Origin of the sequence: Agrobacterium vitis (assembly GCF_013426735.1) — a bacterium.
Classification (GTDB): Bacteria; Pseudomonadota; Alphaproteobacteria; order Rhizobiales; family Rhizobiaceae; genus Allorhizobium; species Allorhizobium vitis_D.
In genome coordinates, this window is record NZ_AP023272.1 from 3,029,074 (window position 1) to 3,255,157 (window position 226,084).

At 58.1% G+C, this 226,084-nt stretch carries 218 protein-coding genes, 1 tRNA gene, 1 pseudogene and 1 riboswitch (2 of these 221 running past the window's edge); of the genes and pseudogenes, 112 read left to right on the forward strand and 108 right to left on the reverse strand.

The genetic code is table 11. The annotated features are described in order from the left end of the window. Positions 1 to 188: the 3' portion of a hypothetical protein gene (locus H1Y61_RS14155; protein WP_174110375.1), read on the forward strand. It extends 733 nt beyond the left edge of the window; the window shows 188 of its 921 coding nt (coding positions 734-921); its start codon lies off the left edge, out of view; its stop codon occupies positions 186 to 188. Positions 189 to 306: 118 nt separating this feature from the next. Here H1Y61_RS14155 and H1Y61_RS14160 read toward each other — a convergent pair whose 3' ends face one another. From H1Y61_RS14160 to H1Y61_RS14170, 3 genes are all read right to left on the reverse strand, one after another. Continuing rightward, entirely contained in the window at positions 307 to 1,578 is a 1,272-nt protein-coding gene (locus H1Y61_RS14160) for a class I SAM-dependent methyltransferase (RefSeq protein ID WP_180572954.1), read from the reverse strand. A 297-nt stretch (positions 1,579 to 1,875) separates the two neighbouring features. Continuing rightward, positions 1,876 to 2,979 (reverse strand): branched-chain amino acid aminotransferase, encoded by a 1,104-nt coding sequence (locus tag H1Y61_RS14165; protein WP_156597794.1) that lies wholly within the window; start codon positions 2,977 to 2,979, stop codon positions 1,876 to 1,878. Positions 2,980 to 3,230: 251 nt separating this feature from the next. After that, positions 3,231 to 4,892, reverse strand: coding sequence for an electron transfer flavoprotein-ubiquinone oxidoreductase (locus tag H1Y61_RS14170; RefSeq protein ID WP_180572955.1), 1,662 nt, complete (start codon positions 4,890 to 4,892; stop codon positions 3,231 to 3,233). A gap of 282 nt (positions 4,893 to 5,174) precedes the next feature. Here H1Y61_RS14170 and H1Y61_RS14175 point away from each other — a divergent pair, with 282 nt between their 5' ends. The 8 genes from H1Y61_RS14175 (at position 5,175) to H1Y61_RS14210 (ending at position 13,806) form a co-directional block, all read left to right on the forward strand. After that, positions 5,175 to 5,960: an SDR family oxidoreductase gene (locus H1Y61_RS14175; RefSeq protein WP_180572956.1), complete on the forward strand. Its 786-nt coding sequence runs from the start codon at positions 5,175 to 5,177 to the stop codon at positions 5,958 to 5,960. A gap of 190 nt (positions 5,961 to 6,150) precedes the next feature. Continuing rightward, complete coding sequence (locus tag H1Y61_RS14180) at positions 6,151 to 7,446, forward strand: efflux RND transporter periplasmic adaptor subunit (protein ID WP_180572957.1); 1,296 nt, start codon at positions 6,151 to 6,153, stop codon at positions 7,444 to 7,446. Beyond that, positions 7,443 to 10,574 (forward strand): efflux RND transporter permease subunit, encoded by a 3,132-nt coding sequence (locus tag H1Y61_RS14185; RefSeq protein ID WP_180572958.1) that lies wholly within the window; start codon positions 7,443 to 7,445, stop codon positions 10,572 to 10,574. Before H1Y61_RS14180 ends, H1Y61_RS14185 begins: the two co-directional genes overlap by 4 nt. A 14-nt stretch (positions 10,575 to 10,588) precedes the next feature. Then, on the forward strand, positions 10,589 to 10,792 hold the full coding sequence (locus H1Y61_RS14190; protein ID WP_015915412.1) for a hypothetical protein: 204 nt from the start codon (positions 10,589 to 10,591) through the stop codon (positions 10,790 to 10,792). A gap of 234 nt (positions 10,793 to 11,026) precedes the next feature. Then, a complete protein-coding gene (locus H1Y61_RS14195) occupies positions 11,027 to 12,319 on the forward strand; it encodes an Hsp70 family protein (protein WP_180572959.1) in 1,293 nt (430 codons plus the stop codon). Between the two features lie 58 nt (positions 12,320 to 12,377). Beyond that, complete coding sequence (locus H1Y61_RS14200; RefSeq protein WP_180572960.1) at positions 12,378 to 13,286, forward strand: uracil-DNA glycosylase; 909 nt, start codon at positions 12,378 to 12,380, stop codon at positions 13,284 to 13,286. Between the two features lie 197 nt (positions 13,287 to 13,483). Further along, positions 13,484 to 13,648, forward strand: a complete 165-nt coding sequence (locus tag H1Y61_RS14205) for a hypothetical protein (RefSeq protein ID WP_156535192.1) — start codon at positions 13,484 to 13,486, stop codon at positions 13,646 to 13,648. Continuing rightward, entirely contained in the window at positions 13,645 to 13,806 is a 162-nt protein-coding gene (locus H1Y61_RS14210) for a hypothetical protein (RefSeq protein WP_174110329.1), read from the forward strand. The genes H1Y61_RS14205 and H1Y61_RS14210 overlap by 4 nt, the downstream gene beginning before the upstream one ends. 81 nt (positions 13,807 to 13,887) lie before the next feature. On the opposite strand, the gene H1Y61_RS14215 is transcribed toward H1Y61_RS14210, so the two are convergent. Continuing rightward, on the reverse strand, positions 13,888 to 14,817 hold the full coding sequence (locus H1Y61_RS14215; RefSeq protein ID WP_180572961.1) for a hypothetical protein: 930 nt from the start codon (positions 14,815 to 14,817) through the stop codon (positions 13,888 to 13,890). 638 nt (positions 14,818 to 15,455) lie between these two features. On the opposite strand from H1Y61_RS14215, the gene H1Y61_RS14220 reads away from it, so the two are divergent. Then, entirely contained in the window at positions 15,456 to 16,688 is a 1,233-nt protein-coding gene (locus tag H1Y61_RS14220; RefSeq protein ID WP_015915408.1) for an MFS transporter, read from the forward strand. Positions 16,689 to 16,699: 11 nt separating this feature from the next. Here H1Y61_RS14220 and H1Y61_RS14225 read toward each other — a convergent pair whose 3' ends face one another. Then, the gene (locus H1Y61_RS14225) at positions 16,700 to 17,653 is read right to left on the reverse strand and encodes a DMT family transporter (protein ID WP_180572962.1); all 954 of its coding nucleotides are present in this window, start codon (positions 17,651 to 17,653) and stop codon (positions 16,700 to 16,702) included. Positions 17,654 to 18,076: 423 nt separating this feature from the next. On the opposite strand from H1Y61_RS14225, the gene H1Y61_RS14230 reads away from it, so the two are divergent. The 3 genes from H1Y61_RS14230 to H1Y61_RS14240 all read left to right on the forward strand — a co-directional run bounded on the left by H1Y61_RS14230 (position 18,077) and on the right by H1Y61_RS14240 (position 24,850). Next, positions 18,077 to 19,189, forward strand: coding sequence for a methyl-accepting chemotaxis protein (locus H1Y61_RS14230; RefSeq protein WP_180572963.1), 1,113 nt, complete (start codon positions 18,077 to 18,079; stop codon positions 19,187 to 19,189). Positions 19,190 to 19,513: 324 nt separating this feature from the next. Next, a complete protein-coding gene (gene pepN / locus H1Y61_RS14235; RefSeq protein ID WP_180572964.1) occupies positions 19,514 to 22,192 on the forward strand; it encodes an aminopeptidase N in 2,679 nt (892 codons plus the stop codon). A gap of 285 nt (positions 22,193 to 22,477) precedes the next feature. After that, positions 22,478 to 24,850 carry a PAS domain-containing sensor histidine kinase gene (locus tag H1Y61_RS14240; RefSeq protein WP_180572965.1) on the forward strand — a complete coding sequence of 791 codons (2,373 nt, stop codon included), beginning with the start codon at positions 22,478 to 22,480 and terminating at the stop codon, positions 24,848 to 24,850. Here the strand turns inward: H1Y61_RS14240 and H1Y61_RS14245 are convergent. The 4 genes from H1Y61_RS14245 to H1Y61_RS14260 form a co-directional block, all read right to left on the reverse strand. Then, a complete protein-coding gene (locus tag H1Y61_RS14245; protein WP_409363940.1) occupies positions 24,823 to 27,822 on the reverse strand; it encodes a bifunctional [glutamine synthetase] adenylyltransferase/[glutamine synthetase]-adenylyl-L-tyrosine phosphorylase in 3,000 nt (999 codons plus the stop codon). The two genes, H1Y61_RS14240 and H1Y61_RS14245, sit on opposite strands and share 28 nt — an antisense overlap. Before the next feature lie 67 nt (positions 27,823 to 27,889). Beyond that, a complete protein-coding gene (locus H1Y61_RS14250) occupies positions 27,890 to 29,296 on the reverse strand; it encodes a sensor histidine kinase (protein WP_180572967.1) in 1,407 nt (468 codons plus the stop codon). Between the two features lie 9 nt (positions 29,297 to 29,305). Further along, on the reverse strand, positions 29,306 to 30,040 hold the full coding sequence (locus tag H1Y61_RS14255) for a response regulator transcription factor (RefSeq protein WP_085946615.1): 735 nt from the start codon (positions 30,038 to 30,040) through the stop codon (positions 29,306 to 29,308). A 113-nt stretch (positions 30,041 to 30,153) separates the two neighbouring features. Next, a complete protein-coding gene (locus tag H1Y61_RS14260) occupies positions 30,154 to 31,704 on the reverse strand; it encodes a Do family serine endopeptidase (protein WP_180572968.1) in 1,551 nt (516 codons plus the stop codon). Between the two features lie 239 nt (positions 31,705 to 31,943). Here H1Y61_RS14260 and H1Y61_RS14265 point away from each other — a divergent pair, with 239 nt between their 5' ends. Further along, positions 31,944 to 32,234 (forward strand): hypothetical protein, encoded by a 291-nt coding sequence (locus H1Y61_RS14265; RefSeq protein WP_180572969.1) that lies wholly within the window; start codon positions 31,944 to 31,946, stop codon positions 32,232 to 32,234. A 60-nt stretch (positions 32,235 to 32,294) separates the two neighbouring features. Here the strand turns inward: H1Y61_RS14265 and H1Y61_RS14270 are convergent, their stop codons facing one another. The 17 genes from H1Y61_RS14270 to H1Y61_RS14350 form a co-directional block, all read right to left on the reverse strand. After that, the gene (locus H1Y61_RS14270; protein ID WP_174110320.1) at positions 32,295 to 32,753 is read right to left on the reverse strand and encodes a cytochrome c-type biogenesis protein; all 459 of its coding nucleotides are present in this window, start codon (positions 32,751 to 32,753) and stop codon (positions 32,295 to 32,297) included. Further along, complete coding sequence (locus H1Y61_RS14275; protein WP_180572970.1) at positions 32,750 to 34,750, reverse strand: heme lyase CcmF/NrfE family subunit; 2,001 nt, start codon at positions 34,748 to 34,750, stop codon at positions 32,750 to 32,752. The genes H1Y61_RS14270 and H1Y61_RS14275 overlap by 4 nt, the downstream gene beginning before the upstream one ends. Continuing rightward, positions 34,747 to 35,196 carry a cytochrome c maturation protein CcmE gene (gene ccmE / locus H1Y61_RS14280; protein ID WP_180572971.1) on the reverse strand — a complete coding sequence of 150 codons (450 nt, stop codon included), beginning with the start codon at positions 35,194 to 35,196 and terminating at the stop codon, positions 34,747 to 34,749. Before ccmE ends, H1Y61_RS14275 begins: the two co-directional genes overlap by 4 nt. After that, the gene (gene ccmI / locus H1Y61_RS14285) at positions 35,193 to 36,341 is read right to left on the reverse strand and encodes a c-type cytochrome biogenesis protein CcmI (protein ID WP_180572972.1); all 1,149 of its coding nucleotides are present in this window, start codon (positions 36,339 to 36,341) and stop codon (positions 35,193 to 35,195) included. The genes ccmE and ccmI overlap by 4 nt, the downstream gene beginning before the upstream one ends. 237 nt (positions 36,342 to 36,578) lie before the next feature. After that, positions 36,579 to 36,998, reverse strand: a complete 420-nt coding sequence (locus H1Y61_RS14290) for a hypothetical protein (RefSeq protein ID WP_180572973.1) — start codon at positions 36,996 to 36,998, stop codon at positions 36,579 to 36,581. Positions 36,999 to 37,229: 231 nt separating this feature from the next. Beyond that, complete coding sequence (locus tag H1Y61_RS14295; protein ID WP_180572974.1) at positions 37,230 to 38,645, reverse strand: ATP-binding protein; 1,416 nt, start codon at positions 38,643 to 38,645, stop codon at positions 37,230 to 37,232. Further along, complete coding sequence (locus H1Y61_RS14300) at positions 38,646 to 39,320, reverse strand: response regulator transcription factor (RefSeq protein WP_060715959.1); 675 nt, start codon at positions 39,318 to 39,320, stop codon at positions 38,646 to 38,648. Positions 39,321 to 39,454: 134 nt separating this feature from the next. Then, positions 39,455 to 39,823, reverse strand: a complete 369-nt coding sequence (locus tag H1Y61_RS14305; RefSeq protein ID WP_174110316.1) for a hypothetical protein — start codon at positions 39,821 to 39,823, stop codon at positions 39,455 to 39,457. 179 nt (positions 39,824 to 40,002) lie between these two features. Further along, positions 40,003 to 40,242, reverse strand: coding sequence for a hypothetical protein (locus H1Y61_RS14310; RefSeq protein WP_174110315.1), 240 nt, complete (start codon positions 40,240 to 40,242; stop codon positions 40,003 to 40,005). A gap of 43 nt (positions 40,243 to 40,285) precedes the next feature. After that, positions 40,286 to 44,143 (reverse strand): baseplate multidomain protein megatron, encoded by a 3,858-nt coding sequence (locus H1Y61_RS14315; protein ID WP_180572975.1) that lies wholly within the window; start codon positions 44,141 to 44,143, stop codon positions 40,286 to 40,288. A gap of 3 nt (positions 44,144 to 44,146) precedes the next feature. After that, positions 44,147 to 44,581: an NlpC/P60 family protein gene (locus H1Y61_RS14320; protein ID WP_180572976.1), complete on the reverse strand. Its 435-nt coding sequence runs from the start codon at positions 44,579 to 44,581 to the stop codon at positions 44,147 to 44,149. 10 nt (positions 44,582 to 44,591) lie between these two features. After that, positions 44,592 to 45,482, reverse strand: coding sequence for a DUF2163 domain-containing protein (locus H1Y61_RS14325; protein ID WP_180572977.1), 891 nt, complete (start codon positions 45,480 to 45,482; stop codon positions 44,592 to 44,594). Beyond that, positions 45,479 to 46,114 (reverse strand): DUF2460 domain-containing protein, encoded by a 636-nt coding sequence (locus H1Y61_RS14330; protein ID WP_180572978.1) that lies wholly within the window; start codon positions 46,112 to 46,114, stop codon positions 45,479 to 45,481. Before H1Y61_RS14330 ends, H1Y61_RS14325 begins: the two co-directional genes overlap by 4 nt. Before the next feature lie 9 nt (positions 46,115 to 46,123). After that, complete coding sequence (locus H1Y61_RS14335; RefSeq protein WP_174110310.1) at positions 46,124 to 46,723, reverse strand: phage tail tape measure protein; 600 nt, start codon at positions 46,721 to 46,723, stop codon at positions 46,124 to 46,126. 12 nt (positions 46,724 to 46,735) lie between these two features. Further along, a complete protein-coding gene (locus H1Y61_RS14340) occupies positions 46,736 to 46,921 on the reverse strand; it encodes a rcc01693 family protein (RefSeq protein ID WP_409363941.1) in 186 nt (61 codons plus the stop codon). A 59-nt stretch (positions 46,922 to 46,980) separates the two neighbouring features. After that, the gene (locus tag H1Y61_RS14345) at positions 46,981 to 47,355 is read right to left on the reverse strand and encodes a gene transfer agent family protein (RefSeq protein WP_235680744.1); all 375 of its coding nucleotides are present in this window, start codon (positions 47,353 to 47,355) and stop codon (positions 46,981 to 46,983) included. Positions 47,356 to 47,392: 37 nt separating this feature from the next. Next, the gene (locus H1Y61_RS14350) at positions 47,393 to 47,794 is read right to left on the reverse strand and encodes a phage major tail protein, TP901-1 family (protein WP_180572981.1); all 402 of its coding nucleotides are present in this window, start codon (positions 47,792 to 47,794) and stop codon (positions 47,393 to 47,395) included. Between the two features lie 353 nt (positions 47,795 to 48,147). Here H1Y61_RS14350 and H1Y61_RS14355 point away from each other — a divergent pair, with 353 nt between their 5' ends. After that, on the forward strand, positions 48,148 to 49,392 hold the full coding sequence (locus H1Y61_RS14355; protein ID WP_180572982.1) for an MFS transporter: 1,245 nt from the start codon (positions 48,148 to 48,150) through the stop codon (positions 49,390 to 49,392). Here the strand turns inward: H1Y61_RS14355 and H1Y61_RS14360 are convergent. The 9 genes from H1Y61_RS14360 to H1Y61_RS14400 form a co-directional block, all read right to left on the reverse strand. Further along, positions 49,382 to 49,780, reverse strand: coding sequence for a DUF3168 domain-containing protein (locus H1Y61_RS14360; protein WP_180572983.1), 399 nt, complete (start codon positions 49,778 to 49,780; stop codon positions 49,382 to 49,384). The two genes, H1Y61_RS14355 and H1Y61_RS14360, sit on opposite strands and share 11 nt — an antisense overlap. Further along, positions 49,761 to 49,937: a hypothetical protein gene (locus tag H1Y61_RS14365; RefSeq protein ID WP_180572984.1), complete on the reverse strand. Its 177-nt coding sequence runs from the start codon at positions 49,935 to 49,937 to the stop codon at positions 49,761 to 49,763. The genes H1Y61_RS14360 and H1Y61_RS14365 overlap by 20 nt, the downstream gene beginning before the upstream one ends. After that, positions 49,934 to 50,272 carry a phage head closure protein gene (locus H1Y61_RS14370; RefSeq protein ID WP_235680746.1) on the reverse strand — a complete coding sequence of 113 codons (339 nt, stop codon included), beginning with the start codon at positions 50,270 to 50,272 and terminating at the stop codon, positions 49,934 to 49,936. The genes H1Y61_RS14365 and H1Y61_RS14370 overlap by 4 nt, the downstream gene beginning before the upstream one ends. After that, a complete protein-coding gene (locus tag H1Y61_RS14375; RefSeq protein ID WP_180572985.1) occupies positions 50,272 to 50,841 on the reverse strand; it encodes a head-tail connector protein in 570 nt (189 codons plus the stop codon). The genes H1Y61_RS14370 and H1Y61_RS14375 overlap by 1 nt, the downstream gene beginning before the upstream one ends. A 102-nt stretch (positions 50,842 to 50,943) precedes the next feature. Beyond that, positions 50,944 to 52,206, reverse strand: coding sequence for a phage major capsid protein (locus H1Y61_RS14380; RefSeq protein WP_180572986.1), 1,263 nt, complete (start codon positions 52,204 to 52,206; stop codon positions 50,944 to 50,946). An 11-nt stretch (positions 52,207 to 52,217) separates the two neighbouring features. Next, positions 52,218 to 52,787 (reverse strand): HK97 family phage prohead protease, encoded by a 570-nt coding sequence (locus H1Y61_RS14385; protein WP_180572987.1) that lies wholly within the window; start codon positions 52,785 to 52,787, stop codon positions 52,218 to 52,220. Positions 52,788 to 52,835: 48 nt separating this feature from the next. Further along, positions 52,836 to 53,153 carry a DUF6107 family protein gene (locus H1Y61_RS14390; RefSeq protein WP_015915376.1) on the reverse strand — a complete coding sequence of 106 codons (318 nt, stop codon included), beginning with the start codon at positions 53,151 to 53,153 and terminating at the stop codon, positions 52,836 to 52,838. A 189-nt stretch (positions 53,154 to 53,342) separates the two neighbouring features. Further along, the gene (locus tag H1Y61_RS14395) at positions 53,343 to 54,560 is read right to left on the reverse strand and encodes a phage portal protein (RefSeq protein WP_180572988.1); all 1,218 of its coding nucleotides are present in this window, start codon (positions 54,558 to 54,560) and stop codon (positions 53,343 to 53,345) included. 125 nt (positions 54,561 to 54,685) lie between these two features. Further along, positions 54,686 to 55,294 (reverse strand): glycoside hydrolase family 19 protein, encoded by a 609-nt coding sequence (locus H1Y61_RS14400; protein ID WP_180572989.1) that lies wholly within the window; start codon positions 55,292 to 55,294, stop codon positions 54,686 to 54,688. 239 nt (positions 55,295 to 55,533) lie between these two features. Here H1Y61_RS14400 and H1Y61_RS14405 point away from each other — a divergent pair, with 239 nt between their 5' ends. After that, a complete protein-coding gene (locus H1Y61_RS14405; RefSeq protein WP_180572990.1) occupies positions 55,534 to 55,677 on the forward strand; it encodes a hypothetical protein in 144 nt (47 codons plus the stop codon). Here H1Y61_RS14405 and H1Y61_RS14410 read toward each other — a convergent pair whose 3' ends face one another. From H1Y61_RS14410 to H1Y61_RS14430, 5 genes are all read right to left on the reverse strand, one after another. After that, complete coding sequence (locus tag H1Y61_RS14410; RefSeq protein WP_409363986.1) at positions 55,678 to 56,922, reverse strand: DNA-packaging protein; 1,245 nt, start codon at positions 56,920 to 56,922, stop codon at positions 55,678 to 55,680. 246 nt (positions 56,923 to 57,168) lie between these two features. After that, positions 57,169 to 57,723, reverse strand: a complete 555-nt coding sequence (locus H1Y61_RS14415) for a hypothetical protein (protein ID WP_180572991.1) — start codon at positions 57,721 to 57,723, stop codon at positions 57,169 to 57,171. A gap of 704 nt (positions 57,724 to 58,427) precedes the next feature. Beyond that, positions 58,428 to 58,859, reverse strand: a complete 432-nt coding sequence (cueR, locus tag H1Y61_RS14420; RefSeq protein ID WP_180572992.1) for a Cu(I)-responsive transcriptional regulator — start codon at positions 58,857 to 58,859, stop codon at positions 58,428 to 58,430. 415 nt (positions 58,860 to 59,274) lie between these two features. Further along, the gene (locus H1Y61_RS14425) at positions 59,275 to 60,327 is read right to left on the reverse strand and encodes a hypothetical protein (protein ID WP_180572993.1); all 1,053 of its coding nucleotides are present in this window, start codon (positions 60,325 to 60,327) and stop codon (positions 59,275 to 59,277) included. A gap of 84 nt (positions 60,328 to 60,411) precedes the next feature. Then, complete coding sequence (locus H1Y61_RS14430) at positions 60,412 to 60,570, reverse strand: hypothetical protein (protein WP_180572325.1); 159 nt, start codon at positions 60,568 to 60,570, stop codon at positions 60,412 to 60,414. A 196-nt stretch (positions 60,571 to 60,766) separates the two neighbouring features. Between H1Y61_RS14430 and H1Y61_RS14435 the strand changes: the two genes are divergently transcribed. Continuing rightward, a complete protein-coding gene (locus H1Y61_RS14435) occupies positions 60,767 to 61,852 on the forward strand; it encodes a hypothetical protein (protein ID WP_180572994.1) in 1,086 nt (361 codons plus the stop codon). 237 nt (positions 61,853 to 62,089) lie between these two features. Here H1Y61_RS14435 and H1Y61_RS14440 read toward each other — a convergent pair whose 3' ends face one another. Next, complete coding sequence (locus H1Y61_RS14440; RefSeq protein ID WP_180574512.1) at positions 62,090 to 62,569, reverse strand: YcgN family cysteine cluster protein; 480 nt, start codon at positions 62,567 to 62,569, stop codon at positions 62,090 to 62,092. A gap of 227 nt (positions 62,570 to 62,796) precedes the next feature. Here H1Y61_RS14440 and H1Y61_RS14445 point away from each other — a divergent pair, with 227 nt between their 5' ends. The 5 genes from H1Y61_RS14445 (at position 62,797) to H1Y61_RS14465 (ending at position 67,751) form a co-directional block, all read left to right on the forward strand. Continuing rightward, positions 62,797 to 64,914: a transglycosylase domain-containing protein gene (locus H1Y61_RS14445; protein WP_180572995.1), complete on the forward strand. Its 2,118-nt coding sequence runs from the start codon at positions 62,797 to 62,799 to the stop codon at positions 64,912 to 64,914. Between the two features lie 31 nt (positions 64,915 to 64,945). Next, positions 64,946 to 65,218 (forward strand): hypothetical protein, encoded by a 273-nt coding sequence (locus H1Y61_RS14450; RefSeq protein ID WP_180572996.1) that lies wholly within the window; start codon positions 64,946 to 64,948, stop codon positions 65,216 to 65,218. A 73-nt stretch (positions 65,219 to 65,291) separates the two neighbouring features. Next, complete coding sequence (locus tag H1Y61_RS14455) at positions 65,292 to 65,882, forward strand: DUF1214 domain-containing protein (RefSeq protein WP_180572997.1); 591 nt, start codon at positions 65,292 to 65,294, stop codon at positions 65,880 to 65,882. Next, on the forward strand, positions 65,875 to 66,426 hold the full coding sequence (locus H1Y61_RS14460; RefSeq protein ID WP_071205400.1) for a DUF1254 domain-containing protein: 552 nt from the start codon (positions 65,875 to 65,877) through the stop codon (positions 66,424 to 66,426). The genes H1Y61_RS14455 and H1Y61_RS14460 overlap by 8 nt, the downstream gene beginning before the upstream one ends. A 227-nt stretch (positions 66,427 to 66,653) precedes the next feature. Continuing rightward, positions 66,654 to 67,751, forward strand: coding sequence for a helix-turn-helix transcriptional regulator (locus H1Y61_RS14465; RefSeq protein WP_180572998.1), 1,098 nt, complete (start codon positions 66,654 to 66,656; stop codon positions 67,749 to 67,751). A gap of 143 nt (positions 67,752 to 67,894) precedes the next feature. Here H1Y61_RS14465 and H1Y61_RS14470 read toward each other — a convergent pair whose 3' ends face one another. Both H1Y61_RS14470 and H1Y61_RS14475 read right to left on the reverse strand, forming a co-directional pair. Further along, positions 67,895 to 68,371, reverse strand: a complete 477-nt coding sequence (locus H1Y61_RS14470; protein ID WP_174110290.1) for an exopolysaccharide production repressor protein — start codon at positions 68,369 to 68,371, stop codon at positions 67,895 to 67,897. Positions 68,372 to 68,962: 591 nt separating this feature from the next. Continuing rightward, positions 68,963 to 69,151, reverse strand: coding sequence for a hypothetical protein (locus H1Y61_RS14475; RefSeq protein ID WP_070167807.1), 189 nt, complete (start codon positions 69,149 to 69,151; stop codon positions 68,963 to 68,965). Between the two features lie 425 nt (positions 69,152 to 69,576). On the opposite strand from H1Y61_RS14475, the gene H1Y61_RS14480 reads away from it, so the two are divergent. After that, positions 69,577 to 70,623 carry a DUF2336 domain-containing protein gene (locus tag H1Y61_RS14480; RefSeq protein ID WP_180572999.1) on the forward strand — a complete coding sequence of 349 codons (1,047 nt, stop codon included), beginning with the start codon at positions 69,577 to 69,579 and terminating at the stop codon, positions 70,621 to 70,623. Positions 70,624 to 70,694: 71 nt separating this feature from the next. Here the strand turns inward: H1Y61_RS14480 and H1Y61_RS14485 are convergent, their stop codons facing one another. Beyond that, positions 70,695 to 71,051, reverse strand: coding sequence for a DUF1491 family protein (locus H1Y61_RS14485; protein ID WP_180573000.1), 357 nt, complete (start codon positions 71,049 to 71,051; stop codon positions 70,695 to 70,697). Between the two features lie 61 nt (positions 71,052 to 71,112). Then, positions 71,113 to 71,745 carry a TetR/AcrR family transcriptional regulator gene (locus H1Y61_RS14490; protein WP_322790774.1) on the reverse strand — a complete coding sequence of 211 codons (633 nt, stop codon included), beginning with the start codon at positions 71,743 to 71,745 and terminating at the stop codon, positions 71,113 to 71,115. Between the two features lie 179 nt (positions 71,746 to 71,924). On the opposite strand from H1Y61_RS14490, the gene H1Y61_RS14495 reads away from it, so the two are divergent. From H1Y61_RS14495 to H1Y61_RS14510, 4 genes are read left to right on the forward strand one after another with little or no spacing between them, the layout of a single operon-like run. Then, positions 71,925 to 72,998 (forward strand): efflux RND transporter periplasmic adaptor subunit, encoded by a 1,074-nt coding sequence (locus tag H1Y61_RS14495; RefSeq protein ID WP_087727559.1) that lies wholly within the window; start codon positions 71,925 to 71,927, stop codon positions 72,996 to 72,998. Position 72,999: 1 nt separating this feature from the next. Beyond that, entirely contained in the window at positions 73,000 to 74,094 is a 1,095-nt protein-coding gene (locus H1Y61_RS14500; protein WP_180573001.1) for an efflux RND transporter periplasmic adaptor subunit, read from the forward strand. Beyond that, on the forward strand, positions 74,091 to 77,201 hold the full coding sequence (locus tag H1Y61_RS14505) for an efflux RND transporter permease subunit (protein WP_180573002.1): 3,111 nt from the start codon (positions 74,091 to 74,093) through the stop codon (positions 77,199 to 77,201). The genes H1Y61_RS14500 and H1Y61_RS14505 overlap by 4 nt, the downstream gene beginning before the upstream one ends. Position 77,202: 1 nt before the next feature. Then, a complete protein-coding gene (locus H1Y61_RS14510) occupies positions 77,203 to 78,534 on the forward strand; it encodes an alpha/beta hydrolase (protein WP_174110284.1) in 1,332 nt (443 codons plus the stop codon). 66 nt (positions 78,535 to 78,600) lie between these two features. On the opposite strand, the gene H1Y61_RS14515 is transcribed toward H1Y61_RS14510, so the two are convergent. Together H1Y61_RS14515 and H1Y61_RS14520 are read right to left on the reverse strand one after the other, a co-directional pair. Then, positions 78,601 to 79,677, reverse strand: coding sequence for a peptidoglycan-binding domain-containing protein (locus H1Y61_RS14515; protein ID WP_235680748.1), 1,077 nt, complete (start codon positions 79,675 to 79,677; stop codon positions 78,601 to 78,603). A 37-nt stretch (positions 79,678 to 79,714) separates the two neighbouring features. After that, complete coding sequence (locus H1Y61_RS14520; RefSeq protein ID WP_235680750.1) at positions 79,715 to 81,475, reverse strand: ATP-binding protein; 1,761 nt, start codon at positions 81,473 to 81,475, stop codon at positions 79,715 to 79,717. Positions 81,476 to 81,945: 470 nt separating this feature from the next. Here H1Y61_RS14520 and H1Y61_RS14525 point away from each other — a divergent pair, with 470 nt between their 5' ends. From H1Y61_RS14525 to H1Y61_RS14535, 3 genes are all read left to right on the forward strand, one after another. Next, positions 81,946 to 82,410, forward strand: a complete 465-nt coding sequence (locus tag H1Y61_RS14525) for a DUF5330 domain-containing protein (protein ID WP_174110281.1) — start codon at positions 81,946 to 81,948, stop codon at positions 82,408 to 82,410. A 124-nt stretch (positions 82,411 to 82,534) separates the two neighbouring features. Beyond that, positions 82,535 to 82,948, forward strand: coding sequence for a SufE family protein (locus H1Y61_RS14530; RefSeq protein WP_174110280.1), 414 nt, complete (start codon positions 82,535 to 82,537; stop codon positions 82,946 to 82,948). 23 nt (positions 82,949 to 82,971) lie between these two features. After that, positions 82,972 to 84,069, forward strand: coding sequence for a hypothetical protein (locus H1Y61_RS14535; protein ID WP_180573005.1), 1,098 nt, complete (start codon positions 82,972 to 82,974; stop codon positions 84,067 to 84,069). 77 nt (positions 84,070 to 84,146) lie between these two features. Here the strand turns inward: H1Y61_RS14535 and H1Y61_RS14540 are convergent, their stop codons facing one another. Continuing rightward, positions 84,147 to 84,848, reverse strand: a complete 702-nt coding sequence (locus H1Y61_RS14540) for a TetR/AcrR family transcriptional regulator (protein WP_180573006.1) — start codon at positions 84,846 to 84,848, stop codon at positions 84,147 to 84,149. Positions 84,849 to 85,135: 287 nt separating this feature from the next. Here H1Y61_RS14540 and H1Y61_RS14545 point away from each other — a divergent pair, with 287 nt between their 5' ends. Next, positions 85,136 to 86,848 (forward strand): CocE/NonD family hydrolase, encoded by a 1,713-nt coding sequence (locus tag H1Y61_RS14545; RefSeq protein ID WP_180573007.1) that lies wholly within the window; start codon positions 85,136 to 85,138, stop codon positions 86,846 to 86,848. Positions 86,849 to 86,940: 92 nt separating this feature from the next. Here H1Y61_RS14545 and H1Y61_RS14550 read toward each other — a convergent pair whose 3' ends face one another. Beyond that, positions 86,941 to 88,884 carry a MacB family efflux pump subunit gene (locus tag H1Y61_RS14550; protein WP_174110276.1) on the reverse strand — a complete coding sequence of 648 codons (1,944 nt, stop codon included), beginning with the start codon at positions 88,882 to 88,884 and terminating at the stop codon, positions 86,941 to 86,943. Positions 88,885 to 88,887: 3 nt separating this feature from the next. Next, a complete protein-coding gene (locus H1Y61_RS14555; RefSeq protein ID WP_174110275.1) occupies positions 88,888 to 90,114 on the reverse strand; it encodes an efflux RND transporter periplasmic adaptor subunit in 1,227 nt (408 codons plus the stop codon). An 890-nt stretch (positions 90,115 to 91,004) separates the two neighbouring features. Between H1Y61_RS14555 and H1Y61_RS14560 the strand changes: the two genes are divergently transcribed. After that, on the forward strand, positions 91,005 to 91,661 hold the full coding sequence (locus tag H1Y61_RS14560; protein ID WP_180573008.1) for a hypothetical protein: 657 nt from the start codon (positions 91,005 to 91,007) through the stop codon (positions 91,659 to 91,661). Positions 91,662 to 91,745: 84 nt separating this feature from the next. On the opposite strand, the gene H1Y61_RS14565 is transcribed toward H1Y61_RS14560, so the two are convergent. The 3 genes from H1Y61_RS14565 to msrB all read right to left on the reverse strand — a co-directional run bounded on the left by H1Y61_RS14565 (position 91,746) and on the right by msrB (position 93,894). Beyond that, positions 91,746 to 92,591 (reverse strand): DUF6456 domain-containing protein, encoded by an 846-nt coding sequence (locus H1Y61_RS14565; RefSeq protein ID WP_180573009.1) that lies wholly within the window; start codon positions 92,589 to 92,591, stop codon positions 91,746 to 91,748. Next, positions 92,584 to 92,949 (reverse strand): helix-turn-helix domain-containing protein, encoded by a 366-nt coding sequence (locus H1Y61_RS14570; protein WP_180573010.1) that lies wholly within the window; start codon positions 92,947 to 92,949, stop codon positions 92,584 to 92,586. The genes H1Y61_RS14565 and H1Y61_RS14570 overlap by 8 nt, the downstream gene beginning before the upstream one ends. A gap of 519 nt (positions 92,950 to 93,468) precedes the next feature. Beyond that, on the reverse strand, positions 93,469 to 93,894 hold the full coding sequence (gene msrB / locus H1Y61_RS14575) for a peptide-methionine (R)-S-oxide reductase MsrB (protein ID WP_060718946.1): 426 nt from the start codon (positions 93,892 to 93,894) through the stop codon (positions 93,469 to 93,471). 424 nt (positions 93,895 to 94,318) lie between these two features. Between msrB and H1Y61_RS14580 the strand changes: the two genes are divergently transcribed. The 8 genes from H1Y61_RS14580 to H1Y61_RS14615 all read left to right on the forward strand — a co-directional run bounded on the left by H1Y61_RS14580 (position 94,319) and on the right by H1Y61_RS14615 (position 101,250). Then, positions 94,319 to 96,697: a putative monovalent cation/H+ antiporter subunit A gene (locus H1Y61_RS14580; protein WP_180573011.1), complete on the forward strand. Its 2,379-nt coding sequence runs from the start codon at positions 94,319 to 94,321 to the stop codon at positions 96,695 to 96,697. Then, positions 96,694 to 97,113, forward strand: coding sequence for a Na+/H+ antiporter subunit B (locus H1Y61_RS14585; protein ID WP_174110270.1), 420 nt, complete (start codon positions 96,694 to 96,696; stop codon positions 97,111 to 97,113). The genes H1Y61_RS14580 and H1Y61_RS14585 overlap by 4 nt, the downstream gene beginning before the upstream one ends. Then, positions 97,113 to 97,490: a Na+/H+ antiporter subunit C gene (locus tag H1Y61_RS14590; protein WP_174110269.1), complete on the forward strand. Its 378-nt coding sequence runs from the start codon at positions 97,113 to 97,115 to the stop codon at positions 97,488 to 97,490. Before H1Y61_RS14585 ends, H1Y61_RS14590 begins: the two co-directional genes overlap by 1 nt. A 50-nt stretch (positions 97,491 to 97,540) precedes the next feature. Further along, positions 97,541 to 99,145 carry a Na+/H+ antiporter subunit D gene (locus H1Y61_RS14595; protein ID WP_180573012.1) on the forward strand — a complete coding sequence of 535 codons (1,605 nt, stop codon included), beginning with the start codon at positions 97,541 to 97,543 and terminating at the stop codon, positions 99,143 to 99,145. Next, the gene (locus H1Y61_RS14600; RefSeq protein WP_180573013.1) at positions 99,142 to 99,615 is read left to right on the forward strand and encodes a Na+/H+ antiporter subunit E; all 474 of its coding nucleotides are present in this window, start codon (positions 99,142 to 99,144) and stop codon (positions 99,613 to 99,615) included. The genes H1Y61_RS14595 and H1Y61_RS14600 overlap by 4 nt, the downstream gene beginning before the upstream one ends. A gap of 11 nt (positions 99,616 to 99,626) precedes the next feature. Further along, positions 99,627 to 100,040: a cation:proton antiporter gene (locus H1Y61_RS14605; RefSeq protein ID WP_180574513.1), complete on the forward strand. Its 414-nt coding sequence runs from the start codon at positions 99,627 to 99,629 to the stop codon at positions 100,038 to 100,040. Then, positions 100,040 to 100,405, forward strand: coding sequence for a monovalent cation/H(+) antiporter subunit G (mnhG, locus tag H1Y61_RS14610; protein ID WP_015915335.1), 366 nt, complete (start codon positions 100,040 to 100,042; stop codon positions 100,403 to 100,405). The genes H1Y61_RS14605 and mnhG overlap by 1 nt, the downstream gene beginning before the upstream one ends. A gap of 413 nt (positions 100,406 to 100,818) precedes the next feature. Further along, positions 100,819 to 101,250 (forward strand): Ros/MucR family transcriptional regulator, encoded by a 432-nt coding sequence (locus tag H1Y61_RS14615; RefSeq protein ID WP_015915334.1) that lies wholly within the window; start codon positions 100,819 to 100,821, stop codon positions 101,248 to 101,250. Between the two features lie 223 nt (positions 101,251 to 101,473). Here the strand turns inward: H1Y61_RS14615 and H1Y61_RS14620 are convergent, their stop codons facing one another. Beyond that, positions 101,474 to 102,562: a helix-turn-helix domain-containing protein gene (locus H1Y61_RS14620; protein WP_235680752.1), complete on the reverse strand. Its 1,089-nt coding sequence runs from the start codon at positions 102,560 to 102,562 to the stop codon at positions 101,474 to 101,476. 164 nt (positions 102,563 to 102,726) lie between these two features. Here H1Y61_RS14620 and H1Y61_RS14625 point away from each other — a divergent pair, with 164 nt between their 5' ends. Continuing rightward, complete coding sequence (locus tag H1Y61_RS14625; RefSeq protein ID WP_180573014.1) at positions 102,727 to 103,464, forward strand: hypothetical protein; 738 nt, start codon at positions 102,727 to 102,729, stop codon at positions 103,462 to 103,464. On the opposite strand, the gene H1Y61_RS14630 is transcribed toward H1Y61_RS14625, so the two are convergent. Next, entirely contained in the window at positions 103,465 to 103,971 is a 507-nt protein-coding gene (locus tag H1Y61_RS14630; RefSeq protein ID WP_180573015.1) for a GNAT family N-acetyltransferase, read from the reverse strand. It lies immediately after the preceding gene. 572 nt (positions 103,972 to 104,543) lie between these two features. Here H1Y61_RS14630 and H1Y61_RS14635 point away from each other — a divergent pair. Continuing rightward, positions 104,544 to 105,275 carry a Crp/Fnr family transcriptional regulator gene (locus tag H1Y61_RS14635; protein WP_180573016.1) on the forward strand — a complete coding sequence of 244 codons (732 nt, stop codon included), beginning with the start codon at positions 104,544 to 104,546 and terminating at the stop codon, positions 105,273 to 105,275. Between the two features lie 99 nt (positions 105,276 to 105,374). Here the strand turns inward: H1Y61_RS14635 and trhA are convergent, their stop codons facing one another. Beyond that, positions 105,375 to 106,025, reverse strand: coding sequence for a PAQR family membrane homeostasis protein TrhA (trhA, locus tag H1Y61_RS14640; protein ID WP_180573017.1), 651 nt, complete (start codon positions 106,023 to 106,025; stop codon positions 105,375 to 105,377). A 370-nt stretch (positions 106,026 to 106,395) separates the two neighbouring features. Here trhA and H1Y61_RS14645 point away from each other — a divergent pair, with 370 nt between their 5' ends. Further along, a complete protein-coding gene (locus H1Y61_RS14645; protein WP_180573018.1) occupies positions 106,396 to 106,773 on the forward strand; it encodes an MAPEG family protein in 378 nt (125 codons plus the stop codon). Between the two features lie 27 nt (positions 106,774 to 106,800). On the opposite strand, the gene H1Y61_RS14650 is transcribed toward H1Y61_RS14645, so the two are convergent. Further along, on the reverse strand, positions 106,801 to 107,118 hold the full coding sequence (locus tag H1Y61_RS14650; RefSeq protein WP_180573019.1) for a TraR/DksA family transcriptional regulator: 318 nt from the start codon (positions 107,116 to 107,118) through the stop codon (positions 106,801 to 106,803). A 40-nt stretch (positions 107,119 to 107,158) separates the two neighbouring features. Beyond that, complete coding sequence (locus H1Y61_RS14655; RefSeq protein WP_015915326.1) at positions 107,159 to 107,569, reverse strand: universal stress protein; 411 nt, start codon at positions 107,567 to 107,569, stop codon at positions 107,159 to 107,161. Positions 107,570 to 107,841: 272 nt separating this feature from the next. On the opposite strand from H1Y61_RS14655, the gene H1Y61_RS14660 reads away from it, so the two are divergent. Further along, positions 107,842 to 108,726, forward strand: coding sequence for a VOC family protein (locus tag H1Y61_RS14660; protein ID WP_180573020.1), 885 nt, complete (start codon positions 107,842 to 107,844; stop codon positions 108,724 to 108,726). A 3-nt stretch (positions 108,727 to 108,729) separates the two neighbouring features. Here H1Y61_RS14660 and H1Y61_RS14665 read toward each other — a convergent pair whose 3' ends face one another. Together H1Y61_RS14665 and H1Y61_RS14670 are read right to left on the reverse strand one after the other, a co-directional pair. Further along, a complete protein-coding gene (locus H1Y61_RS14665) occupies positions 108,730 to 109,509 on the reverse strand; it encodes a polysaccharide deacetylase family protein (protein ID WP_180573021.1) in 780 nt (259 codons plus the stop codon). A gap of 164 nt (positions 109,510 to 109,673) precedes the next feature. Next, the gene (locus tag H1Y61_RS14670) at positions 109,674 to 111,296 is read right to left on the reverse strand and encodes an FAD-dependent oxidoreductase (RefSeq protein ID WP_235680755.1); all 1,623 of its coding nucleotides are present in this window, start codon (positions 111,294 to 111,296) and stop codon (positions 109,674 to 109,676) included. Between the two features lie 812 nt (positions 111,297 to 112,108). Here H1Y61_RS14670 and H1Y61_RS14675 point away from each other — a divergent pair. Further along, positions 112,109 to 113,209 (forward strand): AI-2E family transporter, encoded by a 1,101-nt coding sequence (locus tag H1Y61_RS14675; RefSeq protein ID WP_174110260.1) that lies wholly within the window; start codon positions 112,109 to 112,111, stop codon positions 113,207 to 113,209. A 28-nt stretch (positions 113,210 to 113,237) separates the two neighbouring features. Here the strand turns inward: H1Y61_RS14675 and H1Y61_RS14680 are convergent, their stop codons facing one another. Continuing rightward, complete coding sequence (locus H1Y61_RS14680) at positions 113,238 to 113,627, reverse strand: DUF930 domain-containing protein (protein ID WP_015915321.1); 390 nt, start codon at positions 113,625 to 113,627, stop codon at positions 113,238 to 113,240. A 220-nt stretch (positions 113,628 to 113,847) separates the two neighbouring features. Here H1Y61_RS14680 and H1Y61_RS14685 point away from each other — a divergent pair, with 220 nt between their 5' ends. From H1Y61_RS14685 to H1Y61_RS14700, 4 genes are all read left to right on the forward strand, one after another. Then, positions 113,848 to 115,995, forward strand: coding sequence for a S9 family peptidase (locus tag H1Y61_RS14685; RefSeq protein WP_180573023.1), 2,148 nt, complete (start codon positions 113,848 to 113,850; stop codon positions 115,993 to 115,995). A 97-nt stretch (positions 115,996 to 116,092) separates the two neighbouring features. Beyond that, positions 116,093 to 117,193: an AAA family ATPase gene (locus H1Y61_RS14690; protein WP_180573024.1), complete on the forward strand. Its 1,101-nt coding sequence runs from the start codon at positions 116,093 to 116,095 to the stop codon at positions 117,191 to 117,193. Then, positions 117,190 to 117,813: a DUF4276 family protein gene (locus H1Y61_RS14695; RefSeq protein WP_180573025.1), complete on the forward strand. Its 624-nt coding sequence runs from the start codon at positions 117,190 to 117,192 to the stop codon at positions 117,811 to 117,813. The genes H1Y61_RS14690 and H1Y61_RS14695 overlap by 4 nt, the downstream gene beginning before the upstream one ends. Before the next feature lie 36 nt (positions 117,814 to 117,849). After that, positions 117,850 to 118,613, forward strand: a protein-coding gene (locus H1Y61_RS14700; protein WP_139192301.1) for an IS5-like element IS869 family transposase whose coding sequence is annotated in 2 segments (ribosomal slippage) — positions 117,850 to 118,165 and positions 118,165 to 118,613 — 765 coding nt in all. Because the reading frame shifts where the segments join, the coding sequence is not laid out codon by codon here. A gap of 251 nt (positions 118,614 to 118,864) precedes the next feature. Here the strand turns inward: H1Y61_RS14700 and H1Y61_RS14705 are convergent. Next, positions 118,865 to 121,063, reverse strand: a complete 2,199-nt coding sequence (locus tag H1Y61_RS14705; protein WP_180573026.1) for a multicopper oxidase family protein — start codon at positions 121,061 to 121,063, stop codon at positions 118,865 to 118,867. Between the two features lie 295 nt (positions 121,064 to 121,358). Here H1Y61_RS14705 and H1Y61_RS14710 point away from each other — a divergent pair, with 295 nt between their 5' ends. Continuing rightward, positions 121,359 to 122,240, forward strand: a complete 882-nt coding sequence (locus H1Y61_RS14710; RefSeq protein WP_180573027.1) for a branched-chain amino acid aminotransferase — start codon at positions 121,359 to 121,361, stop codon at positions 122,238 to 122,240. An 18-nt stretch (positions 122,241 to 122,258) separates the two neighbouring features. Here H1Y61_RS14710 and H1Y61_RS14715 read toward each other — a convergent pair whose 3' ends face one another. Next, positions 122,259 to 123,182: a GGDEF domain-containing protein gene (locus H1Y61_RS14715; RefSeq protein ID WP_180573028.1), complete on the reverse strand. Its 924-nt coding sequence runs from the start codon at positions 123,180 to 123,182 to the stop codon at positions 122,259 to 122,261. Positions 123,183 to 123,337: 155 nt separating this feature from the next. Between H1Y61_RS14715 and H1Y61_RS14720 the strand changes: the two genes are divergently transcribed. Beyond that, positions 123,338 to 123,691, forward strand: coding sequence for a YkgJ family cysteine cluster protein (locus H1Y61_RS14720; protein ID WP_174110368.1), 354 nt, complete (start codon positions 123,338 to 123,340; stop codon positions 123,689 to 123,691). 364 nt (positions 123,692 to 124,055) lie between these two features. Next, the gene (locus H1Y61_RS14725; protein ID WP_060718972.1) at positions 124,056 to 124,658 is read left to right on the forward strand and encodes a superoxide dismutase; all 603 of its coding nucleotides are present in this window, start codon (positions 124,056 to 124,058) and stop codon (positions 124,656 to 124,658) included. Between the two features lie 58 nt (positions 124,659 to 124,716). Here the strand turns inward: H1Y61_RS14725 and H1Y61_RS14730 are convergent, their stop codons facing one another. Next, on the reverse strand, positions 124,717 to 125,085 hold the full coding sequence (locus tag H1Y61_RS14730; RefSeq protein WP_234903264.1) for a winged helix-turn-helix transcriptional regulator: 369 nt from the start codon (positions 125,083 to 125,085) through the stop codon (positions 124,717 to 124,719). 142 nt (positions 125,086 to 125,227) lie between these two features. On the opposite strand from H1Y61_RS14730, the gene H1Y61_RS14735 reads away from it, so the two are divergent. Then, positions 125,228 to 125,842 (forward strand): FMN-dependent NADH-azoreductase, encoded by a 615-nt coding sequence (locus tag H1Y61_RS14735; protein ID WP_174110366.1) that lies wholly within the window; start codon positions 125,228 to 125,230, stop codon positions 125,840 to 125,842. A gap of 57 nt (positions 125,843 to 125,899) precedes the next feature. On the opposite strand, the gene H1Y61_RS14740 is transcribed toward H1Y61_RS14735, so the two are convergent. Then, positions 125,900 to 126,397 (reverse strand): GNAT family N-acetyltransferase, encoded by a 498-nt coding sequence (locus H1Y61_RS14740; RefSeq protein ID WP_174110254.1) that lies wholly within the window; start codon positions 126,395 to 126,397, stop codon positions 125,900 to 125,902. Positions 126,398 to 126,526: 129 nt separating this feature from the next. Between H1Y61_RS14740 and H1Y61_RS14745 the strand changes: the two genes are divergently transcribed. The 3 genes from H1Y61_RS14745 to H1Y61_RS14760 all read left to right on the forward strand — a co-directional run bounded on the left by H1Y61_RS14745 (position 126,527) and on the right by H1Y61_RS14760 (position 128,991). Further along, the gene (locus tag H1Y61_RS14745; protein ID WP_235680756.1) at positions 126,527 to 127,372 is read left to right on the forward strand and encodes a metallophosphoesterase; all 846 of its coding nucleotides are present in this window, start codon (positions 126,527 to 126,529) and stop codon (positions 127,370 to 127,372) included. Between the two features lie 185 nt (positions 127,373 to 127,557). Beyond that, complete coding sequence (locus H1Y61_RS14755; protein ID WP_174110365.1) at positions 127,558 to 128,007, forward strand: c-type cytochrome; 450 nt, start codon at positions 127,558 to 127,560, stop codon at positions 128,005 to 128,007. 69 nt (positions 128,008 to 128,076) lie between these two features. After that, a complete protein-coding gene (locus tag H1Y61_RS14760; RefSeq protein ID WP_180573030.1) occupies positions 128,077 to 128,991 on the forward strand; it encodes a cytochrome c in 915 nt (304 codons plus the stop codon). A 60-nt stretch (positions 128,992 to 129,051) separates the two neighbouring features. Here the strand turns inward: H1Y61_RS14760 and H1Y61_RS14765 are convergent, their stop codons facing one another. From H1Y61_RS14765 to H1Y61_RS14780, 4 genes are all read right to left on the reverse strand, one after another. Continuing rightward, on the reverse strand, positions 129,052 to 129,759 hold the full coding sequence (locus H1Y61_RS14765) for a hypothetical protein (protein ID WP_235680757.1): 708 nt from the start codon (positions 129,757 to 129,759) through the stop codon (positions 129,052 to 129,054). Positions 129,760 to 129,948: 189 nt separating this feature from the next. Continuing rightward, entirely contained in the window at positions 129,949 to 130,221 is a 273-nt protein-coding gene (locus H1Y61_RS14770; RefSeq protein WP_234903262.1) for a hypothetical protein, read from the reverse strand. Positions 130,222 to 130,322: 101 nt separating this feature from the next. Then, positions 130,323 to 130,811 (reverse strand): GNAT family N-acetyltransferase, encoded by a 489-nt coding sequence (locus H1Y61_RS14775; RefSeq protein WP_041696333.1) that lies wholly within the window; start codon positions 130,809 to 130,811, stop codon positions 130,323 to 130,325. Between the two features lie 469 nt (positions 130,812 to 131,280). Beyond that, entirely contained in the window at positions 131,281 to 132,084 is an 804-nt protein-coding gene (locus H1Y61_RS14780; RefSeq protein WP_180573031.1) for a class I SAM-dependent methyltransferase, read from the reverse strand. Positions 132,085 to 132,260: 176 nt separating this feature from the next. On the opposite strand from H1Y61_RS14780, the gene H1Y61_RS14785 reads away from it, so the two are divergent. The 4 genes from H1Y61_RS14785 (at position 132,261) to H1Y61_RS14800 (ending at position 136,543) form a co-directional block, all read left to right on the forward strand. Further along, complete coding sequence (locus tag H1Y61_RS14785; RefSeq protein ID WP_180573032.1) at positions 132,261 to 133,400, forward strand: ABC transporter substrate-binding protein; 1,140 nt, start codon at positions 132,261 to 132,263, stop codon at positions 133,398 to 133,400. 163 nt (positions 133,401 to 133,563) lie between these two features. Continuing rightward, complete coding sequence (locus H1Y61_RS14790) at positions 133,564 to 134,715, forward strand: ABC transporter substrate-binding protein (protein ID WP_180573033.1); 1,152 nt, start codon at positions 133,564 to 133,566, stop codon at positions 134,713 to 134,715. Continuing rightward, the gene (locus tag H1Y61_RS14795; protein ID WP_180573034.1) at positions 134,715 to 135,794 is read left to right on the forward strand and encodes a FecCD family ABC transporter permease; all 1,080 of its coding nucleotides are present in this window, start codon (positions 134,715 to 134,717) and stop codon (positions 135,792 to 135,794) included. Before H1Y61_RS14790 ends, H1Y61_RS14795 begins: the two co-directional genes overlap by 1 nt. Then, positions 135,788 to 136,543, forward strand: a complete 756-nt coding sequence (locus H1Y61_RS14800; protein ID WP_180573035.1) for an ABC transporter ATP-binding protein — start codon at positions 135,788 to 135,790, stop codon at positions 136,541 to 136,543. Before H1Y61_RS14795 ends, H1Y61_RS14800 begins: the two co-directional genes overlap by 7 nt. A 13-nt stretch (positions 136,544 to 136,556) precedes the next feature. On the opposite strand, the gene H1Y61_RS14805 is transcribed toward H1Y61_RS14800, so the two are convergent. Together H1Y61_RS14805 and H1Y61_RS14810 are read right to left on the reverse strand one after the other, a co-directional pair. Then, the gene (locus tag H1Y61_RS14805; RefSeq protein ID WP_180573036.1) at positions 136,557 to 136,868 is read right to left on the reverse strand and encodes a type II toxin-antitoxin system RelE/ParE family toxin; all 312 of its coding nucleotides are present in this window, start codon (positions 136,866 to 136,868) and stop codon (positions 136,557 to 136,559) included. Then, a complete protein-coding gene (locus H1Y61_RS14810; protein ID WP_180573037.1) occupies positions 136,855 to 137,154 on the reverse strand; it encodes a type II toxin-antitoxin system RelB/DinJ family antitoxin in 300 nt (99 codons plus the stop codon). The genes H1Y61_RS14805 and H1Y61_RS14810 overlap by 14 nt, the downstream gene beginning before the upstream one ends. A 146-nt stretch (positions 137,155 to 137,300) precedes the next feature. On the opposite strand from H1Y61_RS14810, the gene H1Y61_RS14815 reads away from it, so the two are divergent. Together H1Y61_RS14815 and H1Y61_RS14820 are read left to right on the forward strand one after the other, a co-directional pair. Further along, complete coding sequence (locus tag H1Y61_RS14815; protein ID WP_180573038.1) at positions 137,301 to 137,549, forward strand: hypothetical protein; 249 nt, start codon at positions 137,301 to 137,303, stop codon at positions 137,547 to 137,549. A gap of 123 nt (positions 137,550 to 137,672) precedes the next feature. Next, entirely contained in the window at positions 137,673 to 137,957 is a 285-nt protein-coding gene (locus tag H1Y61_RS14820; protein WP_235680901.1) for a hypothetical protein, read from the forward strand. A 38-nt stretch (positions 137,958 to 137,995) separates the two neighbouring features. Here H1Y61_RS14820 and H1Y61_RS14825 read toward each other — a convergent pair whose 3' ends face one another. Beyond that, positions 137,996 to 139,198 (reverse strand): ROK family transcriptional regulator, encoded by a 1,203-nt coding sequence (locus H1Y61_RS14825; protein ID WP_180573039.1) that lies wholly within the window; start codon positions 139,196 to 139,198, stop codon positions 137,996 to 137,998. A gap of 399 nt (positions 139,199 to 139,597) precedes the next feature. Here H1Y61_RS14825 and xylF point away from each other — a divergent pair, with 399 nt between their 5' ends. After that, positions 139,598 to 140,638, forward strand: coding sequence for a D-xylose ABC transporter substrate-binding protein (gene xylF / locus H1Y61_RS14830; RefSeq protein ID WP_174110241.1), 1,041 nt, complete (start codon positions 139,598 to 139,600; stop codon positions 140,636 to 140,638). 254 nt (positions 140,639 to 140,892) lie between these two features. On the opposite strand, the gene H1Y61_RS14835 is transcribed toward xylF, so the two are convergent. After that, on the reverse strand, positions 140,893 to 141,075 hold the full coding sequence (locus H1Y61_RS14835; RefSeq protein ID WP_174110240.1) for a hypothetical protein: 183 nt from the start codon (positions 141,073 to 141,075) through the stop codon (positions 140,893 to 140,895). On the opposite strand from H1Y61_RS14835, the gene H1Y61_RS14840 reads away from it, so the two are divergent. Then, positions 141,074 to 142,387 carry a sugar ABC transporter permease gene (locus H1Y61_RS14840; protein ID WP_180573040.1) on the forward strand — a complete coding sequence of 438 codons (1,314 nt, stop codon included), beginning with the start codon at positions 141,074 to 141,076 and terminating at the stop codon, positions 142,385 to 142,387. The genes H1Y61_RS14835 and H1Y61_RS14840 overlap by 2 nt on opposite strands. Positions 142,388 to 142,404: 17 nt before the next feature. Next, a complete protein-coding gene (locus H1Y61_RS14845) occupies positions 142,405 to 143,190 on the forward strand; it encodes an ATP-binding cassette domain-containing protein (protein WP_071202787.1) in 786 nt (261 codons plus the stop codon). Between the two features lie 25 nt (positions 143,191 to 143,215). Here the strand turns inward: H1Y61_RS14845 and H1Y61_RS14850 are convergent, their stop codons facing one another. Next, positions 143,216 to 144,088 (reverse strand): undecaprenyl-diphosphate phosphatase, encoded by an 873-nt coding sequence (locus tag H1Y61_RS14850; RefSeq protein ID WP_070149978.1) that lies wholly within the window; start codon positions 144,086 to 144,088, stop codon positions 143,216 to 143,218. 320 nt (positions 144,089 to 144,408) lie between these two features. On the opposite strand from H1Y61_RS14850, the gene H1Y61_RS14855 reads away from it, so the two are divergent. Beyond that, the gene (locus tag H1Y61_RS14855; RefSeq protein ID WP_180573041.1) at positions 144,409 to 146,226 is read left to right on the forward strand and encodes a HAMP domain-containing methyl-accepting chemotaxis protein; all 1,818 of its coding nucleotides are present in this window, start codon (positions 144,409 to 144,411) and stop codon (positions 146,224 to 146,226) included. Positions 146,227 to 146,425: 199 nt separating this feature from the next. On the opposite strand, the gene H1Y61_RS14860 is transcribed toward H1Y61_RS14855, so the two are convergent. After that, complete coding sequence (locus tag H1Y61_RS14860) at positions 146,426 to 147,586, reverse strand: M20 aminoacylase family protein (RefSeq protein ID WP_180574517.1); 1,161 nt, start codon at positions 147,584 to 147,586, stop codon at positions 146,426 to 146,428. Positions 147,587 to 147,735: 149 nt separating this feature from the next. After that, a complete protein-coding gene (locus H1Y61_RS14865) occupies positions 147,736 to 149,319 on the reverse strand; it encodes a helicase HerA-like C-terminal domain-containing protein (protein ID WP_180573042.1) in 1,584 nt (527 codons plus the stop codon). A 289-nt stretch (positions 149,320 to 149,608) separates the two neighbouring features. Between H1Y61_RS14865 and H1Y61_RS14870 the strand changes: the two genes are divergently transcribed. The 5 genes from H1Y61_RS14870 (at position 149,609) to H1Y61_RS14890 (ending at position 156,211) form a co-directional block, all read left to right on the forward strand. Then, the gene (locus H1Y61_RS14870) at positions 149,609 to 149,998 is read left to right on the forward strand and encodes a hypothetical protein (RefSeq protein ID WP_180573043.1); all 390 of its coding nucleotides are present in this window, start codon (positions 149,609 to 149,611) and stop codon (positions 149,996 to 149,998) included. 210 nt (positions 149,999 to 150,208) lie between these two features. After that, positions 150,209 to 152,395, forward strand: a complete 2,187-nt coding sequence (locus tag H1Y61_RS14875) for a methyl-accepting chemotaxis protein (RefSeq protein WP_180573044.1) — start codon at positions 150,209 to 150,211, stop codon at positions 152,393 to 152,395. A 206-nt stretch (positions 152,396 to 152,601) separates the two neighbouring features. Beyond that, complete coding sequence (locus H1Y61_RS14880; RefSeq protein WP_180573045.1) at positions 152,602 to 154,788, forward strand: methyl-accepting chemotaxis protein; 2,187 nt, start codon at positions 152,602 to 152,604, stop codon at positions 154,786 to 154,788. A 161-nt stretch (positions 154,789 to 154,949) separates the two neighbouring features. Further along, complete coding sequence (gene pyrE / locus H1Y61_RS14885) at positions 154,950 to 155,486, forward strand: orotate phosphoribosyltransferase (RefSeq protein WP_180573046.1); 537 nt, start codon at positions 154,950 to 154,952, stop codon at positions 155,484 to 155,486. Positions 155,487 to 155,677: 191 nt separating this feature from the next. Continuing rightward, entirely contained in the window at positions 155,678 to 156,211 is a 534-nt protein-coding gene (locus tag H1Y61_RS14890) for an AAA family ATPase (protein ID WP_180573047.1), read from the forward strand. Here H1Y61_RS14890 and H1Y61_RS14895 read toward each other — a convergent pair. The 6 genes and pseudogenes from H1Y61_RS14895 to H1Y61_RS14920 all read right to left on the reverse strand — a co-directional run bounded on the left by H1Y61_RS14895 (position 156,204) and on the right by H1Y61_RS14920 (position 159,948). Beyond that, positions 156,204 to 156,596, reverse strand: a complete 393-nt coding sequence (locus H1Y61_RS14895; protein ID WP_156637011.1) for a response regulator — start codon at positions 156,594 to 156,596, stop codon at positions 156,204 to 156,206. The genes H1Y61_RS14890 and H1Y61_RS14895 overlap by 8 nt on opposite strands. A gap of 170 nt (positions 156,597 to 156,766) precedes the next feature. Beyond that, positions 156,767 to 157,549: pseudogene (locus H1Y61_RS14900) on the reverse strand (sensor histidine kinase); the annotation flags it as partial. Between the two features lie 198 nt (positions 157,550 to 157,747). Next, positions 157,748 to 158,008, reverse strand: coding sequence for a PAS domain-containing protein (locus H1Y61_RS14905; protein ID WP_409363942.1), 261 nt, complete (start codon positions 158,006 to 158,008; stop codon positions 157,748 to 157,750). Between the two features lie 261 nt (positions 158,009 to 158,269). Beyond that, on the reverse strand, positions 158,270 to 158,599 hold the full coding sequence (locus H1Y61_RS14910; protein ID WP_180573048.1) for an Imm40 family immunity protein: 330 nt from the start codon (positions 158,597 to 158,599) through the stop codon (positions 158,270 to 158,272). 159 nt (positions 158,600 to 158,758) lie between these two features. Beyond that, positions 158,759 to 159,256, reverse strand: coding sequence for a DUF2199 domain-containing protein (locus tag H1Y61_RS14915; RefSeq protein WP_180573049.1), 498 nt, complete (start codon positions 159,254 to 159,256; stop codon positions 158,759 to 158,761). A 269-nt stretch (positions 159,257 to 159,525) separates the two neighbouring features. Then, positions 159,526 to 159,948 carry an organic hydroperoxide resistance protein gene (locus H1Y61_RS14920; RefSeq protein ID WP_015915272.1) on the reverse strand — a complete coding sequence of 141 codons (423 nt, stop codon included), beginning with the start codon at positions 159,946 to 159,948 and terminating at the stop codon, positions 159,526 to 159,528. Between the two features lie 184 nt (positions 159,949 to 160,132). On the opposite strand from H1Y61_RS14920, the gene H1Y61_RS14925 reads away from it, so the two are divergent. Continuing rightward, positions 160,133 to 160,579, forward strand: coding sequence for a MarR family winged helix-turn-helix transcriptional regulator (locus H1Y61_RS14925; protein WP_197971641.1), 447 nt, complete (start codon positions 160,133 to 160,135; stop codon positions 160,577 to 160,579). Positions 160,580 to 160,582: 3 nt separating this feature from the next. Here H1Y61_RS14925 and H1Y61_RS14930 read toward each other — a convergent pair whose 3' ends face one another. Continuing rightward, positions 160,583 to 161,296 (reverse strand): L,D-transpeptidase, encoded by a 714-nt coding sequence (locus tag H1Y61_RS14930; protein WP_180573051.1) that lies wholly within the window; start codon positions 161,294 to 161,296, stop codon positions 160,583 to 160,585. A 193-nt stretch (positions 161,297 to 161,489) separates the two neighbouring features. After that, positions 161,490 to 162,323, reverse strand: a complete 834-nt coding sequence (locus H1Y61_RS14935; RefSeq protein WP_234626808.1) for a L,D-transpeptidase — start codon at positions 162,321 to 162,323, stop codon at positions 161,490 to 161,492. A 209-nt stretch (positions 162,324 to 162,532) separates the two neighbouring features. On the opposite strand from H1Y61_RS14935, the gene H1Y61_RS14940 reads away from it, so the two are divergent. The 4 genes from H1Y61_RS14940 (at position 162,533) to H1Y61_RS14955 (ending at position 165,581) form a co-directional block, all read left to right on the forward strand. After that, the gene (locus H1Y61_RS14940; RefSeq protein WP_180573052.1) at positions 162,533 to 163,111 is read left to right on the forward strand and encodes a hypothetical protein; all 579 of its coding nucleotides are present in this window, start codon (positions 162,533 to 162,535) and stop codon (positions 163,109 to 163,111) included. Between the two features lie 57 nt (positions 163,112 to 163,168). Then, positions 163,169 to 163,813: a hypothetical protein gene (locus H1Y61_RS14945; protein ID WP_180573053.1), complete on the forward strand. Its 645-nt coding sequence runs from the start codon at positions 163,169 to 163,171 to the stop codon at positions 163,811 to 163,813. Between the two features lie 79 nt (positions 163,814 to 163,892). After that, positions 163,893 to 164,783, forward strand: a complete 891-nt coding sequence (locus tag H1Y61_RS14950; RefSeq protein WP_180573054.1) for a thermonuclease family protein — start codon at positions 163,893 to 163,895, stop codon at positions 164,781 to 164,783. A 165-nt stretch (positions 164,784 to 164,948) separates the two neighbouring features. Further along, on the forward strand, positions 164,949 to 165,581 hold the full coding sequence (locus H1Y61_RS14955; protein WP_180574518.1) for an NAD(P)H-dependent oxidoreductase: 633 nt from the start codon (positions 164,949 to 164,951) through the stop codon (positions 165,579 to 165,581). 28 nt (positions 165,582 to 165,609) lie between these two features. On the opposite strand, the gene H1Y61_RS14960 is transcribed toward H1Y61_RS14955, so the two are convergent. Together H1Y61_RS14960 and H1Y61_RS14965 are read right to left on the reverse strand one after the other, a co-directional pair. Next, positions 165,610 to 166,635 (reverse strand): hypothetical protein, encoded by a 1,026-nt coding sequence (locus H1Y61_RS14960; RefSeq protein WP_180573055.1) that lies wholly within the window; start codon positions 166,633 to 166,635, stop codon positions 165,610 to 165,612. 62 nt (positions 166,636 to 166,697) lie between these two features. Continuing rightward, positions 166,698 to 168,260, reverse strand: coding sequence for an MDR family MFS transporter (locus H1Y61_RS14965; RefSeq protein ID WP_180573056.1), 1,563 nt, complete (start codon positions 168,258 to 168,260; stop codon positions 166,698 to 166,700). A gap of 203 nt (positions 168,261 to 168,463) precedes the next feature. Between H1Y61_RS14965 and H1Y61_RS14970 the strand changes: the two genes are divergently transcribed. Together H1Y61_RS14970 and ggt are read left to right on the forward strand one after the other, a co-directional pair. After that, positions 168,464 to 169,033 (forward strand): MarR family winged helix-turn-helix transcriptional regulator, encoded by a 570-nt coding sequence (locus H1Y61_RS14970; RefSeq protein ID WP_235680758.1) that lies wholly within the window; start codon positions 168,464 to 168,466, stop codon positions 169,031 to 169,033. Positions 169,034 to 169,287: 254 nt separating this feature from the next. Continuing rightward, positions 169,288 to 171,054: a gamma-glutamyltransferase gene (gene ggt / locus H1Y61_RS14975; RefSeq protein ID WP_180573057.1), complete on the forward strand. Its 1,767-nt coding sequence runs from the start codon at positions 169,288 to 169,290 to the stop codon at positions 171,052 to 171,054. Between the two features lie 37 nt (positions 171,055 to 171,091). On the opposite strand, the gene H1Y61_RS14980 is transcribed toward ggt, so the two are convergent. Both H1Y61_RS14980 and H1Y61_RS26960 read right to left on the reverse strand, forming a co-directional pair. Then, a complete protein-coding gene (locus H1Y61_RS14980; protein WP_180573058.1) occupies positions 171,092 to 171,616 on the reverse strand; it encodes a DUF2087 domain-containing protein in 525 nt (174 codons plus the stop codon). 4 nt (positions 171,617 to 171,620) lie between these two features. After that, positions 171,621 to 171,752 carry a hypothetical protein gene (locus H1Y61_RS26960; RefSeq protein ID WP_268884007.1) on the reverse strand — a complete coding sequence of 44 codons (132 nt, stop codon included), beginning with the start codon at positions 171,750 to 171,752 and terminating at the stop codon, positions 171,621 to 171,623. A gap of 224 nt (positions 171,753 to 171,976) precedes the next feature. On the opposite strand from H1Y61_RS26960, the gene H1Y61_RS14985 reads away from it, so the two are divergent. From H1Y61_RS14985 to H1Y61_RS15000, 4 genes are all read left to right on the forward strand, one after another. Further along, positions 171,977 to 172,630 carry a glutathione S-transferase family protein gene (locus H1Y61_RS14985; protein WP_180573059.1) on the forward strand — a complete coding sequence of 218 codons (654 nt, stop codon included), beginning with the start codon at positions 171,977 to 171,979 and terminating at the stop codon, positions 172,628 to 172,630. A 3-nt stretch (positions 172,631 to 172,633) separates the two neighbouring features. Next, positions 172,634 to 173,146, forward strand: a complete 513-nt coding sequence (locus H1Y61_RS14990; protein WP_180573060.1) for a GNAT family N-acetyltransferase — start codon at positions 172,634 to 172,636, stop codon at positions 173,144 to 173,146. Between the two features lie 203 nt (positions 173,147 to 173,349). Next, on the forward strand, positions 173,350 to 175,023 hold the full coding sequence (locus H1Y61_RS14995; RefSeq protein ID WP_180573061.1) for a phosphoethanolamine transferase: 1,674 nt from the start codon (positions 173,350 to 173,352) through the stop codon (positions 175,021 to 175,023). Between the two features lie 123 nt (positions 175,024 to 175,146). Continuing rightward, positions 175,147 to 175,770: a hypothetical protein gene (locus tag H1Y61_RS15000; protein WP_180573062.1), complete on the forward strand. Its 624-nt coding sequence runs from the start codon at positions 175,147 to 175,149 to the stop codon at positions 175,768 to 175,770. A 689-nt stretch (positions 175,771 to 176,459) separates the two neighbouring features. Here the strand turns inward: H1Y61_RS15000 and H1Y61_RS15005 are convergent. Continuing rightward, positions 176,460 to 176,819 (reverse strand): DUF4406 domain-containing protein, encoded by a 360-nt coding sequence (locus H1Y61_RS15005; protein WP_070167719.1) that lies wholly within the window; start codon positions 176,817 to 176,819, stop codon positions 176,460 to 176,462. A gap of 113 nt (positions 176,820 to 176,932) precedes the next feature. Here H1Y61_RS15005 and H1Y61_RS15010 point away from each other — a divergent pair, with 113 nt between their 5' ends. Further along, positions 176,933 to 177,688 carry a DeoR/GlpR family DNA-binding transcription regulator gene (locus H1Y61_RS15010; protein WP_180573063.1) on the forward strand — a complete coding sequence of 252 codons (756 nt, stop codon included), beginning with the start codon at positions 176,933 to 176,935 and terminating at the stop codon, positions 177,686 to 177,688. A gap of 30 nt (positions 177,689 to 177,718) precedes the next feature. Here H1Y61_RS15010 and H1Y61_RS15015 read toward each other — a convergent pair whose 3' ends face one another. From H1Y61_RS15015 to H1Y61_RS15045, 7 genes are all read right to left on the reverse strand, one after another. Beyond that, positions 177,719 to 178,726 (reverse strand): asparaginase, encoded by a 1,008-nt coding sequence (locus H1Y61_RS15015; RefSeq protein ID WP_180573064.1) that lies wholly within the window; start codon positions 178,724 to 178,726, stop codon positions 177,719 to 177,721. 209 nt (positions 178,727 to 178,935) lie between these two features. Beyond that, a complete protein-coding gene (locus H1Y61_RS15020; RefSeq protein WP_180573065.1) occupies positions 178,936 to 180,840 on the reverse strand; it encodes an O-linked N-acetylglucosamine transferase, SPINDLY family protein in 1,905 nt (634 codons plus the stop codon). A gap of 116 nt (positions 180,841 to 180,956) precedes the next feature. Beyond that, the gene (locus H1Y61_RS15025) at positions 180,957 to 182,870 is read right to left on the reverse strand and encodes an O-linked N-acetylglucosamine transferase, SPINDLY family protein (protein ID WP_180573066.1); all 1,914 of its coding nucleotides are present in this window, start codon (positions 182,868 to 182,870) and stop codon (positions 180,957 to 180,959) included. Continuing rightward, a complete protein-coding gene (locus H1Y61_RS15030) occupies positions 182,857 to 184,794 on the reverse strand; it encodes an O-linked N-acetylglucosamine transferase, SPINDLY family protein (RefSeq protein WP_180573067.1) in 1,938 nt (645 codons plus the stop codon). The genes H1Y61_RS15025 and H1Y61_RS15030 overlap by 14 nt, the downstream gene beginning before the upstream one ends. A 490-nt stretch (positions 184,795 to 185,284) precedes the next feature. After that, complete coding sequence (locus H1Y61_RS15035) at positions 185,285 to 187,300, reverse strand: methyl-accepting chemotaxis protein (protein ID WP_180573068.1); 2,016 nt, start codon at positions 187,298 to 187,300, stop codon at positions 185,285 to 185,287. Between the two features lie 257 nt (positions 187,301 to 187,557). Next, entirely contained in the window at positions 187,558 to 188,556 is a 999-nt protein-coding gene (locus H1Y61_RS15040; RefSeq protein ID WP_180573069.1) for an NAD(P)H-quinone oxidoreductase, read from the reverse strand. Between the two features lie 101 nt (positions 188,557 to 188,657). Next, entirely contained in the window at positions 188,658 to 190,460 is a 1,803-nt protein-coding gene (locus H1Y61_RS15045) for a GGDEF domain-containing protein (RefSeq protein WP_174110208.1), read from the reverse strand. A 201-nt stretch (positions 190,461 to 190,661) separates the two neighbouring features. Between H1Y61_RS15045 and betI the strand changes: the two genes are divergently transcribed. Genes betI through betB form a run of 4 tightly spaced genes read left to right on the forward strand, consistent with a single transcriptional unit; the run spans position 190,662 to position 194,885 of the window. Further along, the gene (betI, locus tag H1Y61_RS15050; protein WP_180573070.1) at positions 190,662 to 191,264 is read left to right on the forward strand and encodes a transcriptional regulator BetI; all 603 of its coding nucleotides are present in this window, start codon (positions 190,662 to 190,664) and stop codon (positions 191,262 to 191,264) included. Then, positions 191,261 to 192,778, forward strand: a complete 1,518-nt coding sequence (gene betC, locus H1Y61_RS15055) for a choline-sulfatase (protein ID WP_180573071.1) — start codon at positions 191,261 to 191,263, stop codon at positions 192,776 to 192,778. The genes betI and betC overlap by 4 nt, the downstream gene beginning before the upstream one ends. A gap of 2 nt (positions 192,779 to 192,780) precedes the next feature. Beyond that, on the forward strand, positions 192,781 to 193,422 hold the full coding sequence (locus H1Y61_RS15060) for a glutathione S-transferase family protein (protein WP_180573072.1): 642 nt from the start codon (positions 192,781 to 192,783) through the stop codon (positions 193,420 to 193,422). Next, the gene (gene betB, locus H1Y61_RS15065) at positions 193,422 to 194,885 is read left to right on the forward strand and encodes a betaine-aldehyde dehydrogenase (protein ID WP_180574520.1); all 1,464 of its coding nucleotides are present in this window, start codon (positions 193,422 to 193,424) and stop codon (positions 194,883 to 194,885) included. Before H1Y61_RS15060 ends, betB begins: the two co-directional genes overlap by 1 nt. Positions 194,886 to 194,892: 7 nt before the next feature. On the opposite strand, the gene H1Y61_RS15070 is transcribed toward betB, so the two are convergent. Continuing rightward, complete coding sequence (locus H1Y61_RS15070) at positions 194,893 to 195,234, reverse strand: hypothetical protein (protein ID WP_015915240.1); 342 nt, start codon at positions 195,232 to 195,234, stop codon at positions 194,893 to 194,895. 84 nt (positions 195,235 to 195,318) lie between these two features. On the opposite strand from H1Y61_RS15070, the gene betA reads away from it, so the two are divergent. After that, positions 195,319 to 196,974: a choline dehydrogenase gene (gene betA, locus H1Y61_RS15075; RefSeq protein ID WP_180573073.1), complete on the forward strand. Its 1,656-nt coding sequence runs from the start codon at positions 195,319 to 195,321 to the stop codon at positions 196,972 to 196,974. 4 nt (positions 196,975 to 196,978) lie between these two features. On the opposite strand, the gene H1Y61_RS15080 is transcribed toward betA, so the two are convergent. The 3 genes from H1Y61_RS15080 to H1Y61_RS15090 form a co-directional block, all read right to left on the reverse strand. Then, complete coding sequence (locus H1Y61_RS15080) at positions 196,979 to 197,344, reverse strand: type II toxin-antitoxin system VapC family toxin (RefSeq protein WP_180573074.1); 366 nt, start codon at positions 197,342 to 197,344, stop codon at positions 196,979 to 196,981. Next, positions 197,338 to 197,550, reverse strand: a complete 213-nt coding sequence (locus H1Y61_RS15085) for a ribbon-helix-helix domain-containing protein (protein WP_174110201.1) — start codon at positions 197,548 to 197,550, stop codon at positions 197,338 to 197,340. The genes H1Y61_RS15080 and H1Y61_RS15085 overlap by 7 nt, the downstream gene beginning before the upstream one ends. A 72-nt stretch (positions 197,551 to 197,622) precedes the next feature. Beyond that, positions 197,623 to 198,912 carry a phosphatidylglycerol lysyltransferase domain-containing protein gene (locus tag H1Y61_RS15090; protein WP_180573075.1) on the reverse strand — a complete coding sequence of 430 codons (1,290 nt, stop codon included), beginning with the start codon at positions 198,910 to 198,912 and terminating at the stop codon, positions 197,623 to 197,625. A gap of 285 nt (positions 198,913 to 199,197) precedes the next feature. On the opposite strand from H1Y61_RS15090, the gene H1Y61_RS15095 reads away from it, so the two are divergent. Then, positions 199,198 to 200,544, forward strand: a complete 1,347-nt coding sequence (locus H1Y61_RS15095) for a chloride channel protein (RefSeq protein ID WP_235680759.1) — start codon at positions 199,198 to 199,200, stop codon at positions 200,542 to 200,544. 3 nt (positions 200,545 to 200,547) lie between these two features. On the opposite strand, the gene H1Y61_RS15100 is transcribed toward H1Y61_RS15095, so the two are convergent. Continuing rightward, on the reverse strand, positions 200,548 to 201,513 hold the full coding sequence (locus H1Y61_RS15100; protein WP_180573076.1) for a flagellin N-terminal helical domain-containing protein: 966 nt from the start codon (positions 201,511 to 201,513) through the stop codon (positions 200,548 to 200,550). 507 nt (positions 201,514 to 202,020) lie between these two features. Beyond that, positions 202,021 to 202,097, forward strand: a riboswitch (Fluoride riboswitch). Between the two features lie 82 nt (positions 202,098 to 202,179). Between H1Y61_RS15100 and H1Y61_RS15105 the strand changes: the two genes are divergently transcribed. Next, positions 202,180 to 203,565: a voltage-gated chloride channel family protein gene (locus H1Y61_RS15105; RefSeq protein ID WP_180573077.1), complete on the forward strand. Its 1,386-nt coding sequence runs from the start codon at positions 202,180 to 202,182 to the stop codon at positions 203,563 to 203,565. 110 nt (positions 203,566 to 203,675) lie between these two features. Here the strand turns inward: H1Y61_RS15105 and H1Y61_RS15110 are convergent, their stop codons facing one another. Further along, the gene (locus tag H1Y61_RS15110) at positions 203,676 to 204,533 is read right to left on the reverse strand and encodes a hypothetical protein (protein ID WP_180573078.1); all 858 of its coding nucleotides are present in this window, start codon (positions 204,531 to 204,533) and stop codon (positions 203,676 to 203,678) included. A 235-nt stretch (positions 204,534 to 204,768) separates the two neighbouring features. On the opposite strand from H1Y61_RS15110, the gene H1Y61_RS27170 reads away from it, so the two are divergent. From H1Y61_RS27170 to H1Y61_RS15145, 8 genes are all read left to right on the forward strand, one after another. Then, positions 204,769 to 204,855, forward strand: a complete 87-nt coding sequence (locus H1Y61_RS27170) for a small membrane protein YohP (protein ID WP_444875226.1) — start codon at positions 204,769 to 204,771, stop codon at positions 204,853 to 204,855. A gap of 257 nt (positions 204,856 to 205,112) precedes the next feature. Further along, positions 205,113 to 206,945: a site-specific integrase gene (locus H1Y61_RS15115; RefSeq protein ID WP_180573079.1), complete on the forward strand. Its 1,833-nt coding sequence runs from the start codon at positions 205,113 to 205,115 to the stop codon at positions 206,943 to 206,945. 623 nt (positions 206,946 to 207,568) lie between these two features. Then, the gene (locus H1Y61_RS15120) at positions 207,569 to 208,810 is read left to right on the forward strand and encodes a phage portal protein (protein WP_180573080.1); all 1,242 of its coding nucleotides are present in this window, start codon (positions 207,569 to 207,571) and stop codon (positions 208,808 to 208,810) included. Then, the gene (locus H1Y61_RS15125) at positions 208,807 to 208,992 is read left to right on the forward strand and encodes a hypothetical protein (RefSeq protein WP_180573081.1); all 186 of its coding nucleotides are present in this window, start codon (positions 208,807 to 208,809) and stop codon (positions 208,990 to 208,992) included. Before H1Y61_RS15120 ends, H1Y61_RS15125 begins: the two co-directional genes overlap by 4 nt. Beyond that, positions 208,968 to 209,306 carry a gene transfer agent family protein gene (locus tag H1Y61_RS15130; protein ID WP_235680760.1) on the forward strand — a complete coding sequence of 113 codons (339 nt, stop codon included), beginning with the start codon at positions 208,968 to 208,970 and terminating at the stop codon, positions 209,304 to 209,306. The genes H1Y61_RS15125 and H1Y61_RS15130 overlap by 25 nt, the downstream gene beginning before the upstream one ends. Beyond that, positions 209,303 to 210,844 (forward strand): phage major capsid protein, encoded by a 1,542-nt coding sequence (locus H1Y61_RS15135; protein WP_180573082.1) that lies wholly within the window; start codon positions 209,303 to 209,305, stop codon positions 210,842 to 210,844. Before H1Y61_RS15130 ends, H1Y61_RS15135 begins: the two co-directional genes overlap by 4 nt. Before the next feature lie 3 nt (positions 210,845 to 210,847). After that, entirely contained in the window at positions 210,848 to 211,444 is a 597-nt protein-coding gene (locus tag H1Y61_RS15140) for a hypothetical protein (protein ID WP_180573083.1), read from the forward strand. Continuing rightward, positions 211,441 to 211,785 carry an HNH endonuclease signature motif containing protein gene (locus tag H1Y61_RS15145; RefSeq protein ID WP_180573084.1) on the forward strand — a complete coding sequence of 115 codons (345 nt, stop codon included), beginning with the start codon at positions 211,441 to 211,443 and terminating at the stop codon, positions 211,783 to 211,785. The genes H1Y61_RS15140 and H1Y61_RS15145 overlap by 4 nt, the downstream gene beginning before the upstream one ends. A 5-nt stretch (positions 211,786 to 211,790) precedes the next feature. Here the strand turns inward: H1Y61_RS15145 and H1Y61_RS15150 are convergent, their stop codons facing one another. Then, positions 211,791 to 212,300 carry a hypothetical protein gene (locus H1Y61_RS15150; protein WP_180573085.1) on the reverse strand — a complete coding sequence of 170 codons (510 nt, stop codon included), beginning with the start codon at positions 212,298 to 212,300 and terminating at the stop codon, positions 211,791 to 211,793. Between the two features lie 173 nt (positions 212,301 to 212,473). On the opposite strand from H1Y61_RS15150, the gene H1Y61_RS15155 reads away from it, so the two are divergent. The 11 genes from H1Y61_RS15155 to H1Y61_RS15205 all read left to right on the forward strand — a co-directional run bounded on the left by H1Y61_RS15155 (position 212,474) and on the right by H1Y61_RS15205 (position 221,049). After that, positions 212,474 to 212,776, forward strand: a complete 303-nt coding sequence (locus tag H1Y61_RS15155; RefSeq protein WP_180573086.1) for a head-tail connector protein — start codon at positions 212,474 to 212,476, stop codon at positions 212,774 to 212,776. Beyond that, positions 212,766 to 213,197: an HK97-gp10 family putative phage morphogenesis protein gene (locus H1Y61_RS15160; RefSeq protein ID WP_180573087.1), complete on the forward strand. Its 432-nt coding sequence runs from the start codon at positions 212,766 to 212,768 to the stop codon at positions 213,195 to 213,197. Before H1Y61_RS15155 ends, H1Y61_RS15160 begins: the two co-directional genes overlap by 11 nt. Continuing rightward, positions 213,194 to 213,607: a DUF3168 domain-containing protein gene (locus tag H1Y61_RS15165; protein WP_180573088.1), complete on the forward strand. Its 414-nt coding sequence runs from the start codon at positions 213,194 to 213,196 to the stop codon at positions 213,605 to 213,607. Before H1Y61_RS15160 ends, H1Y61_RS15165 begins: the two co-directional genes overlap by 4 nt. After that, entirely contained in the window at positions 213,607 to 213,921 is a 315-nt protein-coding gene (locus H1Y61_RS15170) for a phage head closure protein (RefSeq protein ID WP_180573089.1), read from the forward strand. Before H1Y61_RS15165 ends, H1Y61_RS15170 begins: the two co-directional genes overlap by 1 nt. Continuing rightward, on the forward strand, positions 213,918 to 214,301 hold the full coding sequence (locus H1Y61_RS15175; protein ID WP_180573090.1) for a phage terminase small subunit P27 family: 384 nt from the start codon (positions 213,918 to 213,920) through the stop codon (positions 214,299 to 214,301). The genes H1Y61_RS15170 and H1Y61_RS15175 overlap by 4 nt, the downstream gene beginning before the upstream one ends. After that, a complete protein-coding gene (locus H1Y61_RS15180; RefSeq protein WP_180573091.1) occupies positions 214,301 to 215,926 on the forward strand; it encodes a terminase large subunit in 1,626 nt (541 codons plus the stop codon). Before H1Y61_RS15175 ends, H1Y61_RS15180 begins: the two co-directional genes overlap by 1 nt. 11 nt (positions 215,927 to 215,937) lie before the next feature. After that, the gene (locus tag H1Y61_RS15185; RefSeq protein WP_180573092.1) at positions 215,938 to 218,607 is read left to right on the forward strand and encodes a phage tail tape measure protein; all 2,670 of its coding nucleotides are present in this window, start codon (positions 215,938 to 215,940) and stop codon (positions 218,605 to 218,607) included. Positions 218,608 to 218,881: 274 nt separating this feature from the next. Further along, a complete protein-coding gene (locus H1Y61_RS15190) occupies positions 218,882 to 219,751 on the forward strand; it encodes a hypothetical protein (protein WP_180573093.1) in 870 nt (289 codons plus the stop codon). 117 nt (positions 219,752 to 219,868) lie between these two features. Beyond that, on the forward strand, positions 219,869 to 220,057 hold the full coding sequence (locus tag H1Y61_RS15195; protein ID WP_180573094.1) for a hypothetical protein: 189 nt from the start codon (positions 219,869 to 219,871) through the stop codon (positions 220,055 to 220,057). A 43-nt stretch (positions 220,058 to 220,100) separates the two neighbouring features. Then, positions 220,101 to 220,592 (forward strand): hypothetical protein, encoded by a 492-nt coding sequence (locus tag H1Y61_RS15200; RefSeq protein ID WP_180573095.1) that lies wholly within the window; start codon positions 220,101 to 220,103, stop codon positions 220,590 to 220,592. 196 nt (positions 220,593 to 220,788) lie between these two features. Further along, on the forward strand, positions 220,789 to 221,049 hold the full coding sequence (locus H1Y61_RS15205; RefSeq protein ID WP_180573096.1) for a hypothetical protein: 261 nt from the start codon (positions 220,789 to 220,791) through the stop codon (positions 221,047 to 221,049). A 48-nt stretch (positions 221,050 to 221,097) separates the two neighbouring features. Here H1Y61_RS15205 and H1Y61_RS15210 read toward each other — a convergent pair whose 3' ends face one another. The 4 genes from H1Y61_RS15210 to H1Y61_RS15225 form a co-directional block, all read right to left on the reverse strand. Then, positions 221,098 to 221,241 carry a hypothetical protein gene (locus H1Y61_RS15210; protein ID WP_180573097.1) on the reverse strand — a complete coding sequence of 48 codons (144 nt, stop codon included), beginning with the start codon at positions 221,239 to 221,241 and terminating at the stop codon, positions 221,098 to 221,100. A gap of 85 nt (positions 221,242 to 221,326) precedes the next feature. Beyond that, entirely contained in the window at positions 221,327 to 222,016 is a 690-nt protein-coding gene (locus H1Y61_RS15215; protein WP_180573098.1) for a hypothetical protein, read from the reverse strand. Between the two features lie 132 nt (positions 222,017 to 222,148). After that, the gene (locus H1Y61_RS15220) at positions 222,149 to 223,138 is read right to left on the reverse strand and encodes a DUF7946 domain-containing protein (RefSeq protein WP_180573099.1); all 990 of its coding nucleotides are present in this window, start codon (positions 223,136 to 223,138) and stop codon (positions 222,149 to 222,151) included. 236 nt (positions 223,139 to 223,374) lie between these two features. Continuing rightward, positions 223,375 to 223,448: transfer RNA gene (locus tag H1Y61_RS15225), tRNA-Gln, on the reverse strand. A 204-nt stretch (positions 223,449 to 223,652) separates the two neighbouring features. Here H1Y61_RS15225 and H1Y61_RS15230 point away from each other — a divergent pair. The 3 genes from H1Y61_RS15230 (at position 223,653) to H1Y61_RS15240 (ending at position 225,617) form a co-directional block, all read left to right on the forward strand. Next, positions 223,653 to 224,213 (forward strand): type 1 glutamine amidotransferase domain-containing protein, encoded by a 561-nt coding sequence (locus H1Y61_RS15230; protein ID WP_174110196.1) that lies wholly within the window; start codon positions 223,653 to 223,655, stop codon positions 224,211 to 224,213. A gap of 142 nt (positions 224,214 to 224,355) precedes the next feature. Further along, entirely contained in the window at positions 224,356 to 224,652 is a 297-nt protein-coding gene (locus tag H1Y61_RS15235; RefSeq protein WP_174110195.1) for a cupin domain-containing protein, read from the forward strand. A gap of 53 nt (positions 224,653 to 224,705) precedes the next feature. Next, positions 224,706 to 225,617, forward strand: coding sequence for an MBL fold metallo-hydrolase (locus H1Y61_RS15240; RefSeq protein WP_180573100.1), 912 nt, complete (start codon positions 224,706 to 224,708; stop codon positions 225,615 to 225,617). Between the two features lie 40 nt (positions 225,618 to 225,657). Here the strand turns inward: H1Y61_RS15240 and H1Y61_RS15245 are convergent, their stop codons facing one another. Continuing rightward, positions 225,658 to 226,084, reverse strand: the 3' end of a protein-coding gene (locus tag H1Y61_RS15245; protein WP_180573101.1) for a DUF1499 domain-containing protein. 473 nt of this gene lie beyond the right edge of the window; 427 of the gene's 900 nt are visible here — the last part of the coding sequence; its start codon lies beyond the right edge, outside the window — the gene reads right to left on this strand; the stop codon is at positions 225,658 to 225,660.

A 226,084-nucleotide genomic window follows, 5' to 3' on the forward strand; every position in this document is an offset into this window, starting at 1 on the left:
ACAAGCGTGGTACGGTCACCAACGATACAATAACTTGGGATACACTGAACTATACCGTTGACCGCACCACGAGTATCCGGATATCCAGCCTTCAGACTCTATCAAGCCAGACGCAGGTTGGAGTCAGCATCCGACTAATCGATGGCAATATCGAAACAGTAATACAAAAAATTACGAAAACAGATTAATACTGTCCCTTAGCGATATTGCGAGCGTCACCCAGAAATAGTATAGAGTAAAACGGCAATCGCCGTCTTCTACCCAGAGGATGAAACCGGCGGCGGTCTTAGCTCAACCGCCGCCCCTTCACCTCTCCCGCAAAATGTAATCCCGCGTCAGCGGCAGGATATTGTTTTTCTTGGCTATCTGGATCTGGAACACCACCAGGTCCTCGTAATGGAAGGCGGCTTCGGCGGTTGATAGATAATAGTCCCACATCCGGCAGAAGCGTTCATCGTAGAGGGCGGCTGCGTCTGCCCAACGGGCGGTGAAGCGGTCTCGCCAGTGGCGCAAGGTTTTGGCATAGTGGATGCGCAACACCTCGACATCCGTGATCGTCAGGCCAGCCTTTTCGATTTCAGGAACGATTTCCGAGAGCGCCGGAATATAGCCGCCTGGGAAGATATATTTATCTAGCCATGGCGTGGTAAAGCCCGGCGTTGCGGAACAGCCGATCGTGTGCAGCACCATCACGCCATCATCGGCCAGCAGCGTGCTGCATTTGCTGAAAAACGTCCTGTAGGCCGCAAGCCCGACATGCTCGAACATGCCGACCGAGACGATGCGGTCGAATTTGCCGTCCAGACTGCGATAATCCATCAGCCGGAAATCGACATTGGCTGCTTCTGTCGCAGGCTTGCGGGGCCGCTTGACCGCGTAGGCTAGCTGCTCTTCAGACAAGGTGACGCCAACCACCTCTCCGCCGACAGCCCTATTGGCCAGATGAAGGGCGAGACCGCCCCAGCCGCAGCCAATATCCAGCACACGGTTTCCCGGCTTGAGGCGTAGCTTGGCGGCAAGATGGTCTTTCTTGGCGCGCTGGGCGTCGTCCAGGCTCTGATCATCGTGCTCGAAATAGGCGCAGGAATACTGCCGGTCTTCATCCAGAAACAGTTCGTAAAGCCGTGCATCCAGATCGTAATGGTGCGCGACATTCTGTTTGGATCTGGCGGGAAGATTGCGATGGCGAAAGATCCTGAACCGGGTCCTCACATCGTCGATGATCCGGGCGATCAGCGGATGGGTGGCATTTTGCGCCTCCCGCAGCACCATGGACACAAAATCGAACATGGTTCCCTGATCGACAAAGAACCGTTCATCCATATAGAGTTCGCCCAGCCGCATATCGGCATCGATCAGAAAAGCCCATTGCGCGCGCGTATCGGCGAAGCGAACCGTGACAGGGGAACCCGTGCGGTCACCAAATGACAGCGTCTTGCCGCTGACTGTCACAATATCCAGACACCCAATGGTGACGATGCGCGACAGCGCCGAGGCCAAGGCCCAATCTGAAATGGCGTTAAAAATGGATCTTGGTGGTTGTTTCAAGCGGTCTGCATTTCCGGGATGCACAGCCATGATCTTCAACAGCCCTTACAGTCTGTCGGAGAAAAGTTAATGCGATTTTCCCGAAAGACGAACGAGAACAAAGGAAGTGTGAGTTTGCTTGGCTTGCAAGGGAAACCTGCATACCTAACCAGGCAATATGTAAGAACAAATTATGCGCAAAATGTGAAAATTCTCAGGCAACCGTAGAATGCGCAGTTTTTTATATTACACGTCACGCAGTAAACCATGTCGAAACATAGAAAAGAAAATCATATTTACTCTTGAGAATATAATTAAAAAGGCCGGGATCACTCCCGGCCTTTTGTATCAGACGCCTTCAATCCGGCGGACCCAGCCATGCGGGTCATTGCTCTTGCCGCGCTGGATATTGACCAGTTGCTCGCGGATTTTCAGGGTGGCTGGCCCGGTTTCGCCATTGCCGATCACAAAGCCACCATCGGTGAATTTGACCTCGCCGATGCCAGCCACCACAGCGGCCGTGCCGCAGGCGAAGGCTTCTTTCAGCTTGCCGCTTTTGGCATCCGCCTGCCATTCCTCGAAAGAATAAGGGCGTTCATGCACTGTCATGCCTTGGTCTTTGATGAGCGAGATCAACGAATTACGGGTAATGCCCGGCAGGATGGTGCCGCCTAGAGGCGGCGTCACCAGTGAACCGTCGTCCATGACGAAAAACACGTTCATGCCACCCAGCTCTTCCAGCCACTTGTGCTCGGCGGCATCCAGGAAGGCCACCTGATCGCAGCCATGCTCAACCGCTTCCTGCTGGGCAATCAGGCTTGCCGCATAATTGCCGCCGCATTTGGCGGCACCGGTGCCGCCGGGAGCGGCGCGTGTGTAGTTTTCCGAAACCCAGATCTTCACCGCCTTGGCGCCGCCCTTGAAATAGGGGCCGACCGGCGAGGCGATGACACAGAAAATATAATCTCGTGCCGGGCGCACCCCCAGAAAAGCTTCGCTGGCGAACATGAAAGGCCGCAGATAAAGGCTGCCCTCACCGTCTGGAATCCACTTCGCATCGGCCTTGACCAGTTTATCGATGGCTTCGAGAAACAGCTCCTCGGGAATTTCCGGCATCGCCATGCGTCGTGCAGACTCGTTGAAACGGCGGGCATTTTCGTCCGGGCGAAACAGCACGACGCGACCTTCCGCCGTACGGTACGCCTTCATCCCCTCGAAAATTTCCTGGGCGTAATGCAGCACCGCGGCTGCCGGATCGATGGCAAATGGCCCGCGCGCGGTAATCTCCGCCGAATGCCAGCCCTTCACCACATTCCACTGAATCACCGCCATATGGTCGCTGAATAGCGTACCAAAGCCCAGGCTCTGGAACGCCTCAAGGCGCTCTGCTTCCGGCATGGGGTTCGCATTCGGCTTGACGATGAATTCCGGCTTTGCAGTTGCGGCAGACATGACAGGTGATCTCCTCAAATCAGTCAATAGGTCAATATTGCTGACCTATTGACGTTTCGTATAGACGATCACCAGCTTTCGCAAGGCATTTCAAGTGCAAACCGGTACGGTTGATAAAAATATCCAACCAACGGCCTTATGCAGGCAGTAAGTCCGTGCGAACCGCCTTACCCGAACATTACATGTTCGGATAAACCGGCCCTTCGCCGCTCCCCTTGACGGAGGTCCGTGCGAACCGCCTTACCCGAACATTACATGTTCGGGTAAACCGGTCCTTCGCCTCCTTGTGGCGGCACCCAGGTGATGTTCTGGTTCGGGTCCTTGATGTCGCAGGTCTTGCAGTGAACGCAATTCTGGGCATTGATGACGAAGCTCGGTTCGCCCTCCTTCTCCACCCATTCATAAACCCCGGCGGGACAGTAGCGGCTGGAAGGTCCGGCATAGACGCCAAGCTCGGAGCTCTTCTGCAGCGCCATGTCCTTGACCTTGAGATGCACCGGCTGGTCTTCCTCATGATTGGTGTTGGACAGAAACACCGAGGACAGGCGGTCGAAGGTCAGCACGCCATCCGGCTTGGGATAATCGATCTTCTTATGCTGTGCAGCCGGTTCAAGGCTCTGGGCATCGGTCTTGCCATGTTTCAGCGTGCCGAAGACAGAAAAGCCGAGAAGCTGGTTGGTCCACATATCCAGCCCGCCCAGCGCCACGCCGAGCACCGTGCCGAGTTTCGACCACAGCGGCTTGACGTTTCGCACCCGCCGCAAATCCGTGCCGATTTCGCTGCCGCGCCAGCTGTTTTCGATCTCAACCGGCTCATCATTGGCGCGGCCCGCCGCAATTGCCTCGGCAATCTTTTCCGCCGCCATCATTCCCGATAGAACAGCATTATGGCTGCCCTTGATGCGCGGCACATTGACCATGCCCGCCGAACAGCCCAGCAGCGCCCCACCGGGGAAGGACAATTTCGGCACCGACTGATAACCGCCTTCGGTAATCGCCCGCGCTCCATAGGAAATCCGCTTGGCACCCTCAAAGGTTTCACGGATCGCCGGATGGGTCTTGAAGCGCTGGAACTCCTCGAACGGATAGAGATAGGGGTTCTTGTAGTTCAGATGCACGACGAAGCCGACCGCGACCTGATTATCCTCGAGATGATAGAGGAAAGAGCCGCCGCCAGTTTTCATGTCCAGCGGCCAGCCGAACGAATGCTGGACCAGGCCGGGCTTATGGTGCTCAGGCTTAACCTGCCACAGTTCCTTGATGCCGAGGCCGAATTTCTGCACATCGCTCTCGCGTGACAGATCGAATTTGGCGATCAGCTGCTTGGCAAGCGAGCCACGCACGCCTTCGCCGATCAGCACATATTTGCCCAACAATTCCATGCCGCGCGTGTAACTGGAACCGGGTTCGCCGTTCTTCTCGATGCCCATATCCCCGGTGGCAACACCGATCACCGCGCCAGCCTCGTTATAGAGCAATTCGGTGGCGGCAAAGCCCGGGTAGATCTCGACACCCAGCGCCTCGGCATGGCCCGCCAGCCAGCGACAGACATTGCCAAGCGATACAATGTAATTGCCGTGATTGTTCATCAGCGGCGGCATCAGAGCATTGGGCAGGCGAATGGAGCCTGCGGGACCGAGAAACAGGAAATGGTCGGCGGTGACTTCGGTCTTGAACGGATGATCGGCTTCCTTGCGCCAATCCGGGAGAAGCTTATCGACGCCAACCGGATCGACCACAGCCCCGGAGAGAATATGGGCGCCGACTTCCGCACCCTTTTCCAGCACGACAACCGTCAGATCGGGATTGACCTGCTTGAGGCGAATGGCAGCCGAAAGACCCGCAGGCCCCGCACCCACAATCACCACGTCAAATTCCATGCTCTCGCGCTCGGGCAGCTCTTGTTCGCTCATCGTTGTTCTCCGCTCGGCTTTTTCCCCAGATGGACCTCTTCCTTGTCAAATCAAACCGGGCTTGTCGAGCCAGGTTGCGACAGGGCAAGGCGTGAAATCCCTGCTGGGTGCTATGAGGCGCAAGAATATCTTCCGTTTACGTGCACGTCAATTACTGTGATGCCGTGAAATGGATAACATGCTGACCACAGGATCTTATCGCTTTCTCTGCCTTTGATTTTGCATCCCCGCTTGTTAGGTTCGCGTGAAAATCGCATCGTCATTCACAAAAAGGAAGTCACAATGGATCTTGGCATTTCCGGCAAGCGGGCGGTTGTTCTCGCCGCATCTCGCGGACTTGGGCAAGGCATCGCCAATGCACTGGCCGCCGAAGGCGCGCATGTGCTGATCTGCGGACGCACAAAAGACAAGCTCGAGGCCAATTGCGCTGACATCGTCAAGGCTGGCGGCAAGGCGGACTATGTGGTGGCGGATCTCTCGGATACTGATTTCGTCGCCACCCTCGTTGAAGCGATCGCCGCAAAACTCGGCGGCATCGACATCCTCGTCAACAATACGGGTGGGCCGACCCCAGGCACGGTGGAAGACATGGACGATGAAAAGCTCCACACCTTCTTTCAGTCCATGGTGGTGCGGATCATTACGCTGACCAACGCGCTGGTTCCCCAGATGAAGGCACAGGGCTTCGGACGCATTCTCACCGTTGCTTCGTCTGGCGTGATTGAGCCAATCGCCAATCTGGCACTCTCCAACACGTTGCGCGGCGCGTTGGTCGGCTGGAACAAGACGCTGTCTTCCGAAATCGCCTCCTTCGGCATCACCGCCAATCTACTCCTGCCTGGAAGGATCCATACCGACCGGATTGATGAACTGGACGGCGCCAATGCCAAACGCCAAGGTAAAACGCTGGAAGAGGTTCGCGAAAGCTCGATCAAAACCTTCCCGATAGGACGGCTTGGCAAGGTGGAAGAATTTGCCGCCGCAGGTGCTTTTCTCTGCTCCGTCCCTGCCGCATACATCACCGGCACAATGCTGCGGGTCGATGGCGGCGCCGCCAAATCTCTTTGAACACAGTAGCCCAATAGCCGTATTTAGTGACGAACGAATGTTACTGTCACTAAATACGGGTTTATTACAAGAATTTAAGGATAACTCACCGCGAGTTGATCGATAGTGTGCGTCTCTGTTATTTTCGCGGTGCATTAATTCAATAATGATAGGATGAACGACCAGCTCAAGCTTTATCAGGCCCTGACACATGAAAAAATTCTGGACCGCCTCCAGCATCATCGCAATCCTTGCCGTCGGCGGGTGGATATATCGCGACCATATTCCTTATCTCGACAAGGTTCCGTTTCTGAGCCAAGCCAGCCAGACGGCGGGCCACAAACCGGGTGCCGAACAGGCAACGGCCCAAGCCAATGGGCAGTCCTCAGATCGGGCCTCAGCACAGGAAGCTGGCAAACCGACTGGCCAAGGGGGCGGAAAGAGTGGCGGCCGGCGCAATGGCGGGCCAGCATCGGTCAAGACCGTTGCTGTCAGCATGGGCAATCTGCCAATGGATGCCACGGCGACTGGCTGGGCCGAAGCGGAGGATACCACGACACTGGCGGCCCTTAAGAGCGGTCTGCTTCAGGACGTGATCGCCAAGGACGGACAGGAAGTAAAGGCCGGAGATCTGATTGCCCGGCTGGATGACCGGATCGCAAAGGCGACGGTGGACAAGGACCAGGCCAATATCGTTTCCGACCAGGCCAGCCTGGCCGAATACGAGGCTGCCTTGACGCGTGCGGAAAGCTTGCTGAAGCAGAATGCTCAATCACAGCAGGCCTACGAACAGGCAAAGGCGTCGCGAGATTCGGCCGCCGCCAAGGTTGACGCCGATAAGGCAACGCTGGCCTCCGATATGGTCGACCTGGAGCACATGAAAATCCGGGCCCCCTTCGATGGCCGGCTCGGAAGTATCCAGCTCAGCATCGGCGCCTATGTCAGCGCCGGAACCGCCATCGTCAGCATCACCCGTTACAACCCGATCTATGTGAAGTTCCAGATGGCGGAACGCTACCTGCCGCAATTGCATCAGGCGTTTGCCGGCAAGGATGTTGTGGTCGATGTCGATCCAGCCTCGACCGGCGGCGTGCCGGTTCAAGGCAAGCTGTCCTTCTTCGACAATAGCGTGGACACCTCCTCGGGGACTATTCTCGTCAAGGCAGAGTTTCAAAACGACAAGGGCATTCTTTGGCCCGGACAGAGCGCCAATGTTACTGTTCGCTTCCAGACCGAAGACCGCAACATCCTCGTGCCAACTGTCGCGGTTCGCCCCGGCGCCGAAGGCTTCTTCGTCTATACGGTCAACAGCGACAGCAAGGTCAAGGCAACCAAGGTTTCCGTCCTGCGCGCTAATGGCGATATGACGGCGATTGCCTCGGGTCTCAAGGAAGGCGATCACGTCGTGGTGGAAGGCCAGGTGCAGCTTGCCGACGGCCAGACTGTTCTGGAACAGTTTGCCGGCCAGAAAGTGGCTGAAAACGAGCCGAAGGATATCACCCGATGATCCCTGCTTTTTGCATCAATCGGCCTGTTGCCACCATTCTGCTGGCCATCGGCCTGGTTCTGGCTGGGCTTGCCGGTTATCGGCTTCTGCCGGTTGCCGCTCTTCCCAAGGTGGATTTTCCCACCATCAACGTGACGGCGACCCTGTCAGGCGCCTCGCCGGAAACCATGGCGACGTCGGTTTCCACCCCGCTGATCAAGCAGTTCGAGACCATCCCCGGGATCAGCGAAATCAGCGCGACCAACTCGCTGGGCAATTCCTCCGTCGTTCTCCAGTTCGATCTGAACCGTGATATCGATGCCGCCGCCGCTGACGTTCAGGCGGCAATTTCCCGCGCCAGCCGTCAGTTGCCCAGCAACATGACGTCAGATCCAAGCTATCGCAAGACCAATCCAGCCGATTCGCCGGTGCTGCTCCTGGCCATCAACAGCGATGAGATGCCGCGCAGTCAGGTGGATTCGATTGCCGAAAACATCATTTCCCCGCTGCTGTCGACGCTGAACGGCGTGGCGCAGGTCAGTATCTATGGCTCACAGACCTACGCGGTGCGGATCGGCGTCGATCCCGCCAAGCTGCAAGCGCGCGGGCTTGGCGTCGACACGCTGACATCGGCGATTGTGGGTGCCAATAGCCAGGTGCCAATCGGCACCTTGAATATGGCAAACCAGTCGCTGACCATCAACGCCAATACCCAGCGCACCAATGCCGAGGAATTCAAGTCCCTGGTGATTTCCACCAGCAATGGCGCCCCCATCCACCTATCCGATGTCGCCAATGTGCGCGACAGTGTCGACAATCTCGACGCGGGCAGTTGGTTCGATGGCAAACAGGCAATCATTCTTGCCATTCAGCGCCAGCCTGACGCCAATACCGTCGAAGTGGTCGATGAGATCATGGCAAAGCTGCCTGCCCTGCAAAAGCAGCTACCGCCTTCGTTGAAGATCAATGTGATGAACGATTCGTCAAACTCGATCCGCGAGGCGATCCATGACGTTCAGTTCACGTTGTTCCTCACCATCGCCCTTGTTATCCTGGTCATCTATCTGTTCACCGGCCATCTGACCGCGACCCTTATTCCCGGTCTTGCCGTGCCACTTTCGCTGATTGCCACCTTTGGTGGCATGTACGTGCTTGGCTACAGTATTGACAATATCTCACTGCTCGGCCTGACGCTGGCAGTCGGTCTGGTGGTGGATGACGCTATCGTCATGCTGGAAAATATCCTGCGCCATGTCGAAGAAGGCATGCCGCCGCTTCAGGCTGCCCTTAAAGGCGCCGGCGAGGTCAGCTACACGATTATTTCCATGTCGATCTCACTGGTGGCGGTATTCATTCCTATCCTGTTGATGGGTGGTGTTGTCGGACGCCTGTTCAATGAGTTCGGCATGGTCGTCACCATGGCCATTCTGTCTTCCGCCTTGGTGTCCCTGACGGTTACGCCAATGCTTGCAGCCCGCATTTCCTCCCACAGCAGCCGCCCACCGCTGATCGTGCGCTGGTTCGACGCCGGTTTCGCCAAGACGCAGAGCGGCTATGACAAGTCTGTTCGCTGGTGTCTCAACCACCGCTTTGTGGTGATGATGGTCTTTGTCGCCTCCATCGCAGGCTCCGGCTGGCTGTTCCATACGCTGCCATCCAGCTTCTTCCCACAGGAAGATATTGGCCGGCTGACGGTCAGCACCCAGGCCCGTGAGGATATTTCCTATGCGGCCATGCGCGATCTTCAGCAAAAGGTCGCTGACGAATTAAAGACCAATCCGGCTGTCGATCATGTCACCTCCATCGTCGGTGGCTCAAGCCGCAGCCCGCTCAACAACGGCACGATCTTCGTCCAGCTGAAACCGAAAGATGACCGTCCGCCTCTCGCTCAAACCCTCAACGAGATGCGACAGAAGCTGTCCAAGATCGCCGGCATGCGCAGCTATATCACCCCACAACAGAATCTGCGCTTCGGTGGCCGCAGCACCGCCAGCCAGTATCAGCTCGTCGTCCAGGCACTGAGCACGACAGCAACCGATGAATGGTCATCGAAGATCCAGGCCGCTATGCGTCAGGACCCGTTGTTTACCGATGTGACCAGCGATGCGCAGAACAATGCCATTGCCGCCGACATCAACATCGACAATGGCAAGGCCGCCGCTTTCGGTATTACCAACGACCAGCTTCGCAAGACGCTGGAAATGGCGTTCAGCGGTTATAATGCTGCCCAGATTCAGTCTACCGGCGACAGCTACGATGTCATCGTCGAGTTCGACAGGAACAAGCCATGGGACGACGAGTTCCTGCGCGATATCCTGGTGCGGTCTTCTTCCACGGGAACGCTGGTGCCGCTGTCAAACTTCGCCACCGTCAAGCGTCATAACGCGCCTGTCACTGTCAACCAGACCGGCCAGCTGGTCTCGACCACAGTGTCGTTCAATCTGCCCGATGGCATATCGCTGAGCGACGCTACCGCCCGGATTGATCAGATCAAGACCGAGATTGGCGTGCCCAATGACGTCTTCACCTCCTATGGCGGTACGGCGGCGATTTTCCAGCAATCGCAAAGCAATACCGGCCTGTTGATCCTCGCCGCCGTCCTGACGATCTATGTGGTGCTGGGCGTATTGTATGAGAGCTTCATCCATCCGCTCACCATTCTCTCCGGCCTGCCAGCGGCGGCTTTCGGGGCGCTTCTGGCCTTGAAACTGCTGAATTTCGACATGTCGGTCATCGCACTGATCGGCCTGTTGATGCTGATCGGCATCGTCAAGAAAAATGCGATCATGATGATCGACGTGGCGGTGGAATTGATCCGCGAGCATGGCGAGACACCGGCAAAGGCCATTCACGAGGCCTGTGTGCGGCGTTTCCGGCCGATCATGATGACCACTTTCTGCGCGCTTCTCGGAGCCCTGCCCATTGCGCTTGGCCACGGTGCCAGTTCCGAACTCCGCCAGCCACTTGGCATCGCCGTTGTCGGCGGCCTGATCGTCTCACAATTGCTCACACTGTTCATCACACCTGTCATCTTCGTGGAAATGGACAGGTTCGGCAAATTCCTGACCCGGCTCGTTCGCCGCGACAAGGGTCACCACGCGGCAAACAGCGAGGATCAGCCATCCAAACCAGCCATGGCGGCTGAATAGCGGGAGCAAGTCAAATGATTGTCGTGCGTTGGGCTTTAACAATTGTCGGCTTGCTGGCCATCGCCATGGGCATTCTGTGGATGGCGCAGGGTGCCGGGATTTTCCCCTACCCACAATCCAGTTTCATGATCAACCAAAGCCCCTGGATCATCTGGGGGGGCTTGCTGGCCCTGTTCGGCCTTGTCCTGACCTGGGGGTCGGGCCGGATTTTGCGATAATCTCGCGCAGTTCATAATTGCCGCTTCAAAGCGCCGCGTTTGACCGAACGCGGCGCTTTCATCTGTCAAGTCGTAGGCGTGCTGGCAGCGGCTCTTTCTGGAAATCGATCCTTGCATCCTGCCCCAGCCTGTGTCATCAGGCCCGCTCGTTAAGCAAAGCCCCTCTCAGGCAGAGGCGCGCCCGCAACCGTCCAATCATTCACGCCAATAGACAGGCATCAGGGAGCAGCAGCCATGGCAAACGCGCTTGGGCTTGATTTCGGCACGACCAACACGGTCCTGGCACAGAGCATCGGCGAGACCACCACCCATTCGGTGCAGTTCACCTCCATGGCCGGAACCACCGACAGCATGCGCACGGCGCTGTCCTTCATGAAGGATGCCCAGCTTGGCGCGCGTGCCCTGAAGGTGGAGGCCGGGCAAGCCGCCATTCGCCAGTTCATCGACAATCCCGGCGATTGCCGTTTCCTGCAATCAATCAAGACCTTTGCCGCCTCGGCGCTGTTTCAGGGTACGCTGGTCCATGCACGGCGGTTTCAGTTCGAAGACCTGATGGAAGTATTCCTGAAACGGCTGGAAGCCTATGCTGCCGATGGCTGGCCTGCGACTGCCAGCCGCATCGTCGCGGGCAGGCCCGTGCATTTCGCCGGTGCCTCCCCTGATCCCGAGCTTGCCATGCGCCGCTATAACGAAGCGCTGACCCGGCTCGGCTTTCCGGAAATCCATTATGTCTATGAGCCGGTGGCCGCGGCCTTCTATTTCGCCCAGCACCTGACGACGGATGCCACCGTGCTGGTCGCCGACTTCGGCGGCGGCACCACCGACTATTCGCTGATCCGGTTCGAGCGCAAGGCAGGCGTGCTGTCGGCAGTGCCAGTCGGCTATTCCGGCGTCGGATTGGCCGGTGACCAGTTCGATGCGCGGATCATCGAGCATCTGGTGGCGCCAGAAATTGGCAAGGGCAGCCAGTTCAAGAGTTTCGACAAGATCCTGGATATTCCAAGCAATTATTACACCAGCTTCTCGCGCTGGAACCAGTTGTCGGTGTTCAAGTCCTCAAAGGAATTCGCCGATCTGAAACAATTGGTACGCCAAAGCCTCGCCCCCGACAAACTGGAGCTGTTTATCGATCTGGTCGAGCATGACGAAGGCTATCCACTCTACCAGGCGGTATCCTCCACGAAAATGGCGCTGTCTGCGGCGGATGAAGCGGAATTCAACTTCTCGCCCCTTGGCGCGGCCGGCCGCAAGACCGTCAAACGTCAGGATTTCGAGAGCTGGATTGCCGACGATCTCACCCGCATCGAATCAGCACTCGATGATGTTCTCACCCGGACAAACACCGAGGCAGGCGCCGTGGACAAGGTGTTTCTGACCGGCGGCACATCCTTCGTTCCGGCAGTGCGACGAATCTTCACTGAGCGCTTCAGCCAGGACCGCATCGAGAGCGGCGGCGAAATGGTATCGATTGCCCACGGACTGGCGCTGATTGGCGATCGCGACGATATTGCTCTTTGGACCGCATAACGGGGAGAAAATACGGTTTTCTGTTCCTTTCTGCCAATTGCTTGTCTAGAACAGACCAATGATTGCCGCTCAGGACATGACTGCCGCCGAACTTGCCGCCCTTCTGGCTTTTCACGCCGAAGCCGGGGTCGATTGGCTTGTGGAAGATGCGCCTGTTGACCGGATCGCACAATTTGCAGCAGAACGGCAGGCACGGACCAGGGGTGCGCCACAACAGGCCCCAGTTCAGACCCCAGTTCAGGCCCGGGACCAACGGACCTCAGATCAGCGGACTGCGACCGCCCCTGTCGGTTCGCAGAATGGCCCTGCCCTCAACCGCGACCGCCCGGCGCCTCGGCCTGCTGCATCGACACCGCTTGCCATTCCCGATGAAACGGCAATCAACGACGCCCGGTTTGCCGCCGAGAGTGCTCGTTCGCTGGCTGAGTTGAAAGCGGCTTTGGAAGGATTTTCCAGCTGCAATCTGAAGACCAGTGCCCGCTCCACCATCTTTGCAGAAGGCCCCGCTGAGGCAGGCATCATGGTGATCGGCCCCATTCCGTCAGCCGATGACGATCGCGAAGGTCTGGCCTTTTCCGGCCGGACTGGCGCGCTTCTCGACCGGATGCTTGCTTCCATTGGCCTTCGTCGCGACGCGCTGCTATTGACCACCGCCATTCCCTGGCGCGGCCCTGGTGACCGCATGCCGACCCCGGCTGAAGCCGCCATCTGCCGACCCTTCATAGAGAGACAAATCGCACTGGCTGAACCGAAAGCCGTTCTCCTGCTCGGCAATTTCACCGCCCGGTTCTTCTTCGGTGGAACAGCGACAATCCATTCGATGCGCGGAGAGTGGCGTGACGTGGCCGCAGGCGGTCACGGCGTTGCCGCCATGGCAACCTTTCATCCGCAGGAATTGCTGCAAGCCCCGGCCACCAAGGCTCTAGCCTGGCGAGATCTTCTCGCCTTCCAGCAGCGATTGGCTTGACACGCAGCTTGCGACGATTGCCGGTTATTCGCTTTCTCAACGAACCCATGCGCAAACCGCATGGCAGTCATCATTTTAGAGCCATTGAATTTTCTATATTGCAGTGCAATATATTCACTGTTGCAGGTGTTTGTCGGACATGAATGGTCGGCAATCGCCGCACAGTCTTGGGAGGACCCTTTACAGGAACCAGGACGATGAACCGGAAACGCATTACACGGCCAATCCATAGCAAGTTCGAAACAGTGCGCGGGCAAATCCGTTCGCTTAAGGGCCTGCATAGCTATTACCGCATGGGCTATGTCGCCTGCGAACAATTGGCCTCTACGGCCTGGATACGATTGGAAAGAGACATTCGATGACCCACAGTTTCGACAGGACAAAGACCAGACGCCTCGCAATCCGCCCGATGCGGGCTTTTCAACAGATCCACGCGGCGGTCAGCGCATCGCGCGATTTCAGCCGTTCCGCCCGCACCGACGGGGATGACACCGTGCTGCAGGCAGCCATTCCATTTTAAACTGATCCCGCTTTAAAGCAGGACGGCAGTTTTCATCTGGAATGGATTTTGACTGCCACATCCTTGGTTGCGGCGTTTCGTTCAGCATCCTCTGCTTGATACCGAACGCGCTGCCGCAATTGGTTCGTTTTGCGGATGTGCTTGTTCCACTCCTGCGGCCAGCACCAACTCTTTTTCAAAGACCGCATCTAGAATAGCTGATTTGCGCGCCAGCCAATCGCGATATTCCTGATAGAAGTCTGCCGCCAGCCAAATATGGCTGGCCCGACCCGATCCGTTACGGCGAATGCAACCGTGTTGCTCGGCCTTTCTCAAAGCCCTTTGCAGATGGGTTCGTGACATGACGAAACGTTCTGCCATGGCCGGGATGTCAATTGTCCCCAAATCGTAGAAATCATCCTCAAGGACTGCATTGGGTGTGAGGGATATGAACCTATCCATCACCAGAGCACCACTTTCCGTCCAAAGAAACAGGCCGATACGCTCACCTGGCTCACGCCATTGCCGATCATCAAGGCACAGGCGCGCGAATTCCGGCTGAACCAGGAAAAGCAATTCTGGACGCTGCCGAAAGTGCTGCAATCGCTCACCACCATCGACATGATCGAGCACGGCGAGATTAACGCCAAGCCATCGCTGCATGGCGTCAATGCTGGCCTCGCTTGCCTCAAAACTGCGCGGACGCTTGGCGCTGGCGGGGTGAAGGCGGATGAAGCGATAGGATAGCAATTGATCGACATAGGTCAGAACCGTATTGCGGCTGGCAATTTCGGTCTGGCAAATCCAGTCCACCAAGCCGCTGGCCGTCATTCCAGGACCGCTACTGCGTCCCGCCAGGTGATCCGCATAGAGCGCAAAGGCGGCTTGGGTCATCATCCAGCGCTGGTGCGAAACAAGCGCACGCGCCAATCGTGGCGTCTCATCGAACTGATCGCCGAACTGTGCCGCCATGACAGCTATCGCCTCGGCGAAGCGCCAGGAGGATGCAAGCGTTGCAACAGAAAGCGCCATGGAAAATCCCAAGTTCAGCAATACATGAATAAGGAAAGCAGCAAAAGCCTATACCAAGCGAGCCATCGCCACCTACATCATTAATTTTTTATTGATCATAACAACAAAACCCGCCCTATTGCCAATCAATTCTTGTGAGCTCCACCACAATTGCCAGGAATACAAGGAGATGCTTAACCTAAAAATGATTGATAGGGTCATGCCATTTGAAATAGTGTCATTTTTACAAAAACAACATTATCCAAGCTACGTCATCCTCATTCAAACGGCGCGTGTCCGTTGTAGAGAGGCGATATTATACCATGTCACAGTCGACTTTGGAGCATCTTTTCACTACAGGGTCCTTTATGGCTCCCTATCGCACGTATCCCAGCGTTCCGAGCAAGGACCTTTCCAGAACGCATAACACGGAAAACCACTGAAAATGGCTCTTCGTATTCCACTTTTGCGTATCTTAAGCCTTCGGTGCGTTTGAGGGATTCAAAATTCATACAAGGCGAGGATGCGTCAGCATCTTCGATGCCTTGTTCTATAAAGCATGCTGTTGCCTGTCATATCTGCGGCATAATCTTCGCCGTAAGTGGGTCCCAGTTAGAGTCGCTTCCCAATCGCAGCCCCATTCCTGTTCGGACCATGCCATGATTGCCAGTCTCGCCTCCATCGGCGCCCTCATGCTCTCAACCCTGCTGATGATGGCTGGATTCGGGCTGATGAATTACATGCTGCCAATCCGGGCGATTGCCGAAGGATGGTCGACATTCACCATTTCAATCATCGCTACCGGTTATACATTTGGCTTCACCACATCCTGCGTCGTCACGCCTCGCCTGGTGCAGAAGGTGGGACATGTCCGGGTTTTTTCCGCCCTGATCACTCTCCTGACCATGTCAGTCCTACTCTGTGCCATCGTTGTCGACTGGCGGGCCTGGACCTTGTTCCGAGGCATTGCTGGCTTTGCCATTGCCGGCAGCTACCTGATCATCGAAAGCTGGCTGAATGAGCGCAGCAACAATGAAAACCGTGGCGGATTGTTTTCCATCTATATGATTTCCTGCCTGGTTGGCTCGATTGGTGGCCAGTATATCGTGCCGCTTGGCGATCCAAGCCAGGTGACACTGTTCGTCGTCTGCGGGCTGATTTTTTCCGCAGCTCTGTTTCCAACCGCTCTCTCCACCGCCCAATCGCCCGCACCACTGGCCCAGGCACGGTTCGACCTGAAGAAACTCTATATCCGCTCGCCCATTGCGTTTGTCGGTTCACTGCTGTCAGGCGCTCTATCGGGAACCTGGAGCAGTCTCGGTGCGGTTTACAGCCAGCGGGTCGGTCTTTCGACGGCGGAAGGCGCGACCTTTCTGGCAGCCGTGCTGGCCGGAGGCGCCATCGCGCAGATGCCGCTCGGGCGGCTGTCCGATCGCATGGACCGCCGCCGCGTTATGGTTGGCGCTGGCTTGTTCGGGGTGTTTTGCTGCGCGGTGATGATCGTGCTGGGCGGAATTTCACCATTGGCGCTCTATATCTGCGGCTTCTTTGTCGGCACCGTGCTTTATCCGGTCTATTCACTCAATGTCGCTCATGCCAATGATATGGCCGACCCCGATGAATATGTGACGATTTCCAGTGCCATCATGATTCTCTACGGCTTCGGCACCGTCACCGGTCCGCTGGTGACAGGCGCAATCATGCAGGGCGTCGGTCCCAACGGACTGCTATTCAGCCTCGCCATCAGCTTTCTTCTCTACGCAGGCTATGCAGCATGGCGGATGCGACAGCGCAGCGCTGTCCCTGACCAGCCCGGCAAGACCGAGTTTCAGGCCTCCTCCATCCCGCTCCAGGGCACGGAAGCCGTCTCCAGCAAGATCACCGATCTCTAACCCAATGCGACTCAGACACCAGGGGTGGATGCCTTGCGCGCCGCACGGCGCTCGAGTCCCAATTGATGCTCGCGCAGGATGATGAAAATTCCCGCACCCGCCACGATCAGCGTGCCGACCAGGGTGTGAATGCTCGGAAGGTCGTCAAACAGCAGATAGCCGATCAACGAGCCAAACAGGATGGAGCTGTATTCGAACGGCGCAATTGTCGAAATATCGGCATGGCGATAGCTTTCCGTCAGCAAAATCTGGGCGAGGCCGCCGCAGATCCCCGCAAAGGCCAGGAGACCTAGCTGGCGGGCAGAAAGATCGTTCCATCCGAATGGCAGACTGACAAGCGATATCAGCGCCGCGATGATCGAGAAATACAACACGATCGTGGCCGTTTTTTCTTCACGAACGAGTTGGCGGACCTGCAACATCGCTGCGGCTCCAAGCGTAGCGGAGGCGAGCACGGCAAGCGTCCCCATGCCAACCTCGGAACCATAAAACCCGTCCTGCAACAGGGTCAGCTTCGGCCAGGAAATAATCACCACACCGACAAGGCCGATGGCAACCGCCGACCAGCGATAGAGCCTGACAGTCTCGCCCAGGAAAACCGCAGCAAACACCACGGCGATCAGCGGCATGGCATAACCGATGGCAATAGCATCCGGCATCGGCAGATGCACGAGGCCGTAAAAGCCGCAGGCCATGGCGGCGATGCCAATCAGCCCGCGCTTCACATGCCCGAACACATTAGCCGTCCTCAAGCCGGTCCTGATCTGTCCCAGGTAGGCAAGATAGGCCAGGATGGGAATGAGCGCGAAGGCGGAGCGATAGAAAGTGATCTGTCCTGCGGGCACGTCATCACCTGCCAGTTTGATCGCCGTCTGCATGGCAACAAAGACCGTAACAGAGGCGACCTTGAACACAATGCCTCTGATCGGGCCTCTGATCGGATCCGCCGATACTTCACTGTTCATGATGCTGGACTCACAAGGCCGGCTGATATGCGGGCCATGACATCAGGGAGACGACCGGCCATGGGGTATCAGCCAGCACGTCAGATAGCTCGACCATTGCCGATTCGGACCAACCGCGCAAGAACAAGGTCAGCATTCACGAACATTACGGCATTGCAAACCTGCGAAGCGCGCTGTAGTTGGGCAACCAATAATACTATCGCAACCATAACTAAAAATTACAAAATTATCACTTATAAATCATATACTTAAATCAATATCACAAAAATCATTAATCTATCCTCGAAAACAAATCGCACCCAAAAACAATAGATTTTAATTTATTCTTACTTAACCAAGTCATGCGTTACTTTGTTGCAAAGCAATATATTATTTTTCTTCCCACTTTGGGTCATCGCGCCCCTGGCTTCAGGATTTATCGCCATGTCAAATTCGCCAGCACCCCTCCGCCAGAACCGGGTCGTGAACGCAACGCCTCGCTCCATGCGGCTGATCACCGAAAGCATTGGCGGTGATCTCGAAACATTCAGCATGAACAATACATTGGTGGTCAAGCAGATCCGCCTGCTGGCGATCAATGCCCTGATTGAAGCGGCGCGCGCCGGTGATACGGGCAAGGGCTTCGCGGTCGTGGCCAATGAAGTTCAGCGCCTGGCTCAAAGTGCAGCCGACATCGCCAAACAGTTCGAGGACAATGTCCTGAGTCGCATAAAGCTTGGCAGGGCCATGGCCGATGGTCTGGTTCAGGAAATGGAAGGTGTGCGGCTGACCGATCTCTGCCTGACGCTGGTACAGTTCATCGTCCGCAATCTGTTCGAACGCACCGCCGATGTCCGCTGGTGGGCGACAGACACCGCCCTGTGGTCGGCGTTGCAAAATCCAAACATCGAAAACTTCAACCATGCCTCGGAAAGGCTGGGCGTCATCAATCGGTTCTACACGGTCTATCTCGACCTGGTGATGACGGATGCCAGTGGCCGTGTCGTCGCCTCTGCCAATCCGCGCTACCGAAACAATCTTCAAAACAAGAATTTTGGCCAGGAAACATGGGTCAAGGCAGCCGGTCAAACGAAAAGCGGCGACGACTATATCGTTGACGAGGTCAAAAAAAGCCCTCTGCATGACAACCGAGACACACTGGTCTATGCTACCGGAATTCGGACGGGAGGTCGTTCGGACGGCGAACTGCTGGGAATGCTTGGCGTCTATTTCGACTGGCAGGCCCAGGGCCAGGCCATTGTCGAAAAGGAAGCCAATCTGCCGCCGCATCTTGCCGACAAGACCCAGGTCATGCTGCTCGATGGCTCACTGCGGGTGATTGCCAGCTCCCATCCGAGCCGGATCTACACCCATTTCCCGCTGCACAATAGCCAAGCAAGCCAAAAAGGCAGTTACTATGATGACAGCGGAAACATCATCGCCTTTGCCAAAACTCTTGGTTACGAAGACTATGACGGTCTTGGTTGGTACGGCGTGATTATTCAACAAACCGAGGCGGATCAGGATATTCGCGCAAAGCTTGATATCGGTCTGTGACCCAGGGCAATACCCCGGTGGTTCCAGCTGAGACCTGCCGGCACACCCAAAGCCAGACCGCGGCCCAGGATATTTCTCGAGCATTTCCAACAAAAGTACAATGCGGCTTTGGCAAACGGAAATCTTTTAAAACAATGAGATAGCTCATTTTTCTGTTTTCGTGAGACAAGGAAATGATCTGGTGCCATCAAGAATAGACAATAATAGATCGGATTTTAGCAATCGTTCAGAAATTGATGTCATCATACCCATGAATTGCGCTGGCCCGTTCCATCGAAACGCTTGCGTATAGTCGATTTGCAATAGGACGATCAGGATATATTGATGCGTACAGAAACGGGCCAGGTTGTCAGCCTGGCGGATTATCGCCCGACCGAGTTTGTCCTGGAGCGAGTGGACCTGACTTTCGAGCTTGATCCAACAGACACAAAAGTCGAGGCCCGCCTGATCTTCCATCGTCGTGAAGGTGCCGATGTTGCCGCACCGCTGGTGCTGGACGGCGATGATCTGGTTCTCTCCAGCGTGCTGTTCGACCAGATCGAACTGGAGCCGGAGCGCTACAGCGCCACCGCGCGCTCATTGACGATCCGCGACCTTCCTGCTGCCGAACCCTTTGAGATCACCATTACCACGCTGATCAATCCTGAGGCCAATACCCAGTTGATGGGGCTTTACCGCTCAAACGGCATCTATTGCACCCAGTGCGAGGCCGAGGGCTTCCGCCGCATCACCTATTTCCCGGATCGACCGGACGTGCTGTCGGTCTATACCGTCAATATCATCGCTGACAAGCAAGCCAATCCGCTGCTGTTGTCGAATGGTAATTTCCTGGGTGGCGCAGGCTATGGCGAGGGCAAGCATTTTGCCGCATGGTTTGATCCCCATCCCAAGCCCAGCTACCTGTTTGCACTGGTGGCGGGCGATCTCGGCCTGATCGAGGACACGTTCACCACGGTGTCGGGCCGCGAGGTCGCGTTGAAAATCTATGTGGAGCACGGCAAGGAACCACGCGCCGCCTACGCCATGGATGCGCTGAAGCGCTCGATGAAATGGGATGAAGATGTGTTCGGGCGCGAATACGATCTGGATATTTTCATGATCGTCGCCGTGTCGGATTTCAACATGGGGGCCATGGAAAACAAGGGCCTGAATGTCTTCAACGACAAATATGTGCTGGCCGATCCGCAAACCGCCACCGATGCCGACTATGCCAATATCGAGGCGATCATTGCCCACGAATATTTCCATAACTGGACCGGCAACCGCATCACTTGCCGCGACTGGTTCCAGCTCTGCCTGAAGGAAGGGCTGACAGTCTATCGCGATCACCAGTTTTCCGCCGATCAGCGCTCACGCGCCGTCAAGCGCATCGCCGAAGTCCGGCATTTGCGCGCTGAGCAGTTTGTAGAGGATTCCGGACCGCTCGCGCATCCGGTACGCCCGAATACCTACAAGGAAATCAATAACTTCTATACAACCACCGTCTATGAAAAAGGCTCTGAAGTCACCGGGATGATCGCCACCATCCTCGGGCCGGACCTGTTCAAGGCTGGGATGGATCTCTATTTCGAGCGCCATGACGGCGATGCGGCAACGGTCGAGGATTTCGTTGCGTGTTTTGCGGAGGTCTCCGGGCGCGACCTTACCCAATTCTCTCTCTGGTATAATCAGGCCGGTACGCCAAATGTGACGGTATCCTGCGACTACGATGCTGGCACGAGCCTGTTTACTGTCGAGTTGGAACAAGTGATCCCGCCGACACCCGGCCAGCCAAACAAGCAGCCTATGCATATTCCGCTGCGCTTTGGGCTTCTGGCGGCAGATGGCACACCACTCGATACAGCAGCTGTGGACGGTGGTGAAATTAGCGGCGACGTGCTGCATCTGACAGAACGTCGGCAGGTATTCCAATTTTCAGGCGTGAAGGAACGTCCGGTCCTGTCGCTCAACCGGGGCTTTTCGGCACCCGTCATCCTGCATTTCAGTCAGACAAGTGCTGATCTGGCGCTGATCGCCCGCCACGATAGCGACCTGTTCTCCCGCTGGCAGGCGCTGACCGACCTCGCCTTGCCGGTTCTATGCGACAACGCACGCCAGTTCTCCACCAAGAGCGGCACAGACAAGAGCGCAACCGATAAAGCATCCATCGCGGCAAGCGATGCCCTGAAACAAAGCCTGCTTGCCATCATCGCCGACGATGCACTTGAGCCTGCCTTCCGCGCCCAGGCGCTGGCGCTACCGAGCGAAGCCGATATCGCCCGCGAACTGGGCAGCGACATCGACCCGGACGCCATCCATCAAGCACGCCAGGCGGTGCTGGCGGATATCGCCACTGAGGGCGCGGATCTATTTGCCCACCTCTACGACAACATGGCAACTGAGACCCCCTACAGTCCGGATGCTACTGCCGCGGGCAAAAGAGCGCTGAAAAATGCCGCGCTTGGCTATCTCGTTCAGGCTAAAGGCGAGCCGGCCAAGGCCGCCGAGGCCTATGGCAAAGCCGACAATATGACCGACCTGTCGCATGCGCTCGGCGTTCTCGCCTATCACTTCGGCGATACGGAAGAGGCGCAGGCAGCACTGGCCAATTTCCAGACCCGGTTTGCCCAGAACGCATTGGTACTGGACAAGTGGTTTTCCATCCAGGCCACCATTCCGGGACACGGTGCGCTGGAACGGATTGAAGCGCTCATGCAAAATCCGCTGTTCAACGCCAGCAATCCAAACCGTGTTCGCGCGCTGATCGGCAGCTTTGCCTTTTCCAACCCGACCTGCTTCCACCGCGCCGATGGCAAGGCCTATGACTTTCTTGCCGAGGAAATTCTGGCTATCGATAAGCGCAATCCGCAGCTTGCCGCCCGCCTGCTGACCTCGATGCGCACCTGGCAAAAGCTTGAGCCCGTTCGGGCAGCCAAGGCCAGGGCGGCCCTTGCCCTTATCGAAAGCTCAAACGGCCTGTCCAACGATGTCCGAGATATTGTTGAGCGGATGCTGAAAGGCTGAATGCCTCCCGTTTTCGGTCTTCCCAAAGGGGCGGTCGCACATGCGTCCGCCCCTTTTTTTTACGCAAGCCTGGAATGAATGCTCATGTGCTGGCAGCGCAGGCCTGATTCGAGGCCTGATATGTGCGACTGCAACAGTCACGCGATCATGAAAAGCTGATTCTTCGCAAGAGGTTAACAAGCGGTTAGTTTTTTCGACTGGACAGGAAGAATCCCTGATGATTCATTAGGTTAGATTTGGAGCGAGCGGCGCGCCGAATCAGGACGAGGGATCAAGGCAGGGACAATGGCAAACGTGCAGCGGGCGACCGCAGCCGATGATCGGTTGCGACCGGAATTTCCCGGATATCTGTCATTTCTGGATGCGGTCAAGAACCACGGAGGCGTTGCATACGTCGTCCGAAGCCTTTCGATTTCCAATACCGACGCGGCCCTTCGCCAAGTCATTCCTGTTCTGGTGGTTGCTTTTCTGATCGTCATCGCCATGGCACGCGGCATGGGGCTTGTCTCGGAATATGCGCGAATGGAAAGCGCCATCCGCCACTCCACCGCGATGATGGCCTCTGCGGCGGCTGCCGCCTTATCATCCGGCCCCGAGCTTCCGGCAGAACTTGGCAGGGATAAGGCCGAAGTACTGATCAAGCGCTTCTTGCCACCCAATCTTCTCGATGACGAAAGCTTCGTTCTCTTGCTCGACCCAGAAGGCCGGGTGGTCGCCAGTTCCGGCAATGGCAGCAGTTTCGTCGGCATGCAGATCATGGCGCTGTTTCCGCAGGTTGCGGTGCTGCGCAATTTCGGTGACCAGACCGGCGCGGTAGAAACCGACATCAACGGCTTTCGCCATATCGCCGTGCTGACACCAACCGGCACGGACGGCGCGCTTGTGCTGGCGGCCCATTCGCTGAAATCCGCCGCCGATTACTGGCGGGCGGAACTCGCCCTCAACGTCACACTGTTTTCCGCCATCTCGCTGATCCTGATGGGCATTCTCTATGCCTATTTCGCCCAAGCAAAACGGGCGCGGGAAACCTCTGACGTGTTTGTCGATTCCAACCGCCGGGTCGAAACCGCACTGTCTCGCGGTCGCTGCGGATTGTGGGATTTCGACCTCGCCAGCCGAAAACTGGTCTGGTCGCGCTCGATGTTTGACATTCTCGGCCTGCCGCCGTCCAACGAACCGCTCGGCTTTGCCGACGCTGCCCGGCTGATGCACCCCGATGACGGCAATCTTTATGCGCTGGCCCGCACCATTGGCCGGGATGGCGACCGTCATATCGACCAGGTGTTTCGCATGCGACACGCCAATGGCCATTATGTCTGGCTGCGCGCCCGCGCCCAGGTGATCCGCACCAGTTCCGGCAGCCCGCATGTGATCGGCATCGCGATGGACGTGACGGAGCAGCACCGGCTGGCACAGCGCTATGCCGAGGCCGACCAGCGGCTGGCCGATGCCATCGAATGCACCTCGGAAGCCTTCGTGCTGTGGGACAAGAACGACCGGCTGGTGATGTGCAATGCCCATTTCCAGCATGTCTACGGCTTGCCCGACAGCGTGCTGGTGCCCGGCGTCGAGCGCGCCGTGGTCGATGCGGCGGCTGCCCGACCCATCATTCAACGGCGCATAGCCGACCCCTCCGCCAAGGGCAGTTCGCGGACCACCGAGTTGCAACTGGCCGACGAACGCTGGCTGCAAATCAACGAGCGGCGCACCCGCGATGGCGGTCTGGTCTCTGTTGGCACCGATATTACGCTGCTGAAGCGCCATCAGGAGCGGCTGCGCGAGCAGGAGCGCCGGTTGATGGCGACCATTGGCGACCTGTCTTCGTCGCAGAAAAAGCTGGAACGGCAAAAGGCGGAACTGTCGGAAGCCAACGAGAAATATCTGGCCGAAAAACAGCGCGCCGAAGCGGCCAACAAGGCCAAGTCGGAATTTCTCGCCAATATGTCGCATGAGTTGCGCACGCCGCTCAACGCCATCCTCGGCTTTTCCGAAATCCTCTCCACCGGCATGTTCGGGCCGATCGGCTCGCCGAAATACGGCGAATATGCGCGCGATATCCACGATAGCGGCAAGCACCTTCTCAACGTCATCAACGACATTCTCGACATGTCGAAGATTGAGGCAGGCCATATGCTGCTGAGATGCGAAAATGTCGATTTCGCCTCGCTGATTGATGAGACCCTGCGGCTGACGACGATTTCCGCCAAGGACAAGAATATTGCTATCGAGCAACGCATCGCGTCAGGCCTGGCCATGACCGCCGACCGGCGCGCCCTGAAGCAAATCCTGCTCAACATCCTGTCGAACGCAGTGAAATTCACCAATGAAGGCGGACGGATTTCCGTGCGCGCCCACAAGATCGATGGTGCCGTGCGGCTTCTGGTGTCGGATACCGGCATCGGCATTCCCAAACAGGCCATCACCAAGATCGGCCAGCCCTTCGAACAGGTGCAGAGCCAATATGCCAAGAGCAAGGGCGGATCCGGCCTGGGCCTGGCGATTTCCCGTTCACTGATCCTGCTGCATGGCGGCAGCCTGCGGATTCGCTCACGCGAGGGCAAGGGGACGGTCGTTTCGATCAATGTGCCGGATAGCCCCTCGCCACTTCCCCCCTGCCGCAAATCCGCCGCTCAGGGCCGGGTGCTGACAACCGTCTGAAAAATCCGCCGAACCGCCTTGGACAGGCGTTTCAACTCGGCCTCCAGCACTTTCAGGTCCGGGCAATCGGCAACCCGCAAGACGACATCGATCAGGCCCGCTGGCGCATCCTGCGGCCTGAATCCTCCCTCGACACAGGCCCTGATTGCCTGAGACAATTCCGTGTAAAGCGTGAGAGCCCCAAGGCAGAGATCGAGATCACCGGCCTCCATCACCCGCCCCCCGCCCTGCTTCAAACGCTGGGCGGTGGTGATATCCGTCTGTGAAAATCCCGGCCCGGCCAGCGCTTTCAATCTATCGTTCGGAGCCACCAGGGCAAGATATTGGGCGAGAAACTCCAGATCCACCAATCCACCCGGCATCAACTTCAAGTCCCATCCGTCCTTCGGTGGTTTTTCGCTATCGATCATGCCACGCATCTCGCTGACGTCGGCAGCAATGGCGGCGCGGTCGCGTTTCAGCGCCAGGATATCGGCAATGATGGTTTGCGCCTTGGCAACCAGCGGGCCATCGCCGGTGATCAGCCGGGCGCGGGTCAGCGCCATATGCTCCCAGGTCCAGGCCTCCTCGCGCTGATAGCGCTCGAAGGCTCTCAGCCGGGTTGCCACCGGCCCCTTGTTGCCGGAAGGACGAAGCCGCATATCCACCTCATAGAGCACGCCTTCGGCGGTCGGTGCGGACAAGGCGGCGATCAGCCGCTGGGTCAGGCGGGTGTAATAACGCACGGCATCGAGCGGTTTTGCTCCATCGCTCTCCCCGTTTTCATCATCATACTCATAAAGCACGATCAGATCGACGTCGGAACCTGCCGTCAGCTCCCGCGAGCCAAGCTTGCCCATGCCGACCAGTGCCAGTTGCCCGCCAGCGATCCGGCCATGTACTCGTTCCACTTCGCGGCGCACAGCGTGAAAGGCCTGCTCGATCACCAGATCGGCGAGATCGGTAAAGGCATGACCTGCCACCGTTCCGGAAATTGCCCCGGTCATCAGGCGAATGCCGATCAAGAAACGCTGCTCGGCGGCAAAGATCCGCAGGCGGTCCAGCAATTCCTCGTGGTTCGAAACACCGCCAATAAAAGCATCGAGCCGCATGGCGAGATAATCGCGCGTCGGCAGATCGGCCATCAGACCGGGATCGAGCATGCCATCAAAAACATGCGGCCGGTTGGCAATGGTGGCTGCAAGCCGGGGCGCGGCGGCCATGATGGTAACGATCAGTTCCAGTAGTGCCGGGTTGTTGCCAAGCAGCGAAAAAAGCTGGATACCGGCGGGAAGGCCCGACAGAAACGCATCGAACCGCAACAGCGCCTCATCGGCGCGACGGCTTTCGCCAAATGCCTTAAGGAGACGCGGGGTCAACTCCGTCAACCGTTCGCGGGCCTCCACCGATTGCGTGGCGCGGTAGCGTCCGTAATGCCAAGTGCGGATCACCCTGGAAATGTCTTCAGGCCGTTGAAACCCAAGCTTTTCAAGCGTCTTCAAAGTATCGGGATCATCCTTTTGACCGGTAAACACCAGATTGCCGCCGACAGAAAGATCATCTTCCTGTTCAAACAACTGACCGTAACGCCGCTCCACCAGCCGCAGCCGTTTTTCCAGGGCTTGCGAAAAGCCTGCCGGGGTGTCGAAACCGCACATCAGCGCGATGCGCTTCAACTCGGTCTCGGTTGTCGGCAGCGTATGGCTCTGCTCGTCATGCACCATCTGAATGCGATGCTCGACATCGCGCAGAAACCAATAGGCCTCCGTTAGCTCATCGCGGGTGGTAGCATCGATCCAGCGGGCCTGTTCCAACGCCGCCAGCGCCGCCTCGGTGCCGCGCACCCGCAGATCCGGCATCCGTCCACCAGCGATCAGTTGCTGTGTCTGGGCGAAGAACTCGATCTCGCGAATGCCGCCGCGCCCAAGCTTGATATTGTGGCCCTTGACCGCAATCGCACCGTGGCCCCGGTGGCTATGGATCTGCCGCTTGATCGAGTGAATATCGGCAATCGCCGCATAATCGAGATATTTTCGAAACACGAAAGGTGCCAATTCCTTGAGAAAGGCCTGACCTGCGGCAAGATCCCCTGCCAGCGCCCGGGCCTTGATAAAGGCGGCCCGCTCCCAGTTTTGCCCACGTCCCTCATAATAGATCAGCGCTGCCTCAACCGGCATGGCGAGCGGTGTGGCTCCCGGATCGGGCCGCAGCCTCAGATCGGTGCGGAACACATAGCCATCCCCCGTGCGCTCCTGCAGAATGCGGATCAACCGGCGCATCATCCGGCCATAGGTTTCGGTTGCTTCCTCGGGCGCAACCAGGATTGCCGCATCCGGCTCGAAAAACACCACGAGATCAATGTCCGACGAATAGTTCAGCTCAAACGCGCCAAGCTTGCCCATGCCCAGCACGATCAGGCCGCTGTGTTTCGATGGCGCATCGCGGTCGGCAAGCTGCAACTTGCCCGCCTCATGGCCCGCCAGCAGAAGATGGTCGATGGCGCAGGCGATTGCGGCATCCGCCATTCGCGACAGCCATAGCGTCGTCTGGCGGGGATGAAACAATCGGCCCAGATCGGCCAGCGCCAGCAAAAAGGACAGGCCCCGCTTGGCCTGACGCAACCGGCTCATCACCATGGCCTCGGTTGGCGGCACTCCTCCCTGCTCCGGTCGCCAGGCATGGCGCGCGTGCTCCACCAACCCATTCAGGCTCTCCTCCAAAGGGGCATGCAGCGCGCGCGCAAGCAAATCAGGACGCAGCGCCGCCGTCTCACGCAGATAGGGAGACAGCGTCAAGGCTGCGATAATGAAGGATTTGAGCGGCGTCTCATCCGAAAGCAAGGCTGCGATCTCAGGCGTGTCCCTGCCAAGCTCCTTCAGCACAGCAAGGACAGCCTTGGTCTCCACTTTGTTCAGCGGTTTGACGACATCTTCGGCGACATCGCGCAGAAAGACGGTTTCCGGCGAAACGGGCTGGTCCTTGGGCATGCACATCCTCCATCCCGCCTGTTTTCATTCGGTCCTGCCTTTTACAAAGCGGCCATAGCGGGTTGGGAGAAGTTTATGCGGTTACACGCGGAAAGACCATGGTGGCCGTCAGTCCGGGACACTCGGAATTGGCGGTATCGGTATCGCTCAACTCCAGCCTGCCGCCATGCAGCGCCATCACCGCCTCAACCAGCGACAGGCCAAGACCGGTGCCCGGTTTACTGCGGCTTTCATCCAGCCGCACGAAACGCTTGACGACATCTTCCCGGCGCTCCGCCGCGATGCCGGGGCCATGGTCGCAGACGCTGAGGCGGGCCTCGCCGTTCGCCGCCTTCACCAGTTCGACACGGATTTCGCTGCCGCCTTCACCCGCATATTTGATGGCATTGTCGAGCAGGTTGAAAATCGCCTGGCCGATCAGTTCGCGATTGCCCCGCACGATGATGCCGGGGACAATAGCGCTTGCCAGCACATAGCCCGCCTCCTCGGCCACCGGCTCGTAAAGCTCGGCGGTATCGGCGGCAATGGTGGAGGCATCGAGGTCGGAAAGCTCGGCGGCAATCGATCCCGCTTCGACACGGGAAATCATCAACAACGCGTTGAACGTGCGGATCAACTGGTCCGACTCGCCGATAATCCCTTCAAGCGCCTGACGGCGCAGCAAGTCATCATCCTCGGCCAGCGCATCGGCGGCCTTGTTACGCAGCCGGGTCAGCGGCGTCTTCAGGTCATGGGCGATATTGTCGGAGACCTGACGTAGCCCTTCGTTGAGCTTTTCGATCCGCTCCAGCATATCGTTCAGCGAGCGCGACAGCCGGTCAAATTCATCGCCGGAACCGGAGACCGGCAGACGCTGGCCAAGATCACCGGCCATGATCTTCTTGCTGGCGGCAGACACCCTGTCGATGCGTTTCAAGGCATTGCGGCCAATCGCAAACCAGATCACCAAAGCCCCTGCCCCCATGATCGCCAGCGCCACCATCAGTGCCTTGCGCACCAGAATGCGAAATTTGGTGGGCTCACCCAGATCCCGCCCGACCAAAATGCGCAACCCGTTGTCCAGTGCCAACACATTGGCAATCGCCAGATGCGGGCGAGCCGGGCCGGTTTCTGCATAGCGGTTATACGCGAAGGGAAAATTGGTCCAGCCCTCGCGGTCCAGCACGCCCGGCTCGACGGAGCTGACATTGCCCGCCAGAAATTCGCCGTTTGGCCCAGCAATGACATAGAGATTTGCGCCGGGCTGGCGCATGCGCCGCTCCATCAATCGCAGCAGATTTTCGACGCCACCTTTTTCATAAGCGCGCTCGATTTCGGTCACTTCCTGTTGCAGGCTCTCTCGCGTCTGCTGATTGAGCAGCCGTTCGGAAAGCGCCGTGACATAGATCACCAGAAAAGCGGCGCAAAGCGCAAACAAAATGATGTAAAGCGCCGAAAGCCTGACGGCGGTAGACTTGAACAGAAATCCGGCACGCGACATCGGGGCTCGTCAGCTTTCGTCTTTGATCATATAGCCGGCACCGCGCACCGTCTTCAGCAGCGGCCGGTCGAAATCCTTTTCAATCTTGGAGCGCAGCCGCGATACATGCACGTCGATGACATTGGTCTGCGGATCGAAATGATAGTCCCAGACATGTTCCAACAGCATGGTACGTGTCACCACCTGCCCGGCATTCTTCATCAAATATTCCAGCAGGCGAAACTCACGCGGCTGAAGCAGGATTTCCTTGCCCGCCCGGCGCACTTCGTGGGACAGGCGGTCAAGCTCCAGATCGCCGACCCGGTAAATCATGTCCTGTTCCGGCGTCCCCTTGCGTCGCCCCAGGACTTCAACCCGAGCCAGAAGCTCGGAAAAGGCATAGGGCTTGGGCAGGTAATCGTCGCCACCGGCGCGAAGGCCGGTCACCCGGTCATCCACCTGGCCAAGCGCCGACAGGATCAGCACCGGCGTATTGATGCTGCGCTTGCGCAATTCTGATATCACCGAAAGGCCATCGCGACGCGGCAGCATCCGGTCGATGATCATCACATCGTAGGTATTTTCGCAACCCATGAACAGGCCCGCCTCGCCATCACTGGCGTGGTCGGCCATGATGCCCGCCTCGCGGAAGGCCTTGGTCATGTAAGCAGCGGCTTCAAGATCGTCTTCGATCACAAGTATTTTCATGCGTGCGACATTAGTGCCCGCATTGCCCGATGCACAGCCTGTTTTACCGGTTTCCATGCTTTGTCCCGTCCCGAATGCCATGATCTGCGCCTCTTCGTTCACGAAAACACATCCTGCCGGAAGATTTGGCGGCGACTGAAATGGTCCAGTCGCCGCCAAAGGCCTGATCATCAGCCCTGGTTGATCGGCAGGGCGATGAAGCGGCTGCCATTGTCGGTTTCCACCTGGAAGAGCGCCTTGGTGCGACCGTCCTTCTTGGCCTGATCAAGGATCTTCTTGACATCGGCAGCGCTGGAGACCTGCTGGTTATTGACCGAGGTGATCTTCTGGCCGCTCTTCAGCCCCTTGTCGGCAGCGTCGGAATCCGGATCGACATTGGTGATCGTCAGGCCCTTGCCGTCATCGGCACGCTGGACAGTGACCCCAAGGTTGGCAAGCGCCTGCTCGGTGGCCGGTGCGTTCTGCTCGGGCGCGCCCTGGTCTTCATCACTGCTGGCCGCATCCTTTTCAGCAGGCAGGGTGCCGAGATCGACCTTGACGGCCGTCGGCTTGCCATTGCGCCAGATCGAAATATCGACCTTGGTATTGGGCGGGAAGGCAGCAATGCGCTTGGCGAGGTCGCGCGGGTCCTTGACCGGATCGCCGTTCACGGCGGTGATGACATCGCCCTGCTTGATACCGGCCTTGTCACCGGGCGAGTCGGCCTGCGGCTCAGCCACCAGCGCGCCCTTGGCATCGGCCAGGCCGAGCGACTCGGCAATATCCTTGGTGACAGGCTGGATCTGCACGCCAAGCCAGCCGCGCTGCACCGAGCCATGCTTAATCAATTCAGCAACGACATCCTTGGCAGTCGCCGCCGGAATAGCGAAGGCGATGCCGACGCTGCCACCCGATGGCGAGAAGATCGCCGTGTTGATCCCAACCACCTTGCCGCTGAGGTTGAAGTCCGGTCCACCCGAATTGCCCCGGTTTACCGGTGCGTCGATCTGGATGTAATCGTCATAAGGACCGGAGCCGATATCGCGGCCAAAAGCCGAAACGATGCCGGAGGTGACGGTTCCGCCGAGACCGAAGGGATTGCCAACGGCGACGACCCAGTCACCAACGCGGATCTTGTCGTCCTGCGCCCATTCGACATAGGTGAATTTCTTGGTCGGCTGATCGACCTTCAAAACCGCGAGGTCGGTGCGCGGGTCCTTACCGACCAGCTTGGCATCGTATTCGGTGCCGTCATTCATCACCACTGTGTAGGCCTGACCATCGGAAACCACGTGATTGTTGGTCACGACATAGCCATCCTCGGAGATGAAGAAGCCCGACCCTTGAGCAATTGGACGAAGCTTGCCATGACGCTCGGCATGCGGCCCGCCCTTGGGGCCTCCTGGACCACCCGGACCACCGGGGCCTGGCATGCCCCATTCCTTGAAGAAGCGCTTCAGCGGATCGGGAAGCTGGTCAAAGTCACGGCCATTGAAGGAGAAATTGCTGCCATCCTCGGAGGCCTGCTGCACATCCGATTTGACGCGGATGGAGACCACGGCGGGGGAAACGGCACTGACCAGATCGGCAAAGCTCGGCACCTGCGGCGCCTGGACCTCGACGGGCGCGGCCAAAGCAGGCGTCACCGTCACGGCACCCGCCAGCATCAGGGCCGCCAGCCCTGCCGCGGTGCCTGCCCGCAGCCTGGAGGTAACGGAGCGATTATGGAAGGATTTCGACATGGATCTCTACCTTATCTTGTTCTGGTTGGCATCGTATGTTGCGAAGACCGGAACGACCCGGCTTCAGGCGGTGGATGACAAAGATATAGGATGGATCAGGTTACAACGAACTGTCCGGAACATGAAAAGTTGGTAATGCGGAAATTTACGCGACGGAAAGGTTTTTCAATAGGTTCGACGCCGGGCGCTTGATAAAGTTTGCCGGCCTTTACACATCCTGAGCCGATCCGGGGATTTCTATGCATCGTATTTCACTCTGTTTATTCGCGGCAATACTGACAGGCTGCGTCTCTGCCCCACACAAGGAGATCGGCGCCATTCGTTTGGTAACAGACGCCAAAGGACGCCCGGCAAAAATCTATATGGAAAAATCGACCGGTAACGCGATAACCGATCGTCGTGTCATGCTTTTCATGCGCACAACTTTCGCCAAGCGCGTGCCCCACCCGCTTCCCAACCGTGTCTATCGTCAAGGCGTGAGTGGCGTGGCGAGCGATCACCCCACAACGATCGAAATCCCGCTTTTCTAATAGGGACATATCCCCGCGTCCTGCCGCAGGACTCCTCCCGGTTTTCGTGGGAACCGGCCCCTACTCTTCCAAGAGCCGCTTCAATCGCGCCTCTTCATCCGCAGTCAACGGCTCTGCCGCAGCCACGCGCCTGCGGCGGCGACTATAGGCAAAGGCTGCCCCGGCACCAACCAACAGAAGCAAGCCCGGTGCGCCCCATAGCAGCAAGGTCTCCGACGTCAAGCGTGGTTTCAGCAGCACGAATTCACCGTAGCGCGACACAAGATAGCGGATGACATCATCATCACTATCGCCCTTGACGATCCGCTCGCGCACCAGAAGCCTGAGGTCGCGGGCCAGTTCGGCATTGCTGTCGTCGATGGACTGGTTCTGACAGACCATGCAGCGCAATTGCCCCGACAGGTGCCGGGCGCGGGCCTCCAAGGCCGGGTCTTTCAGCATTTCATCGGGATTGACGGCAAAAGCGGGCTGGACCAGCAACAGCCAAAAGCCGAGGAAGACGGCGAAAAGCGCCCTCATTCCGCCGCCTCCAAGCCCTTGACGGCACCATTGGCCGCCGCCTTTGCCTTGCGGTTTGGAGCACCGACGCGCAAACGCCGGTCGGAGAGCGAGACGAAGCCGCCGATCATCATCACCAGCGCCCCACCCCAGATGCAGAGAATCCATGGCTTCCACCAGATTCGCACCACCATGCCGCCGTCGGCCATGGCATCGCCAAGCGAAACGTAGAGCTGGCTGAAACCGAAACTGCGGATACCCGCCTCGGTGGTCGGCATGCGCCTTGCCGTATAAAGCCGTTTCGACGACCACACATCGCCCTCGGAAACCCCGCCGCGCCGGATGGTGAAATGACCGCGATCCTCGGTGTAATTCGGCCCCCTGGCAGAACGCAGCCCGTCATAAGTCAGGGAAAAGCCCCCGGCCTCCACGGTCTGGCCGGGCTTCATCTCCACCACCATTTCGCTCTGAAACGTGGTCACAGCAACAATGCCCAGCACAGTGACGCCGAGGCCAAAATGCGCCAGCGCCGTGCCAAAGGCCGAGCGCGGCAGGCCGATCAACCGGCGAAAGGCGACGCTTGCCTTCTGCTTGCCGAAAGCCGAGCGATAGGCAAGATCGGCCAGTGCTCCGAACATCAGGAAAAAGCCTGCGGCCAACCCCAGCACGGACAGAACCGGACCACCATTCTGGAGATAATAGAACACAAGCCCAACCAGAAAGGCCAGCGCAGCTGCCAGATAGAGCCGTTGCAGTGCCCCCAGCAGATCGCCGCGCTTCCAGGCCAGCATCGGCCCGAACGGAACAGCGACGAGGAGCGGGATCATCAACAGGCCGAAAGTGAGGTTAAAGAAGGGTGCGCCAACCGAGATCTTCTCACCGGTCAGGGTTTCCAGCAGCAGCGGATAGAGCGTGCCGATCAGCACCGTCGCGGTAGACACTGTCAGGATCAGATTGTTCAGCACCAGCGCGCCTTCGCGCGAGATCGGCTGGAACAGCCCGCCTGCCTTCAAATGCGGAGCCCGCAGCATGAACAAAAACAATGCACCACCGATGAACAGGATGAGGATGGCGAGAATAAAAATTCCCCGGCTGGGATCGGTGGCAAAGGCATGTACCGAGGTCAACACGCCGGAGCGCACCAGGAATGTGCCAAGCAGCGACAGCGAGAAAGTGAGGATGGCAAGCAGCACCGTCCAGATTTTCAGCGCATCGCGCTTTTCCATCACCAGCGCCGAATGCAACAGCGCAGTGCCTGCCAGCCAGGGCATGAAGGAGGCGTTTTCGACCGGGTCCCAGAACCACCAGCCGCCCCAGCCCAGTTCATAATAGGCCCAGTAGGAGCCCATGGCGATGCCCGCCGTCAGGAAGGTCCAGGCCGCCAGCGTCCAGGGCCGAACCCAGCGCGCCCAGGCGGCATCGATCCGCCCGTCGATCAGCGCAGCAATGGCGAAGGAAAAACACACGGAAAAACCGACATAACCGAGATACAGCAGCGGCGGATGGATGGCGAGGCCGGGGTCCTGCAAAACCGGATTGAGATCCTGCCCCTCGGCAGGCGCCGGGTTGAGGCGAATGAAGGGATTGGAGGTGATCAGGATGAACAGGATGAAGGCCGTGGAAATCCAGGCCTGAACGCCGAGCACATTGGCTTTCAGCCGGTCGGGCAGATTACTGCCGAACAGGGCGACCAGCGCCGAAAACAGCGTCAGGATCAACAGCCACAGCATCATCGATCCCTCGTGATTGCCCCAGACCGCCGAGAAGCGATAGATGGCGGGCATCAGCGAATGGGAATTCTGATAGGCATTCAGCAGCGAGAAATCCGAGACCAGATAGGCGTAAGCCAGCACACCAAAGGCAAACAGCACCAACGCAAACAGCGCATAGGTGCCGGTCACTGCCGTCTGCATCATGGCTGTATCGCCCCTGCGCGCCCCCAGCATCGGCAGGACCGAAAGCAGGAGTGCGGCGGCCAGCGCCAGCACCAGCGCGTAATGGCCGATCTCAATGATCATTTCGCCTCTCCCTCGCCCTTCCAGACGCCGTCCTTCTTCATCCGGTCGGCAACTTCCTTCGGCATGTAATTCTCGTCATGCTTGGCCAGAACCGTATCGGCATCAAACAGCGTGCCGCCAGCGCCAAACACCCCTTCCGTCACCACGCCCTGCCCTTCACGAAACAGATCCGGCAGAATGCCGGTATAGGTCACCGGCACCGTGGCCGTGCCATCGGTGACGGCAAAACGGACGGTGGAGCCGGTGTCGCGTTTGACCGAGCCTTCCGCCACCAGCCCGCCCAGCCGGATGCGGGTGCCCGGGCCAACCGGCGCCTTGGCCAGATCCGATGGCATGTAAAAATAGGCGATAGACTGGCCGAACGCGAACAGAACCAGCAACACGGCCACCATGATGAAACCGACGCCCCCGGCGATGACGGCCAGACGTTTCTGCTTGCGGGTCATTTCAGCGCCTCCTCGACCGGCAATCCCAATTGCTGCGCCATGGCGATCAACCGTTTGCCTTGCTCCCCGTCGGCCGGGAAGGTCTTTAACCCGGTTTTCAAGGCCTCGAGCGCCCGCTGGTTGTCCTTCAACACCGTATAGGAGCGCACCAGCCGCACCCAGCCTTCAAAATTGTTCGGATCGGCCTTCAGCTTGGCATCCAGGCTTTCAACCATGCCTTTTATCATCGCCTGACGGTCGCCGTCCGGCAAGCCCTGGGCTGCGGCCACAGCGGCAGCATCAGGATTTCCAAGGGGTGCAGGCGTTGCAGCAGCATCCGCACCATTTCGGGCAATATGGCGGGCGACCAGTGGCTGCCACGGCGCATTGGGCGGGGATTGGGCCGCAATCGTCTTGAAGGCAGCCAGCGCCTCGTCGCGTTTGCCGGACTGTTCCAACGCCAGCGCCAGATAATAGGCGGCACGCGGATTGTCGCGATTCAGCGCCACGGATTGCGAAAACAGATCGCGGGCCGCATCGGTCACCACGCCATCGCTCTGGGCAATCAGCGCTTCGCCAAGACCGTTGAGCCGCTCGGAGCTGGCACCTTTCAACCGGATGGCGTTGAGAAAGGCCAGTTCCGCCTCGCCCATGCGGTTTTGTTGCAGGTAGATCGGGGCAAGCACATCCCAACCCGCGCCGTCTTCAGGCTTTTGCATCAGATGGCGCTCGGCCTGGGCAATCAGCAGGCTCATGTCATTACCAGGATTTTCCAACCGGGCCTGTAGGGGCTGCGATGGCAGGCCGGGACTGCCAAGGGCAAGATAAAGCCCAAGGCCGACTGCTGGCACCAGCAGAACAACGAAGGCCTGCGCCAGACCGTTGCGCGAGGTTTTGCGAGGCGCGCTTTTGACAGCCTGAGTTTCATCACCATTATCGGCGGCCAGAAGGCGGCGGGCAATCTCGGCGCGGGCATAATCCACCTGCTCGGCGGAAATCAGCCCGCCCGCCCGGTCACGGTCGAGTTCCTGCAATTGATCCCGATAGACGGCCATCGCACCATCGCGGGTCTCACGCTCGCCACGCTGCTGCGCCCGTGTCAGCGGCAACAGGAAGGCCGCCGCAACGGCAAAGGTCAGAACAGCAATTTCAACCCAGAACAGCATAAGGCTCCCTAGAGTCTTTCAGCGAAACGCTGAAAGACTCTATCTCTTTTTTGTACGCATTTCCGAACGGAAAACCGTTTTACACTTTTCCTGGAAATGCTCCGAACCCGGAGGGTTCTATGACGTTTTGGAACGCCGTCCACACTATCGTGCAACTGATGGCGTCTTAAACAACCGACCTTCCATCAGCCTTGACTTAAGTCAAGGGGAAGCAGCATCGACCCGCGATGATGTGATTCAGGTCAGAGGCGTCCATGTCCCGTCTTCATTGCGGCAGGCGACGCCGCGTGCCTCCACCGTCTTGCCATCGACCGTTACCTTGTGGCGATATTGGCGGCAGTTCTGATTGCCCACCTGATAAGGGGCTGCGGCCACCACTTCGCCGGAAACATCGTCATCGCGCCAGGTCACCGTCTGGCCGCCGGGGGCTACTTCCAGCGCCTGATATTCGGCCGCCAGTGCCCGCTGCTTCTGGCTGTTGTCCAGTTCAGCACCGGTCCGCGACACAATGCCGCCCTGAAGCGCGTTGAGATAAAGCGAGCTTGAAGTGGTGGATTTGCCGATCAGGCCGCTGCTGCCACCGGTCGTCTTGCAGGAGGTCAGTGCCAGGACGCAGCCCAGCAGGGCAAATGCAAAACCGGTGCTGATCTTCCTCATAGCCTGCAATTCCAAATTCTGTTTTTCATGACATTTTGTGGTCAAACCACACGTTGCTGTAGTCTCTTATGATAAGCCCGACACCGCACGACTTTGCAAGCCGCCATTTCGATCCCTGCCATAGAGTTTGCCAACTTGACATTTGTTAAACTGGAGCGTGTCAGGAAAAATCCGAATTCGGCTTTTCAATCCGACATCCGCTGGCAGACATCATCTGGCGCCAAAGCCACTTCACGCCCCGTCCCGCGACAGGGCCGGTAAAACCAGCCTGGCCAGCAACCCCCCGTTGACGCCGCGCGACAGGCCAAACTTGCCCTGGTATTCCGAGGTGATTTCCTTGACAATCGACAGGCCTAGCCCGGTCCCGGGCTTGCTTTCGTCCAGCCGGCGACCGCGCTTCAGCGCCTCGCCGATCTGGTCGGGGTCAAGACCCGGCCCGTCATCCTCGACGATGATTTCCAACCAGGCCCGACGGCCTGGATCGAGCCCGACCTCGCCGCCCGGCGCGATCCGGGCGGTTACCGTCACAGTGGTTTCTGAATGACGGGCGGCATTTTCCAGGAGATTGCCGAGGATTTCTTCGAGATCCTGGCTTTCCATCGCCAGAACCAGGCCTTGTCCTGAACCTGGGCTTTCCAGCTGAACCTCGAACTGTTTGTCCGGATTGAGCTTGCGCATCACCCGCACCAGCCGTTCCAGCACCGGCTCCACCTCGGCGCGTGACAGCACCGATTCGCGCTGGGCAGCGATGCGGGCGCGGTTGAGATAGGTGCCGACCTGGCTCTGCATAGCCGACGCCTGGGCCTTGATGACCTCGCCATGCGGCGGATCGAGCACCCGCGCCTCGTTGAGCAGCACCGCAATCGGGGTTTTCAGTGAATGGGCGAGATTGCCGACCTGCATGCGGGCGCGCTCGACAATGCGATGATTGCTGTCGATCAGGGCATTGATTTCATTGGCGAGCGGCTCGATCTCACGGGGGAACTCTCCCTCGATCCGCTCCGCTTCGCCGCCCCTGATCCGCTCCAGCGCCCGGCGCGCCCGATCCAGCGGCTTCAGGCCGAAGATAATGGTGACGGCATTAACCAACAGGCCGCCGACCCCGAACATCGCCAGAACCGCATAAAGCCGGTGGGAAAATCCGGTGATTTCGTCTTCCACCACTTTCAGATTGCCAGACACGCGAAACCGCGCCGCCCGGCCGGATTCGTCGAGGATCACCTCGGTCTCGGCGATCCGCAGCCGGTTGCCGAAACTGTCTGTCATGCCGTAAAACCGCTCGTAATTCTGGTCGAACGGGCTTTCCTCAAAGCTCGGCACCGGCAAATTGGTCAGTCCCAGCGAGGTGGACGCCAGCGGCGCGGCATTGAAGGAGCCAAGCGGCTCGACCAGCCAGTACCAGCCGGTTCCGGGCTGCGAAAACCTGAGATCACCCAGCGCCGGACTGCCGGACAGGCTTTCACCATCGCCAACCGTAACGGAATTGACGACATTATAAAGCTGGGCGCGCAAAAGATCGTTGAAAGAGCGCTCTGCCCCCTGCCGATACAGCGCCGAAATCACCACGGCCATCGTCACCAGCGCGATGATGTACCAGAGAGTGGCGGACAGCAGAACGCGAAGGGTGAGAGACTTGACCCGGAACACCTAGCCCTCGACGCTGTCAGGCGCTTTGATCCGGTAACCGAGACCGCGCACGGTCTCGATCATGTCCAGCCCGATCTTCTTGCGCAGCCGCCCGACAAACACTTCGATCGTGTTGGAATCCCGGTCGAAATCCTGGTCATACATATGCTCGACCAGCTCGGTGCGCGACACCACCTCCCCCATGTGATGCATGAGATAGGACAGCAGCCGGAATTCATGCGAGGTGAGTTTCAGCGCCTTGCCCGACACAGTCACCTTGGAACTCTTGGTGTCGAGCCGCACCGGCCCGCAGGCAATTTCCGAGGATGCATGGCCAGCGGCGCGGCGAATCAGCGCCCGGATGCGCGCCAGCACCTCTTCGACGTGGAAAGGCTTGGTGACATAGTCGTCGGCACCGGCATCGATACCGGAGACCTTGTCGCTCCAGCGGTCGCGGGCCGTCAGAATCAGCACCGGCATGACACGTCCGGCAGAGCGCCATTTCTCCAGTACGGTAATGCCATCCATGGTCGGCAAACCGATATCGAGGATCACGGCGTCATAGGGCTCCGTATCACCGAGATAGTGCCCCTCCTCACCATCCATGGCCTGGTCAACCACATAGCCTGCCTCCTGAAGCGCCTCGACCAGCTGGCGGTTCAGGTTGACATCGTCCTCGACGACGAGAATGCGCATTCTTCACTTCTCCGTTTTGCCATGCTGGCGCCAGCCGGGCGATCTTGCGCGCAGGTCCGGTAAAACCAGCCCGCATGAGAAAAAATATCCAACAGATAGAAAGTCTTACACTACTCCTTGGCCCAAAACCAGCCTCAGCGGGACACCTGAACCGTCATCTTGCGCGGCCTTGCATTATCGCCGGTCCCCGGCACCAGGATGGTAACCACGCATTGGCCGCCCGACAGCCGCACGGAAAGCAATTGTCCGCCTGCCTGCTCGACAGCCTTGAGCGCCGCCGAACGGCAATCGACCCTGCCATTGGATTTGCTGTCGCTATTGTCGGAATTGTCGCTGTTCTGATTCTGGTTCTGCGCCTGGACGATGACAGGTGCAGACGACCCACTGGGGCCAGACAACATCTGCGACATAGGCACGGCATCGGGGACCGGCGCTGTGGTCGCCGGTACCGTCCAGGCAATAAGCCCGGCTGCGATACTGCCTATGATCGATTTGGATGCCATCAACTGCCACTCTGCCGCATTCGGTTATCGTGGCGTCAGTGTTACCGAACAGCGGCTGAATGGCAAATGAATGCATGGTAATCTTGACCTCCGGCACGATCTGCATGACAGATCTGCGACAGGGCAAGCATTTCAATTGATTAGATTATTGGCAGATTGACTGCGATCTCCATCCCGGTTCAGGGTTTTTCCGGGGGCAACAGCCCCGCCTTCGGCACGATGGCGTGGCTTGCCACCAGCCTGCCATAGAGCGCCACCAGCCCGCCCACCGATCCGGCCAGCGCCACCAACCCGTCGGTCAATTGCCCCTGTTCCAGCAGACCAAGCTCGAACCCGCCAAGTTGCAATCCAGACGCAAATATCGCGACCAGCGCACCCCAGACAGCCTTGGACAGATACCACGGTTTGCCGTCATTCATGTCAATTTTCCCTTGTTTACGGAGGAGATTTTCGGTTTGGAAATCAAAAGGTGAATACTGTTTCAGCCGCGATGCCGCTGGCATGGCGGCCAATCTGGCGGACCCGGATGGAAAGCGCCGAGGGTGCCGCGCCAAAGTCTGCGGCCTGCAAAGCGGCGCTGTAGGTGTAGGCCGCAGATGTCAGGGTGACGCTGCGCAGCACCGCCTTTCCAGCGTCGAGAATATCGAGTTGGTAGCGTTCGCTTTCTTCATCGAGCGGAATATCGGATGGTGTCCAATTATCGGCATCGGTGCGGCCACGCCGGACCCAGGTCAGCGCAATATCGCCGCTTGCCCCCCGGCTGGCGCGCAGATGCACCGGGGAAAGCGGCGTCAACGCCCGCACGCCACCGGAAAAGCTAACCGGCCCCTTGGCCGCAAGGCTGGTGCCTGCGGCCTCGGCGATCCAGTTCAGCGTCAGGCCGATTTCGCTGTTGGACAAATCAAGCGCCGTGACCGCGCTGTTGAGCAGAACCACCTGCGCGCCCGCAACCGCGCCCGCCGCCATCGCATCCTCCGTGCCATAGAGACCGCGCAACAGGCCGGACAATTGCCAGACGCCGCTTTCCACCTCCTTCGCCGTCTGGAAACCGATCACCTCCCAGATATCGTTGGCGGCCTTGACCGCCAGGCGGTTGTCGCCGTTCAGCACCGACAGGCGGGAACCGGAGGAAAAACTGCCATAGGACAGAGTAACACTCAGACGATTGGCCCTATCGAACCGGCCCGACACGCCCGCAGCCAATGCCGATGACAGGCTGCCGAGGGTTGCTGGGCCATCCACCACGGCACGGGTCGCATAGTTCTCGGTCTCGGCGGATGACGACAGCACGATCTTACGCCAAGGGCTGGCATAGGCCGCGGCGCGCGCAAAACTGCCGTCTTCGCCATCGTCAAGGCGCGGCAGGTCCATCAGCCGCCACAGCGGCGCAAACCCGTCCGAAGCCCGCCCGCTCTGCACCCGCCCGCTGCTGGCAACCGTAATCGCGCTGGACACCGGCGCTGCCACTTCGGTCAATTCCAACGACAGCGTGCTGCTGTCTTCGATCCGGGTGATCAGGAACCGGCCGGATGGCCCTTCCGGCAAGGTCAGCACGTCACCGGGCTGAAGCGCCAGCTGCGAGGGCGACAGCGACAGGGTCAGGCTGCGCCGCCCGATCCGGTGATCGCGCAATTGGGTTTCAACCACGGCCAAAGCGCTCGCCTCATCCAGCACCGCAGGCAAATCACTGGACAGAAGCTTGGCGGAGGTCCCCACCACGCGGCGCGAGCGGACGCTGGCATCCTCGTAATCATTAGCGGGATCGTAAAAATCCAGTACGGCCTGGCCGGCATAATCGGTGCTATCGCCCCGGGTCTCGGTCCAGAACGGTTCATCTTCGGTATCGACGAAAACCCGGGTCTCGACCGCCTTCAAACTGGCCGCCTGGCGTGAGCGGAACCGCAGCACGGCGCCGTCCTCGATCACGTCAATCAGAAAGGCCTCGGTCAGCGGCTCGATCAGACTACGGGCCGAGGAGACATCGCCCTGCACATACCCAGAGAGGTCCCCGCTAACAGCGGACACATCGTAATCGCTAAAGCCGCAATCTTCCAATATCGCGGCAATCACCTCGGCCAACGTGCCGCCGCCCAGCCTGCCGTTCAGCCAATGGCCGCTGCGCCAATTGTCGCCATCGGCAAACAGATCGGTATCATAGGGAAAGGCCGGAAAGGGTCGGCTGTCCCAGGTCCAGAGAAAGATATGGTCGGCATCGACCATGCCAGCGGGCGCCGCCTCCCCCTGCCAATAGCCCAGATGCGCCTCCAGAAACCGCCGCTGCATGGCATCCGAGCGCATGCCAGAGGAAAAATACGGAAGCGCATTTTCCGAGGATTTCGGGTCGGGAAACACGTTCGGCTGGTTGGCGCCACGCTCCACCGCCGGGCAGCCCAATTCGGTAAACCAGATCGGTTTCATCTTAGGTTCCCAGGCGCTTGGCGTGGAAAGCTCAACGCCGCCAACCCGGTTGCAATGGTGGTTTTCCCACCAGGACTGGATGTCCTTATAGCGATAGACCCAGGGCTTGCCCGCCAGCCCGTCGGTAATGGCGGCGCGCTCGCGTTTCTTGCGGGCGGCAAGGCTTGGGTAATACCAGTCATAGCCCTCCCCGGCGGCAATCTGCGCCTGCATGGCGGCACGGTCATCGGCAATAGTAAACCCATCCGGATTATCCGCAGTAAAATCCGCGTCGTTCCAATCCGACAGCGGCATGTAATTGTCGATGCCAACAGCATCGATGGCCGCGCTGGCCCAGAGCGGATCGAGATGGAAGAACACATCGCCGGCCCCGTCATCAGGGTGATAGCCGAAATACTCGCTCCAATCGGCCCCGTAGGTCAGCTTGGTCTGGCTCCCCAGAATGGCGCGCACATCCTCAGCCAACCGCATCAAGGCGGCAACGAAGGGAAAGCTGTTGCCCGCACCGCGCAGGGTCGTAAGGCCCTTCAGTTCCGAGCCGATCACGAAACTGTCCACCCCGCCTGCGGCTTTCGCCAGCAGCGCAGAATGCAGCATCAGCCGCCGATAGCCGCTATCACGGCCATTCTTGTTGCCGGTATAAAGGATGGTGGTGCCGAGCACGAAGAAATCATCAACCGTGGTCTTGCCCATGAAGGCCTCGACAATGGCATCCACCGCGTCCGTGCCGTCAGGCGAACCGGCAAGACCCGGGGCCGGTGAACAGGTGATGCGACCGCGCCACGGATAGGCCGCCTGTTCGGTTCCGCCATAGGGATCGGCCAAGCCGTTGCCTGCGGGAATATCCATCATCACGAAAGGATAGAGGCAGGTGGCAATGCCCCGGCTGTTGAGATCCTTGATCGCCTCAATCACGCTTTTGTCGCTCGGCGTGCCGCCATAGGCCGGGCCACCGCCGTTCTGGCTGACCAGCCGGGCCTGTGCGCGCCCAATGCCCGCAACATTCCAGGCGCGGCTCTCCTCGTCACGCCTCGCCACTTCGACCCCCGGCACGATGGCGCATTGATCGGCCCGCAGATCGGTGCCGAACCAGCTGACGACAAGCGCGGCGCGGACGAGATTGGGACACACCGCCTGCAATTCATCCAGCGAGGCTTGCCAGTCGGTGGCGGCCACCAGCGTGTTGCGGTTGATGATCCGCTCTTCGCCATCGCCGGTTTCCTCGGTAATGGCTGTGGTGGCATAGCCATGCTCGGTGGCACCGGGAATAATGGTCACGGCCCTGACCTGGCTTTCCAGCCTGCCCAGCGGGCGGATCACCTCAAATTGCAGCACGGGAAGACGGTTGCCGTAATCATCAAGCGGCAGGCGCTCGAATACCACATAGGCGACGCCGCGATAGGCGGGCGCATTGCCCTCGCCCTGCTTGGCAGCAATCAGCGGATCGACGCCCTGATCCTCACTGCCAGGATAAAAGCGCATCTCGACCTCGGTCAGATCCACTTCCTCACCATCCGCCCAGACCCGGCGGATCGCCGCCACCGGTCCTTCACACAAAGCCAGCGCCAGATTGCCGTAGTAGTCATAGCTCTTGGTCTTGCTGCCGGTGGATTTACTGCCGGAGGTCTCGGTGGTGGTCTTTTCCTCAAACCGCGTCGCCCAGATCAGCGTGCCGCCAATGCGCACCGTGCCATAGATCCGGTTCAGCGCCGTGCCTTCGCTGGCCCCACCGATCCGCGCCGACGACAGATGCGAGCCTGTCGTGGTGGAGCTGCCGTTGATTAGCGCCTGATCGACCATATTGCCAGCCAGCGACCCCACGGCGCGTCCCAGCATAGTGCCAACCGGCCCGAATATGCTGCCAATGGCCGCACCGGCTGCCTGGAAAACAAGAGTTGCCATCGATCACTTCTCCGGAAAACGGTAGACGCCTGCGACACGCCGCCGCCAGGCTGGCACCAGAGCGGAGCGAACCACCGCCGCCTGCTCATAGGCGTGAATAAACTGCTGGTCCGCCGCCAAAAGCCCCAGATGCTTGGCGGCGTAATGGGCGCGAAACCGGAAGACCAGGAGATCACCGGGCAAGGCCTCGCCAAGGCTAGACACTGAGATGAAATGCCGCCCCGCCGCCTCGATCAGCCGGTCCTCTCCCGACCGCTCGGCCCAGTCAGGCGCATAGGCAGGCGTTACCTCCGGCTCCTGCCCATAAAGCTCCCGCCAGAGGCCTCGGACCAAACCGAGACAATCGCAGCCGACGCCCTTGGTGGAGGCCTGATGGCGATAAGGCGTCCCAATCCAGCCCTCGGCGAGGGTGAGGACTCGGGTGTTGATGGAGGGCATGCAATCCCCCTCACTCAAACAGCACCGACCCGTCATGGGTCGTCTGGCCGCTGACATAGGAATAGGCGAAATCGCTGCCCGGCATATGCGGGAAGCCGCGGAAATTGGCGGCGTTGGCGAAGCTGTCGCGGCAGGTGGCGAAGCGCTTGTCGCAGCCGATGGTGACGCTCAGTGTGTCGCCAGGTGACAATGTCACCTCCAAGGGCAGCCACAGTGTCAGCTCCGTGCCGTCCTCTCCCGGGCGGCTGGTTTCAATCTCGGCGGTCAGGCCGGTCTCGGCCCCTGATGTCACGGTAATCCGGCCATAGCGGAAATGGTCTTCACCATAGGCATACAGCCCCGAAACCGTGAGCCGGTCGGACGCTGCCATCGCCACCAGAACAGCGCTGACGGTGCGGCCCTCAATGCTCAAATCGATACCGCAGCGGCTATCGCCCAGGCTGGCATCGCAGCGGCGACCCAGCGTGCGGCCCTGATCCTGGGAGAGCTTGGCGGCAAAGCTGCGTAATTCGGCGGTAAACTGCCCCGTCTGACGCTTGACCTCGCCAACATCCTGCACCTTGAGCAGAACATGCTGGTCCGGCACCTGCCAGTTGACACGATAGACCTCAATGCGCGCGCCGTCATAGCGCCCGGCGATCAGATCGGCCTCGGTAATCACCTCGCTGGAAAAACCACCGGCAACTTCGGAGGTCGGAGCCGCCAGACTGTTTTCCGCCTCACCATCGCTGGCGGAAAAACCGCTTGCGGCATGAAACAGTGTGCCGCGCAGGGTCAGATCCCGGTCATGATCGGTAAAGCCTAAAACCATCCCATCGCTGCGGGTGACGCGCCAGCAGGTGCACAGCGTCGTGGCGTCACCCGCCAGATGACGCGCCAAAGCGGCATCGATTGTCCTCATGGAATGATCTCCGTCAGCGAAATGGAGGGAATGCTACCCGCATTGAAGGCTTCGAGATTGATCTCAATCCGATCGGTATCGAAACGCACCGGCACATCGAACTGGAAGCCTGCCCGGATGACGGCACCGGAGGCAGGAATAAAATCCTGATTGAAAGACACCAGCCCGGTGGAGCTATCGCAGTTGAACCCGTTGACCGGCTCGCCATCCACCGAAATCAGCACGGTGCCATCGACCGGCTTGGCAATGCTGCGGTTCCACCCGCCACCGGCATCGCCATAGTTTTTGACCAGTTGGAAGCTGGCTGTGACGCCATCGCCGATGCCGATCTGCTGGTCGAACGCCGTTACCGCCCGCCCCGGCCCGGCGGAATTGGAATCCAGCGGATCGCGAAACCGGAACCCGGCCATCTGGCCACCACGCGCCTCGAAAAACTCCAGGATCGTATAGAGATCGGCAAGCGATTTCACCCCCGACCCGGCATCATAGCTACGGCGCGAATTGGCCCAGCGCTGGTTGCGCACTTCGCGCCCATTCGACAGGTTGACAATGTCCGTGCGCCGCACCGGCCCGCCGCTGGTTGAAAGCGACACGCGCAGCGGAAAGCGCACCTCGTGAAAGGCGGTTGTCATGGCTTCACCTCACAAATTGCGCTGACCGCGCTTGACGGAACGGGCCAGCAGGCTGGAAATCTGCGATTGGCTCTTGGTGAAGCTCGACGCATCCTGGGTGGTGACGTTGACATTAACCTGCGTCCCGGAGGAGCCGCCGCCCTGAGTGGCGACCCCCAGCGATCCGTCCGAGCCGCGTTTCAGCGGCAGGATCGCCTCGCTGCCCGCCTCACCCATCAGCCCGGTATTGCCACCATCCATGCCGAAATAGGTGGGGCTGGACACCACCCCACCAGAGGCAAAAGGCGTGATCGAGCCGGGCACGCCGCCCTTCTCAAAGGCAAACAGCGAGCTGATCCCCGATGACAGGCTGGATGTGGCGCTGGAGGCCAGCGACGACAGACTGCTTTGCAGCGGTTGCAGCCCGGATGACAGGGTGATGCTGGACAATTGGCTCGCCAGCGATTTCAGCGTGTCTTCCAGATCGCCACCGCCACTCGTGGCGGATTTCAGCGCCGATGTCAGCGCGCTGCCAAAGCTTTTCGAGCGGCTTTCCAAATCGTCGAGGGTCTTGGTCGCCCCGGAAGCGTCGAGATCGATCCCGAAGGACAGGGTATCGTCATCGGCCATGGTCTACCTCTTCTATGTTGCTGCCAAAAAGGCACGGTCGGGATAGCGGGCCATCAGCGCCTCCAGGTCGGCACGGGCAAGATCGGCGCGGGCTGTCGGGACCGGGCGAAACGCCCCGCTCATGGCGGCGAATTCGCGTGGGGTCAGCGCCCAGAAGGCCTGCGGGGTCAGCCGCAGCAGGTGAAATCCGGCATGCATCACCGCCTCCCATGGAAAGGGAGGCGGCTTTGCCGTGTCGGATCGACCCGCTGCGGCACTCAAGGGCGGGCGAGATCACCTTCCCCTATCGAAGCGGCCTGCCCGGCTGAGGCGGACTGATCGGACGTTCCAAACGTAACCAGCAGCAATTCGCGGACAATGGCGACGCAGGCCGCAAGCCCGCCCTCGACGCACATATCGGCGACATCCTCATCGGCGCAGCAATTGCCACCGCCCCGCAAACCGACCGCCAGAATGCGGATCAGGTCGCGGCTGGAAAGCTTGCCACTGGAAAACCGCAGGGCAAGATCCGCCAGACTGTCGGCGGCAAAGGCAGCTTCCAGTTCGGCCAGCGCCCCAAGCGTCAGGCATAAAATCCGCCGCTCGCCATCGATCACCGCCTCCACTTCGCCGCGCCTGCGGTTGGCGCGCATGCCCGTCCTAACATTCCCCGTCCCCCCGCTCATGCCGTCACCTCAAAGGCAATCGCCCGGCCGATTCCAGCGCGATGTCGAATTTCAACTCGCCATCATGCTCGCCGGAATAGTCCAGCGCCGTCACCTGAAACAGGCCAGTCACCGTGCCGAAGGCCGGGATCACCACCTGCCAACTCAACACCGAACCGGCAAAAAACGCCGCCCGGACCAGTTCATCGGAGGACTGGTCCTTGAACAACCCGGCCCCCGATAGCGAGGCGCGTTTGGCACCGGCACCGGCCAAAAGCTCACGCCAGCGCCCGGCGCTGTCGGCATCGGTCACATCGACGGTTTCGGTATTGAAGGCCAGTTTGCGCGAACGCAGTCCTGCAACGGTTACATAATCGCTGCCGCTGATAATCTTCAGCAGCAGGTCCTTACCCCTCTGGGCCACCATAAAAAATCTCCTTGAAAATAACTAGAAATCCGCAATCCGGCCGCCAACCACGCCAGGGCGACATCCACCCCCTCCCCGTTTTCAGGGGTCTCTCCCACGCGCGGACCCGGCCAAACCGGCACGACCGCCCATCCCTTTTTCAGAGAGAAAACCCAGGACGAAGGTTAAGGAGACCAAGAGGCCCGCAGGGGAAGCACCAAAACTGGTGTGACCGCGAAAACTCGCGTAAAAAGACAGTAAAGGTTGTCCGCACCAGTGCTGCAAACAGATGTAAATGTCTGGACCAGACACAGCCGTGTCACGAAACTTACACAGATGCGGCACTATGCTGATTTACCGATTAGGTTCCTTGCATGTCCGCTCTCCCCTCCGATTCTCCCAGTCCCATTCCCGACAATGCCGCATCGCTGGCGCGCTTGCGGCTGCTGGCCGTGCTGTCCATCAGCCAGATTGTCGGCTGGGGCACGAGTTTCGACCTGTTCGGCGTTCTCGGCCGCACCATCGCCGCCGATATCGGCATCGGCAACGAAACCGGCTTTCTCGGCGCCACGGTGATGCTGCTGATCATGGGCTTTGCCGGACCGGCCAGCGGCCGCCTGCTGGAAAGACATGGGGCCGCCAAGGTCATGGCGGCGGGCTCGGTTGTGTTTGCTTTCGGCCTCGCACTGCTCTCGCAAGCCCAAGGCATGGCTTCCTATTTCGCCGCCTGGTTCACCATCGGCATTGCTGGCACCTTGGCGCTCAGCGTGGCCTGCTATACGGCAGTCGTCGAGCGCGAAGGCTCGTCGGCGAAAAGCGTCATCGGCCTGCTGATGATTTTCACCGGCCTGTCAACGGCGATTTTCTGGCCGCTGCTCAGCTGGCTGACTGGCCTGCTGGGCTGGCGCGACACGCTGTTGATTGCAGCAGCCTGCCATCTTCTGGTGCTGGTTCCCCTGCATCGCTTCGCCCTGCCGCCCATCAAAGCCCGGTCGCAAACGGCGCAGGCGGCAGCCGACCGCGAACCAATGTCGCTGACAGCACGCCAACAAAAGCGGGCGATGATCGCGCTTGCCATCATCAGCATCGGCTTCAGCAGCGTTACCTTCGGCGTCTCCTCTTCGTTGATTGAAATGCTCACACAGGCTGGCGCCACACCAGCGCTGGCCCTGCAACTGGGGTCGCTGCGCTCGGTGCTGGGCATTTCCGCCCGCGCCGCCGATACTCTTGCCGGAAAACGCGCCTCGCCCGTCACATCAGGCCTTGTGGCAACCGGGCTGATCGTCATCGGCTTTCTGGCGCTGATATTCGGCCATGGCTCCGTATGGATGCTCGGCCTGTTTATCGGTGCCTATGGCATCGGTTCCGGCCTGTCGGCCATTTCGCGCACCGTGCTGCCTCTCGGCTTCTTTTCCGCCAGCCGCTACGCGGGGATTTCCGCCAAACTGGCACTGCCCGGCAATATCTCCCAGGCACTGTCGCCGGTGGTGATCGCCGGCCTGCTGGATCGCGGCGGCCTGCCGCTGCTTCTAACCTTCACCCTCGCCGTCAGCGCTCTGGTGCTGGCAGCACTGATCTTTCTGGCCATGCTGGCGCGCCGGACCAAAATCATTCAATGACAGCGCGAAATTGCAGCTCGGCCAGAAACAGGCCGGTCTTTGCCTCGCGGCGGCTGACGGTCTTGATATGGCGCAATGCAATCAGCCGGGCAGAGACCAGCGACAGCGCCGCATCTTGCAACACGGCACGCACCATCGCCGCCAGGCTTTCCGCCTCGCGGCGGCTAAGTGAGGACCAGGCCTGCAAGCTGACCAGCGTTTCGATCAACCCGTCATCATCGGTGGAAAGATCCGTGACCGTCACCTCGCCTACCATCAGGTAAGGCTGGGCGGAGCGCAGCAACCGCCGATCCTTCACCCCATCAGCACCGATGATCGCCGCAATGCTGGCATCGGCAAGCGCCGCCGCCGTCATTGCGGTCAGCAAGTCATTGACCGGACTGGTCATCAGCCACCTCCCCGATACGCTCGCCCTTCGGCTCCTCAGCCGCGCTTTGTCTTTTGGCAGCCGCCCGGCTGGCGGCGTCTTCCACCCTGCGCCGCAACGCAGCGGTAAAATCTGTCACCGCGCCCTGCTGCCCATTTGCTGAAAATTGCAGGCTCATCTGACCTCCTCCTCACAATCCAGCAGCAGAAACCGCTTGGTCTCATCCGGGTCGCGCAGCGCGCGGACCACTAGGATTCGCGTGCCCTTCACCAGCCGATGGCCGCGCGCCACATCGGTGCGAAAGCGAATGGTCACGGTCTGGTCTATGGTGGCGATTTCCGCTTCGCCGCGTTCTTCACGGGTGAAGGATTGCGGCTCGATCAGCGCCCAGAGCGTGGCAATCGCCTGCCAACCCTGGCTCACCCCGCCCTGACCGTCGGGTTCATTGACCGGCTGCTCAAGCGTGAGGCGTGCCGTCATCCGGCCCGGATCGGGCATGGTGTAGGTGCCCATCACAGGCCCCTGCGGACAAAAGGCGCGACCAGCCGTTCATAGCCGACCGGCAGGGCAGCAGGCTGATCGGCCAGCGCCACTACACCCCGAAACGCATACATGGCCGCAACATGCAGGCTCATCGCCCGGCGCAACGTATCGGGTACATCGGTGGCCGCCGTGCCAAAGCCTGCGGTAAAGTCGATCTCGATGCCGTTGATTGGCCGTCCCGGCAAGGGCCGTTCCCGCAGCCACAGCCGAGCTGGCCGCGCTTGTCCGTCCAGCAGATAATCTTTCAGTAAAAGATGAAGTTCATCGACATTTTCATCAAAAACCGTCACGGCATCAATGGTTTGCACCGGACCTTTGGGAAGCTGAATCACCTCGCTGTCAGGCCAGTCATCCAGATAGAGCCGCAGCGATTGGCGCATCAGGCAAAGCCCGGTCTCGGCCTCCAGATGCAGGCGGGCAGCGGTGATCAGGCCGGAGAGAAGATCGTCTTCATCATCGGTATCGATCTTCAATTGCGCCTTCACATCGACAAGGGTCAGCGGCTCCGCTTGCGGCGGAGTGAGGGTGGTGATGGTCATGTGTTGGGGTCTCCGGGAGAATGTTGGAGCAAGGATCTACCCCCTCTGCCTTGCCGGACAGAGGGGGGATCTCACGGTAAAGCGCGGCTTTACCAAACCAAATTAACTGGCCGCAAACTTGATCAACTTGAGCGATTCAAAGTTCTGCATTCCACCACCAACCCGCTTGGTGGTGTAGAACAGCACATAGGGCTTGGCCGAATAGGGATCGCGCAGCACCCGCACACCCATGCGGTCAACCACCAGATACCCGGCCTTGAAATCGCCAAAGGCGATGGAAAAGGCGTTGGCGGCGATATCGGGCATGTCCTCGGCCTCGGCAATCGGAAAGCCCATCAGCGACGCCTCAAGACCGGGGCCTGCGGGCGGCAGCCAGAGGTAGTTGCCGTCGGCATCCTTGAACTTGCGGATCTCGCCCTGGGTCTTGCGGTTCATCACAAACGTGCCGTTCTGGCGATGACCGGCCTTCAGCGCATAGATGGTGTCGAGCAGCACATCGGATGGCCCGCTTGCAGCAAAGCCACCGGCAGCACCCGTCGCCTTGAAGCCGATCTTGCCCCAGGCCCAGGCGCTGTCGGCCACCGTCTCATAGGCCAGAAAGCCCTTCGGCTTGTTGACACCATCGCCCGCCACAAAGGCCGCCCCTTCCTGCTCCGCAAAGGCAATATCCACCTCTCCGGCAATCCAGGCCTCGACATCAACAGCCGCATCATCCAGCAACGACTGGGTGGCGGCGGGCATGGCGTAAATCTCCATGGTCGGAAAGCTGAGTTCCGTCAGCTGCGGCGTATCGGTCTGGGTGCGGGCCGCGGTTTCCGCCACCCAACCGGAGGCCATGCCGCTTGGCGCAAATGGCTTTTTCAGCACCGCACCCGACACCTGCCGGACGCTGGCCAATTGCCGGATCGGCGAGATGGAGGCGAGCCTGCGGCCAATCTCGCTATCGGTCTCATCCGTCACCAGATAGCCACCATCCGCGTCCGAACCAATCGCCATGGATTTGGCATCGAGATCGCGCAGCGCCGTCTCATCGCCGCGCCGGATATAGGCCTCGAAGGCCGCCTTGCGCTCCGCCGCCTCCAGGCTGGTGGAACGTCCGCGATTGCCGTTCGATCCCAGTGCCGGGCGCAGCTTTTTCAGCGCCAGCTGGTCCAGCAACCGGGATTGTTCGTCCATCGCCTTGTTGATCCGCTCCACCTTGTCGCGGGTGACGACATCGGCGGTCAGCTTCTGCTCGATTTCGCCGAGCCGCTGGTCATTGGCCTGCTTGAAACCCTCGAAGGCTTCCATAAAGTCGTCGAAGGCGGCGGCCATGGTTTCCGGAATCGCCTTGATTTCGGGGGCTGTCATCTGATGATCGCTCATAAATCCATCCTTTATTTGAAATTGCTGTTGGCCATCGTCCGGGCTGCCCGGCGCATCGCCCGGATCAGCTCGGTATCCTTGTCGCGGTAAAACCGCTGATGCTTGACATTGGAAACCCTGGCCGAAGGGGCCATGGGAAAGGTGACGACGGAAATTTCCCAGAGATCGGCCTCCAGAATGCGGCGAATGCCGGTCTTGGCGTCCTGACGGGATTTCACCGTCTGGAAACCGATCGACAGCCCGTCCAGCGCGCCTGATTTCATCAGGGCGCGCACCTCCTCGGCACGCTTGACGCCGGGGGAAAGCCGTCCCTCGACATAAAGGCCACGCGCATCCTCCTTGAGCAGCGTCCAGCTACCGATCGGCTGGTTGGGGTCGTGCTGGTAAAGCATGCGGATGCCGCCTGCGCCGCGCCCCTGCAAACTGGTGCGAAACGCCCCCGGCTCGATCACGTCGCGCCCCAGATCCACCTCGCCGAACACGCTGGCATAGCCGCTGAACGTGCCGTCGCCGCTGAGATCCGACAGGGTCAGATCGGCAAATTTGCGCACAAGTTTTCTCGGCCCGCGATAAGCGTGCATGAATTTCTCCTTTAATCTGGCCTTTAATCTGGAATGAGATCGACGGCTTCAGCCGTCCTTGCGCCCATAGCGGCCTGCAAACCGCGCCAGTGCGCCTAGCGCCCACCAGGCCGAAAGGCTGGCAAGCGTCGCCCCCGCCAGCATGATTTCCGCACCAGACAGGCTTTGCAGAATGTCCAGCTTGCGGGCCAGCCATTGGCCGGTGGCGCCGCCGAAGATCAGCCCGATGGCCAGCCCGGTGAAAAACCGGCTGGCCGCCTCGCGTCGCCCCCTCGGCAAAAGATAGACCAGCGAGATGGCGGACCCCGCCAATGCGCCCGCCAGCCGCGCACCCCATAAGGGGGTGTCGGGTGTAAAATCGGTCATTTTGTTAATCTTTTCGTCTTATGATTGTGGATAGAGGCGCAAATCCGCCGCAGTTAATCCGAAAATTCTAATCTTTAGAATCGCTTATGCGCGCCTGCTCAGAAGCAGGGTGCAGATGTTCACACTCTGAATCACCCTTCTGCGGACCAGAGTCCGAATTGCGCATCAACCTCTTGAAATGGCAGGAGTTCACGGGTCATACCCAACCGCCTGGCGCTTTTCCTCGTCGGTGAGGAAGCTGGCGGACCCGACCCGTGACCACAGCGCGTCGCGCTCGCTGGACAGGCCCTCGACCTGATCGAGATCGGGCTTCAGGCACAAGACCTCGCCAAACCCATCGGATAGAAAGCCCGACAGGCTGGCGGCGGTACGGCGGATCAGCGGCAACACCGTCAGCCGGTAGAAGGCGCGGTTGGCCTCCTGATAATTGGCGTAGGTATTGTCGCCGGGAATGCCCAGCAGCATTGGCGGCACGCCGAGCGACAGCGCAATATCGCGGGCCGCGCCATTGCGGGCATCGGTAAAATCCATGTCGCGGGGGGTCAGGCTCATCGCCTTCCAGTCCAGCCCGCCCTCCAGCAGCATCGGACGGCCCGCCTGCATCGGCCCGGAATAGCCCTGTTCCAGTTCGTCCTTCAGCCGCTGATATTGTTCCGGCGGCAGGTTGCCACCCTCCTTGGGCTGATAGACCAGCGCCCCGGAGGGCCGGGCGGAATTGTCGAGCAACGCCTTGTTCCAGGTGGCAGCGGCATTGTGCAGGTCCAGCGCGTTATGGGCCGAAGCAAGCGGCGCGTAACCGCTGATATCGTCAAGCGGGTGAAACAGCTTGAAATGCAGGATCGGCTGCGGCTCGCCTTCAGCAGCCAAACGCCGCGTCACCCCGGCGGCGCGATAATCATAGGCGACCGGCCAGCCATCGGCACCCTCGACGACGCTGACCCGGTCGGGGCGCAGCAGATGCAGTTCCATCAGCCGCCCGCCAAGCCAGAGCGGCTCCAGATAGGCATTGCCCGACAGCAGCAGATGGCCATAGAGCATTTCGAAAAAATCCGCCCCCGTTGCCCGCCCGTTGGGCCGGGCCAGAAGCGCCAGCGCCGGATGCTCGCTCAACTCCCCGGCTCCTTCCTGCGGCAGGCCCTGATAAAGCAGAAGCGGCACAGCCGCCGCCGCCTCCGAAACCAGCCGCACCGCCCGATGCGCCACCGGATTGCCGAGAAAACCCGCGCGTGACAAGGCTGCATAAGACCGCCCCGTGCCGCGCCCGGCACCGGTGGAGAGCAGCATTTCCAACCCCACCCGGGGTCTTATCCCCGCTTTCGTCTGGCCGGATTTTGTTTTGAGTGGGTCCGATGACGACACGGCGTCACGATTGGCCCGCCGAAACGGCAGGCGAAAGGAAGACAGCATGATGTTCTCCTGAAGTTGCGATATTTGCGCCGGTTACGTGGATAGACCTGCCTATCGAAGGACCCTGACGATGCGGGTCTGCATTTCCATGCTTTCGTGAAACACGGAAATAGTGTCAGCAAACCTCACCCCATCCCCGCCAAAATAGCCCGCCCATACCCAGCCACCAGGTCCGCCCGGTCCTGCCCATTGACGATGCGGCGAGCGCCGCTCCAGTCGCTTGCCGTGGCAGTAAACACATCACCAAGCTTGACGCCCGAAAACAGCCCCTCGCGCATACCGACCACCAGAATATCCGCCGCCGTCGCCATATCCAGGGCGCGGCCCGGATCGGCAACAAGATCGACGCCCAGCGCCACCGACATCGCCTGATAATTGCGCTTATGGGTGATCTGCACGAAACCCCGGCCAAACCAGCTTCGTCCCGCCTCGTCCGGCCGCCAGTAAGGCGCGCTTACCTGGGGCAAGCGGCCCGCTTCATAGGCGCGCTCCAACCGATCAATGGCCTCGGCATCGGTTTTCGCCAGTGTTTCCCGCAGGGGCTGGAAGCGACCCGCCGTTTCATGAAAGGCGGTGGCCAGCAGATAGGCGATATGGCGATGGTCGGTCAGACCGTGGCGCGCGCAGCCCGCCAGAATGGCGTTGATGCCCTGCACCTGAGCCGTGCCGAGCCGCCCGCCACACAATTCACCGCGGATCCGGCTGAAGAGCGATTGCAAAGCCTTGGTATTCATAAACTGCCAATTCCCCTTAAAATAGCAGGGTCCAGCCGAACGCGGCGAGATTGAACCAAAAAAATGCTGGGATTTAAATCGGTTAAACAAAATTCAATCGGTTCAGACCCTGTCACGAGATATTTACAAAGATTTAAGCTTGTGGAACTTTCCGCTCCACCGCTGGTTATGAGCGGCACAGAGCAACAAGCCCTGCCGCGCCATGACAGGCGCCGGGCGCTTAACAGAGGAGTAATGTGATGGACGCCAAGAGCAGCAGCCAGATCAGCAAGACGATTGCAGAGGCCAGCCGGACCATTCCTGCCCATATCGTTGAACGCCTTGAATCCGAATGGCGCCAGATGCGTCAACCTTCGGCACCGCCAGCGCCTGCGACCAAATAATTATAGCGTGCGAATGCGCGGCTCGCCCGCGCATTCCAGAAGCAGCGCGGTCAAAGCCCAGACCAGCGCATCCAGCCGGTCAGGAGACCGGCCATTCGACAGGCCATCCGGGCCGAAATCACACATTTGATCTTCCAGATCGGCAAAACGGGCTGCGTGAAAAACGCGGCCCTGTTCATAGAGAGCCGCCACCGGCTCGGCCCGCAAAAACTTGCCACGCATCGCCCGCACCATGCGTACCGGCAGGTTGGCATCGACGCTTTTCAACAGCGCCCCAACCATTTCCCCGCCCTGATTGACCTCCGCCACCACCCGGTCCGCTTCAAACCGGCGAAAGGCCCGTACCACGGCGGTCGCCCAACTGGCCGGGCTTTCCCCCGTCACCGAACAATCAGCCAGCACCACCGCCCGGCCCAGCCGGTCGAGACCCGCAACGACAATGCCGCAGACCGATTGCGCACCCGCCCCGGAGGGCGGATCGACACCCACGACAATGCGGTGCAGCGGTTCACTGAGCCTGACCGTCAATTGCTCCAGCCGGTCGCGCCGCCACAGCGCATCCTCCCGGTCCTCTATCAGCTCACCATCCAATTCCTGACGGCCAAGCCGCGTGCCACCGTAACGGGCCTGCAAGGCCTCGATAAAGCCGGGCGCGAGATTACCGGCATTGCCGAAGGTGGAAAGCCGGGTGAGCCTTGTGCCGGGGTCCGCCAGCAATCGTTTCAGGATCGGCACCGGACGCGGCGTGGTGGTAATCACCTGGCGTGGATCATCCCCCAACCGCAGGGAAAATTGCAGCATGTCGAAGGTCTCCTCGGCATGTTTCCATTTGGCGATCTCGTCGCACCAGGCATAGTGAAACTGCGGGCCGCGCAGGCTCTCCGGGTCTTCAGCGGAAAACATTTGCGCCATCGCGCCATTCGGCCAGACCAGCCTGCGCCGGGAAATTTCCACTTCCGGGCGTTTGTGGCGGGCTATACGGGCAATGCCCGACAGTCCATCCACCATCACCTCGCGAGCATCGCCCAGGGTTTCGCCCACCAGCGCAATCCGCACAGCGGATTTTTCACCAGCCGAGGCGATCTCATGCACCCATTCAGCCCCGGCCCGGGTCTTGCCGGAACCGCGTCCGCCCATCAGCAACCAGTTGCGCCACGCCCCCTCGGGCGGTGCTTGCAACGGGTGCCGCAGCAAGGCCCAGCTCCGCGCCAACCGCTGTAGAGCGGCCAGCTCCAACCCTTGCATCACCTCACCGCCGTTGTTTCCATCCGCTTGAAGAGTTGAGATAACAGAATGACCGCGCTGTCGCGCGCTGATCGCCTGCGCCAGCAACGATCCTTCATCCCCCAGTGCCGAAACCGTATCGTGCAGGTTTTGCATCTCCCGGCGCAGGGCCGATAAACCATTGTTTTCGGCTCGCGATGCCGCCAAAAGGGCAGCAACCGATATGCCCGCCGACAGCCGATCCGAACGTCCTGTCACCCGCGACCCTCACGCTGTTGTCTGAATTGGCTGGTCGCTTGTCGCGCTCGGGGGGCCAATTGCCGCCAGGGAAGTAGTCAGGCTTTCGGCTTTCCACCGTTCAAACAGCAGCGCCGCCTTGGCCTCCGCCTGGGTTTCCACCAGCGCCAACAGCCGCGCCTGGGCGACATCCAGCGTTTCGGTCTCGCCGGCCCGCTCCTCCTCGGCTTCACGGTCACGGACCAATTGCCGTTGCAGCGCATCGATTTTCTCCAGCGTGCGGACAATCACCGACATCGCTTCGGTCGCCGCCTTCAGATCGGCACGGGCGAGCTTTGCCGCCGCCTCGTCGCCACCCTCCATCAGCGCCGCCGCCCCTTCGCGCAACAACCGGAACTGCTCGAATTGCGCCGACATTTCCCGCGTCAGCTCATTGAGCAGCCCGGCATAATGATCGCTCAGGGCAGTAAGATCGGCAGCCTTGATTTCCAGCCCGTCATTGAGGGTTACCCCATGCCGGTCGCAGGCAAAGGACAGCGCCGGTAAAGGCCAGCAGCCGTAAAGCGATATATCGAAATCATCCATGATGAATATCCTCCCGGCAGGCGAGGCTCCCATCACAAGAAAGGGAGACCGCCACAACCAGAGTTAAAGCGCTGCAAGTGTATGAAAGAGAGCGTAAAAACCAAACCGGAAGGACCGAAGCCGCAGATTTCCGACCGTAAACAAAACCTAACAGAACACCGTCACGGCGTCAATGCTTATTTTCCTATTTAGGTTTTTTTTCTTATTTTTAATTATGAAGAAGACAACCGTCCTCCACAATCGGAGGCTCACTTAACGCCCAACCAACATAAGAGGGAAGAGTGGTGGGAGCCCGTCCGGGTCAATTTCACAATTGCCGGTTATAGCCCCGTGCATTTTGTAAAATGCCTCAGGACACCATAACACTTTAAAACTGCTGTATTTATAGATGCGGACTTTTGAATCCGCCGCTCGTGAAGATATCACAAACCGCGCGACTGAAAACCGCGATGCCAAGACCATTGAGATCCGGACGACAGAGACGCACGGATCTGTCTGGTTGAGCATACACTCACTGAGGTCATGATTGACGGCCGGTCTTGCGACCGGCCGCCCGCCCCATTCCCCCGCCCCCAGGGTCCCGGTGCGTCCGACAACGGGCCATTTCGCCCGTATTTCTCCTGCCGCCAGTAAAAACACTGCGGCATATAAAAAGCGTCTCGTCATACCGGATGACGCATTGGCCTGACCCGTTATGCCGAGGCTTAGGCCTCTTCCATTTCCACCTTGCGGTTTTTGTCCGCGGAAGAACCACCGCCGAGCTTTTCCAGGATCGGGCAATCCGGGCGGTCGCCCTGCTCGCAGTGATCAACCAGGTTTTTCAGCGTATCGACCATGGCCTGCATGGCTTCCATCTTGTCTTCGAGTTCGCGCAGATGGTTCATGGCCACCTGGCGCACATCATCGTTTTTGCGGCCAGAGTCGCTCCACAGCGCCAACAGCCGCTCCGTCTCCTCCAGGGAAAACCCGAGGGTCCGCGCCCGCCGCACAAAGCGCAGACGGTGGACTTCATTTTCGCCATAGACCCGATAATTGCTTGAGGTGCGCCGTGCCGGCAAAACCAGCCCGATTTCCTCATAGTAGCGGATCATTTTCGCAGAAACGCCGGAGGCTGCGGCTGCTTCTCCGATATTCATGAGCGTGTCCTTCCTGGTTGCAAGCAGAAATAGTAAAATATCCAGCTCGCGACGTTTTCAAAATTGCATTCTAGCTTTTAACTATCAATATCGGCAGAAGTAAATAACCAAAAAAAGTTACATCGAACTCACACATTTTTACGTGAATGACAGCAAGAGCCCGGCGTCTGCGGCTCGAATTGCCAAACACTCCTCATGCCTGCAATTTCACTGAAAGCGTATCGCGATCCGATACATTCGCGTCTCGAAATGATACAGGAAATAAATCGGCAAATTCGAGATTGCGATAGTACAGCCTGCGATACACGAAGCCGCTATATAGGCAGTCACAACCTGCGGTGCAATCCTCCACCCCAGCGATGGCGCAAAAATTCAAACGGCGTGCAGCACCTGAAGGGTCTGCTGACCAGAGGTATCAGTCGGGCAATATTTCGGAGAAATCGAAATCATCGCGATAGAGATCAAAACTCGCCCTGATCCGATCCTTGACACGCTGAGGCAATTGGCTGCCCCGGCCGCTGACACCCTTGTTGAACCGGGCATGACCGGCCTCTATCGTCTCGGAAAACACCTCGGACAGCTTTGCGGAATCAAGGAATTCCGGCCCAACAAACGCAGCGATCCTCTCGGCCAGACGCTGCTTGTTGCCGAGAAAATCCTCCTCGTAGGAGATCCAGAGCGGCTTGACCAGGCCAAGCGCTTCGCAGCGTTTCCAGCTCATGAAGAATTGCAGATACCAGGCACATTGGCGATCCACCAGGATCAGATAGCGCGTCTCGTCGTCCAGCTCACAATAATTGGATGGCAAGCCGTCACTAAAATAGATCGCGTCCTTGTCACGGGTCGCCGCCCATTCCTGCTGTTGCTTGCGCATCATGTCATCCAGACTGACCAGGCTGTCATAGACATTGCGGTAGGTGACGATCGGGCGGATATTGTAAAGCTCAAGTTGCTGGCAAAGATAGGGCGTGCAGCGCAAATGATGCTGCGCCACATAGCCAAGGCCATTATTGCCGTATTGGATCAACGCCAATTCGTCCGTTTCCTGCTCACGCAGGGTAATGCCCATGGAAAAAGGCGTTTGCGGCGACAAGGCGGACGACATCAGCACCGCCATCGGCACATTCAATACTTTCATCAGGCTCTGACCGATGAAGGTTGAAGCCGATTTTGGCAGGCACGCCACCAGAACATTCGGCTGATGCGCTCGCGAGGCCGTCAGCCGTGCCCGCATGAGAGCCGCGCCGAGTTCCGGCACGGAAATCGCCAGACTGTCGGCTGCGGCATCACTCATCTTTGGCACATAGAAAGGATGCGCCAGCGAGAACACACCCGAAATCGCAAAGGCATCGGCGGGATCGGTTCGTCGGAGAAACTCATCGAATTTCCGCGACACCCATTCCGCATCGGGCACCGGGGCCGCTTCGCGGGCAAAGCTTTTGACAAGTGACCAATCCAGTCTCGACATAAGCTCTCCATTGCACCAAATTGGTTTCAACCGAGATGAAATTATAGTGTAAAACTTGTACGAGACTTACCCTAAGGAAGGCCATCAGGTCGCCGTCAGGGCGCGTCCCCAGCCACCGCCAAAGGCCAGTCGCAGAGATAATCCCGGCCTGATGAGCGGTTTCGATGTCGCCAGAAACCAGCGGATGCCACCAGCAGAGGTCCGGCCCTCGTGGACGAGGTTGTAAGCTCCTGCCTGGCGCAAGCTTCCTCAGTCAGCTTTACACCATAATGTTTTCGCCCCTTGCGAATAACCCTTTGGTACAGACACACCCCGGTGCACCGACGCATTCACTTCAGTCATGCTCTCATGCACCAAGCTTTTGTTTATGCGTCGATATATCCAATTCGACCAAAGACTCCGTTTGGATAGACGCAGCAGGATAAGGACAGGTTGCAGCATGGAACATGCGGTCGGCATCCGGACGAATGACAAGGCGGGTTCGAACCTGGAAGACACGCTGGGCCAGACGCTAGCAGACATATCCACCCTGGCGCCGCGCGAAGCGCTAAGCCTGGGAATGGATTATCTGTCCTCCGTGCCGCCAAACCGGGCTCTGGAAGTCGCCGCAGCCCTTTGCCATGCCAATCCGTTCTTTCTGCCCGCGGTAAGCGATGGCGACGCCCAGGGTCTGAAGCTGTCGACTTCCCAACTTGCCGAATTGACATTTCGGGCGAGATTGACGGCAAGCCGGGCCAGACAGCCGAATGTTCTTGTGGCCTGTGCGCCCAAATCGGCCTCGACTTTCATTTCGATGGCGTTGGTGCAGGCACTGGATATCCCCCTGGCCAACCTGGCACTTCCCAGCTTCACACCCGGCAGCGGCTCTGCACTGGGAGGCAATCTGCGCTCGCAGGAAACCGATGAGCTTGCACTTATGCGGCATGGATTGAACGGCCGTGGCTATGTCGCCCAGCATCACATTCGATGCACGCCCTATCTGGCCCGCCAGATGACGCTTTACAACATCCGCCCTATCGTCACTGTCCGTAATTTCTTCGACACGCTGATCAGCCTCGATGATATGTTCCAATCCTGGCGCGCTTCCAATCGTCCGGTCGACACCATTTTTTTTGATGACGGCCTGCCAAGCAATTACCACCACCTGCCCTTCGAGGAGCGGCTTGAGATGCTGGTTGCGGCTCAAGCGATCTGGTATGCGCAGTTTCTGCTGAGTTGGCAGCGATGCGAAATGCTCAATCTGGTCAAGCCACTATGGGTTTCCTATGAAACGGATTTCCTCGGTGACAAGGCGGTTCTGGCTGATCGGATCGCCACCTTCACCGGAGCGGACAGCCAGGCGGCTCAGAAAATCACCGCGGCGCTAGCCGACAAGCGTGACGGTGAACGCAAGCGGATCAATCAGGGCATCGCGGGCCGCGGAGCCGAGGTTCCGGAAAATATTCGTCGGCAAGCCATGGCCATTTTCGACCGCTATGCCGTCAATGGTGACCTGACACTTCTGACCGGACCGGTGGCAGCCTAGTGGAATGAATTTGACATTTGACACCCCCTTGCCGCACCCTCGAGGATCAAATGTCAAATTTTTAAATTCCAATAGAAACAGTGACTTGCTCGTGGTCCTGAAGATTCCGACATTTGCTTTTGAGGGTGCTGCGAACGGTAGCAAATGTCAAAATCATACCACGAGTGCATCGATCCAAACGAAGGCTTCAACCGCGTTTGGAAAAAATCCGTCTGCTTCTGTCGTCATTTCATGCCCCTATTTGTCGCCAGATTCTTCGGCCTGCAAGAGCACCGTCATAGGCCAGTCGCAGAGATAATCCTCGAAATCCTCGACAGAAACATGCTCTTCGCTGACCGTGCGGCCCCGGGCGGAAATCCCGGCCTGATGGACGGTTTCAGGATCACTGGAAACCAGTGGGTGCCACCAGTAAAGGTCGCGCCCCTCATGCACCAGCCGGTAGCCGCAGCTGGGCGGCAGCCAGGCGATGTCCTCGACCTGATCCGGCGTCAGTTGGATACAATCGGGCACGGTGGCCTGCCGGTTGGGATAGTCCTTGCACCGACAGCTTTCCCCATCCAGCAGACGACAGGCGACGGAGGTGAAAACCACCTCACCGCTTTCCCAGTCCTCCAACTTGTTGAGACAGCACAGGCCACAACCATCGCAGAGGGATTCCCACTCCACAGCGTTCATCTCATCAAGGCGCTTGGTCTTCCAATAGGGTTCGCTGGTCATCATGCCCTTGTCCATCGGCCGGATGCGAGCACCCAATCCGCGGCAATCTTATAGATTCGTTAAAAGTTAAGTCGCATATGATCCATTGGCTGGGATATATCGCGATCAACGCAGACATGGGCGCAAGCTTGGCGCCTGTCAAGCGTTGCATATGCCTACAGCATCCTCGGCACCCTATGCCTATGATATTGTAGCAGATCATCTTAAGGCTCGGCCCCGGAACCGCCATGCAGAAGAAAAAGCGGCATATCTTTCTCAAACTCGACGCCTGGCTGGATTCCACCTTATGGAATACCGGCTTCCAGGCCGCCGAATTCTGGGAAGAAACCACGATCTTCTTTCGCCGGTTTCGTATGCGCGGTTGGAAGAAATGGCTGTTCGAGGCGCTGGGCGAAGCGATGACGCTGGGCACCGCCGGTGCTGTCGTCATGCTGGCGCTGGCCATGCCCGCCTTTCAGGAAACGGTCAAGGATTGGCGCAATCGCGGCGATTTTGCCGTAACCTTTCTGGATCGCTACGGCAATGTCATCGGCCATCGCGGCATTATCCATGAAAATTCCGTGCCGTTCGAAGACCTGCCCGACAATCTGATCAAGGCGGTGCTGGCCACCGAAGACCGGCGGTTTTTCGATCATTTCGGCATTGATTTCATCGGCCTTGGCCGCGCACTCAGCGAAAATGCCCGGGCTGGCGGCGTGGTGCAGGGTGGCTCGACGCTGACCCAGCAGCTGGCTAAAAACCTGTTTCTCACCAATGAGCGCTCCATCGAGCGCAAGATCAAGGAAGCCTTCCTATCGCTATGGCTGGAGGCGAACCTCACCAAGCAGGAGATCCTGTCGCTCTATCTCGACCGCGCCTATATGGGCGGCGGCACATTCGGCGCGGCGGCAGCCTCGCAATTCTATTTCGGCAAGAGCGTGCGCGACGTCAATCTGGCCGAGGCCGCCATGCTGGCGGGCCTGTTCAAGGCACCGGCCAAATATGCCCCGCATGTCAACCTGCCCGCCGCCCGTGGCCGCGCCAATGAAGTGTTGAGCAATCTGGTGCAAAGCGGCTTCATGAGCGAGGGCCAGGTCATCGCCGCCCGGCGCAATCCGGCCACCGTGGTCGATCGGGCCGAGCGCGAGGCCCCGGACTTCTTCCTCGACTGGGCGTTTGACGAAGTTCAGCGCATCGCCTCCCGCTTCCCCGAACATTCGCTGATCGTGCGCACCACCATCGATCCGGGCCTGCAAAAAGTCGCCGAAACCGCTGTCAGCAACACGCTGCGTGAATATGGCGAGCAATATAATGTCAAGCAGGCGGCCCTCGTCACGCTGGAAAACGGCGGCGCGGTGCGCGCCATGGTCGGCGGGCGCGATTATGGCGAAAGCCAGTTCAACCGCGCCACGCGCGGCCTGCGCCAACCCGGCTCCTCCTTCAAGATCTACACCTATGCCGTGGCGATGGAAGCGGGCCTGACCCCGGAGACCACCATTGTCGATGGTCCGGTCAATTGGGGCAATTGGAGCCCGCATAATTACGGCAACAGCTATGCCGGGCGCATCACGCTGACGACGGCACTGGCCAAATCGATCAACACTGTGCCGGTGCGGCTGGTCAAAGACCGGCTGGGTGTCGATTCCGTCATCCGCATGGCAAAGGCCATGGGCGTGGAAACCCCGATTCGCAAGGATGTTACCATCCCGCTCGGCACCTCGGAAGTCACGGTCATGGATCAGGCGACAGCCTATGCCGTGCTGCCATCAGGGGGCCTGCAATCACGCCGCCACGGCATTGTCGATGTCAGAGATTATCGCGGCCATGTTCTCTACGATTTCGACCGCGACGAACCGGCCCCGCGCCGGGTGCTGACCGAGCAGGCCGATGGTTACATGAACCAGATGCTGACCAAGGTCCCCTATATCGGCACGGGCCGCAAAGCCGCTCTCGATGGCATTCTCACTGCTGGCAAGAGCGGCACGACGCAGGCCTACCGCGATGCCTGGTTCGTCGGCTATACCGGCAATTTCACAACGGCAGTGTGGTTCGGCAATGACGATTACACCTCCACCAACAACATGACCGGTGGCTCCCTGCCCGCCATGACCTTCAAGACCATCATGGACTACGCCCACCAGGGCGTCGCCGTCCGGCCAATCCCCGGCGTGCTGGAACCGGCAACCGTGGCCGTCAAAGCCCCAGCACCGGCCAAGGGCGAACCAAAGGGCACCGCACCCGCCCCGCCCGAATTCGTCCGCCCCCGGACACTCTCTGTCGAAACCACCGCCCTGCTGCGCCAGATCGGCACGATGCTGACCGAGGCACAACCGCTGGCACCGGGATTGCGGGCGGCGCTGGATTGATACCACAAACTTTTGACATTGTGGGACAGCCATGAAGATGGTCCATTACAGCATCAATGCCTTCGTCACGCTGTTGCTTGGCCTGCTGCTGGCGCGCTGGATCAGCGGGTTGCCTTACGAATTTTCCCTGCTGCCCGGATTGATCGCCTCCGCCATCCGCTTGTTTGGAATGGATACGATTGAAAATGCCGATGACATTGAAACAATTGGTCTTCTCGTCATCATTGTTGCATCGGTCATGGTCATGGCCATTCCTGTGGCGGCTGCCAATCTCATTTGGCGGCGCTGGCGTAACGTGCGATGACATAGCCGCCATTTCCCTGCCCTGAATTGAGTGCTACCGCTTCTCCAACAATCAACAGGGTTCGAATCATCGCGTGCTCAGGGTTCCGCTTCTTGTCGCCATTGCGCTTGCCATTGCCTTCGGGCTTGGCATTCAATCCACGCTGATGGCGCTGAATGCCACGGTGGGCTTTGGCGAGATCGAGATTGATGGTTGGCGGGCGTTTCCGCAGGCGCAGACCGCCGATGCTGATCCTTATGCGCGCTCGCACCGGGCCAAGGCCGGGCGGTTGCTGCTGGGCAGCGCCGAAGGGCTGAGTTTTATTGCCACAAGCGATACGGAAGGCCGCAAGCTGAATACACGCTGCCGCTACCGGCTGGCGGGTACAGTGCCGATGGCGCGCTACTGGACGCTCTCAGCCAGCCGCCCGGATGGAACGCCCCTAGCCGTCTCGCCCGACCTGCCGGGGGCGCTGAATTCGGTTACGACACTGAAAAATCGTGATGCCAGCATGGAGATCACCATCGGTTCGCAGGCGGCACCGGGCAATTGGCTGGCCACTCCCGCAGGAAGCGAAGACCTGATGCTCAACCTGACCCTGCTGGACACGCCGGTCGCGGGCAATTCAGGCCTGGTGACACTGGCCATGCCGCATGTCGAACAGATCGGATGCGGCGATGCGTAAGCTGATCTACGCCATTCTTGTTGGCCTGGTCGGGGCTGTGGTTCTGCATATCGTCATCATCCTAGCGCTACCGCATTTCACCGGCAAGGACGCCTATACCCGCGTAACCATGGAAGGCCCGCTGTTCAAATTCTATAGTCTCGACAGCCGGGCGGACCGGGCGGGGCTTGCCAATGGCGATCCCTTCCTCAAACTCGCCGCCTGCGCTTTCGATGTCAGCGAGGCGCCGGTGCATTTGACAGCAGAGGGCAGCGTTCCCTTTTGGTCGGTGGGTATTTTCGACCGCGATGCCAATGAAGTCTACAGTATGAACGACGCTACATCCGTCGAGGGCAAGCTTGACATTATTGTCGCCACCCCGGCCCAACTCGCCCGGCTGCGCGCCACGGCACCCGATGCGCTGGCGCAGACCATATTGGTGGAAATGCCGGAAACCCAAGGCTATGCCGTCTTACGCACGCTTGTGCCTCAAGCCAGCTTCGCGCCCGATGCACAGGCTTTTCTTACAAACGCCGGTTGCGATCAGACAGCTATAGATCCATAAAGTATTTTCGCAATCGAACAAAGGTCGATAATACTTTGGTGCGCATTTTTGCTTCAGAACATTCAATTAAATCTAAAATTTTCTTTTTTTGAACCGGTAAAAAGTTAAAATATTCGATTATTCTTTTTTTCGACTTAAGATCTGATAATGTTATTCAAACAATTGAGTGGCATTGCTTCGGAAAATCATGTTTGCTAAACATAGCAATATTAATATGTGAGATTGCTATGCCAGAAACTATCATAGATTGCATTTACGAGGCGGCCGCTGAACCGGCTGCCTGGGAAAATGCGCTGGACCGCTTGGCGCATCTTGTCGGCGCGGAAGGCGCCCTGCTTGTCAATATTTCCGACGAGCTCATGCCCTTGATCACGACGCCAGGGGTGCGCGAGCTTTATTCTGATTTTTTCAAACAGGGCTGGACCGCCGACAATATTCGCACCAAAGCGCTGCTGAGTGCCAGCAAGTCGAAATTCATCAGCGATGTCGATCAGTTTTCGCACGAGCAGATGCGCGATGAGCCACTTTACCGGGATTTTCTCTGGCCGCGCGGCTTTGGCTTTGCCGCTGGCGTCAGCTTCGACCTTCCGCAGGAGAAAATCATTGCCATCTCGATTGAACGAAAGCGCGATAGCGGTCCCATCGAAGAAAAACATCTTGATCTTCTCAACAGTGTCGGCCGGGACCTGCGTCGCAGCCTGATCCTTGCCTCCCAGCTTGAATTCAAGGCGGTCGACAACAGTCTGCGGGCATTGCAGCTGGCGCGGCTGCCCACCGCCGCACTGACAGCCAAAGGCAAGATCCTGGGGTGCAATACGGTGTTTGAAGCAGGCAATCCAAGATACGCCATTTCGGCCTTCGACCAGTTGCGCTTTCTCCATCCCGCAGCACAGGCAAGTTTTGAAGCAAGTCTTGCCGCGGGAATGGCAGCTGGCGCCAGCCGGGAGGAGATGCAGGGCGCTCAATTCGCCTGCCCCGGCCAGCCGGGCCTGCCGCCAGCGGTCGTCTATCTCATTCCCGCCGCCCGGTTGAATGTCGGATTGTTCAGCCCCGTCAGCTTTTTCATCATTCTGGTCCCCCTCAGCCGTAGCAATGGCCTGACCTCGGAGATGATCCAGTCCCTGATGAATTTAACGCGGGCCGAGGCGCGTTTGACGAAACTGCTTCTAGATGGAGAGCCTCTGCACGATGCCGCCCAGGCCCTTGGGATTCAGCTGGAAACCGCCAGAAGCCAGATAAAAACCGTACTGGCCAAAACCGATATGGCCCGGCAGACCGATCTCATTGCCGCTCTGACTTCGCTTCATTCACTGGAAGCGGATTGAGGGTCGTTACATCCTCCTTTGTGCGGCTTCGACATTGGAAACCGCTTTAAAAGGACGTCGGCACTTTGTCATTCTGAGTCCGCATCACCAATGCCCGGAAAAGCCCCTTCATACCTGTCAAACCTCACAGGCATAGACCAGGCTCAGGCATTGTCCGCCCTCTCGGCAAGCGTCAGGTCGCGACCTGCGCACTGATCCTTTTGTCTACGACCATCACGGGAGGCTTGACTGTTTTGAAGCGCGGCCAGGCGCGCCTTCACCCGACGCATGACAAGGTAGACAATCGCGATGAAATAGACGCTTTGAAGAATAATTGCCGCAACAACCGTCCTGATGATTGTGGCCGCGATGAGCCCTGTCGATTGGTAATTATAGATGGCAAAACCCAGCAAGACGACACCCATTCCTGCAAACACCCGTGGTGCATACATCATGCTGTCACGATCTGGCGTGCCCGCCAATTCCTCGTCATAGGGCTTTTGCCGATCGTTTCGAAACAATTCTGTCTTCTTCTGGTTCATCTGTTCTGCGTGACGATATCCAAGCGCAGACTCTGTGTCTTTATGCATCAAAGGCCCCCACTTGAAATAATGTTGTTTATTCACAACAATGTTTATCAACCATTTTTGGGTGCTTTAAACATCCCCCAAATGGGTTAGGCGGAATTATTACTCAAATATCATGATCGCACACAAAACAATCTTTGGTAGAATTACAAAATAAAATACATATTTTAAATTTTTGGACCATTCTTAAACAAAGCAGACATAGGCATCTCTGGGAAACTATGGTTGCACAACTATTGCGTATTCTCTTAAAGCGCGTCCGTTCTAAAAAACAAAATTACCCAACAGAATTGGCGGTATTAGCGCATCTTCTGCACAGTGGATAACGTGAAGGATGCCATAGAGCGTTCCGGGGAATGCCTGGAAAAACGGCCCGGATTTCCTGATTGCCCTGAGCGCTTCATAGAAAAGCAACCGGGCTCAGCCAATGACATTCAATCCATATGATTGTCTCACTGGTCGCAATAGCCAACGGTCAATTGATCTCACTCCACGCGGTGGAAGAGCGGCATCACGATAACACAGGTCTTATACCAAGCCTCGAAGAGGCTCATACATCCTAGACTTGAAAATATCTCAAATACATCAGAGGCTTGAGATATTTTCACAGGGAATACGAAGAGTCATTTCCAGCGAATCCTCGTATTACCCCTCGTAGGGATGCATGTCCTGCACTGGCCGCTTGCCGGTGAGCGAGGCGGCGCCGATCAGCAGAGGTTCGGTGCGGGTATAGCGCACGCCGGTAAACAGCAGAATACGGGCCTGTGTCGGTGCGGGGGTGCGGTTGACGGGCTTCTGATCCAGCCGGTCTTTCAGTTTCACGATGTCAGCCATGCTCGTCTCCATTTGGGGTAGATGAGACGGATGAAGAGATCGATTTCATCCTGCCCCGGCAAAGGGGCCAGCACATCCAGCCTTGCTGTTTTGGGCAGCAAAGACAGGCATTCTGCGCCTTTCTCCAGACATGAGGGGTAAACAGCCATCCTCATGAAAAGTTGCTTTTATACTGAAGAGCGTCCCGTTTTCCGGGAACCCTTGCTAACATTTCCGAGTAAAAGCGATGCCGCTGCAACGCTCACGCAAGGATATGCTGCTTTATCAAAGTTTCCTTATTAAACACTGTCGATGGTTAACAGCTTGCTAACGATTACCGTCTATTTTGACTGAATTGGTATTGCGTTGGGACGGGTAATGTCGTGGATCATCAATTTCGGGCGTTGGAAAATCCGAGGATCGGCCGCAAGAAGGACGTGGTTTTAATGGCCACCGTTTCCAGTTTCGAAAGCCTCGAACATCCCCGCAAGGCCGATCTCCGGCAGTTTGCCCTGCTGTTCCAGCCCTTGTTTCAATACTCCTCCGAAGAGGCGAGGCGCGACGCCGTGGCGGCGCTATCGCAATCGCCCAATGTGCCGGAAGCTGTGGCATTTTTCATCGCCAGTCAGCCGCTCGCCATTGCCGCGCCATTCCTGATCTCATCGCCCTGCCTGTCGGATGAATTGCTCATCACCATCGCCCGCACCCAGGGCATACACCACGCCCGCACCATCGTGCGCCGCGAGGCTTTGTCGCCCGCCGTCATTGATGCATTGGCCGGCCTGCGCTTCATCGACCCGCTGCCCGAGCATTCCCAGCACGTGGACAACGATGATATTGTCCAGGACATGATGGAAGCACCGCCCCGCGCCATTCGCCTGAGGTCCGACGCGGGTGCCGAACCCGAAAACATGCCCGCTATCGCCCCTGAGAAAGTGCCGGAGGAACAGACGGTGGCGCAGGAGCCAGATCAGCTCTCCTTAGAGAAGCAGGAACAGGATCCGACATACAACCCGACAAGGGCTCAACGCGAGGAAGCCTTGCGCCAGACCTTGAAGGCGCTGGATCGTCACCTTCATCGCCAGGATCGTGATCGCCTGGGTCGGCGCACTCTCAGCTCCGTGCAGGCGGCTCTGCTGGTGCGTTTTGCCCGTGAAAATGAAGCGGGCAGTTTTGCCACGGCCTTGGCCGATGCGCTGTCTTCAAGCCGATGGCTGGCCGAACGTATCCTGCTCGACACCTCGGGCCAGCAGCTGGCCACGACGCTGACCGGCCTTGCCATGGCCATTCCCGACATGATTTTCATACTGACCCGCCTCTACCCGCATCTCAGCCAATTACAGCAGGGCGAACCACGCGTCGCCAGACTGATCGCGGCGCTCGACGGCAGAGACTGCGAAAAGCGCATTGATGCATGGCTGAGGGCCGACCGCTATACCTATCAAAGCAGTCAGAGCGACGTCCAACCAGTGGCGGTGTCGGCTTCGCGTTGAGACTTTATCCGTAAAAAGTGGAACCCGATTTTCCTGAAAAGACAGAGGGCAGCGATACGCGTGGCCGCCCTTCAGCTTCCTTCGCCAACGAGCGACAAAAGACCATCCAACTGGTCGATCTCGATTTCCACCAGCCATAGATCCGGGTCAAAACGGCGCTCGCGTTCCATCAGGGCCGCGACCTCGCAGGCATCGACCCTGTCCAGGCGGCGCTCGAAACGGCGGTCGCCTGACATTTCGGCATCATCGTCTTCAATCAGGCTTTGAGGGGCTGGAGCATAAAGACTTTCCAGGCCATCGCGAAACCGCTGGCGCAGGAAGATGGCGCCGGCTTGGTCCATGCCCTTATGCTCCACAGCGGCAAAGCCGCCGGCGGAAAACACACGGCGTAGGATGGCGGCGACGAAAATATCGGAGCGAAGGCGCATCCCGCTTTTCTATAGACAGGATTGACGGAAAGAAAGGCATTCATCGGGGCAGTCGGGATTATTAGCCCTTGTCGCGCATCAGGGTCTGCATCACCATATCGATATGGGCTTCCATGTAGGCCTTTTGGTCAAGTGGCCTGCGTTGCGCAAACAGGATTGACCAGAGATTGAAGTGGATGACCGGCCCAATCAGAACATCGGGAGCGGAAACGGCCGGGCCTGGCAAAAATTCGCCGGCGGCGACGCCCCCCTCCACCAGCATGCAGACCGTTTTCAGCAGAGGCGCAACGAATTCGTCGTAATGCCTGTCTACAATATGGGGAAAGCGGGTCCCCTCACTCACCGTCAGACGCAGGAGTTCGCTACACTTGCAATCACCCGCGATCATCTCATAGGCCATGCCGATCATCTGCTTCAATCGTTCGGCATGGCTGCCCTCCAGTGTTTCAGCAGAAGCACGCAACTGGGACAACGGCAGCGACATCTGCCGGATGCTCTCCTCGAACAAGACCTCCTTTGACGGAAAATAAAGATAAACCGTGCCCTTTGTAATGCCGAGCCGCAGAGCTACATCTTCCACACGCGTCGCAGAAAAACCTTTGTCCAGAAACTCTTCAAATGCAGCTTCCAATATTTCCTGCGGGCGCCTCGCTTTCTGCTCGGCCCGGCTGATCGTTTTCAATCGCTTTGCCATGACCATTTTCCTTGAGGTTTGAGCGAGCGGACTTGCGTGAGGCGACGGAGCGAAAGCACCCGCATTACGCTTTCAATTCCTATACCGGCAACTGTCACGCCGGCAACTATATTGACTAACCGTACAGTCATTGATATCTACTCGAAACGACCCGTGAATGCAATGGTGGGGACCTCACAGTGCGGTTACAAACGACTTTATCCGGACTGGCTTGCGTCCTGCTCGCTTTGTGTCTGGCAGGCTGCAATGAAAAGACCGAGAGCCAGTCTTCACCGCGCAGTGTCACGGTGACCAAGGCCCAAACCGCGCAATATCAGCCCTCGGTGGAAATCTCCGGATCGGTGAAAGCGCGGGTGCAGTCCGACCTGTCGTTCCGTACCGCAGGCCGGGTGATCGAGAGGCATGTCGATGTCGGCGACCGGGTCAAGGCGGGCGACGTTCTGGCACTCCTCGACAATACCGAGCAGAAGGCTGATATCGCCGTTGCCCAGGCCGGGCTGGAATCGGCCCAGGCGACGATGCGCCAGAAGAAATTGGCCTTCGACCGCTACAAGGTACTGATCCAGACCAACACCATTGCCCAATCCACCTTCGACCAGGCCCGCGAGGATCTCGCCACGGCTCAAGGCTCGCTGCAAACCGCGCAGGCCAATCTGGCCACCGCCCAGGATGCGATGACCTATACGGAGTTGAAGGCCGATGCCGACGGCATCATTACCTCGCGCAGCATTGAGGTGGGACAAGTGGTTTCGGCGGCGCAGGCGGCGCTGACGCTTGCCCATGACGGACCGCGCGATGCCGTATTCGACATGTTCGAAGCGTTTTTCCTGGAAGGTGCGCCGTCCGATACCGTCGAGGTCTCGCCGATCGGCGGCCGCGCCAATCCCCAGGACGGCAAGATCCGCGAAGTCTCTCCGGCCATCGACACCAGCGCCGGCACCATCCGTATCAAGGTCGCCCTGCCTGCCGACACGCAATGGTCGCTCGGCACGACTGTCGTCGGACGGTTCCGCGCCCAGCCGCAGCAGGGCATCGTGCTCCCCTGGAGCGCCATGGCCTCGGCCAATGGCCAGCCCGCCGTCTGGGCGGTCAACACCGCCGACAGCTCCGTCAAGCTGCGCAAGATCGACATTGCCCGCTACCGCGTCGGCGATTTCGTGGTGGCATCCGGCGTCGCGCCCGGGGACATCATCGTCACCGACGGCGGCAAGTTTCTGACGGACGGCCAGGTCGTGGCCTTTAAGGAAAAGTGACATGCGCCTCTACCGTCCAATCATCACCCTTCCCTTTCTGCTTGCCCTGACGCTTGCCGCCGGTTGCAGCGAGAAGGACGACCAGCAGGCCGCCGGGCCACGTCCTGTCCGCTCGATAACCGTCAAGGCCGAGCGCCTGTCGGGGGTCAGCTTTGCCGGTGTCGTCCAGGCGCGGGTGGAAACCGATCTTGCCTTCCGCACGCTCGGCAGGGTGATCCTGCGCAAGGCCGAAGTCGGCGATCTCGTTCACAAGGGCGACGTGGTTGCCGAAATTGATCCGCTGGCGCTGCAATTTGCCGTCAACAGCGCCGAGGCCGACCTGCGCAATGCCCAGGCGGCCTTTGAGAATGCCCAGATCACAGAAAAGCGCCGGCGCACGCTCGCCACCATCAATGCCGGCAGCGTCGCCGATTTCGAAGTGGCCGAACAAGGCCTGAAATCGGCCCAGGCAAGTCTCGACCAGGCAAATGCCAAGCTGGACAAGGCCCGCGAGCAATTGGGTTATGCGCGGCTTCAGGCGGAATTCGACGGCGTCGTCACGTCAGTGTCCGTCGAAGTCGGCCAGACGGTAACCGCCGGGCAGACAGTAATGAAAGTCGCGCGGCTGGACCAGCGTGACGTGATCGTCGATGTGCCGGAAGGACGGATCGGCGCGCTGAAGGAAGGCACGAAGTTCAACGTGGCGCTACAGCTCGATCCCACCAAGCAGGCCATCGGCACGCTGCGCGAGATCGGCCCGGAAGCCGATGCGGAAACCCGCACCCACCGGCTGAAGATCGCCATCAACGACGCCCCCGAGGTGTTTCGTCTCGGCGCCGTGGTGACCGCGACTGCAAGCCGTGATGAAGAGGACGGCGTCATCCTGCTGCCGTTGACCGCCATCCTCAGAAAAGACGGCGCAACCGGTGTCTGGGTGATCGATCGGGCCAATGCCACAGTCGCCCTGCGCAAGGTCGTCCTTGATGACGCCACCACCGACGGCAACCGGGTGAAGGTCCTGTCCGGATTGAAGGAGGGCGAGCAGGTTGCCGTCGCCGGCGCCAACCAGCTTGCCGAGGGACAAAAGATCAAGACCGATGAGGAGCCGCGCCCGTGAAGAAATTTAACCTGTCGGACTGGGCGCTCGAACATCGTTCCCTCGTCTGGTATTTCATGATGGTGTTTTCGCTGGCCGGCGTGCTCGCTTATATCGGCCTTGGGCGTGAAGAAGACCCGTCCTTCACCATCAAGACCATGGTGATCCAGGCCCAATGGCCCGGCGCCTCCGCCCAGGAAGTCACCCAGCAGATCACCGACCGGATCGAGAAGAAGCTGCAGGAACTGGAATCGCTCGACTATACCAGGTCGATCACCACGGCGGGCCAGACCATCGTCTTCGTCAACCTGCTGGATACCACCAAGGCCCGCGACGTGCCCGCCACCTGGCTGCGCGTGCGCAACATGGTCCAGGATGTCCAGGGCGACTTTCCCTCCGGCGTCGTCGGACCGTTCTATAACGACCGTTTCGGCGACGTTTACGGCAATATCTACGCCTTCACCAGCGACGGCCTGACCCATCGGCAATTGCGCGATCTGGTCGAGAGCGCCCGCACCAAGCTGCTGACCGTTCCCAATATCGGCAAGGTCGACATTGTCGGCACGCAGGACGAGGCGATCTATCTCGAATTTTCCACCCGCAAGATTGCCGCCCTCGGCATCGACCAATCAGCGATCATCGCCACGCTTCAGGCCCAGAACGCCGTTACCCAGTCAGGCTTCATCGATGCCGGGCCGGAGCGGATCGCGCTTCGGGTCGGCGGGCGTTTCATTTCGGAAGACAGCCTGCGGTCGATCAATCTCAAGGTCAACGACCGCTTCTTTCCGCTGACCGATGTCGCCACCATCAGCCGTGGCTATGCCGATCCGCCGACCAGCATGTTCCGGGTCAATGGCAAGCCGGCAATCGGTCTTGCCATCGGTATGAAGGCTGGTGCCAATCTGGTGAATTTCGGCAAGGCGCTGGACAAGACCATGGCTGGCGTCATCCAGGACCTACCGGTCGGCGTTTCCGTCGATCGGGTCGCCGATCAGCCGGCGGTGGTGGAGGAAGCGGTTTCCAGCTTCACCCATGCGCTGTTCGAGGCAATCGTCATCGTGCTGGCCATCAGCTTCATCAGCCTTGGCCTGCGCGCCGGACTGGTGGTGGCGATCTCGATCCCGCTGGTTTTGGCGATCACCTTCCTGTTCATGCAATATGCTGGCATATCGCTGCAACGCATCTCGCTCGGCGCCTTGATCATCGCGCTCGGGCTTCTGGTCGATGATGCGATGATTGCCGTGGAAATGATGGTGGCGCGGCTGGAAGTGGGCGATAGCCTGCGCAAGGCCGCCACCCATGTCTATACCTCGACCGCCTTCCCGATGCTGACGGGAACGCTCGTCACCGTCGCCAGCTTCATCCCGGTCGGGCTAAACAACAGCAATGCGGGTGAATTCACCTTCTCGCTGTTCGTCGTCATCGCCGTGTCGCTGGTGGTGTCCTGGGTGGTGGCTGTGCTGTTCACGCCGCTTCTGGGCGTCACCATGTTGCCGAAGACCATGAAGAAGCATGCCGACCACAAGGGCTGGTTTGCCCGGCTGTTTGCCAGAATGCTCCACTTTTGCCTGCGCTGGCGCTGGCTGACCATCGTTGCAACGATCGGCGCCTTCGCCCTGTCGCTCTATGGCATGACCCATGTGCAGCAGCAATTCTTCCCCAGTTCCGACCGCCCGGAACTGATCGTTGACTGGAACCTGCCGCAAAACAGCTCCATCGACGAAACCAACCGGCAGATGGCCAAGTTCGAACAGGAGCAATTGGCCAACAACCCGGATATCGACCATTGGTCGACCTATGTCGGTCGCGGTGCACCGCGCTTCATCCTGTCGTTCGATGTGCAGCCTGATGATATCACCTTCGGCCAGATGATCATCGTCACCAAAGGACTGGACGTGCGCGACAAGCTGCGCCAACAGTTTCAGGCCTATCTGAGCCAGACCTTCCCCGGCACCGATGCCTATGTGAAGCTGCTGGATATCGGACCTCCGGTCGGCAAGCCGGTGCAATACCGCGTGTCCGGCCCCGACATCCAGAAGGTGCGCGACTATGCGGGCAAACTGGCCGCCATTGTCGGCACCCACCCGCTACTCACCAATATCGCCTTCAACTGGTATGAGCCGGCCCGCGTGCTGAAGGTAGATGTATTGCAGGACAAGGCCCGCCAGCTCGGTGTCACCTCCGAAGACATCGCCCAGACCCTCAACAGAGTGGTTGAAGGCTCGACCGTCACCAAGGTCAGGGACGACATCTACCTGATCGATGTCGTCAGCCGTGCCGAAAAGAAGGATCGCGGTTCAGTCGAAACCTTGGTTGACCTGCAATTGCCAAGCAGTAACGGCCAGTCTATCCCACTGTCGTCGGTCGCAACCTTCCATTACGAACTGGAGCAGCCGACCATCTGGCGGCGCGACCGCATGCCAACGATCACCATCGAAGCCGCCGTCAATGGCCCCACCCAGCCCGCGACGATCGTCAATGCGCTGAGCGGCAAAATCACCGAATTCGCCAAAGCGCTTCCGGCAGGCTATGCCGTCAATATCGGCGGCGCCGTCGAGGAGAGCAGCAAGTCGCAGGGGCCGATCATCCAGGTCGCACCTCTGATGCTGTTCATCATGGCAACGCTGCTGATGATCCAGTTGCAGAGCTTCCACCGACTGTTCCTGGTGTTTTCCGTCGCGCCGCTGGCGCTGGTCGGCGTGGTAATCGCGCTTCTCACCAGCAACGCGCCTCTTGGCTTCGTAGCGCTCCTCGGCGTGCTCGCGCTGATCGGCATCCTGATCCGAAACTCTGTCATCCTGGTGGTACAGATCGAGGATCTGCGAAAATCGGGCGTCGCGGCCTTTGCGGCGGTGGTCGAGGCCACCGAACACCGGATGCGCCCGATCATGCTGACCGCCGCTGCCGCCACGCTGGCGCTGATCCCGATCTCGCGGCAGATCTTCTGGGGACCGATGGCCTTTGCCATGATGGGCGGCATCGTCGTCGGAACGGTGCTGACCCTGCTGTTCCTGCCCGCGCTGTACATCACCTGGTTCCGGATCAAGCCGGAGAAAAACCCGGCGCACGACAAGCACGTCCCCGATACCCATGCTCCCGATGACAATGCTATCGGAGCTGAGAAATAGGATGCCGATTCTCGGCTGGCGCAAGAGCGGGAAGCGGGAACACGCCCGTTCTTCCTTGAGCCGTGGATATGCCCTATCGCCTTCCCCATCGGCATGCAGGCCGGCAAGGTCCAGTCCTGCTTTTGCCGCCGCGTTCCCCCTACTCATCGTTCTCGTGCTGGGTGGCTGCGCGGGCCGGCCAGAAAGCGTGCTGAAGCCCGTTCCCGTGGCCAGCGATGCCAGCCAGGTCAACATGCTGGTGTTTACCACCCGCCAGGCGGCTGATGATCCCGGTATCCTCTATTCCGGCGATCGCGGCACAGCAATTTCGGTGAATAATGTGGTCGTCTCCATCCCCCCGGAGCGCAATCGCAAGGTGGGTGAAGTGCAGTGGCCTTCCCGTGTGCCCCCCAACCCGGAACATGATTTCGCGGTGCTGAAGGCCGATAAAGTCCCGACGGAATCCGAGGCTTTGCAGTGGTTCAACGCGACCCGGAACAAGAAACGCCAGGCCGTGATCTTCGTGCATGGCTTCAACAATACGTATTCGGATGCGGTTTTCCGCTTTGCCCAGATCATCCATGATTCCGGCACGGACGCATCCCCGATCCTGTTCACATGGCCGTCGCGCGGCAGCGTGTTCGACTATCTCTACGACAAGGAAAGCACCACCTATTCCCGGCGGGCGCTGGAAGACATGATCCTGCAAGCCGCGAAGAACCCTAATGTCGGCGATGTGACGATTATTTCCCATTCCATGGGCGCATGGTTGACCATGGAAGCGTTGCGCGGCGTGGCGATGCGCACTGGTGGGGTTCCAACCAAGGTCAACAACGTCATCCTGGCTTCGCCGGATATCGATGTCGATGTGTTTCGTCGCCAGTTGATCGAAATGGGCACGAAGCGGCCGCATTTCACCATCTTCACCTCCAACAAGGACAAGGCGCTGTTCGTATCGCGGTGGCTGTCGGGCGGCGTCAGCCGGGTCGGCGGCATGAGCCAGGCCGATCTACAACCGCTGGCCGCCGACATGAAAGTGCTCGGCATCACCGCCATCGACACCAGCAGCGTCGATAGCCACGATCCGCTCGGCCACACGGCCTTTGCCGACAGTCCGGAGATCATCCGCAATCTGGGCAAGAACATCGCTGGCCAATCCATGGAAGGCGGCCAAACCACTTTGGGCGATCGGGTTGGTCTGGTGGCGATCGGCACAGCCAATCTGGCCGGTTCGGCGGCCCGTACCGTTGTCACGGCTCCCATGGCGGTGATCAGCAGCGATGCGCGTCAATCGCTCAAGCAAGAATTTTCGTCGGGGCAGAAACCGCTGATCAACGGGAAAATCGCCTATTAGAGTTTACTTTTGGAAAGTGGAAACGGGTTTTGCGTTAGGGCATACGGAAAAGCTGGAGAAAGCCGCTTACAAAGCACCGATGGATTTCAGCTTTTTCAGCACCGCCATATTCGGCTCACCGGTTTCCGGCAGCCTGTAATGGCGCTCGAAGTGGCGAATGGCAGCCTTGGTCTTGTCGCCAGCCACCCCATCGACGCTGATATCGGTATAAGCGATATTAATCAGGCCGCGCTGGATATCCATGATCAGGCTTGCTTCCCCGCCTGCACCGGTCGCGATGGCATCATCGCCACCGGTCGTCGCAAGGCTGGTGGCGGCAACGGGCGCTTGCGGCACCGGCGCATTTGCTCTTGTGCCGGACTGGGGTTTGCCGGAAGAAACGGCGGCGGTCGATACGGGGGTTACCGTGGGCAACCGGGCGGGCGCGGGCCGCACAGGCGCGGACTGCGCGGTGGTGACGGTCTTTTCCGCATTGCGAATGGCTGCGGCCACGGGATCGATGGCATCATCCGCTGTCGCCGTGACTTGAACTGGCCGTTCCATAGGGCGCACTGGGGGCGCACTCCCCTTGGGGGCCGCACCGGCCTTGGGGGCAGCACCGGCCTTGGGGGCAGCACTGGCGGGTGATTTCTGATCGACGCTCATCGCCGCCAACAGGTCATCGCTGGGCGCGCCGGTGACGGACATGCCGATCCGCCGCTGATAAGCGCTGATTGCCGCCTCGGTTCGGGGTCCACGTTTGCCATCGGCAGCACCATCGTAAAGCCCCAGCCGAATGAGCTGCGCCTGAGTGCTGGCAGTCAGGGGATCGGCACTGGTATCCGCGGCCGGCACCACACCTGTTGCTGAACCAGCGGCGCCGGGCGCTGTGCTGACAGGGGTGTTTTCCGCTGTCTGGCGCTGGATACGGAATGTGGTGACATCATCAGGGTCGGGTTTCAGGGAATGGTTGCTGTTCAACCCCAGCATGGCGGTAAAATCATGCGGATCGCGGGTGCGCAGGAAGGGAGACGGATGCCGTCCTGGCTGATACCAGAACGCATTGGCCGCAACGAAACCCATGACCACGACAAAGCCGACCGTGCTGGTAAACCGGGCTGGATTGCGCGCGCAGAGGCGCATGGACGCTTGAGCGGCCATCATCAGAAAACCCGGCTCCTTGCGGGCCGGTTTTCTTTTATCAGGCGATTTTCGCTTTCGCGTCGTCATTCACATCCTTTTGCTGGCCCATCCTTTGGCCCGGCTGCCCGCTACCCTGCTGCTCATGCGTTTGTCCCGCACCCTCTTCAAAACAGACCTCATCCATCTGGTGCTGCCGCGACGATTGGGCAAGCCCCACCCTGTCGCTCCCCAAGGTCTCGCTCTTTGAGCCATCGAGCCTCTCGCGACCAGGCTGCCTTTCACTGACGGGCAAGCGTGGCGGAAATTCGATCTGACGGCTTTCGCCTGTGGATTGAACCCGGGCAATGCCCGATCCGTCGATTGGCAGGGTGATGGAAACCACCGTCCCCTCCCCCTCACGGCTCGTCAACAGGAATGTGCCACCATGCAGGGCAACAAGACCCTTGACCAGCGACAGGCCCAGGCCAACGCCGTCGAATTTCCTGTTATAATCACTGTCAACCTGGACGAAAGGCTGGCCAAGCAGAAGGATGCGATCCTGGGCGATGCCGATACCCGTATCGCTGACAGAGATCACCAGATCCTTGCCGAAACGTGCCGCATCCACGGTGACAACACCACCCGACTCAGTGAATTTAATGGCGTTACCAACAAGATTGATCAGGATCTGGCGCACAGCGCGCGGATCGGCGGTCAGCTCGCTCACATCGCGGCCAATGCGGCTGGTGAGCTTCACGCCCTTTTCCTGCGCCTGCAAGGCCAGCATGTTTTCACAATCGTGAATGGCCTGCGAAAGCGAGAACGGCTCCACCAGCAATTCGTAGCGCCCGGCCTCGATGCGGCACATATCGAGCATGGTATTGACCACAGACAGAAGATGGCCACCGGACTGGCGGATCAACCGCACATATTCCCGGTGACGTTCATCTTCCATCCGGCCGAAATAATCGCCCATCAGAATATCGGAAAAACCGAGTATGGCATTCAGCGGCGTGCGCAATTCATGGCTGACGGCGGCAAGAAAGCGAGATTTGGCTTCATTGGCCGTCTGCAAATCGGCATCGAGCTTGACCAGCCGCTGCGCCATCTGCTGTTGCTCGCGGTAATCCAGCATCTGCACGAAAATCCCGGCAATGCCACCGCGCTCGTCGCGGCGCACGGCCATGTCGAGCCCGACCGCCATCAACGTGCCATCGGCAGCCTCGTCGCTCGTGGTGTCGCCAAGCAGGTTTTCGCCGTTAGAGCCTTCAGAATGGGCATTGGTGGGGCGGGCAAGCCGAAGCTTCACACGACCGATATCCTCGCCCTGGCGCAGGGCGTCAAAGGCACGCACAAAGGCGATACGGTCGGTGACATGCACCTGATCGATGAAGGGACGGCCGAGCGGATTGCGCAGGAAAGGCAGGAAGTCGCGGGCATCGCGCCCACCGACTGTCTCGACCCGCGCCTGGGCATCCAGGGTGAAAACCATGCCGGGAAACAGCGATAGATCGATGGAAGCGCTCGTGTCCAGGGATTGGCGGATGGCGGGCTGGCGAGAAGACAGGCGCGCCAGCCACAGGGCGGCGACCACGGCGATCAGAAACAGGCCAGCAACAATGGCAACGCCGAGCGGCAGGGCCACGGCGACACCTTGAAAGAAGGAAAGGGTGAACGGCACGAGGACCAGAGCGGGCAAGCAGGCCAGGACCACGCAACGTGCCGCCGCAACTTCGGCGCGAGACGGCGAAGCTTCCGCGCCGATGCGCGTTACCACCAGGGTCACGGCTTCGTCGAGAAGGGTCTTTGCCCGATCAGCGATTTTACTCAATACCAACACGCCAAATTTCCGCGACTTGCGGTCCTCTTTACTGACCAAACAATAGAGGTCGCCGCCTTAAGGAAAAGATAAAGGGAAAGCTGCAAAACCCGCCTAAACCGGTGTTTCCGTCTCGGAAAGGGACAGGGGTCAGAAGCTTTCGAAAACATGGTTAACGTGGCGTAAGCAACGGATTTTGCATGTTTTTCCGCATCACGTTAATATCTGTGGCATCAGGTGGAATGAAAAAGCCCGGGAACAGAAGGGTTCTGCCGCAATTATGCTTAACCTCAGTCGTTAAACTTTGACTAGAATGTGGTTCAAATGCGGAAAGAACGCATTTTATGAAAATACGCAGAAAATCCGATTGTGTTTTGCAAAGCGATATTTCCGCGCGAATCATAGTCTGTTTCGCAGCAGCCCGGCCATTCGACCGGCGCAACCGACGCGACAGACGAAAAAATGTCGCAGAACGAGACGGATAAGCGGTCATGTGGTTTCTGATCAAGGGAGCATTCTGGTTTACGCTGGTATTGGTCGCCCTGTCCTATCTGGGCGGCGCGCCGCGTGACGGTTCGGCATCTGCACCGCAATTCGAGCTGGCAAACGCCGTTTCGGCCGCATCCGGCGCCTATGATTACGTTTCCGGCCTCTGCGGCGAAAAGCCCGATGTCTGCGTCAAGGGCGGCCAGACACTTCAGGCCATCGGAATCCGGGCGCGTGAAGGCGCGCTGGTCGCTTATCAATTGCTTAACCGTCAGTTCGGCACCGGAGAGGATCATCAGGCCATCAGCGTCGATGCGGCGCCAGTCCATGGCAGCGTCAAGGAAGCGGCAATCGCCACCCCTGCTGCCGCCAGCGAAGACCATATGGTCACTGGTACGGTCTCTGCTGCTGGCAATGGCGTGCCCCTGACCATCACCGTTCCGAGACCAAGACCGAAACCCGCAGGTTGAGTGATTTTTAACGGCGCAGCCGGTTCATTTCCGCATGGGAAAGGCCTATATGGCCTCAAGCGCTTCCAAAGCCATCAGCGGAGGCCACTCAAAACACCCGAAAAACCGCCTGGATGACCCTCCCATGACGCCCATCGACCAGATTATCGACGACTTCGCCTATCTCGACGATTGGGAAGACCGCTACCGCTACGTGATCGAATTGGGCAAGGCCCTGCCGGACCTGCCGGAAGAACAGCGTATCGCTGAAAACAAGGTCAAGGGCTGCGCCAGCCAGGTCTGGCTGGTGACGAAGGCGGGCGAAGGTTCTGACCCGATCCTGACGTTCGAAGGCGATTCCGATGCCCATATCGTCAAAGGCCTGGTCGCCATTGTGCTATCAGCCTATTCCGGCAAGACCGCCTCAGAAGTCGCAGGCTTTAACGCCCTCGACCTGTTCGGCAAGCTCGGCCTGATCGAACACCTCTCCGCCCAACGCGCCAACGGCCTGCGTTCAATGGTGGAACGGATCAGGGGCGAGGCTGTGGCGCGGGTCTGAGACACTATCGAAAGGTGCGAGACATGGCGATAGCATCGCGACTAGGGCGCATGGGGCGAAATTTCGTCGGTCTGCTGATTGCGGCGCTGATCCTTCTGATTGGATATCGAATCGCTATACCGGGTCTCAATTCCGAGCGGTTTGCCATGATGACCAGCCAATCGGCCATGGCCTCATCGCGGTTTTCCATCCTGGCTCTTGGAACGGGTCCTGTCGTCACTGCTTTCGCCTATGTTGAAATTCTGCGCCTTTTCCTCTTCAGCTTTGTCGGTTGCCGGAATTGGGTGCGCAAGAGCCGGGCCTTCGCACTCTTGCCGGCGGTGTGTGCTATAATAATATCCGGTTTTCAGGCCTATGGTGTTGCAAGCGCTCTTCAGAGCTACGCAGAGGTAACTGATAGTGTTTTCGTCCCCGTCGCCATTGCTTGCCTCGTCGGCGGCACCGCGGCGGTGATCGCCTTGATAAACAGAACAGAGCGAGAGGATATCGGTGGTCTGTGGCTTTTACTTGCTGTCAGCGCCCTCCCTGACTTGATACAATCAACCTTTCAAAGTCTCGAACTGGCCTATGTCGGTGCTCTAGCCTTTTCCGATTGTTTTATACTCTTGGGCATCGCAGTCCTGGCTATAACGCTGGCCACCTTTGCGGTTCTCGCCCTATCGAAATCCATGCCAGCCAATAGCCGAGAGCTGTTGTCTCGTTGGCATCTGCTACTCTGGCCACCGATCCTTGCCAGCATAGCGGCGAATTATCTCTGGATGGTGCTGTTTTCCCTGACGCCGCAACTCATGCAGGCCACATTAACCGAAACCTATTTGGGCAGCAGCGGTCTAATAGCGATCTCCGTCACCTCCATGATGGCACTCGTCACCCTCGTCTATGCCCGAATTCTCAATCGGGACGCCCGCGACAGGAATGAACCGACTCTCTCTCCTGCCGTAGTGATAACGATCATCTTGATTCAGGCCATATTGTTCGTCGGGCTTCAAATCCTATTGCCGCTAGTCTACCCGCAAGTCGGCCTGACAGCATCGAACCTGCTGATAGTCGTGACCGTGCTGATGGTATTAAGCGGGCTTGCGAAACCAAATCGACTTCAACGTCATTTACCTTCAGGCTGATCCGGCCTTCAGGCTGATCCGGACCGTATCTGCTGCTACCGTCCCCACTTCAACTCAACGGTCCTATGAGATGTGCTCTACGCAACAGCACCGGCCGATGCGATTGCCAGTTCGAATTCGGCCGGCAGTACGCCGACTGCGGAACGGATGATCATTGCGAGAATATCTTTCAACGTCTGCTCCCTGCGGTCCTCAGGTTGGAGGAAGATTGCCATCGTACCCTGGCCTGCCAGAACGTGCGAAATGGTGATGGAATGGGTGAAAAACAGCAGGGATGCATCCTGCCGGTGCACCAGTCCCAGGTCCATTCCTTCCAAGAGCAGCGGCACCGTCGCATCGTGGAAAGGATCGATCAGCGAGACTTTCACCTGCTCCTGGCGCGGGCCTTCCTGAACCATCTCCTGGAGAATGAACAGGCCATAATCCGGCAGGTCGGCATTGAAACGGATGAAGGCCGCATAGAAATCCGCCATTCTTTGAGAATAGGCCAAAGGGGCCGCCGAAATGGCCTGCAAGGTGCTGATGCAGGGCGCCGCGCGCAGGTTCATCCGTTCGAGGCATGCCTCCCATAGGGCGGCTTTTGAGCCGAAGTGATAATTTGCCAGCGCAATATTGACCCCGACCTGTCTTGCCAGGTCCCGCAAATTCACCCCGTCAAAGCCTTGGCGGCCAAAAGCATGAATGGCTTTGGAGAGAATTGCCTCGCGGCCAACCTCCGCGCCCAACCGGGGCCTGCCGACCCGGGTCGGCTTTATCTTGGCGGGTTGTTCGTCGCTCATGGTCATCTCTGCTTCATCGATGCGGCCGTTGGTTGATCTTTTGCCCCGTGACCGAACAGGGCGTCAATGATGATTGCTAATAAAAAATTAAACATCCGCTGCATTATTAGGCTAATGGCGTAACGTTTGGGTGTTTCATGTCGTGAGCAGATGAGCACGATGCAGGACATGACATGGCGGTAACTGGGAGGAGGCCGGACCCTGAAGCCATGGCTTTTCATCGCCCGAAAATCGGGCCAGCAATGGGGGCCAGCAACAGGAATACCGGCACCATATGGAGGAAAATTATGAATATTATCAAAAATTTAGACGGTATCGACGTTATCTTCAGAAAAACGGTGGTCGATGAGAACTCCGCCAATTATCGGGTGGATGAGCGCAGCTTCATTCTCAAAAAGGGCAGTACCCACCGCGAAGGCGGCATTCCGCTGCAATCGGATGTGCTGGTGGACCGGGATGTGGCCGTGACGCTGCGCGACGGCGTGACGATCCGGACGGATCTATATCGCCCGGTCGAAGAAGGTCAGTATCCGGCCATTATCGGCTGGAGTCCTTATGGCAAACGCGGCGGCGCCCTTAACAACGATCTCTTCGGGCACCCGACGCGCATGGATGTGCCCGTCGCATGGGAGGATGGGCTCAACAAGTTCGAAGCCCCGACGCCGGCCTATTGGGTGGCCCACGGTTATGTGATCATCGCGCCGGACAGCCGCGGCGCCGGTCACTCCGAGGGCGACATCCATGCCTGGGGACGCCAGGAGCCGGAAGACGAGTACGATCTGATCGAATGGGCTGGGCAGCAATCCTGGTCGAATGGCAAGATCGGCCTGACAGGCAATTCCATGCTGGCGATGTCGCAATGGTTTGTCGCTGCCCTGCGCCCCCCGCATCTGGCCGCCATTGCCCCCTGGGAGGGGGCATCCGATATCTACCGCGATACGGCCTGCCGCGGCGGGATTCCGGAATTCATCTTCTCGGAAGGCATATTCGGACGGCTGTGCGGTCCCGGCCTGGTGGAAGACATTCCCGCCATGACGGCCACCCATCCGCTCCTCGACGACTATTGGAAAACCAAGATCTCTGGCCTCGAAAACATTGATGTTCCCGCCTATGTCGTGGCTTCCTGGACCAATCTTCTGCATACAGGCGGCACATTTCGCGGCTGGTCATCCATTTCATCGACGGAAAAATGGTTGCGGGTCAACAATACCCATGAATGGACCGATTATTTCAACCCTGAGAATGTCGATGATCTGCGCCGCTTCTTTGATCGCTACCTGAAAGATATCGATAATGGCTGGGAGGCCACGCCGCGCGTCCGCCTGTCTGTGATGGACCCGGGCAACCGCGATACCGTCAACCGCAGCGAGGTCGCCTTCCCGCTCGCGCGTCAGGTCACCAAAGCGCTGCACCTTGAGCTGAAGGACGGCAAACCTGTTTTGACCCACGAAAGCCAGACTGAGCCCGCCAGCCTTTCCTACGATGTCGCGGACAAGGAAGGTGTTTCCTTCTCCATCACCTTCAACGAACTGACGGAACTCACCGGTTTCTTCAACCTGAAGCTCTGGGTGGAAGCCGAGGGCCATGACGACATGGACCTGTTTGCTTTCATCAGGAAGCGCGATAGCAAAGGAAAGGTGCAGGGATGCCACGTGGTGACGGACCGCACCCATGTCGGCCCCAATGGCCGTCTGCGCGTTTCGCTGCGGGCGACGGACCCCGAACGTTCGACCGAACTTGAGCCGTTCCTGCCTTATGATAGTCCCGTCAAGCTGAAACCGGGGGAGATTGTGCCCGTCGAAATCGGCTTTTGGCCTTACGGCATCCGCTGGCAGCCGGGCGAAACACTGGAACTGGTGATGACCGGAACCGATCTGCTGATCAGGCCGGAATTTCCGCAATTGCCGCCCATTCCAACCCTCAACAAGGGCCGCCATATCATCCACTTCGGTGGAGACTACGGCTCGAAACTGCTCGTTCCCTACATTCCCGGAGCGTGAGGAAGAAGAGTAGCAGGACGGCCCGCCAGCCGGTCCGGCAAGAAGGCGGAGCTTTTCTTTTGCCCCGCCTTCTCAATCGCTGGCCCGTCTTCTCAATCCTTTGACAGTGCCGCCACCGGATCGAGCCTTGACGCATTGCGAGCGGGCATGAAGCCGAAAACGAGGCCGATCAGGCAAGAGCAGCTGAAGGCTGCCACCATGGAAGTGGTGGAATAGACCAGCTGAAAATCCGTGACCAGCATGCTGAAGAGAAAGCCGATCGACAAAGCAAAGCCGATGCCGAGTCCGCCGCCGATCAGGCAGACCAGCACCGCCTCGATCAGGAATTGCTGGAGAATATCCTGGCGGCGCGCACCGACCGCCATGCGCACGCCGATCTCACTGACCCGTTCGGACACCGAAACCAGCATGATATTCATCACTCCGATCCCGCCGACGATCAGCGAAATCACCGCAATTGCCGCCACCAGCAGTGTCAGGGTCTGGGCAGTGCTGACGATCGTCTTGCGGATATCGTCAGTGTTAAGAATGAAGAAATCCGTTTCGCCATGGCGGCCAGTGAGAAACGTGGTGACGGCACTTTCGGCCACTGCACTATCGACGCTGTCGTCCAGCCGGACCGTGATGCTGCGCAGCGACAGATCGCCGAGGAACCTGGTCTGGACGCTGCTATAGGGCAGATAGGCCTGAAGATTGGAGTTCGAGCCGAAGCCGCCCTGCTGGGCCTCGATGACGCCGACAATACGCACCGGCACGTCGGTCAGAAACACTGTATGGCCAAGCGCCATGGCCGGATCGTCGCCAAACAGCGCCTTTGCGGCGTTCTGGTCGATCACCGCCTCCTGGGTCATGGCTACGACACTTGCATGGTCGAACAGCCGCCCGGCCAGCAGCTTGGAGCCCTTGGCGGTAAAATACTGGTCGCCGACGCCGTTGACCAGCACATTGGCCACGGTGGCGCCATAGCGCACCGTGCCTGAGGTGGAAACGGTCGGGGTCACGGCAGAGACATAGGAGAGCCGCGCCAGTGCATCGGCATCACCGACTTTCAACGTGGTGATCTTTCCTGAGCGCGTATCTCCAAACCCTTTGCCGGGGAAAATCTCCAACGTATTGGTGCCAAGCCCGTTGATGTTGGAGAGCACTTTCTGCTGGGTGCCGGCCCCGAGCGCCACGACTGACACCACCGAGGCGATGCCGATGATAATACCCAGCATGGTCAGGAAGGTTCGCAGCCGGTGCGAGGCCAGCGCCCTGACCGCCATCATGAAGGCTTCGCCCAGCCGGTCGAGACCGGGGAACCGATGCGGCCGGGCCGTGGATGGCAGGGTGTTTTCACGCACCAGCACAGGTTTATCCTGACGGCGGTCGGCAATGATTTCACCATCGGCAATCTCGATCACCCGTTCCGCGCGCGCGGCAACACCCGGATCGTGGGTGACGATGATGATGGTGCGTCCCTCGGCATGCAATTCGTCGAGAATGCGCAGCACTTCCTCGCCGCTATGCTTGTCGAGCGCGCCGGTCGGTTCGTCGGCCAGGATCACCTCACCGCCATTGATCAGCGCGCGGGCGATGGACACACGCTGCTGCTGACCGCCGGACAATTGGCCCGGTCGGTGACGCAGCCGTTCGCCCATGCCCAGCCGTTCCAGGATTTTTGTCGCCCGGCTGCGGCGATCCGACGGCGAAATTCCGGCATAGATCGCTGGCACTTCCACATTGCCAAGCGCCGTCAGATCAGACAGCAGGTTATAGCGCTGGAAGATGAAGCCGAAATGCTCGCGCCGGAGCGCCGACAGCGCATCGCTGTCCAACTGGTCGGTACGCTTGCCATCGATCTCATACGTGCCAACGCTCGGTCGGTCGAGCAGGCCGAGGATGTTCATCAGCGTCGATTTTCCCGACCCTGATGGCCCGATGATCGAGACCATCTCGCCGCGGTTGATATTGAGATTGATGCCTTTGAGGACAGCAACATCCTCTTCCCCGGAGCGATAGATACGGGTGAGGTTCTTCAGCTCAAGCAGGGCCATGGATCACATCCCCCCGGGTGGCGGCCCAAAGCCCCCCGATACTGATTTGACGGAAGGATCAGCCTGGCCGATGACGATCTTTTCGCCTTCGTTCAAGCCCGATTTCACCTCGGCATTGACCCCGTCATTCAGGCCGATTTCCACCGTTCGGGTGACAATCGCATTGTCGGCTCCCACGACCCGCAGGCTGGCCTTGCCGGTCTTGACGCCGGTGCCGAGTGCCGAGGCCGGCACCGTCAGCACATTCTTCACCGCGCCAAGCACGACATGCACTTCCGCCGTCATATAGGTGCGGAAACGGCCATCGGAATTATCGACATCCAGTATGCCGTTATAGTAAATCGCCGAGGACGATGTACTGGAGGAACTGGAGGAACTGCTTGACGAACTGGAACTGGACGAGGTCGAAACGCTGCTGTCGCTGGTGATCGATTCCGGCGCGGGCTCGATGGATTTCAGCACCGACTCATGGCGCACGGAAGGCTGGCCGAGAATGTTGAAATAGACCGCCTGCCCTGGCTTGACATTGACCACGTCTGCCTCGGAGATTTCAGCCCGCACAATCATGTGGTTCAGGTCGCCCAGAATAACGATGGTGGGCGCCGATTGCGTGGCATTGACAGTCTGGCCCTGCTGGTTGACCACGGCCAGTACCGTGCCATCCATGGGCGCGGTGATGCGCGTATAACCGAGATCGGCCTCGGAGGTTTCGACGGCGACTTCAGCCTTGACAATCTGGGCCTGAAGGCTGTCGATCTGCGCCTTGGTCTTGTCGCGGGTGGCAACCGCGCTTTCAAGATCGGCCTGGGTGCCGGAATTGCTGGCCCTCAGATTCTGCTGGCGCACCAGCGCCAGTTCGGCGCTGATCAGGGTCGCCTCGGCCTCTTCCTTCTGGGCCTTGATATCGGCCAGTGACGCTTGCGAAGTACGCAGGTCGTTGACCTGGGTAACCGAGTCGATTTCGGCGACCAGGCTGTCCTTCTTGATGGTGTCGCCGACCTTTACATGCAGCGCCGTGATACGGCCTGACACCTGAGCGCCCACCGCAACCAGCCGGGACGGCTTGAAGATGCCGGTGGCAAGCACCGTCTCCTCTACATCCCCGCGTTTAACCGCCGCCAGCAGCAGGCCATCGGTCGGATTGGCCTCGGAACGCTTGAACAGAGTGAAACCAACGGCGGCAAGCACCAGAACGACGATGACAACGACTGCGAACAGTTTACGCGACACTATGAACCTTCCTTCAGCAGTGTGAACCACTGGAATTTCTGTCTACGGAAAGCACATCAACCTGATTTTATCCAAATCTTCCAAAACGTTAAAAAATGTAAATCCGGTTTTGGGCGACGGTAAATTTATAAGTGCTCTTAAGTACCGATAATCTGAGGGATCGAAGGGTGTCAATCAGCGCAAGGATTAAACTTCGGCAACAAATGGCGAACTCAAACATGTCGGACAGGGCCCGTATCAAGGGCTGATCGCGCCAGAGCGACGAAGCCCGGAAGGGAAAGGTCGCTCCTAAGCAAAGCGGAGGCAGGGTGGGAAGGAGCCCAAGGCGCGACGCTAGAGCCTGTCAGGTTCATATTGAACCAGACAGACTCTGATTATTCTTGTTTTCGTTTGTCTTTTCGGGAAAACCGGTTTCCACTTTTCCCTGACGAACTCTAAATCATCGCGTTCTGTGAAATTGAACCGAAATCCTCTCTATTCCATTGTTTTCGATTGTATTTTATCGGAAATCGGCTTCCGTTCCTCCTAAGAAAATCTCTAAATCAGGGCAGATTTTCTCAACGCAGAGATGCGAATGATCAGCTTGGCGCAAGGCAACAGGTTATAAGTTATAGCTATTCACTTGCACGGCATGACGCCGTCATGAATGCGACAGGGCTAACGCCCGCTGCGCTGCATTCTGGAATGCCACCGGTCCAGGATACGGCTTTTTGCAGCAGGCGTTCCCAGTCTTGACTGATCATATCTTCACCGATCATGCGCCCAGCGCCGGCAATTATCTCCGGCCAAAGTGAGGCGGTCGCATTTTCAGTGGTTGCGTAACCGGCCATCGACCAGACCCGGTTTCAGGACAGACGCAGAATGGCACGGTCGCACACGGAGAGAGGTCCATGCAAGTTTCTAGCAGCAATGCATCGCAATCTACCTATACATCGAGTTCATCAAAGCAAAAATCCAGCAGCGGCAGCGGTGGTCTGTTCGATTCTCTGTCGGGCGGCAGCAGCAGCAGCGGCAGCAGTAGCGATGATACACTGCTCAACGCGCTCTTCGGTAGCGATAGCACCGAGGAGACGGATGAGAGCGATACAAGCGAAAGCGTATCGACCGATCCGTCCACGTCGTTCGAGGCATGGCTTTCACAGCTGACCTCGGCAACAGCGGCCAGCAGCACCAGTTCGGACGAGGAAAAAGACGAAGAGGTCACCGCCGGCTCATCGACATCAACAAGCACTGAGTCACAATCGACCACAGCCAGCACATCGGGCACGGATGCCGCCACTGTTGAAGACGATCTCCTGTCGCAGGTGTTCGCAGTGCCGTCCGCTGGCGCTTCGACGAGCGCTAGCTCGACGCAGACCTCGACGTCCTCGACAGAGGACACCGATAGCGCCACCGCATCGTCGTCCACTGACAGCAGCGATGACAGCGATACCGACATGTCGGATGAAGGCCTGTTTGCCCAGTTGAAGAACTATGATGGCAACCTCAGCTACTTTGCCGATCAGTTCATCAATCAACTCGATCTGCCCGGCGGCGGAGCCTCTTAATAAGCCCGGCGGCGGAGCCGGTTAATAAGCCTTGCAGATATTGAGGCATCCTGGCTTTGAACACATTCCGGCTATCTCAAGTGTTTAAGGCCTTGAGATAGGCGGACGATAATCGCTTTCCCCCCAATGGCGAAGGCCGGACGCTGTCCTTGCCGGTGGTGGTGTATAGTGACGAGCCAGCGCCAGAAGTGCTGTCCGCAACATCAGTTTGGCCGAGCGGGCCGGCCATTGCCGCTCTCGCTCCACGGCTTCAAGACCCTTGGCAAAACAGCAGATATCCAGAGCGACGCCTGACAACTCCGGCCCTAAAGCCGTCAGTGCCTCACCGACCCGCAGCCGCGCGGCAAGCGCGCTGTCGGTCAGATCCAGCCCGGATGGCCGTGCGCCTTTGTGCTTTTGCGCCAGGCGCGGCTCAAAGGATGCGGTGATGCGTGGCTGTAAATGACCGCGCTCGAAATCCGCCGCCAGCCGCTCCCCGGCGGCAACCGCTTCCGGTGGCAGATAGGGCTTGCCAGTCCGGTCCCGCAGCCGGGCCACCGTCGAAAAAGGCTGGTCATCAAGATTGCGCCGGACGGTGGAGCGGCTGCCATCCGGCTCCACCAGGGTCTCACTCGCCCTCTCCCCATGCTGGCCTGCAAAGATCTCGTCTTCACGCTCGGCCATGGCTCGTTTGAGGAAGCTTTCCGCCTCGCCGGTCGCGGCGAGCGCATTGCCTTTGCGCCGGACCAGACCGTCCGCCAGCGCCTTGTGCAACAGCGCATCGGGTACGCGGCCCAGCAGCACGCCATCCTGGGGCCGCAGCAGCGCGGTTTCGCCAGGATCAGTTGGCTCCAGCAACACACCTCGGCTTGCCAGCCGCAACAGCCGCAGCAACGGCTTGGTGCTGCCTGATAGCGAATTTTGCGGCGAATGACTTGTGGGCTTACGCATCACGCCCATCCTTGGCCAGCGTCGACAGCACCGCAACGACCCGTTCCAAAACGCTGAGAAACTGGTCGAGGGCCGCATTTTCGCGTCGGTCCTCAATGACATGGCAGGCATAGGACACTGTGCTTCGGTCATAGCCGAAGGCGCGGGCGATTTCCTGTTGTGGCAGGCTCAGCACCACATGGCAGAGATACATGGCGATCTGTCGGATATGGCAGCGCTGACGGCGGCGCCCGGCATTTACGAGACCCGGGCTCTGAAAAACTACAAATATTTCCTCCGTAACCCTGGCAACGGAATGGCACAGAACCCGGCTGGAGGCTTTGACCGGGACAGGATGTTCAAGCGGCATTGCTGACATGATAACGTCTCCCTTAATAGGATTTTATTCATATCAACATCTGCAATCCCTGTGAACGTTCTTTCACGTCGCCAAAATTATATCCTTTGTTTTCATTATCATTTTTATTGAAACCCACAGGCGCATTCAGGATTATTTTCCACGTTACCGTGAGTTTCCCCCGACTAATTCAGGGGGATTTTATGGAAACAAGCGCAACATACAAACGTGGCGCGCATCTTGTTGATACGCGGCACGATCAAACATCGGCATCTGCATACTCGCTTTTGCTCAAAAGCAATGCGCTTATGCGACATGACATTCATCTCGCAACGAATCGTGTCACAGTCTGTTCAAGAATTGCTGCTGGCCTGGCGAAAATGGTGATTTCGAGAACCGGAACGGAGCGTCCTTAACCTACGTGAGTACAAGCATTCCAGGAAAAGTGCGAAGCGGTTTTCCGTTTGGAAATGCGAATGCAGCAAGCAAGCGGAGAAATTGCCATTTGCAGACGGCCAGCGGCTATTCTTGGACGGACTGTCAGGGCTTTTGCTCGAACACCATGGAATGACCATTGATGCAATAGCGCAGGCCGGTCGGCTTGGGACCATCGGGAAACACATGGCCGAGATGGCCGCCGCAGGTGGCGCAGCGGATTTCGGTGCGCACCATGCCATAAGCCGTATCGCGATGTTCGGTGACGGCGTCAGGCGTGACCGGCTCGAAATAGCTCGGCCAGCCGCAACCGGCATCGAATTTGGTATCGGAGTAAAAGAGCGGCGTGTCGCAGCCGGCGCAACGATAAAGGCCCGGCTCAAAATTATCCCAGTAAGGACCGGTAAAGGCCCGCTCCGTGCCGTGTTCGCGCAGGATCCGATACTGGTCCGGCGTCAATTGTTCACGCCACTCGGCCTCGCTGCGCGCTGCTGCGGGCTTTTCACGGCTGTCGATGCTGTCCTCGCTCATGAGACCTCCTCGTTTCGCTATCCTGTTCGGAGTTGACCCTATAGATAGTGTTTTGTCCCGGTGCTGCAAGTCAGACGACCAAGTCAGACAGGCGACGATCAGATAGGCGACAATCAGGCAAGGGCGAGCCAAACCGCAGGACGTGTGCCAGCTTTTCCAACGATGGTTCATCCTGTCGTATTTGTGAATATCTCGAGCCTCAATTGAATGGGAACGTTTTGCAAGGTCTTCACGCCATGAATGCGTGAGCACCTTCCAGATCGGGTAGAAGACTGACGACGCCGATTTGGGGTGGTCGTTCCGGTTGAAATCCTTATATTCGCCAAGCAACCGCCAAATCAGGCAGAAACCGGCCAAATCAGGACAGAATCAGCGCCGCACAAACCGGGAGGCTGCTCGTCGGTCGCAGACAACAGGAGACAAGATGATCGCTGATGCCGCCGGTATGACGCTGCTGGCTTTGGTCCTGCCATTTCTGGGTGCCTGTCTGGCGCCCTGGCTGGTACGGCACCTTGGCAGCCGGGCGGCGTGGGTTCTGGCGCTTCTGCCGCTATTATCCTTCGTGCATTTCCTTGGCTTCCTGCCGGAAATCGCCAATGGCGAGGAAGTGACGGGCGGCTATGCCTGGGTGCCGAGCTACAATGTCAGCTTTTCCTGGTTTCTCGATGGATTGTCCCTGACCTTTGCGCTGCTGATTACCGGCATCGGCACGCTGATCGTGCTCTATGCCGGCGGCTATATGAAGGGCCATCCGCAGCAGGGCCGGTTTCTGTCTTTCCTGCTGTTGTTCATGGGCGCCATGCTGGGCGTGGTGATCTCTGACAGTTTCCTGATGCTGTTCATCTATTGGGAACTGACCTCGATTACCTCCTTCCTGCTGATCGGTTTCGACCATGAACGCCCGGCTGCGCGCCGTGCCGCGCTGCAAGCGCTGGTGATTACCGGCGGCGGCGGGTTGTTGCTGCTGGCCGGTTTGATCCTGCTGTGGAACGTCTCCGGCGTCACGCAATTGTCGATGCTGATGCATAGCAACAATATGGTCACCGCCAGCCCCTTCTACCTGGCGATCCTGCTGCTAGTTCTGGGTGGGGCCTTTACCAAATCAGCGCAATTTCCCTTCCATGTCTGGCTGCCCAACGCCATGGAAGCCCCCACGCCCGTCTCGGCCTATCTGCATTCGGCCACCATGGTCAAAGCCGGGGTCTATCTGCTGATGCGCTTGCAGCCGGTGCTGGGCTCCACACCCGCCTGGGAAATATTGTTGCCGTTTTTTGGCGGCATCACGCTGATCGTCGGTTCCGTCATCGCCGTGCGCCAGACCGATCTGAAGCTGATGCTGGCCTATACCACAGTCGCTTCGCTGGGGTTGATGGTGATGCTGACCGGCTTCGGCTCACCGCACGCGCTGTCGGCCGCCGTGCTTTATCTGGTCGCCCATTCGCTGTTTAAAGGCGCTCTGTTCATGGTGGCCGGTGTTCTCGACCACGAAGCGGGCAGCCGCGACCTGACCAGACTTGGCGGGTTGGCGCGGGCCATGCCTATTACTTTTGCCACAGCGCTGCTGGCCGGGCTTTCCATGGCCGGACTGCCGCCGCTGTTCGGCTTTCTTGCCAAGGAAGAGATCTATGAGGCGCTGGCAGGTGGCAATCTTCGCGCCCTGCTGTTTACCGCCATCGCCGTAATCGGCAATGCGCTGATGATGGTCGTCGGGTTGGCACTGGCCTTCAAACCGTTTCTGGGGCGCGTGGCGACCAGCCCGAAACCCGCCCATGACGGCCCCGCTTTGCTGTGGCTGGGGCCGTTGGTGCTGGCCTTGACTGGGCTGGGGGCTGCGGTGTTTTCCGGGCTGTTCCACCAGGCGATTTCATCGCCGATGGTCAGCGCCATCACCGGCAGAACGGTGACGGTCTCCATCGGCCTTATCCCGCATATCGGCGTGCCGCTTGCCCTGTCGCTTTTGACCATTGCCATCGGTCTGGTGCTGTTCATAATGCTCGACAGGCTGCGCCGTCTGGTGGCGAGCCTGTTGGAGATGCTCGGTCCCGGCCCCGATCAGGGCTTCGACCACCTGATGGCCGGATTGGTACGGCTCTGCTTCCGCATCACCAATATTCTTCATGGCGGGCGGCTGGATGTCTATGTCACGGTGACCTTGATCGCCATTGCCTCGGCTTTCCTGGTGCCGATGATGCTGTTTGGCGAGGCGCCGTCCTGGCCGGTGCTGCCGGAGCGGATCGAGCTGCATGAAGCCGCCTTCCTGCTGATTGCCGTGGCCGGTCTTTACGGCGTGCTGCGGGCCGCCAACCGGCTGGATGCCATCGTCGCGCTCGGCATCCAGGGCTTTGCGATCTCGGTAATCTTCCTGCTGTTTGGCGCGCCGGACCTGTCCTTTACCCAGTTCATGATCGAGACGCTTTCCGTGGTGATTCTGGCACTGGTGATGACCCGGCTGAAACTGCATCCCGCCGATCACAGGCCATTGCCGCAGATCCTGCTGGACGGCACGGTGGCGCTTGCCGCCGGGACCGGCCTGATGCTGATGCTGCTGAAGGTGACGCAAATCCCCTTCGACCCGACCCTGACGGAATTCTTCAACAGCTATTCCAAAGTCATCGCCCATGGGGCCAATGTGGTAAACGTCATCATCGTCGATTTCCGCGGCGTCGATACCATGGGCGAAATTGCCGTGGTGATGATCACCGGGCTTGCCATTCTGGCGCTGATCCGGCTGCGCGCGCCCAAGCCAACGGCTTCGCCGTCCGGGGTGGGGCATGAAAGCCATGAGGTGGGAGATCGCTTATGAACAGCTTGATCTTTCGCACCGTTGCTCCCGTTGTCACTGCGCTGATGCTGCTGTTTTCAGTTTTCGTGCTGCTGCGTGGTCATAACGAGCCGGGCGGCGGTTTCATCGGCGGGCTGATCGCCGCCTCCGGCTTTGCCATCTACGCCATGGCCTTCGGCGTGCAGGCGGTGCGCCGCGCCCTTTACGTCCATCCGCTGTCGGTGGCGGGCTTCGGCCTGCTGATCGCCTGCCTCTCCGGCTTCGTCTCGGCCTTTGCCGGTGTGCCGTTCATGACCGGGCTGTGGATCACCCCGCATATCTTCGGCGTCGATGTGCCGGTCGCCACCGTCACCAGCTTCGATATCGGCGTCTATCTGGTGGTGGTCGGAGCGATCACCTCAATTGCGCTGGCGCTGGGCGAAAGGGAAAACGACTGATGGAAGCGATTTTTTCCCTGCTGGTCGGGCTGTTTGCCGCGACCGCCTTCTACCTGATCATGTCACGCCATATCGTGCGGGTGCTGCTCGGCATCGTATTGCTCGGCAATGCCGTCAATCTCGGCCTGTTTACCGCCGGACGCCTGACCCGCGAAGTGCCGCCAATCATGATGAAGGGTGAGGACGTCCTGAGCATGGCCGCCGCCAATCCGCTGCCGCAGGCGCTGATCCTGACGGCCATCGTGATTTCCTTCTCGTTCTTCGCCTTTCTGCTGGTGCTGTCCTACCGCGCCTACCAGGACCTCGACACCGACGATACCGACGATATGCGGTTGGCCGAACCGACAAATCCGCCCTTGCCGCCGCTTGATTACTGAGGATTTCCCAGCAACACCAATGCTCTGAACTGAAAGACCAAAACAACCGCATGGCCGCTTCAACCATCACTGCCGAGGCTCTCGACGCCGCTCTCAAAGCCGCTTATGTGCAGGCGCCGACCACGTTTGCGCAGTGGCTGCCGATCCTGCCGGTGGCCCTGTGTCTGGCCGGTGGGGCCGTGGCCTTGATGCTGCGTGATCGCACCCGCCTTCAGCCGATGATCGCCCTTCCCACCCTGGTCTTGCTGGTGCTGATCGATCTGGCACTGCTGCTCAAGGTCATCAAGGATGGCCCGCTGACGGTGATGATGGGCCGCTGGATGCCGCCCTTCGGCATTGCCTTCACTGTCGATATCGTTGGGGCGCTGTTTGCCCTGACGTCTGCCATCGTCGCCCTGGCCTGCGGCGTCTATGGGCTGATGGATATCAATACGTCCGGTCGCCGCTATGGTTTCTATCCGTTTCTTCTGGTGCTGATGGCCGGGGTGTCCGGCGCCTTCCTGACCGGCGATATCTTCAACCTCTATGTCTGGTTCGAAGTGCTGCTGATCTCGTCGTTCGGCATGCTGATCCTCGGCTCCGAGCGCGAACAGATCGACGGCGCGCTGAAATATGCAGTGCTCAACCTGATCGCCACCACGCTGTTTCTGATCACCGTCGGTTTTCTCTATGCCAGTTTCGGCACGCTCAACATGGCCGATATCGCACGCAAGGCCAATGGGTTGCGCGATACCGCCCCGCTGATGACGCTGACCACGCTGTTTGCCCTGGCCTTTGCCATGAAAGCCGCCGCCTTCCCGTTGAATTTCTGGTTGCCAGCCTCCTATCACACGCCGCGCATCGTGGTGTCGGCGCTGTTTGCCGCCCTGCTGACCAAGGTCGGCATCTACAGCCTGTTGCGGGTCGTGGTGATGCTGTTTCCGATTGAGCGCGAGACGCTGAGCCTGGTGCTGGGGGTGATTGCCGCCGCCACCATGATTCTGGGCGCGGTTGGCGCCATCAGTCAGTCTGACATCCGCCGGCTGATGGGCTTTATCGTCATTTCCGGCATCGGCATCATGCTGGCCGGTATCGCCATTGGCGCCGTACAGGGCATCAGCGCAACCATCTTCTACGCCATCCACTCAATCCTGTTGATGGCGGCGCTCTATCTGGTGGTGGGTCAGGCCGGGCGGATGAGTGGCAGTTTTGCATTACAAGGCATGTCTGGTCTTTATAAAGCAGCACCGGGTTTTTCCTTCCTGGCCCTGGCGCTGTTTTTCGCCGCAAGTGGCCTGCCGCCGTTTTCCGGCTTCTGGCCAAAGGTCATGCTGCTGAAGGCGGCACTGGATATCGGCGCCTGGTGGATGGCGGGCGCAATCCTGCTGTCCGGCTTCCTGACCACGATTGCGCTGGCCCGGGTCTTCCTGCTGGCCTTCTGGCGCACCCAGCCAGCCAGGGGCGAATCAGAGGGGAACACCAACCAGGCCGGACCAGAGATCCTTACCGCGCCAACGCGCTCAGCCCTTTCCCCGATCGTGCTGCTGGCCGGTTTCATCGTCTGGTTCGGGCTGTTTCCCGAACAGATGATCGCGCTTTCGCAGGACGCCGCAGTCGGGCTCGTCGATCCATCGGCCTATATCACCTCGGTCTTTCCCACGGAGGCGCGCCCATGAGGCTGTTGATCCTCAACCTGCTGATGGTCATCATCTGGGTGGCGGTCACCGGCAGCGCCAGCCTGCATAATCTTCTGTTTGGTTTTGTGCTGTCGCTGGCGGTGGTCGGGTTGCTGCGCGAGCAGATCGGCGGCGTCTCCTATCTCACCAGGGTGTGGCGCATCCTGTCCCTGCTGCTGCTGTTTCTCAGCGAACTGGCCAAATCCGCCTGGAAGGTAACGATCATGGTCCTGTCGCCAGGGCTCGATATCAAGCCCGGCATTTTTGCTTTTCCGCTCAGCGTCGAGCGCGATTTCGAAATCACCCTACTGGCCAATCTCATCACGCTGACGCCCGGCACCCTGTCGGTGGATGTATCTGAGGACCGAAAGATCCTCTATGTCCATGCCCTGGATTGCAGCGACCCAGATGCGGCCCGGCGCGACATTGCCGAGGGATTCGAGCGTAAGATCCGCGAGGCGTTCCAATGACCCATCCCGATATGACAGCCGCGCAACTCCTCGTCCATCATGCCTGCAATGGCGGGCTGCTGTTGCTGGCCATCGCCTTTTTCCTGACCGTCTACCGGGTGATGCGTGGCCCGACCCTGCCCGACCGGGTGATCGCGCTGGACATGCTGGTCGGCATCGTCATCGGCTTTATTGCCGTTTTTGCGATCAAGTCGGGCTATGTGCTCTACATGGATATTGCCATTTCACTTGGCCTGGTCGGGTTTCTGACAACCATTGCTTTTGCGCGATTCATCTTTGTGCGCGGCGTGATTGGCGAAACACCGGAAACCGAGCCGGCAATTCGGGCGGCAGCCGAACAATTAGCTGTGGAAAAGTCTCGAATGGAGCGCAGGCGCAAGCGGACTGGTACAAATAAGCACATGTCCCAAAAGGAAACAGATTAATGGAAATGGCGGCTGCGATTTTAACATCTGTATTAATTCTGGGCGGTTCTTTTTTTGCGGTGATTGCTGCAATCGGCCTGAACCGCTTGCCGGATCTGTTCACCCGCATGCACGCAGCCTCCAAGGCCGGAACGGTGGGATCGGGCCTGCTGTTACTGGCAATTGGCGTCAATTCCGCAGATTTGTCGGTTTTTGCACGGGCCTTTTGTGGGTTTTTCTTCTTTGTACTGACCGCGCCGGTCTCCGCCCATCTGCTGGCAAAAGCTGCGCGGCATGTCGGATACCCCCTGGCCCAGGCGACCGTACTCGATGAAATGAGCAACGGCATTGGCAACGGCAAGAAGGACTTAGTTAACAAATTATGAATGAGACCGTTCTAAAAGTATCATAAGAGCAGAGTGCCATTCATATTTGATCTGATCTACATTCTTTCACGCACAAGAATTAGGATAAATAGGAACTGGACATTTTTCCCGATGTTGATAATTGATTAAAAGGACTATTTGGATCACTGAACCGTTTTCAATTTCGATCTAGTTCAAAAGCAGCATGTATTTAGCCGTTACAACCGCCCGGGTTGTAGACCAAAGGCGGACAATGAATTTGGAGATTAGTTTTGGGTTAATGGCGTAAATATCTAATATAACACTGCCATCCTGGCTGGCTGGCAGTGGATTTTATGTGGGGGTATCACGCAAACCAGTCGAACTGGTTTGAATTCAGTGTCGGCGGTGGGTGGCAAACGAACCGTCAGGCAGACATATGACAGGAGAAAAAAATGAGTGAAACGGCATTTGGATCGTCAGGAAACGATCTTCTGGTCGAACTGACGGCAGATATCGTTGCAGCGTATGTCAGCAACCATGTTGTACCAATCGGGGACATCAGCCACCTGATTTCGGATGTGCATACTGCATTGTCCAATACATCCTCACCGGTGCCAGTGGTATCCGTGGTCGAAAAGCAGAAGCCTGCCGTCGCCGTTCGCAAGTCGATTCAGGGCGACCAGATCATCTGCCTGGAATGTGGTGGATCGTTCAAGTCGCTGAAGCGTCACTTGATGACCCATCACACCTTGAGCCCGGAAGAATATCGCGAAAAGTGGGATCTTCCCGTCGATTACCCGATGGTTGCGCCCGCCTATGCGGAAGCCCGCTCGCGCCTCGCCAAGGAAATGGGCCTGGGGCAGCGCCGCCGCCGCGCCAAGTAATACCAATTCGATAGCCAGACCTCAATTCCGTGGGCCTCATAAGGCTTGCGGAATTTTTATTTATGATTGCTGATATCAGTCCGATCCCGACAAATAGCCTTTGGTTGGCTTGCCTAGAGTCTGTCAGGTTCAGATTGAACCAGACAGACTCTCGATTCTTTTGCTTTGGTTTGTCTTTTCGGGAAAACCGGTTTCCACTTTTCCCTGACAAACTCTAGCGCGACTATGCACACGCTTGTCCTATCGTCTCCTGCCGTCGCCAGGCGCTGGGGCTTTGCCCCGTAACCCGCAGAAATTCCCGATTGAAATTGGACTTGGTCATGAAACCAGCCTCGAAGACGATGCTGGTAATCGGCTCATCGCTGTGTCGCAGCAGTTGGCAGGCCTCTGCCACGCGGTGATTGTTGACATACTGCGAAACACTCATGCCATGCACCCGGTTGACGGCATTCGACACGGATCTGGCGGGAAGGCCGAGGCGACGCGCCAGCCGGCCAAGGTTGAGGTCCACATCCTTGTAGAGCTGTTTTTCCACCATCATCGCCGCGAGCGCGATGGCAATCCTCGCGTCCTCCTCGCTCGCGGGTCTCGGCACCGGCTTGTCGCCAGCGTCGCCTGCTCGCTCCTCTTCGCGCCCATTGTCAACTGAAGGGTCTCCCTCATCTGAAGAAGCACCACTTTCGGCCAGTGATGCTGCAAAGCCAAGTGCCAGAAGGATCAGGGTCATGAAAGCCGAAACAATAGTTGCCGCATGACGGCCACCGCCAAAGGCAAAATCGAGGCTGATGACGACATCGGCAACCGCCGAGGCCAGCAGCGAGGCTGCCATGCATTGCAGGGCGCGGTAGGACCGAAGCGCCCCGTCCAGACGCGAGGCCGTCAGACCATCCGGCCCCAGCCGCGCCAGCCAGAGCAGCGCCAGTCCATAGGCCAGGAAGGTGAGGATGATGATGGCGTCGATTGGCCCACCGCCGACGCCGTTCAGCACCAGCACGATGACAGCCGGCAGAGCATGCAGCCAATCAACATGCGAGAAACCACGATCCTGCCGATCCGCACGGGTCGAGGTCAGGCTGCGAAAGGCCAGAAAGCTCAAAGGCGGGATGACCGTTCCGAGAACCGACATGGCTGGCATGACCAGCATCATGCCATAGCCCCAGCGCAACCCGACCAGAACCGATTGGACCGCCATCACCGCCAGCAGCAGCAGGAAAGGCCTCGCGGAGGCGGGGGCGTCCTCCTGCCGCAGCATCCGGATCAACAGGGTCACAAGCAGCAGTGCGACGAAAAAGGAAATCGGCAGGAAGATCATGGGACAAAGATCATGGAACAAGGATTTTTGAGCGGGTGCGTAATGTGTTTCAGTGGCACTTATACCCCCGATCATGATCGGCGACGACCCGAAACGTGTTTCAGGTCGCAGCATGACCTCCTTTGGCAAAGATTGGCGCATCGCAACCCATTGGAGTGAACCTCATGAAAAAACGTGTGATCGTGCTTGGCATTGCCGTAGGACTTGTTTGCATCGCCGCCATGGATCGGGCCATGGCGCTATGGCGGCACGATGTGCCGATTGGCGCGCCGCTTGATCTGTCGGCTATCTCCAAACTGCGCGTCGATGGCGCCGCCAGCCTGATTTCCGTAACCACCGACCCCGGCACGCCGCTGACTGCCACCCTGACAGGCGAGCGAGACGGCTGGGGCTCGCTCTGGCAATCTGGCTGGCATGCCCGCGACTGCTCCGACAGTGGCCGGATGCATATCGACAACGACACCCTGGTTGTCGATGTCGCCGACATGTCGCGCTATTTTGACTGGTCGGATTGCACCATAAAGCTCAAGGCCAATCTGCGTCCGCAATCGGCCGTGCTGATCCGCCAGAAAGCCGCCCGCATCGGCCTTGATGGCGATTTTTCCATCGTCAATGTGCGGGCCGATGCTGGGGATTTCACTCTGGACGGCCATGCGAGCACGCTGGATGTTTCAGGCGCTGCGCTGCGGGTGCAGGCGTTTTTCAAGACCATCAGCAAGGATGAAACCATCCTTCTGTCCGGCCGGATGATGGACGCCACCCTGCGCTTCCTCACCCCCACATCGATCAGCTATCTGGTCGAGGCCACCGCCTCCTATATCGACAGCGCCCTGCCCAATACGCCGGGTGTCCACCCTGCCATTACCATTCGCGGTGAGATGGTGCGGGCCAGGATCGAGTAATCAACGCGCAATCATCAGTTCCATCGCCGCCAGATCCAGCCAGCGGCCGAATTTGGTGCCGACCTCGCGGTGGATGCCGACCAGGCGAAAGCCGAGCTTTTCGTGCAGGGCAATCGAGGCCGCGTTTCCGGCCTCGATGGCGGCGATCATCACATGCACATTTCCGGCCTTGGCGCGCTCGATCAACGCCTGCATCAGCGCCTTGCCCAGCCCTGCGCCGCGGTGATCCTTGTCGATATAGACCGAGTGCTCAACCGTATGGCGATAGCCATCGAAGGCCCGCCAATCGCCATAGGAGGCATAGCCCGCAACACGACCATCCACCTCTGCCACGAGGACCGGAAAGCCTTTGGCCCGGCGCAGTTCCAGCCAGGCACGACGATTATCGACATCGATCAGCGCCTCGTTCCAGATGGCGGTCGTATGCTCGACGGCATGGTTATAAATCCCGACAATTGCGGCAAGGTCCGCTTCGGTTGCGTCGCGGATTACGCGCTGTGTGGTCATGAGAAGCCCTGAAACAGACATAGGATACGCACAGTCCTAACGCAGAAAACCATGCACGGAAATAGGATTTGTCGTCTTCAATGCCCCTCGTATGGCGCTCCCGACAAGGGCCTTTCCACAACGGGTCAATACCCCAACTTGAAATGGAAGAATGGATCAAATTCAACGTGCGGAATATGACAGTCATGTGACTGAACCAAAAACAATAGTCCAAGCCTTGATGTAGCTTTTGCGGAGTAAACATCGTCCTTGCGATATGGGCGGACGCTGTTGTAAAGGATCTGAGCTCGGATAAAGATTGATATCACAGCGCAAGGTCGATCTTGCGTCGTTATTTTCCGCAATGTGGTATCGAATTTTGCAAATTTTCGCTCTTCCTCCGAAAATGTAAAGAAACGTCAAGAAACTACGCGCGTTATTCTCTTTGGAATGGTTTTTCGGAAATGGTTAGTGTTGGCTCCCACAATGAATCGTTCCATCATGCAGCATCGTAGCAGCGAAAATTATTCTTTAGACGTTCCTAAGCAGTGATAAAAATCAGTTCTAATTTCCCCCTTGCAAGAATGTAACACATGAGCCTTTCTTCGCCCGCTAGCCGACCGCCACTCCAGATCAGAGCAACGCCTGTATGGTCGCCGCAGCGAGATGAGAACGCGGAACATATCGCCCTAAGCCCAGATGAACAGTACGAACTTGGGCGACTGGGAGAAATCATAGAGTATCGCACAGCGAAATTAGAGATATTGTCGCAAGGTGAACCCGCAGATTTCCTCTATTTGCTTATCGAGGGAGTCGTTCAGGCCTGTCACTCGCTGAAGGATGGTCAACGGCAGATCGTGGCGTTTTACTGGCCAGGCGATATCTTTGGTCTGGCGGAAAAGGGACTGTACGTTAACTCGTCAGAGGCGGTAACACCCTGCTCCGTATACCGCTTTCCGTTCCGCAAGCTGGAGAAATTCCTTCTGGAACACCCGAGGATTCAGCAGGGTTTCTTCGTCAAGGCAGTCCACGAAATTCGTACCGCACAACGACACACCATCACAATCGGACAATTGGAGCTGCCACAGCGCTTAGCTGCGTTTCTAGTAGATTGTTCGGATCATGATCGCTATTTTGACCGTGAAAACTCGACCTTATCGCTTCCGATGTTGCGCTACGATATTGCGGACTATCTTGGGACCTCGGTAGAAGCAGTGTCACGTACTTTTGCGCTGCTGGAAAAAAACGGCCTCGTCCAGCGAAAGGGGCCGAGGAAGCTCGAGATAAGCATGAAAAAACTGATCGACTTTTCAGGTATCGGCTGAGGGAATGGCCAATTTACGCAGCGCAATTGAAGCGCTGATCTCCGAGAGGCCAACATGATACGCCAACTCTGACTTTCTCGGCTATACAGCCGCGCCGCCTCAAGATCCGATGGCGGTAACCACGGCGGAATAATGCACGGCAGCCGCAGCCACCACGAAACCGTGCCAGATGGCATTTTGAAACCGCAGTCTCTCCCAGACGTGAAAGATCACCCCTGCGGAATAAAGAATGCCGCCGACGAAGATCAACACCATGGTGACAGGTGGCAGCCGCTCAGAAATCGGCTCCAGCGCCAGCACACCGCTCCATCCCATGGCCAGATACAGCAGGATGGCCAATCGGTCATAGCGGCCAGGATAGCGGCATTTCAGGAAGATACCTGTTATCGCCGTCAGCCAGATGCCGATCAACAGACAGAGAATGGCCGGTTCATCGGCGCCGCGTTCCAGAAAGGGCGTATAGGTGGCGGCGATCAGCACGAAAATCGCCGAATGATCCAGCCGCCGCAGATAGGTCTTGAAGGTCGAGCGCGGCCACATATTGTAGGTGAAGGAACAGCCCAGCGCCAGCACCAGGCCAAGGCCATAGATCCAGCTGGCGGCAATCTCGCCAAAGCTGGTAAACACCGTGGCATAGAAAATCAGCGCCGTGACACCAACCAGCGCAAACACCACGCCGACACCATGCACAATGCCATCGGCCAGCAATTCGTGAAAATCATAGTGTCGCCCGAAGCGGAACTCTTCCATCGTGATGATCAACCCAAGAAATTAAAATATCTGCCGACAGCATAATCGAGAATAATTGCCAGATAATGTCGCCTGTCTCATCGTCTTCATATAAGCCTGATCAGCCTGACGATCCGGTCAATTTTATGTCTATGACGGCCACACACCGCAACCTGGAGTGATCATGATGCGTCAACTCTATCGTGTTGGCAAGACCGCCCATTGCCGCTCTTCGATCGACCATTGCAGTTTCAAGGCCTGGACTATCTGCGCCGAACACCCAGGCCGGAGCCGTCATCAACCGGGCTTAAACCGTTTGCGGATAAAGCTGTCGGACCGTTCCCGGCTTCGTCCGTGAAACCGCCGTCCTCCCACCCTGACAGGAAGCAACATGCGCTTTACAGTCCTTGCCACGTTCATGGCGCTGATCGCCTATAACTGGTTCTTCATCAAGGTCGCCCGGGCGCGCCAGCAATTTGGGGTCAAGGCACCGAAGATGACAGGCGATGAGAATTTCGAGCGGATTTACCGGGTTCAACAGAACACCGCCGAGCAATTGGTGTTCTTCCTGCCATCGCTCTGGCTCTTCGGCTTTTACCTGTCCGACCAGTTGGCCGGGTTGCTGGGCCTATGCTGGACAGGCGCACGGGTACTCTATGCCGCTGAATATTATGCGGATGCCAAAAAGCGCGGTCCCGGCGCGCTGATTTCCTGGGTCACTGCCTTTCTGCTGCTGATGGGCGGCACGGTGGCAGCACTGCTGCAATAGCCGGGCCGCGCCTGTCTGCACGTCTGTTCAGGCTGGGGCGCAATCCTGGCAAAAGGGCGTGGCGGGCAAAAGGGCGAGCCGCTCGGGTGCAATTGCCGAATCGCAGGTCACGCAGCGTCCATAGGAGCCGGCCTTCATGCGGGCCAATGCCGCCTCGATGCCGCGCAGCTCGTTTTCGCCCGCCTGCCCCAGGCTTTCCAACACTTCGTCATTTTCCGATTCGATAGCACGCTCGGCGCTTTCGGCGCTGCGCTGCTCCGACAGGTCGCCGGAAATTTTTCCTAACCGGCTGGAGAGTTCCAACCGCCGTCCGAGCAGCGTCTGCCTATATCCATCCATGTCCATGATTTATCTCCTCAAAATGTGAAACGCCTCCCGGATACGATTACCGGTCGACAAGTACCGCGCATCGGGCGTGGCGCACGACGCGGTCGGCAGTCGCCCCGATCAGGTAGTTGGAAAAATCCGGGATATGCGAAGCGATAATGATCAAGTCGGCCTTTTGCTCCGCCGCGACTGCCAGAATCTCATGGGCGGGCGAACCGACCCGCAATTGGGTCGTCACGCCAGGCCCAACCGAAGCCGCCAGCGCGGCGAGTTTGGTGCGCCCCTCCTCCACCGCCCCATCGAGGATGTCATGCGGAATATCGATGGCGAGATAGGATGGCAGGTGCTCGACCACGGTCAACAGCACGATCTCGCCGCCAGCATCCAGCAGGCTCTGCGCCTTTCTCAGGATCTTGTCGCCCTTTTCCCATTGCGCAATGTCCACGGGAACAATGATCTTTCTGTACATGACCTCTCTCCTCTTATTGCCAGCATTTTGTATTGCCAACGTCGTCGGTCTTGAACCGCTTTGCCGACAACAACCTGCGCGCGCTGTGCCCCCCGTGCATTGATTCCGATCAAACCTGGAAATCCGTCAGGATTGAACGATGGCAAGGCCACTGTTCAGCATTATCGAACGATCTTTCGCGTATATGCCCTCTACATGAAACGACCGGCAGGCTTTATCTAGGGAGCAAGACGTTCCCAGCGCCCTCGCGCCAATCTATCGGACCTGCCGCCATGGATGCCCATCCCTCCCCAAGCTTTGCCCTGACCCGCCCGATCCATATCGGACGGGCGCATCTGGTGGTCGGCGATCTGGCCATGGTCTCCAGCTTCTACCGACAGATCATTGGCCTCGCCGTGCTGGAGAGCACAGCCAGCGGCATGGTGTTGGGGGTGGGCACGACGCCGCTGCTGACGCTGACCACCCGCAGCGATGCAGCCGTTGCGCCGCCCACGGCAGCCGGGCTGTTCCACACCGCTTTTCTTTTGCCGAGCCGACAGGCGCTGGCGCAATGGCTGCGCCATGCCGCTCATTCGGGCGTGCAACTGGACGGCGCTTCGGATCATCTGGTCAGTGAGGCGATCTACCTGTCCGACCCGGAAGGCAATGGCATCGAGATCTACCGCGACCGCAACCCCCTGGAATGGACCTATCAATCCGATGGCACGGTCGGCATGGCCACCCTGCCCCTCAGCCTGCAAGAGCTTTACGACAGCGCCACGGATGAGGCATGGACCGGCCTGCCCGAAGGCTCAAGCATTGGCCATATGCATTTGCAGGTCGGCAATGTGCCGGAGGCAGACCGGTTTTATGAGGGTGTGCTGGGATTGAAGAAAATGGCCTCCTATCCCGGCGCCAGCTTCTTTGGCTCCGGTCAGTACCACCACCATGTCGCCGCCAATATCTGGAACAGCCGGGGCGCTGGCCCTCGCCTCCCAGCGATGACCGGCCTTGCCGATTACTCCCTGACGTTTAACGAGTGGGAAGCATTGCAAAAGGCGCTATCGACACTGGAGGCGCTGGAAATTCCGGTGACTCGGGGCGCGGAAGGCCACAGGCTGACCGATCCCTGGGGAATTGGTCTGATCTTGAATTCAGTGCCGTCCATATCTGGATAAATGTCAGTTGACTGGCGGGCCTTTGACCGCCTCAACCGGCCCCGCCTCGCTCAGATGCACAAACACCACGCCCCTTGCCTTCAACGCTTTCAACCCTTCAACCACACCTTCGCCCGCGGCGTGGGTGGGCTGGTTGATATGGGCGATCAGCACGTCACCGTTTTTGGCGCGGGCAAATTGCTGCTCGGTCTGTTTAGCACCCAGCAGCGAGCCGGAATCGCCATTGATGGAAAAGCCGCCAATCTGGTAGCCCATCGCCTTGATCTCGGCGATAGCGGAGGGGGAATACTTGGCCGTAGCATCCCTGTACCAGCGTGGCGGAGAAAACCCCGCGGCCCGCATGGCGTCCGCGCCGCCGGTCACTTCCCTGGCAACGGCTTCCGGCGATCCGGCGGCAGCGATGCCATAGACGGTCGTCGGGTAATCCACCGCCGGGATGTGGTTTTCGCCGTGGTTTTCCACTTCGAACAGGTCCGGCCTGGATTTCAACACGGCAACGGCCTGCGGATTGGAGCGGATCCAGCGACCGGTGACGAAAATCGTCGCCTTGATATTGTCATCCAACAGGGTGGAGAGAATACGCATATCGGCCTTGCCCATACAGGCATCCAGCGTCACCGCCACCTGCACCAACCCTTTCGGGGCGGCATGAATATGCAGTTTCGGCTCGATCAAACCATCGGCAGTGGCAAGAGCAGGCTGTGCTGCCCCATTCAGGAGCATCGACCCCAAAAGCAGTGATGACAGGTAAATACCGATCCGACGGACATCCAAAACAACCATGACACTCTTCTCGCGCCTGCCAGCCAGATGGCCGTGATACCAAGGCCCTCATACCAAGATCTGGGATGCTGCATCCTGCCTTGAAGAAAGCGTTTCGGGAAAAACGCTTCTATCGTGCTGCCGTCAAGAGAATTTTATCGACAGAGCGGCTCGCTGACCCTTCCTCACGACCTCTGAAGGTTGAAAGCCAGCGCCTGGCTGTTGGGATCGCGCGGCAGAACCGAGGGCTTGGCGCCCGGTGGGACGTAGAGGCTGGAAATCAGCTCATCATAGGACACGTCCTGAATATCGGCCCGGCTGACAGCGACGAGCGCGGCAGCGGCACCTGCCGACTGTCCTGTTTGCATCAGGCTCATTTCCATGCGGATCGCCCCGAAGGCTTCATGGGTGGCGCTGAGCGCGAAGATCGACATCAGATTGGTGCATTCCGCCCGGCGCGGCACGATGGCCGACAGCGGAATGGTGAAGATCCGGTCAGCGCCGCCAGCCTCAGCCTCGAAATTGCCCTCGTTCCAGACACTGAGCGTCGGCGTACCGAGCATGTTGACTGTGGTACGGACGATGCGCTGGGTATGGTGGCTGTCACGCTTGTAGGACCCGGTGGAAATCGTGTTGTTGTCGCGCAATTCCTGGTCGTCGGCAGCAGTCACGTCGTGGCCGGTCATCTGATGGTCGGACACCATGCGCCGGGCTTCCCGCACATAGAGCTGATAGGGCCAGTGCGCCTCATCGTTTTCGTGCGGGTCCTGATAATGCTGGCCGTCCAGACCATAATCAAGGAACACATCGCGCAGAGCGCCCGGCATGCGCGCGTCCTTATGGTATTGCAGCGCGTAGAACAGGCCCCGCGTCCAGCGCTCATGGGCTTTCCAGATCTTTTCACGCATGCCGTAATCGGCCTGCGGATAGCCCCAGGAGCCGCCGATGTAATCGGTAGAGACCGCACCGCGATTGTTGATGTCGAAAATGCCGTTGCCAAGATCGTTATGCAGAAAAAACTGCATCTTGACGGCGTTTTCCGCATCCGCGAGCTGGCCGCGTTCGCCAAGCGCCTTGATCCAGCGGAACAGCAATTCGTAACGGGTCGGATCGAAGCCCGGCGGCGGTGTCGAGGGCAGATCCACCCTGCGGGCCGGATCGCGCGTCATGGTCATGCGGAAATTATAGGCCTGCACAGCCCGGTCGCCCGCGCCAACTTCCGGGGAAGGATAATTACGGATGCCTGGCAAAAGCCCGCTGGCGGCCACGCCCTCAGTGACGAAAGGATCGACGCCGACCTGACCGATCACCCGCTCGAAGCGGCGATGCAGCTGGAAATTATGATTGTCGCCCCAGGAATCGGTCCGGGTTCCGCGAAAACCGTTCAGCACATTGTCGCCGTCCTGCGGCTCGCGGCCGACGGTCCAGGAAACGCCTGACGCGGCCATCAGGTCGCCTTCATAGCTGGCGTCGATGAAGACACGGCCATTGAACACCCGGCGGTCAACCGTTTCCATCGCCTCGATCCGGGGTCCGGTCTTGGCGACCCGCAGCACACCACGGCTTTTAAACACCGGAATATCATATTCGCGCAGCAGTTTTTCAAACACGGCCTGGGCAAAGCGGGGCTCGAAGGAGAACCGGTCGTCGGCCACCTGGGCCTCTTGATTGATCCTGGAAATCACATGGCGCGCCAGACCGCCGAAGGCGCTGCCGGCCTCGACATCGGTGCCGCCAAGCCCGCCCGACATCATCCCACCGGGATGACGTTCACGCCAGCCGCCAACAATTGCCACGGTTCTTCCCATGACTTTTGCCTGTATGGCAGCGGTAATCCCGCCGCTTGTCATTCCATAGACAATAACATCATAGGTCGCTTGCTGTGCAAAACTTGGTCTCAACGCAAAAAGACTAGCCGCTCCAGCAACAAACACTCGACGACCCATAATGAAACGCATAGTCATCCGCCTTGTACATATTATTTACTCTATCAATGTATTGGAAACCGCGCCAAAAAACACATATTTTCAGTTGCATTTTTTGTTTTTCCAACCCTAATACAAATCTTGGTTTTTACACTTTTCAGACACTTTTATTGGGTGCATCTCTATTTTTTTGGAGCAGTTACCTGCCAGGGTCAGGGGTTTTTTGTTTCGGATAGTTACAAAAACCTCCATATCTCCATGGATGCAGGTTCAAAATGCCGATTTTTTGTAGACCCCTGTAATAATAGTGGATTTTACGAAAGGAGGCTGACGCTCACGGCTGCAACCCTTGATTTAGCGCGCATGTCGTGCAGAAACGCGACCTGTTTCGATCACCTGCCCCAAATTGATACAACCCTTGAATCCCGCAATTCGCACCAAAGTGGCGCAAGCAAGGCAAAATCTGGGCGGAACCACTGCCCGTTCTGCGCGTTAATTACAGATTGCTTGTCAAGACGCCCCTCAGCGGCACTCTCTGGGAGAGCGTCGAGCCATAGCGCCAAATGGCGATGCGAAGGTCGAGCTGCTGGCAATCTGAAAAGATTATGTAGTAAATATAACATGTTGCGGCTTTGCACCGTCTGGTGCCAGCATGGCCGCAGACAATGATGGCACCGATGGGGACGTAAACGGACATGATGGATGACACGGTGAAGCGGCGGATTTTGCAGCCGGCGGAAACGCGGCTGGGCCGGCACCGCAAGACGGCACTGGAACTGGCGCAGGCCTGGGCGGTTATCGGGCTCTTCCTGATTGTGGCAATTGCCGCGCTGCACTACGCGGGTACCATACTTATGCCCCTGACGCTTGCGGTTGTGGTCGGCCTTATCCTGGGTCTGGCAGCAGACCGGCTGGAGGCACTGGGTGTGCCGCCGATGATGAGCGCCGTGCTGCTGACCACAGCGCTTTTCACGTTGGTGACGATCATTGCCAACACGCTGGCAGGACCGCTGATGGAACTGGCGCAGGACATCCCCAGCATTGGCCAGACCATGATGGATCGGTTCACACCCTATTTTCAACGCTTTCACTGGCTGCATCTGGACAGGCTGGCCAGCGGCAACGGCCCTATCAACCTCGACAAAATGCTGGAAAATGGCGGCGGTATTCTTTCGACAGTGGCAAGCCAGGTGACGCCCGCCATCGTCCAGACATTGATTTTCTTTGCCGCATTGGTGCTGTTTCTGGCGGGACGGGTGTCGATCCGCAAAACTCTGATCGTCTCTTTCCGCGATCGCGCCCGGCGGCTCTCGGCCATCCGCAGCATCAATGCGATTGAAACGGCGCTGGGCTTCTACTTTGCCACCGCTTCGGTAATCTACGCGGGCGTCGGTTGCTGCGCCCTGCTGATTGCCTGGGTTGGCGGGCTGACGCTGCCGGTACTCTGGGGCTTCTTCGCCTTTCTCTCCAGCTTCGTGCCTTTTCTCGGCGTCACCGCCATGACCTTTGCACTGGCCGTGGCCGGAATGCTGACCCATAGCAGCCTGCTGTTTGGCCTGCTGCCCGCCATTGCCTTTTTCACCGTGCATGCGGCAGTGGAAAATCTGGTGACGCCAGCCGTGATGGGACGGCGTATGGAGATCAACGCCTTTGGCGTGTTCGTCGCCATCATCTTCTGGACCTGGGTCTGGGGCGCGGCGGGCGCCATGTTGGCCGTGCCTCTGGCGCTGATCGGCAAGGCGATCTTCACCGAACTGGCGCCCCATGCAGCGCCGAAACCGAAACTGCCAGGGTGAAACTCATCACCCTACGGCTGGTTGCTCGTCAATTATACAGGTAATATTTGCTCCAGCTTTCCTTAGGCACCTCTGCGCCCACCTGATAGCTGAAATTCTTCACGTCCAGGCGCTGGTTGCCGGTCTCACATTGATATTTCAGCCGATACCAGTGGCCCTTGCTGCGAAACACCGCGCCCGGCGCCTTCAGCCGGTTGCCGTCGGCCTTGGTCTGGGCGAAGGTATAGGCGATCACCTTGTCGGGCGAATAGGTTTTGCTGTCCTTGCCGATCCGGCTCATCGCCTCCATGTCGCAGCGCTGTTCCAGCCGCTCGGCCGGCGACAGCGACTTGAGCTGGCGGGTGGCAGCGGCGTCAAGCGCAAAGGCCGATTGCGCAAAAACCATCGCCAAACCCCCCCCTAAAATCATCAATCGCATATAGAATTTCCTAACAGATACCGATTCGGCGGAATGTATTGCCTGACTTCTGGCGAAGCCAGCACTCAAAACGTGCATCCCGCATTTGTGATCGGCTTCCTCTGTCGCTGGCACCGGCCATGGCCGGGACCACCGATTTCTGCTTGATCGGTGGTGGGCGGGCGCCTATCTCTCATGCAACACATCCTACGTAACACCGGCCTTATACCAAACCCCGCCTATGCCAAAAAAAGCGAGATTGCTCTTGTCTTCATCCTCAAAGTCCCTGTTTGCCAACCTGCCCGCCGCCCCCACGGTCCAGAAGAAACCGCTGAGCGACACCCGCCACGGCATTACCCGCATTGACGACTATGCCTGGCTGCGGGCCGATAACTGGCAGCAGATGTTTAAGGACACCTCGATCCTCGACCCTGAGATCCGCGCAGTTCTTGAGGCCGAAAACATCTATATGGACGCGGCCATGGCCGATACCAAGCCGCTGCAACAGCAGCTGTTTGCCGAGATGAAAGGCCGGATCAAGGAGGATGACAGCTCCATCCCGATGAAGGACGGCCCTTATGCTTACGGTTCGGCGTTCGTGACCGGTGGCGAGCAGCCGCGCTATTTCCGCATTCCACGCGACGGCGACCCGAAGGACGAGAGCCTGCGCGAATTGCTGCTGGATGGTGACAAGGAAGCGGCGGGCAAGGATTATTTCCGCCTGTCCGGCATCGACCATAGCAATGATCATGCCCGTGGCATCTGGGGCTATGACGACAAGGGGTCGGAATATTACACGCTGCGCATCCGCGATCTCAAAACCGGCGAAGATCTGGCCGATGTGCTGGACAATACCGCTGGTGGCGGCGTCTGGGCACCGGATGGAAAGAGCTTTTTCTATACGCTTCAGGATGAAAACCACCGTCCGTCCAAAGTCTTCCACCATATTATCGGCGAGCCGCAATCCTCCGACCGGCTGGTCTATGAGGAAAAGGACCCCGGCTTCTTCATGGGTGTCGGCGGGTCGCTGCTCGACGACTTTATCTATATCGACATCCACGATCACGAGACCTCGGAATACCGGCTGCTCTCCACCAAAGATCTGACGGCAGAACCTAAGCTGGTGGCTGAGCGCGAGGAAGGCGTCGAATATTCGATGACCGAGGGCGGCAATGTGTTCTACATCCTGACCAATGCCGATGGTGCCCAGGATTTCAAAATCATGGAAGCGCCGGTCAGCGCGCCGGGCAAGGAGAACTGGAAAGACCTCGTTCCCCATGTGCCGGGCCGTCTTATCCTGTCGCATATGGCCTTTGCTGGACATCTGCTGTGGCTGGAACGCCGCGATGGCCTGCCGCGCATCATGATCCGCGACCGCAAGACCGGTGAAGAACACGCCATCGATTTTGCCGAGGAAGCTTATTCGCTTGGTCTGTCAGGCGCTGCCGAATATGATGCCACCGTCATCCGCTTTTCCTATTCGTCGATGACGACGCCCAGCCAGCTCTATGATTATGACATGGTGAGCCGGGAGCGGGTACTGCTGAAAACCCAGGAAGTGCCATCGGGCCATAAGGCCGAGGATTATGTGACCCGCCGGGTATTCGCCAAGGCGCATGATGGCGTCGATGTGCCGGTCACGCTGCTCTATCGCAAGGACACGGCGCTGGATGGGTCCGCCCCCTGCCTGCTTTACGGCTACGGCGCCTACGGTGTGACCATTCCGGCTGGTTTCAACACCAATTGCCTGTCGCTGGCCGACCGGGGTTTCGTCTATGCCATCGCCCATATCCGCGGCGGCAAGGACAAGGGCTTCCAATGGTATGAAGACGGCAAGATGGAGAATAAGGTCAACACCTTCAAGGACTTCATCTCTGCCGCCGACCATTTGGTGAAAGAAGGCTTCACCGCTTACGACAAGATTATCGCCGAAGGCGGCTCCGCCGGCGGCATGTTGATGGGGGCCGTTGCCAATATGGCACCGGAAAAATTCGCCGGCATCATCGCCGCCGTCCCCTTCGTCGATGTGCTCAACACCATGTTGGACGACACCCTGCCGCTGACCCCGCCGGAATGGCCGGAATGGGGCAACCCGATCGAGTCAGAAGAAGAATACCGCTGGATCGCCGCCTATAGCCCCTATGACAACGTAGGCAAAAAATCCTATCCGCCTATTCTGGCCCTATCCGGCCTCACCGACCCCCGCGTCACCTATTGGGAACCAACCAAATGGGTGGCCAAACTGCGCGAAAACGCACCCGATGCCGGACCATATCTGCTGAAAACCAACATGTCCGCCGGCCACGGCGGCAAATCCGGGCGCTTCCAGCGGCTGGAAGAGGTTGCGTTTGAATATGCCTTCGCGGTGAAGGTGGCGGGGAAGATGTGAGATTGGTACGGGAGCGGCGAAAGCCGCTCTTGATCCGCCCGATAGCTCAGATAAAACAATAAGCTGGATACCCTCTCAACCAAGAGAACCGCCTTTCATGATCAAGCAGGTCACCCAACCCGGCCAGATTTCCCGGCTCATCGTGAAGGGCTACAAGTCCATTGAGACATGCGACATCGAGCTTGGACGTATCAATATCTTGATCGGGGGCAATGGAGCGGGAAAATCCAATTTTATTGGGTTTTTCGGGTTTCTGCGGAAGATTTTGGATAGGCAATTGCAAGTGACCGTTGGGCAGGCTGGTGGTCCGGATGCGATCTTGCATTTTGGGCGGAAGAAGACTGAAGCACTCTCTTTGGGAGTGGAGATCGGAAAAGACGAATATTATTTGAAAATCATTGCTACCGCCGACAACAGACTCTTTATAGAAACGGAGAAGGTAAATTGGCCAAGTATTCCCTTCGGAATAGAGTGCAATGGATCATATGAAAGCGCATTAGAAACGCATCCAATTTTTCAAATTTCGCCCGAAGACACGGCCAGTTTAATGCGGAAATGGCGGGTCTTTCATTTCCACGACACCAGTTCCAGCGCCCACGTCAAGCAAATCCACAATCTTAACGACAACGAATTTATGCGCGAAGACGCCCGCAATCTTGCAGCCTTCCTCTTGCGCATCCGTGACTACCACCCAGAGCATTACCAGCGCATCGTCAAGACCATTCGCCTGGTCGCGCCATTCTTCGGGAACTTCCACCTCCGTCCGACTGTGAACAATCCGGATAAGATCCAGCTTGAATGGACCGAAGCAGGTCAGGACGAACCGTTTTTCGCCAGCGCTTTGTCCGATGGCACCTTGCGGTTCATCTGCCTCGCCACACTGCTGCTACAACCAGACGAGTTCATGCCAGCGACCATCCTGATCGACGAGCCGGAGCTGGGCCTGCATCCCTACGCAATCAATGTACTGGCCGGGCTGATGAAATCGGTGTCCGAGACCCATCAACTGATCGTCTCCACCCAATCCGTCGAACTGGTCGATTGTTTCGATGCCGAAGACCTGATCGTGGTGGATAAGCGTGGCGGGGCCTCGACCTTCAAGCGGCCCGATCCAGACGAACTGAAAGACTGGCTGGAAGATTACAGTCTCGGCGAGCTTTGGAAAAAGAACCTGCTCGGCGGGAGGCCGGGCCTATGATGCGCATCAAATTACTGGTCGAAGGGCAAACAGAGGAGGCCTTTGTCAGCCAATTGCTTGCGCCATACTATGCTCATTCCGGCCTTTATCTTACGCCGATCGTTGTAAAGACCAGTCCCGGACACAAAGGCGGTATAAGCCGTTATTCCAAGGTAAAGCCGCAGATCGAAAAACTGTGCAAGCAAGACACGAGCGCATGGATAACCACGATGTTCGATCTTTACGCACTTCCAGATGATTTTCCCGGCAAGGCTGATCCTGCCTACACCTCCATCCAAATCGGCGCGGACAAAGCCGCTTACCTCGAGGAAAAGCTTAGCGCCGATATTGGATGCACCAATTTCCTGGCCAATTTGATCGTCCACGAATTCGAAGCTTTGCTCTTTACGGATATTGCTGCTTTTGAAATGTGGACGAATGACGATTCCGTGCTGAACCCGTTGCGCAGCGTGAGCATGAGCACCGCCCCCGAAGATATCAATGACAGTCCACAAACGGCACCTTCAAAGCGTATTCTTGCCGCCATGCCGGGGTATCAGAAAACATTCCATGGGCCGATCATAGCCGGTGACATCGGTTTAGGCCGCACACTCATAAACCGGGTTTGCAAATCGGCCTGATTTTGATTCACTGAGGGCTTGATTTGGAGGCCTCTCATGACCCGTCGCCGGTTTGATCTCACCGATTTCGAATGGACTGTCATCCAGCCCTTGTTACCCAACAAGCCGCGTGGGGTGCCACGGGTTGACGACCGGCGGGTGATCAACGGCATCTTGTGGCGGTTTCGGACAGGTTCACCCTGGGCAGACGTTCCTGATCGATATGGCCCATATACAACCTGCTACAACCGGTTCGTGCGATGGCGAAAGGCGGGTGTCTGGGATCATGTTCTGGGCGAGATTTCCAAGGCTTTCGACGGCGATATCGTTATGATCGACAGCTCCTGTGTCCGTGTTCATCAACATGCGGCCACGGGAAAAAGGGGGATCAACACGATGGCTGCATGGGACGTTCCCGTGGCGGCTTGACCACCAAAATCCACGCCGTTGTCGATGCCGATGGCCGACCGATCCGTCTCGCACTCACAGCCGGTCAAGCCCATGATGGTCGCATGGCAGAACCATTGTTACAGACAATCTCCAAGGGTGCGATCCTGCTGGCGGACAAGGCCTACGATACCAACGCGATCAGAGCATTTGCAAAGCAAAGGCAGGCATGGGCCAATATTCCTGCCAAGAGCAATCGGAAGGGAAGCTTCCCTTTCAGCCAATGGGTTTACCGACAGCGCAATCTCGTTGAGCGTTTCTTCAGCAAACTCAAACAGTTCAGAGGCATCGCAACCCGTTACGACAAAGACCCATTGAACTTTCTCGCCGCTGTCAAATTGGCAGCAGCAAGAATTTGGATCAGATCGTTATGAGTCTACGGCCTAGACAGGATGCGTCAAAAATGCCCGCATTTCTCTACCTGGCTGAAAAAACTTGAAGGCTTGAATTGAAGATTGGCCTGCTTCAAAGCAGAGCCTCGGATATCAGGCCCATCCCCCACACGGCCAATCTTCCCAACGACCACCATTCATCCCCGGCGGCCAAGACAGTTAACGGAATTCCGCCATCCAGAAGGACGGCGGAAGCTGTTTGTCTCATCCATTCCGGTTACCAGAGCAAAGATCTACTTACTCTCTGGTGAACTTCCGTGATGATGGGCGTTTGCCAATCCGCCCGCACCATCCGGCAAGCCGATGGAGACATTTTGCATCATGCCCTGGTCCTCATGGTCGAGGATGTGGCAATGCAGGACGAATTCGCCGATATAGCGTTCATAACGGGTGCGGATGAAGATGCGGTAGACGCCTTGCGGCTTGGCGGCCTCGGGAGCATCGGGGATCGACTTGCTGCTGAGATCGCCGTTCAGCCAGGCGGCATCAACCGCTGTCAGCGGGTTCTCGACATTGCTTTTGATCCAGAGCGTATCCTTCCACACACCTCTCAGTCCGGCATATTGCGAATCCGAATTCTCCTTTCCGTCAGTGACCGGCCCGCTGACATCGTTGCCAGCAGGATCGAGAATGCGGACGATCTGGAAGGGATTGACGTGGATATGAAAGGGATGACTGACGAAATAGGAGCGTAACTCCCATTCCTGCGCCGTCCCCAACACCAGCTTGCGATCAACCACATTAGGATCGTAAGCCTTGGCACCGTCTGGCACATAGACGCCGACATCGTTTTGTACGACATTGAATTGATTGCCAACCTGGAAGCCGTTAGGCCCGTTGCCACCCGCGCCAAGATTGATGAAGAACACCAGATCCTGCTTTGGCTGGCCGGCGACTTCTTCGTCGGTGACTGTCGGATGGGGAATGAATTTCGTCAGTTTCAGCTCATCGTTCAGATCAGCGACCACCGTCTTGGCGACGTCAGGCGTGTAGAAGGCATTGGCATTGGCGATCAGCTGTTTTTTAATGTCAGCAATCGGATCACCCGCTGCTGGCGCGCCCTTCCCCCCTTTGACCCGCACGAAACCGAGAACGGACCGAGCCTGCTGGGTGCGTGTGACCGAATCGGCGGCGTCGGTTGGCGGATTGACGATGCAGTAAAGACCGTCTTCCGGGAAATTTACCAGCAGATCGTTGCGATAGCCGGGTTGCAGGGTAACATCCTTGCGCACCTGACCTTGCTGCATGGTCAGCCCGTCGGAAGCTGCCACGACATACGGCACCGGCTGTCCGGTGCACAGGTCTTTGGCGAACCGGTCTTCCCCATCCGCATCGGTGCTGCGCTCCCGCTTGAAGAAATCCGTGGTGTTCATCTTGCGGAACTCAACCTGGATCGTGTTGCGCACGCCCGCATGCACCAGGCGCCAGCGCTCGGTCTTGCCCGTTTCGGCATTGGCGAACACCGGCCGCACCCGGCCATTGACCGTCGTGAAGCGACCGGAATCATCCCAGCTCGAAGGCGTGAACTGGTCATAGGAAATCACCTCGCCCACTTCGTCCTTCTTGCAGCTCCAGTCGATGACATATTTTCCCTTCGTCGGGTCTTTGGAATCCGGGACAAATGTCTGTTTCAGCTTGCCATCCTTCAGGCAGGCATAGGGGATCTGCTCGAACACCAGCAGCCGTTCAGGAAACGGTTTGACCAAGGTGTCGAGGTCGCCATTGGTCTTGTCTGTCGGTGGGCGGTCGCCGCGAATGATCAGCGCGCCCGCCATGCCGCTGCCGACCTGCAAGGCGGTGGAGCCATGGCGATGCGGGTGATACCAGAATGTGCCCGCCGGATGATCGGCTGGAATATTGTATTCATATTCAAACTTCATCCCCGGATTGATCGACAGCAGCACATTGTCGCTATTGCCGGTCGGGCTGACCCACAGGCCGTGGCTGTGAAGATTGGTGCCGTTGAAGCAATGGGGCACATCCACCGATGTATCGCTGGATGTGCAGGACGGGTCGGCCGGCAGCTGGTTGTCCAGCCTTACCCGAATGGTGTCGCCCGGCATGGCCTCGATGGTGGGAGCGACAAAGGGATGGTCGGGATCGACATTGGTGCCTTGGTAACTGCGCAAGCGCACGCGATCGAAAGGGTTATCCGGCGGCCCACCCGGTTTGCGGATCGTGCCTTCCGTATAGACGACCTTGAGGTCGAGCACCTGTTCGCGCCCGGCATGGGGCAGCGGCACCGTGGATGGTGGCACCCGGTAAAGCGTACCCTTCGGCGCAACAGTCGATTGCCCCAGCACCGGCGGATTGCCGAATGCTTCTTCTGTGGCAGGGGGGCTTGCACCCTGCGCGGCATCCTGCGCCAGGGCTGGGCCTATCGGGCTAATGAAGGCGGCGGCCAAAAGGCAACGCCATCGAGCACTTTGCATGAAATCTCCTTAAGAAAAACAAGGGAATCGCGAAAAGCTACACTTTCTTTAAGTAGCAAAAAAAGCAAACACAACTTTGATGACAAAACACCAAAGCCATCGATGAACTCTGCAACGACTGATCGTCATCCCATTGTATTTATGGAGACATTTCGCAAGACGCGCCGTCTGTCCGAGGCCCGGTTGACCGACCGGCCATTTTTGGGGGCAAGTGCTGCATGCCCTTTGCATTTTCTCCTTGACGTTGCGCAGTGCAGCGGTTCTTTTGCCGCGATACCCGATCTGGAGACTGAGAATGACCGTCGATACCACCCCGCGCACCCCCACCTGGACCTATGTCGATGGCGAATGGCTGTCGGGCAATCCGCCGCTGATCGGGCCGACATCGCATGCCATGTGGCTGGGCTCGACGGTGTTTGACGGCGCCCGCTGGTTCGACGGGATCGCGCCTGACCTCGACCTGCATTGCCAGCGGATCAACCGTTCGGCTTTGGCCATGCATATGCAGCCGACCATGAGTGCCGAGGAAATCGAGCGGCTGGCACGTGAAGGCGTGACCAGGTTCGACGGCAAGACCGCGATTTATATCAAGCCGATGTATTGGGCCGAACATGGCGCGCCCGGCTCGGTCGTGGCACCCGATGCCGCCTCCACCCGCTTTGCGCTCTGCCTGTTCGAAGCGCCCATGCACACCGCCACGCCGCACACGCTGACGGTGTCTCCCTTCCGCCGCCCCTCGCCGGAATGCGCGATGACCGATGCCAAGGCCGGCAGCCTCTATCCCAATTCTGGCCGGATGATTCTGGAAGCCCGCGCCCGTGGTTTTGATAATGCGCTGGCGCTGGACATGAATGGCAATGTGGCGGAAACCGCCTCTTCCAATATCTTCATGGTCAAGGACGGCGTGGTGTTCACCCCGATCCCCAACCGCACTTTCCTGGCGGGCATCACCCGGTCGCGCGTCATCGCCCTGCTGCGCCAGGCGGGCTTCGATGTGCAGGAAGTCACACTCAGCGTCGCCGATTTCCTCGGTGCCGACGAGGTGTTCACCAGCGGCAATTATTCAAAGATCGCCCCGGTTTCGAGGCTCGACGGCCGAGATTATCAGGAAGGTCCCGTGACCCGTAAGGCACTGGATCTGTATATGGATTGGGCACGGTCCGGCAGCGATATGTGAGCCACGGATAGAATTGCTTCATCCGTTTTCCCCTTGGTCGAAGCGAACCAGGCAACCTCGGCCCTGGCTCTTGGCGCGGTAAAGGGCAATATCGGCGGCGCGCGTCAATTGCGCCGTCTGCGTTCCATGATCTGGAAACAGGCAGTAACCAAGGCTGATGCCGAGGGATAAGCACTTGCCTTCGAAGACCACTGGCTGGTCGGCGCAAGCGATCAGCTGCTGCGCAAGCCTTTCGGCGTTGGCGTCAGGCGCATCGTCATCATTGCAAAGAAACAGAAATTCGTCGCCGCCGAGCCGGGCGGCGAAATCGTTGCGGCCAAGGACGGCGCGGAAGCGGCAGGCCATTTCCTGCAACACTGCGTCGCCAGCGGCGTGGCCATGGGTGTCATTAATGACCTTGAAAAGATCAAGATCACCAATCAGCACCGCAAACCGGCCCCTGCCCTCGCCCTTGATGGCCGTCAACCGATCGAGCTGGGCTTCGACGCTGGCGCGGTTGGCAAGGCCAGTGAGAATATCGTGACTGGCAAGATAGGCCAGCCGACGCGCCCCGACAATCTGCTCGGTAATATCCTGCTGCACCGAAAGGATCATCCGGTCTTCGATCATCCGGTCTTCCACCGCAATGATCCGGTCGCCGATTTCGAGCTGATCCCGGCACAGACCGCCATTGTCGACAAGACGCGCGACCAGGGTTTGAAAATACCGGACCGGATCGGTATTCCAATGAGCAAGCGCCCCGGACTGGACAAGATCGCGGAAGCCACCGGTCGGGGCCAGATGCGCGGCATAATCGTGTAATGTCCGAAACGGCTTGTTGGCAAACAACAGGCTCCCGTCCAAACGCATCAGGGCGACGGCCACCCCCATATTCTCCATGGCAAGCGTCATCGCCTCATAGTCTCCGATATCGACCCACGGCGTGATGGCATTTTCTTCCATTGATAACCCTCAAGAACAGGCGCGCATGGTAACCTCCATTCCCTAACCTTTGGTTGTTTTAGCGTGTATGAATTCCAGCAAACTCCCTCATGGCTTCCTTCCGCTTTTTGGCTAGAAACAATTCCGCTCTGGATGCTTTTGCGCTAAGACAAACCATGCTGGAAACCTCGCCTCCCGAAATTTTCGATTGCCAGACCTGCGGTGCCTGTTGCGCCTATCAGGCGGATTGGCCACGTTTTTCGCTGGAAAGCGATGAACAACTGGCAAAAATTCCCGAGAAATTCGTGGCCGCGGATCTGAGCGGCATGAAATTTGAGGTCGATGCGGCTGGCAAAGGCCGGTGCGCGGCGCTGACCGGCGATCTTGGCAAGCATGTCGGCTGTGGGGTTTACGAGGTTCGCCCGCAGGTCTGTCGTGATTGCATGCCCGGCGATCCCGAATGCAGGATTGCCCGCAAAGCCCTCGGCTTGCCCGTCGATGACCTGCCGGAGCCGGACGTCTATGACTGATGACAGGTTTCGCCTGTTTGCTTTATTGTGTTGCGGTAGCGGTTAAAGCCGGTGCCATTACCGTCGGTAAAGGGCAAGAATCGAGGCTCTCGGGGAAGCTCCGGACAGGTCTGGAACATTATACCATCCAAGGGATTAACCGAGGAAGGAAACTTCCCTCCTGCACAATTCCTTCACTCGAACTCGATTGAAGGAATTATGCAGGAGATATAAAGAGCTACAGCGAACCTTTGTGCGCCCTGTCGGGCGCACGGCGCTGTAGGGGGAGCGAATTTACCATTTCGCAGGTTGCCTCTTGTGGCCTGCAATCCTATGGTCCGCTCGCTCACGATTTCCATACTCGATGCCAAGAGGAGATTTTATCATGGCTTTCGAACTTCCCGCACTTCCCTACGCTTACGATGCACTCGGCCCCTTCATGTCGGCCGAAACGCTGGAATTCCACCACGACAAGCATCATCAGGCCTATGTCACCAACGGCAATAACCTGCTGAAGGATTCGGGCCTTGAAGGGCTTTCGCTGGAGGAAGTCGTCAAGCAGTCCTATGGCAAGAATGCCGGCCTGTTCAACAATGCCGGCCAGCATTACAACCACGTGCATTTCTGGAACTGGATGAAGAAAGACGGCGGCGGCACCAAGCTGCCCGGCAAGCTGGAAGCAGCGATTGCCTCCGATCTCGGCGGCTACGACAAGTTCAAGGCTGACTTCATCGCCGCTGGCACCACCCAGTTCGGCTCCGGCTGGGCTTGGCTCTCTGTCAAGGACGGCAAGCTGGAAATTTCCAAGACCCCGAATGGCGAAAACCCGCTGATCCATGGCGCATCGCCCATCCTCGGCGTCGATGTCTGGGAACATTCCTACTATATCGACTACCGCAACGCTCGCCCGAAATATCTGGAAGCCTTCGTGGATAGCCTGATCAACTGGGATTACGTGGCCGAGCTTTACGAAGCCGCAACGAAGTAAGTTTCCAGAGACTTTTTCATTAAAAGGAAGCCCGGCAGCCAATCGCCGGGCTTTTTCGTTATCGCTTCTTTGCCGCCTTATCAAAACTGTCGCGGGCCTTGGCAATACAAGCATAATTGTCGAACGCCCAGTGGCCAAGCGCCTCGATCGGCTGGCGCAGCGATTGGCCGAGATCGGTCAATTCGTAATCCACCCGAGGCGGAATGGTGGGAAACACGGTGCGCTTCACCAGCCCATCGCGCTCCAGTCCGCGCAGGGTCAATGTCAGCATGCGCTGAGAAATACTGCCGATCCGCCGCTTCAACTCGTTGAAACGTTGCGGGCCGTGGGCCAGCATCATGACGATCAGCACGCTCCATTTGTCGCCGATGCGTGTCAGCACGCTGTTGACCGCCTCGCAGCTGCTGCGCTGGTTGACGGCCGCCATGGATACCTCCGGCGCGGCTGTCGGTTCTGATGTGGTTACATCGATGTGCCCGAGTTCCAAGTCTGTGCCTCCTTGCGCCCGATTGGCAGTTACCATAAGTGTGTCGGTATTGATTTTATACCACAAGGAAAGGTCGATGACCATGAAACTTCTGCATCTCGATTCCAGCGTGCTTGGCCCCTATTCTGTCAGCCGCGACCTGTCGGCGTCGATTGTGAAGACCCTCAGCGAAAAGACCGCTGGCCTCGACGTCACCTACCGCGATCTGGCCGCCAATCCGCTTCCGCATCTGTCCGGCCTGACGCTGGCGGCTGCCATGGGCAATTACGATGCCAGCAATGACGACGCCACCAAGGCCGATCTGGCGCTGGGCGGCGAAGTGCTGGAACAGTTCCTCACCTCCGACGTGGTGGTCATTGGCGTTGGCTTCTACAATTTCGGCATTCCAAGCCAGCTGAAGGCCTGGATCGACCGTATCAGCGTTGCTGGCAAGACCTTCAAATACGGCGCTGCCGGTCCTGAAGGCCTGTGCGGCGGCAAGCGGGTGATCGTTGCCATCTCGCGCGGTGGCATCTACAGCCAGGGCCCTGCGGCTCCGCTTGAACATGCTGAAACCTATCTGAAGGGCGTCTTCACCTTCCTCGGCATCACCGATCTGGAATTCGTTGTCGCCGAAGGCGTCAACATGGGCGAAGAAGCCAAGGCCGCCGCCGTCAAGGGCGCCAAGGATTCGATCGCGACCCTGAAGGCTGCTTGATCAGCGTGAAATAAGGTCAAATGAAAGGCGCAGCGGCATCACCGCTGCGTATTTGCTTTATAACACCCTGGCCCAGCGCTCATGATCGCGCCATTGCCCGCCAATGTTCAGATAGCGCCTGGAAAAACCTTCCTTCTCAAAGCCGCACCGCGCAACAAGCGCAATCGAGCGCAGGTTTTCCGGCTGGATATTGGCCTCGATCCGGTTTAACCCCACCTCTGTGAAAGCATGGGCAATAACCGCGTTCAGCGCCTCCGTCATCAATCCGCGCCCGCCAAAGGCGGCCATGCCGTAATAGCCGAGATAGCAGCTTCTGAAATTGCCTAACACGATCTGACTCAGGGTAAAGACCCCGACCACAGCGTGACTGTCTGACTCTCGGGCAATCAGCCCAATCATCGCACTGCTGACCGTCTGGCTGAGATAGGCCTCGAAACCATCGGCATTGGTAAAAGGTGAGGTCCAGGGCGCATGGTAATCGCGGCTGGCCAGATTGGCCGCCACCAGATCGGGGCCGTCAGCGCGGCAGATGCGGGAGAGTGTGATCGATGACATAAGGGCGCTCCGATGAATGGCGCCGATGTATTCTCCCGTCATCCACAGCGCAAGCCCGCCGCCGTCATGCTGCTGTTATAGCTGGGGCCTATGTCCACGGCGGATGCAACCGACCGTGACGCGCAAATCATGCCCCAACTCCGCCTCGGGCTTATCGCAGATCCGCAATATGCCGATCTGCCGCCCAATCTGACCGCCAACCGCTATTATGCCCTGAGCCTCGCCAAGATGCAGGCGGCCATCGACATGTTCAACGAACAGACGCTGGATGCCGTGCTGCTGCTGGGCGACCTGATCGACCGGGATTTCCGCAATTTCGCCCCGGCTTTGAAAGTGCTGGAAGGCCTGCGCCATCCGCTAATCACCCTGCCCGGTAATCACGATTTCGCGGTCTCCGACGCTCAAAAACCGATGGTGCGCGATGCGCTGGGCATGTCTGCCCCTTACTTTGACCGGGTCATCAACGGTATCAGGCTGATTTTCACCGATGGCTGTGAAATCTCCACCTTCTCGGTGGCGCGCGACGATCCTGCCAGGGAAGTGGCGGTGCGCCAGCTCCTCGCGCTGAAGGCAAAGGGCGCGGCCAATGCCCAGGAATGGAACGCCGCCATCAGCCAGCCGCAGATCGACTGGCTGGAAAGCCGCCTGATGCTGGCGCATGCCGCAGGGGAAAAGGCCATCGTCTTTGGCCATTACCCCCTCCATCCCTTCACCGACCACGCCCTTTGGAATGCACAACAGGTGGCCGACGTGATTGCCGCAGCACCCGCCGCCATCGCCTATATCAACGGGCATGACCACCGTGGCGGCTATGGCATGATCGGCAATACCCATTTCATCACTCTGAAAGGCATGGTGGATGGCGAAAAGGACACCGCCTTTTCAATTCTGACCCTGGAGACAGACGCGCTTGCCCTGCAAGGCTTTGGCCGCGAGGAAGACATGCTCTTGCCGCTCGGGCGGCACGGCGCTTGAAAATGTCACTGATATGATTGTTATATCAGATATTTAACCATCGCAAACATCACTCTCTTGTGACTTTATTTGCAATTTGATTTACCATCAAAATGCGGTGACCGAAATTGAAGAGAATATCACGTGTGAAAAACGCCGTAGGTTCGGCCATCAACAGGAGAATGACGATGATATCAGGGCTTGGCATGAGGAAGCTTGCAACCATGGCCGCCATTGGCCTCTGTCTTGGCGCCGGCCTCAGCAGCGCGGTCAGCGCCGCCGATGAGCCGCAGGTGGTGCGCGCCGGAATGATGAAGAAAGTCGGCGGCGCTATGGGGCAGCTGGCCGCTATCGCCAAGGGCGAAAAGCCTTATGACGCTGCCGTTGTCAAAGCTTCTTTGACCACGATGGAAGAGGTTGCCAAGGCTTTCCCGGAACAGTTCCCCAAGGGGTCCGAGACCGGCTTCAACACGGAAGCCAGCCCGAAGATCTGGGAAGACCCGACCACCTTCAAAACCAAGGCCAAGGCGCTGGAAACCGCCGCCGCCACCCAGCTCGCCACGCTGCCCGCTGATCAGGCTGGCGTCGGAGCGGCGCTGAAGAGCATTGGCGGCGCCTGCGGCGATTGTCACCAGACGTTCAGGCTGAAGAAATAATTCCATCCCATGAAGAGACCCGCCCGGGCAGCCGGGTGGGTTTGATTTATAAAGAAAATGGGGGTGAGCATGGCTGGAACGGCAAAATTCGGTATCGCGGCGGCGCTCGTCGTGGGCGTTGCACTGGTCGGCGCCTACGTATTTGCCGTGGCACCGCACCGCCAGCCCGCCACCGTCTGGGCCGCAACCACGGCACCCGACCTTACCAATGGAAAACGGATGTTTTTTGCCGGCGGCTGTTCCAGCTGCCATGCGGCACCCGGTGCAACCGGCGATGCGCGCCTGCTGCTGACTGGCGGCGTGGCGCTGAAAACCCAGTTCGGCACCTTTCACGTTCCCAATATTTCGCCGGACCCGAAGGCCGGGATCGGCGAATGGACGCTGGCCGAATTTGGCGATGCCGTCACCCGTGGCATCGGCCCTTCCGGCGAAAACCTTTATCCGGCCTTTCCCTATACATCCTATGCGCGGATGAAGCCGCAGGATGTGGCCGATCTCTATGGCTATCTGAAAACTCTGCCCGTCAGCAGCAATGTCGCGCCCCCGCATGAGCTGGGCTTTCCCTTCAATCAGCGTCTTGCGCTGACCGGCTGGAAACTGCTGTTTCTAAACGATAAACCCCGCGTCACCCTGGCCTCTGCGGATGCGAAGATCCAGCGCGGTCAATATCTGGTCGAAGGCCCCGGCCATTGCGGCGAATGTCACACCCCTCGCAACCTGATCGGCGGGCTGAAGGCGGATCAATGGCTGGCGGGTGGACCGAACCCGGAAGGCGAAGGCCGCATCCCCGACATCACCCCTGGCTCCGACAGCATCGGCAAGTGGTCGCAGGACGAAATCGCCAGCTATCTGGAAACCGGCTTCACCCCCGATTTCGACAGTGTCGGCGGCTCGATGGTCGAAGTCCAGAAAAACCTCGCCGAACTGCCCGCCGAAGACCGCGCAGCGATTGCCGCCTATCTCAAGGCCATTCCAGCGAAGTGAGAAGACAAGAAGTGGGAAGCCGTTTTCCAGGACTACCGTGACCTCTTTTGTCCAGCTGGGCTATTCTGTCGCGTCAGGATTAGTACCGTGTGCGATTCGCTGATCGACTAGGAATTGCCGTGCCCGCCGAAGCGCAACCTGCGGATCGGACCCACGGTGATAGTCCTCCAGAATGATCTGGGTGATCTGTTGCCGGATATCGCTTCTGCTAAGGTCTGCCCAGGTGGCCACGGAACTCTCTTGCGGATTGAGCAACCGGCGGGCGTCTTCCAGCCGGTGCTGAAGATTGGTGGCAGCGTCGAGCAGCATAAGGTCTATCGTGTCGCCGGGTTCGGGCATATCCTCCGGTTCTGGCTGCAAGCGTGATGCTGCCGAAAGATAATCGATCCCGGAATGGACTGGAATTTCCGCAGTCTTCTGCCTGTAGCGCAGCAAAAGCGCCAGCACGGTCGCCGCGAAAACCGGTGGCACGACGATAACAAGGGCTTTCACCCAATCGGATGTCGATTGCCACGTATCGAAAAGATCAGCCCAGACATTATAATCCGCCATCGTCCATTCCTCCCACGCCGGAAAACGAGCGATCACCAGAGAATGGTCTCTGGTGATCGGGGAGTAGAAAAGTCGCAAACAGACGACCGCCTCGACCTTTAAGCCGAAGCTCTGGACATACGCCGAGACCTCCCCGACCATAGAGATGGTGGAGAGTGGGATCATATAGACATGACCCACCGCCTCAGCCACAAACCTATGGCTGAGGGGTGTCATTTAACGACCGACACTGGCCGCTGTTTGAGAGGTTTTCTAAGCCCCAAGACCGGTTCGTAATAACCGATCTCACCCTTGTCTTAGCGCATAACGGGTGAGGAGGAAAAGAGGGGATTGGTGGTTTTTGCGGGAAGGAAGATTGGCGCGCGACGCTGCAAGCATATCAGGACGCGCCCGACATCGCCTCTGTCAATGCTGCGAAACCGGGTTTCTCGACCATTCCTGCAACGTTGTCCTGATCAGCACCAGCGCAGCATGGCGAGCCTGATCGCGCTCAGGCGGATCGACGATACCGGCAAGCCGCGCCTCAAATGTCCGCACGGTTTCGCGCACCCAGCGATGCAGGGCCGGGTCGGAATGCCGATCCAGCAGGCTGCGGATGGCGCTTTCTATCCGCCGGTTTTCCATGGCGAGTGTCTCAGCCCTCGTTTGGTCGGTTTTCTTAAGCATTGCCGAAGTCATGCGATATCGTCACTTTCACCTTCTTCAAGAAGGTCTAATATAGAAGGCCGGGCTTGCCCCAGGCATGCCGTTTTCGGCCTATGAATGTCGGGTAACGGCTGTCAGGCCAGCGCCTGAATATAACGCATGCCGGTCACCGGACGGGCGGAGAACTCCATCTGCTCGTAGAAGCGATGGGCGGCGAAATTGCCGGTGGCGGCGGACACCGAAAGGTAATCGCAGCCGGACTGGCGCGCCACGTCACGGGCTCGGGCAATCAGGTGATGGCCGATGCCATTGCCCCGCTGGCCATCACGCACATAGAGATGCAGCATTTCCATGCCACGCTTGCCTTCATTGGCCCTGTAAAGCGGCATCAGGATGGCGTAGCCGATCAGCTGTTCACCGCCATCGGCCACAAGTGCTGTGATCCACGGCATGGGGCCGAACAGGTCGCGTTTCAGCGTTTGCGGGGTCATATCCGAGGCATCGCCGTGATGGGCGGCCAAGGCCGCGATCATCTCGTTCAACTCCGGCAGGTCGCCGGGCTGGGCATTGCGAATGCTGACCATTGCAGGTCTTGGCAGGGTAATATCGCTATCTTCAGTCATGGCTGCTTCCCTCTTGAAATACCGCCGTCAGGGAAGCTCGTTTAAACAACAAGGCCGCCTGACGGCGGCCTGTTGACATGGTGATCTGTCAGGCCGCCGGCTACCGGTAGGCCCAAAAATACGTGCAGGAAATGGTTGTGCGCGTGTCGATCATGCCACCATTAAAGCGCTTGCTTAAGGCAAATGTCAACCTTCGACCTCGTCTTCGTTCCGCAGCTGCAATGGCCACGGGCCAACAACGCCATCTCGTGCCATTCTTCTGGCCTTCCACATGCGCACCTTTAAATTGCTTTATTTATTTTTACAATCTTAAATAACGTTTTATATCTACATCGATTTGTTCACTGAGCCGGTGGACCGTGAACAAAAGTCTCATTAAGATCTGTTGGACATCTTCATTTGTGATGCACCAAAGCACCGTTTTACCGATTTCTCACCGGCTGCTGCCTGGGCAACACCGATCACAGCCTCACCGCACCGCGCAAATCGCATAGCGATGCTGGGTTGCCCGCTCTAGCCCCTTCAAAAATCCGAAATTGGCGCGTTGCGCCCGGTTGATGGCGCGCAAGTCTGTATCAACCGTCACGGAGGAAAAACCAGCCTCCTTCAACAGGGCCACAACGGCATCCGCCCTGGCGCCATCAGAAAAATACACCCGCGAGAGAATGCTCCGGTGGGTTTCTACCAGCGACGATGCCGGGCCGTGATGGGCGACGGTTTTGCCCACGCCGAGACGTGACGCCAGCTTGGCCAGCAGGCCGGTGAATTTGGCAAGCGGGCTGGGATTGACGAAATCGCCATCAACGATCAGCAGCCTGCCGCCGGGTTTCAGCACGCGGTGCCATTCCCTAAAGGCTGCGAGCGGATCGACCAGCGTCCAGACCAGATGGCGGTTGGTGATCGCGTCGTAGCTTGCTTCCGCCTCCATGGTGTTTTCGGCATCGCCGATCAGGAAGCGGATATTGCGGCCACGGGATTTGGCCTTGGCGCGGGCGCGTTCCAGCATCGGTTCAGCCCAATCCATGCCGGTCACTGAAAACCCGAGATCATCCAGCAGATGCGAGACGACGCCGGTGCCTGACGCCAGATCCAGCACCTTGCGACCCTCGCCAGCGCCCAGATGTTTACGGATCAGAGCATGCCAGGCGGCGCGCTCGTTTTCGGAAAAGATCTCGTGGCCCGGCTGGCTGTCGAAGGTTTCGGCGCGGGCCGACCAATAGGCCTTGATCTCGTCTTTCAGGTTGTAATTCTGTTGCATTACCGTCTGCGTCATGCCCGCGAAACCCCTCAATATCTCTGGAATTCTTCTAAAAGATATTTCTTGACTGTCAAACTCATAAAATCATAAATCCACGGCGAAACACTGTGTAGGTCACGAAACCAGGATTTTGGTGGGGACGCCCTCCTGCAATCGGACTTGCGCAAAACACATTATATTTGGAGGCAACCGTGTTCAACGTTCATGGGGTGGCTTGCGCCGCCGCACTTTCGCTCGCACTTTTTTCAAGCGTGGCAAACGCTGGCGATCTGGTGAAGATCAAGGATATTACCGGTCGTGAGGTCGAGGTCAGCGTGCCGGTAGAGCGGGTGATCCTCGGTGAAGGCCGCCAGATCTATTTCACCGCCGCTCTCGATACTGAAACACCGTTCAAGCGCATCGTTGGCTGGCGCGACGATTTCCAGAAGGCCGATCTGGACGGGTACAATGCCTATCTGGAAAAATTCCCGGACATGGCAAAAATCCCGACCTTTGGCGGCATGAAGGATGGCACATTCGATATCGAACAGGCCGTGACGCTGAAGCCTGACGTGATCATTATGAATATCGACGCCAAATCGGCGACCGAGGAAAGCGGCTATATCGAAAAGCTTGCCAAGGTCGGCATTCCCCTCGTTTATGTCGATTTCCGCGAAAAGGCCATGGAAAATACCGACCCGTCAATGCGGCTGATCGGCAAGCTCTACGGCAAGGAAAAGCGCGCTGAAGAGTTCGTTGCGTTCCACGATGCGCAGATCAAGCGCGTCACCGAGACACTCGCAAACGCCAAAGACCTGAAAAAGCCTGTTGTGTTCATGGAACGCGCCGGTGGCTATAGCGACGATTGCTGCATGTCGTTCGGCAACGAGAATTTCGGGAAGATGGTGCAGCTCGCCGGTGGCGTCAACATGGCCGGAACCATCATTCCCGGCACGTTCGGCACCGTCAATCCAGAGCAGATCATTGCCTCCAACCCCGATCAGGTGATCGTCACAGGTGCCAATTGGGAACTGTATGTCCCCGGCGGCAAATGGGTTGGCGTTGGCCCCGGCGCCGACAAAGCACTGGCCCAAAAGAAGCTAGCTGACCTGATGAAACGCCCTGCCTTTACCGATATCAAGGCGGTGAAGGATGGCAATGTCCACGCCATCTGGCACCAGTTCTACAACAATCCCTATCAGTTCGTCGCCGTGCAGCAGATCGCCAAATGGCTGCATCCAGAGCTGTTTGGAGATCTGGACCCGGAAGCGACTTTCAAGGAATTGCATGAGCGCTTCCTGCCGGTGCCTTATCGTTCCGGCTATTTCGTCTCGCTGAACACGGGTCTCTAGAGTTTGTCAGGGAAAAGTGGAACCCGGTTTTCCCGAAAAGACAAACGAAAACAAAGAAGTTTAGAGACTGTCTGGTTCAATCTGAACCTGACAGACTCTAATACTTTCAAAGGCTTCCGGCGGCTGGCACTTGCCGCCGGAATTTATATAAAGAGGTTTGTTGATGACTTTCAGAATGATCATGCGGGCGCTCGTCGCCCTTTTGCCGTTTATGGCCGCACCTGCGCTAGCCGCCGAGATTACCGATGTCGCTGGCCGCACGGTGACACTCGACCTGCCTGCAAAGCGGGTTCTGGTCGGTGAGGCCCGGCAGATCCACACCATCGCGGCGCTGGCCGGGGACAAGACCTTCGACACCATTGTCGGCTGGCGCGATGACATGGTGAAAAAGGACCCCGACAGCTTTGCGGCTTATGTCGAGCGCTTCCCTGAGATCGCCAAGCTGCCGCAATTCGGCTATCTGCCGCAGGGCGGTTTCAGCCTGGAAGCAGCGATTGCCCTGCATCCCGATGTGATGACGCTTAATCTGGAAGTGTTACAGGCGGCGCGTGAAAGCGGGCTGGAGGAAAAAGCGGCAGCGGCGGGCATTCAGGTCGTCTATGTCGATTTCCGCCTCGATCCTGACAAGAATACCGAGAAATCCATTGAAATCCTCGGCCAGATTTTTGGCGCAGAAGATAAGGCGAAAGAGCTGATCGCCTATCGCCGCCAGCAGATTGCAGTTGTCACCGACCGGCTGGCCGCTGTGAAGGACCTGAAGCGTCCCAACGTGTTCATGGAACGCGCGCCGGGCAATGATGCCGAAGGCGGCTGCTGCCGCACCTTCGGTCCGGCCAATTTCGGCCAGATGATCGATATCGCCGGTGGGCATAATATCGCCTCCGACATCATCTCCACCACCTTTGGCGAAATCAGCATCGAACAGCTGATCGCCTCCGATCCGGCCCAGATCATCGTTACCGGCTCCAACTGGCTGGCGGAATCCAAGACTAACCGTTTCGTGCATGTCGGGCGCGGTGCCGATCCCGAAAAGGCCCGCGCCAAGCTGCAAACCCTGATCGAGCGCACCGGCTTCGACGGGCTTGCCGCCGTGCGCAATCGCCAGGTCCATGCCGCGTGGCACCAGTTCTACGGCGTACCCTATGAATTTGTTCCTATCCAGCAATTTGCCAAATGGTTCCACCCGGAGCTGTTTGTCGATCTTGACCCTGACCGGACCTTCCGGGAATTTCACCAGAAATTCCTGCCAGTCGCCTATAAGCCGGGCTATTTCGTCTCAATGAACCCGTCGGACGACGAAAAAGGATCAAACTGATGACTGTTGCCATTGAGAGCACCGCTGAGGTGCAGGGTGAAGGAAAGGGGCGCAGCCAATATCGCGCGCTGACCGCCCGGCGCGTCACCATTCTCCTGTGCCTGCTGGCGGCTCTGGCCACAAGCGTTGCCGTTGATATGGCGCTCGGACCGGCCCGCTACACGCTGTCCCAAGTGCTGTCTGCCATTTTCACCCCCGATAGCGTCTCAAACCAGATCCGGGTGGTGATCTGGGATATCCGCATGCCGATCGCGCTGATGGCGGTCACCGTCGGGGCCTGTCTGTCGCTGGCGGGTGCGCAGATGCAGACCATTCTGGCCAATCCGCTGGCAAGCCCGTTTACCCTCGGCATTTCGGCGGCCGCCGGTTTTGGGGCGGCGCTGGCATTGGTGGGCGGCATTGCCGTGTTTCCGGCGGCCATCGAATTCATGGTGCCGATCAATGCCTTCCTGATGGCCATGCTCGCCTCGCTATTCATCTACGGCGTTTCCACTATGCGCGGCGTGACGGTGGAAACCATCGTGCTGCTCGGCATTGCGCTGGTCTTCACCTTCAACGCGCTGTTGTCGCTGCTCGAATATCTCGCCTCGGAACAGGCGCTGGCCGCCGTGGTGTTCTGGACCATGGGCAGCCTGACCAAGGCGACCTGGATGAAGGTTGGCGTGACGCTGGCCGTGCTGGTTATCTCGGTGCCGCTGTTTGCGCGCCGCGCCTGGGCGCTGACAGCGCTGCGGCTGGGCGACGACAAGGCGGCGAGCCTTGGCGTCAATGTCCGGGCGCTCCGGCTGGAAACCATGATGCTGGTCAGCCTGCTGGCTGCCATTCCAGTGTCCTTTGTCGGCACCATCGGCTTTGTCGGTCTGGTCGGGCCACATATCGCCCGGATGCTGGTCGGTGAAGACCAGCGGTTCTTCCTGCCCGGCTCGGTCATCTGCGGGGCCTTGCTGCTGTCCGTCACCTCGGTCGTGTCGAAAATGCTGATCCCCGGCGCTATTCTCCCCATCGGGGTGATCACCGCACTGGTCGGCGTTCCCTTCTTCTTCTCGCTGATTTTCACCAACAGGAGGCGCGCATGGTAAGCCTAAAGCTCGACCGCGTCGGAGCCCGCTATGGCCGCGCCCAGGTGTTTGAAGACATCAGCACCGATTGGCTGACCGGCGGTGAAATGACCGCGCTGATTGGCCCGAATGCGGCGGGCAAATCCACCCTGTTCAAGCGCATTGCCGGGCTGATCTCCGGCCCCGGCGTGGTTGCCGTGGAAGATGTGCGTGAGGGCTACCGCCCGATCTGTTACATGCCACAGGATACCGGCGCCAATGCGGTGCTGACGGTTTACGAAAGCGTGCTGCTGGCCGCCAAGCAAGGCGGCGGCTGGCGGGTGGCCGATGGTGAACTCAACGATATCGACCGGATTCTGGCCGCTCTGCGCATCTCCGATCTCGCCTTCCGCGACCTCGGCGCGCTGTCGGGCGGCCAGCGGCAATTGGTGGCAATTGCCCAGGCACTGGTGCGCAAACCCGAAGTGCTGCTGATGGACGAGCCGACCTCGGCGCTCGACCTGTTCCGGCAGATCGAAGTGCTGGACTTCATGCGCAAGATCGCCACCCGCGAAGGCATTGCCGTGCTGATCGCGCTGCACGACCTCAACCATGCGCTTCGCTATTGCAGCCGCACCCTCGTCATCGGCGGCGGCAAGCTGATCGCCTCAGGCGCAACCGAAGACGTCATCACCCCCACCCTGCTTCGCGACGTCTACCGCGTCGATGCCCGCATCGAGGCATGCAGCCAGGGGCGCTTGCAGGTGATTGTCGATGGGGCTTTGGTGTGAGGGATCTCGATCCTCACGCCTCTCGCTCCTGTTCCGGCGGCCACTGCTGCGCTGCATGCAGCACACGTAGGATGCGTACTGCCAAGGCATCTTCAGTGTAAACGACGATATAGTTTCCCCAGACGACCATCTCCCGCGTGCCGGAAACCCGTCCTACCCGGTATAGCTTTGGGTAGGATGGCAGTTTTGCGGCCTTGGCCTCTATGTCGTCTTTTAGCTGCTGAGCCGCGTCTGGATTGTGGTCGGAAATGTAATCGATGATGGCCAGCAGGTCCGCTCGAGCAAATGGCGTCCATTCGAGGTCAAGACTTTCACTTTCCGGCACGACGCTTCCGATCGATCAGAGCCTGTGCTTCGTCCATAACCTGTCGATGCGACGCACCGGGTCGCTGATCGGCCAGAGCCTCATGCACCTTGGCCGCAAACCAGGCATCGTGGGCCTGCGGGTCCTGGGTCAGTCCCGCAGGAAGACCTCCTTCATCGACGACGCGGGTCAGGAGGATACGGACGGCATCCGAAACAGATAGACCGAAGCGCGCCAGTGTCTCCGCAGACTCGGCTTTGAGTTTCTCGTCTATACGGACATGCAGCATCGATGTTCGAGCAGCCATGGTGATCTTCCTCATATGCGTCGTGCATATCATGTCTCTCAATAGAGAGACGGTCAAGCCTCTGTTGAGTTGCGAGAGCCAAGTCGTATCCGTTGACGAATTTGCGAAAATTACGTATTTTACGCAGATATTCTAGGAGATCAATGATGGCGTATCAAGTTCCAGCCAGTGCATTTTCGCGGCAGTTCGGCAAGATCCGGGAGGATGTGTACGAAGCCGGCGTGATCGAGGTTACCTCGCATGACCGCGTGGTCGGCGCTTACATCAGCCCGAAGGAGTTGGAGCGCTTCAACAGGTTGAAAAGTCAGGAAGTCCGAGTTCTGCATGCGAGCGAAATCGATGATGATCTCTTGGGCGACATCGAGAGCGCCGAATATGGCGTAATCTCCAAGTGAAACTGCCGGAGCCTGTTCCCGGTCTCGTGATCCGCTTTGGTTATAACCTGGCATAAGGACCGTTTCAGAAAAGATCGGCCTTGCGCTATCGTGCTGACATCCAAGGCGTCTGGCTTGGTAGCCGTGGTTCCGATCACCGATTCCTATCCGGAAGTCGGGGAAGAAGCAGAATCTCTTCTGATCCCTGAAGACATTTGTAAGGCTATCGGATTGGATCAGGACGCGAATTACGTGCGCCTCTGCGAAGTCAATCAGTTCACGTGGCCCTCGGATCGGTTGGCGACGTTGCCTCACGATCCGACCCGCTGCGATTATGGTATGGTCCCCGAAGGTTTCTTTTTGGAGATCAGCAAGAAACTCTCGGCAATCGTCAGAGCACAGCGGATGAAGACCCTGAAAACCGATTGAATTCGGCGGATCGGCAGCATCCCCTCCGCGCACGCCCCTCACCCACCCCCAAACAACCGCTCATCAATCGCCCGCAGCGCATGATCCACATGCCCCTCCTGCACCAGATCGGCCTCGTCACCAATAAGGCTGATTGACGGTGCGCCGTCGAGGCGGACTTGCAGGGATTGGGCAAGACCCTCCTCTATGCCCTGCGCCAGCAGGTCATAATAGCGGGTGCCGGGGCCGGTGATGATGACGGGTAGCGTTTCGTGGAGGCTGAAGACCCGTGACAGGCCCTGGCCAAGCGCCAGCCCCGCCTGGCGGAAGGCATATTGGGCCATGCGATTGCCCTGACGCGCCGAGAGCGCGATTTTGTCCATCTCGGTAATCGGCACAAACTTGGCCGGGATGGTATCGGGCCGCACTTCAAACGCCATGCGCAGAATGCCGTAGAAGCCGGCGGAGGCCTCGATACAGCCGCGTGCGCCGCAACGGCACAATTTGCTGTCGGCGGTATTGAGCATATGGCCGAAATTCGGGGCGCTGACCGCCACCGTGCCATCCGGCATCGGCTTTGCAATGCCGAGACCAATGCTGTGGCCAAGCGACAGCGCGATCAGACCGCGAAACGTGCCATCCTGGGCATCCATGCGGCGGCTGAGACCGTGAGCCACCAGCAGGGTCTCGTTGCTGAGCAGAGCCATGGCCTTTTCGAAATCACCAAGGCCCGCCTTGAGGTCGAGCGGTTGCTGGCCGAATACCGGTGTCCACAACAGTCTTGCGCCGCCCGCATCGACAATGCCTTTGGAACTGACGGAGAGAACGGCGACCTTTTCCGGCCCCAGTTTCGACCGGCTGGCCAGACGGGCAAGGTTGCGGCCTAGCCCTTCGATAAAGCCAGCCGCAGACACATCAAGCGGGCGCGGTTCCTCGAAACGGTCCATCAGCTTGCCGCGAAAATCCGACAGGGTGTAATTCAGCCGGTCGGAGGAAATCCTGACCGACATCACATAGGCAAAATCCCGGCGGCGCGACAGGGCGACACGCGGTCTGCCCCGTGCGCCAGCAATCTGCTGCTCATGCCGCTCGATCACACCGGCCTGTTCCAGCTCACTGGTAATGGCGGTCACGGTTGCCGAGGCAAGACCGGTCACGGCGGCGATCTGGGTATGGGACATGGCCTGCTCCACCCGCAAGGCGGCGAGAACCAGGGCCGAATTCTGGCGGCGGATCTGTTCGGTGCTGGATTTCATCAGCATCGATGCGCCGACCTGTTCCTGTTTTCTGTTCTCTCTGCCTGAACCACATGCCCCTCCCAAAGCATCTGTTTCACTGCAACGCTCACATCCTTCTGGGTCATCCTGAACCAGCAGGGTCTGATTTTTCTATGACCCATTTGTCATTTTGGGAAAAGCGCTGTTCCTTTCCCCCTGGGCAAACTCACAGGTGTTGCAGGTCCCGCCCCATGCACCCGTTTATGCTCACAACAGGCGTATTGACAGGGTGAATTTCTTCTGCCAGTTATTTTCTCGACTGTCGAGAAAAACAATCGCCTGGCTTGAAAGAGCCTGATGATTGGGGAACAGAGGCAGTTTTCTGGCAGCGTGGCGGCGGACGAGGAGGTCTGCCCGCGCTGCCTTCACCTGGGGAGGTTTACAATGAAATCCGTTTTGAAACTGATGGCAGTGGCTGCCGTCATGACGTCTGCCTATGGTCCTGTTCATGCCAAGGATCTGGTGGTTGGCGTGTCCTGGTCCAACTTCCAGGAAGAGCGCTGGAAGACCGATGAGGCCGCCATCAAGGAAGCGCTGAAGGCGCATGGTGCAAAGTATATTTCCGCCGACGCCCAGACATCCGCCGCCAAGCAGCTGACCGATATCGAAAGCCTGATTGCGCAAGGCGCCAACGCACTGATCGTGCTGGCGCAGGATTCGAGCGCCATTGGCCCGGCCATCGAAAAGGCTGCGGCGGAAGGCATTCCTGTCATCGGCTACGACCGCCTGATTGAGAACCCCAACACCTATTACATCACCTTCGACAACAAGGAAGTCGGCCGCTTGCAGGCCAAGGAAGTGATGAAGGTCAAGCCCACAGGCAATTACGTGTTCATCAAGGGTGGCTCGACCGACCCGAACGCCGATTTCGTGTTTTCCGGCCAGATGGAAGTGCTGAAAGATGCCATGGCCAGCGGCAAGATCAAGAATGTCGGCGAAGCCTATACCGATGGCTGGAAGCCGGAAATTGCCCAGAAAAACATGGAGCAGTTTTTGACCGCCAACAACAACAAGGTCGATGCGGTCGTCTCTTCCAATGACGGCATGGCGGGCGGCGTTGTCGCCGCGCTGGAAGCACAGGGTCTGGCCGGTTCCGTGCCAGTGTCCGGTCAGGATGGCGACAAGGCCGCGCTGAACCGCGTCGCGCTTGGCACCCAGACTGTGTCGGTGTGGAAAGACAGCCGCATGCTGGGCAAGAAAGCCGGTGACGTGGCGGTGGCACTCGCCGGTGGCAAGAAGATGAGCGAAATCCCCGGCACCGCCAAGTTCAAGGGTGGTACCAAGGGCGTGGAAATGGAATCGCAATTCCTGATGCCGCAGGCCATCACCAAGGACAATCTCAACGTTGTTCTCGATGCCAAATGGATCGACAAGAAGACGCTGTGCCAGGGTGTGAAAGCTGGCGCGGTTGAGGTGTGCAAGTAAGTTCTGACGATATGGGCCGTGGCGTGAGAGATTGCGCTGCGGCCTGGAACGCTAAGCGGCGCATATCGTTTATTGGCTTCGCCCCCCTCATCCCCCTGCCGGGACCTTCTCCCCGCTGGGGAGAAGAGACCAAGGCCATAGCCCTCGGCCTTATTCTGATGTTGAAAAAAGGCTCTATTCGTTCCGTACAGCAACAGAGAAAGCGCAGACGGCGCTGCAAATCTCTTCTCCCCAGCGGGGAGAAGGTGGCGCCCTCATTTCGTAAATAGAGGGGCGGATGAGGGGGCGGCGAAGCCGAGCAATACGCCTATCCGCAGGCGAGAGATGGCTTTCAAAGCGAGATGCGTCTGGAAGTCCTTCACCCATCCCATGCCGCCGCGCCCAATGTGTGCGGCGATACCGCCTGCCGTAAGTTCATAGAGGAGCAACAGGTCCATGGTGGATCACACAATCGGCACTGCTGCCAATAGCGCCCGCCCGGCCAAGGGCAATCTCTGGCGGCGGTTTCTGAACGCCACCGAAATCGACACCCGGTTGATGGGCATGGTGGTCGCGCTGCTGCTCATCTGGTTCGGCTTCCATATTCTGTCGGATGGTCTGTTTCTGACCCCGCGCAACCTATGGAACCTCTCGGTCCAGGCCGCCTCGGTCTCGGTGATGGCCACGGGAATGGTGCTGGTCATCGTTACCCGCAATATCGATCTGTCCGTCGGATCGATCCTGGGCTTTGTCGGCATGATGATGGCGGTGACGCAGACCAAGTTCCTGCCAGTGATGCTGGGCTATGACCATCCGCTGATGTGGGTGTTGGCGCTGACGCTCGGCATTGTCATTGGCGCGGCCATCGGGGCGTTTCAGGGCGTGATCATCGCCTTTCTCAACGTGCCGTCCTTCATTGTCACGCTGGGCGGTCTGCTGGTCTGGCGCGGCTGCGCCTGGATGGTGACGAGCGGTGCGACCGTCGCGCCGATGGATACCCGTTTTCGCCTGATGGGCGGCGGTGCGGATGGCTCGATTGGGGCCACTGCCAGCTGGGTGGTCGGGATCATCGCCTGCGTGTTCATCGTGTTGTCGATCCTGCATTCCCGCCGTCAGCGCAAGCGGTTCGGCTTTCCGCTAAAGCCGATCTGGGCTGAATATTTCATGGGACTGATCGGCTGCGGTGCGGTGCTTGGCTCTGTCAGCGTGCTCAACAGCTATTACATGCCAGTCAATCTGGCCCGCAAATATGCCGAGGCCAACAATATCGCCTGGCCGGACAGCGGGCTGGACATTTCGCTGGGTATTGCCATTCCGGTGCTGATCGCGCTTGGCATTGCCATGGTCATGAACTTCATCACCAACCGTACACGGTTTGGCCGCTATGTGTTTGCCATTGGTGGCAATCCGGAAGCTGCCGTGCTGGCGGGCATCAAGACCCGCTGGGTGACGGTGCGGATCTTTGCACTGATGGGCGCGCTCTGCGCCATTGCCGCGGCGATTTCCACCGCCCGTCTCAATGCCGCCACCAATGCGCAAGGCACGCTGGACGAGCTTTACACCATTGCCGCAGCGGTGATTGGCGGCACATCGCTGGCCGGTGGGGCCGGCACCATTGCCGGCGCGGTACTGGGCGCCATCGTCATGCAATCGCTGAATTCGGGCATGGTGCTGCTGGGCATGGATACGCCGCTGCAAAGCATCGTCATCGGTATGGTGCTGGTCGTCGCGGTCTGGCTGGATACGGTTTACCGCGCCCGCACCCGATAAAAAGCAGGAGAAACGTTATGACACAACAAAACACGCCTCTTGTGGAAATGAAGAATATCTCCATCTCCTTCGGCGGTATTCATGCCGTTGATGATGCCTCGGTGGATCTTCATGCCGGCGAGGTCGTCGCCCTGCTCGGCCATAACGGCGCGGGCAAATCGACGCTGATCAAAATCCTGTCGGGCGCTTATAAACGCGATACCGGCGAAATCCTGATCAATGGCCAGCCAGCCGACATCAACAATCCGCGTGATGCCAAGCGCCACGGCATCGAGACCATCTACCAGACGCTGGCCGTTGCCGACAATGTCGATGCCGCCGCCAATCTCTATCTGGGACGCGAGCTGCGCACCCCCTGGGGGACGCTGGATGATGTGGCGATGGAGGCCAAGGCGCGTGAGGTGATGGGGCGCCTTAATCCGAATTTCCAGCGCTTCAAGGAGCCGGTCAAGGCGCTGTCAGGCGGCCAGCGTCAATCGGTGGCCATTGCCCGCGCCATCCTGTTCGATGCCCGCATCCTGATCATGGATGAGCCGACCGCAGCGCTTGGCCCCCAGGAAACCGCCCAGGTGGGCGAGTTGATCCTGCAACTGAAAAAGGAAGGCATCGGCATTTTCCTGATCAGCCACGACATTCACGATGTCTTCGATCTCGCCGACCGGGTGTTCGTGATGAAAAACGGCAAAGTGGTCGGCCATGCCCGCACGCAGGATGTCACCAAGGACGAGGTATTGGGCATGATCATCATGGGCAAAGTGCCGCCGGGTGCCGTGCCTGGACCCGGCGCGATGCAGGTGGTTTGAAGGCCCCGGATTACGAGGCCCAGGTTTAGGACGCCATGCCGGAGGCGGCGGCCGCCAGCAGGACCACGCCCAGAATGATCCGGTAGATCACGAAGGGCCAGGTGGAGAAACGCTCCAGAAAGCGCATCAGACCCCAGATGGCGATGAGCGAGGAGATGCCGCCGGCCACCAGGCCGACACCCAGCAGCGCCCAGCCGTGGCTGTCCAACGCCAGCTTGTGCAATTCCCAAACCTCCTTCAGACCGGCCAGAAGAATGGCTGGCAAGCCGAGCAGGAAGGAAAAGCGCGCCGCTTCCTCACGCTTGAAGCCCAGCGCCAAGGCCGCTGTCATGGTAGCGCCGGAACGCGACACGCCGGGGATCAGCGCGCCGACCTGGGCGATGCCGACCAGAAGAATATCCAGCGGGCGAATGCTGGGCAGATCACGGCGGTGTTTGGCCAGAAGCTCGGTGGCGGCCAGCAGCCCGCCCATGACCAGACAGGCAAGGCCAACAGCCCAGAGGCTGCGCAGCGGCGAACCGCAGCTGTTCAGCGTATGTGACAGCGCCAGGCCGGCCACGATGATTGGCAGCGTGGCAATCAGAATCCACAGCACCAGCTGGAAATCGAAATTCTCGAAGTCGCGGCGTTTCACGGCGCTAATCGAGCCACTGGCCAGTCCGTAAATATCCCGCCAGAAATAGCTGATCACCCCGACCAGCGCCGCCATCTGCATGGCGGCCGAAAAGGCAGCGCCCGGATCGGGCCAGCCCAGCAGCGCTGGCACTACCCGCATATGGGCCGAGGAGGAAACCGGCACCAGTTCCGTCACCCCCTGCACCACGCCCAGAAACGCCGTCTGGATAAAACTCAGATCGACAAAACCCGTTGCCGAACCCACCACACATGCATCCGCCATTTTGTACCCCTTGCCTTGCCCATTCCGGCCTCAAACGACAAGTGTTTTGAAACCGTGACCATGGCATAAGCAAGACAGTATATTGCTGAACAGTGACAGAACCCCAAAACAGTAGAGCAAACACGCGATTTGAGTCGGCACTCATCGTCCAGGACGAGATCGTCTCCCTCTATTTTTACGGGAAAATCCAAGTGAAGCTCTTATCGCTTGTCGTTATTCAATATTATGAATGTTTAAACGTATTCGCCATAAATTAACGGCAGCAAAACCGCAATGGTAACTCTGCAATACAACGGGCCGTGCGGCTCCGGAGATTAAAAATGCGCGTCTCTCTTGGCCAACTTATTATATCATTGTTCGCAATCATTCTTCTGGTCGTGGTTGGCCAAGGCATTTACGCGGTGACTTCGCTGAACACGATCTCGGAGGGGACCAATCAGATCGTCGATAAGCGGGTCCCCTCCTTCATCCTCATGGGGCAGATTAATGCCGACCTGGGCGATATCCGCATTGCGCAGAGCAATTATCGCAGCGCCGTCACACCTGAGCAACGAGCCATCTTTCTGGGATCGCTGAACAAGGCCTATGACGCACTCGCGCAGGCTAGAAAGCAGTATGAACCGCTGATCGTCGACAAAGAAGACCAAGAGCTTTACGACACCTTCTCCAAGGATTGGGCCAAGGCCGAGCAATTGTGGCAGAAGGTCAAGACATTGACGGATAGTGGCAGTGCTGATGAGGCAAAACAGCTGTTTCTGGGAGAATCCCTGGCGGTCTATGCCAAGGCCGGTGACGATATCCAGGCCGCAGTTGACGATCTGGCCGAAAATGCCAAAGACGAAGGTGCCGCCAACGCCGAGCAGATTTCCCTGGCCACGACCGTGACCTATATCGCTCTTGCTCTGGCGTTCAGCATCGGCATCGGCGCGGCACTGATCAGCAGCCTGCGGGTCGTGCGTCCCTTGAAGCACATGACGGACAATATGCGGACCCTGTCTTCCGGGGATACCAGCGGCAGCGTGCCTTACATGAGCCGCAAGGACGAAATCGGCGCGATGGCCGCAGCCCTTCAGGTGTTTAAAGACGGAATGTTGCGCAACCGCGCCCTGGAAGCCGAAGCCGCCAACAACCGCCAGAAGGCCGAAGCCGACAAGCTGCGCCTTCAGCAGGAAGCCGAAGCCGCCGCACAGAAGAAATTGCAGGAAGCCACCGCAGGCCTGGCATCTGGCCTGAAGCGCTTGGCCGCAGGCGACCTCGGGTTTGAACTGAACGAACCGTTTGCACCGGAATTCGACGCTCTGCGCCTTGATCTGAATACCGCTGTCGCCCAATTGGGCAGCACGATTGCAACCGTTGCCACCTCTGCTAACGCTATCAGCGATGGCTCTCGCGAAGTCAGCCAAAGTGCGGACGATCTTTCCAAGCGCACGGAGCAGCAGGCCGCATCGCTGGAAGAAACCGCAGCAGCGCTGGACCAGATCACCGTCAATGTCAGCAATTCCTCAAAGCGCGTTGAAGAAGCACGTGGCGTGGCCAAGGAAGCCAACAGCAGCGCGGTCCGATCCGGCCAGGTGGTTGGCGAAGCCATCAGCGCCATGCAGCGTATCGAGCATTCCTCCAACCAGATTTCCAATATCATCACCGTCATCGACGAGATTGCCTTCCAGACCAATCTTCTCGCCCTGAATGCAGGCGTTGAAGCCGCCCGCGCCGGCGAAGCGGGGCGTGGCTTTGCCGTCGTTGCCACCGAAGTGCGCGAACTGGCGCAACGCTCGGCCAAGGCCGCGCGCGAAATCAAGGAACTGATCAACAAATCCACCCAGGAAGTGGAAAACGGCGTGCGTCAGGTTCAGGAAACCGGCGACGTGCTGAAGGCCATCGAGCATCACGTTACGACGATCAACGGCCTGATGGACGCCATCGCCACCTCCTCGCGTGAACAATCCGTCGGCCTGTCGGAGGTCAATACCGCCGTCAACCAGATGGATCAGGTCACCCAGCAGAATGCCGCCATGGTAGAAGAAACCAGCGCCGCCAGCGCCAATCTCGCCCAGGAGAGCGTGCGTTTGCAGCAACTGGTCTCCCGCTTCATCGTCCCCGGCGGATCGAGAAGCTTCGACAACCGTTATGCGGCGTAAGCAGGCGGGAGGGGGTTGGCTGGTTGGTGAAGCGCGGATGGCTCCTATCCTCCCTCCCTTTTTGAAAAATTGGAGGGAGAAGGTGCAGCAGGCGGATGAGGATGAGGAGGCGAAGATGGGATGACGATTGCCGTAAACCGGATGTCTTTGGGAGCTAAGGTTGCAAGCGGCAATACGGCCGCGTGGGTACCCGAAGCGGTCATTCCAACGGCAAGCCTCGCTCCACGATTGCCTTGAAATATTCGACACCAAAGGGAATGGCCGCGTCGTTGAAGTCGTACCGAGAGTCATGAACAGACGGGCCGTCGCCATTTCCGATGAGCATGATGTTTCCTGGTCTAGCTTCGAGCATGAACGCGAAGTCTTCTGATCCCATCAATGGCTCCATAGAGCCGTTTACGTTTTCCGCGCCAACCAATGAAGTCGCTGTGCCAACAGCGAATGCGGTTTCACCTGAGTGATTTACGGTCGGTGGAAACATCCGCTTATATGCGACCGCTGCTTTTGCTCCGTAGGCCTCGGCAACATGCGACGCGATTTCTGTTACACGTCTTTCTATCAGATCGCGTGTGGCGGGATCGAACGTCCTGGTCGTACCACCCATCTCGGCCGACTGAGGTATGACGTTGCCAGCCTTGCCGCCCGCCATCCAGCCCACGGTGACAACTGCGCACTGACGAGGATGGACATTGCGGGAGACAATCGTCTGAAGCGCCAAAAGGATGTTTGCGCCGACAACAAGCGGATCAACGCTGACGTGGGGTGATGCTCCGTGCGCCCCTTTGCCTTCGATCTTTATCCGAAAGCCATCAGCAGATGCAGCCAATGGTCCGCTGGCAGTCGTGAACTGACCAATTGGCAACCCTGGCTCGGTGTGCATGGCATAGATCTCATCTATCTCGAAGCGGTCCATCAAACCATCATCGACCATGGCCTTTCCACCTCCGCCACCTTCCTCTGCTGGTTGGAAGATAACCACGGCCTTCCCATTGAATGCTCGGGTCCGGGTCAGGGAACGAGCGGCACCTAGAAGCATTGCGGTGTGTCCATCATGTCCGCACGCATGCATCACGCCTTTGGTCGTAGATACCCAAGGCGCTCCGGTTTCTTCCTCGACCGGTAGCGCATCCATATCAGCTCGTAACCCAATTACCTTCCCGCTGGTCTGTTGTTGGCCATGAATGATACCGACGACGCCCGTCTTGCCGATGCCTGTTATGATTTCGTCACAGCCGAATTCAGCAAGCTTTACTGCCACAAAGGCAGCCGTTCTGTGAACTTCGAATTGAAGCTCAGGGTGGGCATGAATATCGCGCCGCCATTCGACAACGTCAGCGTAATCAGCATCGCTCCATTCCATTGAATACCTCGGTGGTGTGATGTCTTTCAGACCAGTAGGATAAGCGATTTTAATCAAGGCACAATGACCGCTAACAGCTCAACGCGACCTTCCACTGATCAAACCTTTTGCCTACTCCGCCCCAACAGCACCCACCGAATACCCCATCCCTACCGTTTCAAACTGCCCAAAATCCCCCGAACCAGCGCCCGGCCGAGCTGGTTGGCGACCTGGCTGGCCAGCGAACGGGCGGCGCTTTTCATTGCTGCCTCGATCACCGTTTGGCGTTGGCGGCCGGGGGGTGCGGTGCGGTCAGGCGTTTGGCGGGTGGTGGTGTTTTTTTGCTCTGGTGCTTCATCGCCAAAGCCCGGCAATTTCCAACGGCTGGCGGCGGTGGTGCCTTCGGCACCGTCATCGGTCCTATCATCGGCCCCGCTGCGTCCCGTGGCTTTTTCGGCCCGTTCCGCCAGGATTTCGAAGGCCGAGTGCCGGTCGATGGTGCGATCATAGAGGTTCGCCATGGGGCTGGCGCCGATGATTGCCGTCCGCTCGCTGTCGGTCAGCGGGCCGATGCGGGCGGAGGGCGGGCGGATCAGGGTACGTTCGACCATGGAGGGCACACCCTTGCCCTGAAGGGTCGAGACCAGGGCCTCACCGGTGCCAAGTGCCGTAATCGCCTCTTCGCAGGAAAAAGCCGGATTGGGCCGGAAGGTTTCAGCGGCGGTCTTCACCGCCTTCTGTTCGCGGGGCGTATAGGCGCGCAGCGCATGCTGCACCCGGTTGCCCAATTGCGCCAGAATGGTTTCGGGCACATCCAGCGGATTTTGCGTGACGAAATAAACGCCGACGCCCTTGGAGCGGATCAGCCGCACCACCTGCTCCACCCGCTCGACAAGAACTTTCGGCGCATCGCGAAACAAGAGATGCGCCTCATCAAAGAAAAATACCAGTTTGGGCTGAGCCATATCGCCAACTTCAGGCAGTTCCTCGAACAGTTCCGACAGCAGCCAGAGCAGGAACGTGGCGTAAAGCCGTGGGTTCATCATCAGTCGGTCGGCGGCCAGCACCGAAATCGTCCCTCGCCCATCCGGCGCAACCCGCATGATATCCTGGATGGACAGCGCCGGTTCGCCGAAAAACTGGTCGGCGCCCTGGCTTTCCAGCAGCAACAGCGCCCGTTGCAGCGAACCAACCGAGGATTTGGAGATCAGCCCGAATTGGCCGGACAGGGTGCTGGAATTTTCCGCCATATAGCTCAGCAGCGCTTGCAAATCCTTGAGGTCCAGCAGCGCCAGCCCGCCCTCATCGGCGATCTTGAAGGCGATGTTCAGCACCCCCTCCTGGGCTTCCGAGGCTTCCATCAGACGGGCCAGCAAAAGCGGCCCCATTTCGGCGATGGTTGTGCGGACCCTATGGCCCTTTTCGCCGTAGAGATCCCAGAAGGTGACCGGAAATTCCTCGAAGGGATAGGGTGAAAGCCCGATCTCCTCAGCGCGCTTTATCAGGAAATCCTTGGCCTCCCCCGGCGCGGCGATGCCCGACAGATCGCCCTTGATGTCGGCGCAGAACACCGGAACACCCGCACTGGCGAAACCTTCCGCCAGGATTTGCAGCGTCACGGTCTTGCCGGTGCCGGTCGCGCCGGTGATCAGGCCGTGGCGGTTGGCCAGTTTCAATTCCAGATATTCCGGTGCGTTGAAAGCATCATCCGGCTTGCGGCTGGCCCCGAGAAACAATTTTCCATCTTCAAGCATCGCGTCACATCCCCTCGACACGCCTCCGCGACAACAGCACCGTGCGTTTTATCAAACACATAAGCGCTGCATGGTCTTCTCCTTCAATCGGTTTCGATTGAAGGACGTGTACAATCGCCGAATGCCCCTTCGGTCCTGCACTTGTTGTTCTTAGCAGAATATGGAACATCCTCAACTCCGTCAGCGGTTTCACACGGCTTTGAGCAGATTGAAGGCGCTTGCCGCTTGAGTTTGCGGCCTGAGTAAATTACGTTGACGTGAACGTCAAAAAACCTTTGAGGAGCATCCCATGAGCGAATTGGTCACCCGCATTTCCGACAATGTCGGCATCGCCCCGGACACGGCGGAAAAGGCGCTTGGCATGATGCTGGGCTTTTTGCAGCGCGAAGCCGATGACCGCGCGGTTGCCCGGATGATCGAATCCATGCCTGGCGCGCCTGAACTGGTGGCTATGCACAATGGCGAAGGCAAGAGCGGCGGCCTGCTGGGCGGCCTGATGAGCGCCATCGGCGGCGGCGGCATCATGGGTCTTGGCCAGCAATTGATGAGCCTTGGGCTTGGCATGGGAGAAATTTCGGCTCTTGCCAAGGAAACCATGGCCATTGCCCGCGAACATGCCGGTGACGAAGTGGTGGACAAGGTCGTGGCATCCGTGCCAGGGCTTAGCCAGTTCGTCTAACACGGACCTGTCATAGTGTGCCTGCAAATATCTCAAGGGCTTGATGCTTTTGGGATATTTGCAAGGCCTTCAACGCTTAGCGCAGGCGCATCTGTGCCATCCGGGACGGGTTTTCGGCAGGCTATTTGGATTTGAACACCGAATATTAGCATTTATTTAGAAAATCACAGATACGGTTCCGTAGGCCTTAAAACCAATCGGAGTCTTTTGATGAAAATGCCAGTGCAATCGGTTTCAGCAAAGCTCCTGCTGGCGGCAGGGGTCGTGATAACGATCTCTCTGGGCGGGTTCTCAATTGTCGGCATATTTGCTACCAAAACGCAGCTGGTCGACAATATCGTGGCTGTGGCGACGCAAAAGGCCGAGCTTGCCTCCAGGCAGGTAACCGCAGATATTACCAATGTAGTTTCCTCTGCGAACAGCGTCGCGGCAAGCCTGTCGGGACTGATGGAAAACGGCGCAGGCAGCCGCGCCGATGTCATCGCCTCACTGAAAAACATTCCGCCACAATATCCAAACATGTTTGGCGCGTGGATGACCGAATTGCCTGAGGTCCCGGCGGACCTTAAACTGCAAGGCGCTGAGGGCACCAATAAACAAGGTCTGTTCACGGCCTATTGGACCAAGGACGACAGCGGCAAGCTGGGATTTTCCACCTGGGAGATCAAAACCACCGAGCAATGGTATGCCGAACCTCTGGCAACCGGCAAGAGCCTGATTACCCAGCCTTATATCTCGACCACCGGTCAGTTGCTGACATCGATATCATTGCCGGTAAGGGTGAATGGCAAGATTGTCGGACTGGCGGGCGTCGATATCAAGCTGGACGATCTCGCCGCGACAATCAGCGCTTTGCGGCCCTTTAAGGATGGCCGCATCATGCTGCTGGCCGATAACGGCAAATGGCTTGTCAATCCCGACAAGTCCCTGATGATGAAGGACTATGCTGAGACCGGGGCCGCCGAGGTCAAGGCGGCGCTTGCCGATGGCAAGACGCGCATCATCCATGGCCTGCCGGATGGCGCGACACGCATTGTCTTTCCCTTTACTAGCCCCGGCATGAACAAGACCTGGGCCACGGTGCTCGACATTCCGGAAAAGACCTTCACAGGCCCGATCAAGGAACAGATCATCGCCATATCCTCCAGTTGCCTGATCATGCTGACGATCGGTCTGTGCCTGATTTATTTTGTCTCGATGTTGATCGTACGCCGCCCATTGGCAAATGTGGTGGCAGGTGTGCGCGTGATGGCCGGTGGCGATTACGACAAACCGATTGCCGAAACAGGCCGGACCGACGAGTTTGGCACCTTGGCGACAGCGCTCGACCAGTTCCGCCGCGAACTCGCCAATGGCCTGCGCGCGCAGCAGGAGCAGGACGCCTTGCGCAAAAGCGTGGAACAGGACCGCGAGCGTCAGGCTGGGCTGGAAAAGGCCAAGGCTGCGGATTTGCTGCAATTTGTCCAGCAGGTCCAGGCTGGGTTCGATGCCCTGGCAGCAGGCGATCTGACCGTGCGCATGCAGGACAATGTCGCACCGGAATTCGAATCCATCCGCCAGAATTTCAACACCTCGGTGGCAAGCCTTGAAGAAGCGATCGGTGCCGTTGTCCACGCAATCGGCACGATCCGGTCTGGCCTTGGCGAAATTTCCACCGCCTCCAACGATCTGGCCCGGCGCACCGAACAGCAGGCTGCATCGCTGGAAGAAACCATTGCAGCGCTCGGCGATGTGTCACGTGCCATCGACGGCACAGCCGACGGGGCTGGCCGGGCGCAGACGGTCGTTACCGCCACCCGCGACAATGCCGCCAAGGGCGGAGACATTGTCTCTCGCGCCATAGAAGCGATGAACGCTATCCAGGGCTCGTCCGAAAAGATCGGCAATATCATCGGTGTCATCGACGAAATTGCCTTCCAGACCAATCTCCTGGCCCTGAATGCCGGGGTGGAAGCGGCTCGCGCCGGGGAATCCGGCAAGGGTTTTGCCGTGGTGGCGCAGGAAGTGCGCGAACTCGCCCAGCGCTCCGCCAATGCGGCCCGCGAAATCAAGGCGCTGATCTCCACCTCCAGCGCACAGGTTGAAACCGGGGTCCATCTGGTCAGCGCCTCGGGGACCTCGTTGCAACAGATTGTCGACCAGGTCGCCAATATGAGTTCAACAATCACAGACATTGCCAATTCAGCCCGCGAACAGGCCACATCGCTGCGCGAAGTGACGAATGCGGGCGATGTCATGGACAAGGTCACCCAGCAGAATGCCGCCATGGTGGAAGAAACCACCGCCGCAGCCCAGAACCTTGCCCAGGAAACCGAAAACCTCGCTCATATGGTCCGACGCTTCCGCACCAACGGCACCAATTCCGACCAGTCGCCGCGCTACGCCAGGGCGTCGTAAGATTGACATAGGGTATTTGTCCGCAAGGTAAGCAAATAGATGCCGCCGGATGACTCGGCGCCATTTCGCTTTCACGGTTTCGCCAGTGGAATAATTTTTTCACAAAAAAGGTGGGTGCGGCACCAATGCAGGTCCGACCTTAGACTTTCGTTAGAATCTCTATGCAACCTTAGCCTAAATTCGGCAAACCGAGGGGGTTGGTTGCGATGAGTATGCAGGTAAGGACTGTTTCAGGAAAACTTATGCTGGCGGCAGGCGCTGCCATGGCGGCGCTCATCGCCTCCTATACGGCATTTAGCGGCTGGGAAACCAGCAAGCGTGTCAATGATCAGGTGGTGGCACTCGCCTCCGAAAAGGCGGCATCGGTCGCCAATCAGGTGGCCGTGCAGATCACCGATGTCGTCTCCGCCGGAACCAGTGTGGCCGGCAGCCTGTCCGGCCTGATCGAAAACGGCTCACGCAACCGCACCGACGTGATTGCACTGTTGAAGGGCGTACCGACCCATTACAAAACCATGTTCGGCGCCTGGATGACCGAAGTGCCGGAAGCCCCGCAGGAGCTGAAACTGCAAGGCACCGAGGGTAGCAACAAGGTCGGGATTTTCGCCGCTTACTGGACCAAGGATGATAGCGGTAACCTGGAATTTTCCACCTGGGTCACCAAGACCGCCGACCAATGGTACGCAGAACCCTTGTCCACCGGCAAGGGGTTGATTACCCAACCCTATATTTCCACCACGGGTAAGCTTTTAACCTCCGTTTCAACTCCCGTTTTTGTCAAGGGCAAGATCATCGGTCTTGCCGGTGTGGATGTGCAGTTGGGCGATCTTTCTGCCTCGATCAGTGCCATGACCCCGTTTGACGGCGGCCGGGTGATGCTGGTGGCCGATAATGGCAACTGGCTGGTGCATCCCGACAAGGATACGCTGATGAAGTCCTATGGCGACACGGGTGCCACCGATGTCAAGGCCGCCCTTGCCGATGGCAGGATGCGCATCATTCACGGCCTGCCTGACGGTGCGACGCGGTTGGTCTTTCCCTTCACGGCGCCGGGCATGAACAAGACCTGGGCCGCCGTTCTCGATGTTCCCGCCAAAACCTTTTCTGAACCGGTTGTCGCGCAGGTGACATCCACGGCCATCAGCGGGTTGATCCTGCTGGTCATTGCTCTGGTGATGATCTACGGCGTTTCCATCCTCATCGTGCGCCGCCCGCTGGGCGACGTGGTGGCCGCCGTGCGCCGCATGGGCGGTGGCGATTACCAGACGGAAGTGACCGGCAAGACCCGCAGCGACGAATTCGGCATGCTGGCCTCGGCCCTCGACAGCTTCCGTCTTGATCTCGCCAATGGCCGGTCCGTGCAGTCGGAACAGGAAAAGCTCAGGGCCAGCGTCGAGAGCGACCGCGAGCGCCAAACGGCGCTGGAACTGGCCAAGGCGGAAGATCTGCGCCATTTCGTCCAGCAGGTGCAGACCGGCTTCGACGCGCTGGCCGCAGGCGACCTGACCGTGCGAATGAACACCCATGTCGCACCGGAATTCGAGGCGATCCGCCAGAATTTCAACACCTCCGTCGCAGCACTTGAGGACGCGATGGGTTCGGTGGTTTCAACCGTCGGCACGATCCGTTCGGGCCTTGGCGAAATTTCCGCTGCCTCCAACGATCTGGCACGCCGCACCGAACAGCAGGCCGCCTCGCTGGAAGAAACCATTGCTGCACTGGGCGATGTATCGCGTGGCGTCAACGGCACCGCCGAAGGCGCGGGCCGCGCGCAACATGCCGTTACCGCCGCCCGCGACAATGCCGCCAAGGGCGGCGATATCGTCGCCCGGGCCGTGGAAGCGATGACGGCCATCCAGGGCTCATCGGAAAAGATCGGCAACATTATCGGCGTCATCGATGAGATCGCCTTCCAGACCAATCTCCTGGCCCTGAATGCCGGTGTGGAAGCCGCCCGCGCTGGTGAAGCCGGTAAGGGCTTTGCGGTGGTTGCGCAGGAAGTACGCGAACTCGCCCAGCGTTCGGCCAATGCCGCCAAGGAGATCAAGGCACTGATTTCCACCTCCAGCGCGCAAGTCGAGACCGGCGTCGGCCTCGTCACCGCATCCGGTGCCTCGCTGAAGGAAATCGTCGAGCAGGTGGTCGAGATGAGCACCACCATTACCGACATCGCCAACGCTGCCCGCGAACAGGCGACCTCGCTGCGCGAAGTCACCGCGGCTGGCGACCAGATGGACAAGGTCACCCAGCAGAACGCCGCCATGGTGGAGCAAACCACCGCAGCGGCCCAGAGCCTGACCCAGGAAACCGAACATCTCGCCCAGATGGTCCAGCGCTTCCGCACCAATGCCGGAAGCTATGGCCAACAGCAACGCTATGCGATGGCGTCTTGAGGGATGAAATAAGGGGGGCGGCAATGCTGCCCCCTGCCCTCTTTGCGTCGCGCACAATATTGAAGTGATAAAGGGCGTGCACATCTCTCAACTTGTGCTTGTTGCATGCGCATAATCGGTGTAGCCATCCGGCATTTGCGACAGGTTCAGAGAGGCCGAAAATGACCGGAAATGCGCCCTCCCCATTGGCGGAACTCGCCAGACAAATAGCAGCCACGGCGACCCTTGAGGGCGAATTCGTGTTGCGCTCCGGCCAGGTCTCCAACCGTTACTTCGATAAATATCGCTTCGAGGGAAACCCGGTTCTCTTGAGAGCACTGGCAAAGGCCATGGCCTCCCTGCTTCCCCCCGGAACCGAAATCCTTGCTGGTCTGGAACTCGGCGGGATTCCGCTTGTCACCGCGATTTCGTTGGAAACGGGGCTTCCAGCCGCCTTTGTCCGTAAAGAGGCAAAAGCCTATGGCACGTGCCGCGCGATAGAAGGACAGGATGTCCGGGGCCGCCGGATCACCTTCATAGAAGACGTGATCACCACAGGCGGCGCCGTCGCCGACGCGCATCGATTGGCCTTGGCAGAGCAAGCAGACATTCTTGCCGTCGTTTGCGCAATCTGGCGGGGGAACGGCAATCCTCACGTCGCAAACGCGCCTGACCTTCCGGTATTTCCGGTTTTTACTGCGGCAGATCTGGTGAAGTGATCCAGGACCTTGGACCGGTCAAGGCCCGATCCAGGCCAAGACCGACCCTCTCCGCTTTGCGGTCATGGAGGAGCCAATAAATTACACAACCTGATGTGCCAGTTCTGGCTTGTATGAAACTGAACCGAAGCAGCAGCCGGACGATGTTTCACAACAGTCACAGCCGCACGGATGAACGAAGGGATGCAAGCATGGGCCAGCGCAATATTTTGATCGAAGGCGTTTCAGGAACCGGCAAGACCTCCGTCGCTACCGAACTGCAACGGCGCGGCTACCACGTCATCCACGGTGATCGTGAACTGGCCTACCAGGGCGACCCCGCAACCGGCGAACCGCTAGACGCCTCCGCACTGGTGCAGGGTCTTGCGGATGTAGCTTTCGGACACAGGCACCACCTGTGGAATATCGACAAGGTCAAAGCGCTGGTCAGCGATCAAAGCCACCCGATCTCCTTCTTCTGCGGCGGCTCCCGCAATTTCCACCGGTTTATCGAGCTTTTTGACGGGGTCTTCGTTCTCGACGTCGATCAGCACACCCTGAAAAACCGGCTGGCCAGCAGACCCGAAGACGAATTCGGCGGAAAGCCAGAAGAGCGGGATCTGATCATGCGACTGCACGCAACGAAGGAAGATATTCCCGGGAATGCAATGGTTATTGATGCAACGGTGCCGGTTGAGGCGGTTGTCGAGGCGATATTACTGGGGATAGAGGAAGGCTTCAAGTGATATGGGCGTGTGGATCCTCGCTCAAAAGCAGCTGTGCCATTGCCTCGGTAATGGTGAGTTCGTCGTAGGGCTTCGAGAAGAAGCGACTTCCGCCAGGCAGCATGCTCTCCTCGAGAATGGCAGCACCGGAGGCGATGATCAGCTTCACCGGCGGCCATCGATCACGGATGTAGTGGGACAATTTGATACCGTCCATCGTCCCCGGCATCTGAACATCGGTGAACACAAGGTCAATGTCGTCTCGCGATTCGAGGATGCGGATTGCCTCGTCAGCGTCGCCAGCCTCCAACACGTCGTAGCCCGCCGATAGGACAAGATCGATGGCACCCATTCGGATCAACGGGCTGTCTTCCACGACCAGGATAACCGGTCTGCCGTTCTTCATTGTTCACTCGATCTATGAGGCTAGCCACAATGCCGCGGCCTTTAGAGTTTGTTTTCGGAAAAGTGGAAAGCAGTTTTCGAAAAATACGATGCGAAAACAAAATTTTATGCGTCCTACAATACCGTTTTTCTGCACAACACCTTTAGCGTTTTGGGAAGTCGTTTTGTTCCTTATGCCGCTGGAGAAAAGTCGGCCTGACGGTCCGACGCTTCCCGATGACTGATTGTAACCACCGTACCTGGCTCCGCGCTGCTCAAGGTAATTTCACCGTTCATATTTTTCACGAGCGCTTCCACAATACCCGTCCCCAATCCCGCCTTGGGTGCATCGTTGCCCACCGGCATTCCTATACCGTTGTCGGTAATGGTAAGCGCCCAATCCTTGTCCGCCGACCGATAGTCGATGGCGATCATCCCGGCTCGCCCGTCTGGAAAGGCATGTTTGAGGGCATTGATCACCAGTTCGGTTACGACGAGCCCCAGACTTACGGATGCGTCTGCATCCACGGTACTATCGTCAACCGTCACCTGGATCGATAGCCTCTCGGGGTCGGCGATCATCGATGCGCCGAGGCTTCGGCACAGTTGCGTGAAGTAGGCACTGAGTTCAACGCTGCCGCCGGGGGATGCGGAAAGCTGCCGTTGCAGCGCGGCGATAGACATGATGCGTTGACGGGCATCGTGCAGATGTCCGCGTGCCTCCTCCGACTGAACTCGACGGGCGCTCTGCATCAGGACGCTGGCGATGATTTGCAAACTGTTGGCGACCCTACGCTGGACCTCCTGTAACAGGATGGCCTTGTCGCGCACCAGATCGTCTTTCAGGCGTGCTTCGGCGCGCATGTCGGTTACGGCGAGAAGCAGACGAATATAGTCGAGGTCGCCATCGTCGAGCGTTCGTGCATTGACGACCAAACGCCGCGTTTTCTGGTTTGGTCGCGTCAGATCGATCTCTTACAGTCTGTTCAAGAATTGCCGTTGGCCTGGCGAAAATGGTGATTTCGAGAACCGGAACGGAGCGTACTTAACGTACGTGAGTACAAGCATTCCAGGAAAAGTGCGAAGCGGTTTTCCGTTTGGAAATGCGATTGCATCATTCAAGCGCCGAAATTGCCATTTGCAGACGGCCAGCGGTGATTATTGAACGGACTGTTAGGCATCCACGTTTACACTGCCGGCAGCGGTCGCCATCAGCAGCGACTGAAGCCTCGGCATCGCCCATTCGCCGCTGCCAAGGTCGCCGAGGCGTTTACCGGAGGTGGACGTGGGGTCGATCTCGAACGCCCGACAGAACGATGTGCTTGCCGCAATAATTCGAAGGTCGTCAGATAGAAACAACAACGGTTCGTTGGAAGACACCACCACGGCAAGCGTGCTCGCCGCTTCAAGATGGAGTGTCGGTATCTGTGGCATGAAAAGGCCCTCTAGGGCCGAAGACTTGCGGAGCAAGCCATGACTCGGCAGGCAGCGTCGGAAAATCGATGAGGTCAAGTCCAACGCTGTCACTGTAACACGCCAGACGCGGGGTTGTTGCATCAAATCGCCCGACTTGAGCGCAACACTGCCAAAGGGTTAGGGATAACCGCGCCTTTCGGTCATACGATATTGGCTGGTCCGTTGATAGGAGCCGGGCTGCTCCGGCGTGGTGAGGTACCAGGCATCTGCCTGCTGCGGTCATGCATCACTGGTTACAATCACGAAGTAGGCATCATCGTCAGGATAATTCCTCACATAGCTGCTTGCCTTCAACGCGCTGGCTGATACCGCATCACTGTCGATACACGAGTTTGAAGGCTCAAAGGACCAGTTTGCATAAGTGTCACGAAAGCTCTTGTCGGGTCCGCTCAGGACATCTCCGCCCAGAATGACAATGTCGGCGTCACGCAGCTCGCCAATCGCATTGAGAACCTGCTCTTTGGTGAGAGCCCAGTTACGACGTTCCGGTCCCAGCCAGACCCCAACCGCCAGTATTCGATCTGCTTTATCGGACCAGATGATCTGCACCCTGTTCCTCCTGGCGAACCTAACCCAAGTCTACAATGGCTGTAGCCAATTTATCAGTACCCGGACTTGGCAAAGCTGCCGAAGCAGCCGGCCGGCCTGTGGCCCAAAGCAATTCGCCCTACTTCCCTGCTTACTATGCCTCACTTTGACTACCATTTTTCACTTGCGCATGTAGGCAGCATAGATCTCAGCGACACGCTCAATGCTCATTCCGTTCCGCTGCTCAATAGAAAGGGGATGATTGCTTGATTCCAGCACAATACTGGGCTTGACGCCATTATTCCTGAGATGAACTTCTACCGCCAAGTTTATCGTGTCCGGGTAAATCGAGAGCTGCGACGATAGCCAACCGAAGTAGGGACCATATATATCGCGCTCTGACGTGTCGTAGAGATCGGAAAATTCGCCGAAACTCTTGTGGCTCAGCGACACCCAAACGCCCCAGGTAAAGGGTTCCGAACTCCCCTGTACAGGGATCTCGATAAGTCCACGTGCGAAGAAATATTCGCCATCTATAACGCACAGATCGGTCGTCAACTCACACCGAGCACTGCGTTGCTCTTCAGGCATTCCAAGGTAATAACTTGGCGCGTCGGTGGAAAAACTCGGCATGCCTTCATGCCATTCGTCACAAGCTGCACACTTAAAACGAAACATGCCGTCTCCACCCCCCCCTCAATTCACATGCACACGCCAACCTTTTAAATAAGGCATAATATCCCTGCCCTAGCTGTCCAGTGTTTTTTACCGTCCCATCAATTTCGAAAGACACTTTTTTGCTGAACATTGAGTACTAAGCACGCACCTTCGAGGCCCGCTTCTGGCGTAAACTTGACATCAAGGAACACCCCAAAACCTCCTTGGTCCCAAACACAAAAAAGGCCGGTCCCGCCAGACCGGCCTTTCGCCTATCCTTTACCCCAGCCTCAGGCCAGCGTAGCGGATACTTCTGTTGCCGTGCGCATGGCGTGGCTGTAGGGGCAGACGATGTGGGCGGCGGCGACGAGCTTTTCACCGGTTTCGCGGTCGATTCCCGGCAGGTCAACGCTGATCGACACTTCGATGCCGAAACCGGTGCCGTCTTCGCGCGGGCCGATACCGACCGTGGCAGTGACCTTGGCGTCTTCAGGCACCTTGACCTTCTGCTGACCAGCGGCAAACTTCAGCGCGCCGAGGAAGCAGGCGGAATAGCCGGCGGCAAACAGCTGCTCGGGATTGGTGCCGGTGGCGCCATTGCCGCCCAATTCCTTCGGCGTCGTCAGCGTTACATCCAGAACGCCATTTTCGCTGACGGCGCGGCCTTCGCGACCACCGGTTGCAGATGCCTTGGTTGTGTAGAGAATAGCCATGAGAGTCTCTCCTTTTTGAAAACTGGTCGTTTTGGTTGGTTGAAGGCCGGAACATCCGCGCCAGCCGCTGCGTCTGCACTCTTGGTATCACGCAATTTAATTGTACGCAATTATTTTTTGCACATTGCATTTTTATGACAAGGCTGGGAGAATGGCAGCTTGCAATGCCCAAAGGACAGGTGACATGGACAAGACGGATCTGGTGCTGGACAAGCAGCTGTGCTTTGCGCTTTACGGCGCATCGCTGGCACTGACGCGCACCTATAAGCCGCTGCTGGAGCCGCTTGGCCTGACCTATCCGCAATATCTTGTGATGATGGTGCTGTGGGAAACCGACCATCTGGCGGTCAAGGCGCTGGGTGAGCGGCTGGGGCTGGACAGCGGCACGCTGTCGCCACTGTTGAAACGGCTGGAACAGACCGGCTACGTCACCCGCCAACGCCAAAGCCAGGATGAGCGGCAGGTGACCGTTTCGCTCACCGCCACAGGCGCTGCCCTACAGGACAAGGCTCTCGGCGTGATGGCGGCCATCGGCTCGGCCACTGGCTGTAGCCTGGAAGAGATCGCGGCGCTGCGCGATCAATTGCAGGATTTGCGCGGCAAGCTGAATGCCGCCGCGCAGGACTCTTGATCCCTATTGCAGGACGATGATCCGCGCCTTGTTCGGCACGCGGTCATAGAGGTCGATAATGTCCTGGTTCATCAACCGCACACAGCCCGACGACATCGCCTTGCCGATCGAGTTCCATTCCGGCGAGCCATGCAGTCGGTAAAGCGTGTCCTGGCCGTTCTGGAAGATGTAGAGCGCGCGTGCGCCCAGCGGGTTCATCAGGCCCGGCGCCATGCCGCCATTGGCGGAGGAATATTTGGCCAGTTGTGGTTGGCGGGCGACCATTTCATCCGGCGGCGTCCATTTTGGCCATTTCTGCCGCCATTGAATCACGCCTTCGCCCTGCCAGGCAAAGCCCTCACGGCCAATGCCGACGCCGTAGCGCATGGCGGTGCCGCCCTGTTCCACCAGATAGAGGAAGCGGTTGGGCGTATCGACAACGATTGAGCCCGCCGGATAGCCGGTCGGGTCGCTGACGCGCTGGCGATAGTAGCGCGGCGGAATCTGCTGGTAAGGAATGGCCGGGATGACGAAGCCGCCATCAACCACTTCGCCATACATGGCGTCCAGTTCCGGTGTGGATGGGGCCATAAGGCCCGTGGGCTGCACCATGCCGCCCAGCGACCCCTGTTCATAGACCGGAGGGCGATAGGACGAGGCGCAACTGGACAGAAGAGCTGCCGCTCCAAGGCCGGAAAAAGAGAGAAAGGCACGGCGGGAAAAATCGGGGCTTGTCATATACGGTGGTACATCCTGCTGGTCAGCAGCGCACAAGCGCACGCTACGCGGTTTTGTTCCGCTAGATCCTATCTACAGGGAATTACCCGAATTTCACCGCCAATAGCGCACACACACGTTCACATTTGCGCCATTGCGTGTCGTTCCGGCAACAGGCCGGTAGGCGGACCCACAACCGTGGCAGTCTATAGCCTTACATCACCACGATCTCGGCCTTGTCCCGCACACGGGAATAAAGATCAATCACATCCTGATTGAACATCCGCACGCAACCAGATGACACGGCCTTGCCGACGGACTGCCAATCGGGCGTGCCATGGATGCGATAGAGGGTGTCGCGGCCATTCTGGAAGATATACAGCGCCCGCGCGCCAAGCGGATTGCGCAGGCCCGGCTCCAGCCCGCCTTGCGCGGCGGCAAACTGGCGCATATCGGGCTGGCGCTCGACCATGTCGTCGCTTGGCGTCCAGCGCGGCCAGGTCTTCTTGAACTGGAGAACGCCCCGGCCCTGCCAGGCAAAACCCTGCTTGCCGAGGCCAACGCCATAGCGCATCGCCCGGCCATTGGCCTCAACCAGATAGAGATAATGCGCCTTGGTATCGACCACGATGGTGCCGGGCCGTTCCGTGGTCGGATAATCAACCTCCTGCCGCAGGAAGCGCTTGTCCACCCGGTCGAGCGGAATAGCAGTCAGTGTATGACCGTCATCGCTCATCTGCCCGTAAATCGCCTTCTGCATCGGCGTGGCAAAGGGCGAAACATAGGGCTCGGCTGCCGGCATGCCATAGGTCTGGTGGAAAGGTGTCTTGAACAGGCCGAGGAATTTATTGGGCTTTTCCGTCGGCGGTGCGGCCATCGGCTGGTTCCAGGTCGGCGCGGTCTGGGCGGCAAACACTTCCGTATTCATCCGCTGCGTATCCGTCACGAAATAGCAACCGCCAAGCACAGACAGCGACAGGCAGCCAAACCCTGCCAACAGGGCGCGAGCGACACGGGAAAACGGGCGGACAAAAACAGTGGACGACATTGCGCAACCTGGCCTGGTTCGAGATTGCCACAAGAGTGACAGACGCGGCTGGCGCGAAGCTGGTGAAGGGGTGAGCTTTGAAGAGGAACAAAAACGATGGGGCCGCCGCCCCAATCACCTTAGAGAAACATCGAAATACAATCAAAGATAGAAAGTTACACGCAAGCCTTGATTGATAATTCGATTAAAAATTAAAGCCGGAGGTCGAGTTGAGCACAACAATTTCATCCACCACGACATCGTCCAGCAGCGTTTATCAATCAAAGCAGACACCACGGCTGCCCGACGATTTTTACGAAACCGAATACACAACGCTGGAAGATCTTCCCGCAGAAGCAAGCACGGAGACTGAAACATCGGAGGACTTCGATGCTAACCTCTGGGGGGTATTACATATTGGCGGCCAAACGGTGAGAATCGGCGCATCCGGTGGGGTTGCATACTCGGTCAATCCGGAAGCCGAAGACTTTCTCGGAGAAGGCAAAGGCTTTGATCTCGACTGGGACAATCTTGACACTCCTGAAGAAATTGCCGACGCCATCATGTCCAAATACGGCGGCAAACTCACAGCAAGCTCTGTCGAAAGCGGCGACAAGAGCCTGACCAGCGAACTGATGAGCAAGATGTTCAGCAGCGATGCGCTGGTGGATCGGATGTTGATGACCAGTTCCGGTGAAAGCCTGCAAGAAGGCTTGCTGCCCTCAGACGAAGACGCGAATGGGGCGCAAGCGAGTGGCTCGGCCACATCAGCCACCAGCACACCGCAAGCGCAATCCACAGCCGCCTGATCGAGCGCCGCATTGCGGCGTCGGGGTTTTTATTTCCATGCTCATAGGAGGGGGCACATGAGCACTACAGTTACACCCGGCATAGCGTATGCCTATGGCTATTCCTCCACAAAGGCCGCGGAGGCCGATACCGAGTTTATGGCGAGTTTGCCTGATGATAGCCAACCCAAGACCGCCTTGCAGGTGGAAATGGAAGCGATGTGGACGGAGGCTGCGGCGGAGCAGGCCAAGATTGAAGCCGAGAGCAAGCCTGCAACAATCTATTCAAAGATGGAAATCAGCATTGGAACGGTTACCATCTACAATGAGGGCGCCTGGATGTTTACTCCTTATAAACAAGGAGAAGGAAGTGCCGATGTCATGGAACAGTTTAGAAACAGTATCGACTGGGACAATCTCGACACGCCGGAAGAACGCACCGCTGCCATCATAGCGGAATATAGCGGCAAGCTCACCGCAGATGATTTCGAAAGCGGTGAAAAGAGCCTTAAGACCGAGCTGATGAGCAGGATGTTCAGCAGCGATGCCTTGGTCAACAGGATGTTCCTGACCGATACCGGCGAGAATATTCAGGACGATTTGGCCGAGACGGATGAAGATACGGCCACGGATCAAGGCGCAGAGGCCGCGCCGTCTCCGGCATCCACCGCGGCGGCGGCCAGCGAGTTGTTGGCGGTGCAGGGGCTGGCCGCAGCCGTCTGATCGGCCTCCTCTGTCTCACCCATGACACAGATCTGCGGTTTGCTGATACCCAACCATTGATGGCAACGGAGGATCGCCCATGGCCTTGCAGAATTATCGCTACGTTCCCGGCACGATTATCATCATCGGCAAGCAGCCGGATGGCGATTCGGTGCGGTTTCGCCCGGATGATGAAAGCCTGCTTGCCGATATCTACCGCGCCCATCTGCTGCGCCCCGCCAAGGATGGCAGCCATCAACTGCGGCTGGAAGGGATCGACACGCCCGAAACCCATTACGAGAGCAAGGCGCAGCCGCGCGGCGGGGTGGCGCGGGATTATCTGCTGCGCGATCTGATCGGCTTTTCCTCCTTTTCGCTCACGAAAGAAACCGTCACCGCTGCCGAGCCGCAAACCATCCAGGCCGGTATTCTGACGGCCTCCGCCGATGTTCACGGGCGGCCGATCTGCTATCTGACGTTTGACGGCAATCCGTTTTCCTCCGGCGATACCGGCGCGATTTCAACCAAAACCCTGGCGGCCAGCGCCAATTACCGGTTGATTTCCAGCGGCATGGCCTATCCCATGCTCTATAGTTCCGCGCCGGTGGACCAGCGCGAGACCATTGCACAGGCCGCAAGGCAGGCGCGGGATGCGGGCCTCGGCGTCTGGGCGGTGGACAAGACGGAACGGTTTGCCCTTACCGACCTCAGCGATCTTGGCTGGGCGAGCGGCAGCAAGCCGGGCGCGGAAGAGGAAGCCGGCACCGGCAAGGCCCAATTGATCTTCCCGAAACTCTTCCGCCGTGGCTGCGATTTTCTCAAATCCGGTGAAACCGATCTGGTCGAGTGGCTGCGCAAGACGGAAAGCGAAAACGACAAGGTGATTATCGACAACCGCACCGAAGTACCGCTGTCGCAATTGCTGCGCCGGGAAAACGACCGCTATCGTTTCGATGCCGACCTGACGCAAGCGGTATTTGTCGAAAAATAGCTTCGCTGTGCCATGGAAAATACCCGGTCATCCATGCGGGGTGAACGCTGTATTCATCATCCTGCCCGTTGCGGATGACCGCCTGCCCGCCTACATCGGGCAGGCAATTTTTCTTCAAGGCGAGGATGCGTGAGCATCTTCGAGCCTTCGCATAAGGATAGTATCGTGCTGCTTGATAAATTGAACTGGCGTTATGCCGCCAAGAAAATGGACCCGTCTAAAACTGTTGCTGAAGACAAGGTCGAGCGTATTGTCGAGGCGGCCCGGCTGGCACCGACCTCCAGCGGCTTGCAGCCGTTTTCCGTGCTTGTCGTGACCAACAAGGAGATCCGCGAGCGGATCAAGCCGATTGCCTGGAACCAGGGCCAGATTACCGATTGCTCGCATCTGCTGGTGTTTGCCGCCTGGGACAATTACACGGCGGAGCGGATCAACACGATGTTTGATCTCACCAATGCCGAGCGCAATTTCACCAATGAAGGCTGGGAAAACTATCGCAAGATGCTGCTGGATACCTATCCGCCGCGCGATCCCCAAGTGAATTTCGAACATGCGGCCCGCCAGGCCTATATCGCATTGGGGCTGGCACTGACGGCTGCTGCCTTCGAAGAGGTCGATTCAACCCCGATGGAAGGCTTTGACCCGGCAGCGCTGGACGAAATCCTCGATCTGCGCGCCAAGGGCCTGCGCTCTGTAGCCATCCTGCCGCTTGGCTATCGTCAGCCGGATGGCGACTGGCTGGTCAACCTGAAAAAAGTCCGCCGCGCCAAGGAAGACTTCGTTATCGAGGTGAAGTGAGGCTGACGATCCGCCGGGATGGGCTTGCCTATTCCCGGCAATCGGCCAGTGCTGTGACCGGCGCATTGACGATCAGCACCCCGAAAGAGGGATAGAGCCGGCTGAGAACCGCCGTCACCTCGGGAGTAACGACCCAGACCTCCCGGCCCTCGCCGCTGCATTGTGCATGACGGGGGCCGAGGGCGGCGTCCAGCGCTTCTTCCGTCGTGCGAAAGCCGAACAGGTCGTTTTCACCAGCGTACAAAAACAGGCTGGACGGTTTGCCAAACCTGGAGACGGGGCAAAGGCGCAGACTGGCTGAAAACGTGCCGATGCCGCCAAGTTTCTGCTGTGGTCTGGCGACATCCAGTTGCGCCGAGCAATTATCCGGTCGTTCAATGGCGCTTTCACCATAAGGCTTCAGCCACGCCGCCATGGCATCCACATCGGTCCATGGCACCGGTTCGGCCTTTAGCCGCGCGAATAATGCCGTCAAAGCCACCTTGTCCACCAGCGCATTGGATGGCGCTGAATTGATCTTGCAATTGGCATCCGGTGGGGCGGATGCAAACAGCGTCAGTTGCGCGGTGGTTTCCGTCTCAAAGACATCGACCCGCAAGGCCAGAGAACGGTCCGTATGAACCGCCCAATAGGCGTGAGTGTCATCGCTACAGGCCGGATCGGACGGGCCGAAAGACTGGACAAGCTTTTGGCGAAAACCATCCGCTGCTGCCTTGTCTGTAAAGCGCATGTCGATCAACGTGCCGCGCACCTCGTCATGAATGACCGGCAGGATATAGCCCAGGCCCGGCACATTGCCGGTCAACTGGTGCAGGATGGCCGTTTCTTCCGGCGGGGAGACCAGACCGGCGAAGTGCCGGGCCAGAACCGCTTCGTCCCCCAAAGCCTTTTCCAGATCGCCAACTTTTTCGACGATCCGCGCCGCATCCTGATCGCCCAGAAAGCCGGGATCACGGGGGGCAAATGGCTCTGCCGCCAGCACGATGGAAATGGCAAAAGACAGGCCAGACAAGGCAGCAGCAAGGGCGAAAATGATGCGGTATAGCGGGGCCATGCTTGCCTTCCACCAAAGAGAGTTTGCCCTCTGGTTAGCACAGCCCCGCTATGCCCGGCAAATCACTCCGCCACGGTCTCCGCCGGTTTCGGCGCTCCGCCGGTCGGCAACCGGACGTTCTTCAGGCAGCAGGAGGCGATGAAGCCGCAGCCGATAATCAGCGCCATGCTGATGAACACTGGTGCGAACGCATGGGCATAGGTGGCCGAGACCGCCGCGCGGGCTGCCGGGTCCAATGCCGCCATGGCCGCCGGTGTCAGGCTTTCGATATTGCCGACACCGGGGATTTCTGCACCGCCGGTCATGAAGGCCGACAGCACCGCGCCATAGATGGAAATGGCGATAGAGGCGCCACCCATGCGGGTCAGCGTCACCGTGCCGGTGGCAGCGCCAACATCCTTCTGGGCCACGGCATTCTGCACGCCGATCACCGGAATCTGCTGGCCGATACCGACGCTGATGCCATGCATCAGCATCAGCGCGCCGATTACCGCAATCGGCGTACCGACAGGCAATTGGCTGAACAGGATAAAGGCAATGCAGCTCCCTGCCCCGCCGATCACGCCGAAGATCTTGTAGCGGCCGGTCGAGGAAATCAGCCGTCCGCTGCTCAAAGAACCGATGGCGATGCCGCCGGTCACTGCAATGAACAGCAGGCCCGCCAGCGTCGGCGAAAGCCCGGTGGTGGTTTGCAGGTAAAGCGCGACATAGTTGACCGAACCGATCCCAACGGCACCGCTGGCGAGTGATATGATCCACAGCAGCCGGGCCGTGGGATTGCGCATCAGGCTTGGTGGCACCATTGGTTCTGCGGCCCGCTTTTCCACCTGCACGAACACGACAGCGCAGACCAGGCCGAAGGCGACAACGGCAAGGCTTTGAACCGCCACCAGTGAACCGAAGATCTGGCCGCTATCAGCCCAGAACACGACGCTGGTCACAGCGCAGGCCAGAAACAGCGCACCGGCATAGTCGATTTTCGGACGGCGATGCGGCTTGCGATAGGGCAGATAGAGGCCGAGACCGACCAGCACGAGAATGCCAATCGGCAGATTGACGAGAAAAATCGACCGCCAGCCGAACAGGTCGCTCATCGTGCCGCCCAATGTGGGACCAACCGCGCCTGACGCCATCAACACCAGGCTGGAATAGCTCTGATAACGAGCCCGCACCCGAGGCTCGAACAGGTCGGCATTGATGGAAAAGATCGACACCATAATGCCGCCGCCGCCAAGCCCTTGCAGCACCCGCGCTGCAATCAGCGTGTTCATCGACACCGCCGAGCCGCAGATCAGCGAGCCGACAGTGAAAATCGCGATGGCCGCCATCATCACATATTTGCGGCCGAACAGATCCCCCAGCTTGCCATAGAGCGGCATGACCGCGCTGGTGGCGAGAAGATAGGCGGACCCCACCCAGCCGAACCGCTCCAACTGCCCGAACTCGCCAACGATGGTCGGCAATGCCGTGGACACGATCTGATTGTCCAGCGTCGCCATGAACAGCGCCGTCATCAGAAACAGAAACAGCATCATCCGCAGGCGCGGGTCCGGGACCAGCGACTGAAACGGCGGCGGCGCCACCGTCTTGGGAGCGGCGGCCGGATCGGACAAGGCGGTATCCATGCGGAAATCTCTTTGGTTGCAAGGCTGAAGGAGTTGGTAATAACTCAATGGTCGGGGATCGATGGTTTGGAAGAGCGATGGACACAATGTTCATTGCCCTTGTCATATATGTGATAAAAGCATATATTGTATTTTATTGTCAATGTGCACATATATGATAAAAGCACATATTTTCGTGAACTCCGATCTGCACTGGCTTGCGCATGACCCAACCTCAAGACCGCGCCGAACACGCAGCCGCCCTGGGCGCCGATCTTGTTGGTGAGCAAGCCCCTGCGGGCGTCGAAAATGCCTTGGACGGCATTTCGCAGACCATGGCCCGGCTGCGGATGATGATGGGCCGGCGCTTCATGTCGCGCATAGCCCTCAGCCGGATGAGCGAGGGCCACGGAATGGAGCTTTCGCATTTCGATGTGGTGAAGGTAGTTTCCCATGCCGCGCGTGGCCAGGAAGTGACTGTTGGGGTGATTGCCGAGCAGATGCGCATCGATCCATCGCGGGCAAGCCGCGTTGTGGCCGATCTCGTCCGGCGTGGTGCCCTGCGGCGTGAGGCCTCTCAGGCCGATGCCCGACGCACCATCGTCACCCTGACGCCAGTCGGCGAGGAACTGCTGTACCATTTTGAGGCCGTTCGCCGCGAGGTGATCGGCCAGACGGTGGAAGACTGGAGCGCCGATGATATTATCCAGTTCGAAACCCTGTTCGACCGCTTCATCCGCGGACTGGAATGCCGGGGAACCTTGCTGGCCAAAGAGGCCGGAGATAAGATTTAATACGAAGGGGCGCCTTCCAGTCATACCTCAGATTGCCGCCGTTTTTGTGCGACATCGGGTGCGCATGAAACGATCGATCTGAAAATCGGTCTGATCTTGCCGCTGCCGTGGTTGCAAGATCCGTTATGGGTGATACCTTTCGACCTCGCCGGATGACCGTATTCTCTTTCGGCCAATATTGTGTCCCGGAAAAGGGAAATCCGATTTTTCCGAAAAGACAAACAAAAACCTGTTGTGCTCCAGAGGTCGTTTTCATGATTATGTTCCGCTCCAGATCTTGGTTGTTTCCATCATCGAGCCTGTTGACAGCGCTTGCACTGGTGCTTGCGCCGATGACATCGCTTCATGCCGCCTCGCCTGCCCCGGTTGAAGGCCGCAACGGCATGGTGGTCACAGCCCAGCATCTGGCAACCGATATCGGCGTTGCGGTGCTAAAATCCGGCGGCAATGCTGTCGATGCCGCCGTGGCCGTTGGCTATGCGCTGGCGGTGACCTATCCGACCGCCGGCAATATCGGCGGCGGTGGTTTCATGACCATCCGGCTGAAAGATGGCCGCACCGATTTCATCGATTTCCGTGAAAAGGCGCCGCTGGCCGCCAAGAAGGACATGTATCTCGACGACAAGGGCGAGATCGTGCCGCGTGCCAGCCTGGATGGCTATCTGGCCGTCGGCGTGCCCGGCACCGTCAAGGGGCTGGAACTGGCGCGGGAAAAATACGGCGCCAAGGACCGCGCCACCCTGCTTGCCCCGGCGATTACCCTGGCCCGAGACGGGTTTACGCTCAACCAGGGCGATGTCGCCATTCTCGCCGGTGGTGCCAAGCGGCTAGCAAAAGACCCGGCGGCGGCAAAAATCTTCCTGAAAGCCGATGGTGCGCCCTATGGCGCAGGCGAAGTGCTGAAACAGCCCGATCTGGCCAATGTGCTGGCCAGCATTGCTGAAAAAGGCCCTGACGCCTTCTACAAGGGCATGCCCGCCAAGGCGATTGCCAAGGCCAGCGCCGATGGCCGGGGCATCTTGACCGCCGCCGATTTCGAGACCTATGCGGTGCGTGAGTTGAAGCCGGTCGAGTGCGACTATCGCGGCTACCATATCATCTCCTCGCCGCCGCCATCGTCGGGCGGGGTGATCATCTGCGAAATCCTCAACATTCTGGAGGCCTATCCGCTTGCCGAGCAAGGCTATGGCGCGGCCACGACCGTCCACCAGATGGTCGAGGCGATGCGCTATGCCTATGTTGATCGCAATGCGGCGCTGGGCGATCCTGATTTCGTCAACAATCCGCTGCCAAAAATGCTGGACAAGGCCTATGCCGCCGAGATCCGCGCCAAGATTACCCCCGGAAAAGCCGGAGAATCCGCCAACCTGAAGCCGTTCGGGGGCAAGGAAAGCAACGAGACCACGCAATATTCGATCATCGACGGTCAGGGCAATGCGGTCTCCGTTACCTATACGCTGAACGGTTCGTTCGGGGCGGGCGTCGTGGCCCCCGGCACCGGTATTCTGCTCAACAACGAGATGGACGATTTCACCTCAAAGCCCGGTGTGGCCAATCTCTACGGGTTGGTGCAGGGCGAGGCCAATGCGATTGCCCCGAAGAAAACGCCGCTGTCCTCGATGAGCCCGACCATCGTCACCAGGGATGGCAAGCCCTTCATGGTCATTGGCAGCCCCGGTGGCTCGCGCATCATCACCATCACGCTGGAAGCGATCCTCAATGTGGTGGATTTCGGCATGGATATTTCCGCCGCCGTCAACGCGCCGCGTATTCACCATCAATGGCAGCCGGACAAGATCTATTACGAGCCCTATGCGCTGTCACCCGATACGCTCCAGAAGCTGAAGGATATGGGCTATACGCTCGATGGCGGCAATGACGGCCCGGTCTGGGGCCAGGCCGCCGGCATTCTGGTCGGCGGCAAGAGCGTGGCCGACATTGCCAAGGCCGCAGACAAGGCATCCGGCTATTTCGGGGCCATCGACAGCCGGGCCATCGCCGGTTCCGCCAAGGGTTATTGACGAGGCTTGCCGACAAAGATGGTGGCCTGGGCCGCCGTCACAGGCCGATCAAGGCCAGTGCGTCCGGCGGCGGATGCCTTTCCACCCGCCGGTAGAGGCGGCAATCCAGCGTGCGCGACAACAGCCTATTGTTGACCATTTCCCGACGCAGCAAGACATGGTCGCCAAAGCCGTTCAGGCTTTTGAGCAACGCATTGACCTCCGCTTCCGGCAGATCCCGGTCGGCGGGAAAGGCCGCCCAGAGCTTCCACAGGCTCAACCGCTGATGGCTGGTTTTCGATGGCCAGCGGATCAGCACGCCGTTGTCATCGAAGCAGCGCACGACCGCCTCGACAAGTCGGTAATCGACCGGCGGATCGGCGGCCTTTGGCAGAGCCAGCCTTGCCTGGGCCGCACGTGACGCTTTCCAGTGCTGGAAATTGGCATGGCCTGAGGCGCGGGCGAGCATATTGAGAAGCTCGACATGGCCAGGCGCTCCCTCATGCTTTTGAAGTTCGCGGCCAAGACGGCGGGCAAGATCGGAAATATCTGCAATTTCATAAGAGTAAGTCAGACGCGACATCGCTTTATCCTTCGATAGATGCGCCCATGCCATGCCGGTAACCACCGTCCTGCCAGCGGGCGCAATAAAGCGTGCCGTGGATATACAGCGCCGTGCGCCATATATGGCGCACAAAGGTTCGCTGTAACTCTTTCATACCTACTGCATAATTTTCTCTTTAAACCCATTCCGGTTTAAAGAGAAAATTATGCAGTAGGATGATGCAGGTTTAGCTCTCCTATGCAGGAGCGGTGATGTCTGGGTGAACTGCGGACCCTGTTAAGAGTGATAGAAGCAAATTGTTTTCAGTGTCAATCCCGTGCTTCCCAAGGCTGCATTTCAAGGATAGCCTCACCTCCAAATCACCCTTGGGAGACACCGATGTTAAAAGTCTATGGCTGCTATAAATCTCGCGCCACGCGCGTCATATGGCTTGCGGAAGAGCTGGAACTGGCCTTCGATCATATCCCGGTTCTGCAGGCGGTGAAGCTGGACAATCCGCTGGCACCGGATGCGCCGATCAACACCCAGTCGCCAGCCTTTCTGGCGATCAATCCGTTCGGGGCCATTCCAGCCATTGAAGATGACGGGTTGGTTCTGTTCGAATCGCTTGCCATCACCCTCTACCTTGCCAAGCAATATGGCGGCGAGATCGGTCCGAGGGATCTGGAGGAAGATGCGCTGATGATGCAGTGGTCGCTGTTTGCGGCCACCGAAATCGAAGGCAATGCGCTGAAAATATCCCGGATCGCCATGGATGGCCGGTTGGACAGCGAAGCCGGTCAATCGGAAGCAGCAGCCGCCGCCCGGTTGCTAAAGAGGCCGATGGCTGTGCTGGAAAAGCATTTCTCGGCCAAGGAATTCGCCGTTTCCGACCGTTTCACGGTGGCTGACATCAATCTGGCCGAAATCGTTCGCTACGCCCAGCCTTATACGCCGGTGATGGACGCCCATCCGAGCGTCAGTGCCTGGCTTGGCCGCTGCCAGAGCCGCCCGGCCTTCAAGGCCATGTGGGAAAGGCGGGCAGCAGAGTAACCGATGGAACCCGCACTGACCCTGTCACCTCCCCTGACTCTGGCGCCGCTGGCGCGAAACGACAGCGCCCGCGTGCTGCATCTGGCTTTGCCACCGGAGCAGCAGATATTTGCCGGGCCTATCGAAAACGTTATCGACGACGGCGATCAAACGGTGGATTTTCACATCGGCAATGTCAGTGATGGCCCTGTCTGCTTCTTCAAGATCGACAGGGACTATAATACCCGGCTCACCGGTTTTGACTTGGCGGAGCAGGGTTTCCAGCCCGGCGATCTCGGCCTGCGGGCGCTGATCGTTGGCAGCCAATTTCAGGGAAAAGGCTATGGCACGGCAGCCATGGCCGCCCTGCCCACCTATCTCGCCCGCCATTATCCGGCCAGACACTGTTTCCTCACCGTCAACCTGCGCAATCCGGCGGCGATCAGCCTTTACACAAAAAGCGGCTGGCAGGATACCGGCCAAACCTATCTGGGCGGCAAGGCCGGACCGCAGATCCTGATGCGGCTGGAGCTCTGACAGGTCCGATAGGGGCTCACCAGCAGGTGGTGCCAGCCTATACCCCTAAAAACAACCTGAAATTGCTTTTTCCGACAACACATTCTGTGGAAAGGTTAGCTTCCAGCACCTGAAATCGTTATTTAGTGTTTTCCAATGTTCAGCTTGCTGTCAGGACTGCGTGCCATGCGACCGACATAAAACGGTCATGTGGAGGATGTTGCTTGAATTATCGTGCCGGAAAAGCCAGCCTCTTCAGGTCCAGACCGCAGATCGGCAGTGTTACGCTGTGCATCGTGACCACGGCCTACCTGCTGGCGGTCACCAACACCACGTTCTGGATCAAGGCGCATGGCTATCTGGCCGATACCTCACCATTGGCCTTCGGCCTGTTTGCGCTCGGCATTTCCGCCATGTGCCTGGCGATCCTCACGCTGTTCTCAGCAAAATACCTGGTAAAACCGGTGCTGATCTTCCTGGTGATCACCGCCTCGCTATCGTCATGGTTTACCGACCAGTTCGGCACGATCATCGACCGGGAAATGATCCGCAATGCCGCGGTTTCGACCGGAGCGGAGACGGCCCATCTGCTGACGCCCCGTTTTATGATGCATGTGGTTCTAACCGGTGTTTTGCCCTCGTTGCTGATTGTCTGGCTGCGGGTTCGCCACCGGCCTTTCCTCAGCAAGCTTGCCCATAATACTGGCATCATCATCGCCTGTGTCGCGGTGTTTGCCGCCGCCGCCTTCAGCGATTACCGAACCTTTGCAGGCGTCGGGCGCGCCCATAATGATATTCTCGACCGGCTGAATCCGTTCCTGCCGATTGCCAATGCCGCGCGCTATACGATCGACGCCAACCGGGATCGGAATATCGTCGCCCAACCGATTGGCACCGATGCCCACCGGATCAATACCGCCGCCATCGCAAAGCCGCGCGTCACGGTGATTGTCGCCGGGGAAACCGCACGGGCGGCAAATTTCTCGCTGGGCGGCTATCAGCGCGACACCAATCCGCAACTGAAAGCCCGGGGCGTGACCTATTTCAGCAACACGACCAGCTGCGGCACGGCAACTGCCGTCTCCATCCCCTGCATGTTTTCCGACCTCACACGGGCAAGCTATAGCCACCGCAAGGCTGCCGAACGGCAAAACCTGCTGGATGTGCTGGGCTATGCCAAGGTGGCCGTCACCTGGCTGGACAATGACACCGGCCATTACAATGTCGCCGACCGGGTGCCGTATACGTTCCTGCCGCCGTCAGCCGATCCGCGCTTTTGCAAGGATGGCGAGTGTCTGGATGGGATCCTGACCGACAAGCTGAACGGCTGGCTGGACGGCATCAAGGGCGACAGCGTGCTGGTGCTGCATCAGCTTGGCAGCCATGGGCCAGCCTATTATGCCCGCTATCCGGAGGAATTTCGCAAGTTCCAGCCGGATTGCCGCGCCAATGATTTCGGCAAATGCAGCCCGCAGGAAATCCGCAACGCCTATGACAACACCATTCTCTATACAGACCATATCGTTGCGCAGGTGATCGACGCGCTGAAACAGCGGTCCGCCACACTGGCTGGCGCCGTGGTCTATCTGTCCGACCATGGTGAATCGCTCGGCGAGAACGGCATCTACCTGCATGGCATGCCCTATATGGTGGCGCCAACCGAACAGACCCATGTGCCTCTGCTGTTTTGGCTGGCCGATGATCTCGTCCAGGATGGCGGCTATGACCGGGCCTGTCTGGCAAAGACCACAGCCGAACCGCGCTCCCACGACAATCTGTTTCATAGCGTGCTTGGCCTGATGGATGTGGCGACCAAAGTCTACAATCCCGCCCTCGACGTGTTTTCCGGCTGTCGCCGTGCGCCGGGAACAGTGGCGGCGGCTGAGCCGGTCCGGTAATAGATAGAAGGCGAATGCCTGTTCTCAACTGTTCGTGTCCGCGCCTTGAAAGATCAGCGGTAGCGGTCAGATCTGTTAGGATATGGCCACAGGTTCAACAGAAAGAGCATCACCATGCTATGCATGACGACAATGGTACGATCGAAAACCACCCTCTCTCTTCTCGCAGGCGGCTTTCTGGCGCTGAGTGTGGGCATGAGCGCTGAGGCGGCGGAAGCGTTGCGCATTCGCGGCACGGTCGAAAGCTTTGAGGGCAAGGTGCTGACGGTCAAGACACGCGAGGGGGAAACCGCGAAGATTGCCCTGAAGGACGGCTGGAAAATCTCCAGCGTCGCCAAGGCCTCCGCCGAGGCGATCAAGCCCGGCGATTTTGTCGGTATTGCCTCGGCTCCCAAATCGGATGGCGGCAATAATGCGCTGGAAGTGGTGATCTTTCCCGCCGCCATGAAAGGCACCGGCGAAGGCAGCCGCCCCTGGGATCTTCAGCCCGGCAGCACCATGACCAATGCCACCGTGGCCAATGCCGTCAAAGCCGTCGATGGCCCGACCCTGACCCTGACCTACAAGGGCGGTGAAAAGACCATCTCCATTCCCGAGGGCACACCCATCGTCACCTTCGCCCCTGCCGTCGAAGCCGACCTGAAGAGCGGCGCCACCGTGTTCGTGAATGCCGAAAAAGCCGAGGACGGTTCAATCGCCTCAAGCCGCGTGGTGGTCGGCACCAAGGGCGTCGTGCCGCCGATGTGATGCTACTAAGCTCTGGCTCTCGGCAGATTTCCGGTGGCCAGAGCTTACGTGCTTTTGCTGGAAATAGCTCTTTTCCCAACGCATTTCCGATTGCCAAAACCGCTTCGCACTTTTGCTGGAAATGCTTTAATAATAGCAACCCCAAGGTCCGCAGCGACGATAGTAATGGTGCCGGTTGTCCAGGCTGGCACCAAGAACGGCACCTCCGAGGACGCCGATTGCCGCGCCGGCGGCCACATTGCTTTCGGCTTGCTTGGCCTGCATGCGATTGCTTTGATAGGTCGCCCCGACACATTTCCGATAACGCGCCGTTCCGGGCTTCAAGCCTTGCGCGCTACAGGTCATTTCCGCGTTGCTGGCAGATTCCTGAGGTGTCTGGCATGAAACCAGACCTGACAAAATCACCAGACTAAAAAGCCCGTGCAAAACTCTTCTCATCAACATCTGTCCCCTATTCTCTCCACAATCCTGGCAGAAACTGCGATTTGATCGCTCCTGCCGGTCACCACCGCAATCCTGCGGGGCAATGCCGGGTCATCCAGTGGCATGGGAGATAGAGGGAATCCATTAGCTCATGTGTTCTATTGGATTTGCAACCGCGCCTCCTTTATGATAACCGGCCAAAACCGGGCAAATGCCCGGCTTCGGCTCGTCTCTTCTACGAAGGTTCGCTATCGCGCCTCCTCATATTACAAGACCACATCAGGCACATCCTCCAGCCGCGTCCAGACGGGAATACCCCGCTCATTAGCAATCCGCACATCGTTGTCGGCGCCTTTGGAAGCACCGGGCAGGCGCAATACACCATCGCAAAGCGCCAGCAACCGACCGGCGACCGGGTGGAAAATCTCCTCATAGAGCGCGTCGCCGACAGCCGTTCCACCCGCTGCGTGCCAGATCGGCAGCGCCACCCATTCCCCGATCATCGGCACATGGCCCGCCTGAAACAGCGCATAGGACGGTGCCTCCAATGCCCTCAGATTGGCCGCCATTTTCACCGGGTCGTCACCGGTGCCCGAGCGATAAGGGCCTGCAATCAAAATCAGCATTTCTCTCTCCATGAAATTGTACGAATGTCCGCAAATCTGCACCATTTTGCTTGAGAGTCGAGTCAAAATCGTCGATATATGTAGTTACGTAAAATTTCAGGTAATTTCGTGCAATGCTGACTCATCAACGCAAGGCTCTCATTCTCTCCCGTTTGCAACGCGACGGACGGGTGATCGCCAAGGATTTCGCCGCTGAACTCGACCTGTCGGAGGACACCGTTCGCCGTGACATGCGCGACATGGCAGCAGTGGGATTGCTGGCGCGCGTGCATGGCGGGGCGCTGCCGCTTTCGCCAGACCTGCCGGATTTCTCGACCCGGAAAAGCCGGGCGGGCAAGGAGAAACAGGCTTTGGCAACCCGTGCCGTAGCGCTGGTTCAGCCGGGGCAGATGATCTTTCTGGATGGCGGCACCACCAATGCCGAAATTGCCCGGCTGCTGCCGCAAAATCTCGGCCTGACGGTGATAACCCATAGCCCGACCATTGCCGTCGAACTGGAACGGCGCAGTGATATCGAGGTCATCCTGATCGGCGGGCGGCTCTACCGGCATTCGATGGTGGCGGTGGGTGCGGTGGCGGCAGAAGCGATTGCAAGGCTGCGCCCGCATCTGTTCTTCCTGGGTGCGACATCCGTCCACCCACAGCATGGCGTCACCACCGGCGATGCCGAGGAAGCGGCAATCAAGCGGCTGATTGCCTCGGTCAGTGCCGAAACCTATCTCTGCCTGACCTCGGAAAAGCTGGATACGCTATCGCCCTGCCAGATTCTGCCACTCCCAGCCCTGGCGGGATTGATCGTCGGACCCAGTGTGGAGGCGGCACGCCTTACCCCCTATCAGGTGACAGGGATCGCGCTTTTCCAGGCATGACCCGTCGTCAGGATATGAAATCGCGAGAGATCAGGAAAACAGCACGTCGGTCACCCTGACATCACCGACATGGCGACCTGTCCAATTGTGCATCGGCTTGTTGGCCATGGCCAGTAGCGCCAGCCGCTCGCAACTGTCCTTTTCGAAATAGCGGGCCAGCAGCGCTGTCACCATCGCCTCGGCAGCGCGCGTCGTGCCGTCATCCGCCTTGACCGCAATCGACAGGCCCTGCTGCGGCAGAACGGCGCAAAACACCCCTTCAGCACCGGTCTTGGCGAAGATCTGCCCCGGAGCGACCTGCATCATCTTCGTGCACGCGCGTGCTTTACCCGCCACGTAATAAGGCTCCGCCATACAGGCGTCGATCAGCCGTCTGGAGGCCTTGGCGCGCAGCGGCTCCAGCCCTTGCCCCGTTGCCATCCTGGCAAAACCATGGGCCAGCGCCTTCAACGGCACTGCATAGCTCGGGATGGAGCATCCGTCGGTGCCGCAATGGTCGCGGTCCAGCACGGCGCCCGTCAGGCTCTCCATGGTCGCCCGGATATCGCGTTGCAGGGGATGATCGTATTCCACATAGCCTTCGACCTGATAGCCAGCATGCACGCAGGCGCAGACGAAACCGGCATGTTTACCGGAGCAATTGTTATGCAGCGCCTGCGGCTTTTCCAATGTGCGGGCCTGATGGATCAGGTTTTTCTGGTCGAAAGACCAATGAGCGCCGCATTCCAACGCATCCACATCCAGCCCGGCCCTGGCCAGCATCAGCGCCGCCAGCACCACATGCTCGTCCTCGCCGGAATGGGAGGAACAGGCCAGCGCCAGTTCCTTGTCGCCGAACCCATAGGCATCCGCAGCACCGCTTTCCACCAAAGGCAGGGCCTGCATGGCCTTGCAGGCCGAGCGCGGAAACACGCCCGCCTCGATATCTCCAGCGGAAAACACCACCTGGCCATCGCCATCCACCACCACGGCCACGCCATGATGGCGGCTTTCGACGCGGTTTCCACGGGTGACTTCAACGGTAATGGGATTGGTCATGATGGCGAGGCCTTACGTGTTTGGGGACCCTGTTTGATTAACGCAGAATGCGACAGGGCGCATCCCTAAACAAGCTGGCAAGATTCTTACAGTGCTGTGCGCACCTAGTGCATCGATCCAAACGGAGGCATCAGCCGAGTTTGGAAAAATCGATGCATAAACAAAAAATGAGTGCACGAAAGCATGAACGAAGTGAATGCGTCAGTGCACTAGAAAGACATTGACCGGATCGGCAGGGCTGGCACGTCGATATGGTCGGGCGCCAGCCCTTCCCTGGCCCGCGCCGCCATCATCTCATAGGCGCGTTCCAGATGCCGGGTGAAGCGCTCGGTGTCGAACAAAGGCTCCCTGAGGCGGTTGGCTTCGAGCTTTTGTTTTAGGGCGACGATCTTTTCCGGGTGAGCGGCGAACTCTACCGCCCTTTCGACAAACTCTTCACCGTCCCGCGCCACCAGTTCGGGCAGGCCGATGGCCGTCAGCAGGCTCTCAGATACTCTCGAAGCAAAGCTTCGGCCCTTTTTCGTCAGGACCGGCAGGCCGCCCCAGAGCAGATCCGAGGTCGTGGTATGACCGTTATAGGGGAAGGTATCGAGCGCCAGATCGGCGAGGCCCACCCGGCTGAGATGATCGGGATAATCGACCCCTTCGGCAAAGACGATACGGTCGCGGCCAATGCCGAGGCGGGCGAATTCCTCGGCGAAATTCGCCTGCAATTGCGACCCGCTGCACAATATCCACAGCAGGCTATCCGGCACGGCGTTCATGATCGAGGCCCACAGCGTGATGCTTTGCGGACTGATCTTGGCGGGCGAGTTGAAGGAGGCGAAGACGAAGGCTCCTTCCGGCAGCCCGTGGTCGGCCCGCTTCAAGGCTTTGGGGCGCGGCTTGGTCAGGCTGCAATTGCCCTGATAGGTTTCCGGCAGGCGGCAGAGCTTTTCCTCAAACCACGGTTTGGCATCGTCAGGTGTGACGATGGGGTCGGTAATGTGATAATCCAGCCCCGCGCCTCGCACCGAGCCGGGATAGCCGATCCAGCTGGCCTTGACCGGCGCATCCGAAACAGCAACAGCGGCAAGGCGGTTGCCCGCCGTGTGTCCCTTCAGGTCGATGAGAATATCGATCCCGCGCCGGCTGATATCCTGGGCGATCCCGTCATTATCCATCTGGCCGACGGCGATAATTTCCGATTGCAACACCGGGTCCCAGGTCTTCTGGATGGCAGCCTGCCCAGGCGGTGTATGGCAAAAAAAGGTAATGTCGAAACGGCTGCGGTCATGGGTCAGAAAGACATCGTAAAGAAGATACATGGTGGCGTGGATGGTCAGATCCGAAGAGAGATAACCGATCTTGAGTTTGTCGCCCAAAGGGCGAACGGCGCGCCGCGGCATCGCAGCGCTCACATTGCGCTGAAGCAGATCAGTGCCGCCGCAAGGACCGTTGATCACCGCCTGATCATCGCTCCAGTAGCAGCGCGACAGAGGCTGGTCACGATAAAGGATCTCCGCCGTCAGCGGGTCTTCAGGCGTCTTCATCATCTCAAGCCATTGCCTTGCCACCGGAAAGACCAGGCTGGAGCGGCAGAACTTGAAATAATTCACCACGACAAAACTGTCCTCGGGGCTTTCCGCATAGCGCTTTTCGATGATCGGCTTCAGTTTTTCCGGTTTGCGGGTCAATTGGTAGTGGTTGATGACGATCTGCAAATGCCAGTTATTGGTCATATCGAGAAGCGGCACCAGTTCATCCAGTGGCGGATGCATGCCTGCCCCCAGCAGCATATTGGCGATCTCGCCGACAAAACCCGCATCGTCTGCATTGGCGCGCGCTGCGGCAACAGCAATGCCCTCCAGAAGATCGACGCGCCGCTCGGCCAGATAGAGCTTGGCGGCGAATTTCAGGAATTCGGCACGCTTTTCCGGCAAAGCCGCGGCCGACCGGGCAAAGGCTTGCGCCGCCTCGATCTTCTGGCCGAGCTTCAGATAGATATTGGCGGCCAGCATTTCGGCCTGTCCGGCTCGCGCCAATTGCCTGGCTGCCGCCTGCGCATGACTGAGAGCCTTTTCGAACGCGCCCTGCCGATAGGCATTGAGCGCCAAATCCATATCCTGAGCCATAATCCGTCAAGCCACCTGCATGTTCAATCCATGCGACGGCAGGAACATGCCGCAGCGTCATCTCGGATAGAGGAAAACCATTGCCCGAGGCTTGCCCGGTGGTGGCGGCGTGACACTTACCCCGGCAGGGCCGGAACATCGATCCGGGCGGGCGCAAGGCCAGCACGGGCGCGCTCCGCCATCAGCTCATAAGCCCGCTCCAAATGCCGGGTAAAGCGAAGCGTGTTAAACAGCGGCGCGGTATGGCGGCTGGCAGCAAGATGGCTTTTCAGTGCGGCGATCTCTTCCGGTTGCTGGGCAAGGCGCACCGCCAGACTGACAAAAACTTCCTCATCCTCAGCCACCAACTCGCCAAGACCGACAGCCTTTAACAGGCTTTCCGATACGCGAGCGGCAAAGCAATGCCCCCGCTTGGTCAAGACCGGCAATCCGCTCCAGAGCATGTCTGACGTCGTGGTGTGACCGTTATAGGGAAAGGTATCGAGCGCCAGATCGGCCAACGGCAGCCGGTGAACGTGGTCGCCATAATCCTGCTTGTCGGCAAACAGGATACGAGCCGGATCAATGCCCTCAGCCGCAAACGCCGCTTCAAGATTGGATCTTGCAAAGGCATCAGGGCATAGCGTCCACAGCAGGCTGTCGGGGGCTGCCCGCAAAACCCTGGCCCACAAGGCCAGCGTCTGCGGCGTGATCTTTTGGACGCCGTTGAACGATGCAAAGATGAAAGCCTGCTCCGGCAATCCGTGATCAACGCGCCGGGTCGGCTTTGGTTGTGGGCGGCTGGCGGCGCTGTTGGCCTGATAGCACTCCGGCAGGCGGCAGAATTTTTCCCGGTAGAAAGCCTCGGCACTGTCAGGCGTCACCACGGGATCGGTTATGGCATAATCCAGATCGACACCCGACACCGGGCCGGGAAAACCAAGATAGGTGGCTTTAATCGGCGCGGACGACAGGTTGACGATGCCGAGCCGGGCACCCGGCGTATGGCCTTTCAGATCGACCAGAATATCCACCTGCTGGCGGTCGATTTCGGCGGCGGCGGCCTCGTCGGAAAGATCGCGCAGGCTGACAAGCTCCTGGCGCAATTGTTGCGGCATGGCCTGCTGATCGGCGCTGTAATTCTTTGCGGTGTGGCAGAACAGCGTGATCCGGAACCGGCGGCGATCATGGGCCAGCAGGCTGTCGAGAAACAGTGTCATGGTTGCATGGGCGTGAAAATCGCTGGAGAGATAGCCGATATGCAGGGGTTGTTCGCTCTTTTCCATTATCCGGCGGCCGATTTTCCGCCGCGGCGGGCGGGCGGCAAAGCTTTGCGCCAGGGCCAGATGCTCGCGCACGGGCTTGGCCTGCACACTCTCGTCTTCGCACCAGAGCAGGCGCGACAGTGCTTGCTCAACCTGCAAAACGGCCTGGGCATAAGGCGCGTCCGGGGCGGCCATCAACGCCTGATGGCGGGCAATGGTGGTGAGATCGACTAGGTCGTGGGCGCTGGCAAAGCGCAGTCCTTCGATGGCGACATCGTCAGGCACCGTATCACGGGCCTCATCCAGCAGCGCTTTCAGCTCCGGCAATTGCCAATTGGCGCGGTAGAAACTGGCGGCAAAAAACATTGCCGGGCCACTCCCCCGGTCAAGATAAGGGATCAGTTGCGACACGGCCTGACGGGCAGCATTGTCCCAGGGGGCCAGCAGGGTCTGCGCCATGACCAGCACGAAGGCCGGATCGGCACGATTGAGAAGGCCCGCCTCCAACCCGATCCGACGCGCCTCATCCGCCTGTCCGGCCTGGAGAAACAGTGTCGCCGCCAGCTTCAAAAAGGCAGGGGCCTCGGCACGATTGGCGCTTGCCGCCTGGGCAAATGCGGTGGCGGCAGCTGGCTTGTCGCCGCGCTTCAGCAGGATATTACCGACGAGGGCCTTCGCCATCGCATGGTTGGGCGCTTTTTTAGCAATCACGGCGTGCGCCGCACCCAGCGCCGCATCGAAATCCCCGGCCTGATAAGCCTTGACCGCCTCCTCAAACGTTGCCATGGCCCGCCTCTTGCGGCGTGAAAAACGGCTCCTTGCGCGTAGGCAAGGCCGGAACATCAATATGATCGGGTTGAAGACCCGCCCGCGCCCGCTCCGCCATCATCTCATAACCACGTTCCAGATGACGGGTGAATCGCTCGGCATCAAACAGCGGCGCCGTTAAAATCTGGGTGCGCAGACGAGCCCGAAGCGCCTCCAGCCGGTCTGGATGCTCGACAAGATCAACGGCGCGGGCGATGAAATCATCCTCATCCTGCGCCACCAGTTCCGGCAGGCCGACGGCCTTCAGCAGGCTTTCGGAGACGCGGCCCGCGAATGCCTTGCCTTTCTTCGTCAGGACAGGCACTCCTGCCCACAACGCATCGGATGTGGTGGTGTGGCCGTTGTAGATAAAGGTGTCGAGCACCAGATCGGTTGCCGACATGCGGGCCAGAAACTCCGCATGTCGGCAGTTATCGAAGAAGATCAATCGCCCGGCATCAATGCCCTGCTGGGCGAAGGCGACGCGCAGATTGCCGGCAACGACCGGTCGCGCGCAGCTGACCGCAAGGACAGCCCCTGGCACATGCTCCAGCACCTTCGACCAGATACGGATCGTCTGACGGTCAATCTTCTGCGACGCATTGAAGGAGCCGAAAACGAACCGGCCAGGTGGCAGCCCCACCGCCTCGCGGTTTGCCCTCTGCTGCCAGGTCCGACCGGATATGCTGTTGGCCTGATAGGTGTCCGGCAACCTGCAGAGCTTTTCGTGATAATAGGGCTTGCTACTATCGGGCGTGACAACAGGATCGGTGATCGCATAGTCCAGATCGACCCCAACCACCGCGCCGGGAAATCCCAGATAGGTGGCTTTGATCGGCGCATCGCAACGGTCAACGACATCGAGCCTTGCCCGCGCCGTATGTCCGTGCAGATCCACCAATATATCCACCTCATTCTGGCGGATCCACTCGATAATCGCCTCGCTGGACAGATCGCGAACCCGGACGACTTCGCTGCGCATTTGCTCCGGCCAGGCCGATTGATAGACCTCAGAACCAGCGGGAGAATAGCACAGCAGGATAATTTCGAACCGCGAACGGTCATGCCGCATCAGCGCGTCCTGAAACAGCGTCATCGTTGCATGAAGGCGAAAATCACTGGAAAAATAGGCGATACGAATCCGGCCCTGCGGGCGGATCGCCCGGCGCGATAGAGGTTCTGCCGCCTGCGCACGGTGACGCATGACTTCAAGCGCTCCAAAAAACGGCTTTGCTGCCTCGCCTTCATCATCGGTGCGCACGATCCTCGCCCAGCCCAACTCGAAAGCCGCCAGACGCTCCCCAAAACCCGGCTCCCGCAATCGTGTCGCGAAATGATCCGTCACAGCGAAGTCGCAACGCTCCTGGGCGCGTAAAAACAGCGCAGAGAGCAGGAAAGCATTGTTGGGGTAGCGCGCAGCATTGGCCAGCAGAATGGCATACAATGCGTCCTTGTCCCTCGAGGTCGCAATGAAAGTAATGAGAAGATTGAGATGTGGACGCTTTTCGCAATCCAGGCCGCCGATAATCGCATGGGCCTCGCCGAGCCGCCCAAGCGTGGACAAGGCAGTCACGACCTTGAACACCGCTGTCTGATGATCGGCAAGCCGTTTTGCAACGAGATTGACAAGCCCGGCAAGCGGCTCGAACTGGCTCTCGGAAAACAACAGATCAATGGCCAGCACCAGACAATCATTCGCCTTGGCCGATGCGCTTTGTGCCACTTCCAGAAAAGCCTTGGCCGCCCCGGCCCTGTCGCCTTGCTTCAACCGGATGCCGCCGGTGAGGAAATCCAGATCGGCCATCCGGTCCGGGTCTGTTTCCTGCGTCGCATCGGCCAGCGCCAGCGCTTCGGCCAGATCGCCGCTTTGATAGGCCGAAAGTACCAGTTCCAGGGTGGCCACGCGATGCTCCAACAACAAACACCCGTGTCACCGGAATTATCGAATTCACAAGGCAACACCGGGTTCCAACGCCGGATACAGATGGCCCGACCCTCTCATCCATAAAAACAAGAGTTTGCGCGGGGCTGGAGAGACATCATGGGATGAAGAGGAACGATCAACCGAACAGCAAAAAGGGCCGCTTTCGCGACCCTTTCCTCCTGGCCTTGCGGCCATGAATTTTGCATGAGTTTGGCCTGACTGAAGACCCGGCGGCACAGCTGCCGCCGAAGGAAAATGGGATCAGATCGAGGGCTGCCCCTTTCCGACCATCACCATTCCAAAGCCCTCTACGCAGACCGAAATCTCATTAGACATTGGATCACCTTCCTTTCTCTCTGTTGACGTTGATAAGAAGGTAGGCCCGATTTTGCTAAATTTCAAGCACAACCGTCCAAAAGGTCAAAAAGCAACAAATGGTCCGATAGTCTGAGCAACCATCATGCGCGCCTCAGAACTCTTCCCAATCCTTTTCGACCGCCAGGGCGGTATTGCCGCGGCTGGAGGACACGGGTCGCCGCCCCGCAGGGGCAGAGGCCATTGCGGAATGGAAGGGTGCCGAGTGGGACGAGACTGGGCGGGATGGGGCCGACGCCTGCGTACCGGTGTGTACCTTGAAACGCGCCACCAGCGTGGAGAGATTACTCGCCTCGTCGGCCAGTTTATTGGTGGCGGCGGTCGATTCCTCGACCATGGCCGCATTCTGCTGTGTCGTCTGGTCCATCTGGTTGATGGCAGTATTGATCTCGCTCAGACCGGTCGATTGCTCCCTGGCGGCCTGTGCGATGGAATGGACATGTTCATTGATCTTCACGACATGGCTACCGATGGTACCCAGCACGTCGCCCGTCTCCGTCACCAGGGCCACGCCGCCGGCCACCTCGTTGCGAGAGCGGGTGATGAGGGTCTTGATGTCCTTGGCGGCGCCCGCCGAGCGTTGTGCCAGTTCGCGCACTTCCTGGGCAACGACAGCAAAGCCCTTGCCAGCCTCGCCCGCACGAGCCGCTTCCACGCCGGCATTCAGCGCCAGAAGATTGGTCTGGAAAGCGATTTCGTCGATGACATTGATGATGTTGCCGATCTCGTTGGAGGCCTGCTCGATGCGCTCCATGGCGGCAACCGTATTTCTGACCACGTCGCGGGACTGTTCGGTGCTTTGACGCGCCTGGGCAACCATGTCGGCGGCCTCACTTGAACGATCGGTGGAACTCTTGACAGCGGACGTTATCTCCTCGAGTGCTGCTGCGGTTTCCTCCAAAGAGGCCGCCTGCTGCTCCGAACGCTTGGACAGATCGGAGGAGGCATGGCGCAGTTCGCCCGCGCCGCTCTTGATCATGTCGATAGCGGAGCGGACTTCCGTCATCACCACCCGCAAGCTCTCCATGGTCGCGTTCATGTTTGTCTGCAAATTGAGGAACACGCCCTTGAACTCGCCGCGCATGGCTTCGGTCAGATCGCCTTCGGCCAGAGCCGCGACCACGCGATTGGTTTCAGCTACACCCAGATCGACAGAGGTCACCAACTGGTTGACGCTGGCAGCAAAGCGATTCAGGTCTTCGTTGTCATAGCGCTTTTGAATGCGAGCGGAAAAATCGCCCGCAACCGCCGATGACACGACGTGGGAAATATTGCTCTGCAAATCCGCATTCTGAGCCTGAAGCGCGACTTCCTGCGCATTGAGATCACGAACCTTTTCCGCATTCTGCTTGAAAACCAGCACGGCGCGGGCCATGTCGCCGATTTCATCCTTGTTACTTGCGTAGGGAATGGTTTTGGACAAATCGCCCTTGGCCAGGTCTGCCATGCAATCGGTGATCCGCTGGATGGGCGTCGCAATCGCCCGGCGTCCGAAGAGCGCCGAGCCGATCATCAGCATCACCAGCAAAACCGAGAGACAAAGGGTGATCGCCGAGGCGGTATTTTGCAGATGAAGGCGCTCTTCGTTGGTCTCCTCGACCTTCTGCTTGACAGCAATCACCGTCTCATCAACAAGGGCGGCCAGTTCGTCGTTCATTTTTTTCAGAGGCGGCAGGCTGGCGGAGACATCTGCCGAAGAACGACCAATGACAGTTGCCAATTGGGTGATGGCCGCGCTGTAATTGGTCAGCAGTTCGCCAATGCGGCGTGCACGCTCCTGATTGGCAGGCAATTGCATGTCGGCCCTGGCGATGTTTAGATATTTCTCGGCGGAACTGCGCCGTTGCTGGAAATACTCGACTGCGGCTTGTTGTTGCTGCTGGGACGTTGCCAGGCGCAGTTCGCCTACGCCGATATCCATGCCGCGCAAAGACGCTTTCATATCGATAATATTGCGGGCGATCCCGGACTGGACCTGGCCCTGGGTGACAGCCCTGTCGACCGCTTGCGACAAAAGCCATCCGGCGACCGAGATGATGAGGACAAGGACAATGCCTGCACCCGACATGACCGAGAGTTTGCTTCCTATACGTGTAATTCCAAACGCCATGAAGATTCACCCTGACAAATAAAAGAGTTGTCATGCTTTCTTCAAGGCGGACTGGGCAAATCATTTGCTGAAATAGAAAACCGCGAAAGCAAGTCGAGATTATTATGCATTGATACTTTTAATAAGCACTTAAAAAACAATCATATGCGGCGCTATTGCGAATTTTTTGTGACAGCCTCATCAGAATGACTCGTTCCCAAATCACAATCTAAAGAGGCAATTTTAACCACCTGCTCGGACGCGAGCGGAAACATCTTTCAAAGCGTCAGCACAATCTTGCCGATATGCGTGCTGTCTTCCATCAGCCGGTGCGCATCCGCCACCTTGTCGAACGGCAGAACCGTATGAATGACCGGTGCGACGGTGCCTTGTTCCAGAAGCGGCCAGGCGCTCGCCAAAAGGTCGTCGCGGATGGCGCGTTTTTCTTCCGCGGTGCGCGGGCGCATCGTTGATCCTGTCACCGTCAGGCGCTTGACCATGATCGGGCCGAGATTGACCTTTTCGGCCACGGCACCGCCCAGAAAAGCAATGATCGACAGGCAGCCGTCCTTGGCCAGTGATGCAATATTCTTTTCAAAATAGGACGCGCCGATCATGTCGAGGATGATATCGACACCCTTACCATCCGTCTCGGCCTTCACCACCTCGGCGAAATCCTCACTCCGATAATTGATGGCCCGGCGGGCGCCGAGCTTCAGGCAGGCCTCGGCCTTTTCAGCCGAGCCCACCGTGGTCAGCACATCGGCACCGAAAGCGCGGGCAAGCTGGATGGCCGTGGTACCGATACCTGATGAACCACCGTGGATCAGCACGGTTTCGCCCTCGGTCAATCCCGCCATCTGGAACAGGTTGGCCCAGACGGTGAAGAAAGTTTCCGGCACCGCCGCCGCTTTCACCGCATCGAATCCTCTAGGCCAGGGCAGGCTCTGGCCTTCCGGCAGGATGCAGAACTCGGCATAACCGCCGCCATTGGCCAATCCGCAGACCTTGTCGCCAATGGCAAAGTCGCTCACCCCTTCGCCCACCGCCACCACGGTGCCAGCCACTTCCAGGCCGAGAACAGGGCTTGCATCCTTCGGCGGCGGATAAGTGCCCTGGCGTTGGGCCACATCCGGCCGATTGACGCCTGCCGCTTCGACCTTGACAAGGATTTCGCCCGATTTCGGGGCTGGCAGCGGACCGGTTGCGATGCTCATCACGTCAGGTCCGCCGGGGGATGCGACATTGACATAGCGCATGTGAGTGGGAAGCGTCATAAGACCGGATCTCCGCGTTATCTTCGTTGATAACGGAGATAGGCTTCCATCCAGCGTTTGAAAAGGAGGCCCATTGACGCGGTGCTCATCACAGGAAAGGCTCAGACCGCCGGGCGAAGCTCACCCACATGCAGGCCGGCTTCGCTGTCCTTGGCGCTTTTCTTGACACTGGCGATTTCCGACGACAGGCGGCTGACATCATCGACAACCAGCCCCTGCGGCAATTCCAGAACGCCGATGGAGCAGCGCATCAGCGGAAAATCGCGGTCGATACCGTGGCGGTCGGTACCACGAATACGGCCTTGCGCCCGGTCTTCCGGTGAATAGAGAGCGGCGACATCGCCGTGGAAATCCGAGAGCAACCGGTCGAGGATCTCAACGACTTCCTCGCCGGTCCAGCCGATCAGGCCAATGAAGAAATCGTCGCCGCCGACATGGCCGAGAAACACGCCATCGGCGAAGAAATAACGGCGCATCAGTGCGGCAAACAGCGAAATGGCGTGATCGCCCAGATGAAAGCCGTAGTGATCGTTGAAAGGTTTGAAACTGTCGAAATCACAGTAGCAGAAATGGCGAAGGTCATCGCTGTCGCGACCGCTGTCCTGCATGAAATCGCGAATGGCGCGATTGCCCGGCAGGCCGGTCAACGGGTTCTGTTCCTGAGCGGTCTTCAACTGCTTTTCATTGATGATGCGCACCAGCGAGGCCGCCGAAATCACGCCCGCATAGCGTAGATTTTCGGTCAAGAGCACACAATCGCTGCCCTCGGTATTGGAGAAGATCGCCATCAGCCGGTCGGCATCGGCATCGAGCCCGACGACCGGAGCGTGATCAACGAATTGCGAGATCGTCCGCTCATAAACCTTGTTCTTGAGAAGATCGCGCCCGAAGGGCTGATAGATATATTCCTTCAAATGCACTTCGTGGATGATGCCGCGCGGCTCGCCATTCGCATTCAGAACCGGAAAGAACGACTGGCGCGGATTGCGGCGAAACAGGTCGAACACGCTATCGACACTGTCGTTTTCATAGACCGTGGGCAGGCGCTCGATCTGCTTGCGGATCAGGATTTCATCCAGCGACTGGCTGGAGCGCCGTGACTGACCGATATCCTTCAGATGCCGATAGTGGGATTTCAGCTCGGCCAGATGGGTGGTGGGCCTGGCAATATACCAGCCCTGGACGAGATCCACCCCAAGCTCGCGACAGGCGATGAATTCGCCTTCCGTCTCGATCCCCTCGGCAATGACCCGCACACCAAGCACATGGGCGGTCTGGACAATATTCTTCACCAGATGGCGTTTGCGTGAATGACCGTCCAGGCCGGAGATGAAATGACGGTCAATCTTCAGATAGTCGATCGGGAAATCGCAGAGCAGCTTCATCTCGGCATGGCCGACGCCGAAATCGTCAATGGCAATCTTGAAGCCGGCGCTGCGCAGTCGCACCATCAGACCGGCAAATTCCGGCACTTCGGTATTATTGAACCGCTCCGATAGTTCAAAACACACCGACGACGGCGCAATCCCGGCGGCGCGCAGATGCGCCAAAAGCCCGTCGATGATCGTCTCGCCTTGGGCAATCAGCCGCACATCGAGATTGAGAAACAGCGTATAGGCGGCATGATCGGGCAGGCTGGCAAATTTGGCCAGCGCCCTGCTTGCCACCATCTGCTCCAGCGCCAGCAATTGCCCCGTCTCATGGGCCTGATCGAGAATATCCAGCGGGGTCTCGAAACCGATCCGTTCCTGACCGCGCATCAGCGTTTCATAGCCGAAGACCGCCCCGGTCTGAACCTCGACAATCGGCTGCATGGCATTTTCCATTACGACCTTGGCCAGCGTCAGCAATTGATCGCTGGCATAGCGGCGTAATACTCCGCGTTCCGTCGCAATCGCCACCATTGAAATATCCCTGCGCCCAAATTGCTTAAGTTTACGGCACGGTGACGGCAAAGCCTGAAGGAAATCTTTACCGGGGATGAAAGTTTTGTGACAGACCTCCAGCTGGCCCATCACGGGCGATGACTTGCATCCCGCTGGCTGATTTTTATTGATTGATCAGTCAATCAAGAATAGATTGATGATCATCAGAAAGGATAGGCCATGCCAAAATTGGGAATGGAGCCGGTCAGACGAAAAGCCCTTGTCGATGCTGCCTTGAAAGCCATCGGCACGCATGGTTCGCTAACCGTCACCATGTCTGAAATTGCCCGCACTGCCGGGGTTTCTCCCGCTTTGGCCCATCACTATTTCGGCTCCAAGCAGCAATTGCTGATCGAAACGATCCGCTCGCTGTTGAGACAATTGCAGGCCGATGCCGCCAGCGCGCTGACCGCGGCAACCACCCCGCGTCAGCGGATTTCCGCCGTGATCCGTATCAGCTTCCAGGCCGACCAGTTTACACCCGATACCGTGGCGGCCTGGCTTGCCTTCTACTCCGAAGCGCAACGCTCGGAAGCGACCCGCCACCTGCTGGTGATCTACGCCCGGCGGCTGCGCTCCAATCTGGTCGATGCCCTGTTGCCTCTGGCCAGCCGGTCTGACGCCGAGCGTATTGCCGAAGGCACAGCGGCGATGATTGACGGGCTTTACATTCGCCAAAGCCTGCGGGCAGCGCCGCTGTCCATTGATGCCTCTGTCACGCTGGTAGAGGATTATGTGAGCAGCCAATTGCAAGCCATTGACCGGGGGACCCGCCGCCTATGAGCAAGCCCAACATTCTCATCATCATGGTTGATCAGCTCAACGGCACGCTGTTTCCCGATGGCCCGGCCGATTGGCTGCATGCACCGCATTTGAAAGCGCTGGCGGCCCGCTCTGTCCGGTTTCAAAACAATTACACCTCCTCGCCGCTCTGCGCCCCGGCCCGCGCCTCCTTCATGGCCGGACAATTGCCCAGCCGCACGCAGGTTTATGACAATGCGGCGGAATATGTATCGTCCATTCCCACTTACGCCCATCATCTGCGCCGCGCCGGCTATTACACAGCGCTTTCGGGCAAGATGCATTTTGTCGGGCCGGACCAATTGCACGGCTTTGAAGAGCGGCTGACCACCGACATTTACCCCGCCGATTTCGGCTGGACGCCCGATTATCGCAAACCCGGAGAGCGGATTGACTGGTGGTATCACAACCTCGGCTCAGTGACCGGCGCTGGCGTGGCCGAAATTACCAACCAGATGGAATATGATGATGAAGTGGCATTTCTGGCCAATCAGAAACTCTATCATCTGAGCCGTGAGAATGATGATGCAGATCGCCGCCCGTGGTGCCTCACCGTCTCCTTCACCCACCCGCATGACCCTTACGTCGCCCGCAAACAATACTGGGATCTTTATGAGGATTGCGCCCATCTTCTGCCAGACGTCGGTGCGCTTGATGATCAGGACCCGCATTCCAAGCGGCTGATCCATGCCTGCGATTATGACAATTTCAACGTGACCGAGGAAGACATCCGCCGCTCGCGCCGCGCCTATTTTGCCAATATTTCCTATATTGATGACAAGGTGGGCGAGTTGATCGACACGCTGACCCGCACAAGGATGCTGGACAATACCAATATCCTGTTCTGCTCCGACCACGGCGATATGCTGGGCGAGCGGGGCCTGTGGTTCAAGATGAATTTCTTTGAAGGTTCGGCCCGTGTGCCTTTGATGGTGGCGGGTCCCGGCATTGCCCCCGGCCTGCATCAGGCTCCAACGTCCAATCTGGATGTGACGCCGACGCTGTGTGATCTGGCCGGAATTTCGATGGATGAGATCATGCCTTGGACCGATGGCATGAGCCTCAAGGGCATGATCAGTGGCGAGGCACGCGCAGCACCCGTGCTGATGGAATATGCCGCCGAAGGCTCCTATGCGCCCATGGTCTGCATCCGTGAAGGCCAATGGAAATATGTGCATTGTGCGCTCGATCCCGACCAATTGTTTGACCTTGTGAGCGATCCGCAAGAGCTAACCAATCTGGCGGATGATCCGGCTTATGCCGATGTTCTGGCCGATTTCACCGCCAAGCGCGAGGCCCGCTGGGACATGACCCGCTTTGATGCGGCGGTGCGCGAAAGCCAAGCCCGCCGATGGGTGGTCTATGAGGCGCTTCGCAACGGCTCCTATTACCCATGGGATCACCAGCCGCTGCAAAAGGCATCGGAGCGTTACATGCGCAACCATATGGATTTGAACGTGCTGGAAGAAAGCAAACGCTATCCGAGGGGAGAGTGACAATGCTGACGATCTGGGGTCGAAAATCCTCCTCGAATGTGCAGGCGCTGATGTGGTGCGTTGGTGAGCTTGGTCTCGATTATGTGCGCCATGATGTTGGCCATCGCTATGGCGGCAATGACACGCCGGAATTTCTGGCCATGAACCCGAATGGCACCGTGCCAGTTCTGCAAGATGGCGATAGTGAGCCTCTGTTTGAGACAGCGGCTATCCTTCGCTACCTCGCCAGCCGTTATGCATCGTCTCCGTTCTGGCCAGATGATCTGGCGGGTCGCACCCGTGTGGATATGTGGGCTGAATGGTCCAAAGTGAATATTGCGCAAGAGTTTACCTCTCCCATATTCTGGCGCGTGGTGCGCACCGCGCCAAAAGATCGCGATCCCGCCGCCATTGCAAAAGCCATGGGTGTGCTGGGCGCAAAGCTGGATATTGCCGAACAACGACTGGCAAAGCACGCCTATCTGGTGGGTGATGCGCTGACCTTGGCCGATATTCAATTCGGCCATGTGCTGTTTCGCTATTTCGATATCGACATCACGCGCCCAGAGCGCCCCGCCCTTCACCGCTATTATCAAAACCTGACCACGCGCCCCGCATTTCGCGAGCATGTGATGGTGTCTTACGAAGAATTGCGAGTTTTATGATGAAAGCCCAACCCAAAGCCTCTCACTTCATTGATGGCGAATACGTTGAAGACGCAAGCGGCACCGTGATTGACAGCATCTACCCCGCCACGGGTGAGGTAATTGCGCGCCTCCATGCGGCCACGCCTGCGATTGTGGAGCGGGCCATTGCGTCTGCCAAGCGGGCGCAGAAGGAGTGGGCTGCTCTCAGCCCTACTGCCCGTGGCCGCGTGTTGAAAAAGGCCGCCGAGATTATGCGCGAGCGCAACCGCGAACTGTCGGAGCTGGAAACGCTGGACACCGGCAAGCCGATTCAAGAAACCATCGTGGCAGACCCGACATCAGGCGCGGATAGTTTTGAGTTTTTTGGGGGTATCGCGGCTGCTGGACTCAACGGCAGCCATATTCCGCTGGGCAATGATTTTGCCTATACCAAACGGGTTCCCCTTGGCGTCTGTGTGGGCATTGGCGCGTGGAACTATCCGCAGCAGATCGCCTGTTGGAAATCGGCCCCGGCCTTAGCGGCTGGCAATGCCATGGTGTTTAAGCCATCAGAAATGACGCCGTTGGGGGCGTTGAAGATTGCCGAGATTTTGATGCAGGCGGGTGCGCCCAAGGGCGTGTTCAACGTCATTCAGGGCGATCGGGAGACAGGGCCATTACTGGTCAATCATCCTGATGTGGCCAAGGTGTCTTTGACAGGATCGGTGCCAACGGGGCGGAAAGTTGCGGCAGCTGCGGCTGGCCATTTGAAGCATGTCACCATGGAACTGGGCGGCAAATCGCCTTTGATCGTGTTTGATGATGCTGATGTGGACAGCGCCATTTCAGGGGCAATGCTGGCGAATTTTTACTCCACCGGACAGGTTTGCTCCAACGGCACGCGGGTGTTTGTTCACACAGCCATCAAGCAGGTCTTCCTTGAGCGTTTGAAAGCCCGCACGGAAGCCATTGTGATTGGCGATCCGCAAGACGAGGCCACCCAGATGGGGCCTTTGGTGTCGATGGCGCAGCGGGAAAAGGTGCTGTCCTATATCGACAAAGGCAAGGCCGAGGGCGCGACGCTGATCACCGGTGGGGGCATTCCCAACAGTGCATCTGGCACTGGTGCGTTTATTCAGCCCACGGTGTTTGCCGATGTGACTGATAGCATGACCATCGCCCGCGAAGAGATTTTTGGTCCCGTGATGTGCGTGCTGGATTTTGACGACGAGGCTGACGTGATTGCTCGCGCCAATGCCTCGGAATTTGGCCTCGCAGGCGGCGTGTTCACCGCAGACATCACCCGCGCCCACCGCGTGGTGGATCAGTTGGAGGCCGGAACCTTGTGGATCAACACCTATAACCTCTGCCCGGTGGAAATGCCGTTTGGTGGCTCCAAACAGTCAGGCTTTGGCCGCGAAAACTCGCTGGCGGCGCTGGAGCATTATTCGGAGGTGAAGACGGTTTATGTCGGCATGGGCAAGTGTGAAGCGCCGTATTGAACTGAATTTAGTCTTTGTTCCGCGTCGATCGCCATGACTGCCGTACGCGCTGATGATTAAAGAACTCTAACAAGGGCCTGTCCGAACTTTTCCTTTTCTGAGGATGCAATGCAAAATGCTCAGCGATCGCAAGTTTGTTCATTTCATCGACGGAGTCATCATCAAGGAGAGAAACGATGGCAACCTTGGCAGCGTGACGGCCACGTCGATTGGAGCGAGCTTTGAAAAGAGGAATGGCTTTGCGCTTGGACTTGTTGTTTTCGCCGTAGCAATCACGGCAATCGCGCTCAAGCGAATGCTTTTTGTCATCCGGTGGAGACCGGGTCTCCCGTGTTTGCTGATCGCCCATCACCACACCCTTTTAGACAGATTTTATAGCGTCATTCAGCCAAGGCTTCAATAACCGGCACTCCGGTCTTTTGCAGGATTAAAAATGGAAAACCAGGCAGATTTCATCATCATCGGTTCCGGCTCGGCAGGCGCGGCCATGGCTTACCGCCTGTCGGAGGATGGCAAGCATACGGTGATCGTGCTGGAATTTGGCGGATCAGACATCGGCCCCTTTGTACAAATGCCAGCCGCCCTCGCCTTTCCGATGAATATGGACCGCTACAATTGGGGCTATGTCACCGAGCCGGAACCACACCTCAACAATCGCCGCATGATTGCGCCGCGTGGCAAGGTGGTGGGCGGGTCGTCCTCCATCAATGGCATGGTCTATGTGCGCGGCCATGCGGAGGATTTTAACCGCTGGGACGAGCTCGGAGCGACTGGTTGGTCCTATGCCGATGTGCTGCCCTATTTTAAGCGCATGGAACATTCTCATGGCGGAGAACACGGCTGGCGCGGCACCGATGGTCCCCTGCATGTACGCCGGGGCGAGGTGAAAAACCCGCTGTATCAGGCTTTTATTGATGCAGGTCAGCAGGCAGGCTTTCCCGTCACTGAAGATTACAATGGCCGCCAACAGGAAGGCTTTGGCCTGATGGAGCAAACCAGTTGGCAAGGCCGTCGCTGGTCCACCGCCAATGCCTATCTGAAGCCGGCGCTGAAGCGCGACAATTGCCTGATGATCCGCTGTTTTGCCCGCAAGATCGTGCTGGAAGGCCGCCGCGCCGTGGGTGTGGAGGTCGAAATCGGCGGCAAGATTGAGGTGATCAGTGCCAACCGCGAGGTGATTGTTGCCGCCTCCGCCTTTAACTCGCCCAAACTGCTGCTGCTGTCTGGCATTGGCCCGGCGGCACATTTGCGCGAGATGGGCATTGATGTGGTGGCGGATCGGCCCGGTGTTGGCCAGAACCTGCAAGATCATCTGGAATATTACCACCAGTTCAAATCAAAACTGCCCATCACCCTGCATTCCAAAAACAACTGGTTCTGGAAAGGCGTGGTCGGCGCGCAATGGCTGTTTTTCAAGAAAGGCCTTGGCACCTCCAACCAGTTCGAGGCCGCCGCCTTTATCCGCTCAAGCGCGGGCGTAAAATGGCCCGACCTGCAATACCACTTCCTGCCGATTGCCGTGTCGTATGATGGCAAATCGTCAGTGGAGGGCCATGGCTTTCAGGCCCATGTCGGCTATAACATGTCGAAATCGCGTGGCTCTGTTACCTTGCGTTCACCGGATGTCAAAGACGCTCCCGTATTGCGTTTCAACTATATGAGTGATCCGGAAGACTGGATCAAATTCCGCCACGCCGTGCGGATCACCCGCGAGATTTTTGCGCAAAAAGCCTTTGATCCCTATCGGGAATCCGAAATCGCGCCGGGATCGAAAGTCCAAACCAATGACGAGATCGACGCCTTCCTGCGCGAACATCTGGAAGGCGCCTATCACCCCTGCGGCACAGCCAAAATGGGCAGTAAAGATGATCCAATGGCCGTGGTTGATCCCACTTGCAAGGTGATTGGCGTCGAAGGCCTGCGGGTGGCGGATTCATCGATTTTCCCGCATGTCACCTATGGCAATCTCAACGGCCCCTCGATCATGACCGGCGAAAAAGCGTCCGATCATATTCTTGGTCGTGATCCATTACCCCGTAGCAACCAGGAACCATGGATTAATCCGAATTGGTTGGTGAGTGATCGGTAAGACGTCACAGCCGATAGGGAATGCGGATGCCGGGATGGTTGCCCGGCAAATCCTTGGTATCGCGGGTTACCAGAACCATGTCATGGGCCAGAGCACTTGCCCAGACAATCGCGTCAGGCAGTTTCAGCCGATGCCCACGCCTCAAAGCAACGGCACGCTCGGCCACGGTCTGATCGATGGCAATGCAGCGAAAACTGCGCAGAAAGGCCGCGGTCGCTTGCCCGTTCTCATCGGATGCGCCAACCATGACCTCCATCCAGGTCACCATGCTGATCGCCTTTTCCTCGTAAAGCGAAAGCTCCTGCCTGGCTGGTTCCTTGCCGTTCAGAAAATCGATCAGGATATTGGTATCGAACAGCGCTTTTACCATTCGTCGCGCAGGGCCTGCTGATAGGCAAGGCCATCCGGCTGGTTTTTCCAGAGACCAAAGCCGTGATCCAAATCAGGCTTCTGCCGTTCTTCAAGCAAAGATGCCACGGCTTGGCGGATCAGCGCTGCACGGGAAATTTTTTCCTGGCGGGCAATCCGATCCAGTTCCACAACGGCATCGTCATCAAGGTCGATCAATGTTCTCATAGCGCACCTATCATATATCGCTATATGATATACATCGCCCCATGGTTATGATCAAGCAGGCGCGCGTCACCGCTATCGCCGCACAAGTTTTTTGATCCCGCCGCTGATCAGCAGCGCGGTATCGACCACGGCGGGCAATGCCTGACGCCGGTCGCTGACGGCGAGATAGCGGGGTTGCCAATCGGGGTCGAACTTGGCCTTGAAGGCGTGGACGCCCTTGAAATTATAGAGCCGTTCGCCATTCTCATAAACCAGACGGCCAAGGCGGTGCCAAAGCGGGGCGGAAGCGCGGTCGGACAGGCCGGACAGCGGCGCCATGCCCATGTCGAGCTGGCGATAGCCTTCCGCTTTCAGATGCAGCATGATCTTGACGAACAGCAGGTCCATCATACCACGATGCGTGCCGGGCAGATGCCGCATCAGGTCGATGAAGGCGTCCTGTTTTGTCTCGGTGGTCAGAATATTGGCAAAGGCGACAATCCGGCCTTCAAGGCGAATGATGGCAACCGGATGGGCGCAGAGATAACAGCGCTGGAACGTGCCGAGCGAAAAGCCCTTTTCTCCGGCCTTGTGATGGGCCAGCCAGACATCCGAAACGTAAGCCAGTTCATCCAGCAATCCCGCTACTTCAGCTGGCGGCACGATGGAAAATTCCAGTCCGTCGCGCTCGGCGCGGTTGATCGAGCGGCGCAGTTTCAGCCAGTCGCCGCCCTTCAGGTCGAAACGATGCAGATCGACAATAGCCTGATCACCCAGCTTGAACAGCCGCAGGCCCGCATCCGCCGCAACAGGCAGAAAGTCCGGGGAGACCTGGTAGAAGGCAACGCGGCAACCGCAAGCCTTTGCCTCTTTCAGCAATTTCGTCACCAGTTGCGGCCAGGCGGCCCGTGGTCCGACCGGGTCAAACAGCACAACGAACCGGCGACCGCGGCGCGCATACATTATAAACGCATCGCCCGCGTCAGAAAACAGCACCTGCTTATCGCCGAGCGCCACCAGGCCTGCCGCCGCCCGGGAATTTTCCCGCACGATGCGCCCAGCCAATTGTGTATGAGCAGGCGATGCGCCCGACCGGACCGGCCTGATCTGCTGCTGAACAACACGGCCAGCCGCGATGGCACCCAGCAATGACAGCGTCGCTAAGCTGGCGCCGCCAATATCCTGATGCAGTTTGTAAACGAGGCCAAGCTCCGCCAGGGGCTCCAGCAGGAATTCAATCGACAGCAGCGACAAAGCCGCAAGGCCAAGCGCCAACACAAAGCGCAAGAGCTTGCTGGCCGCATGCCAGCCAAGACCTATCCCGGCAACCAGGAAAAATCGTCCGGGCTTGATTGAAACGTCGGTTTCCAATGCATTCACCATTAGCTCCGACGTCCTTCGCCCGAGAAATATTAGGGATTATTCACTCCGCCATGCTTATGGCAGCGCCCGGTAAACATGTCGTGAAGCGGATACATGAACAATCGGTAAAATACCAGACCCGTGCAGGCGCAACGGCCATTGCCGCCCTTATGGTCAAGTGACGAGTTTTGAAAACCCGTCGCCAATGTTTGTCCCAAATCGGTAAATCCCCAACTCTCTAAATCTCTTGGGATTTCATCGATTTCGATTTAAGGAATGATGCAGTATCTATCTGGGAGTTACCTCATGCCGCGTTCCACGCCCTCGAAAATGCTGCGGCGCTCACGCGCGCTCAGCGGTTCCTGGCGGATGTGGAAAATGCGGCTGGTCTTCTGGGCCGGTGCCGCTGCTATCGGCGTCGTTAGCGTCGGCTTTGCCTGGCTGGCAGACCGCGCCCAAGCGCTGTTTCACACGATCACCCACGCCACGCAATGGACCTTTCTCCTTCCGCTTCTGCTGACACCTGCCGGTTTTGCGCTCTGTGCGCTGCTGGCGGCCAAGGTTTTTCCCGCATCACAAGGCTCCGGCATTCCCCAGGCGATTGCCGCCCGTCATATCGATGATCCAGCTGGGCGCAGCCGGTTGCTGTCAATGCGGATTGCTATCGGCAAGGTGCTTTTGACCGCAATCGGTCTGCTCTGCGGCGGATCGATCGGGCGTGAGGGGCCGACTGTGCAGGTTGGCGCCTCGATCATGCTGTTTTGCGCCCGCATTGGCGGGATGGCGCGGGCAGATGGGCTGATCCTGGCCGGATCGGCAGCAGGCATTGCCGCCGCCTTCAACACGCCCCTGGCCGGGATCGTCTTTGCAATCGAGGAAATGAGCAAAACCTATCACTCCCGCGTCAATAGCCTGGTTCTGATTGCGGTGATCGTTTCAGGCCTTGCAGCCCTTGGTCTAGTTGGCAGCTATACCTATTTCGGCACTGCCAATCCCACCGTCTCCGGCTTGCGCGATTGGATGCTGGTCGGCCTGTGCGGCATTGGCGGCGGCGCTTTCGGCGCGCTGTTCAGCGCGGGGGCGCTGACCTTTATGCGCCGGATACGCCGCTGGACCCAGTTGTCGGCCATGCCATTGCGGCGCGCCGTGCTGCTCGCCGCCATTTGCGGACTGGGCGTGGCGCTGATCGGCATCCTGACTGGAGGCGCCACCTACGGCACCGGCTATGAACAGGCGCGCGGCGCGGTGGAGGGCCAAGCCCTGCCGCTGCTGTTTTTCGTGCAAAAGCTAGCGGCCTCGTTCCTGACGATGATTTCCGGCATTCCGGGCGGGATTTTCGCACCCTCCCTATCGGTTGGGGCGGGGCTCGGCAGCACCGCCGCCAGCCTGACTGGCTCCAGCATTGCGCTTGGCGCCATTCTCGGCATGGCCGGCTATTTCGCCGGTGTCGTGCAGGCGCCAATGACCGCTTTCGTGATCATCATGGAAATGACCGCCAGCCATGATAGCGCCATCGCCATCATGACCGCAGCCATGCTGGGCTATGCGACGTCGCGGCTTCTGTCACGCGAACCGCTCTATCACGGCCTGTCGCGCCCATTCCTCGCCGAAGCGATCCGCGCCAGCCGGGCGGCAGAGCGCAGCCAAAGCTGACAGTTACAACAACTGCGAGAGGGATTGGACGCTCGTATTGACGATAGACAGGGATTTGATGCCGAGTTGCTCCTTGGCCTGGAGGGCTTTCAGGCGGCTCGATTCCAGGTTCATGTCGGTATCAACCATGTTGCCGACACCCTTGCCAATCGAGCCTTGCAGGTCCTTGGAAAATTCATACTGCATCTCCACCCGGTTGCTCATCGCACCCAGCGTACTCGCCACACCATTCATCCGTTCGGCCATGGCATCGACCACCTTGATCATGTCATCGATATCGGCATTCGTGGTGCTGTCTTCCAGCCTGATCTCGTCATGGGTCGTAGAGGCCTTGGAGCCATTGAACATCACCCAGGTCTTGGCCGTACCAAGCTCCGTCGCAAAGCCGGACCCGGTGAGAATACCCCCTTCCCCATCCAGATCGTCGATCAGGTAATTGACCTCGGACGTGCCCGGATCGCCGCCGACATTGTAATCGATCGTGTTGATGCTGATCCGACCTTCGCCATCACGCACGAAGGAGCCGACCAGATTGCGATTGTCCTTGTCGCTCGTGGAGGAGCGCAACAGCCAGTTTTCCTTGGAAAAGGAGGAGGATTCGGCGATGGAGCGAAACTGATCGCGGATCTCGTCCAGTTCGGTATTGATCTTGTCGCGTGAGGTGCCGCCTTCACGCGCCAGCACCAGACGCGCCTTCACATCCATCATCAGATCGGTCGATGTACTCATGCCACTTTGAGCCGTATCCAGCACGCCTGCGGCCATAGACAAGGCATCCTGCACCGCAGACAAGGAGCGATTGTCGGACCGCATCGTCGTGGCAATCGACCAATAGGCGGCATCATCAGCCGCGGTGGCGACCCGGTAACCGGTCGTGACCCGCGCCTGACTATCATCGCGGCTGGACACTGTGTGGCGCAGGCTTTGAAGCGCGGTATACGCCGCAACATTGGTGTTTTTACTCGTCATACGCTCACTCACATACTCAGTACAAAACGGGCTCAGTACAAAACAGGCTCAATACAAAACAGGCTCAATACAAAACAGGCGAAACACAAGCCGTCCGCAATACTGGACAGCATGTCACCTCGCTGTCGCGAGGCCTGCAAACATCCAGTCACCCGACGACAACAGGAAACGGTTCGTGGATGCGCAGGCAACCACGTTCAACGGCTCCAAAGTCAAAATTTCCCCAAACAGACGCCCCCGCCAGACGTTCCCAAAAGACCGAATTTCGTAAAAGCGGATGGATGATTTATAGGGCCGTTAAGGTTAAGTCCTGCCCAAGGAAGATGGTGAACGGAGGATAAAGAACGCGCTTTTGCGATTAACTTTCTGGATTTTGCCCTTCGTTGCAGACACCGCTGCGACCAGAGCATCGTGCGGCAAAACCGAAACAAAACGATGCTATCAACGATGAAAAACCGCGCCCTCCGTCCTGCCCCCATTGACTTTCATGGGTGTCAATCGATATTCGACTGTAACGGCAATGGATTCTGCCGGGCACGACGCCGAACCGCTTCCTTGATGAAGCCGATGACTCCTGCTCAACACGCCAAGGCGAAGGAGTAGAGTCATGTCCAGAATTTCCAGGCTGTTTTTTCCAATTGAATTTACCGTTTCGGGAGCGTCAAAATGAGGACGATCCCAGCATTTCCTGACCTTCGTTTATTTATTGGTCTTCGTTTGCACCAGATCCGCAGCCTGACAAAATGGATCGCCGTCACGGTGCCGATGGCCGTCATGGTTGGCTCGCTCGTCGCCCTGTTTCTGTGGAGCCTGGATGAGGCAACGCGGCTGCGGTTTGCCTATCCCGATCTGATCTATGCCATGCCAATTGCCGGGTTTGCCATGGTCTGGGCCTATCAGCGCTTTGGCAAAGCGGCTGAGGGCGGTAACAACCTGATCGTCGAGCAGATCCACGAGCCGGGCGGCGGCGTGCCGTTGCGCATGGCGCCGTTCATTCTGGTGAGCACGGTCTTGACCCATCTGGTGGGCGGCTCTGCTGGGCGGGAAGGCACGGCGGTGCAGCTCGGCGGCAGCCTTGCCAGCGCCTTTGCAAAGCTCTTTCGGCTGGCACAAGGCGATGTCCGCATCCTGCTGATGGCCGGGATTGCCGCGGGCTTCGGCGCCGTCTTCGGCACGCCAATTGCTGGCGCGGTGTTTGCCCTTGAAGTGCTGACCATTGGCCGGATGCAATATGAGGCCCTGCTCCCGGCTCTACTGGCTGCCGTGGTGGCCGACTGGACCTGCCAGGCCTGGGGGGCGAGCCATACCCATTACGTCATCGCCTATCTCAAGACCATGCCGGATAGCGGCGGGTTTCACCTGGATGCACTGATCATGCTCAAGGTGGTGTTTGCCGGAGCCGTATTTGGACTGGCGGCGCATGGTTTTGCCGAGATTTCGCATCTGGCAGGTGCTGCTTACAAAGCCTTGCTTCCCTCTGCACCCCTGCGTCCGGTGCTGGCCAGCGCCATTCTGCTTGCCTTGGTCTGGCTGCTCGGCACCCGCGATTATCTGGGGCTGGGCGTCTGGTCACCCCATCCGGGCGATGTCACCATTCTCAGCTTCTTCAAACCGGATCACGTGGATTACGCGAGCTGGGCCTGGAAGGCGCTGTTTACCATCGTCACCCTCAGCGCCGGTTTTAAGGGCGGTGAAGTCACGCCGCTGTTCTTCATCGGAGCTGGCCTCGGCAATGCGCTGGCCGGCCTGACCGGCGCGCCGACCGACCTGTTTGCTGGCCTCGGCTTCGTCGCCGTGTTTGCCGGGGCCACCAATACGCCGCTTGCCTGCATGATCATGGGCCTGGAGCTGTTCGGCGCCACCCATGCCGTCTATCTCGCTGTCGCCTGTTTCACCGCCTATCTCACCAGCGGCCATTCCAGCATCTATCTTTCGCAGCGCATCGGCGTGCCAAAGCATGCCGCCGGTCACATCCCCGCCGGTATCGCGGTGCGCCATCTGCGGATGCAGAAATCAGCGCCAAGCCAGGGAGAACAAGACCCAAAGCCGTAACGATGGTTGAAACTGCTATCATGCCCTAGAGAGACCAGTGCGACTTTACATGCAGACCTCTATCCTGCGCGCAGGATGCGTACGGTCTGCCACTTTCGACGACCGATAGCCTACTCGTCCGGCGCATCCGAGGGCTGGATGGCATGGACCAGTCTTTGAACGATCTCTTGCTTGACGCGGGCCTTCTTGCCTCCCGCTTCCAGAAGCTCTTTCAGGAACTCCGAAAACAGCCGCGCTCTTTGAAAGACAATCGAGTGGTTGGACGAGGCAGCCAGAAATACGTCAATCGATGCCACATTCGCGATCTTAGCCATATGCAAATGGTCCATCCAGAAATGATTATAATACGGATTGGTAAATTCCGAGGCTGAAAAAATTGCTGCGGCCATGCCCGTCCGGGTGGAAGCCCTATACAAATCCTCGATATCGAGCAGGTAATCTGGCGTATGCTGCACCGCCAGCGAGGGTGATATTTGCAAACGGCGCTTCAACTCCCCATCGGCAAAGGTTTGCGGTGAACAGGCAAGCACGTCGTAATGGGGGCACATGGCACCAAGCGCAAGCGCCGCATAGCCGCCGGAAGACTGGCCAAACACCAGACAGGGCCGGCTCCCGATAAATTGGCGCCCGATATAGCGACGTAAAAAGGACGCAATGCCGTCGATATCCGGCAGCAAGTTCGACCCGCCATACCACCAGCTGACCGTATCTTGGAAATAAAAAACCCTCGACCCCAGACTACGGGCCACCGACAGCATCGAAAACCGCTCAAGATTTCCGCCGAAGATCACCAGATCGGTCTTGCTCGATCCGTCTCCCTCGAAGATCACGCAGCCCAACTGTTCGGAAAACATATTGAGTTCGGAAATGAGATGCCGCAGCTCATCCAGCGTCAGGGCAGATAACGATGTCGGGGAATATTTGAAGGATATGCCATGCCCGACACTATCCTGAAAATCTACATTCACGGCCCACAACCTTCAAAGCATGCTTTTCGGCGGCATAGGTAATCGATCTGGTGTGCATTGGCAAACCATGAAACAGCGATCTCTCATTGAATTTACCCGGCAGTGATAATGGTCCAGGAACGTCATCGCCTGGTCGGGATTGGAACTCAAGTCAGCCTAGATCGTTGAAAGATCTGAAGCAGGCAGTCGCGGATCGCATCTTCTATCGGCTGCTGACAATCGAAGGAGTAGAAAAATGCTGAAATTCATTGGTGGCACGATCGGGGCCATTTTCCTGATCGGCCTGATCGTCGTCGTCTTGCTGCTCAAGCTCATATTTTGAAAGGACGGGCTTTCAAAAGCTTGTTTCAGGCGTTCGTCCAGCAAAAGTCTCACCTGTTTTTGAAGACAATCCACTTTTTTCGACCATCAGTCTTCTGACGTCGATCTCAAAGATGTGGCATCGGAAGAGTGGCTGGGGCGCCTGGAACAAAATCCAGTATTTCCTAGCACCTTGGTTTCCTTCAACCTATTGCGTTTAAATGACTTTCCTCGCTATAAATGTTCCGGTTTAGTGTTCCGGAATGATGGGGCGGTGGCGTGGCACGACAGGCAGCAATGAAACGCAGAGCGACGAGCGGTGTCTGGTATATCCGTATATTCATACCTGTAGATTTGCAGCCCCATTACGGTGTCGAGGATAAGAAGATTTCGCTTCGCACGACCGATGAGGCGAAGGCAAAGATCGCCTACAATCGCGAGAGGGTGAAGTGGGATGAGATTTTCTATGACCTCCGCAGCCGCCGTAATCTGACAAGCGAAGACAAGGCCGTTGCAGTTTGGGAGCACTACGAAAGCACCCTTCAGCGCGACGACGAGAAGCGGAAAGCCATGCCCTCCCCCGCTGATATCGCGGCTGAAGAGGAAAAGGTTTGGCGTAAGATCGAACGCAACATCATTAGCTCAGATGATTTCATCGGTATGATAAATGCACATGCTGACCTTGAGATTATGCTTCGTGCTCGAACCGATGACGCCAATTATCGCACTCGTCGTCTCGCCGCGCTCAAGCGGGAAATTGTCACTCGCGATTTCCGGCTCATTATGACGGACACAGATGCATTCATTGCAAAACATCGCCTTATCGTTGACAAGCCGTCCGATGAATACAGCGACCTGTGTGGTCTAATGATGCGCAGCGAGATACAGGCTCTTGAACGGACCATTGAGCGTGATGCAGGCAATTATTCTGGCATCTCTACCGATTCAATTGTGAAGCCCGCACGCCATGCAGTTAAAGAGGTAGCGGCCCCGGGTGAAACCATTTCGGAGCTTTTCGAAAAATATGCACGTGAAAACCCAAACGGCGTCACTGCTGATACACTTAATCAAGCTCGCCGGGACGTCGGCACCTTCATTCAATATGTTGGGAATAATTTTCCGGCGCATTGTATCAATAAGAAAGCAGCTCGCGAATGGAAAGATCTGCTAATCCGATATCCCGTTAAGGCGACTGAAACGAAGGTATTCGCGGGAATGTCTATCATGCAGATCGTCAAGCACAACGAAACGGTCGGCAAGCCTGCTTTAACCTCGCGCACCGTCAACCGTTATCTCTCAAGCCTTGCAGCTTTTTGCCACTGGCTTGCCTCGCATGGCTACATTGATGGCAATCCTATCGAAGGCATGTCCTTACCAAAAGATAAGAGGAAAAAGGTATTCCCTTTCTCGTCAGAACAAATGGACCTACTGTTTCACTCGCCACTTTTTACGGGATGCCAGAGCGCGGATGCCCCGCGCTTCTGGAGTAAAGCAGGCAATATCCAAATTCGTGATCATCGATTTTGGGTGCCGCTTGTCATGCTCTATTCTGGTGCGCGACCGGCAGAGATTGCACAGCTTCTTCTTTCCGACGTTCGGAAAGATCATGGACATTGGGTGATGGACATCACCGAAACCGAGGGCGGCCCCGAGGATATCGAAGCTTTTAAAAGCCTAAAAACGGCAGGGTCGCGCCGTGTGGTTCCAGTTCACAAAAAGCTCATCAAACTTGGCTTCCTCGACTACTATACCTCTATCAAGCAAGCTGGACATATCCGCCTTTTTCCTCTTGCCGAACGCAATTCTCGCGGACAAATGATTGCTGACTTTAGTCGGGAATTCGGTCGCTACCTTACCCGTATCGGATTGAAAAAGGGGCGTGGTATTTCGTTATATTCCTTCCGTCATGGCGCTTTTGACGCAATGCGCCGGGCGGGCTTTTTGGATGAGCAATTCAACTTCATTTTCGGCCATGTGAATGGAAATAAGGTAACACGCGGTTACGGAGTGCTTCCCGAGGGCGTTCTCGAAAAGCGCGTCGAGCTGGTGAATGCCATCTCTTATCCCGGTTTATGCTTGCAGCATTTAGCGAGCTGTAAAGCAATTACCTAGACCCTCCGTTATATGGAAAAGCCTCATTAGATCTTCTGAGAAACCCTAAAGAACGATTTTAAGATATCGGCTTCGTTCACTTGGCCAAAGTAGCACATGGACATGTCCGACGGATCGAAGACTACTGCCATGTCGTGTTGGGGACTTAGGTCGGCGCAAACTGACTTCGCAAAGTTGACGGTGTCAAACGTCGACTCGGCTAGAATGAAAGACGTCGTGCTGTCCCACAATCCCTTTTTCTGAGCATGCGCGGCTTCCATCAGACCCTTGCGCCGTTGATCATAAGATCTACCCACCGCAGTCTGATCAGCGATGCGAAACGATATGCAATAGTATGCCATTCGATTCTCCGATGTAGGAACTACAGAGTAGCCAGGCCCTTCCACTCTTATCTAAGGCGGCAGGTTAGCTCGGTTCCGCAGCAGAGCGCTGCGATGACTCTAAATCATCTGGAAACGCGGTCAGAAACAAGCCCCAAGGGTATAAAAATTTAGTCTATACTCAAATAGAAACGCCTTTAATTGAGGGATTATTTTCATATTTAGGATTATTTTCAAAAAAGGGATTCACAGCGGATTCCGGCCATGAGACAATAGTTCCAGATATAAATTCTGGAGCTAAAGATGAAATTTGCCTCGGCGTTCACTGCCGTTAAGACTGCTATCGGCCTTCCGCCGGAGCATAAGGCATTTTCGCTTTCCGATCCTGTTATCAACGACATTTTCGGCGTCATTCCGACCGCATCCGGCGTGTCCGTTACTGGATATTCGGCGATGCAAGTCCCGGCAGTTCTTCAAGCCGTCCGCTTAATCTCTGAAAACGTCGGTTCAGTGCCTTGCAAGCTCTACCGCGAAGTCGAGGATAGCAAAGAACCGGCCAAGAATCATCCCGCCCATAAGATCACCCATAGCCGTGCGAACGACTGGACCAGCGCAGGACAGCTTCGTATCGACCTCACGATTGACGCCCTGCTTCATGGTGCTGGCTATGCGCAGGTAGTCCGCGCGTCCGACGACCGCCCCTTAGAGCTGCACCGACTGGACCCTTCCAAGGTGCAGCGCAGTTGCGAAGACGATGGTGAGCCCTTCTATATGGTTTCGACAGATCGCGGACAGCGGCGGCTTTCCTATCGTGACGTTCTTTATATCCCTGCTTTCGGCGACGTCTCACCGGTCAAATTTGGCCGCGAGGCCATCGGTATATCCTCTCTTCTTGAAAAACATGCCGCGCAGTTGTTTGGGAGCGGCGCACGCCCGGCTGCGATGATCTTCAATGAGGGCAAGGCGCTTGTCGGCGAAGACAATGGCGCAAAGACCATCAGCAACATCTTCAGATCGTGGCGCACAGCCTTTAGCGGCGGAAAACAATCCTCGCCGCTCATTCTGGACAGTGGTTGGAAATACCAACAGATTGCTTTGACCAGCACTGATGCACAGTTCATCGAAAACCGTCTTGAACAGATCAACGACATCGCTCGCATCTTCGGCGTTCCACCCTCCATGCTCTACCAATTGGAAAGAGCGACCTGGAGTAACGCGGAGCAGATGGCAGCAAGCTTTCTTCAGCTCTGCCTCCGGCCTTGGCTGGATAAGTGGCAGGACGCCTATGCGACCGTGCTTCTCGCCGATGTAGAGCACGACGATCATTATTTCGAGTTCGTCATTGATGATCTTCAGCGTGCTGATGCGGCAGGTCGCGCCGAAATCTTCGGCAAGCTCGTCGCTATGCGCGCAATGACGCCGAATGAAGTCCGCGCCGCGATGAACCTGCCGGCGCTACCGGGCGGTAATGAACTTGCAAATCCCTACACGACCGCAACCACGACCGATCCGGCTAATCGTGAACCACCGAAGGAAGCAGCATGAAGATCGAACTCAGACAAGCAATTTGCGACGTGATGATTCTCGCCCGCACGATCAAAGACAACCCGGCCTTCGATGACACTTCTCGTGCAGCAGCAGCCCGCGTTGTCGAGCAGGCCGGAGCCGGCATTTATATCGGCAGCGGCTGGACGTTCCGGCTATGGCAGAAAATCACAGCCGCATGATTTCTCATACCGCCTATTTTGGGGACGGAGAGAAGACCTTCACCCTCACATCTCCCATGATCGATGAATTGCAACGCAAGACCGGCGTTGGCGTCGGCGCGCTCTATGCCCGCTTCATGCGGCAAGATTTCCATTTTGCCGACATCGTTGAAATCATCCGCACCGGCCTAGTCGGTGGCGGGTCGTCGCCAGCGGAAGCGCAGGCCCTTGTCGATACTTACGCAAAGCCACGCCCTATTATGGAGGTGCTGCCTCTTGCCTTTGACATTCTGGATGCTCGATGGAGCGGCAAGCCGGAAGAGGCTAGCAAATGATTGAACCTAAGAGCCTCGAAATCAAGGCTGATGTCTCGATTGACGACACCGGCACCGTTACCGGCATCGCATGGCCTTTCGGATCGCCGGATAGCGTCGGTGACGTTATCGAGAAAGGCACCATCTCCTTCGCCAATTCAGTGCCAATGGTCATGGAACACGACCAGAAGAAAGTTGTCGGCGTTTGGGAAACCTACGCCGAAACCGACAATGGCCTGGAGGTGAAGGGCCATTTGTTTGTGGAAGGCATCGAACCTGCCCGTGATGCCCACCGGCAACTGAAGGCCGGGAAGATCGGCGGCTTATCCATTGGCTTCCGTCACACCGGCTTTGAACCGCATGGCGTCGGTGGCCGCGTCTTCAAGTCCATCACCATCAATGAAATCAGCCTTTGCCGTCGCCCGATTCATCCGGGCGCCCGCATCACCGTTATCAAATCCCAGATCGAGGAAAATATGGAAAGCGAAATCGAGAATGCCTCGGAGACAAACACCGACCCGGTTGTCACCCCGCAGGAACTGAAGGCCATCAAGGCCCGAATGGACAAACTAGAGGCAAAGGCAAACCGCCCGCTTGCTTCAAATAATAACCAGCCCAACGGCGAAAACGACAACGCGCGCAAGGTGTTTGGCGATTTCCTCCGCACCGGCTACCAAGACGCACCGGACATGGTGAAGAAGGCGCTCACCGTGTCGAGCGATGCGCCCGGCTACATTCTGGCCCCGGAAGAAACCAGCAGCGAATTCATTCGCAACCTCGTCGAGTTCTCACCGGTGCGCGGCATCGCTGATGTTCGTTCGACCGGTTCGCACACCGTCATTCTACCAAAGCGCTTGACGGTCACGAACGCAAAGTGGAAGGGCGAAGCAGTTGCGTCTGAGGCATCCGAACCGACGTTCGACCAGATGGAATTTTCCGTCAAGGAAATGACCACGCACGTCGATGTTGGCAATTGGCTCATTGAAGATGCCAGCCATGACGTCGAACAGGAAATCCGTCTCGCTTTGGCCGAAGACTTTGGCGCGAAGGAAGGCCTCGCATTCGTCAACGGCAGCGCAGCCCTTGAGCCGAAGGGCTTCATGGCCGAAGCAGGCATCACCAGCAACCTTAACGGCCATGCCACCAATCTGAACGCCGACGCGCTCATCAAGCTCATGTATTTGCTGCCGGGCATTTACCGCAATCGCGGAACGTGGGCCATGAACGGCACCACGCTCGCCGTCATCCGCACTCTGAAGGACGGCAACGGCAATTATCTGTGGCAACCGTCCTATCAGGCAGGCCAGCCCGAAACCATCCTTGGCCGTCCGGTGGTCGAACTTCTCGATATGCCCGATGTTGCCGCGAACGCCTTCCCGATCATCTTCGGCGACTTTAAGGCCGGTTATCGCATCTATGACCGCATCGAGCTTCAGGTTCGCCCGAACCCTTATCTTCTGGCGACCGAAGGCCTGATCCGATTCCATGCTCGCCGTCGCGTCGGCGCTGGCGTGGTCCGCGCCGACGTCTTCCGCAAGCTGAAGATGGCAACGGCCTAAACCATGACATACCAGCGGCCCGCATATGAGGAAGTGGCGATTGCGCACGGTGGCAGCACCTTGACGCTTCGCCCGACCCTGCGGGCCGCTGCCACTCTTGAGGCCCGCTATAGTTTTCCGGCACTCTTCCGTGCGCTGGACGAATGCGACTTCACAATTGTTTCTGATATCATCCTGACGTGTTCCACCTCGCGACAGGATGCAGTGGCCTTCCTTGGGGCGGGAAGCGGAAGGCCACTTTCACCCTTCTTCCGCAGCGTTCAAGCGCCTCTCTATCAGTTAGTCAGCATGTTGACGCCGGCACCGGCACCGAACGCGAAGCCCGTTACCAACACCGGCAAGCCTTTGCCATGGGCGGAATACTACGCCGCCCTTTTCGAACACGCGACCGGCTGGCTCAATTGGTCGCCAGAAACTGCTTGGAACAGCACGCCGACCGAGATCGACCGCGCTTATGCCGGCCATATCTCCAAGTTGAAGGCCGTTCATGGCAGCAGCGAAGAGGACGAGAAGCAAGCAGCAACGCCTGAGCCTGATGCCAGCTTCGACCGCAACGGCCTCGAGGCCTTGCGCAGCAACATCCAGAGGCACGGTCGATGAGCAAGCCGCCCCGCATCTGTTCTTGTGGCCGTGTCGTGGCCCATGGCGTCCTCTGCGAATGCCAGCGCGCCCAAACCCGCGAACGTAACCAGCGCCATGATGCCCGGCGTGCTTCAGCCCGCGAACGCGGCTACGACCATCAATGGCGCAAGGCCCGGATCGAATACCTCGCCTCGCATCCTTATTGCGCCATGTCCGGTTGTGGCAAACCAGCTTCTGTCGTGGATCACATTATCCCACATCGTGGTGACAAGAACCTGTTTTGGAGCCGCACCAACTGGCAACCCCTTTGCGCACCCTGCCACAACTCCATCAAGCAACGGCAGGAAAGAGCGTTATGAAGCGATCAAAAGTCGTGCGGATTGAAGTTTGTTCTAACTCGCCCACTCTGCCAATCCGTCTTCTTAAATCTGAAGGTGTGATCTCTGTTTGTTTGGCAAACCTTGAAATCACTCTCGCCTACAATGAAGCTGATAAGCCTGTCACGGTTCATACAGACCGGACAGACGAAATGGGTGGGATGCCCGTCAGCCATCGCTTCTTTCAGCCTGTAAACCATGTCTCCCTCAATGGTCTGGAAAAGGCCATAGCGTGCTTTCTCTTTGTCAAAATCCTGTTGCGCTTGCAATTCAGCGCTGAGCGTCTTCAGCGCCTGACTAAGCTGCACGTTAGCCATATTCGCCATAGTCAGTTCAGCAGCAAGATCATTGAGCAGCTCAGATGCTTTGCTGTTGTCAGGCGCTTTCCCGCCTTCGAACATTCCTTTTATCGTCGAGATGGTCGAAGCCGCCTTGCCGGTAAGACCGACAGCACTCGACGCAAGCCCCAGCGCTTCATTGAAGGTGGAAAGATCCATTTCACAATTCTCCGCTCTCTTACCCCTAGGTCGGAATCCTATTCCTCTTCAACCAGCACAACAAGAACGCACCCGGGGGTGGTTCTTGATTTCCACGGGTTTACGGGGACCGGCGCCGGGAGCACCGCTCAAGAGAGCACGAATATAATTTTTTCCAGAAAGGTCGAAAACGCATGAGCAGCGTCACGCTTTCGCTCGCGAAATCACATATGAACATCGACGGCACGACTGACGATGAATTGATTTCCTTCTATATCGAAGCCGCAGACGCTTGGCTCGGCAACTTCATCGGCAAGCAACTCGCCACCTTCGATCCTGTCCCGGCAGACCTGAAGCATGCCGTGCTGTTGCTGACTTCCTATTATTATGAGCAACGCGAGGCTATCGCAGCTGGCATTTCCATGCAGTTTGCACCGCTCGGCGTGACGAATATCGCCAATTCTTACCGTGAAGATTGGTTTGGCAATGGCGAATAATAAGGACAACGGCCTCGCCAAGACGCTTGCGGCTATGGATCGCGCCCGGCGCGCACCGCGCGAAGCCATCATGCCAGCCCTTCTAAAGTCCGGCCAAGAGCTTGCCAATGCTCAAAAAGCACTTGCCGAAACGTCGCGCGATACCGGCGCACTGATCGACAGCATTACTGTGACTATGCCCGGCCAATCGACGCCAGCATATTCGCAACCGGGCGGATCGCGTGTTGCCGGTGACACAGAGGTGATCGTCACCGCTGGAAACACCGATGTCCGTTATGCGCACCTTGTCGAATACGGCACATCCGACACGGACGCCCAGCCATTCTTTTGGCCGGCGCTTCGCCTGCTACGTAAGCGCCTGCAAAACCGTATCAATCGTGCCGCGAAGAAGGCCGTTAAAGACGCATGGAATAAGCAATGATCGAACCCACGCTTGCCGTTCAAACTGCAATTCGCGAAAGCTTAATCGCCGATCCTGCCATCATGGCTCTTGTGCCTTCCGAACATATTCGCGCCGGTGGCTCGCGACCAGACAAGACGCCGGCCATCATTATGTCGGATGGCAGCACCACGTTGCACGGCCACGATTACCGCAGCCAGCGCACAGCATGGGTCTATCTTGACCTGCATGTTTGGACGCTTGACGCCGGGCAGGATGCAGCCAAAGAGATCGCAGGCGCGGTTATTTCAACGCTCGACAACCCCCTTAAAATTGAAGGCGGTGCATGCGATCATTTCCGCGTCACAGCGTCACGGTTTCCCCGTGATCCAAATCCAGCCTATGGACACGGCGTCTTATCCGCCGAAGCCCTCATCCGGTGGGTCATTTAATGCGCGCCGGGAAACTTGATCGCATTATCACCATCGAACGACAGATTGAAACTGTGAAGCCATCCGGCGCGGTGGCCGCCACCTGGACGAATTTTGACACCGTGCGTGCGGAGATCGTGCAGCAATCGGCGTCTGAATTCCTGACTGGCTTCGGTGAAGCAGAGAGCAACAGCGTCATTTTCCGTATCCGATATCTCGCCGGCATCACAACCGCCGACCGCGTGAGCTATAACGGTGCGACTTATGACCTGAAAGAAGTCACCGAAATCGGTAGACGGCGCGGCCTTGAGCTTCGGGCGGTCGCCACGACATGACCCATCTTCGCGGCGTGAAGCCTGCACTCACACCGGATCGCGCACCTCTAACGAAAGCACCTTCGGCTCCAAAGTGGATGACCGATGAGGCTCGCGCGGAGTGGAAACGAATTATGCCGCGCCTCATCGAAGATCGGATCATCACAAAAGCCGATCTAACTGGCGTCGAAAATTACTGTGTCGCCGTGGGCCGTGTCCGCGAGATCGAAACGATTTTTCGCTCGTCCGGGCTGGATAAGACTCTTTTTGGAATGCAGAATCGGGCAATGCAGACGGCACGACAGCTTGCCGCCGAATACGGCCTCTCGCCGGTATCGCGCGCCCGTGTCGGCACCGCGGCCGATGTAGATGACAGCGATAATCCGTTGGCGGTGCATTAATGGCGACCACCTATCCAGATTGGATCTTCGACGGCAGTAATATTCCCGACCCCTTCGGTTACGGCGAGCGTGCCGTGAAGTTTCTCCGGTTGCTGAAGCATCCGAACAGCACCGCGCCAAATTCGGCTTTCCAGCTTCACGATTGGCAGGAACGAATTGTTCGCCGAATCTATGGACCCCGGCACCCGGACGGCAGGCGTATTGTCGAAACCGTGTTCTGGATGATCCCGCGCGGCAACCGTAAGACCAGTCTCGCGGCAGGGATCGCCTTGCTCCATACGATCGGCCCGGAACGTGTGCCAGCCGGACAAGTGATTTTTGCCGCATCCGACCGTGAGCAAGCCGGCCTTGGCTTCAAGGAAGCGGCGAACATCGTCCGCATGGACAAGCGGATTGTAGCGGCGACCCGCATCTATGACGCCCATAACAGTGCCAAGAAGATCGCCCTGAAGTCCGAAGGTGTCGAACTTCAGGCTATTTCCAGTGACGGCGCTGCCCAGCACGGCAAAACGCCTGCTTTCGTTCTCGTGGACGAGATTCACGTTTGGAAGGGTCGAGACCTCTGGGAAGCCCTGAAGTCTGGTATGGTGAAGACCAGCGGCACGCTCATGGTGATCGCCACGACGGCCGGCCGTGGTTCTGAAAATCTCGGCTTCACCGAATACGATTATGCCCGCAAGGTCGCGCTCGGTGAGATCGACAACCCGGCATACCTGCCGATCATCTTCGAAGCAGAACCCGGCGACGATTGGCAGGACGAAGCCGTTTGGCACCGCGTTAATCCCGGCCTTGCCCATGGCTTCCCAAACTTGAACGCCCTTCGCACCGCCGCGAAGGAAGCAGCCGACCGGCCCGCCGAACGGTTTGCGTTCCAGCAGTTCAACTTGAATATCTGGCAGGCCCATTCCCGCGATCCGCTATTCGATATGGCGACCTATGACGCAGGGTTTGATCCGCATTTCGATCTTGCGGACTTGGCATCGCTTCCCTGTTTCCTTGGCGTCGATATGTCGGTGAACGGCGACCTAACCGCAGTCGTCGGCGCGTGGCGTCATGACGATGGCCGGATTTCGGTCCATCCTTGGATTTTCGTTCCCGGCGACGACCTTAAAGGCCGTTCGCAGCGTGACGGCGTGCCATATGAACAGTGGCGCGACGAAGGCAAGATTACCGTCATTGATGGCCCGGTGATCGAACCGGAAGCCGTGGAACAGCACATTCGCGAGATTTGCGCCGACAACGACAACGTGCAGGAAATCGCCTTCGACCCGCACCTTGCCCGGATGACAATGCAGCGCCTTCATAATGACGGCTTGCCCGCAATCGAGATGCGGCAGGGTCCGCTCACCATGGGACCGGCCATCGGCACCCTTGAGCGCGTCGTGAACGGTTCCAACATTCGCCATAGTGGCAACCCGGTCCTTCGACACCACTTCGATAGCGTCGTCGCCAGCCGTAACGACACCGGCCTCGTGCGGATGCACAAGGGCAAGAAAACCGACCGCATTGATGGTGCAGTCGCCGCAGCGATGGCCGTGTTTCGTGCCGCAGCAAACGACATCCGACGCTCTATCCTCGACATGGACCCCAACGACCTCGACCATCTTTGGTCAGAAGCAGCATAGGAATTACCAAAATGGACGACACACAGCGCCTTGTCGTGAGCCTGGAGGCCCGGCTTAACAAGTATGAGAAGGACATGAGCCGGGCGGCCAAAGCCACAAACGACAACTTCCGAAAGATGGAAGGCCGCGCCCGGCAGTCGGCAGAGAGCATGGAAAAGACGATGGGTAACGCCGCGTCGTCCATTGGTAGCAAGCTCGAAACGATGTTCGCCCCACTGGTGCGTGGCGGTGCTCTTGTTGCCGGCATGGGTGGAGCAACCATTGCGCTGAAGGAAATCGCGAACAGCGTCGCCGAAGTAGACCGTGAGGCCCGTAAAGCTGGTGTCTCATCGAAGGTATGGCAGCAGTGGACCTATGTCGCCACTGGCACCGGCATGAGCATCGACGGCGTGACCGATGCCCTCAAGGAACTGAATATTCGCGGCGACGAATTCGCCAAGACCGGCAAGGGCAGCGCTGAAGAGGCTTTCCAGCGTCTCGGCTATACCGCGACCGACGTTGCGCAAAAGTTGAAAGACCCCAGCCGCTTCCTTGATGAGATTATCGGCAAGCTTCAGAAGATGGACGCGGCAGCACAGACCCGCATCCTTGACGAGGTATTCGGCGGGACCGGCGCGGAACAGATGGCGAAAGTGCTAGGCCTGTCCGTCGCCGAAATCCAGAAGATGCGCAGCGAGGCCGCAACCTTCACCGATGAGCAGATTGAAGCCGCGAAGAAGATTGACAGAGAGTTTTCGACCATGTGGCGCAACTTCATGGTTTACGCCAAGCAGGCCGCCGTTGAAAGCGTCAACGTCGCATCGAAGGTGATCGGCTATATCAATGACCCGTCCAATGGCGCGCGCAATCTTGCCGTCGCCAGCTATAACAGCTCCGATAAACAGCTTCAGCGCCTTCAGACTCAACGTGCCGACCTTGCCAAGCAAATCGCCGAAACAGAAGCGAATCCGCTCAACGCCCTGAAGGAGACCGAACTTCGCCAGCTTCGCGCGGCTCTCGCTGCCATCGAAGACCAGATCGTCGCTCTGGGAGGCGGCAGCGACGAATTGAAGGCCGCGCTCCGAGAACTGTCCGGTATGACAACTAATGTCGGCAACAGTTTCATGTCGAACACGACCGCAGCGAGGAACTTCAAGACCGCGCTCATCGAACTGAAGAACCTCGTCCCGGAACTGAAGGCCGAACTCGACACCCTCGCCACGACGGACGGCATCGACGTGGCCTACAACAAGGCCGTGAACAGCGCCCGGACGATGGGCGAGGTCATGAACGCGACCGACCTTGCAAACCGCGCCAAGAGCATCGCCAAGTTTGGCAAGCACGATAATATCCTTGATCTCATCGCCAGCGTAGAAAGCGGCGGGGACTATAACGCGACCCTCGACAATGGCCGGTGGACGGGCGGCGCTCAGAACCTCACGGGCATGACGCTCAATCAGGTGCGTGAACTTCAGCGCAAAATGCTCGCTGACCCGGCGAACCGCGCCCTCTACGGCGACGGCAAAGGTTCGTCCGCGCTTGGCCGCTACCAGATCACGGGCGCGACCCTAGAGGGCCTTATCAAGGAACTCGGCCTGTCCGGTGATCGTCTCTATGATGAAAAGACCCAGGACGAACTTGCCCGCGCCCTTCTTCGCCGTCGTGGTAGTGATCCGGCAGCGCTTCGGCAGGAGTGGAGCGGCCTTAACCGCGTGGATGATGGCACCATTCGCAGCACCTATAACGGCACGCCGACCGCAGCCCAGCCCCTCGCCCCGACCGATGGCGAAAAGCAACGCACCGAACTTATCAAGCAGCAGGACGCCGCCCGCAAGAGCTTGAATCAGACGGTGCAAGAAGGCCTTGATCTCGCACGGTTCGAACAGTCGATCTCCAGCATGTCGGCATCGCAGCAACAGGTTGAGCTTGCGGTCTATCAAGCCCAACAAGAGGCTAAGCGCGCCGGGATTACCTTGTCAGAAGAGGAAATCGCCAAGCTCCGCGAGAAGATCACCCTGACACAACAGATTGATGGAGAAAACAAGAAGGTCGCGGCTTCCACGGATGGTTTGAAAAATGCGCAGGTCTATTTCGCCGAAAGCTTCACCAGCAGCTTATCAGGCCTCCTCACCGGCACACAGACCCTTGAGGGGGCGCTGAAAGGCCTCTTAAACAGTCTCGTTGATGCCAGCCTTCAGGCGGCGCTACTCGGCAAAGGACCGCTTTCCGGCCTGTTTGGCGGCGGAGGCACCGGCAGTGGTATCCTCGGGTCAATCTTTGGCTTCGCGGACGGTGGCTATACTGGCGACGGCGGAAAACATGAACCGGCTGGCGTCGTCCATAAGGGCGAATACGTCATGTCAAAGGCAGCAACGCGCCGCATCGGCCTGGGAAATCTTGAGGCGATGCACCGTGGGGCGCTTCGTGGCGGATATGATGAAGGGGGCTATGTCGGGAATACCCCTGCTTTGCGCGCTGCGGACGTGAAGCCCAGCTACAATAATGCCTCATCAGTCCAAAACATCAGCATTTCCACCCCCGTAACGGTGAACACTTCAGGCGGTGGAACGCCAGAACAAAACGCCGACCTCGCAAAACAGGTATCGCGCGAAATGGAAGCGACGATGCGCTCGGTCGTAGTTTCAGAACTCCAGCAGCAAATGAGACCGGGTAATCTACTCAGCGCTGGACGCGGCAGATAAACGCAAGACGCCGGAGGTCATCCCTGACTTCCGGCGCTCGCAATCAATTTTGATCTGTCTAGCAGCACAATGCCGCTTTTGATCGCGGCTATTTTCTCACCAAGGCATAACTTTCGTCAATATCCTTCAGTATAAATTTCTTGTCTAATGACCTAAAATCAAAGGTAACTAGACATTTGATTGTATAATTGCAAATTGCTACAATGAGACAGTGCAAAAAAATAAAGGGCCGGTCCGCTTTCGACGGAAGACCGAGCCCTTAGAGGTTTTATGAATGGAACTATATTACCCGACGCAGGGTAAAAGTCAACAATTGCCTGTGGTTTTTGTTGACGAAGGCTCAACAAAAGACATCTGCAAAAACGAGTGTTTTGCAACATTTTCGGCATGCGCAAATCCCGCCGAAACCCCTACGGCACAAGGCGTTCCCGCCTCTCACGGGGACGAGGCTCTAGTATATGCAAACAACCATACAAACCCCCCTAAGCCTGCCTATCTTACACTCGTCACTATTGAGCTTCGAAGGTATGAGGCCCATCAGGAAGAACATAAGCCTAGAGGCCGGCACGCAAAGACGTCCATCAAGGCAGGCCGCGCCACTCACCAGAAATCGAAGGCCTGGAAACGACTGCCAGCTGATGATCGGGAACGCCGTGTCCGCGACTACGCCTTCCGCAGTGAGTCCGTTACCTTCACCTTGAACCTGACCCCAGAGAAGCAGGCGAAGCTTCAGAAAGAAGAACGTCCGGCTAAAGCGCTTGCCGATGCTATCAACCGACGCTGCAAGGCCTTGCTTGGCCACGCCGTGCCGATCTCACTGGCGTTGGAAGTCAGCCCAACCGGGCGACTTCATGCCCATGGTATCGCGACCCTGGAGCGCGGTGAACGGAAGTCTTTCCGGGAAGCCCTGAAGTGTGCGGGCGGAAAATTGCAAGTCCCGGCCACCGGACGGGAAACCGACACCCGTCGGCTTTGGAGCGCTACCGGATGGGCCGCTTACATGCGCAAGAGTTTCCACGAGACGGCTGAAGCGCTTGGCACCGACAAAATCGTCTATCAGTGCAACGCAACACGCGCCGGTGCGCGTGATGAGTATGAAGCCAGCCTAGCCAGACAGAAAATCGCACGGAGAAATCGCCGATAAATCAATTTTTACTTACTAAGTATCTGATATTATTTGTTTTTATTAATTTTAACACTTTACATGTTGCGTTAGATCTGGGATGTTTGTTCGCGTTAACTCAATCATAGGACGTGGGAAATGCAGACTGAAATGAATGAAATTTACCTGCCGGATGATCTGTATGAGGAAGTGGTGAACCGCCTCGTTGAGGCTATCCCCCTGCTTGGCGGACGCGATGAACTCATTGCTCGACTTGGGGAAGTCACCGGAATTTGGCCGGCACACAGCAAACCGGAACCGGCCTTCAAATATGCGCTCGCATCTTAACAATAACGTGTTAAATGTTAGATCATCACAACGGGGGTTATCGATGGTCAAGACCGCAGCCGAATATCAGCGCGCATATCGCGAGCGGCTAAAAGAACGAGAAAAGGAAGCTGTCGGCAATGCTGATGAGGCGTTCAAGATGCCCTTCCATGAGTTCATGGCAGACCACTGGTCTGACGTGACTACATATCTCGAATGGTCGGGGGTTGACGTTCTGCCTGATTATGCTGCGGACGGCGATCACGATCCCGATTGGGTGGAAGAGACAGATGGCCCCTATCGCGGTGCGCTTGGCCGGGCAGAACGCATGGTCGGGCATTACCTGGACGCTGCGAACACGCTTGCAATGTGGATCAACCGCTACAAGGAACAAGAAATCAACGCCAGGATCGCGGAATTAGAGGCCTCTGACCTCAACGATCCGGACGCACGCAAACAGGCTTTGGCGGATATCGTCAAGCTTACAAAATATCGCGACCAGTTATCTAAGCAGGTCCGGTGGACCCTTCCACAATGGAAGGTGAAGGGTGAATAGCCCGAAGGGGAACGGCAAAGCGAAGTTTGGTCGCAGAGCTTCGCCGTCCCTCTATCTCAGTGTCACCAAACAAAGGAGTTCAAATGACGTTCGAAAATACCACAAGTAACCGCCCTGCGGCAACGCCGGCGCTCAAACCTGCTTTCGGAGAAAAGAGCCGGGCAAATAAAGATGCAACGAGAGGGGAAGCCGCATAATGGCAAACGCTCCCAAATCGCATTTCTCGCCAGATCTTCAGGCAATCATTGATGCAAACCGCAAACGGCATCATGACGCTTCAGGCAAAGAAGAAGACGACATTCACCAGCTCGCCGTCTTGATCAAGGCCGCAGAGGTAGCCACGCAAGCTATGCCGGACGACCCTCATCATTTTCTTTTCGCAGCCGGATATATCGGCGCTTTGATCACGGGGAAAAAGGGTCTCGAACGAGCAAACGAGATTGCAGCAACCCTTTAAACGCTAAGGCCCGCTTCGGCGGGCCTTTCTTTTAGCAGCGAAGATAGTTCACTTGGCAAGGACAGCATGCACCTTCGGGAATCGCTTGATTGCCAACTGACCAAGAGCCACATAGTCTACGGGCGTCGTCTGCGGACGCGGCTCATAGCAACCGGCGTCTGCCGGATGATATGTTCCCGATTTAACAGTCATAGCAATTATCCCTGCGCTCACTTGAGTATCATTGAGCTATAGCACGTAAGTGCACCCTAGTTCAAATTTTGGAATTCAATAAGAATCACATGACCGACTGTTTGAACATCAGCAAAAGAGGGAGCGCCCGAAACCATCCGATTTCTGTGTATATCTCAACGTTGCAAGGCATCCGATGAGATTCGCTGGCTGCAAATCCAACGGTTCCCGAATTATCGCAGGAAAAGAGACCCAATGCGACAAACCTTGTAAGAGAAAAATTCAGGCCTTCCGAGGAGACCGTAAAGTCCTCTGCCTTTAGTTTAACAGGCTCCTGCCGCATTTCTTCTAGATCAACTTCGAAAAGACGATCTAACACTATCTTATCTTCCGGCTCAAGTTTACTGATTGCATTGGTGATCAAAGCAGTTATGCCAATGGAATTATTCTTTGGATTGGCGGCGTTAGAGATGTATGAAGCCCATATATCTTGCAGCCCGTCATCGCTCTCATTAGATAGCGCGTCTATCAAAGGAATTGCTGCACGCTCCTCGAATATGAGAAAACTCTCATCAAGCCCTAAATTTCGAAGGTGCTTTTCGGTCTTGATAGCTACAGATGCGCGGTTCCTTATTCTAAATCCTTTAGCTGAATCAGCAGCGGCACCTGCCCAAGCGTTAATCGCTTCTCGGAAAGTTTCAGCCAAATAACGACCTCCCTTTTCTCCGGTGTCTATTGCCTTGCCGGTAGTTTTCGCGACTTCTGCGATAGCCTTGAAGCCTTCTTCCCCAACCATTTGTTCATCCTCTCTTATTTAGCTAAGCAGGTTCGTTGTAGAATTCGACCAGGAAAACCTAGAAAAGTCGTCGAACGTTGACGTGTCGTGGCACCCTCAAGTAAACTAGGAACGCAACTGCGGCTTCCGTGATTAAGCGACAGGCATGTCCATAAGGCCAACCACTACGAGTCTTGTCGCTTCTTTGGCTTTATTCCTCACGACGTAGGTTCTCATATAAATTTTCTCCCTCCCCATCGCTGCAAGAATTTTACTTTGCAACGTCGATTTAACATCCGAAGGTATATTGAAACTCATTGGCGAATTAGGGAAATCTGCCCTAACTTTACCCCATCCACTTTCTTTATTGTATTGTATAATATTTCCAAGTATCGAAGTCATTTGTTGATCAACAACATCGCTTTCAATTTCTTCAGCCATTTTCTTATTTAGATATAAAATATTACGCGGCTTTCCAGACGTATTGCTTCGAGCTATTACCTGCAAACTATCTGCACTTGTTCGCAGCACAGTAGCCATTTCTGTGACAAGCGGCGCGGACATTGAGATCAGCTTTTGCTCGCGAACAGGGTCAATTTTATGAAGCTCCAAGCTATTGGCTCCCAGCAGATTCACCCGCTCCCTTTCCGCAAGCAGCCTCTCGTAAAGCTCTGCATTTTTGTCGGCCATAGCAATGAGATGATCCTGATTTTTATCAACAAACTCTAGCACCTGCTTCATCTGATCAGTATTGTTCTCACTGATTTGGCCGAAGGTATCCGTGATCTTTTGAACACTGTTCAAAGACTTGGCCACTTCACTGTCAGAAGACTTTCCAACAATTCTTTCGAAGACATAAGTCATTAGGGTGGAAAGACTTGTGCTGACGAAGGCATCGTATCCTGCCATTACCAATGGAGCAAGGATCGTAATGTCGAACGATCCTTCTTTATGCGTTTCCAGTAGCACGTCAAAATTGCTACTCGCATGAATCCGCTTACTAAAGCGACCAAGATCACGAAATTGCGCAAGCTTAACGACGAGCCTAGCCGTAGCATACTGGAATCGCGCCGCCTCATAGAAATTTAGCGTATGCTGATCTGCTAACCTGCCTTCAAAATGAAACTGTATTTTTTCTGGCAATCTCCCACCCCCTCCTAGTCCGAGAATCAGTTTCTTATACTGACGAGCTCAACCGGACAGTGCAAGATCGACATAATTTCCCGCCTCTCAGGGAGGTGGATACGATCGACGGCCAACAAAAGTAGATTGCACAACCAGAGAGACAACGTTTGACCGCCTTCATGAACCGAAAAAGTGTTCCGGTTTCTGAATTGCCAATACTATTAACTTATTGATATCAATTAGAAAACATAGTGTGGCTGGGGCGCCTGGATTCGAACCAGGGATGGCGGTACCAAAAACCACTGCCTTACCGCTTGGCTACGCCCCATCACAATGCACGCGGATCAATGATGCCGCGCGTTTGGCATGCCGGTCATTAGCAAAAGCGCGCACGGGCTGCAATCGCTGATTTGATATTTTCCGTGGAAAGCGACGAGGAACATCATCACTCAAAGGTTAAGAAATTACGGAACGATCCCCGGCTCCATCTGTTGTGATGATGAACCACCACGAAACAGAAAAGGACTTAGAGATGACAAAGATTAATGAAGCAAAGATCCTTATTCTTGCCACTGATGGCTATGAACGTTCGGAATTGCGGGTTCCGCTGGATCAGTTGAAGGCCAAGGGCGCGTCAGTGACCATCGCCTCGTTGAAAAAAGAACCGATCAAAAGCTGGGATGACAAGAACTGGGGTGACACGGTCGATGTAGACCTCACTGTCGAAGAGGCTTCTGCCAGCAATTACGATGCGCTGGTCATTCCCGGTGGTCAAATCAATCCGGATATCCTGCGGGCCGATGCCAAGGCCGTTCAGCTGGTGCGCGATTTCGTCGCGTCCGGCAAGGTCGTCGCTGCTGTCTGCCATGGGCCTTGGCTGCTGGTCGAAGCTGATGCGTTGCGCGGCCGTCAGGCAACGTCCTATGCCTCGATCCGCACCGATGTGAAGAATGCCGGTGCTCGCTGGGTTGACCAGACCGTGGTTGCCGATCAGGGCATCATCACCTCGCGAAATCCCGGCGATCTCAATGCGTTCGTCGCCAAAATCGTCGAGGAGGTCGAAGAAGGCCGCCATGAGCGGCGCGCCGCCTGATCTTTTTTCCCATTTAAAAAATGGAGCACCCCTTTCCTTGGAACGGGGTGCTTTCTTTTGGTGCGTCAACAGCTTTACTCCGCAACCAGCATGTTTATCATAGGATTTTTTCGAGACATGCTTGTGTGACAAGGATTTCGACATGCCCGGATATTCCGCCCGCCCGCCTGCCATTTCCACGCTTTTGATCGATGATGCCGTGGTGCGGGTGACGCGCTGGGATTTTGAGCCGGGTGCCGCCACCGGCCATCATGTCCATGGACTTGGCTATGTCGTGGTGCCAATGACGGATTGCGAATTCCTGATCGAGGACACGGCTGGCGAACGGCGCGTCACCAGCCGGGCTGGCGAGGCTTACCGGCGCGAGGCGGGCGTGGAGCACAATGTCGTCAATGGCGGCACGCTACCGATGAGCTTTATTGAAATCGAATATAAATGAGAGGCCGCCATGTCCTGTTCTTGGCATCGTTCGCCCTTGAGTTCTGATAGACCATGACAATCCAACCGAATATCAGCGCCGATTATCATGCAGACCATGGACGCCGCATCCCCATTATTGGCGGCGTCGAACGGGTCACGGCCAATAATCCCTCCGCCATGACCTATATGGGGACCAATACCTATATTGTCGGCGAAAAATCCGTCTGTGTGATCGATCCTGGCCCCGATAACCCTGCGCATTTCCATGCTTTGCAATTGGCGCTGCGCGGTCGCGAAGTCAGCCATATCATCGTCACCCATACCCACCGCGACCATTCCGGCCTTGCCCTGCGGCTGCAAGACCTGACCGGGGCAAAGCTGGTGGCCGAGGGCCGGCACCGGCTGGCGCGCCCCTTGCACCCCGGTGAGGCGGCCGCCTTTACCGAAAGCGGCGACCGCGATTTCACCCCCGACCTCACCCTTGGCGACACCGAGCGGCTGAAGGGGGACGGCTGGACACTGGAAACCGTGCTGACCCCCGGCCATGCCGCCAACCATGCCGCCTTTGCGCTCGTTGGAACCGGCATCCTGTTTTCCGGCGATCATGTCATGGCCTGGGCGTCAACGGTGATTGCGCCACCCGACGGATCGATGCGCGATTACATGGCCTCGCTGGATGTTCTGCTGGCGCGCGACGACCTTGCCTATTTGCCCGGGCATGGCGGGCCGGTTCTGTCTCCCCTCGACCACGTCTCCCGGCTGAAAGGCCATCGACTGAACCGCGAAGAGACCATTCTTGGCCGCATTCAGGCCGGAGACAGGACGATAGACGAGATGTTGGCCGCCATTTACCACAATATCAGCCCGGATCTCTATAAGCCCGCTGTCCTGTCTATTCTGGCGCATCTGGAGGATCTGGTGGCAAGGGGCGCTGTCCAATGCGAAGGGCCAGCCTTGGCCGACAGCCGGTTTCACCCGGCTTGATCAGCACATGAGCTGAAGATATCACCGGTCCGATCAGCGATCACTGGCTGGCGATACCCAGCAATTCGCCATCCAGCGCGGTCAGGTAGCCATTGGCGATGGCGGCGGCAAAGCCGAGATCGTGGGGACCGTAGCGGCTGGAAACCCTGATATCGACGAGTACCGTCTCCTCTTCTTCCCGCAGCCGAATGAGAATATCGAAGGGGAAGCCAAGAATGAAATTGCGGGTGCTGGCCTGGATGCGAATCACCCCGGGCGGCTCGTTATCGGGAATGAGATCCTGGGCCTGCGGCTGCGGTCGCGGGATTGGCACCGGCACAGGTGCAGGCCCGGCAGGCGTCCCGGAGACCGCCGTCGGAGCCTGGAAATCCGGGCGGGCATAAGCTGCCCCGCGCGTCGCCGTTACGCTCCAGCGCTGGTCGGAAGCCACTTTGCGCACCGCCTGATAGACCCGATCCAACGCTCCG

Excerpts from the sequence above, each read along its gene's own strand:
- H1Y61_RS14160 (WP_180572954.1), bottom strand. The coding sequence starts at position 1,578 with ATGGCTGTGCATCCCGGAAATGCAGACCGCTTGAAACAACCACCAAGA.
- H1Y61_RS14165 (WP_156597794.1), bottom strand. The coding sequence starts at position 2,979 with ATGTCTGCCGCAACTGCAAAGCCGGAATTCATCGTCAAGCCGAATGCG.
- H1Y61_RS14170 (WP_180572955.1), bottom strand. The coding sequence starts at position 4,892 with ATGAGCGAACAAGAGCTGCCCGAGCGCGAGAGCATGGAATTTGACGTG.
- H1Y61_RS14175 (WP_180572956.1), top strand. The coding sequence starts at position 5,175 with ATGGATCTTGGCATTTCCGGCAAGCGGGCGGTTGTTCTCGCCGCATCT.
- H1Y61_RS14180 (WP_180572957.1), top strand. The coding sequence starts at position 6,151 with ATGAAAAAATTCTGGACCGCCTCCAGCATCATCGCAATCCTTGCCGTC.
- H1Y61_RS14185 (WP_180572958.1), top strand. The coding sequence starts at position 7,443 with ATGATCCCTGCTTTTTGCATCAATCGGCCTGTTGCCACCATTCTGCTG.
- H1Y61_RS14190 (WP_015915412.1), top strand. The coding sequence starts at position 10,589 with ATGATTGTCGTGCGTTGGGCTTTAACAATTGTCGGCTTGCTGGCCATC.
- H1Y61_RS14195 (WP_180572959.1), top strand. The coding sequence starts at position 11,027 with ATGGCAAACGCGCTTGGGCTTGATTTCGGCACGACCAACACGGTCCTG.
- H1Y61_RS14200 (WP_180572960.1), top strand. The coding sequence starts at position 12,378 with ATGATTGCCGCTCAGGACATGACTGCCGCCGAACTTGCCGCCCTTCTG.
- H1Y61_RS14205 (WP_156535192.1), top strand. The coding sequence starts at position 13,484 with ATGAACCGGAAACGCATTACACGGCCAATCCATAGCAAGTTCGAAACA.
- H1Y61_RS14210 (WP_174110329.1), top strand. The coding sequence starts at position 13,645 with ATGACCCACAGTTTCGACAGGACAAAGACCAGACGCCTCGCAATCCGC.
- H1Y61_RS14215 (WP_180572961.1), bottom strand. The coding sequence starts at position 14,817 with ATGGCGCTTTCTGTTGCAACGCTTGCATCCTCCTGGCGCTTCGCCGAG.
- H1Y61_RS14220 (WP_015915408.1), top strand. The coding sequence starts at position 15,456 with ATGATTGCCAGTCTCGCCTCCATCGGCGCCCTCATGCTCTCAACCCTG.
- H1Y61_RS14225 (WP_180572962.1), bottom strand. The coding sequence starts at position 17,653 with ATGAACAGTGAAGTATCGGCGGATCCGATCAGAGGCCCGATCAGAGGC.
- H1Y61_RS14230 (WP_180572963.1), top strand. The coding sequence starts at position 18,077 with ATGTCAAATTCGCCAGCACCCCTCCGCCAGAACCGGGTCGTGAACGCA.
- pepN (WP_180572964.1), top strand. The coding sequence starts at position 19,514 with ATGCGTACAGAAACGGGCCAGGTTGTCAGCCTGGCGGATTATCGCCCG.
- H1Y61_RS14240 (WP_180572965.1), top strand. The coding sequence starts at position 22,478 with ATGGCAAACGTGCAGCGGGCGACCGCAGCCGATGATCGGTTGCGACCG.
- H1Y61_RS14245 (WP_409363940.1), bottom strand. The coding sequence starts at position 27,822 with ATGTGCATGCCCAAGGACCAGCCCGTTTCGCCGGAAACCGTCTTTCTG.
- H1Y61_RS14250 (WP_180572967.1), bottom strand. The coding sequence starts at position 29,296 with ATGTCGCGTGCCGGATTTCTGTTCAAGTCTACCGCCGTCAGGCTTTCG.
- H1Y61_RS14255 (WP_085946615.1), bottom strand. The coding sequence starts at position 30,040 with ATGGAAACCGGTAAAACAGGCTGTGCATCGGGCAATGCGGGCACTAAT.
- H1Y61_RS14260 (WP_180572968.1), bottom strand. The coding sequence starts at position 31,704 with ATGTCGAAATCCTTCCATAATCGCTCCGTTACCTCCAGGCTGCGGGCA.
- H1Y61_RS14265 (WP_180572969.1), top strand. The coding sequence starts at position 31,944 with ATGCATCGTATTTCACTCTGTTTATTCGCGGCAATACTGACAGGCTGC.
- H1Y61_RS14270 (WP_174110320.1), bottom strand. The coding sequence starts at position 32,753 with ATGAGGGCGCTTTTCGCCGTCTTCCTCGGCTTTTGGCTGTTGCTGGTC.
- H1Y61_RS14275 (WP_180572970.1), bottom strand. The coding sequence starts at position 34,750 with ATGATCATTGAGATCGGCCATTACGCGCTGGTGCTGGCGCTGGCCGCC.
- ccmE (WP_180572971.1), bottom strand. The coding sequence starts at position 35,196 with ATGACCCGCAAGCAGAAACGTCTGGCCGTCATCGCCGGGGGCGTCGGT.
- ccmI (WP_180572972.1), bottom strand. The coding sequence starts at position 36,341 with ATGCTGTTCTGGGTTGAAATTGCTGTTCTGACCTTTGCCGTTGCGGCG.
- H1Y61_RS14290 (WP_180572973.1), bottom strand. The coding sequence starts at position 36,998 with ATGAGGAAGATCAGCACCGGTTTTGCATTTGCCCTGCTGGGCTGCGTC.
- H1Y61_RS14300 (WP_060715959.1), bottom strand. The coding sequence starts at position 39,320 with ATGCGCATTCTCGTCGTCGAGGACGATGTCAACCTGAACCGCCAGCTG.
- H1Y61_RS14305 (WP_174110316.1), bottom strand. The coding sequence starts at position 39,823 with ATGGCATCCAAATCGATCATAGGCAGTATCGCAGCCGGGCTTATTGCC.
- H1Y61_RS14310 (WP_174110315.1), bottom strand. The coding sequence starts at position 40,242 with ATGAATGACGGCAAACCGTGGTATCTGTCCAAGGCTGTCTGGGGTGCG.
- H1Y61_RS14315 (WP_180572975.1), bottom strand. The coding sequence starts at position 44,143 with ATGGCAACTCTTGTTTTCCAGGCAGCCGGTGCGGCCATTGGCAGCATA.
- H1Y61_RS14320 (WP_180572976.1), bottom strand. The coding sequence starts at position 44,581 with ATGCCCTCCATCAACACCCGAGTCCTCACCCTCGCCGAGGGCTGGATT.
- H1Y61_RS14325 (WP_180572977.1), bottom strand. The coding sequence starts at position 45,482 with ATGAGGACAATCGATGCCGCTTTGGCGCGTCATCTGGCGGGTGACGCC.
- H1Y61_RS14330 (WP_180572978.1), bottom strand. The coding sequence starts at position 46,114 with ATGACAACCGCCTTTCACGAGGTGCGCTTTCCGCTGCGCGTGTCGCTT.
- H1Y61_RS14335 (WP_174110310.1), bottom strand. The coding sequence starts at position 46,723 with ATGGCCGATGACGATACCCTGTCCTTCGGGATCGATCTCGACGCTTCC.
- H1Y61_RS14340 (WP_409363941.1), bottom strand. The coding sequence starts at position 46,921 with ATGCATGCCGGATTTCACCTGCTGCGGCTGACCCCGCAGGCCTTCTGG.
- H1Y61_RS14345 (WP_235680744.1), bottom strand. The coding sequence starts at position 47,355 with ATGCGCGCCAACCGCAGGCGCGGCGAAGTGGAGGCGGTGATCGATGGC.
- H1Y61_RS14350 (WP_180572981.1), bottom strand. The coding sequence starts at position 47,794 with ATGGTGGCCCAGAGGGGTAAGGACCTGCTGCTGAAGATTATCAGCGGC.
- H1Y61_RS14355 (WP_180572982.1), top strand. The coding sequence starts at position 48,148 with ATGTCCGCTCTCCCCTCCGATTCTCCCAGTCCCATTCCCGACAATGCC.
- H1Y61_RS14360 (WP_180572983.1), bottom strand. The coding sequence starts at position 49,780 with ATGACCAGTCCGGTCAATGACTTGCTGACCGCAATGACGGCGGCGGCG.
- H1Y61_RS14365 (WP_180572984.1), bottom strand. The coding sequence starts at position 49,937 with ATGAGCCTGCAATTTTCAGCAAATGGGCAGCAGGGCGCGGTGACAGAT.
- H1Y61_RS14370 (WP_235680746.1), bottom strand. The coding sequence starts at position 50,272 with ATGGGCACCTACACCATGCCCGATCCGGGCCGGATGACGGCACGCCTC.
- H1Y61_RS14375 (WP_180572985.1), bottom strand. The coding sequence starts at position 50,841 with ATGACCATCACCACCCTCACTCCGCCGCAAGCGGAGCCGCTGACCCTT.
- H1Y61_RS14380 (WP_180572986.1), bottom strand. The coding sequence starts at position 52,206 with ATGAGCGATCATCAGATGACAGCCCCCGAAATCAAGGCGATTCCGGAA.
- H1Y61_RS14385 (WP_180572987.1), bottom strand. The coding sequence starts at position 52,787 with ATGCACGCTTATCGCGGGCCGAGAAAACTTGTGCGCAAATTTGCCGAT.
- H1Y61_RS14390 (WP_015915376.1), bottom strand. The coding sequence starts at position 53,153 with ATGACCGATTTTACACCCGACACCCCCTTATGGGGTGCGCGGCTGGCG.
- H1Y61_RS14395 (WP_180572988.1), bottom strand. The coding sequence starts at position 54,560 with ATGCTGTCTTCCTTTCGCCTGCCGTTTCGGCGGGCCAATCGTGACGCC.
- H1Y61_RS14400 (WP_180572989.1), bottom strand. The coding sequence starts at position 55,294 with ATGAATACCAAGGCTTTGCAATCGCTCTTCAGCCGGATCCGCGGTGAA.
- H1Y61_RS14405 (WP_180572990.1), top strand. The coding sequence starts at position 55,534 with ATGGACGCCAAGAGCAGCAGCCAGATCAGCAAGACGATTGCAGAGGCC.
- H1Y61_RS14410 (WP_409363986.1), bottom strand. The coding sequence starts at position 56,922 with ATGCAAGGGTTGGAGCTGGCCGCTCTACAGCGGTTGGCGCGGAGCTGG.
- H1Y61_RS14415 (WP_180572991.1), bottom strand. The coding sequence starts at position 57,723 with ATGGATGATTTCGATATATCGCTTTACGGCTGCTGGCCTTTACCGGCG.
- cueR (WP_180572992.1), bottom strand. The coding sequence starts at position 58,859 with ATGAATATCGGAGAAGCAGCCGCAGCCTCCGGCGTTTCTGCGAAAATG.
- H1Y61_RS14425 (WP_180572993.1), bottom strand. The coding sequence starts at position 60,327 with ATGTCGAGACTGGATTGGTCACTTGTCAAAAGCTTTGCCCGCGAAGCG.
- H1Y61_RS14435 (WP_180572994.1), top strand. The coding sequence starts at position 60,767 with ATGGAACATGCGGTCGGCATCCGGACGAATGACAAGGCGGGTTCGAAC.
- H1Y61_RS14440 (WP_180574512.1), bottom strand. The coding sequence starts at position 62,569 with ATGACCAGCGAACCCTATTGGAAGACCAAGCGCCTTGATGAGATGAAC.
- H1Y61_RS14445 (WP_180572995.1), top strand. The coding sequence starts at position 62,797 with ATGCAGAAGAAAAAGCGGCATATCTTTCTCAAACTCGACGCCTGGCTG.
- H1Y61_RS14450 (WP_180572996.1), top strand. The coding sequence starts at position 64,946 with ATGAAGATGGTCCATTACAGCATCAATGCCTTCGTCACGCTGTTGCTT.
- H1Y61_RS14460 (WP_071205400.1), top strand. The coding sequence starts at position 65,875 with ATGCGTAAGCTGATCTACGCCATTCTTGTTGGCCTGGTCGGGGCTGTG.
- H1Y61_RS14465 (WP_180572998.1), top strand. The coding sequence starts at position 66,654 with ATGCCAGAAACTATCATAGATTGCATTTACGAGGCGGCCGCTGAACCG.
- H1Y61_RS14475 (WP_070167807.1), bottom strand. The coding sequence starts at position 69,151 with ATGGCTGACATCGTGAAACTGAAAGACCGGCTGGATCAGAAGCCCGTC.
- H1Y61_RS14480 (WP_180572999.1), top strand. The coding sequence starts at position 69,577 with ATGGCCACCGTTTCCAGTTTCGAAAGCCTCGAACATCCCCGCAAGGCC.
- H1Y61_RS14485 (WP_180573000.1), bottom strand. The coding sequence starts at position 71,051 with ATGCGCCTTCGCTCCGATATTTTCGTCGCCGCCATCCTACGCCGTGTG.
- H1Y61_RS14490 (WP_322790774.1), bottom strand. The coding sequence starts at position 71,745 with ATGGCAAAGCGATTGAAAACGATCAGCCGGGCCGAGCAGAAAGCGAGG.
- H1Y61_RS14500 (WP_180573001.1), top strand. The coding sequence starts at position 73,000 with ATGCGCCTCTACCGTCCAATCATCACCCTTCCCTTTCTGCTTGCCCTG.
- H1Y61_RS14510 (WP_174110284.1), top strand. The coding sequence starts at position 77,203 with ATGCCGATTCTCGGCTGGCGCAAGAGCGGGAAGCGGGAACACGCCCGT.
- H1Y61_RS14515 (WP_235680748.1), bottom strand. The coding sequence starts at position 79,677 with ATGATGGCCGCTCAAGCGTCCATGCGCCTCTGCGCGCGCAATCCAGCC.
- H1Y61_RS14525 (WP_174110281.1), top strand. The coding sequence starts at position 81,946 with ATGTGGTTTCTGATCAAGGGAGCATTCTGGTTTACGCTGGTATTGGTC.
- H1Y61_RS14530 (WP_174110280.1), top strand. The coding sequence starts at position 82,535 with ATGACGCCCATCGACCAGATTATCGACGACTTCGCCTATCTCGACGAT.
- H1Y61_RS14535 (WP_180573005.1), top strand. The coding sequence starts at position 82,972 with ATGGCGATAGCATCGCGACTAGGGCGCATGGGGCGAAATTTCGTCGGT.
- H1Y61_RS14540 (WP_180573006.1), bottom strand. The coding sequence starts at position 84,848 with ATGAGCGACGAACAACCCGCCAAGATAAAGCCGACCCGGGTCGGCAGG.
- H1Y61_RS14545 (WP_180573007.1), top strand. The coding sequence starts at position 85,136 with ATGAATATTATCAAAAATTTAGACGGTATCGACGTTATCTTCAGAAAA.
- H1Y61_RS14550 (WP_174110276.1), bottom strand. The coding sequence starts at position 88,884 with ATGGCCCTGCTTGAGCTGAAGAACCTCACCCGTATCTATCGCTCCGGG.
- H1Y61_RS14560 (WP_180573008.1), top strand. The coding sequence starts at position 91,005 with ATGCAAGTTTCTAGCAGCAATGCATCGCAATCTACCTATACATCGAGT.
- H1Y61_RS14565 (WP_180573009.1), bottom strand. The coding sequence starts at position 92,591 with ATGCGTAAGCCCACAAGTCATTCGCCGCAAAATTCGCTATCAGGCAGC.
- H1Y61_RS14570 (WP_180573010.1), bottom strand. The coding sequence starts at position 92,949 with ATGTCAGCAATGCCGCTTGAACATCCTGTCCCGGTCAAAGCCTCCAGC.
- msrB (WP_060718946.1), bottom strand. The coding sequence starts at position 93,894 with ATGAGCGAGGACAGCATCGACAGCCGTGAAAAGCCCGCAGCAGCGCGC.
- H1Y61_RS14580 (WP_180573011.1), top strand. The coding sequence starts at position 94,319 with ATGATCGCTGATGCCGCCGGTATGACGCTGCTGGCTTTGGTCCTGCCA.
- H1Y61_RS14585 (WP_174110270.1), top strand. The coding sequence starts at position 96,694 with ATGAACAGCTTGATCTTTCGCACCGTTGCTCCCGTTGTCACTGCGCTG.
- H1Y61_RS14590 (WP_174110269.1), top strand. The coding sequence starts at position 97,113 with ATGGAAGCGATTTTTTCCCTGCTGGTCGGGCTGTTTGCCGCGACCGCC.
- H1Y61_RS14595 (WP_180573012.1), top strand. The coding sequence starts at position 97,541 with ATGGCCGCTTCAACCATCACTGCCGAGGCTCTCGACGCCGCTCTCAAA.
- H1Y61_RS14600 (WP_180573013.1), top strand. The coding sequence starts at position 99,142 with ATGAGGCTGTTGATCCTCAACCTGCTGATGGTCATCATCTGGGTGGCG.
- H1Y61_RS14605 (WP_180574513.1), top strand. The coding sequence starts at position 99,627 with ATGACAGCCGCGCAACTCCTCGTCCATCATGCCTGCAATGGCGGGCTG.
- mnhG (WP_015915335.1), top strand. The coding sequence starts at position 100,040 with ATGGAAATGGCGGCTGCGATTTTAACATCTGTATTAATTCTGGGCGGT.
- H1Y61_RS14615 (WP_015915334.1), top strand. The coding sequence starts at position 100,819 with ATGAGTGAAACGGCATTTGGATCGTCAGGAAACGATCTTCTGGTCGAA.
- H1Y61_RS14620 (WP_235680752.1), bottom strand. The coding sequence starts at position 102,562 with ATGATCTTCCTGCCGATTTCCTTTTTCGTCGCACTGCTGCTTGTGACC.
- H1Y61_RS14625 (WP_180573014.1), top strand. The coding sequence starts at position 102,727 with ATGAAAAAACGTGTGATCGTGCTTGGCATTGCCGTAGGACTTGTTTGC.
- H1Y61_RS14630 (WP_180573015.1), bottom strand. The coding sequence starts at position 103,971 with ATGACCACACAGCGCGTAATCCGCGACGCAACCGAAGCGGACCTTGCC.
- H1Y61_RS14635 (WP_180573016.1), top strand. The coding sequence starts at position 104,544 with ATGAGCCTTTCTTCGCCCGCTAGCCGACCGCCACTCCAGATCAGAGCA.
- trhA (WP_180573017.1), bottom strand. The coding sequence starts at position 106,025 with ATGGAAGAGTTCCGCTTCGGGCGACACTATGATTTTCACGAATTGCTG.
- H1Y61_RS14645 (WP_180573018.1), top strand. The coding sequence starts at position 106,396 with ATGCGCTTTACAGTCCTTGCCACGTTCATGGCGCTGATCGCCTATAAC.
- H1Y61_RS14650 (WP_180573019.1), bottom strand. The coding sequence starts at position 107,118 with ATGGACATGGATGGATATAGGCAGACGCTGCTCGGACGGCGGTTGGAA.
- H1Y61_RS14655 (WP_015915326.1), bottom strand. The coding sequence starts at position 107,569 with ATGTACAGAAAGATCATTGTTCCCGTGGACATTGCGCAATGGGAAAAG.
- H1Y61_RS14660 (WP_180573020.1), top strand. The coding sequence starts at position 107,842 with ATGGATGCCCATCCCTCCCCAAGCTTTGCCCTGACCCGCCCGATCCAT.
- H1Y61_RS14665 (WP_180573021.1), bottom strand. The coding sequence starts at position 109,509 with ATGGTTGTTTTGGATGTCCGTCGGATCGGTATTTACCTGTCATCACTG.
- H1Y61_RS14670 (WP_235680755.1), bottom strand. The coding sequence starts at position 111,296 with ATGGGAAGAACCGTGGCAATTGTTGGCGGCTGGCGTGAACGTCATCCC.
- H1Y61_RS14675 (WP_174110260.1), top strand. The coding sequence starts at position 112,109 with ATGATGGATGACACGGTGAAGCGGCGGATTTTGCAGCCGGCGGAAACG.
- H1Y61_RS14680 (WP_015915321.1), bottom strand. The coding sequence starts at position 113,627 with ATGCGATTGATGATTTTAGGGGGGGGTTTGGCGATGGTTTTTGCGCAA.
- H1Y61_RS14685 (WP_180573023.1), top strand. The coding sequence starts at position 113,848 with ATGCCAAAAAAAGCGAGATTGCTCTTGTCTTCATCCTCAAAGTCCCTG.
- H1Y61_RS14690 (WP_180573024.1), top strand. The coding sequence starts at position 116,093 with ATGATCAAGCAGGTCACCCAACCCGGCCAGATTTCCCGGCTCATCGTG.
- H1Y61_RS14695 (WP_180573025.1), top strand. The coding sequence starts at position 117,190 with ATGATGCGCATCAAATTACTGGTCGAAGGGCAAACAGAGGAGGCCTTT.
- H1Y61_RS14705 (WP_180573026.1), bottom strand. The coding sequence starts at position 121,063 with ATGCAAAGTGCTCGATGGCGTTGCCTTTTGGCCGCCGCCTTCATTAGC.
- H1Y61_RS14710 (WP_180573027.1), top strand. The coding sequence starts at position 121,359 with ATGACCGTCGATACCACCCCGCGCACCCCCACCTGGACCTATGTCGAT.
- H1Y61_RS14715 (WP_180573028.1), bottom strand. The coding sequence starts at position 123,182 with ATGGAAGAAAATGCCATCACGCCGTGGGTCGATATCGGAGACTATGAG.
- H1Y61_RS14720 (WP_174110368.1), top strand. The coding sequence starts at position 123,338 with ATGCTGGAAACCTCGCCTCCCGAAATTTTCGATTGCCAGACCTGCGGT.
- H1Y61_RS14725 (WP_060718972.1), top strand. The coding sequence starts at position 124,056 with ATGGCTTTCGAACTTCCCGCACTTCCCTACGCTTACGATGCACTCGGC.
- H1Y61_RS14730 (WP_234903264.1), bottom strand. The coding sequence starts at position 125,085 with ATGGCGGCCGTCAACCAGCGCAGCAGCTGCGAGGCGGTCAACAGCGTG.
- H1Y61_RS14735 (WP_174110366.1), top strand. The coding sequence starts at position 125,228 with ATGAAACTTCTGCATCTCGATTCCAGCGTGCTTGGCCCCTATTCTGTC.
- H1Y61_RS14740 (WP_174110254.1), bottom strand. The coding sequence starts at position 126,397 with ATGTCATCGATCACACTCTCCCGCATCTGCCGCGCTGACGGCCCCGAT.
- H1Y61_RS14745 (WP_235680756.1), top strand. The coding sequence starts at position 126,527 with ATGCCCCAACTCCGCCTCGGGCTTATCGCAGATCCGCAATATGCCGAT.
- H1Y61_RS14755 (WP_174110365.1), top strand. The coding sequence starts at position 127,558 with ATGAGGAAGCTTGCAACCATGGCCGCCATTGGCCTCTGTCTTGGCGCC.
- H1Y61_RS14760 (WP_180573030.1), top strand. The coding sequence starts at position 128,077 with ATGGCTGGAACGGCAAAATTCGGTATCGCGGCGGCGCTCGTCGTGGGC.
- H1Y61_RS14765 (WP_235680757.1), bottom strand. The coding sequence starts at position 129,759 with ATGACACCCCTCAGCCATAGGTTTGTGGCTGAGGCGGTGGGTCATGTC.
- H1Y61_RS14770 (WP_234903262.1), bottom strand. The coding sequence starts at position 130,221 with ATGACTTCGGCAATGCTTAAGAAAACCGACCAAACGAGGGCTGAGACA.
- H1Y61_RS14775 (WP_041696333.1), bottom strand. The coding sequence starts at position 130,811 with ATGACTGAAGATAGCGATATTACCCTGCCAAGACCTGCAATGGTCAGC.
- H1Y61_RS14780 (WP_180573031.1), bottom strand. The coding sequence starts at position 132,084 with ATGACGCAGACGGTAATGCAACAGAATTACAACCTGAAAGACGAGATC.
- H1Y61_RS14790 (WP_180573033.1), top strand. The coding sequence starts at position 133,564 with ATGACTTTCAGAATGATCATGCGGGCGCTCGTCGCCCTTTTGCCGTTT.
- H1Y61_RS14795 (WP_180573034.1), top strand. The coding sequence starts at position 134,715 with ATGACTGTTGCCATTGAGAGCACCGCTGAGGTGCAGGGTGAAGGAAAG.
- H1Y61_RS14800 (WP_180573035.1), top strand. The coding sequence starts at position 135,788 with ATGGTAAGCCTAAAGCTCGACCGCGTCGGAGCCCGCTATGGCCGCGCC.
- H1Y61_RS14810 (WP_180573037.1), bottom strand. The coding sequence starts at position 137,154 with ATGGCTGCTCGAACATCGATGCTGCATGTCCGTATAGACGAGAAACTC.
- H1Y61_RS14815 (WP_180573038.1), top strand. The coding sequence starts at position 137,301 with ATGGCGTATCAAGTTCCAGCCAGTGCATTTTCGCGGCAGTTCGGCAAG.
- H1Y61_RS14825 (WP_180573039.1), bottom strand. The coding sequence starts at position 139,198 with ATGCTGATGAAATCCAGCACCGAACAGATCCGCCGCCAGAATTCGGCC.
- xylF (WP_174110241.1), top strand. The coding sequence starts at position 139,598 with ATGAAATCCGTTTTGAAACTGATGGCAGTGGCTGCCGTCATGACGTCT.
- H1Y61_RS14840 (WP_180573040.1), top strand. The coding sequence starts at position 141,074 with ATGGTGGATCACACAATCGGCACTGCTGCCAATAGCGCCCGCCCGGCC.
- H1Y61_RS14835 (WP_174110240.1), bottom strand. The coding sequence starts at position 141,075 with ATGGACCTGTTGCTCCTCTATGAACTTACGGCAGGCGGTATCGCCGCA.
- H1Y61_RS14845 (WP_071202787.1), top strand. The coding sequence starts at position 142,405 with ATGACACAACAAAACACGCCTCTTGTGGAAATGAAGAATATCTCCATC.
- H1Y61_RS14850 (WP_070149978.1), bottom strand. The coding sequence starts at position 144,088 with ATGGCGGATGCATGTGTGGTGGGTTCGGCAACGGGTTTTGTCGATCTG.
- H1Y61_RS14855 (WP_180573041.1), top strand. The coding sequence starts at position 144,409 with ATGCGCGTCTCTCTTGGCCAACTTATTATATCATTGTTCGCAATCATT.
- H1Y61_RS14860 (WP_180574517.1), bottom strand. The coding sequence starts at position 147,586 with ATGGAATGGAGCGATGCTGATTACGCTGACGTTGTCGAATGGCGGCGC.
- H1Y61_RS14865 (WP_180573042.1), bottom strand. The coding sequence starts at position 149,319 with ATGCTTGAAGATGGAAAATTGTTTCTCGGGGCCAGCCGCAAGCCGGAT.
- H1Y61_RS14870 (WP_180573043.1), top strand. The coding sequence starts at position 149,609 with ATGAGCGAATTGGTCACCCGCATTTCCGACAATGTCGGCATCGCCCCG.
- H1Y61_RS14875 (WP_180573044.1), top strand. The coding sequence starts at position 150,209 with ATGAAAATGCCAGTGCAATCGGTTTCAGCAAAGCTCCTGCTGGCGGCA.
- H1Y61_RS14880 (WP_180573045.1), top strand. The coding sequence starts at position 152,602 with ATGAGTATGCAGGTAAGGACTGTTTCAGGAAAACTTATGCTGGCGGCA.
- pyrE (WP_180573046.1), top strand. The coding sequence starts at position 154,950 with ATGACCGGAAATGCGCCCTCCCCATTGGCGGAACTCGCCAGACAAATA.
- H1Y61_RS14890 (WP_180573047.1), top strand. The coding sequence starts at position 155,678 with ATGGGCCAGCGCAATATTTTGATCGAAGGCGTTTCAGGAACCGGCAAG.
- H1Y61_RS14895 (WP_156637011.1), bottom strand. The coding sequence starts at position 156,596 with ATGAAGAACGGCAGACCGGTTATCCTGGTCGTGGAAGACAGCCCGTTG.
- H1Y61_RS14905 (WP_409363942.1), bottom strand. The coding sequence starts at position 158,008 with ATGCCACAGATACCGACACTCCATCTTGAAGCGGCGAGCACGCTTGCC.
- H1Y61_RS14915 (WP_180573049.1), bottom strand. The coding sequence starts at position 159,256 with ATGTTTCGTTTTAAGTGTGCAGCTTGTGACGAATGGCATGAAGGCATG.
- H1Y61_RS14920 (WP_015915272.1), bottom strand. The coding sequence starts at position 159,948 with ATGGCTATTCTCTACACAACCAAGGCATCTGCAACCGGTGGTCGCGAA.
- H1Y61_RS14925 (WP_197971641.1), top strand. The coding sequence starts at position 160,133 with ATGGACAAGACGGATCTGGTGCTGGACAAGCAGCTGTGCTTTGCGCTT.
- H1Y61_RS14930 (WP_180573051.1), bottom strand. The coding sequence starts at position 161,296 with ATGACAAGCCCCGATTTTTCCCGCCGTGCCTTTCTCTCTTTTTCCGGC.
- H1Y61_RS14935 (WP_234626808.1), bottom strand. The coding sequence starts at position 162,323 with ATGTCGTCCACTGTTTTTGTCCGCCCGTTTTCCCGTGTCGCTCGCGCC.
- H1Y61_RS14945 (WP_180573053.1), top strand. The coding sequence starts at position 163,169 with ATGAGCACTACAGTTACACCCGGCATAGCGTATGCCTATGGCTATTCC.
- H1Y61_RS14950 (WP_180573054.1), top strand. The coding sequence starts at position 163,893 with ATGGCCTTGCAGAATTATCGCTACGTTCCCGGCACGATTATCATCATC.
- H1Y61_RS14960 (WP_180573055.1), bottom strand. The coding sequence starts at position 166,635 with ATGGCCCCGCTATACCGCATCATTTTCGCCCTTGCTGCTGCCTTGTCT.
- H1Y61_RS14965 (WP_180573056.1), bottom strand. The coding sequence starts at position 168,260 with ATGGATACCGCCTTGTCCGATCCGGCCGCCGCTCCCAAGACGGTGGCG.
- H1Y61_RS14970 (WP_235680758.1), top strand. The coding sequence starts at position 168,464 with ATGACCCAACCTCAAGACCGCGCCGAACACGCAGCCGCCCTGGGCGCC.
- ggt (WP_180573057.1), top strand. The coding sequence starts at position 169,288 with ATGATTATGTTCCGCTCCAGATCTTGGTTGTTTCCATCATCGAGCCTG.
- H1Y61_RS14980 (WP_180573058.1), bottom strand. The coding sequence starts at position 171,616 with ATGTCGCGTCTGACTTACTCTTATGAAATTGCAGATATTTCCGATCTT.
- H1Y61_RS26960 (WP_268884007.1), bottom strand. The coding sequence starts at position 171,752 with ATGAAAGAGTTACAGCGAACCTTTGTGCGCCATATATGGCGCACGGCG.
- H1Y61_RS14985 (WP_180573059.1), top strand. The coding sequence starts at position 171,977 with ATGTTAAAAGTCTATGGCTGCTATAAATCTCGCGCCACGCGCGTCATA.
- H1Y61_RS14990 (WP_180573060.1), top strand. The coding sequence starts at position 172,634 with ATGGAACCCGCACTGACCCTGTCACCTCCCCTGACTCTGGCGCCGCTG.
- H1Y61_RS15000 (WP_180573062.1), top strand. The coding sequence starts at position 175,147 with ATGACGACAATGGTACGATCGAAAACCACCCTCTCTCTTCTCGCAGGC.
- H1Y61_RS15005 (WP_070167719.1), bottom strand. The coding sequence starts at position 176,819 with ATGCTGATTTTGATTGCAGGCCCTTATCGCTCGGGCACCGGTGACGAC.
- H1Y61_RS15010 (WP_180573063.1), top strand. The coding sequence starts at position 176,933 with ATGCTGACTCATCAACGCAAGGCTCTCATTCTCTCCCGTTTGCAACGC.
- H1Y61_RS15015 (WP_180573064.1), bottom strand. The coding sequence starts at position 178,726 with ATGACCAATCCCATTACCGTTGAAGTCACCCGTGGAAACCGCGTCGAA.
- H1Y61_RS15020 (WP_180573065.1), bottom strand. The coding sequence starts at position 180,840 with ATGGCTCAGGATATGGATTTGGCGCTCAATGCCTATCGGCAGGGCGCG.
- H1Y61_RS15025 (WP_180573066.1), bottom strand. The coding sequence starts at position 182,870 with ATGGCAACGTTTGAGGAGGCGGTCAAGGCTTATCAGGCCGGGGATTTC.
- H1Y61_RS15035 (WP_180573068.1), bottom strand. The coding sequence starts at position 187,300 with ATGGCGTTTGGAATTACACGTATAGGAAGCAAACTCTCGGTCATGTCG.
- H1Y61_RS15040 (WP_180573069.1), bottom strand. The coding sequence starts at position 188,556 with ATGACGCTTCCCACTCACATGCGCTATGTCAATGTCGCATCCCCCGGC.
- H1Y61_RS15045 (WP_174110208.1), bottom strand. The coding sequence starts at position 190,460 with ATGGTGGCGATTGCGACGGAACGCGGAGTATTACGCCGCTATGCCAGC.
- betI (WP_180573070.1), top strand. The coding sequence starts at position 190,662 with ATGCCAAAATTGGGAATGGAGCCGGTCAGACGAAAAGCCCTTGTCGAT.
- betC (WP_180573071.1), top strand. The coding sequence starts at position 191,261 with ATGAGCAAGCCCAACATTCTCATCATCATGGTTGATCAGCTCAACGGC.
- H1Y61_RS15060 (WP_180573072.1), top strand. The coding sequence starts at position 192,781 with ATGCTGACGATCTGGGGTCGAAAATCCTCCTCGAATGTGCAGGCGCTG.
- betB (WP_180574520.1), top strand. The coding sequence starts at position 193,422 with ATGAAAGCCCAACCCAAAGCCTCTCACTTCATTGATGGCGAATACGTT.
- H1Y61_RS15070 (WP_015915240.1), bottom strand. The coding sequence starts at position 195,234 with ATGGGCGATCAGCAAACACGGGAGACCCGGTCTCCACCGGATGACAAA.
- betA (WP_180573073.1), top strand. The coding sequence starts at position 195,319 with ATGGAAAACCAGGCAGATTTCATCATCATCGGTTCCGGCTCGGCAGGC.
- H1Y61_RS15080 (WP_180573074.1), bottom strand. The coding sequence starts at position 197,344 with ATGGTAAAAGCGCTGTTCGATACCAATATCCTGATCGATTTTCTGAAC.
- H1Y61_RS15085 (WP_174110201.1), bottom strand. The coding sequence starts at position 197,550 with ATGAGAACATTGATCGACCTTGATGACGATGCCGTTGTGGAACTGGAT.
- H1Y61_RS15090 (WP_180573075.1), bottom strand. The coding sequence starts at position 198,912 with ATGGTGAATGCATTGGAAACCGACGTTTCAATCAAGCCCGGACGATTT.
- H1Y61_RS15095 (WP_235680759.1), top strand. The coding sequence starts at position 199,198 with ATGCCGCGTTCCACGCCCTCGAAAATGCTGCGGCGCTCACGCGCGCTC.
- H1Y61_RS15100 (WP_180573076.1), bottom strand. The coding sequence starts at position 201,513 with ATGACGAGTAAAAACACCAATGTTGCGGCGTATACCGCGCTTCAAAGC.
- H1Y61_RS15105 (WP_180573077.1), top strand. The coding sequence starts at position 202,180 with ATGAGGACGATCCCAGCATTTCCTGACCTTCGTTTATTTATTGGTCTT.
- H1Y61_RS27170 (WP_444875226.1), top strand. The coding sequence starts at position 204,769 with ATGCTGAAATTCATTGGTGGCACGATCGGGGCCATTTTCCTGATCGGC.
- H1Y61_RS15120 (WP_180573080.1), top strand. The coding sequence starts at position 207,569 with ATGAAATTTGCCTCGGCGTTCACTGCCGTTAAGACTGCTATCGGCCTT.
- H1Y61_RS15125 (WP_180573081.1), top strand. The coding sequence starts at position 208,807 with ATGAAGATCGAACTCAGACAAGCAATTTGCGACGTGATGATTCTCGCC.
- H1Y61_RS15130 (WP_235680760.1), top strand. The coding sequence starts at position 208,968 with ATGGCAGAAAATCACAGCCGCATGATTTCTCATACCGCCTATTTTGGG.
- H1Y61_RS15135 (WP_180573082.1), top strand. The coding sequence starts at position 209,303 with ATGATTGAACCTAAGAGCCTCGAAATCAAGGCTGATGTCTCGATTGAC.
- H1Y61_RS15140 (WP_180573083.1), top strand. The coding sequence starts at position 210,848 with ATGACATACCAGCGGCCCGCATATGAGGAAGTGGCGATTGCGCACGGT.
- H1Y61_RS15145 (WP_180573084.1), top strand. The coding sequence starts at position 211,441 with ATGAGCAAGCCGCCCCGCATCTGTTCTTGTGGCCGTGTCGTGGCCCAT.
- H1Y61_RS15150 (WP_180573085.1), bottom strand. The coding sequence starts at position 212,300 with ATGGATCTTTCCACCTTCAATGAAGCGCTGGGGCTTGCGTCGAGTGCT.
- H1Y61_RS15155 (WP_180573086.1), top strand. The coding sequence starts at position 212,474 with ATGAGCAGCGTCACGCTTTCGCTCGCGAAATCACATATGAACATCGAC.
- H1Y61_RS15160 (WP_180573087.1), top strand. The coding sequence starts at position 212,766 with ATGGCGAATAATAAGGACAACGGCCTCGCCAAGACGCTTGCGGCTATG.
- H1Y61_RS15165 (WP_180573088.1), top strand. The coding sequence starts at position 213,194 with ATGATCGAACCCACGCTTGCCGTTCAAACTGCAATTCGCGAAAGCTTA.
- H1Y61_RS15170 (WP_180573089.1), top strand. The coding sequence starts at position 213,607 with ATGCGCGCCGGGAAACTTGATCGCATTATCACCATCGAACGACAGATT.
- H1Y61_RS15175 (WP_180573090.1), top strand. The coding sequence starts at position 213,918 with ATGACCCATCTTCGCGGCGTGAAGCCTGCACTCACACCGGATCGCGCA.
- H1Y61_RS15180 (WP_180573091.1), top strand. The coding sequence starts at position 214,301 with ATGGCGACCACCTATCCAGATTGGATCTTCGACGGCAGTAATATTCCC.
- H1Y61_RS15185 (WP_180573092.1), top strand. The coding sequence starts at position 215,938 with ATGGACGACACACAGCGCCTTGTCGTGAGCCTGGAGGCCCGGCTTAAC.
- H1Y61_RS15190 (WP_180573093.1), top strand. The coding sequence starts at position 218,882 with ATGGAACTATATTACCCGACGCAGGGTAAAAGTCAACAATTGCCTGTG.
- H1Y61_RS15195 (WP_180573094.1), top strand. The coding sequence starts at position 219,869 with ATGCAGACTGAAATGAATGAAATTTACCTGCCGGATGATCTGTATGAG.
- H1Y61_RS15200 (WP_180573095.1), top strand. The coding sequence starts at position 220,101 with ATGGTCAAGACCGCAGCCGAATATCAGCGCGCATATCGCGAGCGGCTA.
- H1Y61_RS15205 (WP_180573096.1), top strand. The coding sequence starts at position 220,789 with ATGGCAAACGCTCCCAAATCGCATTTCTCGCCAGATCTTCAGGCAATC.
- H1Y61_RS15210 (WP_180573097.1), bottom strand. The coding sequence starts at position 221,241 with ATGACTGTTAAATCGGGAACATATCATCCGGCAGACGCCGGTTGCTAT.
- H1Y61_RS15215 (WP_180573098.1), bottom strand. The coding sequence starts at position 222,016 with ATGGTTGGGGAAGAAGGCTTCAAGGCTATCGCAGAAGTCGCGAAAACT.
- H1Y61_RS15230 (WP_174110196.1), top strand. The coding sequence starts at position 223,653 with ATGACAAAGATTAATGAAGCAAAGATCCTTATTCTTGCCACTGATGGC.
- H1Y61_RS15235 (WP_174110195.1), top strand. The coding sequence starts at position 224,356 with ATGCCCGGATATTCCGCCCGCCCGCCTGCCATTTCCACGCTTTTGATC.
- H1Y61_RS15240 (WP_180573100.1), top strand. The coding sequence starts at position 224,706 with ATGACAATCCAACCGAATATCAGCGCCGATTATCATGCAGACCATGGA.